Annotated in this window: 222 protein-coding genes, 9 pseudogenes and 3 riboswitches (1 of these 234 cut by a window edge); of the genes and pseudogenes, 92 read left to right on the forward strand and 139 right to left on the reverse strand. The window is 69.6% G+C overall.

Annotated elements, in window-relative coordinates; genetic code table 11:
- The 12 genes and pseudogenes from MCHUDSM44219_RS13250 to MCHUDSM44219_RS13300 form a co-directional block, all read right to left on the reverse strand.
- The coding region (locus MCHUDSM44219_RS13250) for a helix-turn-helix domain-containing protein (protein ID WP_048418721.1) at positions 1-127 on the reverse strand (127 nt) is incomplete at its 3' end.
- Positions 114-567: oxygenase MpaB family protein (locus MCHUDSM44219_RS30995; protein WP_236695450.1), on the reverse strand; the 454-nt coding region annotated here is incomplete at its 5' end. The genes MCHUDSM44219_RS13250 and MCHUDSM44219_RS30995, both read right to left, overlap by 14 nt.
- A 1-nt stretch (position 568) precedes the next feature.
- Positions 569-1017: pseudogene (locus MCHUDSM44219_RS31000) on the reverse strand (oxygenase MpaB family protein); the annotation flags it as partial.
- 116 nt (positions 1018-1133) lie between these two features.
- Complete coding sequence (locus tag MCHUDSM44219_RS13260; protein ID WP_048418722.1) at positions 1134-1388, reverse strand: hypothetical protein; 255 nt, start codon at positions 1386-1388, stop codon at positions 1134-1136.
- The gene (locus MCHUDSM44219_RS13265; RefSeq protein ID WP_048418723.1) at positions 1385-1885 is read right to left on the reverse strand and encodes a transport-regulating membrane protein Mce1N; all 501 of its coding nucleotides are present in this window, start codon (positions 1883-1885) and stop codon (positions 1385-1387) included. The genes MCHUDSM44219_RS13260 and MCHUDSM44219_RS13265 overlap by 4 nt, the downstream gene beginning before the upstream one ends.
- A complete protein-coding gene (locus MCHUDSM44219_RS13270; protein WP_172506313.1) occupies positions 1882-2313 on the reverse strand; it encodes a hypothetical protein in 432 nt (143 codons plus the stop codon). Before MCHUDSM44219_RS13270 ends, MCHUDSM44219_RS13265 begins: the two co-directional genes overlap by 4 nt.
- A gap of 18 nt (positions 2314-2331) precedes the next feature.
- Positions 2332-2745, reverse strand: a complete 414-nt coding sequence (locus MCHUDSM44219_RS13275) for a hypothetical protein (RefSeq protein ID WP_048418724.1) — start codon at positions 2743-2745, stop codon at positions 2332-2334.
- On the reverse strand, positions 2742-3722 hold the full coding sequence (hemB, locus tag MCHUDSM44219_RS13280) for a porphobilinogen synthase (RefSeq protein ID WP_048418725.1): 981 nt from the start codon (positions 3720-3722) through the stop codon (positions 2742-2744). Before hemB ends, MCHUDSM44219_RS13275 begins: the two co-directional genes overlap by 4 nt.
- A 14-nt stretch (positions 3723-3736) precedes the next feature.
- A complete protein-coding gene (locus MCHUDSM44219_RS13285; protein ID WP_082162187.1) occupies positions 3737-5407 on the reverse strand; it encodes a bifunctional uroporphyrinogen-III C-methyltransferase/uroporphyrinogen-III synthase in 1671 nt (556 codons plus the stop codon).
- Between the two features lie 8 nt (positions 5408-5415).
- Positions 5416-6351 (reverse strand): hydroxymethylbilane synthase, encoded by a 936-nt coding sequence (gene hemC, locus MCHUDSM44219_RS13290; RefSeq protein ID WP_048418727.1) that lies wholly within the window; start codon positions 6349-6351, stop codon positions 5416-5418.
- Positions 6348-7718 carry a glutamyl-tRNA reductase gene (locus tag MCHUDSM44219_RS13295; RefSeq protein ID WP_048418728.1) on the reverse strand — a complete coding sequence of 457 codons (1371 nt, stop codon included), beginning with the start codon at positions 7716-7718 and terminating at the stop codon, positions 6348-6350. Before MCHUDSM44219_RS13295 ends, hemC begins: the two co-directional genes overlap by 4 nt.
- A gap of 56 nt (positions 7719-7774) precedes the next feature.
- Positions 7775-8029 (reverse strand): glutaredoxin family protein, encoded by a 255-nt coding sequence (locus MCHUDSM44219_RS13300; RefSeq protein WP_048418729.1) that lies wholly within the window; start codon positions 8027-8029, stop codon positions 7775-7777.
- Positions 8030-8068: 39 nt separating this feature from the next.
- Here MCHUDSM44219_RS13300 and MCHUDSM44219_RS13305 point away from each other — a divergent pair, with 39 nt between their 5' ends.
- Positions 8069-8974: an HAD family hydrolase gene (locus tag MCHUDSM44219_RS13305; RefSeq protein WP_048418730.1), complete on the forward strand. Its 906-nt coding sequence runs from the start codon at positions 8069-8071 to the stop codon at positions 8972-8974.
- A 59-nt stretch (positions 8975-9033) separates the two neighbouring features.
- Entirely contained in the window at positions 9034-9573 is a 540-nt protein-coding gene (locus MCHUDSM44219_RS13310) for an FAS1-like dehydratase domain-containing protein (RefSeq protein WP_048418731.1), read from the forward strand.
- Between the two features lie 13 nt (positions 9574-9586).
- Here MCHUDSM44219_RS13310 and MCHUDSM44219_RS13315 read toward each other — a convergent pair whose 3' ends face one another.
- From MCHUDSM44219_RS13315 to MCHUDSM44219_RS13350, 9 genes are all read right to left on the reverse strand, one after another.
- Positions 9587-10651 (reverse strand): lysophospholipid acyltransferase family protein, encoded by a 1065-nt coding sequence (locus tag MCHUDSM44219_RS13315; protein ID WP_048418732.1) that lies wholly within the window; start codon positions 10649-10651, stop codon positions 9587-9589.
- 55 nt (positions 10652-10706) lie between these two features.
- On the reverse strand, positions 10707-11786 hold the full coding sequence (locus MCHUDSM44219_RS13320) for an SDR family oxidoreductase (RefSeq protein ID WP_048418733.1): 1080 nt from the start codon (positions 11784-11786) through the stop codon (positions 10707-10709).
- Positions 11787-11813: 27 nt separating this feature from the next.
- On the reverse strand, positions 11814-11915 hold the full coding sequence (locus MCHUDSM44219_RS28905; RefSeq protein WP_003402602.1) for a 30S ribosomal protein bS22: 102 nt from the start codon (positions 11913-11915) through the stop codon (positions 11814-11816).
- A 110-nt stretch (positions 11916-12025) separates the two neighbouring features.
- The gene (locus MCHUDSM44219_RS13325; RefSeq protein WP_043404963.1) at positions 12026-12289 is read right to left on the reverse strand and encodes a helix-turn-helix domain-containing protein; all 264 of its coding nucleotides are present in this window, start codon (positions 12287-12289) and stop codon (positions 12026-12028) included.
- A 139-nt stretch (positions 12290-12428) separates the two neighbouring features.
- A complete protein-coding gene (proC, locus tag MCHUDSM44219_RS13330; protein WP_109777766.1) occupies positions 12429-13301 on the reverse strand; it encodes a pyrroline-5-carboxylate reductase in 873 nt (290 codons plus the stop codon).
- A 34-nt stretch (positions 13302-13335) separates the two neighbouring features.
- Positions 13336-14157 carry a thioesterase family protein gene (locus MCHUDSM44219_RS13335; RefSeq protein WP_048418735.1) on the reverse strand — a complete coding sequence of 274 codons (822 nt, stop codon included), beginning with the start codon at positions 14155-14157 and terminating at the stop codon, positions 13336-13338.
- A 16-nt stretch (positions 14158-14173) separates the two neighbouring features.
- Complete coding sequence (locus MCHUDSM44219_RS13340) at positions 14174-15019, reverse strand: sugar phosphate isomerase/epimerase family protein (protein ID WP_048418736.1); 846 nt, start codon at positions 15017-15019, stop codon at positions 14174-14176.
- A gap of 4 nt (positions 15020-15023) precedes the next feature.
- The gene (locus MCHUDSM44219_RS13345) at positions 15024-16271 is read right to left on the reverse strand and encodes an Rv0497 family membrane protein (RefSeq protein WP_048418737.1); all 1248 of its coding nucleotides are present in this window, start codon (positions 16269-16271) and stop codon (positions 15024-15026) included.
- A 27-nt stretch (positions 16272-16298) separates the two neighbouring features.
- Positions 16299-17291 (reverse strand): Ppx/GppA family phosphatase, encoded by a 993-nt coding sequence (locus MCHUDSM44219_RS13350; protein WP_048418738.1) that lies wholly within the window; start codon positions 17289-17291, stop codon positions 16299-16301.
- A 12-nt stretch (positions 17292-17303) separates the two neighbouring features.
- Here MCHUDSM44219_RS13350 and MCHUDSM44219_RS13355 point away from each other — a divergent pair, with 12 nt between their 5' ends.
- Positions 17304-18101, forward strand: a complete 798-nt coding sequence (locus MCHUDSM44219_RS13355; RefSeq protein ID WP_048418739.1) for a DUF3109 family protein — start codon at positions 17304-17306, stop codon at positions 18099-18101.
- A gap of 56 nt (positions 18102-18157) precedes the next feature.
- Complete coding sequence (locus MCHUDSM44219_RS31005) at positions 18158-18397, forward strand: YciI family protein (protein ID WP_236695454.1); 240 nt, start codon at positions 18158-18160, stop codon at positions 18395-18397.
- 20 nt (positions 18398-18417) lie between these two features.
- Here MCHUDSM44219_RS31005 and MCHUDSM44219_RS28910 read toward each other — a convergent pair.
- The 17 genes and pseudogenes from MCHUDSM44219_RS28910 to MCHUDSM44219_RS13445 form a co-directional block, all read right to left on the reverse strand.
- Positions 18418-20850, reverse strand: a pseudogene (locus tag MCHUDSM44219_RS28910) (glutamate-1-semialdehyde 2,1-aminomutase); the annotation flags it as partial.
- Positions 20831-21865, reverse strand: a complete 1035-nt coding sequence (locus tag MCHUDSM44219_RS13370) for an NAD-dependent epimerase/dehydratase family protein (protein WP_048418741.1) — start codon at positions 21863-21865, stop codon at positions 20831-20833. The gene MCHUDSM44219_RS13370 and the pseudogene MCHUDSM44219_RS28910, both read right to left, overlap by 20 nt.
- The gene (locus MCHUDSM44219_RS13375) at positions 21862-22521 is read right to left on the reverse strand and encodes a PIG-L deacetylase family protein (protein ID WP_048418742.1); all 660 of its coding nucleotides are present in this window, start codon (positions 22519-22521) and stop codon (positions 21862-21864) included. The genes MCHUDSM44219_RS13370 and MCHUDSM44219_RS13375 overlap by 4 nt, the downstream gene beginning before the upstream one ends.
- Entirely contained in the window at positions 22518-23321 is an 804-nt protein-coding gene (locus tag MCHUDSM44219_RS13380) for a glycosyltransferase family protein (protein WP_048418743.1), read from the reverse strand. The genes MCHUDSM44219_RS13375 and MCHUDSM44219_RS13380 overlap by 4 nt, the downstream gene beginning before the upstream one ends.
- Positions 23318-24562, reverse strand: coding sequence for a class I SAM-dependent methyltransferase (locus MCHUDSM44219_RS13385; protein WP_048418924.1), 1245 nt, complete (start codon positions 24560-24562; stop codon positions 23318-23320). Before MCHUDSM44219_RS13385 ends, MCHUDSM44219_RS13380 begins: the two co-directional genes overlap by 4 nt.
- The gene (locus MCHUDSM44219_RS13390; protein WP_053081246.1) at positions 24559-26664 is read right to left on the reverse strand and encodes a hypothetical protein; all 2106 of its coding nucleotides are present in this window, start codon (positions 26662-26664) and stop codon (positions 24559-24561) included. Before MCHUDSM44219_RS13390 ends, MCHUDSM44219_RS13385 begins: the two co-directional genes overlap by 4 nt.
- A complete protein-coding gene (locus MCHUDSM44219_RS31010) occupies positions 26657-28774 on the reverse strand; it encodes a family 16 glycosylhydrolase (RefSeq protein ID WP_236695451.1) in 2118 nt (705 codons plus the stop codon). Before MCHUDSM44219_RS31010 ends, MCHUDSM44219_RS13390 begins: the two co-directional genes overlap by 8 nt.
- The gene (locus tag MCHUDSM44219_RS13400) at positions 28771-30057 is read right to left on the reverse strand and encodes a glycosyltransferase (RefSeq protein ID WP_048418927.1); all 1287 of its coding nucleotides are present in this window, start codon (positions 30055-30057) and stop codon (positions 28771-28773) included. The genes MCHUDSM44219_RS31010 and MCHUDSM44219_RS13400 overlap by 4 nt, the downstream gene beginning before the upstream one ends.
- The gene (locus MCHUDSM44219_RS13405) at positions 30054-31052 is read right to left on the reverse strand and encodes a glycosyltransferase family 2 protein (protein ID WP_082162189.1); all 999 of its coding nucleotides are present in this window, start codon (positions 31050-31052) and stop codon (positions 30054-30056) included. Before MCHUDSM44219_RS13405 ends, MCHUDSM44219_RS13400 begins: the two co-directional genes overlap by 4 nt.
- Positions 31027-31980, reverse strand: a complete 954-nt coding sequence (locus MCHUDSM44219_RS13410) for a glycosyltransferase family 2 protein (RefSeq protein WP_082162190.1) — start codon at positions 31978-31980, stop codon at positions 31027-31029. Before MCHUDSM44219_RS13410 ends, MCHUDSM44219_RS13405 begins: the two co-directional genes overlap by 26 nt.
- 30 nt (positions 31981-32010) lie before the next feature.
- A complete protein-coding gene (locus MCHUDSM44219_RS13415; RefSeq protein WP_048418930.1) occupies positions 32011-32775 on the reverse strand; it encodes a glycosyltransferase family 2 protein in 765 nt (254 codons plus the stop codon).
- 550 nt (positions 32776-33325) lie between these two features.
- Entirely contained in the window at positions 33326-34012 is a 687-nt protein-coding gene (gene regX / locus MCHUDSM44219_RS13420) for a two-component sensory transduction protein RegX (protein WP_048418744.1), read from the reverse strand.
- Positions 34013-34019: 7 nt separating this feature from the next.
- On the reverse strand, positions 34020-35204 hold the full coding sequence (locus MCHUDSM44219_RS13425; protein ID WP_048418745.1) for a sensor histidine kinase: 1185 nt from the start codon (positions 35202-35204) through the stop codon (positions 34020-34022).
- A 139-nt stretch (positions 35205-35343) separates the two neighbouring features.
- Positions 35344-36096 (reverse strand): phosphoglyceromutase, encoded by a 753-nt coding sequence (locus MCHUDSM44219_RS13430; protein ID WP_048418746.1) that lies wholly within the window; start codon positions 36094-36096, stop codon positions 35344-35346.
- A gap of 18 nt (positions 36097-36114) precedes the next feature.
- Positions 36115-36636 carry a type III secretion system chaperone family protein gene (locus MCHUDSM44219_RS13435; protein ID WP_048418747.1) on the reverse strand — a complete coding sequence of 174 codons (522 nt, stop codon included), beginning with the start codon at positions 36634-36636 and terminating at the stop codon, positions 36115-36117.
- Positions 36633-37943 (reverse strand): D-inositol-3-phosphate glycosyltransferase, encoded by a 1311-nt coding sequence (gene mshA, locus MCHUDSM44219_RS13440; RefSeq protein ID WP_048418748.1) that lies wholly within the window; start codon positions 37941-37943, stop codon positions 36633-36635. The genes MCHUDSM44219_RS13435 and mshA overlap by 4 nt, the downstream gene beginning before the upstream one ends.
- Positions 37944-37980: 37 nt before the next feature.
- Positions 37981-39276, reverse strand: coding sequence for an ROK family transcriptional regulator (locus MCHUDSM44219_RS13445; protein ID WP_048418749.1), 1296 nt, complete (start codon positions 39274-39276; stop codon positions 37981-37983).
- A gap of 191 nt (positions 39277-39467) precedes the next feature.
- Here MCHUDSM44219_RS13445 and MCHUDSM44219_RS13450 point away from each other — a divergent pair, with 191 nt between their 5' ends.
- A complete protein-coding gene (locus MCHUDSM44219_RS13450; RefSeq protein ID WP_048418750.1) occupies positions 39468-40226 on the forward strand; it encodes an SDR family oxidoreductase in 759 nt (252 codons plus the stop codon).
- A gap of 244 nt (positions 40227-40470) precedes the next feature.
- On the opposite strand, the gene MCHUDSM44219_RS30480 is transcribed toward MCHUDSM44219_RS13450, so the two are convergent.
- Positions 40471-41772 carry a L,D-transpeptidase gene (locus MCHUDSM44219_RS30480; RefSeq protein ID WP_048418751.1) on the reverse strand — a complete coding sequence of 434 codons (1302 nt, stop codon included), beginning with the start codon at positions 41770-41772 and terminating at the stop codon, positions 40471-40473.
- A gap of 15 nt (positions 41773-41787) precedes the next feature.
- On the reverse strand, positions 41788-42837 hold the full coding sequence (locus MCHUDSM44219_RS30485) for a UDP-N-acetylmuramate dehydrogenase (RefSeq protein ID WP_048418752.1): 1050 nt from the start codon (positions 42835-42837) through the stop codon (positions 41788-41790).
- Between the two features lie 26 nt (positions 42838-42863).
- On the opposite strand from MCHUDSM44219_RS30485, the gene MCHUDSM44219_RS13465 reads away from it, so the two are divergent.
- The 5 genes from MCHUDSM44219_RS13465 to MCHUDSM44219_RS13485 all read left to right on the forward strand — a co-directional run bounded on the left by MCHUDSM44219_RS13465 (position 42864) and on the right by MCHUDSM44219_RS13485 (position 47169).
- The gene (locus MCHUDSM44219_RS13465; protein ID WP_048418753.1) at positions 42864-43370 is read left to right on the forward strand and encodes a DUF2505 domain-containing protein; all 507 of its coding nucleotides are present in this window, start codon (positions 42864-42866) and stop codon (positions 43368-43370) included.
- 8 nt (positions 43371-43378) lie between these two features.
- A complete protein-coding gene (locus tag MCHUDSM44219_RS13470) occupies positions 43379-44188 on the forward strand; it encodes a hypothetical protein (protein WP_048418931.1) in 810 nt (269 codons plus the stop codon).
- 52 nt (positions 44189-44240) lie between these two features.
- A riboswitch (guanidine-III (ykkC-III) riboswitch) is annotated at positions 44241-44307 on the forward strand.
- A gap of 11 nt (positions 44308-44318) precedes the next feature.
- Positions 44319-45476: an agmatinase family protein gene (locus tag MCHUDSM44219_RS13475; protein ID WP_048418754.1), complete on the forward strand. Its 1158-nt coding sequence runs from the start codon at positions 44319-44321 to the stop codon at positions 45474-45476.
- 14 nt (positions 45477-45490) lie between these two features.
- Positions 45491-46306, forward strand: coding sequence for a carbon-nitrogen hydrolase family protein (locus MCHUDSM44219_RS13480; protein ID WP_048418755.1), 816 nt, complete (start codon positions 45491-45493; stop codon positions 46304-46306).
- The gene (locus MCHUDSM44219_RS13485; RefSeq protein ID WP_048418756.1) at positions 46303-47169 is read left to right on the forward strand and encodes an LmeA family phospholipid-binding protein; all 867 of its coding nucleotides are present in this window, start codon (positions 46303-46305) and stop codon (positions 47167-47169) included. The genes MCHUDSM44219_RS13480 and MCHUDSM44219_RS13485 overlap by 4 nt, the downstream gene beginning before the upstream one ends.
- Before the next feature lie 3 nt (positions 47170-47172).
- On the opposite strand, the gene deoC is transcribed toward MCHUDSM44219_RS13485, so the two are convergent.
- From deoC to MCHUDSM44219_RS13515, 6 genes are all read right to left on the reverse strand, one after another.
- A complete protein-coding gene (gene deoC / locus MCHUDSM44219_RS13490) occupies positions 47173-47841 on the reverse strand; it encodes a deoxyribose-phosphate aldolase (RefSeq protein WP_048418757.1) in 669 nt (222 codons plus the stop codon).
- Entirely contained in the window at positions 47841-48230 is a 390-nt protein-coding gene (locus MCHUDSM44219_RS13495) for a DUF2599 domain-containing protein (RefSeq protein ID WP_048418932.1), read from the reverse strand. Before MCHUDSM44219_RS13495 ends, deoC begins: the two co-directional genes overlap by 1 nt.
- Positions 48231-48250: 20 nt before the next feature.
- A complete protein-coding gene (locus MCHUDSM44219_RS13500) occupies positions 48251-48532 on the reverse strand; it encodes a DUF2516 family protein (protein ID WP_048418758.1) in 282 nt (93 codons plus the stop codon).
- A 58-nt stretch (positions 48533-48590) separates the two neighbouring features.
- Positions 48591-49214 (reverse strand): hypothetical protein, encoded by a 624-nt coding sequence (locus MCHUDSM44219_RS13505; protein ID WP_048418759.1) that lies wholly within the window; start codon positions 49212-49214, stop codon positions 48591-48593.
- 15 nt (positions 49215-49229) lie between these two features.
- Positions 49230-49736 (reverse strand): helix-turn-helix domain-containing protein, encoded by a 507-nt coding sequence (locus MCHUDSM44219_RS13510; protein ID WP_048418760.1) that lies wholly within the window; start codon positions 49734-49736, stop codon positions 49230-49232.
- Between the two features lie 92 nt (positions 49737-49828).
- On the reverse strand, positions 49829-51154 hold the full coding sequence (locus MCHUDSM44219_RS13515) for a DUF445 domain-containing protein (RefSeq protein ID WP_048418761.1): 1326 nt from the start codon (positions 51152-51154) through the stop codon (positions 49829-49831).
- An 83-nt stretch (positions 51155-51237) separates the two neighbouring features.
- On the opposite strand from MCHUDSM44219_RS13515, the gene MCHUDSM44219_RS13520 reads away from it, so the two are divergent.
- From MCHUDSM44219_RS13520 to MCHUDSM44219_RS13530, 3 genes are all read left to right on the forward strand, one after another.
- Complete coding sequence (locus MCHUDSM44219_RS13520; protein ID WP_048418762.1) at positions 51238-51942, forward strand: TetR/AcrR family transcriptional regulator; 705 nt, start codon at positions 51238-51240, stop codon at positions 51940-51942.
- 4 nt (positions 51943-51946) lie between these two features.
- Positions 51947-52813: a polyphosphate kinase 2 family protein gene (locus MCHUDSM44219_RS13525; RefSeq protein ID WP_048418763.1), complete on the forward strand. Its 867-nt coding sequence runs from the start codon at positions 51947-51949 to the stop codon at positions 52811-52813.
- A 121-nt stretch (positions 52814-52934) separates the two neighbouring features.
- A complete protein-coding gene (locus MCHUDSM44219_RS13530) occupies positions 52935-53837 on the forward strand; it encodes an endonuclease domain-containing protein (RefSeq protein ID WP_330218622.1) in 903 nt (300 codons plus the stop codon).
- Here the strand turns inward: MCHUDSM44219_RS13530 and MCHUDSM44219_RS13535 are convergent.
- From MCHUDSM44219_RS13535 to MCHUDSM44219_RS13545, 3 genes are all read right to left on the reverse strand, one after another.
- Positions 53831-54685: a 3-hydroxybutyryl-CoA dehydrogenase gene (locus tag MCHUDSM44219_RS13535; protein WP_048418764.1), complete on the reverse strand. Its 855-nt coding sequence runs from the start codon at positions 54683-54685 to the stop codon at positions 53831-53833. The genes MCHUDSM44219_RS13530 and MCHUDSM44219_RS13535 overlap by 7 nt on opposite strands.
- Positions 54686-54760: 75 nt before the next feature.
- A complete protein-coding gene (gene aceA / locus MCHUDSM44219_RS13540) occupies positions 54761-56047 on the reverse strand; it encodes an isocitrate lyase (protein WP_048418765.1) in 1287 nt (428 codons plus the stop codon).
- A 234-nt stretch (positions 56048-56281) separates the two neighbouring features.
- On the reverse strand, positions 56282-57058 hold the full coding sequence (locus MCHUDSM44219_RS13545) for an acyl-[acyl-carrier-protein] thioesterase (protein WP_048418766.1): 777 nt from the start codon (positions 57056-57058) through the stop codon (positions 56282-56284).
- 129 nt (positions 57059-57187) lie between these two features.
- On the opposite strand from MCHUDSM44219_RS13545, the gene ramB reads away from it, so the two are divergent.
- The gene (gene ramB, locus MCHUDSM44219_RS13550) at positions 57188-58621 is read left to right on the forward strand and encodes an acetate metabolism transcriptional regulator RamB (RefSeq protein ID WP_048418767.1); all 1434 of its coding nucleotides are present in this window, start codon (positions 57188-57190) and stop codon (positions 58619-58621) included.
- Positions 58618-59157 (forward strand): carboxymuconolactone decarboxylase family protein, encoded by a 540-nt coding sequence (locus tag MCHUDSM44219_RS13555; protein ID WP_048418768.1) that lies wholly within the window; start codon positions 58618-58620, stop codon positions 59155-59157. Before ramB ends, MCHUDSM44219_RS13555 begins: the two co-directional genes overlap by 4 nt.
- Before the next feature lie 3 nt (positions 59158-59160).
- On the opposite strand, the gene MCHUDSM44219_RS13560 is transcribed toward MCHUDSM44219_RS13555, so the two are convergent.
- The 9 genes from MCHUDSM44219_RS13560 to MCHUDSM44219_RS13600 form a co-directional block, all read right to left on the reverse strand.
- Entirely contained in the window at positions 59161-60246 is a 1086-nt protein-coding gene (locus MCHUDSM44219_RS13560; RefSeq protein ID WP_048418769.1) for a GGDEF domain-containing protein, read from the reverse strand.
- Between the two features lie 47 nt (positions 60247-60293).
- The gene (locus MCHUDSM44219_RS13565; protein ID WP_048418770.1) at positions 60294-60572 is read right to left on the reverse strand and encodes a hypothetical protein; all 279 of its coding nucleotides are present in this window, start codon (positions 60570-60572) and stop codon (positions 60294-60296) included.
- Positions 60573-61976 carry a dihydrolipoyl dehydrogenase gene (gene lpdA, locus MCHUDSM44219_RS13570; protein WP_048418771.1) on the reverse strand — a complete coding sequence of 468 codons (1404 nt, stop codon included), beginning with the start codon at positions 61974-61976 and terminating at the stop codon, positions 60573-60575.
- 32 nt (positions 61977-62008) lie between these two features.
- Positions 62009-62422, reverse strand: a complete 414-nt coding sequence (locus MCHUDSM44219_RS13575; RefSeq protein WP_048418772.1) for a hypothetical protein — start codon at positions 62420-62422, stop codon at positions 62009-62011.
- Positions 62415-62693, reverse strand: coding sequence for a putative holin (locus MCHUDSM44219_RS13580; protein ID WP_048418773.1), 279 nt, complete (start codon positions 62691-62693; stop codon positions 62415-62417). The genes MCHUDSM44219_RS13575 and MCHUDSM44219_RS13580 overlap by 8 nt, the downstream gene beginning before the upstream one ends.
- 65 nt (positions 62694-62758) lie before the next feature.
- Positions 62759-63235 carry a DUF779 domain-containing protein gene (locus tag MCHUDSM44219_RS13585; protein ID WP_109777755.1) on the reverse strand — a complete coding sequence of 159 codons (477 nt, stop codon included), beginning with the start codon at positions 63233-63235 and terminating at the stop codon, positions 62759-62761.
- Between the two features lies 1 nt (position 63236).
- On the reverse strand, positions 63237-64526 hold the full coding sequence (locus MCHUDSM44219_RS13590; RefSeq protein ID WP_048418775.1) for a helix-turn-helix domain-containing protein: 1290 nt from the start codon (positions 64524-64526) through the stop codon (positions 63237-63239).
- 23 nt (positions 64527-64549) lie between these two features.
- A complete protein-coding gene (locus MCHUDSM44219_RS13595) occupies positions 64550-65344 on the reverse strand; it encodes an acetoin reductase (RefSeq protein WP_048418776.1) in 795 nt (264 codons plus the stop codon).
- A 1-nt stretch (position 65345) separates the two neighbouring features.
- Positions 65346-66398, reverse strand: a complete 1053-nt coding sequence (locus tag MCHUDSM44219_RS13600) for a 2,3-butanediol dehydrogenase (RefSeq protein WP_048418777.1) — start codon at positions 66396-66398, stop codon at positions 65346-65348.
- 130 nt (positions 66399-66528) lie between these two features.
- Here MCHUDSM44219_RS13600 and MCHUDSM44219_RS13605 point away from each other — a divergent pair, with 130 nt between their 5' ends.
- From MCHUDSM44219_RS13605 to MCHUDSM44219_RS13640, 8 genes are read left to right on the forward strand one after another with little or no spacing between them, the layout of a single operon-like run.
- Positions 66529-68361, forward strand: a complete 1833-nt coding sequence (locus MCHUDSM44219_RS13605; protein WP_172506312.1) for a flavin-containing monooxygenase — start codon at positions 66529-66531, stop codon at positions 68359-68361.
- A 24-nt stretch (positions 68362-68385) separates the two neighbouring features.
- A complete protein-coding gene (locus tag MCHUDSM44219_RS13610; protein WP_048418779.1) occupies positions 68386-70416 on the forward strand; it encodes a prolyl oligopeptidase family serine peptidase in 2031 nt (676 codons plus the stop codon).
- A gap of 1 nt (position 70417) precedes the next feature.
- A complete protein-coding gene (locus MCHUDSM44219_RS13615) occupies positions 70418-71056 on the forward strand; it encodes an LpqN/LpqT family lipoprotein (RefSeq protein ID WP_048418780.1) in 639 nt (212 codons plus the stop codon).
- On the forward strand, positions 71053-71370 hold the full coding sequence (locus tag MCHUDSM44219_RS13620) for a hypothetical protein (RefSeq protein ID WP_048418781.1): 318 nt from the start codon (positions 71053-71055) through the stop codon (positions 71368-71370). The genes MCHUDSM44219_RS13615 and MCHUDSM44219_RS13620 overlap by 4 nt, the downstream gene beginning before the upstream one ends.
- A 47-nt stretch (positions 71371-71417) precedes the next feature.
- A complete protein-coding gene (locus tag MCHUDSM44219_RS13625; protein ID WP_048418782.1) occupies positions 71418-71888 on the forward strand; it encodes a YkgB family protein in 471 nt (156 codons plus the stop codon).
- 25 nt (positions 71889-71913) lie between these two features.
- A complete protein-coding gene (locus tag MCHUDSM44219_RS13630) occupies positions 71914-72549 on the forward strand; it encodes an RNA polymerase sigma factor (RefSeq protein WP_053081257.1) in 636 nt (211 codons plus the stop codon).
- Complete coding sequence (locus tag MCHUDSM44219_RS13635) at positions 72546-72788, forward strand: anti-sigma factor family protein (RefSeq protein ID WP_413783605.1); 243 nt, start codon at positions 72546-72548, stop codon at positions 72786-72788. The genes MCHUDSM44219_RS13630 and MCHUDSM44219_RS13635 overlap by 4 nt, the downstream gene beginning before the upstream one ends.
- 10 nt (positions 72789-72798) lie before the next feature.
- On the forward strand, positions 72799-73695 hold the full coding sequence (locus tag MCHUDSM44219_RS13640) for a crotonase/enoyl-CoA hydratase family protein (RefSeq protein WP_048418784.1): 897 nt from the start codon (positions 72799-72801) through the stop codon (positions 73693-73695).
- On the opposite strand, the gene MCHUDSM44219_RS13645 is transcribed toward MCHUDSM44219_RS13640, so the two are convergent.
- Positions 73692-76232 carry a DEAD/DEAH box helicase gene (locus MCHUDSM44219_RS13645; RefSeq protein WP_048418785.1) on the reverse strand — a complete coding sequence of 847 codons (2541 nt, stop codon included), beginning with the start codon at positions 76230-76232 and terminating at the stop codon, positions 73692-73694. The two genes, MCHUDSM44219_RS13640 and MCHUDSM44219_RS13645, sit on opposite strands and share 4 nt — an antisense overlap.
- 164 nt (positions 76233-76396) lie before the next feature.
- Between MCHUDSM44219_RS13645 and MCHUDSM44219_RS13650 the strand changes: the two genes are divergently transcribed.
- Positions 76397-79003 carry a helix-turn-helix transcriptional regulator gene (locus MCHUDSM44219_RS13650; RefSeq protein ID WP_048418786.1) on the forward strand — a complete coding sequence of 869 codons (2607 nt, stop codon included), beginning with the start codon at positions 76397-76399 and terminating at the stop codon, positions 79001-79003.
- Here the strand turns inward: MCHUDSM44219_RS13650 and MCHUDSM44219_RS13655 are convergent.
- The gene (locus MCHUDSM44219_RS13655; protein ID WP_048418787.1) at positions 78991-79398 is read right to left on the reverse strand and encodes a nuclear transport factor 2 family protein; all 408 of its coding nucleotides are present in this window, start codon (positions 79396-79398) and stop codon (positions 78991-78993) included. The two genes, MCHUDSM44219_RS13650 and MCHUDSM44219_RS13655, sit on opposite strands and share 13 nt — an antisense overlap.
- Before the next feature lie 110 nt (positions 79399-79508).
- Between MCHUDSM44219_RS13655 and MCHUDSM44219_RS29990 the strand changes: the two genes are divergently transcribed.
- Entirely contained in the window at positions 79509-79670 is a 162-nt protein-coding gene (locus tag MCHUDSM44219_RS29990; protein ID WP_157868764.1) for a hypothetical protein, read from the forward strand.
- Here MCHUDSM44219_RS29990 and MCHUDSM44219_RS13660 read toward each other — a convergent pair.
- The 8 genes from MCHUDSM44219_RS13660 to MCHUDSM44219_RS13695 form a co-directional block, all read right to left on the reverse strand.
- Positions 79627-80511, reverse strand: coding sequence for a hypothetical protein (locus MCHUDSM44219_RS13660; RefSeq protein ID WP_048418788.1), 885 nt, complete (start codon positions 80509-80511; stop codon positions 79627-79629). The genes MCHUDSM44219_RS29990 and MCHUDSM44219_RS13660 overlap by 44 nt on opposite strands.
- A 59-nt stretch (positions 80512-80570) precedes the next feature.
- Positions 80571-81368, reverse strand: a complete 798-nt coding sequence (gene ppk2, locus MCHUDSM44219_RS13665) for a polyphosphate kinase 2 (RefSeq protein WP_109777773.1) — start codon at positions 81366-81368, stop codon at positions 80571-80573.
- 123 nt (positions 81369-81491) lie between these two features.
- On the reverse strand, positions 81492-83012 hold the full coding sequence (locus tag MCHUDSM44219_RS13670; protein WP_048418790.1) for an aldehyde dehydrogenase family protein: 1521 nt from the start codon (positions 83010-83012) through the stop codon (positions 81492-81494).
- A 53-nt stretch (positions 83013-83065) separates the two neighbouring features.
- Positions 83066-83584: a mycothiol transferase gene (locus MCHUDSM44219_RS13675; protein WP_048418791.1), complete on the reverse strand. Its 519-nt coding sequence runs from the start codon at positions 83582-83584 to the stop codon at positions 83066-83068.
- A 19-nt stretch (positions 83585-83603) separates the two neighbouring features.
- Complete coding sequence (locus MCHUDSM44219_RS13680; RefSeq protein WP_157868765.1) at positions 83604-84962, reverse strand: glycosyltransferase; 1359 nt, start codon at positions 84960-84962, stop codon at positions 83604-83606.
- The gene (locus MCHUDSM44219_RS13685) at positions 84959-85957 is read right to left on the reverse strand and encodes a glycosyltransferase (RefSeq protein WP_048418792.1); all 999 of its coding nucleotides are present in this window, start codon (positions 85955-85957) and stop codon (positions 84959-84961) included. The genes MCHUDSM44219_RS13680 and MCHUDSM44219_RS13685 overlap by 4 nt, the downstream gene beginning before the upstream one ends.
- Positions 85954-86337, reverse strand: a 384-nt coding sequence (locus MCHUDSM44219_RS13690; protein ID WP_269084083.1) for a WcbI family polysaccharide biosynthesis putative acetyltransferase, incomplete at its 5' end; no start/stop codon positions are given. The genes MCHUDSM44219_RS13685 and MCHUDSM44219_RS13690, both read right to left, overlap by 4 nt.
- A 25-nt stretch (positions 86338-86362) precedes the next feature.
- The gene (locus MCHUDSM44219_RS13695) at positions 86363-87055 is read right to left on the reverse strand and encodes a WcbI family polysaccharide biosynthesis putative acetyltransferase (protein ID WP_053081249.1); all 693 of its coding nucleotides are present in this window, start codon (positions 87053-87055) and stop codon (positions 86363-86365) included.
- A 95-nt stretch (positions 87056-87150) separates the two neighbouring features.
- Between MCHUDSM44219_RS13695 and MCHUDSM44219_RS13700 the strand changes: the two genes are divergently transcribed.
- The 5 genes from MCHUDSM44219_RS13700 to MCHUDSM44219_RS13720 are packed head-to-tail and all read left to right on the forward strand — an operon-like array spanning position 87151 to position 91744.
- The gene (locus MCHUDSM44219_RS13700; protein ID WP_053081250.1) at positions 87151-88221 is read left to right on the forward strand and encodes a glycosyltransferase family protein; all 1071 of its coding nucleotides are present in this window, start codon (positions 87151-87153) and stop codon (positions 88219-88221) included.
- Positions 88218-89318: a glycosyltransferase gene (locus tag MCHUDSM44219_RS13705; RefSeq protein WP_048418794.1), complete on the forward strand. Its 1101-nt coding sequence runs from the start codon at positions 88218-88220 to the stop codon at positions 89316-89318. The genes MCHUDSM44219_RS13700 and MCHUDSM44219_RS13705 overlap by 4 nt, the downstream gene beginning before the upstream one ends.
- A complete protein-coding gene (locus tag MCHUDSM44219_RS13710) occupies positions 89315-90286 on the forward strand; it encodes a glycosyltransferase (RefSeq protein WP_048418795.1) in 972 nt (323 codons plus the stop codon). Before MCHUDSM44219_RS13705 ends, MCHUDSM44219_RS13710 begins: the two co-directional genes overlap by 4 nt.
- Positions 90283-91131: a glycosyltransferase family 2 protein gene (locus MCHUDSM44219_RS13715; RefSeq protein ID WP_048418796.1), complete on the forward strand. Its 849-nt coding sequence runs from the start codon at positions 90283-90285 to the stop codon at positions 91129-91131. The genes MCHUDSM44219_RS13710 and MCHUDSM44219_RS13715 overlap by 4 nt, the downstream gene beginning before the upstream one ends.
- On the forward strand, positions 91124-91744 hold the full coding sequence (locus MCHUDSM44219_RS13720; protein ID WP_236695452.1) for a class I SAM-dependent methyltransferase: 621 nt from the start codon (positions 91124-91126) through the stop codon (positions 91742-91744). The genes MCHUDSM44219_RS13715 and MCHUDSM44219_RS13720 overlap by 8 nt, the downstream gene beginning before the upstream one ends.
- On the opposite strand, the gene MCHUDSM44219_RS13725 is transcribed toward MCHUDSM44219_RS13720, so the two are convergent.
- A complete protein-coding gene (locus tag MCHUDSM44219_RS13725; protein WP_048418938.1) occupies positions 91725-92129 on the reverse strand; it encodes a VOC family protein in 405 nt (134 codons plus the stop codon). The genes MCHUDSM44219_RS13720 and MCHUDSM44219_RS13725 overlap by 20 nt on opposite strands.
- Before the next feature lie 22 nt (positions 92130-92151).
- Here MCHUDSM44219_RS13725 and MCHUDSM44219_RS13730 point away from each other — a divergent pair, with 22 nt between their 5' ends.
- From MCHUDSM44219_RS13730 to MCHUDSM44219_RS13740, 3 genes are all read left to right on the forward strand, one after another.
- On the forward strand, positions 92152-93891 hold the full coding sequence (locus MCHUDSM44219_RS13730) for an N-acyl-D-amino-acid deacylase family protein (RefSeq protein ID WP_048418798.1): 1740 nt from the start codon (positions 92152-92154) through the stop codon (positions 93889-93891).
- 94 nt (positions 93892-93985) lie between these two features.
- Positions 93986-95014 (forward strand): NAD-dependent epimerase/dehydratase family protein, encoded by a 1029-nt coding sequence (locus MCHUDSM44219_RS13735; protein ID WP_048418799.1) that lies wholly within the window; start codon positions 93986-93988, stop codon positions 95012-95014.
- Complete coding sequence (locus tag MCHUDSM44219_RS13740; RefSeq protein ID WP_048418800.1) at positions 95011-95931, forward strand: TIGR03619 family F420-dependent LLM class oxidoreductase; 921 nt, start codon at positions 95011-95013, stop codon at positions 95929-95931. Before MCHUDSM44219_RS13735 ends, MCHUDSM44219_RS13740 begins: the two co-directional genes overlap by 4 nt.
- Here MCHUDSM44219_RS13740 and MCHUDSM44219_RS13745 read toward each other — a convergent pair.
- The 4 genes from MCHUDSM44219_RS13745 to MCHUDSM44219_RS13760 are packed head-to-tail and all read right to left on the reverse strand — an operon-like array spanning position 95912 to position 98586.
- The gene (locus MCHUDSM44219_RS13745) at positions 95912-96736 is read right to left on the reverse strand and encodes an SDR family NAD(P)-dependent oxidoreductase (protein WP_048418801.1); all 825 of its coding nucleotides are present in this window, start codon (positions 96734-96736) and stop codon (positions 95912-95914) included. The two genes, MCHUDSM44219_RS13740 and MCHUDSM44219_RS13745, sit on opposite strands and share 20 nt — an antisense overlap.
- 45 nt (positions 96737-96781) lie before the next feature.
- A complete protein-coding gene (locus tag MCHUDSM44219_RS13750; protein WP_048418802.1) occupies positions 96782-97453 on the reverse strand; it encodes a PIG-L deacetylase family protein in 672 nt (223 codons plus the stop codon).
- Positions 97454-97462: 9 nt separating this feature from the next.
- Positions 97463-97855 (reverse strand): SgcJ/EcaC family oxidoreductase, encoded by a 393-nt coding sequence (locus tag MCHUDSM44219_RS13755; RefSeq protein ID WP_048418803.1) that lies wholly within the window; start codon positions 97853-97855, stop codon positions 97463-97465.
- Positions 97852-98586, reverse strand: coding sequence for an SDR family oxidoreductase (locus tag MCHUDSM44219_RS13760; protein WP_048418804.1), 735 nt, complete (start codon positions 98584-98586; stop codon positions 97852-97854). The genes MCHUDSM44219_RS13755 and MCHUDSM44219_RS13760 overlap by 4 nt, the downstream gene beginning before the upstream one ends.
- A gap of 80 nt (positions 98587-98666) precedes the next feature.
- On the opposite strand from MCHUDSM44219_RS13760, the gene MCHUDSM44219_RS13765 reads away from it, so the two are divergent.
- The gene (locus MCHUDSM44219_RS13765) at positions 98667-99116 is read left to right on the forward strand and encodes a MarR family winged helix-turn-helix transcriptional regulator (RefSeq protein ID WP_048418805.1); all 450 of its coding nucleotides are present in this window, start codon (positions 98667-98669) and stop codon (positions 99114-99116) included.
- A gap of 32 nt (positions 99117-99148) precedes the next feature.
- Here MCHUDSM44219_RS13765 and MCHUDSM44219_RS13770 read toward each other — a convergent pair whose 3' ends face one another.
- The 4 genes from MCHUDSM44219_RS13770 to MCHUDSM44219_RS13785 all read right to left on the reverse strand — a co-directional run bounded on the left by MCHUDSM44219_RS13770 (position 99149) and on the right by MCHUDSM44219_RS13785 (position 103592).
- Entirely contained in the window at positions 99149-100144 is a 996-nt protein-coding gene (locus MCHUDSM44219_RS13770) for a zinc-binding alcohol dehydrogenase family protein (RefSeq protein WP_048418806.1), read from the reverse strand.
- Between the two features lie 110 nt (positions 100145-100254).
- Positions 100255-101088, reverse strand: coding sequence for an endonuclease domain-containing protein (locus MCHUDSM44219_RS13775; RefSeq protein ID WP_048418807.1), 834 nt, complete (start codon positions 101086-101088; stop codon positions 100255-100257).
- 147 nt (positions 101089-101235) lie between these two features.
- Entirely contained in the window at positions 101236-102861 is a 1626-nt protein-coding gene (groL, locus tag MCHUDSM44219_RS13780; protein WP_048418808.1) for a chaperonin GroEL, read from the reverse strand.
- 176 nt (positions 102862-103037) lie between these two features.
- Positions 103038-103592: a TetR/AcrR family transcriptional regulator gene (locus MCHUDSM44219_RS13785; RefSeq protein ID WP_048418809.1), complete on the reverse strand. Its 555-nt coding sequence runs from the start codon at positions 103590-103592 to the stop codon at positions 103038-103040.
- Between the two features lie 97 nt (positions 103593-103689).
- On the opposite strand from MCHUDSM44219_RS13785, the gene MCHUDSM44219_RS13790 reads away from it, so the two are divergent.
- Complete coding sequence (locus tag MCHUDSM44219_RS13790; protein ID WP_048418810.1) at positions 103690-104592, forward strand: SDR family NAD(P)-dependent oxidoreductase; 903 nt, start codon at positions 103690-103692, stop codon at positions 104590-104592.
- Between the two features lie 139 nt (positions 104593-104731).
- Here the strand turns inward: MCHUDSM44219_RS13790 and MCHUDSM44219_RS28920 are convergent.
- A pseudogene (locus MCHUDSM44219_RS28920) lies at positions 104732-105487 on the reverse strand (PE-PPE domain-containing protein); the annotation flags it as partial.
- Positions 105488-105542: 55 nt separating this feature from the next.
- Between MCHUDSM44219_RS28920 and MCHUDSM44219_RS13800 the strand changes: the two are divergent.
- Together MCHUDSM44219_RS13800 and MCHUDSM44219_RS13805 are read left to right on the forward strand one after the other, a co-directional pair.
- Complete coding sequence (locus tag MCHUDSM44219_RS13800; protein WP_048418812.1) at positions 105543-106052, forward strand: cupin domain-containing protein; 510 nt, start codon at positions 105543-105545, stop codon at positions 106050-106052.
- Between the two features lie 91 nt (positions 106053-106143).
- Positions 106144-107844 carry a DEAD/DEAH box helicase gene (locus MCHUDSM44219_RS13805; RefSeq protein WP_048418813.1) on the forward strand — a complete coding sequence of 567 codons (1701 nt, stop codon included), beginning with the start codon at positions 106144-106146 and terminating at the stop codon, positions 107842-107844.
- On the opposite strand, the gene MCHUDSM44219_RS13810 is transcribed toward MCHUDSM44219_RS13805, so the two are convergent.
- The 5 genes from MCHUDSM44219_RS13810 to MCHUDSM44219_RS13830 are packed head-to-tail and all read right to left on the reverse strand — an operon-like array spanning position 107821 to position 112127.
- Positions 107821-108306 (reverse strand): SRPBCC family protein, encoded by a 486-nt coding sequence (locus tag MCHUDSM44219_RS13810; RefSeq protein WP_048418814.1) that lies wholly within the window; start codon positions 108304-108306, stop codon positions 107821-107823. The genes MCHUDSM44219_RS13805 and MCHUDSM44219_RS13810 overlap by 24 nt on opposite strands.
- Before the next feature lie 29 nt (positions 108307-108335).
- Positions 108336-109298, reverse strand: coding sequence for a TIGR03621 family F420-dependent LLM class oxidoreductase (locus tag MCHUDSM44219_RS13815; RefSeq protein WP_048418815.1), 963 nt, complete (start codon positions 109296-109298; stop codon positions 108336-108338).
- Between the two features lie 10 nt (positions 109299-109308).
- Positions 109309-110124 (reverse strand): HAD-IIA family hydrolase, encoded by an 816-nt coding sequence (locus MCHUDSM44219_RS13820; protein WP_048418816.1) that lies wholly within the window; start codon positions 110122-110124, stop codon positions 109309-109311.
- A gap of 51 nt (positions 110125-110175) precedes the next feature.
- Positions 110176-111603 carry a PH domain-containing protein gene (locus MCHUDSM44219_RS13825; RefSeq protein ID WP_048418939.1) on the reverse strand — a complete coding sequence of 476 codons (1428 nt, stop codon included), beginning with the start codon at positions 111601-111603 and terminating at the stop codon, positions 110176-110178.
- A gap of 41 nt (positions 111604-111644) precedes the next feature.
- Complete coding sequence (locus MCHUDSM44219_RS13830; RefSeq protein WP_048418817.1) at positions 111645-112127, reverse strand: PH domain-containing protein; 483 nt, start codon at positions 112125-112127, stop codon at positions 111645-111647.
- 21 nt (positions 112128-112148) lie between these two features.
- Between MCHUDSM44219_RS13830 and MCHUDSM44219_RS13835 the strand changes: the two genes are divergently transcribed.
- The 7 genes and pseudogenes from MCHUDSM44219_RS13835 to MCHUDSM44219_RS13865 all read left to right on the forward strand — a co-directional run bounded on the left by MCHUDSM44219_RS13835 (position 112149) and on the right by MCHUDSM44219_RS13865 (position 119434).
- Complete coding sequence (locus MCHUDSM44219_RS13835; RefSeq protein WP_048418818.1) at positions 112149-113066, forward strand: SDR family NAD(P)-dependent oxidoreductase; 918 nt, start codon at positions 112149-112151, stop codon at positions 113064-113066.
- Positions 113066-114268, forward strand: coding sequence for a molybdopterin molybdotransferase MoeA (moeA, locus tag MCHUDSM44219_RS13840; protein WP_048418819.1), 1203 nt, complete (start codon positions 113066-113068; stop codon positions 114266-114268). Before MCHUDSM44219_RS13835 ends, moeA begins: the two co-directional genes overlap by 1 nt.
- Before the next feature lie 28 nt (positions 114269-114296).
- The gene (locus MCHUDSM44219_RS13845; RefSeq protein ID WP_048418820.1) at positions 114297-114995 is read left to right on the forward strand and encodes a phosphatidylserine decarboxylase; all 699 of its coding nucleotides are present in this window, start codon (positions 114297-114299) and stop codon (positions 114993-114995) included.
- On the forward strand, positions 114992-115855 hold the full coding sequence (pssA, locus tag MCHUDSM44219_RS13850) for a CDP-diacylglycerol--serine O-phosphatidyltransferase (protein ID WP_048418821.1): 864 nt from the start codon (positions 114992-114994) through the stop codon (positions 115853-115855). The genes MCHUDSM44219_RS13845 and pssA overlap by 4 nt, the downstream gene beginning before the upstream one ends.
- A gap of 2 nt (positions 115856-115857) precedes the next feature.
- Positions 115858-118053, forward strand: coding sequence for an AAA family ATPase (locus MCHUDSM44219_RS13855; protein ID WP_048418822.1), 2196 nt, complete (start codon positions 115858-115860; stop codon positions 118051-118053).
- 71 nt (positions 118054-118124) lie between these two features.
- Positions 118125-118529 (forward strand): annotated as a pseudogene (locus tag MCHUDSM44219_RS13860) (DUF1707 domain-containing protein); the annotation flags it as partial.
- 98 nt (positions 118530-118627) lie between these two features.
- Positions 118628-119434, forward strand: a complete 807-nt coding sequence (locus tag MCHUDSM44219_RS13865; RefSeq protein WP_048418823.1) for a hypothetical protein — start codon at positions 118628-118630, stop codon at positions 119432-119434.
- Positions 119435-119440: 6 nt separating this feature from the next.
- Here MCHUDSM44219_RS13865 and MCHUDSM44219_RS13870 read toward each other — a convergent pair whose 3' ends face one another.
- Positions 119441-120937 (reverse strand): potassium/proton antiporter, encoded by a 1497-nt coding sequence (locus MCHUDSM44219_RS13870; protein WP_048418824.1) that lies wholly within the window; start codon positions 120935-120937, stop codon positions 119441-119443.
- Positions 120938-120993: 56 nt separating this feature from the next.
- Here MCHUDSM44219_RS13870 and MCHUDSM44219_RS13875 point away from each other — a divergent pair, with 56 nt between their 5' ends.
- The 9 genes and pseudogenes from MCHUDSM44219_RS13875 to MCHUDSM44219_RS13915 all read left to right on the forward strand — a co-directional run bounded on the left by MCHUDSM44219_RS13875 (position 120994) and on the right by MCHUDSM44219_RS13915 (position 128799).
- Positions 120994-121677: a potassium channel family protein gene (locus MCHUDSM44219_RS13875; protein ID WP_048418825.1), complete on the forward strand. Its 684-nt coding sequence runs from the start codon at positions 120994-120996 to the stop codon at positions 121675-121677.
- A gap of 95 nt (positions 121678-121772) precedes the next feature.
- Positions 121773-124658, forward strand: a complete 2886-nt coding sequence (locus MCHUDSM44219_RS13880; protein ID WP_048418826.1) for a Na+/H+ antiporter subunit A — start codon at positions 121773-121775, stop codon at positions 124656-124658.
- Positions 124655-125125, forward strand: coding sequence for a Na(+)/H(+) antiporter subunit C (locus MCHUDSM44219_RS13885; protein ID WP_048418827.1), 471 nt, complete (start codon positions 124655-124657; stop codon positions 125123-125125). The genes MCHUDSM44219_RS13880 and MCHUDSM44219_RS13885 overlap by 4 nt, the downstream gene beginning before the upstream one ends.
- A complete protein-coding gene (locus MCHUDSM44219_RS13890; RefSeq protein ID WP_048418828.1) occupies positions 125122-125310 on the forward strand; it encodes a hypothetical protein in 189 nt (62 codons plus the stop codon). Before MCHUDSM44219_RS13885 ends, MCHUDSM44219_RS13890 begins: the two co-directional genes overlap by 4 nt.
- A 153-nt stretch (positions 125311-125463) precedes the next feature.
- Positions 125464-126902 (forward strand): annotated as a pseudogene (locus MCHUDSM44219_RS13895) (Na+/H+ antiporter subunit D); the annotation flags it as partial.
- Entirely contained in the window at positions 126899-127435 is a 537-nt protein-coding gene (locus MCHUDSM44219_RS13900; protein WP_048418829.1) for a Na+/H+ antiporter subunit E, read from the forward strand. The pseudogene MCHUDSM44219_RS13895 and the gene MCHUDSM44219_RS13900, both read left to right, overlap by 4 nt.
- On the forward strand, positions 127432-127719 hold the full coding sequence (locus MCHUDSM44219_RS13905) for a monovalent cation/H+ antiporter complex subunit F (protein ID WP_082162197.1): 288 nt from the start codon (positions 127432-127434) through the stop codon (positions 127717-127719). The genes MCHUDSM44219_RS13900 and MCHUDSM44219_RS13905 overlap by 4 nt, the downstream gene beginning before the upstream one ends.
- A complete protein-coding gene (mnhG, locus tag MCHUDSM44219_RS13910) occupies positions 127716-128084 on the forward strand; it encodes a monovalent cation/H(+) antiporter subunit G (RefSeq protein WP_048418830.1) in 369 nt (122 codons plus the stop codon). Before MCHUDSM44219_RS13905 ends, mnhG begins: the two co-directional genes overlap by 4 nt.
- Positions 128065-128799 carry an SAM-dependent methyltransferase gene (locus tag MCHUDSM44219_RS13915; RefSeq protein ID WP_048418831.1) on the forward strand — a complete coding sequence of 245 codons (735 nt, stop codon included), beginning with the start codon at positions 128065-128067 and terminating at the stop codon, positions 128797-128799. The genes mnhG and MCHUDSM44219_RS13915 overlap by 20 nt, the downstream gene beginning before the upstream one ends.
- 10 nt (positions 128800-128809) lie before the next feature.
- Here the strand turns inward: MCHUDSM44219_RS13915 and MCHUDSM44219_RS13920 are convergent, their stop codons facing one another.
- Genes MCHUDSM44219_RS13920 through MCHUDSM44219_RS13940 form a run of 5 tightly spaced genes read right to left on the reverse strand, consistent with a single transcriptional unit; the run spans position 128810 to position 132096 of the window.
- A complete protein-coding gene (locus tag MCHUDSM44219_RS13920) occupies positions 128810-129442 on the reverse strand; it encodes an LON peptidase substrate-binding domain-containing protein (protein WP_048418832.1) in 633 nt (210 codons plus the stop codon).
- A gap of 2 nt (positions 129443-129444) precedes the next feature.
- A complete protein-coding gene (locus MCHUDSM44219_RS13925) occupies positions 129445-130587 on the reverse strand; it encodes a glutamate--cysteine ligase (RefSeq protein ID WP_048418833.1) in 1143 nt (380 codons plus the stop codon).
- Positions 130568-131278 carry a superoxide dismutase[Cu-Zn] gene (gene sodC / locus MCHUDSM44219_RS13930; RefSeq protein WP_048418834.1) on the reverse strand — a complete coding sequence of 237 codons (711 nt, stop codon included), beginning with the start codon at positions 131276-131278 and terminating at the stop codon, positions 130568-130570. Before sodC ends, MCHUDSM44219_RS13925 begins: the two co-directional genes overlap by 20 nt.
- Positions 131279-131288: 10 nt before the next feature.
- A complete protein-coding gene (locus MCHUDSM44219_RS13935) occupies positions 131289-131747 on the reverse strand; it encodes a LytR C-terminal domain-containing protein (RefSeq protein ID WP_048418835.1) in 459 nt (152 codons plus the stop codon).
- Between the two features lie 31 nt (positions 131748-131778).
- Entirely contained in the window at positions 131779-132096 is a 318-nt protein-coding gene (locus MCHUDSM44219_RS13940; RefSeq protein ID WP_048418836.1) for a nucleoid-associated protein NapA, read from the reverse strand.
- A gap of 137 nt (positions 132097-132233) precedes the next feature.
- On the opposite strand from MCHUDSM44219_RS13940, the gene MCHUDSM44219_RS13945 reads away from it, so the two are divergent.
- The 5 genes from MCHUDSM44219_RS13945 (at position 132234) to MCHUDSM44219_RS13965 (ending at position 137171) form a co-directional block, all read left to right on the forward strand.
- Entirely contained in the window at positions 132234-132827 is a 594-nt protein-coding gene (locus tag MCHUDSM44219_RS13945; protein WP_048418837.1) for a peptide deformylase, read from the forward strand.
- Between the two features lie 3 nt (positions 132828-132830).
- On the forward strand, positions 132831-133724 hold the full coding sequence (locus tag MCHUDSM44219_RS13950; RefSeq protein WP_048418838.1) for an N-acetylglutamate synthase, CG3035 family: 894 nt from the start codon (positions 132831-132833) through the stop codon (positions 133722-133724).
- A gap of 5 nt (positions 133725-133729) precedes the next feature.
- Positions 133730-134533, forward strand: coding sequence for an exodeoxyribonuclease III (locus MCHUDSM44219_RS13955; RefSeq protein WP_048418839.1), 804 nt, complete (start codon positions 133730-133732; stop codon positions 134531-134533).
- 64 nt (positions 134534-134597) lie between these two features.
- Positions 134598-135545, forward strand: coding sequence for a PE-PPE domain-containing protein (locus tag MCHUDSM44219_RS13960; protein ID WP_053081251.1), 948 nt, complete (start codon positions 134598-134600; stop codon positions 135543-135545).
- Positions 135546-135608: 63 nt separating this feature from the next.
- The gene (locus MCHUDSM44219_RS13965; protein ID WP_109777760.1) at positions 135609-137171 is read left to right on the forward strand and encodes an HNH endonuclease signature motif containing protein; all 1563 of its coding nucleotides are present in this window, start codon (positions 135609-135611) and stop codon (positions 137169-137171) included.
- Here the strand turns inward: MCHUDSM44219_RS13965 and MCHUDSM44219_RS13970 are convergent.
- A complete protein-coding gene (locus tag MCHUDSM44219_RS13970; protein ID WP_048418840.1) occupies positions 137168-138895 on the reverse strand; it encodes an MFS transporter in 1728 nt (575 codons plus the stop codon). The genes MCHUDSM44219_RS13965 and MCHUDSM44219_RS13970 overlap by 4 nt on opposite strands.
- Positions 138896-139037: 142 nt before the next feature.
- A riboswitch (TPP riboswitch) is annotated at positions 139038-139149 on the forward strand.
- On the opposite strand from MCHUDSM44219_RS13970, the gene thiD reads away from it, so the two are divergent.
- From thiD to MCHUDSM44219_RS14000, 6 genes are all read left to right on the forward strand, one after another.
- Complete coding sequence (gene thiD / locus MCHUDSM44219_RS13975) at positions 139139-139978, forward strand: bifunctional hydroxymethylpyrimidine kinase/phosphomethylpyrimidine kinase (protein ID WP_048418841.1); 840 nt, start codon at positions 139139-139141, stop codon at positions 139976-139978. It overlaps the preceding riboswitch by 11 nt.
- Positions 139971-140582 carry an alpha/beta hydrolase family protein gene (locus MCHUDSM44219_RS13980; RefSeq protein WP_048418842.1) on the forward strand — a complete coding sequence of 204 codons (612 nt, stop codon included), beginning with the start codon at positions 139971-139973 and terminating at the stop codon, positions 140580-140582. The genes thiD and MCHUDSM44219_RS13980 overlap by 8 nt, the downstream gene beginning before the upstream one ends.
- Before the next feature lie 14 nt (positions 140583-140596).
- Positions 140597-141190 carry a septum formation family protein gene (locus tag MCHUDSM44219_RS13985; RefSeq protein WP_048418843.1) on the forward strand — a complete coding sequence of 198 codons (594 nt, stop codon included), beginning with the start codon at positions 140597-140599 and terminating at the stop codon, positions 141188-141190.
- A gap of 37 nt (positions 141191-141227) precedes the next feature.
- Positions 141228-142718 (forward strand): flavin-containing monooxygenase, encoded by a 1491-nt coding sequence (locus MCHUDSM44219_RS13990; RefSeq protein ID WP_048418844.1) that lies wholly within the window; start codon positions 141228-141230, stop codon positions 142716-142718.
- Positions 142719-142726: 8 nt separating this feature from the next.
- On the forward strand, positions 142727-142993 hold the full coding sequence (locus MCHUDSM44219_RS13995) for a DoxX-related protein (RefSeq protein ID WP_048418845.1): 267 nt from the start codon (positions 142727-142729) through the stop codon (positions 142991-142993).
- A 45-nt stretch (positions 142994-143038) separates the two neighbouring features.
- The gene (locus tag MCHUDSM44219_RS14000) at positions 143039-144247 is read left to right on the forward strand and encodes an APC family permease (protein WP_048418945.1); all 1209 of its coding nucleotides are present in this window, start codon (positions 143039-143041) and stop codon (positions 144245-144247) included.
- A gap of 179 nt (positions 144248-144426) precedes the next feature.
- Here the strand turns inward: MCHUDSM44219_RS14000 and MCHUDSM44219_RS14005 are convergent, their stop codons facing one another.
- From MCHUDSM44219_RS14005 to MCHUDSM44219_RS14055, 10 genes are all read right to left on the reverse strand, one after another.
- A complete protein-coding gene (locus MCHUDSM44219_RS14005) occupies positions 144427-145107 on the reverse strand; it encodes a response regulator (protein WP_048418846.1) in 681 nt (226 codons plus the stop codon).
- Positions 145104-147650, reverse strand: a complete 2547-nt coding sequence (locus MCHUDSM44219_RS14010; protein WP_048418847.1) for a DUF4118 domain-containing protein — start codon at positions 147648-147650, stop codon at positions 145104-145106. The genes MCHUDSM44219_RS14005 and MCHUDSM44219_RS14010 overlap by 4 nt, the downstream gene beginning before the upstream one ends.
- Positions 147651-147657: 7 nt before the next feature.
- Positions 147658-148533 (reverse strand): potassium-transporting ATPase subunit C, encoded by an 876-nt coding sequence (locus MCHUDSM44219_RS14015; protein WP_048418848.1) that lies wholly within the window; start codon positions 148531-148533, stop codon positions 147658-147660.
- Between the two features lies 1 nt (position 148534).
- Positions 148535-150691, reverse strand: a complete 2157-nt coding sequence (gene kdpB / locus MCHUDSM44219_RS14020; RefSeq protein WP_048418849.1) for a potassium-transporting ATPase subunit KdpB — start codon at positions 150689-150691, stop codon at positions 148535-148537.
- Entirely contained in the window at positions 150691-152361 is a 1671-nt protein-coding gene (kdpA, locus tag MCHUDSM44219_RS14025; RefSeq protein WP_048418850.1) for a potassium-transporting ATPase subunit KdpA, read from the reverse strand. The genes kdpB and kdpA overlap by 1 nt, the downstream gene beginning before the upstream one ends.
- The gene (gene kdpF / locus MCHUDSM44219_RS14030) at positions 152361-152450 is read right to left on the reverse strand and encodes a K(+)-transporting ATPase subunit F (RefSeq protein ID WP_048418851.1); all 90 of its coding nucleotides are present in this window, start codon (positions 152448-152450) and stop codon (positions 152361-152363) included. Before kdpF ends, kdpA begins: the two co-directional genes overlap by 1 nt.
- 311 nt (positions 152451-152761) lie before the next feature.
- The gene (locus tag MCHUDSM44219_RS14040) at positions 152762-153418 is read right to left on the reverse strand and encodes a GntR family transcriptional regulator (RefSeq protein ID WP_048418853.1); all 657 of its coding nucleotides are present in this window, start codon (positions 153416-153418) and stop codon (positions 152762-152764) included.
- Positions 153419-153460: 42 nt separating this feature from the next.
- Entirely contained in the window at positions 153461-154444 is a 984-nt protein-coding gene (locus MCHUDSM44219_RS14045) for a transketolase family protein (protein WP_048418854.1), read from the reverse strand.
- On the reverse strand, positions 154441-155268 hold the full coding sequence (locus MCHUDSM44219_RS14050; RefSeq protein WP_048418855.1) for a transketolase: 828 nt from the start codon (positions 155266-155268) through the stop codon (positions 154441-154443). Before MCHUDSM44219_RS14050 ends, MCHUDSM44219_RS14045 begins: the two co-directional genes overlap by 4 nt.
- On the reverse strand, positions 155268-156602 hold the full coding sequence (locus tag MCHUDSM44219_RS14055; RefSeq protein ID WP_048418946.1) for an MFS transporter: 1335 nt from the start codon (positions 156600-156602) through the stop codon (positions 155268-155270). The genes MCHUDSM44219_RS14050 and MCHUDSM44219_RS14055 overlap by 1 nt, the downstream gene beginning before the upstream one ends.
- Before the next feature lie 225 nt (positions 156603-156827).
- Here MCHUDSM44219_RS14055 and MCHUDSM44219_RS28925 point away from each other — a divergent pair.
- The 4 genes and pseudogenes from MCHUDSM44219_RS28925 to MCHUDSM44219_RS14070 all read left to right on the forward strand — a co-directional run.
- Positions 156828-156944, forward strand: a pseudogene (locus MCHUDSM44219_RS28925) (DUF3040 domain-containing protein); the annotation flags it as partial.
- 29 nt (positions 156945-156973) lie between these two features.
- Positions 156974-157663: a sugar phosphate isomerase/epimerase family protein gene (locus MCHUDSM44219_RS14060; RefSeq protein WP_330218624.1), complete on the forward strand. Its 690-nt coding sequence runs from the start codon at positions 156974-156976 to the stop codon at positions 157661-157663.
- Positions 157664-157675: 12 nt separating this feature from the next.
- Positions 157676-158437, forward strand: coding sequence for an SDR family NAD(P)-dependent oxidoreductase (locus MCHUDSM44219_RS14065; RefSeq protein WP_048418857.1), 762 nt, complete (start codon positions 157676-157678; stop codon positions 158435-158437).
- A 10-nt stretch (positions 158438-158447) separates the two neighbouring features.
- The gene (locus MCHUDSM44219_RS14070; protein WP_048418858.1) at positions 158448-159737 is read left to right on the forward strand and encodes a uracil-xanthine permease family protein; all 1290 of its coding nucleotides are present in this window, start codon (positions 158448-158450) and stop codon (positions 159735-159737) included.
- On the opposite strand, the gene MCHUDSM44219_RS14075 is transcribed toward MCHUDSM44219_RS14070, so the two are convergent.
- Positions 159679-160854 carry an acyl-CoA dehydrogenase family protein gene (locus MCHUDSM44219_RS14075; protein WP_048418859.1) on the reverse strand — a complete coding sequence of 392 codons (1176 nt, stop codon included), beginning with the start codon at positions 160852-160854 and terminating at the stop codon, positions 159679-159681. The two genes, MCHUDSM44219_RS14070 and MCHUDSM44219_RS14075, sit on opposite strands and share 59 nt — an antisense overlap.
- Positions 160855-160908: 54 nt before the next feature.
- On the opposite strand from MCHUDSM44219_RS14075, the gene MCHUDSM44219_RS14080 reads away from it, so the two are divergent.
- Positions 160909-162120 carry an NAD(P)/FAD-dependent oxidoreductase gene (locus MCHUDSM44219_RS14080; RefSeq protein WP_048418860.1) on the forward strand — a complete coding sequence of 404 codons (1212 nt, stop codon included), beginning with the start codon at positions 160909-160911 and terminating at the stop codon, positions 162118-162120.
- Positions 162117-162464 carry a cupin domain-containing protein gene (locus MCHUDSM44219_RS14085; RefSeq protein ID WP_048418861.1) on the forward strand — a complete coding sequence of 116 codons (348 nt, stop codon included), beginning with the start codon at positions 162117-162119 and terminating at the stop codon, positions 162462-162464. Before MCHUDSM44219_RS14080 ends, MCHUDSM44219_RS14085 begins: the two co-directional genes overlap by 4 nt.
- On the opposite strand, the gene MCHUDSM44219_RS14090 is transcribed toward MCHUDSM44219_RS14085, so the two are convergent.
- Both MCHUDSM44219_RS14090 and MCHUDSM44219_RS14095 read right to left on the reverse strand, forming a co-directional pair.
- A complete protein-coding gene (locus MCHUDSM44219_RS14090) occupies positions 162449-164458 on the reverse strand; it encodes an acetate--CoA ligase family protein (protein WP_048418947.1) in 2010 nt (669 codons plus the stop codon). The genes MCHUDSM44219_RS14085 and MCHUDSM44219_RS14090 overlap by 16 nt on opposite strands.
- On the reverse strand, positions 164455-166077 hold the full coding sequence (locus MCHUDSM44219_RS14095; protein ID WP_048418862.1) for a phytoene desaturase family protein: 1623 nt from the start codon (positions 166075-166077) through the stop codon (positions 164455-164457). The genes MCHUDSM44219_RS14090 and MCHUDSM44219_RS14095 overlap by 4 nt, the downstream gene beginning before the upstream one ends.
- A gap of 97 nt (positions 166078-166174) precedes the next feature.
- Here MCHUDSM44219_RS14095 and MCHUDSM44219_RS14100 point away from each other — a divergent pair, with 97 nt between their 5' ends.
- Entirely contained in the window at positions 166175-166798 is a 624-nt protein-coding gene (locus MCHUDSM44219_RS14100) for a TetR/AcrR family transcriptional regulator (protein ID WP_048418863.1), read from the forward strand.
- Here the strand turns inward: MCHUDSM44219_RS14100 and MCHUDSM44219_RS14105 are convergent.
- Both MCHUDSM44219_RS14105 and MCHUDSM44219_RS14110 read right to left on the reverse strand, forming a co-directional pair.
- Positions 166785-167924, reverse strand: a complete 1140-nt coding sequence (locus MCHUDSM44219_RS14105; RefSeq protein ID WP_048418864.1) for an ABC transporter ATP-binding protein — start codon at positions 167922-167924, stop codon at positions 166785-166787. The two genes, MCHUDSM44219_RS14100 and MCHUDSM44219_RS14105, sit on opposite strands and share 14 nt — an antisense overlap.
- Before the next feature lie 13 nt (positions 167925-167937).
- Positions 167938-169311: an aspartate aminotransferase family protein gene (locus MCHUDSM44219_RS14110; protein ID WP_048418865.1), complete on the reverse strand. Its 1374-nt coding sequence runs from the start codon at positions 169309-169311 to the stop codon at positions 167938-167940.
- Between the two features lie 102 nt (positions 169312-169413).
- Here MCHUDSM44219_RS14110 and MCHUDSM44219_RS14115 point away from each other — a divergent pair, with 102 nt between their 5' ends.
- The 4 genes from MCHUDSM44219_RS14115 to MCHUDSM44219_RS14130 are packed head-to-tail and all read left to right on the forward strand — an operon-like array spanning position 169414 to position 173656.
- The gene (locus MCHUDSM44219_RS14115; protein ID WP_048418866.1) at positions 169414-170649 is read left to right on the forward strand and encodes a polyamine ABC transporter substrate-binding protein; all 1236 of its coding nucleotides are present in this window, start codon (positions 169414-169416) and stop codon (positions 170647-170649) included.
- 9 nt (positions 170650-170658) lie between these two features.
- Positions 170659-171564, forward strand: a complete 906-nt coding sequence (locus MCHUDSM44219_RS14120; RefSeq protein WP_048418867.1) for an ABC transporter permease — start codon at positions 170659-170661, stop codon at positions 171562-171564.
- Positions 171561-172442, forward strand: a complete 882-nt coding sequence (locus MCHUDSM44219_RS14125) for an ABC transporter permease (protein ID WP_048418868.1) — start codon at positions 171561-171563, stop codon at positions 172440-172442. Before MCHUDSM44219_RS14120 ends, MCHUDSM44219_RS14125 begins: the two co-directional genes overlap by 4 nt.
- A 41-nt stretch (positions 172443-172483) precedes the next feature.
- Entirely contained in the window at positions 172484-173656 is a 1173-nt protein-coding gene (locus MCHUDSM44219_RS14130; protein ID WP_048418869.1) for an aromatic ring-hydroxylating oxygenase subunit alpha, read from the forward strand.
- Here MCHUDSM44219_RS14130 and MCHUDSM44219_RS14135 read toward each other — a convergent pair.
- The 10 genes and pseudogenes from MCHUDSM44219_RS14135 to thiO form a co-directional block, all read right to left on the reverse strand.
- Entirely contained in the window at positions 173610-175076 is a 1467-nt protein-coding gene (locus MCHUDSM44219_RS14135; protein WP_048418870.1) for a M28 family peptidase, read from the reverse strand. The genes MCHUDSM44219_RS14130 and MCHUDSM44219_RS14135 overlap by 47 nt on opposite strands.
- Entirely contained in the window at positions 175073-176590 is a 1518-nt protein-coding gene (locus MCHUDSM44219_RS14140) for a M28 family metallopeptidase (RefSeq protein ID WP_048418948.1), read from the reverse strand. Before MCHUDSM44219_RS14140 ends, MCHUDSM44219_RS14135 begins: the two co-directional genes overlap by 4 nt.
- Before the next feature lie 10 nt (positions 176591-176600).
- Positions 176601-177500 (reverse strand): alpha/beta fold hydrolase, encoded by a 900-nt coding sequence (locus MCHUDSM44219_RS14145; RefSeq protein WP_048418871.1) that lies wholly within the window; start codon positions 177498-177500, stop codon positions 176601-176603.
- 12 nt (positions 177501-177512) lie between these two features.
- Positions 177513-179006, reverse strand: coding sequence for a flavin-containing monooxygenase (locus MCHUDSM44219_RS14150; RefSeq protein ID WP_048418872.1), 1494 nt, complete (start codon positions 179004-179006; stop codon positions 177513-177515).
- Positions 179007-179082: 76 nt separating this feature from the next.
- Positions 179083-179774: pseudogene (locus MCHUDSM44219_RS14155) on the reverse strand (ABC transporter permease).
- On the reverse strand, positions 179771-180673 hold the full coding sequence (locus MCHUDSM44219_RS14160; protein ID WP_048418873.1) for an ABC transporter ATP-binding protein: 903 nt from the start codon (positions 180671-180673) through the stop codon (positions 179771-179773). Before MCHUDSM44219_RS14160 ends, MCHUDSM44219_RS14155 begins: the two are co-directional and overlap by 4 nt.
- Positions 180670-181431, reverse strand: coding sequence for an SGNH/GDSL hydrolase family protein (locus MCHUDSM44219_RS14165; protein WP_082162198.1), 762 nt, complete (start codon positions 181429-181431; stop codon positions 180670-180672). Before MCHUDSM44219_RS14165 ends, MCHUDSM44219_RS14160 begins: the two co-directional genes overlap by 4 nt.
- Positions 181428-182195 carry a thiazole synthase gene (gene thiG, locus MCHUDSM44219_RS14170; protein ID WP_048418875.1) on the reverse strand — a complete coding sequence of 256 codons (768 nt, stop codon included), beginning with the start codon at positions 182193-182195 and terminating at the stop codon, positions 181428-181430. Before thiG ends, MCHUDSM44219_RS14165 begins: the two co-directional genes overlap by 4 nt.
- Entirely contained in the window at positions 182188-182385 is a 198-nt protein-coding gene (gene thiS, locus MCHUDSM44219_RS14175) for a sulfur carrier protein ThiS (RefSeq protein ID WP_048418876.1), read from the reverse strand. The genes thiG and thiS overlap by 8 nt, the downstream gene beginning before the upstream one ends.
- Entirely contained in the window at positions 182382-183401 is a 1020-nt protein-coding gene (thiO, locus tag MCHUDSM44219_RS14180; RefSeq protein ID WP_082162199.1) for a glycine oxidase ThiO, read from the reverse strand. Before thiO ends, thiS begins: the two co-directional genes overlap by 4 nt.
- Positions 183391-183500: riboswitch (TPP riboswitch) on the reverse strand. It overlaps the preceding gene by 11 nt.
- A 45-nt stretch (positions 183501-183545) precedes the next feature.
- On the opposite strand from thiO, the gene thiE reads away from it, so the two are divergent.
- Positions 183546-184202 carry a thiamine phosphate synthase gene (gene thiE / locus MCHUDSM44219_RS14185; protein WP_048418878.1) on the forward strand — a complete coding sequence of 219 codons (657 nt, stop codon included), beginning with the start codon at positions 183546-183548 and terminating at the stop codon, positions 184200-184202.
- On the opposite strand, the gene MCHUDSM44219_RS14190 is transcribed toward thiE, so the two are convergent.
- On the reverse strand, positions 184186-184677 hold the full coding sequence (locus MCHUDSM44219_RS14190; protein WP_043404642.1) for an NUDIX hydrolase: 492 nt from the start codon (positions 184675-184677) through the stop codon (positions 184186-184188). The two genes, thiE and MCHUDSM44219_RS14190, sit on opposite strands and share 17 nt — an antisense overlap.
- Positions 184678-184845: 168 nt before the next feature.
- Between MCHUDSM44219_RS14190 and glnX the strand changes: the two genes are divergently transcribed.
- The 4 genes from glnX (at position 184846) to MCHUDSM44219_RS14210 (ending at position 190110) form a co-directional block, all read left to right on the forward strand.
- Positions 184846-186165: a protein kinase G-activating protein GlnX gene (gene glnX / locus MCHUDSM44219_RS14195; protein ID WP_048418879.1), complete on the forward strand. Its 1320-nt coding sequence runs from the start codon at positions 184846-184848 to the stop codon at positions 186163-186165.
- Positions 186166-186202: 37 nt separating this feature from the next.
- Positions 186203-187165 carry a glutamate ABC transporter substrate-binding protein gene (locus MCHUDSM44219_RS14200; RefSeq protein WP_048418880.1) on the forward strand — a complete coding sequence of 321 codons (963 nt, stop codon included), beginning with the start codon at positions 186203-186205 and terminating at the stop codon, positions 187163-187165.
- A complete protein-coding gene (locus MCHUDSM44219_RS14205; protein ID WP_048418949.1) occupies positions 187165-189456 on the forward strand; it encodes a serine/threonine-protein kinase PknG in 2292 nt (763 codons plus the stop codon). The genes MCHUDSM44219_RS14200 and MCHUDSM44219_RS14205 overlap by 1 nt, the downstream gene beginning before the upstream one ends.
- 222 nt (positions 189457-189678) lie before the next feature.
- Complete coding sequence (locus tag MCHUDSM44219_RS14210; RefSeq protein ID WP_048418881.1) at positions 189679-190110, forward strand: STAS domain-containing protein; 432 nt, start codon at positions 189679-189681, stop codon at positions 190108-190110.
- Here the strand turns inward: MCHUDSM44219_RS14210 and MCHUDSM44219_RS14215 are convergent.
- Positions 190030-191190, reverse strand: coding sequence for an acetate kinase (locus MCHUDSM44219_RS14215; protein ID WP_048418882.1), 1161 nt, complete (start codon positions 191188-191190; stop codon positions 190030-190032). The genes MCHUDSM44219_RS14210 and MCHUDSM44219_RS14215 overlap by 81 nt on opposite strands.
- The coding region (pta, locus tag MCHUDSM44219_RS14220; protein WP_131722316.1) for a phosphate acetyltransferase at positions 191187-193247 on the reverse strand (2061 nt) is incomplete at its 5' end. The genes pta and MCHUDSM44219_RS14215, both read right to left, overlap by 4 nt.
- A gap of 335 nt (positions 193248-193582) precedes the next feature.
- On the opposite strand from pta, the gene MCHUDSM44219_RS14225 reads away from it, so the two are divergent.
- Genes MCHUDSM44219_RS14225 through MCHUDSM44219_RS14240 form a run of 4 tightly spaced genes read left to right on the forward strand, consistent with a single transcriptional unit; the run spans position 193583 to position 199986 of the window.
- A complete protein-coding gene (locus MCHUDSM44219_RS14225) occupies positions 193583-195037 on the forward strand; it encodes a hypothetical protein (RefSeq protein ID WP_053081252.1) in 1455 nt (484 codons plus the stop codon).
- Positions 195030-196442 (forward strand): glycosyltransferase family 2 protein, encoded by a 1413-nt coding sequence (locus MCHUDSM44219_RS14230; protein WP_048418884.1) that lies wholly within the window; start codon positions 195030-195032, stop codon positions 196440-196442. Before MCHUDSM44219_RS14225 ends, MCHUDSM44219_RS14230 begins: the two co-directional genes overlap by 8 nt.
- Positions 196439-198358, forward strand: a complete 1920-nt coding sequence (locus tag MCHUDSM44219_RS14235; protein ID WP_048418885.1) for a hypothetical protein — start codon at positions 196439-196441, stop codon at positions 198356-198358. Before MCHUDSM44219_RS14230 ends, MCHUDSM44219_RS14235 begins: the two co-directional genes overlap by 4 nt.
- The gene (locus MCHUDSM44219_RS14240; RefSeq protein WP_082162207.1) at positions 198355-199986 is read left to right on the forward strand and encodes a glycosyltransferase family protein; all 1632 of its coding nucleotides are present in this window, start codon (positions 198355-198357) and stop codon (positions 199984-199986) included. The genes MCHUDSM44219_RS14235 and MCHUDSM44219_RS14240 overlap by 4 nt, the downstream gene beginning before the upstream one ends.
- 10 nt (positions 199987-199996) lie before the next feature.
- On the opposite strand, the gene MCHUDSM44219_RS14245 is transcribed toward MCHUDSM44219_RS14240, so the two are convergent.
- Together MCHUDSM44219_RS14245 and fgd are read right to left on the reverse strand one after the other, a co-directional pair.
- On the reverse strand, positions 199997-200962 hold the full coding sequence (locus MCHUDSM44219_RS14245) for an endonuclease/exonuclease/phosphatase family protein (RefSeq protein ID WP_048418886.1): 966 nt from the start codon (positions 200960-200962) through the stop codon (positions 199997-199999).
- Positions 200963-200981: 19 nt separating this feature from the next.
- On the reverse strand, positions 200982-201992 hold the full coding sequence (gene fgd, locus MCHUDSM44219_RS14250) for a glucose-6-phosphate dehydrogenase (coenzyme-F420) (protein ID WP_048418887.1): 1011 nt from the start codon (positions 201990-201992) through the stop codon (positions 200982-200984).
- A gap of 23 nt (positions 201993-202015) precedes the next feature.
- On the opposite strand from fgd, the gene MCHUDSM44219_RS14255 reads away from it, so the two are divergent.
- Positions 202016-202756, forward strand: coding sequence for an MBL fold metallo-hydrolase (locus tag MCHUDSM44219_RS14255; RefSeq protein WP_048418888.1), 741 nt, complete (start codon positions 202016-202018; stop codon positions 202754-202756).
- On the opposite strand, the gene MCHUDSM44219_RS14260 is transcribed toward MCHUDSM44219_RS14255, so the two are convergent.
- The 5 genes from MCHUDSM44219_RS14260 to MCHUDSM44219_RS14280 all read right to left on the reverse strand — a co-directional run bounded on the left by MCHUDSM44219_RS14260 (position 202738) and on the right by MCHUDSM44219_RS14280 (position 205493).
- Positions 202738-203001, reverse strand: a complete 264-nt coding sequence (locus MCHUDSM44219_RS14260; RefSeq protein ID WP_048418952.1) for a hypothetical protein — start codon at positions 202999-203001, stop codon at positions 202738-202740. The two genes, MCHUDSM44219_RS14255 and MCHUDSM44219_RS14260, sit on opposite strands and share 19 nt — an antisense overlap.
- A gap of 37 nt (positions 203002-203038) precedes the next feature.
- Positions 203039-204142 carry an LLM class flavin-dependent oxidoreductase gene (locus MCHUDSM44219_RS14265; RefSeq protein ID WP_048418889.1) on the reverse strand — a complete coding sequence of 368 codons (1104 nt, stop codon included), beginning with the start codon at positions 204140-204142 and terminating at the stop codon, positions 203039-203041.
- Positions 204139-204633: a GNAT family N-acetyltransferase gene (locus tag MCHUDSM44219_RS14270; RefSeq protein WP_048418890.1), complete on the reverse strand. Its 495-nt coding sequence runs from the start codon at positions 204631-204633 to the stop codon at positions 204139-204141. Before MCHUDSM44219_RS14270 ends, MCHUDSM44219_RS14265 begins: the two co-directional genes overlap by 4 nt.
- 96 nt (positions 204634-204729) lie before the next feature.
- On the reverse strand, positions 204730-205164 hold the full coding sequence (locus MCHUDSM44219_RS14275) for an SRPBCC family protein (protein ID WP_048418891.1): 435 nt from the start codon (positions 205162-205164) through the stop codon (positions 204730-204732).
- Entirely contained in the window at positions 205161-205493 is a 333-nt protein-coding gene (locus MCHUDSM44219_RS14280; RefSeq protein ID WP_048418892.1) for an ArsR/SmtB family transcription factor, read from the reverse strand. The genes MCHUDSM44219_RS14275 and MCHUDSM44219_RS14280 overlap by 4 nt, the downstream gene beginning before the upstream one ends.
- Positions 205494-205581: 88 nt before the next feature.
- On the opposite strand from MCHUDSM44219_RS14280, the gene MCHUDSM44219_RS14285 reads away from it, so the two are divergent.
- Positions 205582-206265: a DUF899 domain-containing protein gene (locus MCHUDSM44219_RS14285; RefSeq protein WP_048418893.1), complete on the forward strand. Its 684-nt coding sequence runs from the start codon at positions 205582-205584 to the stop codon at positions 206263-206265.
- 171 nt (positions 206266-206436) lie between these two features.
- Here MCHUDSM44219_RS14285 and MCHUDSM44219_RS31015 read toward each other — a convergent pair.
- Both MCHUDSM44219_RS31015 and MCHUDSM44219_RS31020 read right to left on the reverse strand, forming a co-directional pair.
- Positions 206437-207563, reverse strand: a pseudogene (locus MCHUDSM44219_RS31015) (HNH endonuclease signature motif containing protein); the annotation flags it as partial.
- A gap of 34 nt (positions 207564-207597) precedes the next feature.
- Positions 207598-208068, reverse strand: a pseudogene (locus MCHUDSM44219_RS31020) (DUF222 domain-containing protein); the annotation flags it as partial.
- 166 nt (positions 208069-208234) lie between these two features.
- Between MCHUDSM44219_RS31020 and MCHUDSM44219_RS14295 the strand changes: the two are divergent.
- Complete coding sequence (locus MCHUDSM44219_RS14295) at positions 208235-209098, forward strand: SDR family oxidoreductase (protein WP_048418894.1); 864 nt, start codon at positions 208235-208237, stop codon at positions 209096-209098.
- Here the strand turns inward: MCHUDSM44219_RS14295 and MCHUDSM44219_RS14300 are convergent.
- Positions 209095-209565: an Lrp/AsnC family transcriptional regulator gene (locus tag MCHUDSM44219_RS14300; RefSeq protein WP_048418895.1), complete on the reverse strand. Its 471-nt coding sequence runs from the start codon at positions 209563-209565 to the stop codon at positions 209095-209097. The two genes, MCHUDSM44219_RS14295 and MCHUDSM44219_RS14300, sit on opposite strands and share 4 nt — an antisense overlap.
- 92 nt (positions 209566-209657) lie before the next feature.
- Between MCHUDSM44219_RS14300 and MCHUDSM44219_RS14305 the strand changes: the two genes are divergently transcribed.
- A complete protein-coding gene (locus MCHUDSM44219_RS14305; RefSeq protein ID WP_048418896.1) occupies positions 209658-210095 on the forward strand; it encodes a rhodanese-like domain-containing protein in 438 nt (145 codons plus the stop codon).
- Here MCHUDSM44219_RS14305 and MCHUDSM44219_RS14310 read toward each other — a convergent pair.
- Positions 210092-210703, reverse strand: a complete 612-nt coding sequence (locus MCHUDSM44219_RS14310) for a TetR/AcrR family transcriptional regulator (RefSeq protein WP_048418897.1) — start codon at positions 210701-210703, stop codon at positions 210092-210094. The genes MCHUDSM44219_RS14305 and MCHUDSM44219_RS14310 overlap by 4 nt on opposite strands.
- A gap of 61 nt (positions 210704-210764) precedes the next feature.
- Between MCHUDSM44219_RS14310 and MCHUDSM44219_RS14315 the strand changes: the two genes are divergently transcribed.
- Complete coding sequence (locus MCHUDSM44219_RS14315; protein ID WP_048418898.1) at positions 210765-211622, forward strand: alpha/beta fold hydrolase; 858 nt, start codon at positions 210765-210767, stop codon at positions 211620-211622.
- Here the strand turns inward: MCHUDSM44219_RS14315 and MCHUDSM44219_RS14320 are convergent.
- The 6 genes from MCHUDSM44219_RS14320 to MCHUDSM44219_RS14345 are packed head-to-tail and all read right to left on the reverse strand — an operon-like array spanning position 211586 to position 215780.
- Positions 211586-211990, reverse strand: coding sequence for a hypothetical protein (locus tag MCHUDSM44219_RS14320; RefSeq protein WP_048418899.1), 405 nt, complete (start codon positions 211988-211990; stop codon positions 211586-211588). The two genes, MCHUDSM44219_RS14315 and MCHUDSM44219_RS14320, sit on opposite strands and share 37 nt — an antisense overlap.
- Positions 211991-213205 carry an O-succinylhomoserine sulfhydrylase gene (locus tag MCHUDSM44219_RS14325; protein WP_048418900.1) on the reverse strand — a complete coding sequence of 405 codons (1215 nt, stop codon included), beginning with the start codon at positions 213203-213205 and terminating at the stop codon, positions 211991-211993.
- Positions 213202-213615, reverse strand: coding sequence for a rhodanese-like domain-containing protein (locus MCHUDSM44219_RS14330; protein WP_048418901.1), 414 nt, complete (start codon positions 213613-213615; stop codon positions 213202-213204). Before MCHUDSM44219_RS14330 ends, MCHUDSM44219_RS14325 begins: the two co-directional genes overlap by 4 nt.
- A gap of 19 nt (positions 213616-213634) precedes the next feature.
- On the reverse strand, positions 213635-214078 hold the full coding sequence (locus MCHUDSM44219_RS14335) for an Rv0361 family membrane protein (RefSeq protein ID WP_048418902.1): 444 nt from the start codon (positions 214076-214078) through the stop codon (positions 213635-213637).
- Positions 214075-215247, reverse strand: a complete 1173-nt coding sequence (gene purT, locus MCHUDSM44219_RS14340) for a formate-dependent phosphoribosylglycinamide formyltransferase (protein WP_048418903.1) — start codon at positions 215245-215247, stop codon at positions 214075-214077. Before purT ends, MCHUDSM44219_RS14335 begins: the two co-directional genes overlap by 4 nt.
- Positions 215244-215780: a MarR family winged helix-turn-helix transcriptional regulator gene (locus MCHUDSM44219_RS14345; protein ID WP_413783606.1), complete on the reverse strand. Its 537-nt coding sequence runs from the start codon at positions 215778-215780 to the stop codon at positions 215244-215246. The genes purT and MCHUDSM44219_RS14345 overlap by 4 nt, the downstream gene beginning before the upstream one ends.
- 36 nt (positions 215781-215816) lie before the next feature.
- Here MCHUDSM44219_RS14345 and MCHUDSM44219_RS14350 point away from each other — a divergent pair, with 36 nt between their 5' ends.
- The 3 genes from MCHUDSM44219_RS14350 to MCHUDSM44219_RS14360 are packed head-to-tail and all read left to right on the forward strand — an operon-like array spanning position 215817 to position 219359.
- Positions 215817-217901 carry an MMPL family transporter gene (locus MCHUDSM44219_RS14350; protein ID WP_048418904.1) on the forward strand — a complete coding sequence of 695 codons (2085 nt, stop codon included), beginning with the start codon at positions 215817-215819 and terminating at the stop codon, positions 217899-217901.
- Positions 217902-217930: 29 nt separating this feature from the next.
- On the forward strand, positions 217931-219160 hold the full coding sequence (locus tag MCHUDSM44219_RS14355; RefSeq protein WP_048418905.1) for a cytochrome P450: 1230 nt from the start codon (positions 217931-217933) through the stop codon (positions 219158-219160).
- A 4-nt stretch (positions 219161-219164) separates the two neighbouring features.
- Positions 219165-219359: a ferredoxin gene (locus MCHUDSM44219_RS14360; protein WP_082162208.1), complete on the forward strand. Its 195-nt coding sequence runs from the start codon at positions 219165-219167 to the stop codon at positions 219357-219359.
- Here MCHUDSM44219_RS14360 and MCHUDSM44219_RS14365 read toward each other — a convergent pair.
- The 4 genes in view from MCHUDSM44219_RS14365 to MCHUDSM44219_RS14380 are tightly spaced (at most 22 nt apart) and all read right to left on the reverse strand, a layout consistent with a single transcriptional unit that may run on beyond the window.
- Positions 219319-219990, reverse strand: coding sequence for a hypothetical protein (locus MCHUDSM44219_RS14365; protein ID WP_048418906.1), 672 nt, complete (start codon positions 219988-219990; stop codon positions 219319-219321). The two genes, MCHUDSM44219_RS14360 and MCHUDSM44219_RS14365, sit on opposite strands and share 41 nt — an antisense overlap.
- Positions 219991-220012: 22 nt before the next feature.
- Positions 220013-221125 carry a GGDEF domain-containing protein gene (locus MCHUDSM44219_RS14370; protein ID WP_048418907.1) on the reverse strand — a complete coding sequence of 371 codons (1113 nt, stop codon included), beginning with the start codon at positions 221123-221125 and terminating at the stop codon, positions 220013-220015.
- Positions 221126-221144: 19 nt separating this feature from the next.
- Positions 221145-221780 carry a PaaI family thioesterase gene (locus tag MCHUDSM44219_RS14375; RefSeq protein WP_048418908.1) on the reverse strand — a complete coding sequence of 212 codons (636 nt, stop codon included), beginning with the start codon at positions 221778-221780 and terminating at the stop codon, positions 221145-221147.
- Positions 221777-222208: the 3' portion of an adenylosuccinate synthase gene (locus tag MCHUDSM44219_RS14380; RefSeq protein WP_048418909.1), read on the reverse strand. The gene runs 858 nt beyond the window's last position; only the last 432 of its 1290 coding nucleotides appear in the window; the start codon falls outside the window, past its right edge; it ends in the stop codon at positions 221777-221779. The genes MCHUDSM44219_RS14375 and MCHUDSM44219_RS14380 overlap by 4 nt, the downstream gene beginning before the upstream one ends.

Genomic DNA, 222208 nt, shown 5'->3' on the forward strand with positions numbered 1-222208 from the left:
AGATCGTGGTGCGGCTGACCCCGGCACGGCGGGCGACGTCGTCGAGGGCGACACGGCGGAAACCGTGCCGCTCGAACTCGACGACGGCGGCGTCGAGGATCTGCGCGGTGGCGTCAGCCGCGGGCATAGCCCTTGACCGCGTAACCGCTCATCCGCACCCGCATCGGCAGGCGATCCCAGAGCCAGTTCACCGGCCGGGACCGCCACAGCGCCGCGAAACGCTGATAGCGCCGCTCCTGCTTGTCGCTCCACGGCAGGTTCAACAGGTCGCGGGCGCGCGGCGGCAGCCCGCCGGTGGTCAGGAACGCTGCGAGCGGGTTGAACACCGGAGAGACGATGCGCCACACCAAGGGGTGCACCGCCTTGGGCGTGGGGAAGCCCTTCGTGACATAGCCGACGCCGTACTTCGCCGACGGGTGCGCGACGAGCACCCGCTCCATCATGGCGTCCCAGTACTGCTCGAACTCGGCATAGGTGGCCGGCATCGGACGGTCGCTGACGCCGTAGCGGCGGTACCACGTCTTGGACTCCAGCCAGATCTGCTCGAGATCGGAAGAGCACACGTCTNAGCCCGGCGCCGGGTCCGACCTGGCGGCGCTGACGACGCGTGCAACGAAGGTCGACGGCGAAGTAGTAGATCTGCTCGACGAAAGTGGCGTGCGCCCAGAAGTAGGTGTCGGGATCGAGTGCGTGGTAGCGGCGATCCGTTCCGGGCATCTCGCCTTTGACATGGTGGTGGAAATCGCGGACCCGGGTGCCCGCATTGTCGTCGTCGGAGCCGTACACGGTGTTGAAGATGGGCGGGATCGTGCGCCGCAGGCGTTCGGCGGTGTCGGCGAAGAACGTCGAGTGGTCGTACACGCCCTGACCGAGCTCGGCGAGCATGTTCTGCAGCACGGCCGGGCGGGGCCCGATCAGATACATGCGGTTGTCGCCGAAGTACTTCCACACCAGGGAGCCGGGGCCCAGCGGCAACGCGTCGTCGAGCGGTTCGGTCTGCTGCGCCAACTCGGTCATGAGCGACAGTGTTACAGATTCTGCACTCTGTACCAAGAGCGGTGTGGCGAGGGACACAAGCCGCAGCCGTTGAGAAGCCAGGGCTGTGATGAGGGCCCGTCGAGCAGCCGGGAATGCTATTCCGCGGAAGACGGGGACGGGGTGCGGCGCAGGTGGGCGATGCCCAGCACCGCCAGCACCCCGGCGATGGTCGCGAGCAGCAGCGACAGCGTCAGCATCGGGGTGTTGTACACCACCGACATCGTCGACGGCTGACCCTCGAGCAGGGGTGCGACCACGACCTGCCTGCTCGCCGAGAGCCAGCTGAGCACGCAGCCCACCGCGGCGAGCACCGCCAGCGTCAGCTCGACGACCGCGCGCCTGCGCCTCACGGCGTGCGCTCCGGCGGGATGCGCTCCTCGACGATGTTCGTCAACGCCGCCCGCAGCTGCTGGTGCTTGCGTGCCCACGCCTGCGCGGTGCGGTCGTTGGACAGTTTCAGTCCGATCCCCGTGCGACCCCGCGGGACGCCGGTGAGCTCGCCCAGCGCGCGCGCGTACTGCCACTTCGGGGCCTCCGCGCCCTCGGCCTCCGGGTACACCCGCAGGATCTCGCTGGTACGGATCGTCTCGGTGCCCTGGCGCAGCGCGTCCGCGGTCAACTCGACCGAGGTGTGGATGCGGGCGGCCTTGACCTGGATCGCCAGGAAGCCCGACACCAGCACGAAGAACGCGCCCGGCACCACCCACTGGATGCCGTAGCCCGCCGACAACTGGATCAGGGCCATCGAGATGCCGGCCGCGGGCCCGGCGAGCACCCACAGCCAACTGGCGCCCTGTTCGGTGAACAGGGGCTCCGTGGCCGGCCCGGTGGCGACGGGTTCGGTCATGCCACACCCCCGCCCACCTGGTCGTACCACGCCCGGGCCATCAGCGCCGCGCCGACCAGCACGGGCAGCAGCCCCAGCAGGATCAGCGGCTGGGCCACCCCGACCCCGATCGCCAACAACAGCACGACGGCGACCAGGGCGAACGCCATGCCGAGCAGTGCGAACCGGAATCGTCCGTCACCGCGGCGGGCCCGGCCCGCGAGGAACGCCAGCGCCCCCGCGGCCAGCACCGCTCCGATGCCGGTCAGGCGGTAGACGGTGAGGTAGCTGCGCACCCGGTCGTCGCTCATCTCGGACGGGATGGCCGCGCGCGCCGCGTCGTAGGTGGCCGTCGCCGCGAGCAGTCCGCCGACGATCATGATCACCGCGCCGCCGACGAAGCACCAGAACGCGGCGTCGACGAGGCGCGGGCGGGAGTGGGTCGGCATCGGGGTCAGCGTAGCCAATCAGCGGGTGAAGAAGTCGTGGGCGTCCTTGCGGTGCAGCAGATAGGTTCCGCCGCCGATCAGGACCGACCCGATGATCACCGCCGCGGCGTAGCCCAGCGCGGCGGCCTCGTGCCGGTCGACGGTGAACAGGTCGCTCACCGAGTAGACGACCGTCGCGATCGCGCCGCCGGTCAGGGCGGTCCGTGCCCAGCGGTAGCCGTGCCGCATCAGGATCAGGAACGTGACGACGACGGCCGCCAGGAGGACGACGAACACGACGTTGATCGCCAGCAGCAATCCGGTCGCGCGCTGATCGCCGGTGAGCAGGTCCACCAGATATCCCGCGATCATCAACGGCAACGCGACCACCCACAGCCAGAAGCCGGTGTCGACGTCGGGCGGGCGTACCGGTGGCGCCGACGGGTCCGTCACGCGAGTCGACGGGCCACGTCGACGGCCCAGTAGGTGAGCACGATGTCGGCGCCGGCGCGGACGATGCCGGTGAGCGTCTCGAGCACGACGGTGTCCAGGTCGATCCAGCCGTGCTCGGCCGCCGCGCTGATCATCGAGTACTCCCCCGACACCTGGTAGGCCGCGACGGGCACCGGTGAGCGGTCGGCGGCGGCACGGACGATGTCGAGGTAGGCCATCGCCGGCTTCACCATGATGATGTCCGCGCCCTCGTCGATGTCGAGGTCGACCTCGTGCAGCGCCTCGCGGGCGTTGCCGGGCTCCTGCTGATAGGTGCGCCGGTCGCCCTGCAGGCTCGAGGACACCGCCTCGCGGAACGGGCCGTAGAAACCGGAGGCGAACTTCGCGGCGTAGGCCAGGATCGCGGTGTCGATGTGCCCGGCGGCGTCGAGCCCGGCCCGGATCGCGGCGACCTGCCCGTCCATCATCCCGCTCGGCCCCACCATGTGGGCCCCCGAATCCGCCTGTGCCACAGCCAGTTCGACGTAACGCCGGTTGGTCGCGTCATTATCTACTCTGCCGACCCGGTCCAATACGCCGCAGTGCCCGTGGTCGGTGAACTCGTCGAGGCAGGTGTCGGCCATCAGCACGGTCGCGTCGCCGAGATCGCCTGCGAGGTCGCGCAGTGCGACGTTGAGCACCCCGTCGTGGTCGGTGCCCGCAGACCCGCGGGCATCCTTGTCCTCGTCGCGCGGCACCCCGAACAGCATCAGCCCGCCGACACCGGCCTCGACCGCCTCGGCGGCGGCACGGCGCAGCGACTCACGGGTGTGCTGCACGACGCCGGGCATGGAGGCGATCGGCCGCGGTTCGTCGATGCCGTCGGCGACGAACATCGGCAGCACGAGTTGCCGTGGCGCCAGCGTGGTCTGCGCGACAAGCCGGCGCATGGCCGGGGAGGATCGCAGCCGTCGCGGACGATGACTCGGGAAAGGCATGACCGTCCTGTCGATCAGCGGCGGCGGCTCTTCTTCCGCGGCGGGGGTAGCGCACCCTCGGCGCGCAGCCGGGCGGCGTGCTCGGCGAGCGCCTCGACGAGCGGTCCCACCGCGGCCACCTCGGGCTGGACGTCGACACGCAACCCGAATTCGGCTGCGGTTTCAGCGGTTTTCGGCCCGATGCACGCCACGATCGTGCGGGCGTGCGGCTTGCCGGCGATGCCGACGAGGTTGCGCACCGTGGAGCTCGACGTGAAGCACACCGCGTCGAAGCCGCCCGTCTTGATCATCTCGCGGGTGTGCGCCGGCGGCGGGGCCGCGCGCACGGTCCGGTACGCGGTGACGTCCTCGATCTCCCAGCCCCGTTCGCGCAGCCCCTCGGCCAGCGTCTCGGTGGCGATGTCGGCGCGCGGCAGCAGCACGCGGTTCACCGGGTCGAAAACATCGTCATAGGGCGGGAATTCGTCGAGAAGGCCCAGCGACGACTGCTCACCGGTGGGCACCAGCTCCGGGTTGATGCCGAAGGCGCGCACCCGATCGGCAGTCGCCTGCCCCACGCAGGCGATCTTGACACCGGAGAACGCGCGGGCGTCGAGACCGAACTCGTTGAACTTCTCCCACACCGCACGCACCGCGTTGGTGGAGGTGAACACCACCCACTGGAACCGGCCGTCGACCAGACCCTTGACGGCCCTTTCCATCTGGGCCGGGCTTCGGGGCGGCTCGACCGCGATGGTCGGCACCTCGATGGGCAGCGCGCCGTGGCCGACGAGCCGATCGCTCATCTCACCCGCCTGGTCCTTGGTGCGCGGCACCAGCACGGTCCAGCCGTACAGTGCGCGGCTCTCCCACCAGTTCAGCTTGGCGCGGTTCGCGACGGTCCGGCCGATGGTCACGACCAGCGTGCCGGTCAGCGGGCCCGACGGCTCGACACCGGCCGGCTTGTCCAGCACCGCCTTGTCCAGCAGACCCGCGAGCGTGGTCTCGACCGAGCGCTGCTGGCACGTGGTGCCGTTGGCGGTGACGACGGCGGGGGTGCTGTCGGCCAGCCCGTACTCGATCAGCGTGCGTGCCGCCTCGGGCAGATGCGAGGCGGTCGCGTGCAGGATCAGCGGCCCGGGCGCGGCGGCCAGTGCGGCCCAGTCCACGTTCGGGTCGCGGACGTCGGCGACGGTGTGCGACGACCCCAGCGGCAGTCCCGCATAGGTCGGCACGGCCGACGTGTCGGGCAGACCGGGAACGATCTCGAACGTCAGCTGCGTGCGGGCCAGCGCGTTGATCTCGGTGATCACCGCGTCGATCGACAGCGGGTCACCGGCCACGAGGCGGACCACGTCGACCCCGGTGCGGGCCTCGGTGGCCAGCGTCTTGGCGACCTCGGCTGGGTCGCCGAGCGCGGGCCGGATGTCCGGGCCGCCGGGGATGACGGGTTCGGCCGCCTCCGCGGGCGCGGCGTCGGTGGCCGCAGCCTCCGGGGCGCCCGCCGCCGGAACGGGTCCCGACGGCGGTGGCAGCTCTGAACCCGCGAGGGCGAGCACCGCTTCCGGTACATCGGGGTCGGTGAAGACGAGGGCGGCGTTGGCCAACACAGCACGGGCGCGCGTCGTCAGCAGGCCCGGATCCCCGGGCCCGGAGCCGACGAACGTGATGCGGCCGGGCTTGCCCTTGCGTCCTCGCAAGGTCATCTGGCGAGTCATGTACCTCTCCCGCGTTCGTCCAACAGGTCCCGTGCTCCCAGCTCGAACAGTTCCGCGGCCACCGAGAGCCCCAGCTCCCGTGCCCGCTCGGGTGTTCCGATACCGGACGCCCGGATCACGTCGGATCCGTCCAGCGTCGCCACGCAGCCGCGCAGCGACAGCTCTTCGAAGACGCGGCCGTCCTCATCGATCGACTCGACCACCTCGGCGATCGCGCCCACCGGTGCGGAGCAACCCGCCTCCAGTTCGGCGAGCAGGGTCCGCTCTGCGATGACCGCAGCCCGGGTGTCGGCGTCATCGAGTTCCGCCAACAGTTCGGCCAGGCCGGAGTCACCGGCACGGCACTCGACTGCCAACGCACCTTGAGCCGGCGCCGGCAACATCTGTACCGGTTCCAGCGTCTCGGTGACGGCGTCGAGGCGACCGATGCGGGCCAATCCCGCCCGGGCGACCACGACGGCGTCGAGAACACCGCTGCTTACCCTGTTCAACCTGGTATCTAGGTTGCCTCGTAGGGGGCGGATTTCCAAACCGAGACCCAGTGCTCTAAGCTGCGCGGTCCGTCGCGGGGACGAGGTGCCGATCACCGAACCGGTGGGCAACTCTCCGAGCACCATCCCGTCCCGGGCCACCAGCGCGTCGCGGGCGTCCTCGCGCACCGGGATCGCGGCGATGACGAACCGCGGATCGGGTGCGGTCGGCAAATCCTTGTAGGAGTGCACCGCCATGTCGACGGTGCCGTCGGCGATGGCTTCGCGCAGTGCGGCGGTGAACACCCCGACGCCGATGTCGGCGATGGGCGCCTGCGACCGATCGCCGTCGGTGGAGACGATCACGAGTTCGGCGTCGTGCCCGGCGGCGATGAGCGCGTCGCGGATGGAACCGGCCTGGGTGGTGGCCAACAGACTGCCCCGCGTGCCGATGCGGATCACTCGGTGCTATCGAGATCGGTTGTCAGCAAGGGGATCTCACCCACCGCGACGGCTCCCAGCTCGCTTCCGGCCACGGCGTCGACGGCGTGCTGGTCGAGTTCGAACAGTTCGCGCAGCGCCTCGGCGTAGCTGTCCCCGCCGGGCGCGCTGGCCAGCTGCTTGACGCGCACCGTCGGCGCGTGCAGGAGTTTGTCGACGACGCGGCGCACCGTCTTGGCGACCTCGTCGCGGTGCGCGGAGTCCAGCCCGGGCAACCGGTTGTCCAGCCGCAGGAGTTCGGCCTCGACGACGTCGGCGGCGCGCTGGCGCAGCGCGGTGACCGTCGGGGTGACCTCCGCCATCCGCTGGCCGGCCAGGTAGTCGGCGACCTCGGCGGCGACGATCGAGCGGGCGGCCTCGGCGTCGGAGGTGGCGGCGCGTGCGGTCGGTTCCCGCAGGATCCGCTCCATGTCGATCACGTACACCCCGGGCAGCCCGGCCACCGCGGGGTCGATGTCGCGGGGCATACCGAGATCGCACATCACCAGCTGCTTGCTGTTGCCGAGCCGCTGGGCCAGGCCGCGGTGCACGTCGGCCAGCGACACCACCGGACGGACCGCGCCGGTGCAGCTGACCACCACGTCGGCGTCGGTGAGCAGCGGCGGCAGGTGGTCGAACGGGTACGCCTCGGCGGTGACGCCGTGGCCGCGGATGGTCTCGGCCAGCCGTTTGGCGCGCGGCAGCGAGCGGTTCACCACGTGGATGCGTTCGATCCCGGCGCGCATCAGCTGCCGGGCGGCCAGGGCGCCCATCGACCCGGCGCCCACGACCACCGCGGACCGCCCGGCCAGCGAGCCGATCCGGGCCTCCGCCATGTCCAGCGCGACGGAGACCACGGACGCGCCGGCGGCGTCGATGCCGGTCTCGGAGTGCACCCGCTTGCCGACCGACAGGGCCCGCTGGGACAGTTCGTGCAGGGTGCGCCCGACCGTGTGGTTCGTCTCGGCGGTCGCGTAGGCCCGCCGCACCTGGCCCAGCACCTGGGCCTCGCCCACCACGGCGGAGTCCAGCCCGCTGGCGACCGCGAACAGGTGCTCGACGGCGGCTTCGGCGTAGCGGACGTAGGCGTACCTGGTCAGATCCTGCAGCGACATACCGGAGTGCTCGCTGAGCACCTGACCGATCACCGACAGACCGCCGTGGAACGCCTCGACGACCGCGTACATCTCCACCCGGTTGCAGGTCGACAGCACCATGGCTTCGGTGACCAGTGAGGACTGCAGAACCTGCTCGATGATCTTGGCCTGATCGGCCTCGTCGGTGCTCAGTTGTTCGAGCACGGACACCGGCGCGCTCCGGTGCGAAACCCCGAAAAGCAGTACGCTCACGGCTTCCTCACCACCCCACCAAGGTAGTCGTTCACCAGCTGGCCTTCCAAATTTGCTCAGCCGGCCAGATCGGCCCGCAGCCGGGCCTCGTCGACCTCCCAGTAGCTGTGTTCGGCGCCGTCGAGGAGCACGACGGGCAGCCGGTCGCCGAACTCGGCGCGAAGTGCGACGTCACCGGCTGCGGCGGCCTCGTCGACGTCGGTCACGGTCAGCCGGAATCCGAGCTCGTCGCCCAGTTCGGCCAGCCGCGTCGCGGCGGCCTGGCACATCGGACATCCCTGGCGAGTGAGCAACTGCACAGCGCGATCCACCCCGCCAGTATCGCGACCAGGTGACTTACTGTTGTAGCCGTGTCCGATATCGGGGGCTTGGGCGTCGGGACCGACGGCCGTTCGCAGCAAGTCGCGGGCGAGGTCAGCGCAGCGGTGGCCGCCGAGGGCCTCGTCGAGCCGGCCGACGAGCTGCCGGGTCCGCCGCCTCCGCCGCCCGACCTGACCGCGGCGGCGTTCTTCGACGTGGACAACACTCTGGTGCACGGCTCGTCGCTGGTCCATTTCGCGCGCGGCCTGGCCGCCCGCGAGTACTTCACCTACAAGGACCTCGCCCGCTTCGCCCTGGCCCAGGCGAAGTTCCAGCTGACCGGCCGGGAGAACAGCGACGACGTCGCGGCGGGCCGGAGCAAGGCGCTGGCGTTCATCGAGGGCCGCTCGACCGCCGAGCTGGTCGCCCTCGGCGAGGAGATCTACGACGAGATCATCGCCGACAAGATCTGGCCGGGCACCCGTGCGCTGGCCCAGATGCACCTCGACGCCGGCCAGCAGGTGTGGCTGGTCACCGCGACGCCGTACGAGCTGGCCGACACCATCGCGCGCAGGCTGGGGCTGACCGGCGCGCTGGGCACGGTCGCCGAGTCGGTGGACGGGGTGTTCACCGGCCGGCTCGTCGGCGACATCCTGCACGGCACCGGCAAGGCGCACGCCGTCCGGTCGCTGGCCATCCGGGAGGGGCTGAACCTGCGCCGCTGCACCGCCTACTCCGACAGCTTCAACGACGTGCCGATGCTCTCGCTGGTGGGCACCGCGGTGGCGATCAACCCCGACGCGGACCTGCGCGACCTGGCCCGCGAGCGGGGCTGGGAGATCCGCGACTTCCGCACCGCCCGCAAGGCGGCCCGCATCGGGGTGCCGTCGGCGCTGGCGCTGGGCGCGGTCGGCGGTGCGCTGGCCGCGGCGGTGTCGCGCCGGGACAGAAAGTAGCCGGGGGCGGCGCTGATAGGCTCGCGCCGCCACCGCCGAGCAACGGAGAGTATCGCCGCATGGCCATCGCTGCGAACATCATCGGAACCCACTACCGGTATCCGGACTACTTCGAGGTCGACCGCGAGAAGATCCGCGAGTTCGCCCGCGCGGTCAAAGACGACCATCCCGCGCACTACAGCGAGGAGGCCGCGCAGGACTGCGGCCAGGACGCGCTGATCGCGTCCCTGACGTTCCTCGCCGTGGCCGGCAGGCGCGTGCAGCTGGAGATCTTCAACCAGTTCGACGTGCCGATCAACATGGAGCGGGTGCTGCACCGCGACCAGAAGATCAAGTTCCACCGGCCCATCGTGGCGGGCGACAAGCTGTTCTTCGACTCGTACCTGGACTCGGTGACCGAATCGCACGGCGCGGTCGTGACCGAGGTCCGCGGCGAGGTCACCGACGAGCGGGGCGAACCCGTGCTGACGAGCGTGGTGACGGTGATGGGCGAGGCGCAGTCGGACACCGAGGCGGACGAGGTGAGCGACCGGATCGCCGCGGCGCGCGACGAGGCAATCCGCAAGATGGTTGCCAAGCAAACAGCCCAGGCGGACTGAACGGCGCGACCGCTCAGCCGAAGAACGTGTTCCGGCGGTTCGCGAGCAGCTGGTACAGCGTCTGCTGGATGGTCTCGCGCACCTGATCGGTGAGCTCGAAGGTGATCATCGGGTCCTCGGCGGCCGACTCGTCGTAGCCGGCGGTGTCGATCGGCTCCCCGAACTGGATGTACCACTTCGACGGCAGCGGCACCACGCCGAGCGGACCTGCCAGCGGGAACAGCGGCGTGACGGGGAAATACGGCAGGCCGAGAAGCCGCGCCAGCAGCTTGACGTCGGCGACCATCGGGTAGATCTCCTCCGAGCCGACGATCGAGCACGGCACGATCGGCGCCTTGGTGCGCAGCGCCGCCGAGACGAAGCCACCGCGGCCGAATCGCTGCAGCTTGTAGCGGTCCTTGAAGCGCTTGCCCAGGCCCTTGTAGCCCTCCGGGAACACCGCGGTCAGCTCCCCGGCGGCGAGCAGCCGGTGCGCGTCGTCGGTGCAGGCCATGGTGTGGCCGGCCTTGCGGGCGGCCTGCCCGACGCCCGGCATGTCGAACACCATGTCGGCGGCCAGCAAGCGCAGGTCGCGGTGCGCCGGATGATGGTCGCGGACCGCGACCGAGGTCATCAGACCGTCGAACGGCAGCACGCCGGCGTGGTTGGCCACCACCAGGGCCGCGCCCGTCTCGGGGAGGTTCTCGATGCCGCTGACCTCGACCCGGAACCACGAGTTGAAGAACACCCGCAGCAAAGGAAGGAAGATTGCGTTGTTGAGATGCGGGTCGAAGCCGAACTCGTCGACGGTGTAGTCGCCGGTCATCCGTTTGCGGATGAAATCGGCGACGGCGCCGATCCGGGTGGCGAGTTCGTTGGGCGCCTCCTCCGCGGTGCCCGCGCCACCTGCGCGGTGCGCGTCGATGTCGCGGACGACGGCGGCGAGCTCCTCGGCCGTGGCGCGGCCGTCGGCGTCGCCGATCAGCGAGGGATGTCGGCGCGATCGGTCGACCCGCTGGGCCGCTGCCCGCCGGGATGCCGCGCTACGCCCCGAATTGGAGTGCAGCGGAATGACTTTCGCTTTCGACTCGCCCGCCACAGTTTCCGTTTCCCTCTTTCTCCGGGTGTCCCCGCCCCCACGCGTGGCCCTGAGTCTAGCGTCCGAATCGCTGAGCCGCCGCTACAGCGCGGTGCTCCACAGCAGAAACCCAGCGCGGATCCACGATGGGCTTCAATCCCCGTCCCCGCACATAGTCGTCGAAGGCCTCCGCCGTCGTCCACTTGGGCGTGTATCCGAGCTCGGTGCGCATCCGTGTGGTGTCCATGACGCGGCCGTAGCTGAGGTAGTCGAGCTGCTCCCGATCCAGTTCGCTGTTACGGGTGGCCCGCCACAGCGAATCCACCGCCACCAACGCCGACCGCGGCAGGGGCAGCGCCAGCCGGCCCGATCGGCGGATCGCCTGGCTCATCATGATGATCCCGGACGCCCCGATGTTGAAGGTGCCGGCCTTGCCCGCCATCGTGGCCCGCTCCAGCGCCCCGAGCGCGTCCTGCTCGTGCAGGAGCTGCATGCGTGCGTCGTGGCCGATGACCGTCGGCACCACGGGCCCGGCCAGGTACCGCGACAGGGCGGTGTCCATGGCGGGCCCGATCATGTTGGCCAGCCGCAGAATGGTGACCGCGATGTCGGGCCTGCGCCGGCCCAGCCCACGCGCGTAGCCCTCGATGTCGATGCTGTCGCGGGCGAAGCCTTCGCCCGGCGGTCTGCGCCGGCTGCGCGCCTCGGTGAAGAGCACCGGATCCCGCGACGTCGAGCCGTAGACCTCCGACGTCGACTTGAGGATCACCCGGCGCACCGACGGCGCCTTCTGGCAGGCGGCGAACAGCTGGATCGCGCCCATCACGTTCAGTTCCTTGAGCGTGGCCCGGCCGCCGGAGCGGGGCGCGTACGACGCGGCCGCGGCGTGCACCACGGTGTCGACGTCCCCGTTGCGGATCACCTTGGCGATGAACGGATTGCGGATGTCGGCGCGGACGAACTCGGCGCGCCCCATCCGGCGCAACAGGTCCTTGCTCGGGGCGATCGCGTCGACCGCGATCACGTGATTGATCAGCGGGTTCTGCGCCAGTCGGGCCGTCAGGTAGCCGCCGAGGAATCGGCAGGCTCCCGTGACGAGCACGACCTTCGGGTAGTTCAGCCCGTCAGATCCGCCCGAGGTGCCTCCAGCATCCATCTCCGACACCCTACGGGCGCGTCGCGACTACTTGCCGAGTTTTCTGCGCTGCACCCGCGTGCGACGAAGCAGCTTGCGGTGCTTCTTCTTCGACATGCGCTTGCGACGCTTCTTGATGACAGAACCCATGAACTCCGCTACCTAAGTGTTGTCGTGACGAGCGTGAAGGAATCTCGTCAGCCTCGACCGGCCACCTTACCGAAGGGCGGATTGACCACGAAATCCAGCGTCAGGCGCGACTAGCCGGCGTCGAAGTACGAGCTCTCCAGCATGTCGTGGACCGCCTTGGCGTGGACGCGGAACGACCGACCCACCCGGACCGCCGGCAGCTCACCGTTGTGCACCAACCGGTACACGGTCATCTTGCTGACCCGCATGAGGCTGGCTACCTCGGCAACGGTGAGAAATTGAGCTCGAGGCGGCTGGCCCTCGGACTGGCCGGCGTCTCGCGCCGCCTTCCCGCTGGCTGAATCCCGCGCCGACGGCCCGTTCATAGACGTCATCGCAACCCAATCCATCAGGCGCGGGCAGTTCCAGCGGCTTCCCCACCGCTGGCACCGACCCGTGCTTACCACTGGGAGAATAGCGTGGCAGGTGGGGTTACTGCGACGGGTGTGGGCTAATCCGTCCGAAATTCCTGAACTACTCGGGTGTAATTCCTAGCTGCTCAGAGCGCCTTTTCGCGGCCTCGACGGCGTTGGCGACCGCTGCACGCAACCCACCGCGCTCGAGTTCCCGCAGCCCAGCGGCGGTGGTGCCGCCCGGGGACGTGACGGTGGCCCGCAACTGGGCGGGCGAGGTGTCGATCTTTCCGGCCATCGGTGCGTCCTCCCCGACGGCCCCGCCGTCCAACCGCTCCAGCAACATCGCCGCCGAGCCGGCCATCGTCTGCACCACCAGATCGGTGGCGACCGGGCGGGTCAGCCCCGCATCGACGGCGGCGTCGACGAGGGCCTCGACCATCAGGAAGAAGTACGCCGGCCCCGAGCCCGACACGGCCGTCACCGCGTCGATCTGAGACTCGGACACCGTCAGCACCCCGCCGACGGCGTCGAAGAGCGACGAGACGCCCCTGACGTGCTCGGTGGTGGCGAAGCGCCCCGGCGCGACGGCGCTGACGCCGCCACCGACGAGCATCGGCGCGTTCGGCATGACCCGCACGACGGGCGAGCCCGCGGGCAGCTTGTTCTCGTAGTAGGCGGCGCTGACGCCGGCCGCCACCGTCACGAAGATCTGCTCGGCAGCGTCGCTCTCCGCCCGGGCGGCGGTCTCGACGATGTCGCCGATGACGTTGCCCACATCCGAGGGCTTCACGGCGACGATGACGTAGGTGGCGCTGTCGACGGCTTCAGGCACCGAGGTGACCCGCACCGAGTACTTCTCGGCGAGGTAGGTCGACCGGGCGTGATCCTTCTCCGCGACGACGAGGTCCTTGACCTGACGCCCGGCCCGCAGCAACCCCGCCAGCAACGCCTCGCCGATACTCCCGCCACCGATGATCGCGATTCTGGCCATGCCGCACAGCATGTCACGGCCGGATCGGGCCGGCTTATCGGCTCTCCGCTGCCGGCACCAGCGCCAGCTGACGGGTCTGCACGATGATGCGACCCTCGCAGTCGACCACCACGTGGTCCTCGTCGAACCAGTCCTGGCCGATCTGGGTCGTCGTGCACATCACCCGCAGCCAGCCGTCGGCAGGCACGGCCCGCAGGTAGGCCGTCAGCTGCACGGTGGGCGCCCACCCGAACCTGTTGACGCCGAACGTGACCGGCGCCGACACGTCGCCGCACAGCAGCGCGAACAGCACGTCGGGCGCGACCCCCTTCGGCCGTACCCAGTACTCGATCAGCGGCGGTCCGCCGTCGCCGCGCGGGCTGAACGACGTCAGCGAGGGCCGGATGTCGCAGCCGTGCGCGAGATGGACGATGTCGGCCATCGGATGGCCGGGGCCGATCGGCTCGAGCCCGGGCGGCGGGTCGGGGGTCATCAGTGGCAGCACCGGGTTGACCGACAACAGCGGCGGCACATGGTGTTCCGGGGTGCCCATGGTGATCGCGGCACGCAGCGCGGTGCGTGTGCCCTGGTTCAGTTCGACGTCGATCAGGCTGACGCGGCGGCCGCGTTTGCGGACCGTCGTGACGATCTCCATCGGGCCCGGGTCGGGCGCCCACAGGAAGCTGCCCGACACCGCGATCGGCTCGACGCTCGCCTCGCCGAACTCCGTGCGGGCCGCATTGGCGCACAGGGCGAGCATCGCGCCGCCGTGCACCTTGGGCCCGATCGTCCAGTGCTCGTTGAGCAGCCCGTGGTAGACACCGTCGCCGCCGGTTGTCAGCGTCATGGCGTCGGTGAACAGGGTCGAACCCGTCATGTACCGTCCTCGGCTCTCAGCGCAGCAGATGCGCGCGGGCGAACTGCAGCGACTCGGTCAGCAATGCCTCCCGCTCCGCGGCTGAGCGCGCGCCGGAGGTCGTCACCTCGAGGATGACATGGCCGGCGAAGTCGCTCGCGGCCAGCGTCTCGCAGATCTCGACGGTCGGCTGGGTGCCGCGGCCGGGCACCAGATGCTCGTCGGCCGAGGCGCCGCTGCCGTCACACAGGTGCAGATGCACCAGGCCCTCCCCCATGCGGCGGGCCATGTCGACGGCGTCGGTGCCGGCGGTCGCGGTGTGCGACAGATCCAGCGTGTAGTGCGCGTGGCCGCCGTCGAGCGGGTCGTACGACGGGGCGAACGCGGAGATGCCGGGCCCTGGGCTGCCGCCACGCTTGCGCATCCGCTCGATCGACGTCTGCCCCGCACCGAAGAACCGGTCGGCCCGGAACGGGAACATGTTCTCGACCGCGACCATCACGTCGCTGCCGGCCTCGAGCTCGGCCACCTGATCGGAGAACCCCTCGGCGTAGCGGCGCTGCCAGCGGAACGGCGGGTGGACGACGACGGTCTGTGCGCCGAGCTGCTCGGCCGCCCGCACGCTGCGCTCCAGCTTCGGGATCGGGTTGGCCCCCCACACCCGCTGCGAGATCAGCAGGCAGGGTGCGTGGACCGACAGCACCGGCACGTCGTAGCGCCGGGACAGCGCCGCCACCGCGTCGACGTCCTGGCTGACCGCCTCGGCCCAGACCATCAGCTCGACACCGTCGTAGCCCAGTTTGGCGGCGTACTCGAAGGCAGCCTCGGTCTTCAGCGGATAGACCGAGGCCGTCGACAGACCGACCTTGATGGCAGGGCGCACCCGGTCAGCCTGATTGCAGCAGCGCCAGCGGACCGAGGGTGACCAGAGCGCCGACCGCGACCGCGATCAGCGTGCTGCCGATGTCCTCGGTCTTGCGCACCACTCGCACACCGACCACCAGGCCCAGAATCACCAGGACCGAGAGCACCAGCGCGACGATGTTGTTCCACTTCCAGAGCTGGTCGAACGCCACGAACAGACCTGCACCGAACACCACGGCGACGACGCTCTGCCCGACCACCCACAGGCCGTGTACCAGCGGCGACATCTCGCGGGGCTGGTCCTCCTCCTCGTCCTCCTCGTCCAGGTCGAGGTCCTCGGGCAAGGGCCGGGTGCCGCGGCGCGCGACATCGTCGGCGACGGTCTCCCCGCCGAACAGCGGATCGGCAGTGGAGCGTAGGTAGGACGGCAGCTCGTCGTCTGTGGTCTCGGTCTGGGTGTCGGTACCGGTGTCCTCGGTGTCGGTGTCGGTCTCGGTGTCCTCGTGGTTGTCGAGCGCGGCCGCATCGACCTCGGCGTCCTGCTCGGCGACGGGCGCTTCGTCGAGGTCGTCGACGGTGTCCTCGGCCTCGGCGTCGATCGGGTCCGGGCTCATCAGCTCGGCGTCGACGGCGGCGCTGTTCTTGCGGCCGAACCGTCCGAAGGGCGAGCGGCGTGGCGGTGCGACGAACTCGACCGGGTCGGCCTCGGCGTCGCGGTGTTCGACGTGCGCGGCGTACTCGGCCACGGCGTCGGCGTATTCGTCCTCGTCCTCGTGCTGGTCTTCCGCCTCCGGCTCGACGTCGCCGAACTCGACCAGTTCGTCGTCGGCCTCGGTCACCTCGGCCGCGTCGGCGAGCTCATCGGTCTCGGACTCGGCCTCGGACTCGGCCTCGGCCTCGGTCTCGATCTCGGTTTCGGTTTCGGCCTCGGGCTCCGTCTCGACGTCGGCCTGGGGCTCGTGCTCGGGTTCGGTCTCCGGCTCGGCGACGAGGACCTCGCCGTTGCCGACCTCGCCGTTGCCCGTCGCGGTGTCCTGATCGTCCTGGGCTGCTACCTGCTCGACCTGCTGCTCGTCGCGCGTCGGCGCCGGTTCGTCGGGCCGGACGATCGGGATCTCACCGGTGAGTTCGGCGACGGTGACGGCATCGGCGTTGCCGCGGCGCCGGCGGCGCCTGCCGCCGACCGGGGGTGCGCCGATCGTGCCGTTCTTGGCCAGCAACTCGGCGACCGAGATCGGCCGGGTGTTGCTGTACTCATCTGATCCAGTCATCGCCTGCTTGCCTTTGAGCCTCGCTGCTTACCGTCCAGCATTGCGCACTGACATCCGCCGGGAGGCCGTTTCACCGCCCACAAGGGCCGTGCCGTCGGCTTCGCTGTCGAGTTTGCGCAGAATCAATCCCTCCCGCAACGCCCAGGGACAGATGTCCACACTTTCGATACCGAGCGCCTTCATGCTCGCCTCGGCGACCAGTGCGCCGGCGACGATCTGCGGTGCACGGTCGGCGCTCACCCCTTCCAGTTCGGCACGGTCGGACGCGGTCATCCTAGAGATGAAAGCTATGAGCTGACGAAGACCCGCGGCGGTCAGGGTGCGCTTGACCCGCGGCCCGGCCCCCGAGGGCGCGGCGCCGGTGAGCCGGGCCAGCGAACGAAACGTCTTGGACGTGGCAACCGCAAGATCAGGGCTGCCGGCCTCGGTGATGGCGGCGCCGGCCTCGGAGAGCTCGTTGGCCAGCCAGTCCCGCAGCATCGCCACGCGCCGGCGTCCCGGTGGATCGTCGGGCAGCCACTCGCGGGTCAGCCGGCCCGCACCGAGAGGCAGCGACATCGCCACGTCGGGTTCCTCGTCGACCCCGCTGGACAACTCCAGCGAGCCGCCGCCGATGTCGATGTTGATGATGCGTCCGGCGCTCCAGCCGTACCAGCGCCGCACCGCGAGGAACGTCAGCCGCGACTCGTCGACACCGGTGAGCACCCGCAGATCCACGCCGGTGTCCGACTTCACCCGCGACAGCACGTCTTCGGAGTTCTTCGCATCGCGCACCGCCGACGTCGCGAACGCCATCAGCTCCGAGCAGCCAGAGCTGGTCGCGATCTTGGCGAACTCGTCGATGGTGCCGATCAGCTTGTCGGCGCCGCGGCGGGTGAGTTTGCCCGAGGTGTCGATGGCCTCGGCGAGCCGCAGCGAGGCCTTCGTCGAACTCATCGGCGTCGGGTGCCCACCGCGGCGGGCATCCACCACCAACAGGTGGACGGTATTGCTGCCCACGTCGAGCACGCCTAATCGCACCCGTCCAACCTAATGGGTCTACCGTGGAAAACCGTGACTGGACCGTATCCGGGTGAGGTGGAACTCGATTTCGCCCGCGAATGGGTGGAGTTCTACGACCCCGAGGACCCCAACCATCTGATCGCCGCCGATCTGACGTGGCTGCTGTCGCGCTGGACGTGCGTGTTCGGCACCCCGGCCTGCAAGGGCACGGTCGACGACCGTCCGGACGACGGATGTTGTTCGCACGGAGCGTTTCTCTCCGACGACGACGACCGCGCCAAACTCGACGACGCGGTGAAACTGCTCACCGACGACGACTGGCAGTTCCGGAGCAAGGGGCTGGGCCCGAAGGGCTACCTGGAGTGGGACGAATACGAGGACGAACCCACCCTGCGCACCCGGAAGTACAAGGGCGCGTGCATCTTTCTGAACCGGCCGGGGTGGCCCGCCGGTATCGGGTGCGCGCTGCACACCAAGGCGCTGCAGATCGGCGTGGAACCGCTGACCCTCAAGCCCGAGGTCTGCTGGCAGCTGCCGATCCGGCGCACGCAGGAGTGGGTGACGCGTCCCGACGGCTCCGAGATCTTGAAATCGACCATCACCGAATACGACCGGCGCGGCTGGGGTGAGGGCGGGCTCGACCTGACCTGGTACTGCACCGGCGATCCCAACGCCCATGTCGGCGAGAAGCCGGTGTGGCAGTCCTACGCCCCGGAGCTCACCGAACTGCTGGGCGAGAAGGCCTACGCGGAGTTGGCGGCAATGTGCAAGCGGCGCACCGGCTTGGGCCTGATCGCCGTGCACCCCGCGACGCGGGCCGCTCAGTGAGCGAACAGCTCTTCCTGTTCCGGCTCATTCCGCCGCGCGCCGACTTCGCGCAGACGATGACCGATGCCGAGCGCCAGGCGATGGACGGGCACACCGAGTACTGGCGGCGACTGCTCGCCGAGGGCCGGGTGGTCGTCTACGGACCGGTCGCCGACCCCGAGGGGGTGTGGGGGCTCGGCGTGCTGCGCGGCGCGGACCGCGCCGAGGTGCTCGCGATCGGTGAGGCCGATCCGTCGGTGGTCGCCGGGGTCAACTCGTTCGAGGTGCTCGAGATCCTCGGCGGCAGGACCGGATAGCCTCCCACCCGCCGGGGCGCCGAGGTGCGCCGGATCGCCGGTGCCACCGGCCGGCCCTGCAGCAGGCCCGCGACGCTGCGGGCGTCGATCGCGTACCGGTAGACCGGCAGCGCGTCACGGACCGCGGCGATGGTCGCGTCGACGTCGTCGTCGCCGTGCGCGGCCGAGGTGACGAAGGACTGACCGAGGACGCCGCGGCGCAGCAACTCCTGCAGGAACAACGTCCGGTACGCCTGCGACGGGACGCTGTCCGCGTCGGCCGTGCCGAACATCAGGCAGGACGGGCGGCCGGCGACCGTGATGTGGTCCGAGAGCCCCGCCTCGGCCACCGCGGCGCTCACGCCTGCGGCGAGCCGCCGGCCCGCGTGCTCCATCCGGGCGACCGGGTCCTCGGTGCGGTACGCGGCGGCGACGGCACGGAACGCGGCCAGCGACGCGGCCTCCGGACCGTGGGTGCTCGACAGCAGGAACACCCGGTCCCGGTCGGTGCGCAGTCCCCCGAGTTCCATGTACCGGCGCCGCCCGGCCAGTGCGGACAGCGGGAAGCCGTTACCCATCGCCTTGCCCCAGCACGACAGGTCGGGCGTGACGCCGTAGACGGCCTGCGCGCCGCCGGCAGCCCAGCGGAACCCGGTGATCATCTCGTCGAACACCAGCAGGGTGCCGTGCCGGTCGCACAGCCGCCGCACCCCGGTCAGGAAACCGGGGTCGGGTTCGGCGGTCGCGGTCGCCGCCTCCATCACCACACACGCCACGTCGCCGGCCGCCAGCACCGCCGCCAGCGAGTCCAGGTCGTTGTAGGAGAAGCGCACCGTCGCCGCGGCGTGGTCGGCGGGGACGCCGCCGGACATCGCGGTGGTACCGATGAACCAGTCATCGGTGGAGAAGAACGGCTGATCGCAGACCGCGACGGTGACCCGGCCGGTCACGGCGCGGGCCAGCCGCACCGCAGCAGTCGTCGCGTCCGAACCGTTCTTGGCGAATTTCACCATCTCGGCCCCGGGCACCAGCGCCAGGAAGTCCTCCGCCGCAGCCGCTTCCAGCGCCGTAGGTCGGCTGAAGCCGACGCCGCCGGCGATCGTGCGCGCCACCGCGTCGACCACCGGCGGGTAGCCGTGCCCCAGCGTCACCGCCCGCAAACCCATGCCGTACTCGATGTAGTCGTTGCCGTCGACGTCCCACACCCGGCAGCCCCGACCGTGGGTCAGTACCGGTGGCATCGTCTCCGGATACTGGTCGGCTCCGCGCGCGTAGGTGTGCGCGCCGCCGGGAACGAGTTCGTGCAGCCGGTTCTGCAGCAGCCGTGAACGCGCGAAACGGCGTGCCGGCCGGGCGAACTCGTCGTCGACGACCCAGCGGCCGGCCAGCTGGGGCCAGCGCGCCTCGACCTCGGGCAGCAGGTCACCCAGCGTGAGCAGCACCCGGTCGGGCGCCGCGTCGACCAGGGCCTGCGGCGCGATGATCGGAATGTCGGTGCCCGGCATGCGGCGGCCCTGCTTGGCCGGGGACGCGTCGGCGACCGCGGTGATCAGCGACGAGTTCAGCGCGGCACGGCTGAACAGCGCCACCGCCCGTGATGCGGCGCCGTACGCGTAGACGCGGCGGCCGGCGCGGCGCTCCTCCTCGAGCCAGCAGCGCAGCGCCACCGTCTGCGCGTCGGCCGCATCCTGCAGCACGGCGACGGTGGCCGGATCGGTCAGTGCGGCTTCGGAATCGAGTAGCGCGCGGACCGTCGGCCCCGGGTCACCGGCTCCGTGCACCGCCGCGACGAGCACGGTGCCGCCGTAGAGATCGAACCTCCACGCCTGCACGGCCCGCATGCCGACCCTGTCGAGCTGGTCCACCAGCGCCGGTGTGGAGTAGTACCCGAAATGTCCGTGCCGCAGAGCATTCCACTGACTATGCGCCACGATCGCGCCCAGGCTGTGGAACTGCAGCAGCAGGACACCGCCGGGTGCGGTGGCGGCGGCGCGCTCACGGAACGCCGCGCCCTGGTCGGCATCGTGCATGATGCCGAAACAGTCCACGACCACGTCCGCGCTGCCCGAGCCGGGATGGTAGCCGCGGTCGGCGAGCAGGGGCAGCCAGCTGCCGCCGTGCGGGCTGCCGAACTCGCAGACCGTGCCGCCCCCGGCCAGCCAGCCGGCCTCACCGACGCGCCGGATCGCGTCGGCGGCTTGGCTGGTCAGCGCTTCGGGCTCGACACCGCGGGGTTCGGCGGTACGGGTGTCGTCCTCGGCCAGTTGCGCCAGGCCGCAGTCCGCGCACACGTCCATGGCCAGCGGGTGCGATGTCTCCGCCTGCTCCACCGGTGAGTCCGCCGGCGGGAAGTGGTCCGCGGCGGGCACCTCGCCCAGGTCGAGCACCCGCTGCAGACGTCGGCCCCCACAACCGCGACATTCGCCGTCCATCACGCGACCGTGGCCGCTGTGGTCACACGAACTCGCTGACATGGCGCATCGTTTCGTCGATCCGGCCGGTGCGCTGTAGGTGGGCCAGCCGGTTCAGCCGGGTGAACCTGTGCTCCAGGTCCGCGGAGGTGACGCCGTAGCGGACATAGGCCGAATGGAGTTCGGCGGCACCGTCGGCCACCGAGATCTCCGCTTCGAACCCGAGGTCGGCGCGGGCGCGGCTGAAGTCTACTCGGTACGAGCGCGGATCGGACCCGGTCTCGCCGGTGATCAGCACATCGGAGCCGGGAACGGCGTCGGCGACGCGACGTGCGATCTCGGCGACGGTCACGTTGTTGGCCTCGCTGCCGACGTTGAAGGCGCGGCAGGAGATCACCGGGGCCGGCACCTCCAGGCAGCGGACGAACGCCGCGGCGATGTCCCGCGCGTGCACCAGCGGGCGCCACGGGGTGCCGTCGGACAGCACGCGCACCACACCGGTCAGCACCGCTGAGCCGACGAGGTTGTTCAGCACGATGTCGGCCCGCAGTCGCGGCGAGAAGCCGAACGCGGTCGCGTTGCGCAGGAACACCGGGCTGAACCCGGAGTCGGCGAGTGCCGCCAGATCGTCCTCGACGTGCACCTTGCTGACGGCGTACGGCGTCAGCGGACGCAGCGGGGCGTCTTCGTCGACCAGACCGTCCCCGGCGGCGCCGTACACCGAACACGTCGATGCGTAGCAGAAGCGTTGCACCCCGGCTTCTTTGGCCAGCCGGGCCAATCGGACCGAGGCGTGGTGGTTGATGTCGTGGGTGACCTCGGGCATCAGTGCGCCCAGCGGGTCGTTGGACAGCGCCGCGAGATGCACGACCGCGTCGACACCGCGCAGTTGCTCCACGGTGACCTCGCGCAGGTCGACCGCCAGCGCGGGCGGATCGTCCGGCCGCGGGCCCAGCACGCAGTCGGCGAACAGGCCGCTGTCCAGGCCGATCACCTCGTGGCCGGCCGCCCGAAGCGCGGGCACCAGCACGGTGCCGAGATAGCCCTGGTGACCGGTCACCAGCACGCGCTGCGTCATACCGCCGCCTCCCGCCCGAAGCGCAGCACCGTCTTCTCGACGGTGAAGGCCTCGGCATGTGCGCTGCGGCACTGTACGCCGCGCAGCCGCGACAGCCCGAGGAAGGCGTCCTCGTCGAACCAGTCCCGACCGGTCTGCGACGGATAGTGCTTGTGCAGCAACCGCGCCTTCTCCTCGGCGATGGCGGTGTCGACGGGATGGAAGACGTTGGGCGACGGGGTGTCCGCCTCCCATTTGAGGATCTCGTAACCCAACGTGAGGTGGTCGCGGAACTCGGTCGGCGTCAACTCGGCGAGGAGCCGGTGATCCTGATGGGCGTCGGCGCGCTGGGTGCTGAACACCAGATCCGGTTCGCAGGTGCGACGGAACGCGCGCAACCCCTCCTTGACCTCGTTCCAGTGCGCGGGCGTCTGGCCGTCGGGAAGGCCCAGCAGCGTGAGGCTCACCTCCGCGCCCGGACAGAACGCGGCCAGCGCACCGCGCTCCTCGGCCTCGCGGACGGTGTCCGCGCCCGACAGCACCAACGCATGAACCCGCAGTCCCGGATGCGACCGGCTCAGCGTGAGAAGTGTTGCGCCCATGCCGATCGCGATGTCGTCGCAGTGGGCGCCCAGCACGGCGATCTCGCGCAGCTGCCCTGTGTTCAGATCGATCACGACGCGGCCACCTTCTCGTGCTCCCACAACGCCCAGGGACGGTTGCCGCTGCGGTAGGCGGCGTCGAGTTCGGCGCGTTCCTTGAAGGTGTCGGCCGGCTTCCAGAACCCGAGGTGCTTGTAGCCGTAGAGCTTGCCCCGGGCGGCCAGAACCCCGCACACGTCCTCGACCAGATCGCAGTTCTCCGTGAGCATGTCGAGGACCGCGGCGGACAACACGAAGAAGCCGCCGTTCTCCCAGATCGGCAGCCGGGACACCGGCGTGATGCCGGTGACCGCACCGGTGTGCGGACCGGACTCGATGACGTCGACGCAGTGGAACGACGACTGCGGCGGGACGATCAGCATCGACGCCAACGCACCGGACGCCTTCACCTCGTCGATGATGTCGTTGAGCGGCGCGTCGGTCAGCACGTCGGCGTAGTTGGCCAGGAAGTACTCGTCGCCGTCGAGGAACGAGCGCACCCGCCGGAGCCGTTCTCCGATGGGCGATTCGGGGCCGGTGTCGACGAACGTGATGGTCCAGTCGCTGATGTCGGTCTGCAGCAGTTCGACCTTGCCGCCGCGGATCACGAAATCGTTGGACGCCGACTCCCGGTAGGACAGGAAGTAGTCCTTGATGTGCTCGGCGCCGTAGCCCAGGCACAGCACGAACTCGGTGTGACCGAAGTGGGCGTAGTACCGCATGACGTGCCAGATGAGAGGCCGCGGACCGATCATCTGCATCGGCTTGGGGATCTCGTCATCGCTGCCGTTGCGCATCCGCATGCCGTACCCGCCACAGAACAGAACGACCTTCATCTCCGATTTCCTTCCGTCATGTCGACGACGTGCAGGGTGGGCAGCGGGTACACCAGGCGGGCGCCCCACTCGGCGGTGTAGCCGAGCTGATCGGTGATCTCCGCCTCGAGGTTCCACGGCAGCACCACGATCACGTCGGGCCGGTCCTTGTCCAGCTGCGCCGGATCGAGAATCGGGATGCGCGCGCCGGGCGTGAATCGACCGTGTTTATAGGGATTCCGGTCCACGGTGTACTCGAGCAGGTCGGTGCGGATGCCGCAGTAGTTGAGCAGCGTGTTGCCCTTCCCGGGAGCCCCGTAGCCGACCACGCGTTCGCCGCGCGCGCGGCACTCGAGCAGGTAGCGCAGCAGGTCGTGCCGGATCGTCTCGGTCCGCGGCCGCAGCCCGAGATAGCCGTCGACGCGGTGCAGTCCCGCGTCCTGCTCGGCGGCCAGCGCGGCGGCCACCCGGGGCGAGGGTGCAGCGGCCAGCTCGGCGGGTCGCGCCCACAGGCGCAGCGATCCGCCGTGCGTCGGCAGCATCTCGACGTCGACGACCGCGAGGCCGCCGGCCGCCAGCGCCCGGATCGCGGAAAGCACGGTGTAGTACTGGAAGTGCTCGTGATAGATGGTGTCGAACTGTCCGAGCGCGACGAGGTTGAGGGCGTGATGCACCTCGATGCTCAACCAGCCGTCGTCGGCGAGCAGGGTGCGCAGCGACCGCGTGAACCCGGTCAGGTCGGGGACGTGGGCGTAGACGTTGTTGGCGACCAGCAGGTCGGCGGCGCCGTGCCGGGCCCGGACGTCGGCGGCCACCTGCTCATCGAGGAACGCGGTGACCGTCGGCACCCCGCGGCGCCGTGCGGCCTCCCCCACATTGACCGACGGCTCGATGCCGAGGCAGCCGATGCCGGCCGCGGCCACGTGCGCCAGCAGGTATCCGTCGTTGCTGGCCACCTCGACGACGAACGAATCCTGTTTCAGTCCCACGCGATTCGTCGCCTCGGCGACGAAGCGACGGGCGTGGTCGACCCAGCTGTCGGAGAACGAGGAGAAGTACGCGTACTCGGTGAACGTCTCCTCGGGCGTGATCAGCGCAGGGATCTGCAGCAGCAGACAGTCCTGGCACAGCCGCAGGTGTAGCGGGTACGTCGCCTCGGGGGCATCGAGTTCGGTGGCGGTGAGGAACTTCTCGCACGGCGGCGTGGCGCCGAGGTCCAGCACACTGTGCAACCTCGCCGACCCGCACAGTCGACACGTCATGACCTGCACCCCCCGGACTGGTAGCGGTACACCGCGGTGGTCTCGTCCTGCAGCCGCAGGCACCACACCGGGCTGGTCGCGAACATGCGCTCGAAACGGTCGACCGTGTCGGGCGCGGCGTAGCCGAAGTAGTCGAACGCCGTCTTGGCGTCGGCGGTGAACACGAAGTACGTCTGCCCCGCTGCGGCCGCGGCTTTTTCGGTGACGTCGTCGAACTGGCCGGCGTCGGGGAAGCCGTCGAGGAACCCGGGCCAGCGCTCGACGATCGGGGTGTCGAACGAGTCGTCGTGCGCGGCCAGGTCGACCCAGGTGGCCGTGGCGCGCGTGGGCATGCCGGCCGAGTGCAGGCTCCAGACGGTGGCGGGCGCCCGCGCACCGTCGACGAGGTTGTTCAGCAGCGCCAGCTCCGAGGGCCGGGCCATGTTCAGGTACCAGGTGCCGTAGTAGCCCTGCAGACCGGCGGCGGCGATCAGCGCGAGCGCGACGGCGGCCAGGTGGTGGGCGCGGCGCGCCGTGATCGCGGCGACCAGCAACGGGGCGATCAGCACGGCACAGCCCGGCAGCGCATAGAGGTAGACCCGGAACACCGCCTCGCCGCCGTAGCTGCTGAGCCCGAGCAGCACGAAGGGGCTGAACGCCAGGATCGCCGGGACGGCCACCGGCCGCTTGCGGCGCCACCACACCACCGCGGCCACCACCGCGGTCAGCATGATCGTCGCGGACAGCCCGCGGCACACCAGCGAGGTGATCATCTTGTCGAGCGACCCCGCGTACTCGACGTTGCCTGCGCCGTTGGCCAGCGGGTTGAGGCTCGACAGGCCGCCGTGCTCGAACACGATGTAGCGCCGCGGATACAGGTAGCCGAAAAGGATTGCGGCATAGGGGATCACGATCCAACGCGGACCGATCTGCCGGGTGATCGCCAGCGCCACCACCACGCCGAAGATCCAGAACGGTGTCAGCTGATGGGTCGGCACCAGGGCGGCGAACAGCAGGAAGGCCAGCCACCCGGCGCGGCGGTCCACCCGCGAAGCCAGCAGCGCCACGATGATCCCGAGTCCGACGACGAAGGCGAACGCCTGGGGCGCGAAGTAGTCCTGGGCCACCCAGTTGGCCAGCTCCGAGACCATCACCGCGGACAGCACCGCGCGCCGGTCCAGCCCGAGGGTGGCCGCCAGCGACCCGACCACGAGGGCCAACAGCACGTGCACCACCGGGGCGAACCAGTGCGCCACCGCGGTCGGGTCAACGGAGGTGACGTCGCTGAACCACGCGAACGTCGTGAAGAACGCCGGCCACTCGCGGTAGACGTCCACCCCCGACGGCGGCAGCACCCGGTTGGTCAGCAGGTAGTCGACGATGCCCAGGTGCTTGTAGGTCCACGCGTACATCGGCAGATCGGTGATCAGCGTCGCGGTCAACCGCAGCACCAGGATCGCCGCGCCCACCGCCGCGGCCGCGGCCGCCAGCGCGTCGGCGCGCAGCGCGACGACGAACACGCACGCGAGCACGGCACCGACGACGACGAGCACCGGTCCGGTCCCGGTGACCAGCAGACCCAGGGGTGACTCGGGGGCCGCGGCCATCCCCGGCAGAGCCACCGCCCACACGCACAGCGCCGCCACGATCCACGCGTACGGCGCGCTCAACCGCCACCGCCCGGGTGCCAGTGCGGTCGGCCACCGCAGCGCCGGGCGCGGCCGGCGCAGCGCGCACAGCACCGCCGAGCCGGCGACCGCGGTGACGAGCGTCACCAGCAGCGGGACGGGCAGCCATGCGCCCGCCCACGTCACGGTCACGGTGGCACCTGCCGCCACGGCCATGCCGGTCACCGGGACGACGGCCACCGCCGCGGCGGCGGGAAGTCGCATCCACAGCACCGTCGCCAGGCCGGGTCCGGTGAGCAGGAACGCCGCCAGCAGCACGGCGCGCAGCCACGGCGCCACCGGGACCAGCGACAGCAGACCCAGAGCCGCTGACGCCAGCGTGAGCCATTCCGGTCGCAGCACGCCGATCGGTCGGCGGGCCGGTTCGACGCGGCGATGCCGGCCGCGCACCGGTGCCGGTGCCGGCGAGGCAGGCCGCTCGAGCAGATCAGTCACCGGTCACCCGCACCCAGTCGACCGTCATCGCGGCGGGAGACGGCGTGGTGTCGTCGGCGGGGCCGGGCCAGGTGCCGCCGACAGCGACGTTGAGCAGCAGGAAGAACGGCTTGTCGAAGACCCACTGCTCGTCGGCGGGCAGGTCCCCGGCACGGAACACGGTGGTGGTCCGGTCGTCGACGCCCATCGAGATCACCCCGGGGTCGCGCTGCACCCAGTACGTGTGGAAGTCGTCGACGAACGGCGGATCGATGGGCAGGGTGCCCGCGAGCTTGTACTCCCGTCCGTCGGTGTCGGGTCCGATCGCGCCGTTGTGGATGAAGCGGGCGTCGGAGATCGTCTCCACCACGTCGAGTTCACCGCTGCGGGGCCAGCCGACGGCGTCCACGTCGTCGCCGAGCAGCCAGAAGGCGGGATGCAGCCCGGCGCCGCGGGGCAACCGCACCCGGGCTTCGGCCCGGCCGTGCACGAACGACAGCCGGCCCTTGGTCGTCAACCGCGCCGAGGTGAACCGGTCGCCGTCCCGGCGCGCGGTGATGACCAGGTGGCCGTCGCCGTCGAGCGCCACGTTGTCCGGAGAATCGGTGTAGACCTGCGATTCGTCGTTGCCCCACCCGCCGCCGCCCAGGTCGTAGCCCCACCGCGCCGGGTCGGGCCGACTGCCTGCCGGGCCGTTGAAGTCGTCGAACATCATCACCGCGGCTGAGGCGGTGGGCCGGTCGACGGAGCACAGCAGCGTCACCGGCAGCGCGGTGGCCAGCAGCACCGACCCCACGCGCAGCCAGACGCGGCCGGCCCCGGCGGCGGCGTGACGCGCGCGGCCGTCCTGTCCGGCGCGCACCCGGCGCAGCCACGCGACGGCAGGGCCGATCAGGATCGCCGCCGAGAGGGCCTCGGCACCCAGGTACGCCCAGCCGACGCCGGTGATGCCCATCGATCGGGTGGCGACCCACGAGCCGGCGATGATCACCACGGTCATCAGCGCCTGCACCGAGAGGTAGAGCGCGAGCTTGCGCTGGACCCGGGAGAAGCCCTCGTACACGGCGGCCACCCCGGACAGCGGCAGGAACGCCGCGGCCAGCCACAGCAGGCTGTGCCCTTCGGAGCGGTAGTCGCCGCCCGCGAGGCCGAGCATCAGGGGACCGACCAGCACCAGTCCCGCCGACGCGGCCACGGCCACCACGGCCATCGTGCGGACCATCCGCCACGACAGGGCCGCGACCTGCTCGGGGTGGGCGGCCACTTCGGCGACGTAGGGGCTGACGACGAGGTGCATCATCAGGTACAGGGCGCTGATCATCGCCCAGGTCACGGCGAAGTACGCGTTGGCGGCCTGACCGACTTGCGTGACCACGATGAGCGGCACCACCAGCGGACCGATCGACCACAGCGACGCGATGCCGAACGACGACCCGAAGTAGGACCACATCTGCCGGCGCGGCGGCAGATCCGCCGCCTGCCGCCACCGCGGATGGGTCGCGCTGCGGCGCTGCAGGACGACGTAGGTGCACAGCGCGGCCACCGCGGCGGTCAGCGTCCAGCTCAGCACGATCGTGACGGCGTGATCCCAGATCGCCAGCGCCGCGACCGCGGCCAGCTTCGCCACCGCGTGCACCAGGTTCTTCACCGCGGCCCACCGCGCGACGCCGAGGCCCGCGGAGGCCTTGTCCAGCAGCGCGAACACCGCCAGCACGAGCACCATCAGCGGGAAACCGGCCATCGCCCAACCGGATTGGAACAGCGGGTCGCGGGGTCCGACCGCCACGAGAACGGCGCCGGTGAGCAGACCCATCGCAGCGACCAGCAGGAAGCCGCGGCGCAGCAGTGCCGGTGCGCGGACCCCGGCGATCGGCAGGAACCGCTCGTAGAGCACGTCGAGACCCAGCGTCGACATCGTCGACAGCAGCACCGCGGAGCTGATCAGCGCCGAAGCGAGCCCGACCTCCGCGGGCGGGAACAGCCGGGCCGTCACCGCCCAGAAGGCAAGGCCCAGAACGCCGGTCGACGCGGTGGACGCGATCAGTGCGACGGTGTTGAGTCGCAGGTTGCGCTCGGCGGGCAGGTCCGCCGCCGCATCGCCCTGATCGAGGACGGCGGCGCGGGCGCTCATGCGGGCACCGCCAACGGCAGGGGGTCGCGTCCCTCGCGCAGCGCCGCCCGGTACGCGCGGAAGCCGGCGAGCACCGAGCGCCACGCCGGGGTGGTCAATCCCTCGGGCAGCAGGTGCACGAGTTCCTCGGCGGGCTTTGCCGTGGACGCCGAGTAGGAGAGGTACTTGACGAACTCGGGTGCCCGCAGGAGCGCCGTCGAGAACGCCTGCGGGGCCGTCGCGCGATCGCAGGCGATCTTGGCGATCCACGCGCCCAACCCCACTCCGTAGGTGCGGCTCTGGGCGGCGAGTCCTTCACTGCTGGCCCGGTGCCGGTGCCACACCACCGATGCCGGGTCGTACACCAGCGCTCCGCCGGCACGCAGCAGCCGGAAGAACATGTCGAGGTCCTCCCCGCCACCGGTGGGCGATCCGGCGCCGAGCGCCTCGTCGAACCCGCCGAGACGCAGCACGGCGGCGCGGTCGACGGCGAAGTTGGCGCCGGTGCCGTAGTGGCCGACCGCGAACGGGAACAGCGGGATGTCCGACGGCGGGGCGGCCCACTCGAACACCCGCGTACGCAGGCAGGCCGACCAGCCGACCCGGGCGTCGAAGTACGCCTGGGCGGGTGTGCGCAGTTCGGCCGCCGGCACCAGCCCGGACACGCAGGTGACCGACTCGCCCCGGGCGAAGCCCCGTGCGATCGCGGCGAGCCAGTGCCGGTCGACCACCACGTCGTCGTCGGTGAACGCGACCACGTCACCGGTAGCGGCCAGCAGGCCGGTGTTACGAGCGCGCGAGAGCCCGGGCCGCGGCTCGTCGATCACCCGGACCCGGGGGTCGGCGAGTGCCTCGACGTACCGTCGCGTGGCGTCGGTGGCGGCGGCGTTGTCGACGATGATGATCTCGACATCGGGGTAGTTCACCGCCCGCACCGAGTCGAGTGCGGTCTGCAGCATCGACACGCGATCGCGGGTGCAGATCACGACGGTGATCGCCGGCGTCGACGACACCGGCACCGGGGCAGGCGCGGGAAACCGGGCTGCCAGTGCGCGCAGCCGGCGCACGTCGACGGCGCCGTCGGTGATGTCGAGGTCGACGAATCCCAGCGGTCCGGCGTCGGTGCGGACCAGCAGTCGTGCGCGCTCGAAGCCCTCGGCATGCTCCAACCGGGCGGCAGCGCAATCCAGGTCGAGGGCGTCGGTCCAGATCTCACCGATCCAGGTGGCGCCGTCCCACACCGGCGGGGCGGCGGCGGGCAGCACCGGGCGGATCGTGGTCTCGGGGAGGGTCAGGTCGGTCATGCCCACCCGCTCCGACGGGCCAACGCGCCACGCACATAGCCGGCGGTGGTGGCACCGAGGCCCAGCACCATCATCGCGGCGCGACGCCGTCCGCCGCGCCGCGGCGACACCGCCTCCCGCGCCACCGCGCGCGGCAGCACCCGGGTGGCGTAGCTCTGCTCGCTGTCGAGCGATCCCGGTGCCGCGGCCAGTCGCGTGACCACCGCTTTGGACAGGCCCTCGTGATAGCAGCGGCTCAGGAAATAGCGGGGCGTCGCCCGGTCCGGGCTCACCCAGTGCCGCACGGCGGCGGCGGGGTCGAGCAGCACCCGATCCGAGGGACGGCGAGCTCGCAGTCGCAGGAACAACTCCGTCTCCTCGCCGCCGACCGGCACCGACCCGACGCGTCCGACCTCGGACCGGAAGCCGCCGAGGTGCGTGAACACCGATCGGCGCAGGGACATGTTGCAGCCCAACGGGTTCCGAACGAGCGCCACTCGGTCGGGTTGTCCGACGTAGCTGCAGCCCACCACCCAGTCGAACTCGGCCGGCATCCACAGGGGTCGGCCCTGCGGCCAGACCGGCGCGGCATGGCCGCCGACCCCGACCACGCGAGGATCCTCGTAATGGCTCAGCAGCGCACGGCTCCACCCCGGCTGCACCGCGGCGTCGTCGTCGAGGAACGCCACCACCTCGCCGTCGGCCGCCTCCACCCCGGTGTTGCGGGCACCCGACAGGCCGCGCTTACCGGTGTTGCGGCGCAGGATGATCCGCAGATCGTCGACGAATCGCGCTGCAGCGAGGGCGAACAGCTCGTCGTTGTGGTCGATGACGATCACGACCTGCAGAGCGGGCGCGTCGTCGGCGAGCACCGAGTCCACCGACCGGCACAGGTCGTCCCAGCGCTCGGTGGTGTAGGAGCAGACGACCACCGACAGGCTCTCGACCGGACGCCGGTCCGCGGGATCCAGGTACGGCAGTACCCGGCAGTTATGAACGGTCTGGGGCACCGGCATCGCTGTCCGGCTCCTCTCCTGCTGTGCGGGCCGCGGCGCACCGGCGGCGGTTACGAAGATTGCTCAACGCGTACAGGCCGGTCCGGCGCAACTGCATGTCGTAGGAGCGCAACCGGCCGTACAGCACGTCGGCGGTGGTGATGTTCCAGCGTGCGTCCTCGGCCAGCCGGCCGCTGAACCCGAGCTGCTGACGCAGCTGCGACCGCGCCGAGGTCAACGCCGTCGTCGAGCCGCTGGCGATCCGGAACGCGGCGAGCGTGGTGGGGACGCCGAAGAACTCGCCCCGGTCGAGCAGCCGCACCCACAGGTCGAGCTCGCTGAGGAACGAGGTGACGGGGTGGAATCCGCCGCAGCGGTCGAAGTCGGTGCGCCGGAACATCGCCGCGACCGGAGGGCCGATCGGATTGGTGCCGCTGCGGACGATGCGCCGCACCACGTGATCGGCCGACTGCAGCCCGACGATGCCGGGCAGCCCGCGGTCGGGACGCATCATCTCGCCGCCGTCGTCGATGAAGTCGGTGCGCGCCGAGACCAGGCTCACCGTCGGCATCGCGTCGAGCACCGCCGCCTGTACGCGCACACAGTCGGGGGTCAACGTGTCGTCGGCGCATACCACTTTGACGTAGCGGCCCCGGCTGTGGCGCACCGCGATGTTGAAGTTGTCCATCATCGGCACGGTTTCGGCGTTGCGCAGCACCCGAACCCGCGGATCGTCGACGTCTTCGAGGATCTGCCCGGTGCCGTCAGAGCTGTTGTTGTCGATGACCACGACCTCGAAGTCGCTGCTGTCCTGGGCCAGGACACTGTCCAGAGTGGCGCGCAGATGGCGGCGCGCCTGATAGGCCGGGATGCAGATGGAGACCGCTGGGCGCGCCGTGCGCTCGCGAGACGCCGGCGCCGCTGCGGGACGTGAAGTGATCGTGGCCATGTCGTCAACCCCCCCGGTTGATGTCGTCGGTTACTTGTCGGCGGCCAGTGCCTGCACCACGCGGCCCGAGACTCCGGAGCGGTGATCGCGTAACACGGTGCGCAACACCCGGATTCCGTCGCGCACGGCACGAAGGTTGGACTTGCCGTGGCGGCGTGGCATCTCCATGCTCGGCACCTCGGCGACTCGAAGGCCGGCCTGCATCGCGCGGACCGTCATCTCCGCCTCGATCTCGAATCCGGTCGCCTGCAGATCCATCACCTCGAGGTAGCGGCGGTGGAACGCGCAGAACCCGTAGCACAGGTCGGTCAGGTCGGCGTCGAAGGCGGAGTTGAACACCGCCAGAAGGAACTTGTTGCCCAACCGGCGGAACGGCGTGATGTCCGAGGACCCGCCGCCGGCGATGAACCGGGAGCCCTTGACGAAGTCGTAGCCGTGGGACAGGAAGTGCAGGAAGTGCCGGATCTCCTGCGGGGCCATGCTGCCGTCGGCGTCCATCATCACGATGACGTCGCCGGTGGCGGCTTGGAACCCGGCGCGCAGCGCGTCGCCCTTGCCGGTGCCCTGCTGGGCGACCACCCGGATGTCGGGGCGGTAGCTGCGCGCGGTGATCACGGTGGCGTCCGTCGAGTTGCCGTCCACGAGCACGATCTCGTCGACGTCGTCGCTGATCTGCTCCAGCACCCAGGCGATGTTGCGCGCTTCATTCCGCACCGGGATGACGAGGCTGACCGTCATCGTCGACGGGCCGGCGGGTCGGCGGCCGGCGATCGAGGCGTGGCCGCTGCTGAGCAGGCCGGCCCTGCGCGCTGCGGTGGTGTCGTGTCCGTTCTGGGCTACCAGGTCAGTCACCGTGTGGCTCCGTTTCTGTTGGGATCGTGACGCTCCCCGTGGTGTCGATCCGCTCGCCCACACCCCGGATGCCGTTCGCGCGCAAACAGTCGCATATTCGCTGTCTCTGCGCTTCCGGCTCGCGGGGACGTCACGGCCTGACGTTATCACCGCGCTTCAGGCCTCACGAAGCAAAGAATTGCCGGTCCAGCTAACCGATACCGGCGGCCCCATCTAGAGACAACCATGAAGAGCTTGAAGCAGCGTGTCAACGCACTTCAGAGCAGCTTTTGCCCCCGCTTTCAGCTAACTGAGCGACGGGAATCCAGTTGAGTTTTACTCCCGAAGATGCAGAGTTAGCGAACAAAAATGGGCGTCAGGACAGGTGCCGTAATGTGACCAAGGTCACAGCCATTGATCACTGGGCGCGATGGGAACTGTGATCGCCTGTTAACAACAGGCAAACTCTGTGACGAAATGGGGACGATTTCGGCCCCGGCCGAACGGAAGAGTGTCAGCCCTCGAGTTTGTACCCGAGCCCGCGCACCGTGACCAGATGCACCGGGTTGGCGGGGTCGGCTTCGATCTTGCTGCGCAGTCGCTTCACGTGGACGTCGAGCGTCTTGGTGTCCCCGACGTAGTCGGCGCCCCACACCCGGTCGATCAGCTGGCCGCGGGTCAGTACCCGCCCACTGTTGCGCATCAGGTACTCGAGCAGATCGAACTCCTTGAGCGGCAGGGTGATCGGGCTGCCGTTCACGCTCACGACGTGACGCTCCACGTCCATGCGGACCGGGCCGGCCTCGAGCACGCCGTCGGCGATGCCCTGATCGTCGGCGTCGGCCCCGCGCCGCAGCACCGCCCGGATGCGCGCGATCAGCTCCCGTGCCGAATAGGGCTTGGTGACATAGTCGTCGGCGCCGAGCTCCAGGCCGACCACCTTGTCGATCTCACTGTCGCGCGCGGTCACCATGATCACCGGCACGCTCGAGCGGGCCCGCAGCTGCTTGCAGACATCGGTGCCGCTCATCCCGGGCAGCATGAGGTCCAGCAGCACGATGTCGGCGCCCGCACGCTCGAACTCGGCCAGGGCCGACGGGCCGTCGGCCACCACCGTGGCCTCGAAGCCCTCCTTGCGCAGGAGGAAGGCCAGGGGATCGGCCAAGGACTCCTCGTCCTCCACGATCAGCACACTGGTCATCGCTGTCCTAGTCCTCTCGGTCGTCGTGCTCGTTCGGGTCGTCCTCGCGCAGATACGCGGGAATCGACAGGGTGAAGGTGGAGCCCGTGCCCGGCTGACTCCACAGCCGGATCGAGCCGTTGTGGTTGGCGGCGACGTGCTTGACGATCGCCAGCCCGAGTCCGGTGCCGCCGGTGGCCCGGGACCGTGCCTTGTCGACGCGGAAGAAGCGCTCGAAGACACGCTCCTGATCGACGGGGGCGATGCCGATACCGCGGTCGGTCACCGCGATCTCGATGTTGTCACCACGTCGCCGTCGGCTGATCGACACCGGGGATCCATTGGGAGAGTAAGCAATTGCGTTGGACACCAGGTTCGCCAGCGCGGTCACCAGCAGTGTCTCGTCACCGAGCACCCGGAAGCCCGTCGGCGCGTCGGTGGTGATCTCGATGTCGGCGTTGTCGGCGGCCACCTTGTGGCGCGACAGCGCCTCGGCCACCACGGTGTCCACGTCGACCGCACCGAGGTCGGGCAGCCGCTCGGCGCCCTGCAGCCGGGACAGCTCGATCAGCTCGCCCACCATGTCGGCCAGCCGGTGCGACTCGGTGACCATCTTCTCGGCGAAGTGGCGCACCGTCTCCGGGTCGTCGGACGAGGCGAGCACCGCCTCGGCCAGCACGCCCATCGCACCCACCGGCGTCTTGAGTTCGTGGCTGACGTTGGCGACGAAGTCCCGCCGGGTCGCCTCCATGCGCGCGTGTTCGGACTGGTCGTCGACGTAGACCACCGCGAACCGCCGGTCGTCCTCGGTGAGCAGCCGCACGTGGCCGCGCACCGAAAGCCCGGAGCGCCCCGGATGATCCCGCTTGCGCGGCACCAGTTCGAATTCGATGTCCTGCCCGCTGGTCAGCGTCCGCTGCGCGGCCTGCCACGCGCGGTCGTCGAGCAACCGGTCGCGCACCAGTCCGAGTTCGGTGGCCCGGGTGTTGGTGTAGACCACGTCACGATGGGTGTCGACGACCACGATCCCGACCGGGGACTGCGCGACCGCGTGGCCGAGCATCTGGGAGACGGTGATGCCGTTCTGCTCCACCATCCGGCGCTGACGGCGCTCGCGCAGCCGCGGAGCTGCCCTCACGCCGACCACCACACCGGCCGACAACGCGAGCAGTGCCACGATCGCCGCGAGCAGCAGCGCCGATACGACACTCACGCGAAAATCGTACGCACTCGGTGAACGTCATCCCAGCAGCGTGCGGCCAAAACGGGACACGTCACAGACGCAAAGACGGAAGTTCGGTTCCGCGTTCTGCGCTGTTCACCCACTGTTCGCCGGGCGGGGATGCGGACCCCTACTTGGCGCCCTGGGCGGCCACCGCGGCCGCACCCGCCGCCGCGGCCTCGGGGTCCAGATAGGTGCCGCCGACGACCGTGGGCTTCAGGTCGCCGTCGAGGTCGTAGCGCAGCGGGATACCCGTCGGGATGTTCAGCCCGACCACGTCGTCATCGGACATCCCGTCGAGGTACTTGACCAGCGCACGCAGCGAATTGCCGTGCGCGGCGATCATCACCGTCTTGCCGGCACGCAGGTCGGGCACGATCACGTCGGTGAAGTACGGCACGAACCGTTCGACGACGTCCTTGAGGCATTCGGTCAGCGGCGCGCCGCCCGGGATGTCGGCGTAGCGCGGGTCGGTGTCCTGGCTGAACTCGCTGCCCGGCTCGATCGGCGGCGGCGGGGTGTCGTAGCTGCGCCGCCACGCCATGAACTGCTCGTCGCCGTACTTGGCCTTCGTCTCGGCCTTGTCCAGCCCCTGCAGCGCGCCGTAGTGACGCTCGTTGAGACGCCAGTCGCGGTGCACCGGGATCCAGTGCCGGTCGGCCTTGTCCAGCGCGATGTTGGCGGTGGTGATGGCGCGGCGCAGCAGCGAGGTGTACAGCACGTCGGGGAGCCGGTCGAGCTCTTTGATCATCTCGCCGGCCCGCGCGGCCTCAGCCCGGCCCTTCTCGGTCAGATCGACGTCGACCCATCCGGTGAACAGGTTCAGCGCGTTCCATTCGCTCTCGCCGTGGCGGACGAGGATCAGCGTCGCGGTATCTGCCATGGGCCGATCCTCTCACGGTCAGTTCTTGTCGTGGTCCTCGATCAGATGCTCGAAAGCCTTCAGATTCTTGAGCGACTCACCCCGCGAGACCCGCCACTCCCACTCCTTCTGGATCGAGGTGCGGAACCCCAACTCCAGCAAGGTGTTGAAGTCGTTGTCGACGGCCTCGAGCACCTGGCCCAGCACCCGGTCGATCTCGTCGGGGCTCACCGACGACAGCGACATCCGGCCGACGAGGTAGATGTCCCCGACGTTGTCGAGCGTGTAGGCGACGCCGTAGAGCCTGCGGTTGCGTTTGAGCAGGAACTTGTAGACGCCCTCGAAGTTCTCGTCGGGTTTGCGGCAGACGAACGCCTCGATGCGGACCGAGTGCTCGCCGACGGTGAGGATCGTGTTGGTGGTGAGCCGCCGCTCGCCGGGGAGCGCGACCACCAGCCCCGGCAGGCCGCCTGCGGCGCCCTTGTGGCGGGTGAACGGCAGATCGTGTTCGGCCAGCGTGCTCTCGATGACGGCCTGCACGTCCTCTGTGCGATCGGTCATGCCCGTACTCCCCTGCGCATCGAGAATCGGCGCCCGCCGCGGCGGGCCGTGGGCTGGCGCTGATGGCGGCCGCGGTGATCGGCGATCGCCCGGCCGTAGCTGTCCAACAGCATGTCGACGGTGTGCCCCCAGGAGAACGACGCGGCGTGCTCGATGGCGGCGCGGCTCATCGTGGCCGGCCCGGCGGCCAGGACGTCGGCCAGGGTGCGGGCCCAGTCCGCGGGGTCGTGGCCGTCGACCAGCGCCCCGGTGACCCCGTCGCGCACGGCGACCGGCAGCCCGCCCACCGCGGCCGCGACCACCGGCGTCCCGCAGGCCTGCGCCTCGACCGCGACCAACCCGAAGGACTCCGAATAGCTGGGCACCGCGACGATGTCCGCGGCGCGGTAGACGGCCACCAGTTCGTCGCGTGACTGCGGCGGCAGGAATGTCACCCGGTCGGTGATGCCCAGCTCGGCGGCCAGGTCGACCAGACCGTCGGGGGTGGCCAGGCCCGACCCCGAGGGACCACCGGCGATCAGCAGCTGCACCTCGGGCAGCCGGGCGACCGCCCGCAACAGCACGTCGGGCGCCTTCAGCGGCTGGATGCGACCGACGAACGCGACGACCGGCACCTGCGGATCGAGGCGCAGCGCCGCGCGGGCGGCACCCTGGTCGCCGGGGGTGAACGTGCCCAGGTCGACGCCCGGGTACACCACGTCGATCCGCGCGGGATCAGCCTGATGCAGCGAAACCAGTTGCGCCGCTTCGTGTTCGGTGTTCACGATGAGCCGGTCGGCTTCGTCGACCACCTGCTGCTCACCGATGGCGCGCATCGGCGGCTCCGGGGAGTCGCCGTCGGCCAGCGCGGCGTTCTTGACCGCGGCCAGCGTGTGCGCGGTGTGCACCAGCGGCACCGCCCACCGGTCGGCGGCCAGCCAGCCGACCTGACCGGACAGCCAGTAGTGCGAGTGCACGATGTCGTAGTAGCCGGGTTCGTGGGTGGCCTCGGCGCGCAGCACGCCGGCGGTGAACGCGCACAGCTGGGTGGGCAGATCGTTCTTGTCCAGGCCCTCGAACGGGCCTGCGACCACGTTGCGCACCAGCACCCCGGGCGCCACCCGCACCACCGCCGGATCCGTCGACGACGTCGCCCTGGTGAAGATCTCCACCTCCACGCCACGCTGCGCCAGCTCCAGGGCCGTCTGCAGCACGTAGACGTTCATCCCACCCGCGTCGCCGGTGCCCGGCTGGGCCAACGGGGAGGTGTGCACGGACAGCACCGCCACCCGGCGCGGCACGGGCAGAGGGTCGGTCGCTGGACGCACACCGTCATGTCTACACGCCCCGCGTGGGTCGACCTGCTCAGGCACTCACCTCGGGCCGGCGGGACTGCGCCCGGCGCATCGCGCCGATCGGGTCGGCGTAGAGGCCGCCCAGCGACACGATGCCCGCGCCGGCCTCCTGCACCCTGTTGCCGAACGCCGTCACCCGGATGTCGCGATGCGGCAGCACCGAACGCGCGGCGAAGGCCGACTCGACGGTGCTCATGCCCTCCGGATACTCGGTGAAGGCCTGACCACCGACCACCAGATCGTCGGGGTTGAGCATGTCGCGCAGCAACGCGACGGCCTCGCCGAGCACGCGGGCGCGTTCGGCGACCAGCGCCGCGGCCTGCTCGTTGCCCTGCCGCGCCGCGCGCAGCACGGCGGTGACGGTCGACGCCGGGCCGTCGGCCGGGATGATGCGGGCCTTGCGCGCGGCGACCAGCACCGCCTCGTCGCTGACCGTGGACTCCAGCTCACCGCTGCCGCCCAGCAGCTCCGACCGGGCCGGCAGCGCGGCGATGGTGCCGGGGCCACTGGCCGGGGAGTGCACCTGCCCGCCGATGGCCAGCGCGTAGCCGACCGTCTCGCGGGCGTACACGTACAGGCTGGTCGAGGTGCGACCCGGGGGCCGGCGGACTCCGAGCAGCAGCTCGGCGCCGGCCATCGCGTCGACGTGCGAGGCGATCGACACGGGCAGGCCGAGCGATTCGGCGAGCACCGGGCCGACGGGCGCGTCCGACCAGCCCAGCCGCGGATGGTCCAGGTAGCCGGTGGTGCTGTCCACGACGCCACCCGCGGCCACCCCGACCCACAGCGGGCGGCGGCGGTGCCAGCGGCTCAGGTAGCGGCGGGCGCTGGCGGCGATGGCATCCAGGGCCCCGGCCTGGACGCCGCGCGGCGTCGGCGTCTCGACGACGTCGAGGGTCCGGCCGAGTAGGTCGGTGGCGACGATGCTGGTGGTGCGGGCGCCGATGTGCACGCCCAGGGTGAGGAAGGGCTCGTGGTTGACCTCGACCGGCACGCGGGGGCGGCCGATGGCGCCGGAGACCGCGAGGTCGGCGCGCTCCCGCAGCAGTCCGGCGTCGAGCAGCGCGGTGACCTGGCGGTTGACCGTGGCGATCGACAGGCCGGTGACCTGCGCGATGACGTCACGGGCGATGGGGCCGCGCTGTCGGGCCGCGGCGAACACCGACGCCGCGGCGGCCTCAGGGACGCGCAGCGCGGGAGCCACGATGTGGTGCAGCAGTGCCTGCGGGTAACGGCCGCTGCCTGCGGTGGCTGCGGTGCGCTTGGCCTGGGCGGCGTGTGAGCGGGCGGCGAGAGAGCTGGTCATGGAATCGTCCTCGAGTCGGTCGGTCGGTGGGGCGGGGCCACACCTGGCGACTCAGCGGGACGGGATCTCGTCCGGGCGCAGTCAGGCGCGGCGGGGTGCGCAACAACAACACGCACGCCGCGCGGCAGCCTCAGCCGCCTGACCGGTTCGGATCACGGGGTCAATTTAACACGAGCGCTAGGGTTGCGTGCATGACGACGCCATCTGATGCCCGCCGAGTCGCCGTGGTCACCGGAGCCAGCGCCGGGATCGGCGAAGCCACCGCGAGAACGCTTGCCGCACAAGGCTTTCACGTGATCTGCGTGGCTCGCCGCGAGGAGCCCATCCAAGCGCTGGCCGCCGAGATCGACGGCACCGCGATTGTGGCGGACGTCACTGATCCCGAGGCCGTCGCGGCGATGGCCGGCCGGCTGGACCGGGTGGACGTGCTGGTCAACAACGCCGGAGGGGCGCGCGGGCTGGAGTCGGTGGCCGACGCCGACGTCGACCACTGGCGCTGGATGTGGGAGTCGAACGTGATGGGCACCCTGCACGTCACCCGCGCGCTGCTGGGCAAGCTGATCGCCTCCGGCGACGGGCTGATCGTCACCGTCACCTCGATCGCGGCCGTCGAGATCTACGACAACGGCGCCGGCTACACCACGGCCAAGCACGCCCAGGGCGTCCTGCACCGCACGCTGCGCAGCGAACTGCTCGGAAAACCGGTGCGGCTCACCGAAATCGCGCCCGGCATGGTCAAGACGGACTTCTCCCTGAACCGCTTCGAGGGCGACACCGACCGTGCCGAGAAGGTCTATCAGGGCGTGACGCCGCTGGTGGCCGAAGACATCGCCGAGGTGATCGGCTTCGTCGCGAGCCGGCCGTCGCACGTCGATCTGGACCTCATCGTGGTGCGCCCCCGGGACCAGGTCAGCGGCGCCAGCGGGTCACGCTTCAACCGCCAGTCCTGACACGTCGAGGTCGCGGGCTCTCAGCAAGCATTCAGCGAATTCACCGTCAATTTCTTGGGATACACCCCAGGGAATTCTTCGCCGGCGACGAGAGGGTGGGAGTCACTTCACCACCCGACAGACGGCGAGGACTGCCATGACCACAGTGACCCTGCCCTCCGCAGCACCCACCGCGACCATCGACGACGAGGCCCTGGAGGCCCTGATCCTCGACGCCTTCTGGGTCGGCGACGAATAACCGTCCTCAGCCGCCGGGGCGGCCGCTGACCGGCTGCGGGGCATCCGACGGCGTCACCGGCGCCGTGCTCGGGATCTGCTGCGGCGGCTTCTGCGACGACAGCGCCGACATCGACGTCCACTCGTCCCACGGCACCGCCCAGTCCCAGATGTCGCCGTCGGCGTAGGACAGGTCGATGCGGGTGCCGGTCACCTCGACCGGGTCGCCGTACATCGCGGAGTTGAAGTACTCCTGGGAGTTCTCCAGATTCAGGTTGATGCACCCGTTGGTCACGTTGGTATTGCCCTGCGCCCCGATGCTGTTGGGGTTGCAGTGGATGAACTCGCCGTTGTTCGAGATCCGCACCGCGAACCGCTCGTGCACGTTGGCGTACCCGGCAGCCGGGTTGGACATGTAGAAGTCCTCGTACTTCTCGGTCACCACGTGGACGCCGCTGCGGGTGACGTTGCGGTCGAGGTCGCCCTCGCCGTAGCTGCACGGGAAGTCCATGATCACCGCGCCGGCCTCGTCGAGAACCTGGATGCGGTGGCTGGAGGCCTCGGCCTTGACCACCTGGCGACGACCGATCGTGAAGTCGAGCGTGGAGTCCGACGCACCGTAGGCGCCCTCGCCGAACGGCACCCCGTAGAGCTTCGCGTCGACGTGGACGGCCGTGCCCGGCGGGTAGTACTCCTTGGTCCGCCAGTGCATGCGCGAGCCGCCTGCCTCGTCGGGCAGCCAGGCCCAGCTGCCCTCGACCTCGGGGGTGGTGGTGACCTTGACGGCCTTCTCCACCTCGGCGCGGTCGTCGTCGGCGATCGCGGCGTCGAACTGCAGGATGATCGGCGCCGCGACGCCGACGGTCTGCCCGTCCGAGAGCTGGAACTGCCCGTTGACCTGCGTGTCGGGGTCGACGGTGGTGAACGACGCCTTGACCGGCACCGCCTTGCCGTCCTGCCCGACCACGGTTCCCGCCCAGCGGTACTCGACGCCGTAGCCGAGCGGCTCGGAGGCGGTGAACTCGGTGCGGTCCCGGTTGAGTGCGCCGGCGACGGGTTTGCCGTCGGCGTTGGTGAGGCTGATCTTCTGGAACCAGCCGTTCTCGACGCTGACGGCGACCCGTGAGGTGGGCGCGACGTCGTCCGCGGAATCCTTGGGTTCGTAGCTCAGCTGCGGCGTGGCGGGCGCCTCCTCGGCGGACTGGCCGGACGAGGAGTTCTTGTCGGTGGACATACACGCCGCGAGCGCGCCCGGTGCGACGACACCGACCGCCAGGGCGGCCAGTGCTCGCCGTCGATTCATCGACGGCACCGGGTTGACAGGGCTCACGTGTTGCCAGCGTACCTAGAGTGCGCACCCGATCAGAATCGGTTCGGGTGTGAGATCGATCCCGAAGGTCGCAGCGACGCCGTCCCGAATCGCCCTGGCCAGCGCGATCACGTCCGCGGCCGTCGCGTTCCCGCGATTGGTCACAGCCAGCGCGTGCTTGGTCGACAGCCGCGCCGCAGCGTCGTCGCCGGGGTAGCCCTTGCTGAATCCGGCGCGCTCGACGAGCCAGCCCGCCGCCAGCTTGACCCCGGCGGCGGCCGGATAGTGCGGGACCCGGCCGTCCATCTCGGCCGCCAGGCGCTCGAACTGCGCCTGAGTCACGACGGGGTTGGTGAAGAAGGACCCGACGCTCCAGGTGTCGTGGTCGGCGTCGTCGAGCACCATGCCCTTGCCGGCCCGCAGCCGCAGCACGGTCTCGCGCACCCGTGCCGGGTCGGCACGCTCCCCCGGTTCGACGTTCAGCGCGGCGGCCAGCTCGCCGTAGCGCAGCGGCGCGCTGCGGCCGGACGGGTCGAGCCGGAACTCGACCTCCAGCACCACGGCGTCCGCAGAGCCCTTCAGAATGCTTGTGCGATAACCGAATTCGAGATGGTCCGGAGTCACCCAGCGGTCCTCGCCGGTCCGCCGGTCCAGCAGCCGGACCCTGCTGATGGTGTCGGCTACCTCGGCGCCGTACGCGCCGACGTTCTGCACCGGTGTCGCACCCGTCGACCCGGGGATGCCCGACAGGCACTCCAGCCCGCCCAGCCCGTGCGCCAGTGACGCCGCGACGACGTCGTCCCAGACCGCCCCCGCCTCGGCCCGCAGCTTCTCCCCGTCGACGGCGATCCGGGGGGTCGCGAGCCGTACCACGGTGGCCGCACCGAGACCGTCGCCGAGCACCACGTTGGACCCACCGGCCAGGATCAGAGCCTCCGGACCGACGGCGCGCATCACCTCGACCACCTGCTCGGTCGTCACACAGGTGATCAGCCGGTGCGCCACGGGGCCGACGCGCAAGGTGGTCAGCGGCGCCAACGGCACATCCTCGGCGACCGCCACGCCCGCGATAGACGAAGTGACCACGGGCGGTAACGGTAGCGTGGTTTGCCATGCCGCGTTCATTCGACATGGCCGCCGAGTACGGCGGCACGGTCGAACAGGTCCACCAGGCGTTCCGCGACGAGGAGTACTGGTTGGTGCGCCTGCAGGACTCCGGCGCCGACCACGCCACGCTCGACGACATGACGATCGACGCCGACGGCGGAATCCGGATCAAGACCACGCAGACCCTGCGCGCCGACCGGCTGCCCGGGGTGGTCACCCAATTCCACCGCGGGGACCTCAGTTTCGTGCGGGAGGAGCTGTGGTCGCCGGTCCGCGAGGGGCGGGCGACCGCGAAGGTCAGCGGCGCGATCCCCGGTGCGCCGGCCGGGCTGACAGGCACCGCGGTGCTGGCCCCGGCGCAGCCCGGCTCACGGATGGCGTTCACGGCGACGGTCGAGGTGCGGGTACCCCTGGTGGGCGGCAAGATCGAGAACTTCATCGGCAGCCAGCTCGTCGACCTGCTGATCGCCGAACAGCGGTTCACCACGGTGTGGATCACCGAGAACAGCTGAGCTGCCAGGTGACCGGCGCCGCCTCCCGACCGCTCGGAGCGGTCACCCGCGGCACCACCGGCCAGAACCGGCTGCGTCGCAGCGACCGATGGCTGGTGCACTCCCCGCGGGTCCGCACCGCTGTGCAGAGCGCCGCCGACCCGTTGATCGTCGACCTCGGTTACGGCGCGCTGCCGGTGACGACGCTCGAGTTGGCGATGCGGATGCGCCGGGTGCGCGCCGACGTGCGCGTGGTCGGGCTCGAGATCGATCCCGGGCGGGTGCGGGCGGGCCTGGCCGCGGTGGCCGACGGTCTCGCCCCCGGTGTCGACTTCGCGCTGGGCGGTTTCGAGCTGGCCGGCCACCGCCCCGTGCTGGTGCGGGCGTTCAACGTGCTGCGCCAATACCCGCCCGAGGCGGTGCCGGACGCCTGGGCGGCGATGCGCCGCGGGTTGGCGCCGGGCGGGCTGATCGTCGACGGCACCTGCGACGAGCTCGGCCGCCGGTGCGCCTGGGTGCTGCTCGATGCGACGTCGGCAGTGACCCTCACGCTCGCCTGCGACCCGTTCGCCATCGAGCGGCCCTCCGATCTGGCCGAGCGTCTGCCCAAGGTGCTGATCCACCACAACGTGCCCGGTCAGCCCATCCACACGCTGCTCACCGCCGCCGATCGCGCCTGGGCGAGCAGCGCGGCACACGGCGTGTTCGGCCCGCGGGTGCGCTGGCGGGCGATGCTGGACATGCTTGCCGCGCAAGGTTTTCCGGTGTTCCCGCCGCGGCGCACGCTGCGCGACGGCGTCCTCACGGTGCCGTGGCCCGTGGTCGCCCCCCTCGAGTGAGGTGTCGCTTTCTGAGTGGACAGGTCCTCGCGGGCGTGCTGACAATGACTCCCAGGAGCCGGTGACCCCGCTCCCCGGACGAGGTGCGTCGTACCCGGACAGCGACAAGACGACGCGATGAGGAGAACTCATGTCCGACGTACCCGAACGTCCCGACCCCTCCGTGACGAACGCCGAAGGCGCCTGGGCGCAGCAGGCCGAAGCGAAGCTGGGCGATCGCCGGCTCCGTGAGGAGATCGACAGAGGCCTGAGCCACGGGCTGGAGGCCGCGCCGTCCATCAACGACCGCACGATCTCGACGTTCGTCCGCGGCGAGAAGCCGCACTTCGCCGGTGAGCGCGGCACGTTCCTCAAATGCCCGTTCATCGAGGACGTCAACGAGGTCGACGACGCCGAGGTCGCGATCTTCGGCGTTCCCCTGGACGCCGGCGCCACCTACCGGCCGGGCACCCGGTTCGGGCCGCAGGGCATCCGCCGATCGACCAATCTGTTCGGAACGTACAACTACGAATCGGGCGTGGATCTGCGCGAGCAGCTGAACATGGTCGACATCGGCGACGTCTTCACGATCCCCGGCAACCTGGAGAAGTCTTTCGACCAGATCAGCCAGGCGATGGCGCACGTCGTGCAGAAGGGCGTCATGCCGATCGTGCTCGGCGGTGACCACTCCATCGGGTTCCCCACGATCCGCGGGATGGCGCCCTACATGGACGGCAACATCGGGATCATCCACTTCGACCGCCACGTCGACACCCAGGAGACCGACCTCGACGAGCGGATGCACACCACGCCGTGGTTCCACGCCACCAACATCAAGAACGCGCCGGCGACCAACCTGGTGCAGATCGGCATCGGCGGGTGGCAGAGCCCGCGCGAGGGCGTCAAGGTCGGCCGCCAACGCAAGTCGACGGTGATGACCGTCGGCGACGTCGAACGGGTCGGCATCGAGAAGATCGCGGAGATGGCCCTCGAGATCGCCTGGAAGGACGCCAAGGCGGTCTACCTGTCGTTCGACATCGACGTGATCGACGCCGGGTTCGTTCCGGGCACAGGATGGCCGGAGCCGGGCGGGCTGCTCCCGCGGGAGGCGCTCAACCTGGTCAAGATGATCTCCGAACCCGGGTTGGCCGGCATCGAGGTCGTCGAGTGCTCGCCGCCCTATGACTGGGCCGAGCAGACCGCGCTGATGAGCTCGCGCGTCATTCTCGACAGCCTCGCCGCGCAGGTCCGGTCCGGCAAGCTCGGCAAGAAGGCCGCCAAGGCCGATCGTCCCGCCTGGGGTCCGTAACTAGTCTGGAGGGCATGCGTGTAGCCCTGGCACAGATCCGCAGCAGCGACGATCCCGCCGCCAACCTCCGCCTCGTCGAGGAGCAGACGCGGCGGGCGGCCGAGGCCGGCGCGTCGCTGGTGCTGTTCCCCGAGGCGACGATGTGCCGGTTCGGGGTGCCGCTGGGCGCCGTCGCCGAACCGTTCGACGGCCCGTGGGCCGACGCGGTCCGCCGGAGCGCGGACCGCGCCGGCATCGTCGTCGTCGCGGGCATGTTCGTCCCGTCCGATGACGGCCGGGTCACCAACACGCTGATCGCGACCGGCCCCGGCGTCGACGCTCGTTACGACAAGATCCACCTGTACGACGCATTCGGCTTCACCGAGTCCGACACGGTCGCCCCGGGGCGGGAGCCGGTCACCATCGTCGTCGACGGCGTGACGGTCGGGCTGACGCTCTGCTACGACATCCGGTTCCCCGAGCTGTACGTCGAATTGGCCGAGCGCGGTGCCGAGCTCATCACCGCGCACGCGTCGTGGGGCACCGGGCCCGGCAAGCTCGAGCAGTGGACGTTGCTGGCCCGCGCCAGGGCGATCGACACGTCGAGTGTGGTGGCCGCGGTCGGACAGGCGTATCCCGGGGACGAGCTCGCGGCGCTCGGGCCGACCGGGGTGGGCGGCAGTCTGGTGGCGTCCGCGCTGGGCGAGGTGCTCGCCGGGGCCGGCGCGGATCCGGAACTGCTGGTCTGTGACGTCGACCTCGACGCCGCGCGCAAGGCCCGTACGACCGTCGCGGTCATGCACAACCGCTCAGGGTTTGCTCATACCGGTAGGGCAGAATCGCTGAGGTGACCGATCCCTGGGCCCGCCCGCCGCAGCAGTCCGGCCCGGCGTTCCCACCGCCATCGCCGCAGAACCCGCAGTACCCGCAGCATCCGTCCGCGCCCCCGCAGGAAGGCTCCTCGTTGCCGGCGAAGTTCAAGAAGTTCTTCAGCGACCCCCTGTCCATCGTCCTGGTGGTGGTGATCGTGGTGGCGCTGGTGTTCGCCGGCCTGCTCGGTGCCGAGCTCTACGCCCGCAACCGGGCCGACACGGTGGTGGCCGGGGTGGTCGAGTGCGTGGTGCAGGACGACGCGACCGCGTCGTTCGGGGTGCTGCCGCCGTTCCTGATGCAGCACATGTCCGGTCATTACACGAACATCCGCATCGAGACCGCGGGCAACCAGGTTCGTGACGCCAAGGGCATGAAGGTCAACCTCGACATCGACGACGTTCGCCTGCAGGACACCCCGACCTCCAGCGGCACGGTCGGCTCCCTGGTGGCCAACATCGACTGGTCGGCCGACGGCATCAAGCAGACCATCCAGGGCGCCATTCCGTTGATCGGCAGCTTCGTCACCGGGGTGACCACCAACGCCAGCGACGGCACGATCGAACTCGAGGGCGCGCTGGGCAGCATCACCGCCAAGCCGCAGGTCGTCGACGGCGGTATCGCGCTGTCGGTGCAGAAGGTGACCGGGCTGGGCTTCACGCTGCCCCGCGAGGCCGTTCAGCCGGCGCTGGACGCGTTCACCGCGCAGCTGACTCAGAACTATCCGTTGAACATCAAGGCCGACTCGGTGTCGGTCACCGATACCGGTGTGCAGAGCCGCTTTTCGACGCAGAACGCGTCGATGCCCAAGCAGACCGACGACCCCTGCTTCGGCACCCTGTAGGTCCTAGAGGCCGTCGAGCACCGCTCGCGTGCCGGACAACCCGAGGCGGGTCGCGCCCGCGTTGAGCATCGCGGTGGCGTCCGCCGCCGACCGGATGCCGCCGCTGGCCTTGACGCCGAGGCGGCCGCCGACGGCGGCGGTCATCACTTCCACCGCACGCACCGAAGCGCCGCCGGCGGGATGGAAACCGGTCGAGGTCTTGACGAAGTCGGCGCCCGCGTCCTCGGCAACCCGGCACACGTCGGTCAGCAGCGGCCAGCCTCCGAACTCCACCAGGGCCGACGACTCGACGATCACCTTGAGCAGTGCCCCTGGTGTCGCGTCACGGACGGCCGCGATGTCGGTGCGGACGACGTCGAGTTCGCCGCCGATCGCCGCGCCGACGTCGATCACCATGTCGATCTCCCGGGCGCCTGCGTCCACCGCCACCGCCGCCTCGTGGGCCTTGATCACCGAAAGGTGTTTGCCTGACGGGAATCCCACCACGGACGCCACAGCGCGGCCGGCGGCCAGCGACACCGCGGTCGGTACGAACGGCGGCGACACGCACACGGCGTAGACGTCGAGTTCGACGGCCTCGGCGAGCAAAGCGACGATATCGGCTTCTGTCGCTTCAGGTTTGAGCAACGTGTGGTCGACGGCGGCGGCGACCTGGGCGCGGGTGTAGCCCATCAGAACGGTTCTTCGGTGCCACCGGGATTGCACCCCGCGGCGATCATCTGGTCGGGGCTCACCTCGGGTCGCCAGGGCTCGAGATTCCAGCTCACCTTCCCGGGCTGGGCGATCTCGGCGAACTGCCAGTGGCAGACGAACTGCTCCTTCATGCCCGCGATCGCGGCGTCAGGCGACAGCGCGAGGATCTCGTTCCACGCCTCGTCGGCCTGCGCCGCCGTGCCGGGCCGGCCCGAGGTGTCACGCCCCGCGGCGGTGGGATACACCCGCAGGCTCGACAGGTCACCCCACTTGGCCCACTTCACGTGGTCGATGTAGGGCGGAGGTTGCAGGCCCGGGGTGGCGGCGGCGTGGGGAGCCCCGGTGAGCGCGACCGCGCAGGCGGCCATGCCGATCAGCGCCAGCCGCACTAGCGCGACTTCCCTTGGATCTCCAGGATTTTCGGCCGGACATCGACCAGGTACACGCCGGCGGCGACAGCCGCGATCGCCACCCCGGTGATGCCGAGCACCAGCGCCAGCAGGATCGCGACGCCGAGGATCACCAGCCACACGGGTTTCGTCAGCTTCTCGGCCGCGGTGTAGGCGTCGGGCCGCTGGATCGCGGCATGGACGAACGCGTACACCGTCGTCACCAGGACGGCGGCCTGCAACGCGAAGAGGACGTAACCCACAAGGCCTTGGAGCTCCACGCTCGACAGCCTAGGCGGGTTACGTCCCCTTTTCGACTTCCCCGAAGGGAGTCGTCGCTTACTTCTGGGTGACCTTCTTGGCCGGCGCCTTCTTGGCGGGGGCCTTCTTGGCGGTGGCCTTGGCCGGAGCGGCCTTCTTGGCCGGGGCCTTCTTGGCGGCCTTCTTCACCGGCTCGGCGGCCGACTCGGCACGCTTGGGCAGCTCGACGCCGACCAGCTTGGCGGCGCGCTCACCGACCGCGCGGGTCTGCGACGCCACGTTGCCCAGCGCCTCCTGGGTCAGCTCCACGGCCTGGTCGGTGTACTCCTCGACCCGGCTGGCGGCGCCTTCGAGGGCCGGCTGGGCGCGCAGGCGCTCCAGGGCGGCCTCGCCGCGCTCGATGAGCTTGTTGTAGGTCGACTGCGCGGCCTCCGCGTAGCCCTCGGCGACCTTGCGCAGCTCCTCGGGGGTCAGCTTGCCGCGGATGTCCTCGAACTGGGCCGGCAGCTCCTCCTGCAGCTGGTTGATGCGGGCGCGGCGCTCTTCGAGACGGGTCTCGGCGTCGCTGCGGGCGTCGCCGGCGCGCTCACGCAGCGTCGCGACGATCTCGTTGACGCGCTCGAGCGCGAGGTCGGCTGCGCCGACGGCGGCGAGCAGCGGGGCCTTCAGGTCTTCGACGTCGAGCTGATTCTTGTCAGCCATGGGATTTTCCTTTCACTAACTGATGGAGGTCTGTTGGGGTGATTGCGTGATCTGCAGAGGGCTGTTGTCGTGTTCCGTCGTCGGCTCCTCGTCGTCGTCACGGACACTGTCGTCTGCACTGGACGGTCCCGCCGCGGCCGCAGCCTCGAGCAGTGCCGCCTCGTTCTGCTGGCAGAACGACGTGTAGATGTCGAGCAGCACCTGCTTCTGCCGCTCGTTGATCGCCGTGTCGGTGATGATGGCGTCGCGCACCTGGTTGGTCTCGCTGGGCTCGAGGATCCCGGCCCGGATGTAGAGCACCTCGGCCGACACCCTCAGCGCCTTGGCGATCTGGTTCAGCACATCTGCTGAGGGCTTGCGCAATCCCCGTTCGATCTGGCTCAGGTAGGGATTGCTGACACCGGCCTTCTCGGCGAGCTGCCGCACCGAGACCTGCGCGGCTTCCCGCTGGGTCCGGATGAAGCTGCCGATGTCCTGGGCGGCGCTGGAGACGACCGCGGCGAGATTCTCGTCCTGCGCCATGGTGCTGTCCTCCTTCGCTGCCGTGGTGTGTTTACCGACAACTCCACGGTACGACTGAGTGCTAACTTTTGCAAGCACTCAGTTAGCGCAGGTCAGAACAGTAGCTGGGCGATCGTGTAGATCGTCAGACCGGCCAGCGACCCCACCACCGTGCCGTTGATCCGGATGAACTGCAGGTCGCGGCCCACGTGCAGTTCGATCCGCCTGCTCGCCTCGTCGGCGTCCCAGCGCTCGATGGTGTCGGTGATGATCGTGGTGATCTCCGCCCCGTATCCGACCACCAGGTGCTGGGCGCCGCGCACGATCCAGTTGTCCACCTTGTCGCGCAGATCTGCGTCGTCGCGCAGGGACTCCCCGATGCGCACGACGGAGTCGGCGATACGCGTGCGCAGCGTCGACGACGGGTCGTCGACGGACTCCAGGATGAGCCGCTTGGCGGTGCTCCACGCCGTCTCGGCGGCCCGCGCGACCTCGTCGCGGGCCATGATCTGCTCCTTGACGTTCTCGGCCTTCTGGATCGTCGCCTCGTCACTCTGCAGATCGCCGGCGAACTCGAACAGGAACTTGGTGGCCGAGCGGCGCAGCTCGTGGTCGGGATTGCGGCGGACCTTGTCGGTGAAGTCCATCAGCTCGCGGTGGATGCGCTCGCCGACGAGGTGGTCCACCCAACGCGGCGACCACGTCGGCGAATCGCGCTCGATGACGCGCTCGATGACCTCACCGGCGTTCAGCGACCACTGGAACGCCCGGTCGGCCAGCAACTGCAGCAGCGCTTCCTGGCGGCCCTCCTCCAGCAGCGACGCCAACACCCGCCCGATCGGCGGTCCCCACTGAGGCTCGGCGATGCGCTTGACGATCATCCGGTCCAGCACCTGCTGGACGTCTTCGTCACGCAACATCTCGACCAGCACGCGCAGCGCCGTCGACGCCTCGGCGGCCACCCGCTCGGCGTTGACCGGTTCGGCGAGCCACTTGCCTGTCCGGCTGGCGACGTCGGCGTCGCGCAGCTTGGTCTCCACGTTCTCCGGGGACAGGAAGTTCTCCCGGACGAAGTCGCTGAGACCCTCGCCGAGCTGGTCTTTCTTGCGCTTGATGATCGCGGTGTGCGGGATCGGGAGACCCAGGGGGTGCTTGAACAGCGCGGTCACCGCGAACCAGTCGGCCAGCGCGCCGACCATGCCCGCCTCGGCGGCCGCACGCACATAGCCCACCCACGGCGCCGCCCCGTGGGACTGCGCCCAGGTGCACAGCAGGAAGATCACCGACGCCCCGAGGAGGAAGCCGAGCGCGACGGCCTTCATGCGTCGTAGGGCGCGCCGTCGCTCGGCGTCAGCCGGCGAATCGGCTCCGGCGAGCTTCTCGGCGAAGCTCGCGCGGGGTCGTTGCCCGGCGTCGGGGACGTTCACTCGATGTGCCACGTGTCCATCATCCCTGCGCGGCCGACCAGCCCCGCCCGACCACCGTATTATCGACAAGGACTAACGAACGGATCACCGCGAACGTGGCACAACATTCCCCGCCGGTGGCGGTCAAGACCGATGGGCGCAAACGCCGCTGGCATCGGCACAAGGTCGAGCGCCGGAATGAACTCGTGGACGGCACCCTGGAGGCCATTCGCCGGCTCGGCAGCAACGTCAGCATGGATGAGATCGCCGCCGAGATCGGGGTGTCCAAGACCGTTCTGTACCGCTACTTCGTCGACAAGAACGACCTGACCACCGCGGTGATGATGCGCTTCGCGCAGACCACGCTGATCCCCAACATGGCCGCCGCGCTGTCGTCGAACCTGGACGGTTACGCCCTGACCCGCGAGATCATCCGCGTGTACGTCGAGACGGTGGCCGCCGAGCCGGAGCCCTACCGGTTCGTGATGGCGAACAACTCCGCGAGCAAGAGCAAGGCGGTCGCCGAGTCCGAACAGATCATCGCCCGCATGCTGGCGGTGATGCTGCGCCGGCGCATGGTGTCGGTCGGCATGGACACCGGCGGCGCGGAGCCGTGGGCGTTCCACATCGTCGGTGGCGTGCAGCTGGCCACGCACTCGTGGATGTCGCATCCGCGGATGAGCGCCGACGAGCTGATCGACTACCTGACGATGCTGTCGTGGAGCGCGCTGTGCGGCATCGTCGAGGTCGGCGGTTCGCTGGAGCGGTTCAGGTCCGAAGCCCATCCTTCCCCGGAACTGCCCCCTCAGCTGCTTGACTAGGTCCGTGAGCGAGCCCCTGGATCTACCGTCGCTGTGGTCGCATGAGCCGCACTCGCTGCTGAGGTTCACGCCGGGCGATCTGGTCGCCGACATCGACCCCGACGCCACCCCCGGTTTCCGCGGGGTCAAGTCGGATGCCCCGACGCTGCAGGAGGAGCGCAACGTGCGCTTCGCCGAGCTGCAGGAGATGCTGTACGCCCGCAGCCGGGTCGGCGACACCCGCTCGGTGTTGCTGGTGCTGCAGGGCATGGACACCGCGGGCAAGGGCGGCATCGTCAAACATGTTGTCGGAGGCTGCAATCCGCAGGGCGTCGACTACTTCAACTTCGGCAAGCCCACGCCCGAGGAGCTGTCGCACCACTTCCTGTGGCGGATCCGCAAGGCTCTGCCGCGGCCGGGCCACATCGGGGTGTTCGACCGTTCCCACTACGAGGACGTGCTCATCGTCCGCGTGCACAACCTGGTGCCCCCGACGGTGTGGGAGCCACGCTACGACGAGATCAATGCGTTCGAACGCGAACTCGTCGAGAGCGGCACGAGCCTGGTGAAGGTCGCGATGTTCGTCTCCCTCGACGAGCAGAAGAAGCGACTCGCCGAGCGGCTCGAGCGGCCGGACAAGTACTGGAAGTACAACCCGGGCGACATCGACGAGCGACTGAAGTGGCCTCTCTACCAGGAGGCGTACCAGGCGATGCTGGACCGCACGAGCACCGAGTACGCGCCGTGGCACGTGGTGCCCTGCAACCGGAAGTGGTACAGCCGCCTGGCCGTGACCGAGTTGATGATCGAGGCGCTCAAGCAGCTCAACATGTCCTGGCCGCCACCGGATTTCGACGTCGAGGCTGAGAAGGAGCGGCTGAAGAAGGCCTGAGCTTCGGCGCCGAGCGTGCACTTTATGCACGCCTCACCTGGGGTTTGTGTATAACTTCTGCACGCTCGCCTGATTCGTCGGAGCTCATTCCGATGATGCGGGCATGCCAACCAACATCCTCTTGGCCAGCGAGGCCCTCGCGGCGGGCCAGGTGACCCGCCGGGAACTGGCCCGCGACTACACGAAGCTGTTTCAGAACGTCTACGTGCGCGGCGGGCTGAAGCTCACCGCGCAGGACAAGGCGGTGGCGGCCTGGTTGTGGTCCGGGCGATCGGCGACGGTGGCCGGCGTCAGTGCTGCAGCCCTGCTCGGGAGCCGCTTCGCTTCCGAAAGGGCTGCAGCAGAGCTCATCCGGGCTCACCGTCGGGCGCCCAAGGGCATCGCAGTGTTCACCGACACGGTCGCCGACCGGGACGTTTGCCGCATCGGCAGCGTCGCGGTGACGAAGCCCGCACGGACGGCGTTCGACATCGGTCGCCGCCATCCCGTTGTCGCCGCCGTCCAGCACATCGACGCGCTGTTGCATGCCACCGGCTGCCGGATCGACGACGTGCGGGCGGTAGCCGGACGCTACCCCGGCGTCCGCAGTATTCGTCGACTGATGACGGCACTGAGCCTCGCCGATACAGGGGCCGAGTCGCCGACCGAGACGCTCACGCGCCTGTTCGTGGTCGCGGCGGGACTACCGCGCCCGGTCACGCAGATCCCGGTACAGGATGCAGACGGGCGTGTGCGCTACCGCCTCGACATGGGCTGGCCAGACCTGCTCGTCGCCGTCGAGTACGACGGCGGACACCACTGGACCGATCCCGTGCAGCGCGCCCGAGACATCGAGCGCTGGGAGTTCCTCGCGGAGCAGGGATGGACGGTCATCCGCGTGAGCTGGACCCAGTTGCGCGACCAACCGAACACCATGGTCCGTCGCGTCGCGAAGGCCCTTGGCGTGGCACCGAGCGTGCAGGTCTCGCACGCCTCACTCGAGCGATGCGTAGAAAACCTGCACACTCGACGCGGGGGTCAGTAGCTGTAGAAACCCTTGCCGGTCTTCTTGCCCAGCTGGCCCGCCTCGACCATGCGCTGCAGCAGCGGCGGCGGCGCGTAGTGGGCGTCCTTGTACTCGTCGTACATCGAATCGGCGATCAGCTTCATGGTGTCCAGGCCGATCAGGTCGGACAGCCGCAGCGGACCCATCGGGTGCGAGAGCCCCGCGACGACGGCGGTGTCGATGTCCTCGACGCTGGCCACGCCGGCCTCGGCCATCCGGATCGCCGAGAGCAGGTACGGCACCAGCAGCGCGTTCACGATGAAGCCCGACCGGTCGCCGCAGCGGACCACCTTCTTGCCCAGCGTCTCCCCGGCGAACTGCTCGACCCGTGCGATCGCCTCGTCAGACGTGACGAGCGTGTTGACCAGCTCGACCAGCGGCAGCACCGGCACCGGATTGAAGAAGTGCAGACCCAGCACCCGGCTCGGATTCTTCGTCGCCGCAGCGATTTTCATGATCGGGATGCTGGAGGTGTTCGACGCCAGCACCGCGTCGGGGTCGGTGACGATCTCGTCGAGCTTGGCGAACACTGACGCCTTGACGGCCTCGTCCTCGACGATCGCCTCGATCACCAGCTGGCGGTCGGCCAGGTCGGCGAGGTCGCTGGTGAATGTCAGCCGGGCCTGGGTGATCTCGAACTCGTCGGCGGCCAGCTTGCCCTTGGCCTTCGCCCGCTCCAACGACGCCGTGATGCGCGCCCTGCCCGCCTCGGCCAGCTCCGCCGACGGCTCGTAGACCACCACGGCCGCACCGGCCCTGGCGCACACCTCGGCGATGCCGCCGCCCATCTGCCCGGCGCCCACGACGCCGACTCGTTCGATGCTCACATCTCTCCTACCGTCGCAGCGATGAGCCCCGCCCGGGAAGCCCAGGCGGGGCTCATGCTGTCATGCGTCAGCGATCTAGTGGAACTGGCCCTCTTCGGTCGAGCCCGCGAGCGCGGTGGTCGACGAGGTCGGGTCCACGGTGGTGGCGATCCGGTCGAAGTAGCCGGCGCCGACCTCGCGCTGGTGCTTGGTCGCGGTGTAGCCCCGCTCCTCGGCGGCGAACTCGCGCTCCTGCAGCTCGACGTAGGCGCTCATCTGGTTGCGGGCGTAGCCGTAGGCCAGATCGAACATCGAGTAGTTGAGCGCGTGGAAGCCGGCCAGCGTGATGAACTGGAACTTGAAGCCCATCGCGCCGAGCTCCTTCTGGAACTTCGCGATCGTCGCGTCGTCGAGGTGCTTGCGCCAGTTGAACGACGGCGAGCAGTTGTAGGCCAGCATCTGGTCCGGGAACTCGCTCTTGACGCCCTCGGCGAACTTCTTGGCCAGCTCGAGGTCCGGGGTGCCGGTCTCCATCCAGATCAGGTCGGAGAACGGCGCGTAGGCCTTGGCGCGGGCGATGCACGGCTCGAGGCCGTTCTTCACCCGGTAGAAGCCCTCGGCGGTGCGGTCACCGGTGATGAACGGCTGGTCGCGCTCGTCGACGTCGGAGGTGATCAGCGTGGCGGCCTCGGCGTCGGTCCGGGCGATGACGACGGTCGGCACGCCGGCGACGTCAGCCGCGAGACGGGCCGAGGTCAGCGTGCGGATGTGCTGCTGGGTCGGGATCAGCACCTTGCCACCGAGGTGGCCGCACTTCTTCTCCGAGGCCAGCTGGTCCTCCCAGTGCGAACCCGCGACGCCGGCGGCGATCATCGCCTTCTGCAGCTCGTAGACGTTGAGCGCACCACCGAAGCCGGCCTCACCGTCGGCGACGATCGGCGCGAGCCAGTTCTCCACCGAGCGGTCGCCCTCGACCTTGGCGATCTCGTCGGCGCGCAGCAGCGCGTTGTTGATGCGGCGCACGACCTGCGGCACCGAGTTGGCCGGGTAGAGGCTCTGGTCGGGGTAGGTGTGGCCGGACAGGTTCGCGTCACCGGCGACCTGCCATCCCGACAGGTAGATGGCCTTCAGGCCGGCGCGAACCTGCTGGACGGCCATGTTGCCCGTCAGCGCACCGAGCGCGTTGACGAAGTCCATGTCGTGCAGCTGCTCCCAGAGCACCTCGGCGCCGCGGCGGGCCAGGGTGTGCTCCTCGACGACGGTGCCCTGCAGGGCCACCACGTCCTGCGGGGTGTAGGTGCGGGTGACACCCTTCCACCGCGGGTTGTGGTCCCAGTCGTGCTGGATCTGTTCGGGGGACTTCGGCGTGCCCACGGTCGACATAGGATTGCTCCTTCGAAAAGTTGTTAACGTTCAGCGTCTTCACTGGTGTGCTGAACCGAGCATGCATCACGCCATAACCGCAGGTCCACCCGTTTCGCTTGTAAACTTTCGCCAACGGACGCAGGGAAGTTGCGAAGATTGCGAAGACCACGACCTGCTGAACCGGTTCAGAAGTTACCGGCCGGTAAACGATCGTCGCAGGTCAGTACGGCCGTACTGTTTAGGTGAAGCGATTCAGAGCGCGAAGATCGACGCGACCGCTTTGACCTCGTCGCCGACCGCATATGTGAGCGTTGTAACAGTCCGGTCGCTCAGGTCGGCGCCGAACTTCTCGGTCGATCCGGCCGGATAGGTGTGGCGGAGGATCTCCAACTTGTCGCCGAGCGCGACGGGGAGATCGTGCTCGATGGTCACCCGCAGCGGCGCCGTCAACAACTCGGGGCGGGACTGCAGGAAGTCCTCCACCACCGACCAGTACACCGAGTTGTTCATGTGATCGAAGATGTCGATGTCGCTGACGCGCACCGGGTAGTCGCGAATCTGCTCGGCGTCCTCGCGCCCACCCGCGCTCAGATAGGCCTTCCACCGCAGCCGGCCCTCGCTGGTCGTGCGCCGCAGGCCTTCGATGAAGTCGTCGGCGATGCGCGCGGGACCCTGCGTCTCCCTGTTGATGTTGATCCAGAACGCCTCGGATTCGACGAGACCGCCCTTGCGACCGTCGATCCGCACCCGCATCTCGCACCAGCGGTTCGAGGTGCCCGAACACCAGCGCCGCAACCGCAGCATGTCCTTGAACACGATCGGCTCGATCATGTCGATCATCGTGCGGCGCACGATCCACAGCGGATGGGTCTCCTCGAACCCCATCTCGCGTAGCTGATCGGTGCCGACGTCCTGGATGTGCCGGGTGGCCGCGTCGAATTTCAGCCTGCCCTCGCGGTCCACGTCGGCCACCCGCAGCGGCCATTCGACGTCGAAGACGTCGGGGTGCCCCTCGGGCACCGGCATCATCGTCTTGGCCAGGCCCTGCGTCGCGGCAGTCGGCCGACCGGGGGTACTCACGAATCCTGATGATGCCACACGCACACCACTTGCCAATGATGCAAATCAGCACTTAGCAGGGTTGTTAGGCTAGTTGACGTGGCCAAAACCTACGTCGGGGCCAGGGTCCGGCAGTTGCGCAACGAGCGTGGATTCAGCCAGGCCGGGCTGGCTCAGATGCTCGACATCTCGCCCAGCTACCTCAACCAGATCGAGCACGACGTGCGCCCGCTCACGGTGGCGGTGCTGCTGCGCATCACCGAGGTGTTCGGCGTCGACGCGACATTCTTCGCCTCCCAGGACGACACCCGATTGATCGCCGAGCTACGCGAGGTGCTGATGGACCGGGACCTCGACGTCGACGTCGGGCCCGCCGAGGTCGCCGACATGGTGGGCGCGCATCCCGCGCTGGCCCGCGCCATGGTCAACCTGCACCGCCGCTACCAGCTGACGACGACGCAGCTGGCCGCCGCCACCGAGGACCGGTTCACCGTCGGCAACGCCACCTCGGGTGCCAGCGGCACCGGGGCGATCTCGATGCCGCACGAAGAGGTGCGCGACTACTTCTACCAGCGGCAGAACTATCTGCACGAGCTGGACACCGCCGCCGAGGAACTGACGGCCGGGATGCGCATCCAGCGGGGCGACCTGGCCGGCGACCTGTCCGACCGGCTGCGGTTCGTGCACGGCGTGACGATCATCCGCCGCCTCGACCTCGGCGAAGGCGTGCTGCACCGCTTCGACCCGGTGTCCAAGACGCTGGAGATCACCGCGCACCTGTCGACCGGGCAGCGGGTCTTCCGGCTGGCCTCGGAGCTCGCCTACCTCGAGTACGGCGACCTGATCGACAAGCTCGCCGACGAGGGCCACTTCACCAGCGAGGAGTCGCGCAAGCTCGCCCGCCTCGGGCTGGCCAACTACTTCGCCGCGGCGACGGTGCTCCCGTACGCCCAGTTCCACGACGTCGCCGAGAAGTTCCGCTACGACGTCGAACGGCTCTCGGCGTACTACTCGGCCAGTTACGAGACCATCTGCCATCGGCTGTCCACGCTGCAGCGCCCGTCGATGCGCGGGGTGCCGTTCTCGTTCGTCCGCGTCGACCGCGCAGGCAACATGTCGAAACGCCAGTCCGCCACTGGTTTTCACTTCTCCTCCAGCGGCGGCACCTGCCCGCTGTGGAACGTCTACGAGACGTTCGCCAACCCCGGCAAGATCGGCGTGCAGATCGCCGAGATGCCCGACGGCCGCGCGTACATGTGGGTGGCGCGCACGGTGGAGCGGCGCGCGTCGCGCTATGGTCAGCCGGGTAAGACGTTCGCGATCGGCCTGGGCTGCGAACTGCGGCACGCGCACCGGCTGGTCTACTCGGAAGGCCTGGACCTCAGTGGTGATAACGCGACGCCCATCGGCGCCGGCTGCCGGGTCTGCGAGCGGGACAACTGCCCGCAGCGGGCGTTCCCCGCGCTGGGCCGCGCGCTCGACATCGACGAACACCGCTCGACGGTGTCCCCCTATCTGGTGAGGCAGTCATGAGCACCGCACGCATTCCTCCGGGTGGCTTCAAGGAGCTCGGCCCGGTCAACTGGGCGATCGCCAAGGTCGGAGCCAAGGGCATCCGGCGGCCGCGGTTCAGCCTCGTCAACGTGCTGGGCCGGCACCGGCTGCTGTTCCTGGCGTGGCTGCCGCAGTCGCTCTATCTGCTCGGCGCCGGCAAGCTGTCGCGGCGCGACGCGGAGTTCGTGATCCTGCGCGTCGGCCATCTGCGCGACTGCGAGTACGAGTTGCAGCAGCACCGCAGGCTGGCCCGCACCCGCGGCGTGGACGCGGCCACCCAGGCCGCGATCTTCGCCGGGCCCGACGCCGACGGCCTCACCGACCGGGAACGCACGCTGCTCACCGCCACCGACGAGTTCGTCGTCACCCGCGGCGTCTCACCGCAGACGTGGCAGGCGCTGTCGCGGCACTACAACACCCAGCAGCTGATCGAATTCTGCTTGCTCACAGCGCAATACGACGGTCTCGCCGCGACGATCACGACTCTTCAGGTGCCGCTGGACTTCCCGGACTAAGGCTCACCAGACGTCGGCGGCGATCACGACGCGGTCGCCGCCGCGAGCCTTGGCCTCGTACATCGCGGTGTCCGCCGCGGTGATCACCTCTTCGAGGTCCGAGCCCCATCTCGTGCTCGTCGCGAGGCCGATGCTGACGGTCACCGCGGGCTGGGCGGGTGCGGAGACCGACGCCCGGATCCGTTCGGCGACGGCACCGGCCTGCCTGGCTGAGATCCGGTCCACCACCAGGAATTCCTCGCCGCCCCAGCGCACGACGACGGCCTCGCTGCGCACGCTCTGCCGGATCCTGCGCGCGGTGCGGATCAGCACCTCGTCCCCGACGGCGTGGCCGAGGGTGTCGTTGACCGCCTTGAAGCCGTCGACGTCGATCAGCAGCGCGCACAGATCCGACTGCAGCGGCGCGCTCTCGTCGAGCCGTGTGATCGACACCGCCAGACCGCGCCGGTTCGTCAGTTCGGTCAGCGGGTCGGTCAGCGACTGTTTGGAACTGCCCTGCAGCAACCAGAATCCGAACTGCAGGGCCGGCAGGATGCAGACGGTGACCAGCAGCGCGATGACCGCCCGCGACACCGCGACCTGCAGCCCGTATTCCGGTGCGCTCACCGCCAACCAGACCGCGATGCCGACCACCGAGACCGTGCACCACGCGATGTGGGCCAGATGCAGTCGCGGGCCGTGGAAGAACACCACGTAACCGCCGGCGCACAACAGGATCGGGATGCCCGACATGGCCAGGTTCGCGTCGCCGAACAACAGCGCCGAGATCGTCATGATGACGTCGACGAACGCGACCAGCACCGCCGACTCACGGGCCGACGGCCACGGCAGCAGCGCCCAGCGCGCCGCCCAGCCCAGCGAGCCCAGGGCCACGAACGCCCAGCCCGCGCGGATCAACGGCGCATCGACACCCGGCGGCGCGTACACGTTCAGCAGGGACAGCACGCCCATCGTGACCCCGATGCCGGCGATCACGTGCCTCAGCACCGACAGCAGCCCGCGGCTGCGCAGAAAGTCGATGCGCCACTGGTATTCGTCGCGCTGACGCCACCAGCGCAGGATCAAATTGTCGGCCACCCCGTCCCCCACCGGCTCATTGTCTGGGATCGGGCAGCGACGCCGTCAGGGATTGGCGGTTAAAGGTAGGTCACGCCCAGCACGGTGAGCGAGAACAGCACCGGTGACACCGGCAGCGCCCAGCAGAACACCGCCCACGCCTCCGCTCTACGCGACTTCTGCTGCCACTGCCGCCAGCCCAGGTACCCGCCCGCGATCGCCACGAGGAACGACACCGCGGCGACGACCAGCACCCACATCGGGATGTCGGTCGACCCGATGGCCGCGGAGATCCCGGCCAGCCACAGCATGTGGCCGACCACCAATCCGCCGATCCCGGCGACCCAGATCGCCCTCAATTAGAAGTTGATCATGTGGCCGACCAGGCCGTGGAAGCACTCCTGCAGCGCCTCCGACAGGGTCGGGTGGGTGTGCACGTTGCGGGCGAGCTCGTTGGCGGTCAGGTCCCACTTCTGCGCCAGGGTGAGTTCGGGCAGCAACTCGGAGACGTCCGGGCCGATCAGGTGACCGCCGAGCAGCTCGCCGTACTTCTTGTCGGCGATCAGCTTCACGAAGCCGGTCGGGTCGGCCAGGCCGTGCGCCTTGCCGTTGGCGGTGAACGGGAACTTGGCGACGACGACGTCGTAGCCCTCGTCCTTGGCTTGCTGCTCGGTCAGACCGAAGCTGGCGACCTGCGGCTGGCAGAATGTCGCGCGCGGCATCATCCGGTAGTCGCCGAGGGCCAACGTCTCGGCGCCGGCGATGGTCTCGGCGGCGACGACACCCATCGCCTCGGCGACGTGGGCGAGCTGCAGCTTGCCGGTGACGTCGCCGATCGCGTAGATGTGCGGCTTGTTGGTGCGCATGTAGTCGTCGATCGCGATGCCGCCGCGATCGGTCAGCTCGACGCCGGTCTTCTTCAGGTCGAAGCCGTCGACGTTGGGCACGAAGCCGATGGCCTGCATGACCTTGTCGGCCTTGAGCTCGTCGCCCTTGCCGTCCTTGCTGATCTTGACCGTGACCGTCGACCCGTCATCCTCAATGGATTCCACCTTGGTGCCGGTGAGGATCTTCACGCCGAGCTTCTTGTACTGCTTCTCGATCTCCTTGGAGACCTCGGCGTCCTCGTTGGGCAGTGCGCGCGGCAGGAACTCGACGATCGTGACGTCGACGCCGTAGTTCTTCATCACGTACGCGAACTCCATGCCGATCGCGCCGGCGCCGGCGATGACGATCGAGCCGGGCAGGTCGCGCTCCATGATCTGCTCTTCGTAGGTGATGACGTTCTTCGACAGCTTGGTGCCGGGCACCAGCTTGGTGTGGGCGCCGGTCGCGATGATCGCGTTGTCGAACGTCACGGTCACAGGGTCTTTTTGGTCATCCCCGGTCGGTTCGACCACGATCGTGTGATCGTCGGTGAACTTGCCGTAGCCCTGGATCTCGGTGATCTTGTTCTTCTTCATCAGGAAGTGCACACCGGCCACCCGGCCCTCGGCGACCTTGCGGCTGCGGTCGAACGCGGCGCCGTAGTCGAAGCTGACGTCCCCGCTGATGCCGAACGTCTTGGCTTCCTTGGTGAACATGTGCGCCAGCTCGGCGTTGCGCAGCAGCGCCTTGGACGGGATGCACCCGACGTTGAGGCACACGCCGCCCCAGTACTTGGGTTCGATGATGGCGGTGTTCAGCCCGAGCTGGGCGGCGCGGATGGCCGCCACGTACCCGCCGGGGCCTGCTCCGAGAACGACGACGTCATAGTGGGTCACGCCTTACCACCCTAGTGGTCTTCGGCAACTGGCTACCGGGTGATCCAGCCGAAGACGTATCCGCCGTAGAGCAACGCGGCCCCCGCCGTCGAGGCCAGCGGCGCCGACATGAACGCGATCGCCAGCGCGGTGACCGACGGCCGGTTCTGCACCATCGCGGTGAGCAGGCCGCCGACGATGCAGGCGACCAGGTACACCAGGACCGCGAACACCGGCAGGGACTTCTCCAGCGAGTGATACCACCAGTAGTACAGGCCCGCCCCTGCCGCGGCGGCGAGGATCCAGACCGCCGCGGTGACGAGCACGAACCGCCAGCGGCCGAGGAACTGCGGCACTCCGGGCACGACGACCGGTGCCGCGGTGTGCGGGGCGGGGTCATCGATCACGCTCTGCGCGGCGAAGCCGCCGGTGAACTCCGGGGTGTAGGGCTGCGTGTGCTCAGACACCGGTGGCCACCTGCAGAGCGGCCAGCGCGCCGAACCAGCCGGGCCCGACGGCGAGGACGAGCGCGCCGAGGGCGGTGACCCAGCGTCTTCCGGACATCAGGATGGTCAGGGTGCCGAGGACGCCGGGGATGCCGACGACGAGGGCGATGACGACGTCGGGGCGGACGGGCGCGGTGATCTCGACGGCGGCGAGGAGCGCGCCCATCATGCCGAGGGCGACGCCGACGATCATCACTCCGGCCAATACCGATGCGCGGGGCAGCGGGATCACCTCTCGACGGTAAACCCGGTGCAGCGGCTTTCCCGGGAGGCGCGCTGGCGTCTGGTGCGCGGCGGCTACCTCAGCGGCATCGGGCAGGCGTCGACGCCCTCGGCCACGACGTGCGTCCCACTCGACACGGGTCGCTCGCCGCGCTCGTACGCCGCGCCCGTCACCACGGTCTCGCCGGCCAGCGCCCGGTTCTCCTCGTCGGTGAACGCGCGCCCCCGGGACAGGAACCGCTTGCCCTCGGGGGCCTCGAGGCTGAAGCCGCCGCCGCGGCCGGGCACCACGTCGATCACCAGCTGGGTGTGCTTCCACGCGTCGAACTGCGGACCGGAGATCCACACCGGCACCCCGTCGCCGACGTCGAACACCGCCAGCAGCACGTCGCGGTCGCCGACGACGAAGTCCCCGTCGGGGTAGCACATCGGCGAGGAGCCGTCGCAGCATCCGCCGGACTGATGGAACATCAACGCGCCGTGGCGGTCCTGCAGCGTGCGCAGCAGGTCGGCCGCCGCGGCGGTGATCAGGGCTCGGTTCGGTGCGGGCACGCTATCCATCCTCCCCCACCCGGGCGGCGCGGATCGCCGGCGCCGTCGACGGCGGCAGCAGTGCGCGCCGATCCGCGGGATAGCAGACCGTCAGCCCGACCGACGACGCGAACCGGTATGGCTGCGCGGCGAGCAGGCCGACGAACTGCTTGCGTAACCGCGACATCTCGGCGCGCACCGTCACCACCCGGGAGCGGTCGCCGTACAGATCCTCGGCCAGCTGCGGCGCGGAGCGTCCCTGCGGCGAGCGTGCCAGCGCGCACAGGATCTCGGCATGGCGCAGCGACAGGTCGTGGCGCCAGCATCCGAACTCCCCTGCCAGCCGCAGCGACGGCTTGTCCGGGTCGGCGAAGTCCAACGTCACGTGCGACACGTGCGTGGCACCGGCGTCGTCATCACCCTCGGCCAGCCGCACCAGCCAGCCGCCGGGCAGCGGCTCGACGGCGCACGGCCCCAGCGTTGCGAGCCACACCCGGCCCGGACCCATCTGGTCGGGCAGCAGGATCCGGTTGTGCAGCGGCATCGCGTCCACCGCGGCGACCCAGCCCTCGGTGTCCACGGCCAGCGCGGGGGTGCCCATGCGGGCGAGGATCGGTGCGGCGACCGTGCGCAGCCGGTTCAGCGTGCGGTCGTGCTCGGAGCGCAGGTGCGATTCGGCCAGCCGTGCGACGGCGTCGACGAGCGCGATGGTGGTGGGGTGCACGGTCGCGGCCGGGCCGGACACGTCGACGACGCCGATGACCTGCCCGGTCCGCGGGTCGCGGATTGGCGCCCCCGCGCATGTCCAGGCGTGGTGGCTGCGCAGGAAGTGCTCGGCAGAGAACACCTGGACCGCTCGTTGCGCGGCGAGCGCGGTGCCGATCGCGTTGGTGCCGACGGCCCCTTCGCCCCAGTGCGCGCCCTCGACGAACCCGAGCCGGTCGGCGTTGCTCAGCACTGCCGGCGAGCCGGAGCGCCACAGCACCCGGCCCTGCGCGTCGGCGACGACGAGGATGTTCTCCCCGTCGGCGACCAGCGATTCGAGGCCGTGGGAGATCTCGTCGAGCACCTCCATCAGGCCCGACGCCCGCCGCAGCGCCTCCAAGCCACCGGTCTCGACCACCGGGGTGTCGCTGGGTTCGATCCCGCTGGCCAGCAACCGCTGCCAGGAGTCACCGATCACTTCGCGGGGGCGCGCCGGTGCCCGGTGCCCGGCCATCGTCGCGTCGTAGACAGCCGACATCAGCCGCGCATAGCTGCGCGGATCCTCGCCGACGGCCACGGCGGGTTCAGGCACGGACGACCCTGGCATCACTGGCGATTGTGCTCTCCATCTCAGCGGTAAACCAGGCCGCCGTCGATGAGGCCGGCCTGGCCGGTCATGTAGTCGGAGTCGGGCCCGGCCAGATACGACACGAACCCCGCGACGTCGTCGGGCGTCTCGGCGCGGCCCAGCGCGATGCCGCCGACGAACGTGTCGTAGGTCTCGCCCTCGGCGGCGCCGGTCAGTTCGGCGAACCGCTTGTCGATCTCCACCCACATGTCGGTGCCGACCACGCCGGGGCAGTAGGCGTTGACGGTGATGCCGTCGGCGGCGTGCTCCTTGGCTGCGGCCTGGGTGAGGGCGCGCACGGCGAACTTGGTCGCGCTGTAGGGGCCGAGCATCGCGAAGCCGTCGTGCCCGGCGATGGAGGAGGCATTGATGATCTTGCTGATTTTCCCTTTTTCTTTGTTGCCTGCCTTCTTGAATTGCGCGACGGCGGCCTGGATCCCCCACAGCACGCCGTCGACGTTGATCGCCCACAACTTCTTCAGCTCCGCGGGCGTCACGTCGATGATCGGACCGACCAGGGCGATGCCGGCGTTGTTCACCATGATGTCGAGGCCGCCGAGTGCGGAGGCGGCGTGCTCCACGGCGGCGAACACCTGCTCGCGGTCACTGACGTCGGCGACGAACGTGGTTGCTTTACAGCCGATTTCGGTGATCTCACCCGCCACGCTGTCGATCGCGTCGCCGGTGACATCGACCAGTGCGATGTCGGCGCCGTCGCGTGCCAGCCGCAGCGCGATCCCACGCCCGATGCCGCGCCCGGCACCGGTGACCAGGGCGACTTTTCCGTTGAGTGTCATGTCAGATCGCTCCGTTGGGGTCGACGAGAACCTTCATCTTGGTGCCGGCGTGCAGCGCCTCGAATCCCTCGTCGACGACGTCGTCGAGCGGGATCCGGGTCACCCAGCCGGTGGTGTCGTAGCGGCCGTCGGCCATCAGCGCGATCACCGCTTCGAAGTCCGCACCGGTGTAGCACAGCGATCCCTGGATCCGGGACTCGTTCATCACCAGGTTGAGAAGCGGTGTCTCTAGCGGCTTTTCGTAGATCGCCACGCTGATCATCGGCCTGCGCGAGCCGACAGAGGCCAGTGCGGTGCTCACCGCGGGCGTCACTCCCGCGGCGTCGAACACCGCGTCCGCGCCGTTGCCGGAGGTGTGCTCGGCGATGAACGCGGCGACGTCGGTGCCCGTCGGGTCCAAGGTGCGCGCGCCGAGGGCTTCGATGGCCGCGCGCCGGGTCGGGGACGGCTCGACGACGAACACGTCGTCGAGTCCCTTGCCGCGCAGCGCGAACCACAGCCCGATGCCGATCGGGCCGGCGCCGAACACCATCGCGGTGTCGCCGGCTTTGACGTCGCCGAGGGTGGCCGCGTGGTAGGCCACCGACATGGGCTCGACGAGCGCACCGAGTTCCAGCGACACGTTGTCGGGCAGCCGGTGCAGCATCGATGTCGGCACGACGGTGGACTCGGCCATGCCGCCGTCGGACATCAGCCCGTGGAAACCGATCTGCTGGCAGACGTTGTAGTTGCCGGCCCGGCAGGGTCCGCAGTGGTCGCACTTGTAGATCGGCTCGACGGCGACGCGGTCGCCCTCGCTCCAGCCGGTCACCCCGTCCCCGACCGCGGTGATGGTGCCGGAGAACTCGTGGCCCATCGTCAGCGGCAGCTGCGCACCGGTCAGCGGGTGCGGCGACGTCGGCACGAAGATGGGGCCGGCGTAGTACTCGTGCAGATCGGTGCCGCAGATGCCGTTGAAGCCCACCTGCAGCTTCACAGTGCCGGGGCGGACCTCCGGTTCGGCGACGTCGTCGATCTCGAGTTTGTTGGGTCCGTAGTAGACAGCTGCTTTCATATCGGCATGTCTATGTGACGGCGGCCACACCGCGAAAGAGTTGCAGGGGGTTGCAGCGGGCGCGGGTGGCCGGGGTTGCAACGCTTCGCAACTCTTGTGCCGGCCTCGCCCAGGGTGTGCTCTTGCTCACATGACTTCTACTCTCGACCCTCAGACTTCAACCCCTGAGAGCACTGATCTGACCCCTCAGCAGCGCATCGACGCCTGGCTGGCCGACTTCGAGGCAGCGCTGGCCGTCCGCGACATCGAACGCGCCGTCGGCATGTTCGCCGTCGACAGCTTCTGGCGCGATCTGGTGTCGTTCACCTGGAACATCAAGACCCTCGAGGGCCGCGACCAGATCGCCGACATGCTGGGCGCCCGGCTGATCGAGACCGACCCGTCGGGCTTCCGGACCAAGGAGCCCGCCACCCAGGACGGCGACGTCACCTCGGCGTTCATCGAGTTCGAGACCGGCAGCGGCCGCGGCACCGGCCATCTGCGACTCAAAGGTGATCAGGCCTGGACGCTGCTGACCGCGCTGCAGGAACTCAAGGGGCACGAGGAGCCCAAGGGGGCGACCAGGGTGATGGGCGCCGTGCACGGCGACGACCCCGATCCGCGGTCGTGGGCCGAGAAGAAGGCCGCCGAGGACGCCGAACTCGGCCGCACCACGCAGCCCTACGCGCTGGTGATCGGCGGCGGCCAGGGCGGCATCGCGCTCGGCGCGCGGCTGCGTCAGCTCGGCGTGCCGGCGATCGTCGTCGACAAGCACGAAAGGCCCGGCGATCAGTGGCGCAAGCGGTACAAGTCGCTGTGCCTGCACGACCCGGTCTGGTACGACCACTTGCCGTACCTGCCGTTCCCGCAGAACTGGCCGGTGTTCGCGCCGAAGGACAAGATCGGCGACTGGCTGGAGTTCTACACCCGCGTGATGGAGGTGCCGTACTGGTCGAAGACGACGTGCCTGTCGGCCACCTTCGACGACGCCAGCAGCACCTGGACCGTGGAGGTCGACCGCGACGGCGAGCGCCTCACGCTGCATCCGACGCAGCTGGTGCTGGCGACCGGCATGTCGGGCAAGCCGCACGTGCCCACGCTGCCCGGCCAGGACGTCTTCCGCGGCGAGCAGCACCACTCGTCGGCCCACCCCGGACCGGACCCGTACGTCGGCAAGAAGGCCGTCGTGATCGGCTCGAACAACTCCGCCCACGACATCTGCAAGGCGCTCTACGAGAACGGCGTCGACGTCACCATGGTGCAGCGGTCCTCCACGCACATCGTCAAGTCGGACACCCTGATGGACATCGGGCTGGGCGACCTGTACTCCGAGCGGGCGCTGGCGTCGGGCATGACGACCGAGAAGGCCGACCTGACGTTCGCGTCGCTGCCCTACCGGATCATGCACGAGTTCCAGATCCCGCTCTACGACCAGATGCGCGAGCGCGACAAGGAGTTCTACGACCGCCTCGAGGCGGCCGGCTTCGAACTGGACTGGGGCGCCGACGGATCCGGTCTGTTCATGAAGTATCTGCGCCGCGGCTCGGGCTACTACATCGACGTCGGCGCGTGCGACCTGGTCGCCGACGGCCGGATCAAGCTGGCGCACGGGCAGGTCGACCGTCTCACCGAGGGCGCGGTGGTGCTCGCCGACGGCACCGAACTGCCCGCCGACGTGGTGGTCTACGCGACCGGCTACGGCTCCATGAACGGCTGGGCCGCCGACCTGATCGGTCAGGAGGTCGCCGACCGGGTCGGCAAGGTGTGGGGTCTGGGCAGCGACACTCCGAAGGATCCCGGGCCTTGGGAGGGCGAACAGCGCAACATGTGGAAGCCCACGCAGCAGCCCAACCTGTGGTTCCACGGCGGCAACCTGCACCAGTCGCGGCACTACTCGCTGTATCTGGCGCTGCAGCTCAAGGCCCGCTACGAGGGAATGGCCACCCCGGTGTACGGCCTGCAGGAGGTGCATCACCTCAGCTGAGCGCCCTACCCGCAGAATGGGGGCGTGACGAACGCGGCTGAAGCACCGGACCCCCACCTGTGGCTGGAGGAGGTCACCGGCGACGACGCGCTGGCGTGGGTGCGCTCCCACAACGAGCCGACGATCGCCGAACTCGGCGGCGAGCGCTTCGAGCAGATGCGCGCCGAGGCGCTGGAGGTGCTCGACACCGACACGCGAATCCCCTACGTGCGGCGTCGCGGCGAATACCTCTACAACTTCTGGCGCGACGCGACCAACACCAAGGGTCTGTGGCGGCGCACCACCCTCGAGAGCTACCGCACCGAGACGCCCGAGTGGGACGTCGTCATCGATGTCGACGAGCTGGCCCGCGCCGACGACACCAACTGGGTGTGGGCCGGCGCCGACGTCATCGAACCGGACCACACCCGGGCGCTGGTCAGCCTGTCCCGGGGTGGCTCCGACGCCGCGGTGGTGCGTGAATTCGACATGTCGACCAGATCTTTCGTCGACGACGGGTTCGAACTCGCCGAGGCGAAGTCGCAGACCACCTGGGTCGACGAGGACACGCTGCTGGTCGGGACGGACTTCGGGGAGGGGTCGCTCACCGAGTCGGGATATCCGCGGCTGGTCAAGCGCTGGAAGCGCGGTCAGACGCTCGACGAGGCGGAGACGATCTTCGAGGGCGATCCGGCCGACGTCCTGGTCGCCGCGTCGGTGGACCGCACCCCCGGCTTCGAGCGCACGCTGATCAGCCGCGCCCTGGATTTCTTCAACGAAGAGGTCTACGAGATGCGCGGCGACGAGCTGATCAGGATCGACACCCCGACCGACGCCAGCATCTCGATCCACCGCACCTGGCTGCTGATCGAGTTGCGCACCGACTGGCACTACAACTACGGGGCGGCGTCGACGACCTATCCCGCGGGCTCCCTGCTGGCCGCGGACTACACCGAATTCCTCTGCGGAACAGCCGAACTGACGCCCATCTTCACCCCGGACGCGCACACCAGCCTGCACCACTACGCGTGGACCCGCGACCGACTGGTCGTGGTCACCCTCGCCGACGTGGCCAGCCACGTCGAGGTGCTGACCCCCGGAACGTGGACCTCGGAGCCGGTGAGCGGGCTCCCGGATAACACCAACACCGCGATCGTGGCGGCCGATCACCTCGGCGACGAGATCTTCCTGGACTCCTCGGGTTTCGACACCCCTTCGCGGCTGCTGTACGGCGCGGCGGGCGGTCCGCTGAGCGAGATCAAGCGGGCGCCGTCGTTCTTCGATGCCGCCGACCTGTCGGTGAACCAGTACTTCGCGACGTCGGACGACGGCACCGCGATCCCGTACTTCGTGGTGGGCCACCGCCACGCGCACGCCCCCGGACCGACCCTGCTCGGCGGATACGGCGGCTTCGAGGTGGCCCGCACCCCCGGTTACGACGGGGTGCTGGGCCGGCTGTGGCTGTCCCGCGGCGGCACCTACGTGCTGGCCAACATCCGCGGCGGGGGCGAGTACGGCCCCACCTGGCACACGCAGGCCATGCGGGAGGGCCGGCATCTGGTCGCCGAGGACTTCGCCGCGGTGGCCCGCGACCTGGTGGCGCGCGGCATCACCACCGTCGAACACCTGGGCGCCCAGGGCGGCAGCAACGGCGGCCTGCTGATGGGCATCATGCTCACCCAGTACCCGGAACTGTTCGGCGCACTGGTCTGCAGCGTGCCGCTGCTCGACATGAAGCGCTTCCACCTGCTGCTCGCGGGCGCGTCCTGGGTCGCCGAGTACGGCGACCCCGACGATCCCGACGACTGGGCGTTCATCTCCAAATACTCGCCCTACCAGAACATCTCGGCCGATCGGCGCTACCCGCCGGTGCTGATCACCACGTCGACGCGCGACGATCGCGTGCACCCCGGCCATGCCAGGAAGATGACCGCCGCGTTGGAGGCGGCGGGGCATCCGGTGCGGTACTACGAGAACATCGAGGGCGGGCACGCCGGCGCGGCGGACAATCCGCAGGTGGCGTTCCGCTCCGCGCTGATCTACGAATTCCTGCTCCGCACACTGGGAGGCAACTGACGTGACGTTCACCCGAGCGTGCTGCGCCGCGCTGCTGGCGACCGCGCTGCTGCTCACCGGCTGCGCCCGTGACATCACGGGCACCGCGGTGACCGCCGCCGCCGGTGCGGGCGCCGCCGCGACGGGCGAGGGACAGTGCGCCACGGTGACGGCACCGCTGACCGACGTCCCGCCGAAGAATCCCCGCGAACCGCAACTGCGCGTTCCCGTGCCGTTGGGGTGGGAACGCAACACCGTGATGGACAACCAGATCATCCGGTTCGCGATCGTCGCGCAGGACCTGATCTCCGACCAGTTCGCCCCTAACGCGGTGGTGACCCTCGAGTCGGTGCCCGGCACCCAGGATCCCGAGAAGGTGTTCGCCCAGAACCGCAACAACCTGACCGCCATGATGGGCGCCTACGACCTGCGCACCGAGAGCAACACCACCTGCGGATTCCCCTCGGAGACAACGCGTTACACCGCACCGCCGATGGGTCCGGCGCCGCTGCGGCCCGTCATCATGCACGCCGTCGTCGCTCAGAGCCAGACCTCGACCTATCTGGCGACGCTGACCGTGCAGACCACCGACGCCGGCAACCCCACGTACATGCGCGACTCCTCGGAGATCGTCGACGGGTTCCAGCTCGTCCTGCCATGACGATCTCGGAGATCCTGCTGATCGCCGGCGCCGCGCTGCTGCTGGCCGGCATCGCCGTGCCCGGCTGGGACACCGCGCAGCTGCCGAGGCGCGCGGTCAAACGGCGGATCTACTGGTCGGGTACCGCCGCCGGTGTGGTCCTGCTGGTCCTCGGCGGCCTTCCTGACGTGCGAAGTTCGGTCGCCCTGGCGGCAGCGGCGCTGATCCTGATGACGGGGTGGGCCTATTTCCGGACGCCCAACATCAAAATCGGCGGCCGGATCCATTCGGCCGATCCCCCGATGCGCGAACCCGATCCTCCACCGGGCATGTAACGCCCCCGGCTCCTGCGGGCACTACCGGTCAACGGAAAGGAGCCGTCATGACCACCCTCACCCACCGGCCCGGTCTCACCGCCCTCGAGCACGCCGGTGCGCTGACAGCCCGGTACGGCCTGGTCGTCGTCATCGCCTGGATCGGCGCGCTGAAGTTCACCGCCTTCGAGGCGCAGGGCATCATGGGACTGGTCGCCGGCAGCCCGCTGATGAGCTGGGTGTACGACATCATGTCGGTCCGGGCCTTCTCCTCGGCGCTCGGCGTGCTGGAGCTCGTGACGGCTGCGCTGATCGCGGTGAAGCCCTGGTGGCCAAGGCTTTCCGCGGTGGGCAGTCTGGTCGCGGTCGGGCTTTTCGTCGCCACGCTGAGCTTTCTGTTCACCACGCCGGGTGTGCTGGAGGCCTCGGCGGGATTCGCGGTACTCTCCTCGACCGGCCAGTTCCTGATCAAAGACGTTGCGTTGCTGGGCATCTCCGTGTGGACGCTCGCCGACGCGCTGCGGGGTTCCCAGGCGTGACATGTCGGGTTACGATCTCGCAGACATGACCGTCACCTCCGCGGAAGAGGCCGACCTGATCGCGGCGCTACGCGCCCGCGACGAGTCGGCCTTCGCCGCGCTGGTCGACAGGCACACACCCGCCATGCTCCGGGTCGCGCAGGGCTATGTCAGCTCACGCGAAGTCGCCGAGGACGTCGTGCAGGAGGCGTGGATCGCCCTCCTGAAGGGTATCGACGGTTTCGAGGGTCGATCCTCGCTGCGCAGCTGGCTTTTCACGGTGCTGATCAACATCGCCAAGAAGCGGGGCCTGCGAGACCGCAAGGACACCGAGGTGCAGATCGCCGCGTACTTGGGGGCCACCGTCAGCCCGGACCGGTTCTGTGACCGCGACGAGAGGTGGTCCGGCCATTGGCGCGACGGGCAGGAGCCCTCACCGTTCCCCGAGTCGCCGGAGGGCTCGGTGCTCGGCGCCGAGCTGATGGCCGTGACCCGGCGTGAGCTCGAGCGACTGCCCGAACGGCAGCGCGTCGTCGTCACGCTGCGCGACGTGCTGGATGTCGACTCGGCGGAGGTGAGTCGGCTGCTCGGCATCACGCTGGCGAATCAGCGGGTACTCCTGCACCGAGGGCGGGCGGCGATCCGGCAGGCGCTCGAGGACTACGTGAGGGACGCGACGTGACCGGACAGCGATCGATGAACTGCAACGAGCTCGTGGAGCTGGTCACCAACTATCTGGACGGTGCCCTCGATCCCGAGGCGCGGGCGCGTTTCGAGGAGCATCTGCATGGCTGCGACGGCTGCGGAAACTACCTGCAGCAGTTCCGTACCACCATGGGAGCCCTGAGCGCGATCTGCGAAGACACCGTGGACACCGCCTTCCGGGACCGCCTGCTCGACGCGTTCCACGACTGGCGATAGACCTGTTCAGGTGACCGAATTCGAGACCATTCTGTACCGCGCGCACGCGCCCGTCGCCACCATCACGCTGAATCGTCCCGAGCGGCTGAACACCATCGTGCCGCCGATGCCCGACGAGATCGAGGCGGCGATCGGGCTGGCCGAGCGCGATCCCGCCGTCAAGGTCATCGTGCTGCGCGGCGCCGGACGTGCGTTCTCGGGCGGCTACGACTTCGGTGGCGGCTTCGAGCACTGGGGTGAGGCGATGAACACCGACGGCCGGTGGGATCCCGGGAAGGATTTCGCGATGGTCAGCGCCCGGGAGACCGGGCCGACGCAGAAGTTCATGGCGATCTGGCGGGCGTCCAAGCCGGTGATCGCGCAGGTGCACGGCTGGTGTGTCGGTGGGGCCAGCGACTACGCCCTGTGCGCCGACCTGGTGATCGCCAGCGATGACGCCGTGATCGGGACCCCCTACGCCCGCATGTGGGGTTCCTACCTGACCGGCATGTGGCTCTACCGGCTGAGCCTGGCCAAGGTGAAGTGGCACTCGCTCACCGGCGAGCCGTTGACCGGAAAGGAAGCTGCCGCAGTCGAATTGATCAACGAATCGGTACCGTTCGAACGTCTCGAGGCGCGGGTCGCCGAGATCGCGGCGAAGCTCGCCACGATTCCGCTGTCGCAGCTGCAGGCCCAGAAGCTGATCGTGAATCAGGCCTACGAGAACATGGGTCTGGCGTCGACGCAGACCCTCGGCGGCATCCTCGACGGCCTGATGCGCAACACCCCCGACGCGCTGGACTTCATCGGCACCGCGGCCACCGACGGGGTGCGCGCGGCGGTCGAACGCCGCGACGGCCCGTGGGGTGACTACAGCCAGGCCCCGCCGGAGCGCCGGCCCGACCCGAACCACGTGATCGAGCCCTAGTCCATCCGCCCCACGTCGACTACGCGCAGCACCGCGACGCCCTCCTCGTCGGACGCTGTGAGATCGACCTCGACGTCGATACCCCAGTCATGATCGTCGGCCGGGTCGTCGAGGATCTGACGCACTCGCCAGATCTCAGCCTCGCGCTCGATGATCAGCAGCGCAGGGCCGCGCGCGTCGGGGCCGATACCGACGTCGTCGTGCTCGTCGAAGTACGCGTCGCCCGCGTCCTGCCAGCGCTGCGCCGTCCAGCCTGATCCGCCGTCGAGCGCGCCCAACTCGTCGTAGCGTTCCCGCGCGAACAGTTCCACCCGCCGGAACAGCGCGTTGCGGACCATCGCGGTGAACGCGCGCTCGTTGCCGGTCAGCGGCCGCGGCCGCACCGGCACGGCCACCGGAGCGTCCAGCGGCTGATCCGGACTGGTCAGTTGCTCCCACTCGTCGAGCAGACTCGAATCCACCTGGCGCACAAGCTCGGCCAGCCATTCGGTGATGTCGGTGAGCTCCTCGGTCCGCGCGGCGGTGGGCACGCCGGAGCGCAACGCCTTGACCGCGTCGGACAGGTAGCGCAGCACCGCCCCCTCCGACCGGGTCAATCCGTAGACGCTGACGTACTCGCGGAACGTGAACGCCCCCTCCCACATCTCGCGCACCACCGACTTGGGCGAGAGCGCTCCGTCGGCCGCCCACGGATTGGACTGCAGATAGATCTCGAAGACCCCGGTCAGCAGATCGTCCAGCGGCTTGGGATAGGTCACGTCGTCGAGCAGTTCGATGCGCTCGTCGTACTCGATGCCCTCGGCCTTCATCGCCGCCACCGCTTCGCCCCTGGCCTTCTTCAGCTGGGCGGTCAGGATCTGCCGCGGGTCCTCCAGCGTCGCCTCGATCACCGAAACCACATCGCGCGCATAGCTTTCCGCGCTCCGATCGAGGACGTCGATCGCCGCGAGGGCGAATGTCGACAGCGGCTGGTTCAGCGCGAAATCCGGCGGCAGGTCGACGGTCAGCCGGTAGCGCCGCCCGTCGGGCTCGGGTTCGGGCAGCCGCTCGACGACCCCCGCCTGCAGCAGGGAGCGCGCGATCCCGACCGCCTCGCGGATCAGTCGCAGCTGACGCTTGCGGGGTTCGTGGTTGTCGGTCAGGAGTCGGCGCATCGCCTGGAACGGGTCACCGGGGCGGTCCACCACGTCGAGGATCGTCGCGGTGAACACCCGCATGTTGCTCGTGAGCGGCTCGGGTGCGGCGTCGACCAGACGCGTCATCGTCTTCTCGCTCCAGGGCACCATGCCCTCGGGAACCTTGCGCCGCACCAGTTTCCGACGCTTCTTCGGGTCGTCGGCCACCTTCGCGAACTGCTTGAGGTTCTCCACCTCGTGCTCGGGCGCCTGCACCACGACGGTGCCGGCCGTGTCGTACCCGGCCCGTCCCGCACGTCCGGCGATCTGGTGGAACTCGCGCGCGGTGAGCAGCCGGGTGCGGGTGCCGTCGTACTTCGACAGCGCGGTGAACACCACCGTGCGGATCGGCACGTTGATGCCCACTCCGAGGGTGTCGGTACCGCAGATGACCTTCAGCAGGCCGGCCTGGGCGAGCTGTTCCACCAGCCGCCGGTACTTGGGCAGCATGCCGGCGTGGTGGACCCCGATGCCGTGCCGCACCAGCCGTGACAACGTCGACCCGAAAGCCGATGAAAAGCGGAACGCTCCGAGATTCTCGGCGATCGCCGCCTTTTCGTCCTTGGTGCTGACGTTGACGCTCATCAGCGCCTGCGCCCGTTCCAGCGCCGAGGCCTGGGTGAAATGCACGATGTAGATCGGTGCCTGGCGGGTGTCGAGCAGATCGCCGACGGTCTCGTGCATCGGCGTGGTGGCATATGAGTAGAACAGCGGGACCGGACGCTCGGCGTGCGCCACCAGTGCGGTCGGCCGCCCGGTGCGCCGGGTCAGATCCTCCCGCAGGAATGTGACGTCGCCCAACGTGGCCGACATCAGCAGGAACTGGGCGCGCGGCAACTCGAGCAGCGGCACCTGCCACGCCCAGCCGCGGTCGGGGTCGCCGTAGAAGTGGAACTCGTCCATCACGACCACACCGATGTCGGACTCGGCGCCCTCGCGCAGCGCCGTGTTCGCCAGCACCTCGGCGGTGCACACGATGATCGGGGCGTGCGCGTTGACCGCGGCGTCGCCGGTCAGCATGCCGACGTTGTCCGCGCCGAAGACGCCACACAACGCGAAGAACTTCTCGCTCACCAGCGCCTTGATCGGCGCGGTGTAGTAACTGCGCCGGCCGGCCGCCAGCGCCGCGTACTGGGCCCCGGTCGCGACCAGGGATTTACCCGACCCGGTGGGTGTCGCCAGCACGACGTTGGCGCCGCTGACGAACTCGATCAACGCCTCCTCCTGCGCCGGGTACAGCGGGGTGCCGGCGGCGTCGGCCCACTCGGCGAACGCGGTGAACAGCGCGTCGGGGTCCGCGCCGACGGCACGGAGCGCGGTCAGGTCACTCAGGTCGTCGAGCAGTGGTCGGGCAGTCGTCATGGTGACACCAGACTGCCCGATCGGCCCTCGGAACGCGCCAGTAGTCCCTCGTCTGCGGCGGTGCTCAACCCACCCTCAGTAGTCCGGTACTGCAATATCGCCGGTGCCGGCCGAGATCGGCTGATACGCCCTCGACGGCGGTGGGGTGCTCCTACGCTTGACGCGTGCGGTTGACGTGGCCGCTCACAGGCCGGACGCAGGAAACGCGGCTCATCGAAGCCGCGCTGCTCGATCCTGACTCCGCAGGCATCGTGGTCAGCGGCGCAGCCGGCGTCGGAAAGAGCCGGATCGTACGAGAGACGCTCAGCGTCTTCGCCGCGCGCGGCTGTTTGGTGCGCTGGGTGGTCGGGACGTCGGCGGCACGCACCCTCCCCTTCGGTGCCCTGACACCCTGGACGGCGACGAGCGGCGACGACAGCCTCGAACTCGTCCACGGTGTCATCGAGGCGTTGACGTCGTCTGAGGCGCCGGTGCTGGTTGCGGTCGACGACGTGCCCTTGCTCGACGACCTGTCGACCGTGGTCGTGCACCAGATCATTCACCGCCGGCTCGCAAAAGTCGTGCTGACGATGCGCACCGGCGAACCGGTCAGCGATGCGACGCGTGAACTCTGGAAGGGCGGCGACTTCGACTGGCTGGACATCGCACCGCTCACACCGGAAGACACCGAGCGGCTGGTGTGCCTCGCCGTCGGGGGTCCGGTCGATGACGTTGCGGCGCAGCGTTTGTGGACGTTGACCGAGGGCAACCCGTTGTATCTGCGGTTGATCGTGGAACAGGAGGTCGCCGACGGGCGGCTCGCCGACGACAACGGCGTATGGACATGGACCGGTGATCCTGTGGTTCCTCCGGGTCTTGTCGAGCTCGTCGAAGCGCGGACGGGCGGGCTGCCCGAGGCCGTCAGCGACGTCATCGACGTGCTCGCTGTCGGCGAGCCCCTCGAATTGCGGTCACTGACCCGGATCGCCGGCGCCGAGGCCGTCGAGGAGGCAGACAGGCGCGGCCTGATCTCCTGCGAATCGGCCGATGGCTGCGTGCACGTCCGTCTGGCTCATCCGCTGTACGGCGAGGTGCGTCGCCGCCGTGCCGCTCAGACCACATTGCGCCGCCTCCGAGGCGTCGTCGCCTCCGAACTGGCCGCGACCGAATCGCGGGACGACGTCCATGCCGTGGTCCGCCGGGCGGCCCTGAGCGTCGACTCCAATCTCGAACACGACGTCGACCTGCTGCTCGACGCAGCACGCGGGGCAGCCTGGATGCTCGATCTGCCTCTGGCCAACCGGCTGGCCGAGGCCGCGATCGCCGCCGGTGGGCGGGTCGAGGCGAGCTTGATCCGCGCCTTCGTGCTGTCCTGGGCCGGCAAGGGCGCCGCCGCAGAGGCCGTGCTCGCCGACGTCGACACGGGCGCCCTCACCGCTGTCGAGCAGGCACGGGTGACGTACCTGAGGGCGGTCAATCTGTTCTTCACACTCGCCGACCCCGACGCCGCGCTGGCTCTGGTCGACCGCACCACGGGCGCTGAACCGCCGGAGCGGCATTGCTTCGACGCCTTCCGGTGTGTGGCCGCGGCGGCGCTGGGCGATCCGCACGCCGCTCGTGCGCTTTCGCGGTCCTTCGACGCGAGTCTGCTGCCCGATCACCTCGAGCGCCGCCTGACGGCATGGGCGGTGACGGTTGCCTGCGGGGAAGCAGGTGCGGCAGCCGAGGCGGTGGCCGTCGCGACTGCGGGCTACGCCATTCCGGTGCGGGCGTTCATCGTCATCTCCGACGCCCACATCAACGCACTGCTGCTGGCGGGTGACACGGCCGGGGCCCAGGAGGTCGCGCAGATGATGCGCGGGCGCGCCATGGCCTCGCGGAGCACTCCGTTCGGACAGATCGCCGACGCTGTGACCGGGCTGGCCGAGCTGGGCGCAGGTCACCTCGACCAGGCATGCACAAGTCTGTCCACCGCATTGCAGCGCGTCACCGCATGGAACACCGCAACCGGCTTCCGCTACCGGTACGAGATCCTGCTCACCACTGCGCTTGCGATGCGCGGACACACCCACGATGCGCTCGTGGCGCAGGCTGCGATGGAAGCCGACCGCCATCCCGGGTGGCGGTACCTCGACTACACCCGGGCGATCGCCGCCGGATGGGTCGCCGGAGCGCAGGGTGCTGTCAGCGAAGCGATCTCGATGGTCCGGAAGGCGGCCGAGGATGCCGGAGCTCGCGGCCAATACGCGGCCGAGGTGATGTGTCTGCAGACGGCGACCCAGTTCGGCGATGCGTCCACCGCCGACCGTCTCCATGAGCTGCAGACTCGTGTCGAGGGTCCGCGTGTCGGCGTCGCGGCGCGCTTCGCTGATGTCGTGGGTTGCTCGGACGGCTGCGAACTCGAGCTGGTATCACAACGATTCGAAGAGATCGGCGACCTGGTCGCTGCCGCCGACGCGGCGGCGCACGCCGCGATCTGCTTCCGCGCCAGGAGCTTGCGCGGTTCCGCATTGCGGTGTTCCCTGCGCGCCGACGCCCTGGCAAAGGCCTGCGGCGGCGCCCGGACCCCAGCGCTCCGACGATGCACCGACCACCTGCCGTTGACCACTCGCGAACGCGAAATCGTGATGCTCCTCGGGACGTCGGCATCCAACCGCGACATCGCCTCCCGACTCAAGGTGTCCGTGCGCACGGTCGAGAGCCACATCTACAACGCCATGGCCAAGACCGGCGCGATGAGCCGGGAGGAACTCGGGGCACTGCTGCCCTGTGGCAACGGTCAGCTCAGCTGAGCGATCACCGATGCCCCGTCGAGCCAGACGTTCTCCCGGCTGATCAGCCCGTCCCGGAACTCGAACACGTGGAGCATGCGGAACGTGATGCGCCTGCCCCTGCCCGGCACGCCGAGCATCGAGCCGATCACCGTTCCGGTCATGTCCTGTTCGAGGATCATCGCGTCGTCCGTGACGAAACGGCGTCGTTCCGACCACGTCTCGGCCAGGAAGTTCGCGGTCAGCTGAACGTAGAAATCCCGGGCACCGGCCTTCGACTGGTGCAGCCCGTCGGGGAATCCCACGACGTCGTGTTCGACGTCGTCCGTGTAGACCGCGAGCGCGCCGTGAACGTCCCCGCGACCCTCGGCCTCGAGGTGGCGGTCGATGAGCGCCCGCATGTCGCGCTCCTGCATGTACTCAGGGATAGCACCGCACGGCACCGCGAAAATCAGTACTGCACTACTGACGTCTCCCCGGTTGACGCACGCGACGATTTCTGCAGGTCGAACGAAGGGGGACCATCATGACGCTCCACATGCCGCATCCGCACGTGCCGCATCCGATCATGCACTGGCGGGAGCACCACCCGAAGCACGTCAAGTCCGACTGGGACGTCCATCTGCACCCGCACCATCAGGCGTTCATCGAGAGTGCGGCGATGGCGCGGATGATGGACCACCTGTAGTCCGGCGCAGGCCGGCGCCCAGGGCCGCCCCGACCGCTCCGAGCAGGACGAGGGCGACCCCGGCGATCAGCGAGTAGTTCAGCCACTGGTGGGCACTGCCTTCGGCGGTGCCCACCATCACCTCGGCGACGGTCCGGATGTCGCCGGTGGTGCGGTTCAGCGCCGCGTCGACGAAGCGGCGTCCCATCTCGATACCGGCCCAGCCGGCGGCACCGACCAGCAGGGCCGACACTCCGAGCGCGGTGAGCGCCCGGCCCCGGGAGCGCGCGGCGGCCAGAGTGAGCAGGGCCAGCACGGCGGTCAGCACGGCGGTCGCGATACTCACCCACGGACCCCAGGTCGCCAGCGGCCGCAGCTTCCCCGGCCGCAGATCCGGCGAGTCCACGGTGATCGGTACGGTCAGCGTGCCGGGCACCGCGAGGTCGAGGGTGCCCAGTGTGGCATCGAACGAGGGGTCCGAGAGCATCGGCGCGACGTCGATCAGCCACTGATCGGTGGAATTGCCCGCCGGCACCGCGCCGGTGAACATCCACCGGTGCGCGATCCGGTTGGCCTGCGCGAATTGCCCGGGAAAGCCGGAGTTGCGGGTGTAGGAATCGGCGACCGTGCGGACCAACTGCGGGTTGAGGCTGTAGCCCTTGTCGGCGCCCAGCGACAGCACCTGGGTGGTCAGTTCACCGGCCATGGCGTCCTGCAGGCGGGGGTCCCCCGCGGCCCGTGCCGCCAGCGCGGCGTAGCCGTCTTCGTCGACGATGTGCAGCTGCGCCCACACGGCAGGCACCGCCGACGCCAACGCGACGGTGGTGAGCAGCCACAGCATCAGCGCGGCGAGAAAGCGCACGGACGCGTCCTCCTGTCAGGACGCGTGCTGGGCCCCATGTCGCCGCCGGGGCGGCTCCGTCAGTCGGCCAGCGCGCGTCCCACGATGAGCGGGTCGGGCCTGCCGACCACCTCGTGGTCCTTGTTGTCGTAGTCGAACTTACTCAGCACGTAGCGCATCGCATTGATGCGGGCGCGCTTCTTGTCGTTGCTCTTGACCACCGTCCACGGCGCGATCTCGGTGTCGGTCCAGGCGAACATGTCCTCTTTGGCCGCGGTGTAGTCGTCCCACTTGTCCAGCGACGCCAGGTCGGTGGGCGAGAGCTTCCACTGCCGCACCGGGTCCACCTGGCGGATCGTGAACCGGGTGCGCTGCTCGGACGGCGAGACCGAGAACCACAGCTTGGTCAGGCTGACACCGTCGTTGACCAGCATCTGCTCGAACAGCGGCGCCTGACGGATGAACTCGGCGTGCTGTTTGGGTGTGCAGAACCCCATCACCCGCTCCACCCCGGCGCGGTTGTACCAGGACCGGTCGAAGAGCACGATCTCCCCGGCCGAGGGCAGGTGCTCGACGTACCGCTGGAAGTACCACTGCGTCCGTTCCTTCTCGGTGGGCTTCTCCAAGGCGACGACGCGTGCCCCGCGGGGGTTGAGATGCTCCATGAAGCGCTTGATCGTGCCGCCCTTGCCGGCGGCGTCGCGTCCCTCGAACACGATGACGTGCCGGTGGCCGTGCGCCTGGCTCCACTTCTGCAGCTTGAGCAGTTCGATCTGCAGCAGCCGCTTCTGCTCCTCGTAGTCCTCGCGCTTCATCCGCTCGTCGTACGGATAGTTCTCGCGCCAGGTGTCCACGATCTCGCCGCCGGGATGCAGCATCAGGACGGGGTCGTCATCGTCGTCGTCGACGACGTGGAAGCCGGAGAGGTCCAGAGCAGTCACGCGCAGAAGTTATCGACCCCCGCGGACGGGAACGTGACGCGTGGGTGAACGGCCGGTGGACTACTTGGCGATGCGCTTGGGCCTGATCAAGGCCAGCTTGGTCATCATCGTGTTCATCCGCTTCAGCGCGCGATGGGAGTTGTTGTAGTAGTTGCCGCCGGCGCCGACGTTGGTCCGGGGAGCGACCACCGTCTCGATGCGGCAGTACTTGCGCAGACCCTCCGGGCCGCCGAAGCGCGCCCCGATGCCCGAGGTCTTCCAGCCGCCCATCGGGGCGGTGGTGCACATCAGGTTGGAGATCACGTCGTTGATGTTCACGCCACCGCAATCGAGTTGCAGCGCAATCTTTTTGGCGCGCTCGATGTCACGGGAGAACACCGCGGCCGACAGTCCGTAGGGGCTGTCGTTGGCCAACCGCACCGCCTCTTCGACCGAGGACACCTTCATGATGGGCAGCGTCGGACCGAACGTCTCCTCGGTCATGCACGCCATCGAGTGGTCGACGTCGACGAGCACGGTCGGCTCGTAGAAGCTGCCCGCACCGACGCCCCGCTTGCCGCCGGTCAGCGCCCGCGCGCCCTTGGCGAGCGCGTCGGCGACGTGGCGTTCGGTGACAGCGACCTGGCTGTCGTCGATCATCGCGCCGAAATGGTGGCCGTCACCGGCGCCCATCGCCAGGTTCTCGACGTCGCGCACGACGGCCGCGACGAACTGGTCGTAGACCGGTTCGAGCACGTAGACCCGCTCCACGGACACGCACGTCTGGCCCGCGTTGAACATCGCGCCCCACACCGCGGCATGAGCGGCGAGGTCGACGTCGGCGTCCTCCAGCACGATCATCGGATCCTTGCCGCCGAGTTCCAGGCTCACGGGGGTGAGCCGGCGCGCGGCCCGCTCGGCCACCTTCGCGCCCGTCGCGCTGGACCCGGTGAACTGGATGTAGTCACTGACGTCGATGACCGCCTCGGACACCTCCCGCGCGCCCTGGGCCAGCGCGAGAACCTCCGGTGCGCCGGAGTCGAGCCAACCGCGCATGAGCAGTTCGGCGGTCAGCGGCGTGCGCTCCGACGGCTTGAGCAGCACCGCACAGCCGGCCGCGAGCGCACCGATGGCGTCCATCAGCGCGTTGGCCACCGGATAGTTCCACGGCGCGATGATCCCGACGACCGGGCGCGGCCGGTAATGCACCTCGATCTTCTTGATCGACAGGAACGGCAGCGCCGCGGGGCGCTTGTCCGGCTCGAGCGCCTTCTCCATGGTGCGGATGTAGTAGGAGGCGATCATCAGGATCAGCGGCACCTCCTGCGCCGCGTCCGTGGCGGATTTGCCGGTCTCCCTGATCAGCAACTCTTCGATCTCCGCGCGGTGCTTCCCGAGCCACACCGCGTAGCGCGCCAGCACCTTCGCGCGGCCCGCGGCGCCGCGCGCCTCCCACTCGCGTTGCGCCTCCCGCAGCCCCGCCGCGATGCGGGTCACGTCCGCTGGGTCGGTCCAGCGCACCTGACCTGCGGGCGCGCCGGTCGCCGGGTTGGTGATGGTGCCGGTACCGGTGAACGGCTTGACGTCGGAAGTCGCAGTCATGACCCCACTCTAACCAGCCGTGTGACGCAGGTCGCACCGGGGGTTGACACGTGTCAAGTCGTCGGGGCGATGCCTCGGATGTACGCGGCCTGACCCAGGTGCTGGGCGGCGTCGTCGATGATGCTGACCAGCCGGGCGCTCGCCGTCACCGGCGGCGTCCACCGTTCGTCGATGACCCGGGCCAGTTCGTCGGCCGATACCGACGCGACGTAGGACAGCGACTCGCGGTGCACCGCGTGGTAGTAGCCGCCGAGCAGGTCGGCCGACGCGCGCACCTTGGCCACCTCCTCGGGGGTGTGGCCGTAGCCGTGGGCGTCGCGCGGCAGGTCGAGACCGAACCGGTCGACCCAACCCTCCCGGAACCAGACCTGCTCGAGACCGGCGATGTCGCACAGCTGCGCGTCCTGGATGCGGGCGCTGTGCCAGAGCAGCCAGGCGATCGTGTTCGCCTCCGGCGTCGGCCGGTAGTACGCGACGTCGTCGGTGAGGCCGTCGGTCAGGTCGTCCGCGTGCTCGATCAGGCGGGTGAACGAGTCGCGCAGGAGTTCGCGGGCAGCATCGATATCAGCCATGGGGCCAAGCTACGCCGAGTCACCACGCCAGGTCCGCCTCGTGGTCCACCTCCGTCATGCCGAACTCCTCACCGGAGCAGTGCTCGACGGCGCCGAACGCGACGGCCCCGGGATCAGCCAGCCGGACCGGTCCCTGCGTCCACCGCCGGAGCCGGTTCACCGACCACGAGGAATGGCACGCGACGTCCGCCGTGGCCCCGTGGACGTGCACCGCGGCCACGTCGGGCGCCGAACAGCGGCGCACGAGTTCGGCGACCCCGGACACCGGCAGCGCGGGCCGACCGGTCACCGAGACGAGGAACCGGCAGCTGCGCCGGATGCGGTCCGGCACCGGGCCGACCCGGATCCGATCGTCCTGCAGGTGGGCCCGTTCGAGCAGCGCCTGAGCCTGCCGCCCGGTGAGCCAGATGCCGACGTCGTGGCCGAGGAACCCGCGCACCGCGGCGACCAAGGATCCCAACCCGTGCGTGTCTGCGTCGAGTTCCACTGCCACGTCCGGTATCTCGTAGCGCAGTCCGTGGGTGCGGGCGGCCGGATCGGTGACCAGCCGGGCCAGCGCGAGAGCCTCGGCGTTCTTACCGGCGGCACGGTCGGGTACGTCGCGCCCGGCCCAGTCGGGACCGTTGTGCCATGCCACCGCCCGACGCGCGTGGTGCAGAACCGCCCCACACGCCACGGCGCGGTGGGCGAACTCCCAATCCTCACCGCCGTACCGGTCGAAGGATTCGTCGAAGCCACCGCTGTAGGTGAAAAGGTCACGGCTGCAACACATCACCGAACTGATCACGAAGCGGTAGGCACCGTTGTCGGCGACCGCGAGATCTTCGGTGCGCGCGTAGGCGTCGGTCAGCCAGCGCGGCTCCTCCAGCACCGCTGGCGCCGACTCACCCGCCCACCATCGCGAGAGGTCGGCCGCCGACCAGCCGGCGAGTTCGGCGTGGCGACGACGCCCGACGACCAGCGCATCCGGAAGCATCGACGGCAGCCGCGAGATCTCGCGCAGGTAGCCGGGTTCGGGCACGGTGTCCGCGTCGAGAAAGCACAGGATCTCCGCCTCGGTGGCCGCGGCACCGAGGTTGCGCGCCGCGGCGGCACGGAAGCCGCGGTCCTCCTGCCTGACCACAGTGCACGCCAACGACGAGGCCGAGGTGTCGGGCGGCTGCCGCGATCCGTCGTCGGCGACCGCGACTTCGATGAGGTGAGCCGGATAGTCCTGGGCGTCAAGGCCTGCCAGCACACGGTTCAGATCGTCCTGCTGTTCGAAGAACGGGATGACCACCGCGACGCTCGCGAGTCTGCCGGACCTGCCGTCGAGCAGGTCCCAGTGATTGCCGGGCACGCACACCCGGCCGTCGGTCAGCGGGAACGGTCCGTTCATCGGTGCCATCTCTGGAAGAAATGATGGTAGGCGAACGCGGCGTCGGCGTCGGTGGGGCGCGGCACCGAATCCTCGGGCAGCCAGGTGGATTCAGGCGACTCGAGTGCGCGCGCGAGTGCGGTTCGCAGACCGCGCCCGGTGTCGGGATACAACGTCAGCATGCCCGGATTGCGCTCCTCGACCTCGCGGGTGTAGCGGTTGGTCGGCGCGAGCGGACGCCGTGATGCCGAGAGCCAGGAGCCGAGCGAGCCGGACGCCGACACATGGGTGTGGGCGACCACGGGGACGGCGACCCGCTGCAGCGCCTCGGTCAGCAGATCATCGGGGATATGCCCAGTCACGTGGAACCGCCGGCCGAGAAGGTGCGCCTGAGCTGTGAGCTCCGCCACCAGATCCTGGTGCCCCGAGGAGGTTTCGCCGATGGCGTGCACCTCCACCTCGGGGGGAAGGTCTGCCGTCGCCGCGATGACCTCCTCGTGCCCCTTGCCCGGGTAGAGGAAGCCGAAGACCCCGATCACCCGCGGCTCCGCGGGGCGGACGTGTGCGGGCGCCCGCCGCCCGATCGGCAGAGGTATCACCGCCACGGGGCCGACATCGACGCCGAGGTCGCGCAACAACTCCCGTTCGTGTGCGCTGCTGACAGCCACACCGGCGCAGCGCGCGACGACGTCGGCGTACGCCGCCGCGCGGCGCGCGAAGTTCTGACCGTCCGACGGTTGCGGTAGATCATGCAGCGTCACGGTCAGCCGGGACTCGCTGCGCCGGGCCAGTGCCGCCAGCACACCAGCGGCGGCCTGCGGGCTGTCGCCGAAGAGCCGATCGGTGAACTGCACATGGAGTGCGCCGCCGTCTAGGGCGCGGCTGAGCTCGGCCGTCCCCGGCTGCCACACCTGCCGCAGGGGAAGACCGCAGGACTGGAGGGTGTCGTGAAGCGCGAGCCCGAAGCGCACCACCCCGTGGTGGCGCGGACCGACGAGGGCCTGGGTGACGATCATGATCGGCCCGAACGGGACAGCAGGCCAAGCAGTTCCATGACGATTCCGTGACGTTCCTCGGCGAGGTCGACGAAGTCGGGGTTGGACCGGTACCACTGCAGCTGCGCGGCATGCACTTCCTGCGCCGAGACGGTGCGCCCGTCGCAGCGCCAGTCGGGCCGCGCCGTCCCGGCGAGCCCCAGAGCCTCGAGCACCCGCGCCTCCAGCGGGGCGGTGACCGCGGACAGCAGCACAGCGTCGACTGCCGCGACGGCCAGCGGCACATCGAGCCGGTCGAGAATGCGTTGAGCGAGGGCTTCCAGCAAAGGGTTTCCCGGGTGATTGACGGTGTGTGCCGCATCCGCGCCGAACGTCGGCAGCAGATCCGCGACGCCGACGTCNTCACGAAGGTCCGCAACATCGGCATCATGGCGCACATCGATGCCGGTCGAGAATGCGTTGAGCGAGGGCTTCCAGCAAAGGGTTTCCCGGGTGATTGACGGTGTGTGCCGCATCCGCGCCGAACGTCGGCAGCAGATCCGCGACGCCGACGTCACAATCTCGGTCCTCCCGGCGGGCGAGTTCGTCCCGGCTGAGCGCGGCCACCGCGCTGATCTGACCGGCGCTGACGTCGACGTTCCACGGGTCCTCGGGCGACCGTCCGGCCCGCGCCGCCGACACCGTCCGCAGGTCGTGGTAGGGCACCACCGGAGGGTTCAGCGACCGGTCCGCGGGACGGCGGACGATCGCCTGGAAGGGGTAGAGACCCGCATAGCGAATCACCGGCCAGCGAATGCACATCGCGCCGGGTGCGAGGCGGTCGACGAGTTGATCGGTGCCCAGCGGGAGATCGCGATAGTCGGGCCGGATCGGCTGACTCAACAGCACTGACGTCCGCGCGAGAAGGGCGTCCAGATAAGGCAGGTCGCGGGCCGTGAGCTCGTGCACCGGGGGGATGCGCGCCGTCCGGTACGGCCGGCCCGGCACGGTGTCGAGGACCCGCCGCAGCGCCTCAGCCTGGCAGTTGCCGACCACCAGCCACAGCGGGGAATCCGACCCACCGGCGGGCGGTGAGTAGAAGTCGCGGTAGTGCCGCGTACGGCCGTCGAGGGGGTCCACTGCCGCGAGGTTACTTGTCGCCGATGCGTGGTATACCTGTCCCGCACATTCGTCCAGACAGCGGCGAGATCAAACGTCGTTGCCGAAGGGATTGTGTGAATGTGATTCGTGTCGCCTCAGTTCCGGCTGCACACCCCTATGTCTCCGCGATCGTCGATCCCACGTTGATCGCGTTGCTGCCCGATCCGATTCCCCTCGACGCCACCGTGCCCGGCCAGTGGTGGCCGCCGCGATGGCTGGACCCCGACTATCTGCTGAGCCACATCGACGACATCGATGTTCTGCACGTCCATTTCGGGTTCGAGGGCGTCGAGCACGACGACCTGGTCGCCGTCGCCGACGTGCTCGCCGCGCACGGGATCCCCCTCGTCGTCACCGTGCACGACCTGGTGAACCCCCACTTGGACGACCAGTCGCACTATGTCGCAAAACTCGGGACACTCGTGCGCCGGGCCGATGCGCTCACCACACTCACCGCGGGGGCGGCCCGCCGGGTGGCCGATCGCTGGGACGCTGTCCCCGCGGTGCTGCCCCACCCTCATCTGTTGCCGATCGGCCGCGTCGGCGTGCGGCGCACGCCCGCGTCCCGACCCCGCGTCGCGGTGCACGCGAAGTTCCTGCGGGCGAACATCGACCCGTGGCCCGTCGTCGACGCTCTCGTCGACAGTCACCTTGTGCCGGAGTCGACCTCGCTTCGCGTCGACCTCGACGCGAACGCGTTGACGTCCCCGAGGGCAGACGCGCAACTTCCTGACCGGCTCGCGGACTATCGGTCCCGCGGCGTCGACGTCCGGATACACCCGCCCTTCACCGACCGCGAGCTGGTCGACTACCTGCACGAGATCGACATCCTGGTTCTGCCGTACCGCTTCGGAACGCACTCCGGCTGGATCGAGGCGTGCTTCGACAGCGGGGTGCTGCCCGTCGTCCCCGATTGCGGTCTGTTCCATGAGCAGTTGGCGTGCAACACTTTTGGTTACGGCACCGACCGCTTCGACGAGGCCGGCCTGCTCTGTGCCGTCGACCGCGCTGCCGCTCAGGTGCGGGCGCTGCCGGGCGGAGACGACCTCGATCGGCGACGGATGCGGGCGACCCAGCGCCGTGAGGTCCGGCGCGCGACCGCGCAGCTGTATCGGCGCCTGCTGGACACGGCGAGGATCGCATGAGCGCGCGTCCGCTTCGCATCGCCATGCTGGCGTCCTCGCGCTATCCGGTGCGGCAGCCGTTCGCCGGTGGCCTGGAAGCCTTCGTCTTCGAGCTCGCCCATGGCCTCACGGCGGCCGGGCACAGCGTCACGGTGTTCGCCGCACCGGGGTCGGACATCGACGCTCCGTGGAATGTCATGCCTCTGCGCACCTTTCGGATGAGCGAGGCGACCCGTCGCCTCGAACCCACGACACCGGAGTGGGTGGTGGAGGAGACCCACGCCTACCTGTCGGTGATGCTGGAACTGGCTCGCGCCGAACTGGGTTCGTTCGACATCATCCACAACCACAGCCTGCATTACCTGCCGCTGGCCATGGCCCACACCATCGACGCGCCGATGCTGACGACGCTGCACACACCACCGTTGCCGTGGCTCGAGCAGGCGGTTGCCCTGCCCGGCGGGGTCGCCAGCAGCTTCGTCGCCGTCAGCGAATTCACCGCCCGCCAATGGGAACCGATCAACGGGCCGGTGCCGGTGATCCTCAACGGAGTCAACATGGCCTACCGGCCGGTGGGATCGGGCGGCGGGCGCTATGCGGTGTGGACGGGCCGGCTCGTCCCCGAGAAGGGGGTCACCTCGGCCATCGCTGCCGCCCGGCGGGCAGGCGTCCCGCTGCGCATCGCGGGCCCGGTCGGCGACCGGGAGTACTTCGACACCGCCGTGCGTCCGCTGCTCGGCGCCGGGGCCGTCTACGAGGGTCACCTGCGCCGCGATGAGCTCAACGCCCTGGTGGGCGACGCTGCGGTGGCCCTGGTGACGCCGCACTGGGACGAACCGTACGGGCTGGTGGTCGCCGAGGCGCTGGCGGCGGGCACACCGGTCGCGGCGTTCGCGCGCGGCGGCATCCCCGAGATCGTCGACGACTCCTGCGGACGGCTGGCCACGCCGGGAGACATCGGCGGGCTGAGCCGTGCGATCAGAGAGGCGATGACGCTGCGCAGAGCCGACGCCCGCGCGCGCGCCGAGCGCCGCTGCTCGCACGAGGTGATGGTGCAGTGCTATCTCGACTACTACCGGCAGCTGATCTTCCCTCCGATGGAAGGGGTTTCGGCGTGATCGGGTACTACGTGCACCATCAGGGCCGCGGCCACGCCGCCCGTGCCCGATCGATCTGCGCACGGCTGGACGAGCCGGTGACATTCTTCTCCTCGCTCCCCCAACCGGTGTCGATGCGCGCTCGGGACACCTGGGTCCAGCTGCCCCTCGACGTCCCCGCCGATCACGACGAACCGGCCGATGCCCAGTGCCGGGGCCGCATGCACTGGGCCCCTCTGCATGTCGCGGGCCTGGCCCAGCGTGCCGCCGAACTGCTGCAGGTCGCGGCGGACGCCGGACTGCGCCGTCTGGTCGTCGACGTGTCGGTGGAGATCGCGACGCTGGGCCGGCTCGCGGGCATACCCGTGACCGTGATGGCGATGCCCGGCGAGCGCACCGATCCGGCGCACCGACTGGCCTACGACATCGCCGATCAGATCGTCGCACCCTGGTCGGCCGAGGTGTACCAACCCCATTGGCTGCGTGACCATCTGGACCGCACGCACTTCGTCGGATCGATCAGCCAGTTCGAGGGCCGGAACGGTGCGGCACCGTCCGCCGGCACCGGCGTGCTCCTTGGCGGCGCCGGCGGCGACGACCTGCCCGCGGACGCGCTCGAGCAACTGCGCGGCGCGCTGCCGCAGTACCGGTGGATCTGGCTGGGTGTGTCCTCCTGGGTCGACGACCCGTGGCCGATCCTCGCATCGGCCGACGTCGTCGTCACCCACGCCGGCCAGAACGCCATCGCCGATGTCGCACTCACCGGCGCCGCGGTGATCGTCATCCCGCAGCAGCGCCCGTTCGGGGAGCAGGCCGCCACCGCCGGTGCGCTGGCCCGCGCCGGCCTCACCGTCGAGGTCGACCGCTGGCCCGCCCGCGAGGCGTGGCCGGCGCTGCTCGCGCAGACACGGGCGCTCGACCGGTCGAACTGGTCACGGCTGCAGGTGCAGGGAGCGGCCGCACGCGCCGCGGCGGTGATCGCCGCATGAGAACCCTCCGCACGTCGGTGATCACCGCGGTGCACGGACGTCACGATCACTTCACCCGCCAGCAGGCCGGGTTCTCCACCTGCCGTCCCGCACCGGATGACCGATGCGTGGTGGCCATCGACGACCCGGTGATCCGCACCGTGGCCGCTCCGGGCGTGCACGTCGTCGAGTGCGCCTCGACCTCCGCCGGCCTTCCGCTGGCACGGGCACGCAACCAGGGTGCGCACGAGGCGATCGAACGTGGCGCGGACCTGCTGATCTTCCTCGACGTCGACTGCATCCCCGGCCCCGCGCTGATCGACCGGTACGTCGACGCGCACCGACGCGTGGACGGCGACGCGCTGCTGTGTGGGCCGGTCACCTACCTGCCGCCCGCCCCCGATGGCTATCCACTCGACGCTCTCGAGTCCCTGACAGACCCGCATCCTGCCCGGCCGGCGCCACCGCCGGGCGTGCTGCAGACCGAGTCGAACCACGACCTGTTCTGGTCGCTGTCTTTCGCCGTCTCGACGGCGGCGTGGCGCCGCCTCGGCGGATTCTGCGAGACCTACGCCGGCTACGGCGGCGAGGACACCGATTTCGCCGCCGTCGCCGCGGCCAAGGGCGTTCCCCTCGTCTGGGTGGGCGGGGCGCACGCCTATCACCAGCATCACCCGATCTCCGATCCGCCGGTGGAACATCTCGGCGCGATCGTGGCGAACGCCCGCGTGTTCCGTCGACGATGGGGGCGGTGGCCGATGACGGGCTGGCTGGACGCGTTCGAACGCGACGGACTGATCACCCGCGACGGCGACCGGATCGCCGTCGCGGCCCAAGAAACGAGGAGTGTGATCACAGGTGCCTGATCCCATGGCCGGCTTCGACGAGCCCGTGCAGACCTGGCGGGATATCCCGGGCTGGTTCCAGTGGCGCTCCGGGCAGGAGGAGGCCGTCGAGCACTTCGGCAGCGGCGATCGCTTCGTCGAAGTGGGCTGCTACCTGGGTCGCAGCCTGTGCTCGCTGGCCGAGGTGGCCCGCGACCACGCGCTCGACGTCGCGATCATCGGCGTGGACACCGCCCGCGGGAGCGGCCCCGAGGGCAGGGGCGGCACCGACGCGCACGGTCCCGCGGTGGCGCACGGCGGCGGGACGCTCGCGGGGCTGCTGCACCGCAACGTACTGGCGTGCGGTTTCGCCGACCGGATCCAGCTCCTGCTCAGCGACTCGGTGTCGGCGGCCGCGCTGTTCGCCGACGATTCGCTGGCGTGGGTCCATCTCGACGCCCGGCACGACTACGACAGCGTGCGCGCGGACATCGCGGCCTGGCTGCCGAAGGTGCGCCCGGGTGGCTGGCTGTCCGGTGACGACTACGACGAGTGGCAGTGGCCCGGGGTCGTGCAGGCGGTCGCAGACAGCCTCGACGGCGCCGACGCGTGGTCGAAGGGCCAGTGGCGGTGGATCAAACCGGCGGACCGGTGACCGCCGGACCGCCGCCGTGGAACACGGCCTCGACGTTGTTGCCTTCCGGATCGCGCACGAACGCGCCGTAGTAGTTCGGGTGGTACTCCGGCCACAGCCGCGGCGCGTGCAGCGGCTCGACGCCGAGCGCGAGCGCGGTGCGGTAGAACGCCTGCACTGATTCGGCGTCTTTCGCGACGAACGCGATGTGCGTCTCGCGGTTGGGCCCGGCCACCTGGCCGGCGGACGCATCCGCGATCCAGAACGCGGGATGGCCGTCGGCGCCGTATCCGATGGCGACCTCCATGTCCATCTGCCGCGTGTACCCGAGCACGCCGAGGACCTTGTCGTAGAACGTCTTCGACTCGTCCCAGTTCGAGCAGTTGATTCCGAAGTGGTCGATCACGCCCTCACCGTACATTCGGGGGATGACCCTTGACCTGATCATTCGCGGCGGCACCGTGGTCGACGGCCTGGGCGGCGAACCCTTTGTCGCCGACGTGGCCGTCAGCGACGGCGTGGTGGTCGCCGTCGGCGACGTCCGCGAGACCGCTGCACGGGAGATCGACGCGACCGGCCTGCTCGTCACCCCCGGTTTCGTCGACCTGCACACCCACTACGACGGCCAGGCGATCTGGTCGGACCGGTTGACCCCGTCCTCGGCGCACGGCGTCACCACGGCGGTGATGGGCAACTGCGGCGTCGGCTTCGCGCCCTGCCGACCGTCGGACCACGACGTCCTGGTCGACGTGATGGCCGGCGTCGAGGACATCCCCGGTGTGGTGATGGTCGACGGGCTGCCGTGGCACTGGGAGACGTTCCCGGAGTTCCTGGACGCCGTCGACGCCCGACGTCGCGACATCGACGTCGCCGCCTTCCTGCCGCATTCCCCGCTGCGGGTCTACGTGATGGGACAGCGCGGTGTCGACCGGGAGCCCGCCACCGCCGAAGACCTGGCCATGATGCGGAAGCTGGCCGCCGAGGCGGTCCAGGCCGGCGCGCTGGGGTTCGCGTCGTCCCGGCTCACTCTGCACAAGTCCGAGAGCGGCCACCCGATCCCCAGCTACGACGCCGGGTACGCCGAGATCGAGGCGATCGCGCGCGGCGTCGACGACGCGGGCGGCGGCCTGATCCAGTTCGTGCCGGACCTGATGGCCGGGGACTACGAGCCGGCGCTCCGTACGGTCTTCGACGTGGCCGCCGACGTCGGGCTGCCGGTGACGTTCACGCTGGCGATCGGCAACGCCGGGGACCCGTTCTTCCTCGACGCGCTGCGGATGGTCGAGAAGGCGAACGAGAACGTCGGGGTCGGCGGTCCTCAAGTAACCGCTCAGATCTTCCCGCGCCCGATCGGGCTGGTGCTCGGCCTCGACCTGTCGGGCAATCCCTTCGTGATGTACCCGTCCTACCAGGCGATCGCGGATCTGCCACTGGCCGAACGTGTGGCCGAGATGCGCAAACCCGAAGTGCGGGAACGTATCCTGACCGACACCCCGGCCGCCGACGGGCATCCGCTGATGTTCGCCGCGCAGGCGTGGAACTACATGTTCCCGCTCGGCGACCCACCTGATTACGAACCGTCACCGTCGGATTCGATCGGCGCGCGGGCGCGGGCCCGCGGCGTGAGCCCAGCCGAGGAGGCGTACGACCGCCTGCTCGACGACGACGGGCACGCGATGCTCCTGGTCACGTTGGCCAACTTCCGCGACGGCTCGTTGGACACCGTCGCGGAGCTGATCCACCGCGACGATGTGGTGCTGGGTCTCGGCGACGGCGGGGCGCACTACGGAATGATCTGCGACGCAAGCTTTCCCACCTACATGCTGACGCATTGGGTGCGCGACCGGCCGACCGGGCGGCTGACGGTGGCGGAGGCGGTGCGTGAGCTGACCTCGGTGCCGGCCAAGGTGGCGGGGCTGGCCGACCGCGGCCGGATCGCGGTGGGCTACAAGGCCGATCTCAACGTGATCGACGCGGCGGCGCTGCGGTTGCATCGGCCGGTCGTGGTCAACGACCTGCCTGCGGGCGGGCGCCGGTTGGACCAGTCCGCCGACGGTTACGTCGCCACCGTCGTGTCGGGCGAGGTGATCGCCGAGAACGGTGTGCCGACGCAGGCCCGGCCCGGGAAGCTGATCAGGGGTCGCCGCCCGGCGCCCCGGACTGCGTAGCATGTCTAGTTGAAATAGCAAGCGCAGGAACGGTTTTGTCGCTCTCGTCGATGAAAATCCGACCCGCGCCGCACCGCGGTTCTAGACTCGACCCGTGAAGGTGCTCGTCACCGGTGGTACGGGCTTCACCGGTTCTCACGCGGCGGCCGCACTGGCCGCCGCGGGGCACGAGGTCCGGCTCATGGTGCGCGATCCCGCCAAGGTCGGGCAGGTCTTCCCCCTGTACGGTTTCCTTCCCGACGATGTGGTCGTGGCGGACATGACCGAGCCCGATGCTGTCGAGGCAGCGTTCGACGGCTGCGACGGTGTCGTTCACACCGCCGCGCTGGTCGACCTGCGGCGCCGGTCCGCCCGTGCCGTCGAGGAGGCCAACACGCGGGGGGTGGAGGTGGTCATCGGCGGCGCAGTGCGGCGCGGGATTCCGAGCATCATCCATGTCTCGTCCCTGTCGGTGTTCCTCGCTCCCAACGGCCCCATGATGTCGGCGTCGTCGCCCATCGTCGACGGCGCGTCGGCCTACGCCCGGTCGAAGGCCGCCGCAGAACGGTATGTCCGCGGATTGCAGGACGCCGGCGCACCCGTGGGCGTCTGCTATCCCGCCGGCATCATCGGCCCCGACGATCCGGGCTTGAGTGCGATGACCGCGGGATTGGTGTCCATCATGACGTCGGTGTTCGTGGTGACCTCGGGTGGAATGCAGATCGTCGATGTGCGGGACCTCGCCGCCCTGCTCGTCACCCTGCTCGAGTTGCCGCCCGGGCCGCACCGGTATGTGGCGGCGTCGGACATGCTGTCGTGGCCCCGGCTCTACGATCTCTGCTGCACCCTGACCGGGACACGGCCGCGGCGTATCCGGGTACCGGGCTCCGCGCTGCGGGTCGCGGGCAGCGTGGGCGACATGGTGAAACGCTTGTACGACTTCGACTTTCCGCTCACCCGCGAGAGCATGGACGTCACCACGGGATGGCCGGGTGCCGATTCCTCGAGCACCACCCGCGAACTTGGCGTCACGTTTCGCGACCCCGCCGAATCCCTGCGCGACACCCTGACATGGCTCTTCGTCGCGGGCCACCTCACTGCCGAGCAGGTCGGCACTCTTGCCCAGGAGGCGATGAGTCCATGAAGTTCAGCTTCAACATGCCCCACTCCATGGAGCTCAAAGCCCTTGTGCAGCAGTGGGAGTATGACGTCACCGGAGCCGACCAGGCGACGATGGCCCGCCGCGCCGAGGAGCTGGGTTACGACATGATCGCGGTGCCGGAGCACTTCCTCGTGCCCGACAGCCATGTCGAACTGAGCGGTCCGCATTATTTTCACTCGACGGTCGCACAGTCTTTCCTCGCCGGCGCGACCACACGCATCCCGGTCAATTCGTGCGTGACGCTGCTTCCCCTGCAGCACCCGGTCGTGTTGGCCAAGGCGCTGGCGACCGCGGACTGGATGAGCGGCGGTCGCATCATGGTGACCTTCGGCGTCGGTTGGGACCCCGAGGAATTCCGACTGCTCGGCGTCGACTTCCACAAGCGCGGCGAGATCGCCGACGAGTACCTCGCAGCGATCATCGAGCTGTGGACAAGTGACTCGCCGCGCTTCGAGGGCACGCACGTCCACTTCAGCGACGCAGCGTTCGCACCCAAACCGGTCCAGCGCCCGCATATTCCGATCTGGATCGGCGGCGACGCCGATGCGCCGCTGCGGCGCGCCGCGCGCTTTGCGTCCGGGTGGATCCCGTTCCTGACACCGCTGAAGCAGATCCCCGCGAGGGTCGACTACATCAAGTCGCAGCCGACCTTCGACGGCCGACCCTTCGAGGTCTGCTACGGACTGGGCACGTCGATGATCGGTGAAGGACACGTGGTGCTCGACGATCCCGAACAGCGCCCGGGAATGGGTACCGAACAACTCGTCGACGCCGTCGGCCGGCTCGGCGAACTCGGAGTGACCATGACGTCAGTGCCGATCCCCGCCGTCCGCGGTGTCGACGCCTATCTGGACTACGCGCAGTGGGTGATGGAGGACATCAAGCCCCGCGTTGCGTGAGCCGCCCTCGCAGGGCGGGGTGCTGGCTCTTGAGCAAGGGCAGCAGCAGGGGCAGCAACTCGAAGATCTTCGTGCTGATCTTGTTCGGCACGCCGGGTATCACGCCGCCCCGGTCGTGTACCAGGGCCTCGATGCCCTCGCGGGCCACCTCACGGGACGGCACCCACATGAACTTCGGGAACGCGTCGGCGAACGTTCGCTCGTCCATGCCGGCGACCTGGAGGAACTCGGTGCGCACCGGGCCGGGGTGCAGGGCGGCGACGGTCACGCCGGTGCCGGCGAGTTCGCCGCGCAGCCCGTCAGTGTAGGAGCGGACGAACGCCTTCGTCGCGGCGTAGCCCGACTGGCCGGGAAACGGCTGAAAACCCGCCGTCGAACCGACGTTGAGGATCGCGCCGCGGCCACGCGGGACCATCTGCTGCACCGCGCGCGTGGTCAGGTCGATCAGCGCCTCGACGTTGACGCGGACTTGGGCCACCTCGGCCTCGGGCGTCGACTCCACGACCGGCCCGATGGTGCCGACGCCGGCGTTGTTGACGAGGATGTCGACGGTCAGGCCCCGCCGCTCGATGTCGGGGAACAGCTCGGCGCGCGCCGTGGGATCGGCGACGTCGCAACCGATCACGTCGACGCGCACGGATCCGGACAGTTCGTCGGCGAGTGCGCGCAGGCGCTCTTCCCGACGGGCCACGAGTGTGACGCCGTGCCCGCGCTCGACGAGCTCACGGGCCAGATCGGCCCCGATGCCCGAGGACGCTCCGGTGACGACCGCGGTGGACGAGGATGAGGGTTCAGGGAGGGCCATGTGTCCATCCAACAGCGACCACCGCCGCCCGTGTTCCCCGCGTGCTCACGACGGCGCCGGCCGGTGCTGACGGAACGTCACGATCCGTGCGCCCGCGTCGTCGTGTCCGATGGTGGCGTCCACTACCCGGCGCGCGTGGTCGGCCACCGGCAGGTCGGGTTCGAGCTCCCGCAGATATCGCGCGTGGGCGCCGATCGCCTGCGCCGCGACGTCGAGGAACCCGTCCACCACTTCGGCGTGCGTTCCGTCCGGTCCCACTGCGAACAGCCACCGGGGCGGGTGGGTCATGCGATCGTAGGCGTCTCGCACGGCATCGAAGAACTCGATGTGGTCGCGGTGGTTCGGCTGTCCGGGCGCCCACTGGGCACCGCCGAACTCCGTCACTGCCACGTCCGGCCGCATAACATCCAGCCAGTCACCGATGTCGCGTCGCAGTCCTTCAGTCGCGCGGATCCGGCCGTCGGGATGATCCCCGAAGTGCACTTCGTCCACCCCCACGATCGCCGCGGCCCGCCGCTGCTCGCTGTCGCGAATGCGCGCGGTCTCCACCGGTGACAGCGACGGGATCCCGGCTTCGCCGCGCGAGGCGATGAAGTAACGGACGACTTTGCCGGTAGCCGTCCACTTCGCCACCGCCGCCGCGCAACCCCATTCGGGGTCGTCGGGGTGCGCGACCAGTACCGCTGCGGTCACCCAGTCGTCGGGAAACGGGTCCACGCTGAGCCGCTAGATCTGCTCGGTGTTCTGCCCGGCGCGGATGCGCAGGCCGTCAGCCGTCGAGGCGATCAGGAACGTGATGACACCGTGGCGCTCCGGGACGTGCGAACCGTCGGGCTGCTCGTGTGCTGCAATCGTCCACAGGCCGTGGCAGACGAGCAGACCGTGGCCGGGATCGTCCACCGTCACGTCGCGCCATGTCGTCGTGCCCGCGGCCAGGAGACCGTCGAACGCCCGGATGTGGCCGTCGCGGATCGCGGGCCGCCCCCGCAACCAGTGGCCGCGGAAGTCGACGAAGTCCGCGTCCTCGGTGAACAGCGACGCCAGCGCGGAGGCGTCGCGCCGGTTGAGGGCCTCGGCGAAGGAGTTGATGAGCGCCCGCGCCTGCTCTGCCGCCGTCACAGCACGCCGCCGTTGACCCGGATCAGCTGCCCGTTGACCCATCCGCCTTCGTCGCTGGCGAGGAAGGCGAACGCCTCGGCGACCTCCTGGGGTTGTCCGAGCCGCGCCAGCGGCGTCTCGGCGATCAGTCGCTCCCGCAGGGCGTCGGAGGCGACCAGACCGTCGGTCTGCGTCACGCCCGGAGAGACCACGTTGACGGTGATCCGGCGGGGGCCGAGTTCCTTGGCGAGGGCGAACGCGATGCGTTCTGCGGCGGCCTTGGATGCCGCGTAGAGGCCGCCGCCGGCGTGCGGAGCTTCCGTCGCACCGGACGACGTGTGCAGGATCCGACCCCCCTCACGGACCCTGCGGGCCGCCTCGCTCAACACGTAGAGCGCGCCACGCAGATTGATGCCGAGGACCCGGTCGACGTCGTCGTCGGTGATCTCGACGACAGGTTTCTCGATGAAGTCGGCGGCCATGTTCACGACGATGTCGACGCCTCCGAACGCCTCGTCCGCGGCATCGAAGAGACGCACGACATCATCGCGATGGGCGACCGAACCCTGGACGGCCACCGCGGCGCGGCCGGACGCTTCGATCGCTTCGACGACTTCCTGTGCCTTGCCGGCGTTCCCGTGATAGTTGACCACCACCGACGCGCCGCGCCGTCCGAGAGTCAGGGCCACCGCCCGGCCGATCCCACGACTGGCTGCGGTCACGATCGCGACCTTGCCGATCACACCTGCCATGCCCGTCACGATACTCACAGATAGTCACTCGCACTGATCGTTTGTGTTACTGAGGATCTAGGGGACGATAGGGTGCTGCGATGGCGACGGCACATCCCGCGGATCCAGTCATCGACCGGCCCGAGACGGCGCTGGGCTTCCTGCTCAACCAGGCCGCCGCCATCGTGCGGGACCGCACCGCGGCCGCGCTCGCCCCGGTGAACCTGCATCCGCGCGTCTTCGGGGTGCTCCTGCTCATCGGCCACCAGCCCGGTGTCACACAGACCGAGGCCAGCCAACGGCTCCGTATCGACCGCACGACGATGAGCCAATTCGTCACCGACCTGTCGAACCGGAAGCTCATCAAGCAGGCGGTGTCCCCCGACGATCGACGCAACCGCCGTCTGCAGCTCACCGCTCAGGGCAGCCGAACCCTGCGCCGTGCCGCCGCCCTGGCCGAACAGGTCGAGCACGACGTCACCGCCGGCCTGTCCCGTGCCGACAACGCCGCGCTGAAATCCACACTCGCTCAGCTGTTGCGGAGCCTCTGACCCGATGAACGTGACCGTCGATCTGACGTCTCTCAGCGGGTGACCACGACCTTGCCCGTCATTCGGCCCGACTCGACATCGCGGTGCGCCTCGATCAGACCGGCCGCCGAGAAGTCGGTGATCGTCTTGGTGACCGTGGTGCGCAGCAGTCCTTGATCGACCAGCTCTGCGGTGCGGGCCAGCAGCCGCTGCTGCTCGATCATGTCGGGTGTCTCGAACATCGCCCGGGTGAACATCAGCTCCCAGTGCCAGGCGATGCTCTTGGCCTTCAGCCCGACCAGCTCGAGGCCCTCGGGTTCGTCGATCGCGGTGATGTGGCCGAACGGTTTGACGATCGCCTCGTAGTCGTCGATGTTGCCCGCAGAGTGCGGCGAAAACAGATACTCGACGCCGCCGGGCGCCGCGGCGAGCGTCTCGTCACGCAGATGATGGTGGTTCACCACCAAGTCGGCGCCCATCTGCTGCGCCCACGCCCGGGACTCGTCGCGGCTTGCGGTAGCGATCACCCGCACGCCCGTCAGCGCCTTCGCCAACTGGATCATGATCGAGCCCACGCCGCCGGCGCCGCCGAGCACCAGCAGGTCGCCCGTCGACTCCGCGGTCAACCCGAAGCGGTCGAACAGCGACTCCCACGCGGTGATCGTGGTCAGCGGCAGCGCCGCCGCGTCCGCGAACGACAGCGACGCGGGCTTGCGCGACACGATCCGTTCGTCGACCGCCTGCAGTTCGGCGTTGCTGCCGGGCCGGGTGATGTCCCCGGCGTACCAGACCTCGTCGCCGACCGACAGGGTCGTCACGTCCGGCCCGACCGCCTCGATCACGCCGGCGGCGTCGTACCCGAGGATCTTCGGCCGGCTCGACGTGGTCAGTGCGGCGCGTTGTTTCACGTCCACCGGGTTCACCGACACGGCGTGCACGCGCACCAGCACGTCGCGCGCACGCAGTTCGGGGACGTCGACGGTGACGTCGCGCAGGCTGTCGTCGAGGGAGTCGGCCGCGAAGGCCCCGATCGCCGTCATCGTGGTCATGTCAGAGGTGAACCCACCGGCGCGGCGAATTCATCCACGCGGTACTTACGACTGTGGGCCTTGTGCACGCTTTTCCGCCCAAACCTGTGCACAGGACCCACAGTCGCGGTTCAGACAGGGCACCCCGCGGCACGGAGTCGCGACCGGATGCGCTCGACTAGGACGTCGGGGCGACCGAGCATCTCTGCGCTCACGCGAATCACCACCCAACCGGCCTCTTCCAGCAGGGCGATCCGGTCGATGTCCCAGGAGCGCTGCCGGCGATCGGTCCAGTGCTGAGCACCGTCGTACTCAACGGCGACCTTCCAGTCGGGCCAGCCCATGTCGACCCGGATCCGCAGATCGCGGAACTCGATCTGGGTCTCCGGCCGCGGCAGCCCACCGCGGATCAGGATCAGCCGCAGCCGCGTCTCTTGAGGCGACTCGGCGCCGCCGTCGATGAGGGCCAGGACCTTTCGCAGCCTCGCCGAGCCGCGAACGCCCGGGTGGACGTCTGCGACGGCGAGCACCTCGGCGACGCTGACCCGTGTCGCGTTCATCAGCGCGTCCACCATCGGAATCGCGTGCCGCTCCGGAAGCGTTCGGCCGAGGTCGAACGCCGTGCGGGCCGGTGTGGTTGTGTCCACGCCACCCCAGATGCACACCTCGTCGGGCGCAACACTCCAGGTGTGGACCGTGATGCCGGGCGGCGCATGGCGATCGGCGCGCAGGATCTGCACCGGGGTCGAGGGATCGATCCACTTCGTGCCCAGCGCCGCTGCCGCAGATACGCCACACAACGGCGCACCGGTGGCGAGCCAGGCGGCGTGCGCCCTGATCTGAGCAGTCATTTCGACGTCGTTCGGGACGTAGACGTCGCGGTACAACGCTTGATGACCACGGGCCAGCGCGCGACGACTCAACTGACCGCCGCGCACCGCGACGCTGCCGAGAAAGGGTTCCATGAGGCCACCGTCGCCACCATGACCGACCAATGTGGGCCTCGTGCACGCTTTTCCGCCCAAACCTGTGCATAGGACCCACACTGGGGATGGACAACGAAAAGCCCCGGCTCGCCAAGCGAGCCGGGGCTTCCCGTAGTAGAGCAGGACTTAGAAGTCCATACCGCCCATGCCACCGGTCGGGTCGCCGGCAGGTGCGGCGGCCTTCTCCGGCTTGTCGGCGACGACGGCCTCGGTGGTGAGGAACAGCGCCGCGATGGACGCCGCGTTCTGCAGCGCCGAGCGGGTGACCTTCACCGGGTCGGCGACGCCGGCCTTGAGCAGGTCCTCGTACTCACCGGTGGCGGCGTTGAGGCCGGTGCCGGCGGGCGAGTTGGTGACCTTCTCCGCGACGACGCCGGGCTCCAGACCACCGTTGAAGGCGATCTGCTTCAGCGGAGCCGACAGCGCGACACGCACGATGTTGGCGCCGGTGGCCTCGTCACCGGTGAGGTTGAGCTCGTCCAGCGACGGAGCCGACTGCAGCAGGGCCACGCCGCCACCGGCGACGATGCCCTCCTCGACGGCGGCCTTCGCGTTGCGGACGGCGTCCTCGATGCGGTGCTTGCGCTCCTTGAGCTCCACCTCGGTGGCAGCTCCGGCCTTGATCACCGCAACACCGCCGGCCAGCTTGGCCAGGCGCTCCTGCAGCTTCTCGCGGTCGTAGTCGGAGTCGCTGTTCTCGATCTCGGCGCGGATCTGGGCCACCCGGCCGGCGATGGCGTCGGAGTCACCGGCGCCCTCGACGATGGTGGTCTCGTCCTTGGTCACGACGACCTTGCGGGCCTGACCCAGCAGCGAGATGTCGGCAGTCTCCAACGAGAGGCCGACCTCTTCGCTGACGACCTGGCCACCGGTGAGGATGGCCATGTCCTGCAGCATCGCCTTGCGACGGTCACCGAAGCCCGGGGCCTTGACGGCGACGGACTTGAAGGTGCCGCGGATCTTGTTGACCACCAGGGTCGACAGGGCTTCGCCCTCGACGTCCTCGGCGATGATCAGCAGCGGCTTGCCGGCCTGGATGACCTTCTCCAGCAGCGGCAGCAGATCCTTGACGGTCGACACCTTGGAGCTGACCAGCAGGATGTAGGGATCCTCGAGCACCGCTTCCTGACGCTCGGCGTCGGTCACGAAGTACCCCGAGATGTAGCCCTTGTCGAAGCGCATGCCCTCGGTGAGCTCGAGCTGCAGGCCGAAGGTGTTCGACTCCTCGACGGTGATGACACCCTCGTTGCCGACCTTGTCCATGGCCTCGGCGATGAGCTCGCCGATCTGGGTGTCGCCGGCGGAGATCGCGGCGGTGGCAGCGATCTGCTCCTTGGTCTCGACCTCCTTGGCCGACTTCAGCAGCGTCTCGGTGACCTTCTCGACGGCCTTCTCGATGCCGCGCTTGAGCCCGAGCGGGTTGGCGCCGGCAGCCACGTTGCGCAGGCCCTCGCGGACCAGTGCCTGGGCCAGCACGGTGGCGGTGGTGGTGCCGTCACCCGCGACGTCGTCGGTCTTCTTTGCGACTTCCTTGACCAGCTCGGCGCCGATCTTCTCGTACGGATCCTCGAGCTCGATCTCCTTGGCGATGGACACACCATCGTTGGTGATCGTGGGGGCGCCCCACTTCTTCTCGAGGACGACGTTGCGGCCCTTGGGGCCCAGCGTCACCTTTACCGCGTCGGCGAGGGCGTTGAGACCCCGCTCGAGGCCGCGACGGGCCTCTTCGTCATACGCAATTGTCTTGGCCATTGCGAAGTGTTTCCTCCGGATTGGGGATGCACGTCTTGGTCGGGCGCAGTGCCCGCGACGGACGGCTGGGGTGTGCTCGCTGATGCGGCCCCGGCCTCACCGACCCGACCTAGCACTCGCCGGTCGCGAGTGCCAACTGCATTCTTAGCACTCGACCTGGGTGAGTGCAAGGCTGTTCACCCAGCGCGTAGGCCGTCGAGCACGACGTCGATGAGCCGTCCCGCGGCGGCGTCGTTGTAGCCCTGCATCGCCTGCAACCCGACCAGCAGCGCCTTGACGTCGGCGACGTCGACATCCCGGCGCACGGTTCCGGCGTCCTGGGCGGCGCGCAGCAGCGCGCCGAGCATGTCCAGGAAGTCGCTCTCGGCCTCGGGAATCGCGGCGTTCACATCGATGCCGACCCCGGCGAGCGCCTCGCTGAGCCCGCGGTCGGTCGCCCCCCACTGCAGCACCATGGACCGCAGGAAGCTGAACAACGCCTCTCCGGGTGCGGCGTCGTCAAGCAGGGCCCGACCCGACGCGACGATGCCGCGGATGCGGTCCTCGACGACGGCGCGGAACAGATCTTCCTTGGTGGGGAAGTGCCGGTAGACGGTGCCGGCGCCGACGCCCGCCCGACGGGCGATCTCGTCGATCGGCACCGCGAGTCCGTCGGCGGCGAACGTGTCGTAGGCGACCTCGAGCACGCGGGCGCGGTTGCGTGCGGCGTCTGCGCGCAGTGGCCGGGTCATCGCGACATCTCCAGGAATAGATAAACGGGGCGTACGTTCCGTATAGTGATCGACAACCGGAGCGAACGCCCCGTTTCACCCCATTCTAGGAGACGACATGACGAACTGGACCACAGCCGACATCCCCGACCAGACCGGCCGCACCGCAGTGATCACGGGCGCCAACACCGGGCTCGGTTACGAGACCGCCGCGGCGCTGGCCGCCAAGGGCGCCCGCGTCGTCATCGCGGTGCGCAATCTGGACAAAGGCAAGGACGCGGTCCGTCGTATCCAGGAGACGGCGCCCGCGGCGACCGTGGAATTGCAGGAGCTCGACCTCAGCTCGTTGGTCTCCGTCCGCGCCGCGGCCGAGCAGCTCACCGCCGACCACGCCACCATCGACCTGCTGATCAACAACGCCGGCGTCATGTACACGCCGCGCCAGGAGACCGCCGACGGCTTCGAGCTGCAGTTCGGCACGAACCACCTGGGTCACTTCGCGCTGACGGGGCTGCTCCTCGACCGGGTCATGGCGGCGCCGGCCGGGCGCGTCGTCACCGTGAGCAGCATCGGGCACCGCATCCGGGCCGGCATCCACTTCGACGACCTGCAGCTCGAGCGCAACTACAACCGCGTCGTCGCCTACGGCCAGTCCAAGCTCGCCAACCTGCTGTTCACCTATGAGCTGCAGCGGCGACTGAGCGGCGCTCGCTCGTCGACGGCCGCGCTGGCGGCCCATCCCGGCGGGTCGAATACCGAACTCGGCCGACACCTGCCGCTGCTGAATCCGGTGTTCCGGGCGGTGTCGCAGAGCGCGGCGATGGGAGCCCTGCCGACCCTGCGAGCCGCCACCGATCCTGCCGCCCAAGGCGGGCAGTACTACGGCCCGTCGGGACCTTTCGAGCTCCGCGGCTACCCGAAGGTGGTCTCGTCGAGTCGGCAGTCGCACGACGAGGCGCTGCAGCGTCGGTTGTGGACGGTGTCCGAGGAGCTGACGGGCGTCGCGTACCCGCTGTCGTGACGTCGGGGATCCGCGGGGCGCGGTGGAGCCTGCCGTCCGACAGGTACGGACGACGATCGCCGGGCTGATCGTGGCGGCGGTAGCCCGCGTCGATGAGCGGACGAAGGAGGTGATCGGCCGCGTCCACGAGGCGGTCGGGGACACCGAGATCACGCAGCGGGCGGGTCAACGGCAAGTGCTCGGTCGGCACGAAGTACGTGGTGATCGTGCCGTCGACGGTGATGTTCTCCGGGGGGATGTCAGCCAGGACCACGTCCCAACTGGGCGGTCCGTGGACGTAGATCATTCCCATCAGTGCATTGGCGTCGGCGATGAGGTTCCACGGGCGATCGGGCGGATCGGCCCACGGGTCGTACTCGCCCGTCACCACCGCGGTCGGATACGGCGTCACCGGGATGCGACGGTCGGTGTAGCGCACCAGCGGGATGCGCGCGCCCTCCCGGAACCACGTCGCGACACCGGCCTCCGGGGAGGCGATGAGCACGAACCTGACGTCACTCGGCGGCGGCGGATCCTCCCCGGCGGCCAGTTCGGCAGCCACCCGCGCGGCGACCATGCTGCCCATCGATTCACCGATCACGACGACGGGACCGCCGGCGGCGCGCACCGCCGCGACCGCCCGCTCGACCCCCTCGGCCAGTGCGCGGTCGGTGGCCAGTGGGTTCTGCGAGTAGTCGACAATCGACGGGTCGCTGTCGTCGTGCAGGTTGATGCCGATCTTCCGGTAGCTCCTGGCGATGATCGGGTAGAACGGATCGATCCTCTTGAAGAGCGTGGCTCCCGGGATCAGGACCGCTTCCTCGGCGGCACTGACGGGCCTACCGACGGCGCCACCGACCAGCAGCACCGCCGCCACGGCGATGACCGCGACAAAGGTCCTGCGTGCTCCGGCCATTCCAAGATCAGCGTGGCACGGCCCGCCTCGTCAAGAGCTCGTTATCCTGCAAAGTGTGTCGTTGTGGGATGTCAGGCAGGTGCCGCCCTATCCCCCGCCGCGCTACACCGCCGACCAGCCCGAGGCGAGCGCCTGGCTCAAGCGAGGTGACGAGCCGCCCGACCACGACTCGTTCGGTGTCGTGCAGTATCACTACCTGGCCGGCCAGGAGGCGACGAACGGCGACTACGGCCTGTACCGCGTGCGGATCGCCCCGCGGGGCGGCGGTCCCGGCCCGCACTTTCACCGCGGAATGTCCGAGGCGTTCTACGTCCTCTCCGGCACGGTGTCGCTGTACAACGGCACCGAATGGACCGACGGCGGAGCGGGAGACTTTCTGTATGTGCCGCCGGGCGGCATCCACGGCTTCCGCAACGAGGCCGACGAGGCCGCGACGATGTTGATGCTGTTCGCCCCCGGTGCGCCGCGCGAGCACTACTTCGAGGGATTGGCCCAGCTCGGCGAGCTCACCGAAGAGGAACGCCGCGAGTGGTTCGTCAAGAACGACAACCACTTCGTCGAGTAGCCGACAGACACGCCGACCCGCGGACACGCCGCGAAGATGCGGCCACGGAAGAGCCTGCCCTAGACTGCGATTCGATCGAAAGGAGTCGTGGGTGCGGGCTGACGCAGCGCCCAGCACCCAGACGCTTCGAGGTTGGCAGCGACGGGCGCTGGTCAAGTACCTGTCCGCGCAACCCCGCGATTTCCTGGCCGTCGCCACGCCCGGCTCGGGTAAGACCACCTTCGCTCTGCGCATCGTCGCGGAGCTGCTGGCGCAGCGCACCGTCGAGGCCGTCACGATCGTCGTACCCACCGAGCACCTCAAGATCCAGTGGGCGCAGGCGGCCGCGCGGCAGGGCATCGCGCTGGATCCGAAGTTCTCCAACTCGAACTCCCAGACGTCCTCGGAGTACCACGGCGTCGTCGTCACCTACGCCCAGGTGGCCAGCCATCCGTCGCGGCACCGGGTGCGCACCGAGAACCGCAAGACGCTCGTCGTGTTCGACGAGATCCATCACGGCGGCGACGCCAAGAGTTGGGGCGACGCGATCCGGGAGGCATTCGACGATGCCACCCGCCGGCTCGCGCTGACCGGGACGCCGTTCCGCAGCGACGACAGCGCGATCCCGTTCGTCACCTACGAGCCCGACCACGAAGGCCTGATGCGTTCGAAGGCCGACCACATCTACGGCTACTCCGACGCGCTGGCCGACGGCGTGGTGCGGCCCGTGATGTTCATGGCGTACTCCGGTGAGGCCCGGTGGCGCGACAGCGCGGGCGAGGAGCATGCCGCGCGCCTCGGGGAGCCGCTGACCGCCGAGCAGACCGCGCGGGCGTGGAAGACCGCGCTCAACCCGGCGGGACAGTGGATGCCCGCGGTGATCGCCGCCGCCGACACCCGGCTGCGCGGCCTGCGCCAGCACGTGCCCGACGCCGGCGGCATGATCATCGCCTCGGATCAGACGGCGGCCCGCGCCTACGCCGATCTGCTGACCACGATCACCGGCGAGGCGCCCACGGTGGTGCTCTCCGACGACAAGGGCGCGTCGGACCGGATCTCGCAGTTCTCCGCCGGCACGTCGCGGTGGCTGGTGGCCGTGCGCATGGTCTCCGAAGGCGTCGACGTGCCGCGGTTGGCGGTCGGTGTCTACGCGACCAGCGCGTCGACGCCGCTGTTCTTCGCGCAGGCGATCGGCCGCTTCGTGCGCTCCCGCCGGCCCGGTGAGACGGCGAGCATCTTCCTGCCCTCGGTGCCCAATCTGCTGCTGCTCGCCTCGGAAATGGAGGCGCAGCGCAACCACGTGCTGGGCAAGCCGCACCGCGAGACGCTCGACGACCCGCTCGACGCCGAACTGGCCGAGCAGAAGCGTGACGAGCCCGACGACGGCGAGGGCAAGATCGAATATCTCGGCGCCGACGCCGAACTCGATCAGGTGATCTTCGACGGCGCCTCGTTCGGGACGGCGACGCCTGCGGGCAGCGACGAGGAGGCCGACTACCTCGGTATTCCGGGCCTGCTCGATGCCAACTCGATGCGAGACCTGTTGCGCCGCAGGCAAGATGAGCAGCTGCAGAAGCGCACGGAGTCGGGCGCGGTGGTGCCGCCGACCACCCACGGGCAGTTGCGCGAGTTGCGCCGCGAACTCAACACGCTGGTCTCGCTGGCGCACCACCGCACCGGCAGGCCGCACGGCTGGATTCACAACGAACTGCGCCGGCGGTGCGGGGGCCCGCCCGTCGCCGCGGCCACCCGCGAACAACTGGCGGAGCGCATCGAGGCGGTGCGGGTGCTACAGCGCGAACTGACGGCCTGACGCCAGCTTCGCCAGGTTCGCCAGCGAGTTCTCCAGGTGGCTGGTCGGGAACGGCGGGAACGTGATGTGCTGCCGCAATTCCCCGGGCACGCCCGACCAGTCGTAGCTGAGCACGACACGGGTCTGTCCGGGTCCGGTGTCCTCGAGATCGTATCGCCATGTCCAGCCGCCGAATTCGAGCCGTCCGTCCTCGCCCTCCTGTCCCGGCTCCCAGGCGATGGTCCGGTCCTGTTCGTAGGCGATCACCTTGTTGGCCATCTCATAGCGCCCGTCGGGGTGGTTGTCGTGATACATCGCGATCCGGAAGATCTGCCCCTCCCCGGTGAGCGGTTCCCCGTCGAGGGATTCGCGCACCCACCCGGTGCCGTCGATGGCGGCATGGTTCGCGGGGTCGGCCAGCACCGCGAACACCGCGGCGGGTTCGACGTCGACAACGGTGGTGACGATGAGTGTTTCGGTCATGCAGGTCCGACCCCGCGGAGTCGGGGAACTCATCGCAGCAGCGTGATGACCTCGGCGATGTCCGAGAGTGCCGACGGCCGGCCCGCCCACTCGTCGAACACCGTCCAGTAGCTGACGCCGAAGGCGCGCCGGCGACCGAGCAGCTGCTCGGCCATCTGTTCGTGGGTGCCGATGAGGACAAAGGGTGAGTTCAGCAGCGTCTCGGGTGGGACCCCGAACTGCCCGGCCAGCTCGGTGGCCGCGCGCCGGCGGTCGTCGGTGACGACGACGGCCTGGACGAGCGCGTTGAGTTCGATCCGGTCGAAGCGCTCCCCCGCGGCGTCGCGGACCACCGCGATCCGGTCGGCCAGCCCTTCGCCGCCGAAGTGGGTCAACCGGACCGCGGTGGCGTCGCGGTTGTGCGAGATGCCCGCGAAACCCGCGATGTCGGCGATCCGGCCGGCAAGCTGCAGCACTCGGTCACCGTTGCCGCCGATGAGCATCGGCACCGGTTGCGGGGGCGGCGCGATCAGCTCACCGGCGGACGCCCGCACCCGGTAGTGGTCGCCGGCGACGTCCACGGCGTCACCGTCGAGCAGCGCCCGGATCAGCACCGCCGCCTCGGCCAGTCGCGACACCCGTGTCCGGGCGTCATCGAACGCGATCCCCGCCATGTCGTATTCGGACTTCATGTGTCCGGCGCCGAGGCCCAGTTCGAACCGCCCGTCCGAGAGCGCCGCGATGCCCGCGGCCTCGCGCGCCGTCTCGATCGGATGCCGGAAGTCGTTGTTGAGCACCAGGGTTCCGACCCGCAACCGTGTCGTCGCCACAGCGGCCGCGGTGGCACCGGCGAACGGCGCGGCCGACGGCACCAGGTGGTCGGCGAACGTGAGCACGTCGATGCCGGCGGCCTCGACACGCTGGGCGAACGCCCGCGACGGCGCGCCGCCGCGGGGCAGCCCCGCGGTCAGTCCGAATCGCAGCGGTCGTGAGCGGTGCGCCGCGGTGGTCACGTCCTCGACGTTACAGGCCGAGCAGCTCCGGCAGGTCGGCCACCGAATCGATGACGTGGTTGGGCTGCATCGCGAATTCGTCTGCGGCCCAACGGTCCAGCGTGTCCTGCCGGAACTTGCCGGTGCGCACCAGCACGCCGGTCATCCCCACCACCTGGGCGGCGAGCACGTCGTTGTTCAGGTCGTCGCCGATCATGTACATCTCGTCCGGGTCGACGCCGAGCCGGCCCGCGGCCGACAGGAAACCCTCGGGTGCCGGCTTGCCCACCGCGGTGGCCTTGCGTCCGGAGGTCTCCTCCATGCCGATCAGGTACATGCCGGTGTCCACCCGCAGCCCGTCGGTCGTGGTCCACGCGGTGCTGCGGTGCATGGCGACCACCGGCACCCCCTGGGCCATCCAGTCGTACACCCATGACAGCGTCAGGTGGGTGTACTCGGGTCCGGCGCCGCCGAGCAGCACGACGTCCGGCGCCTCGGGTGCCCGCGGACCGGTGAACTCGGTCGAGTAGACGAGATCGAGGCCGGGCATGTCCTCGCCGATCTGCCCGCTGTTGACCAGGAAGCACCGCGCGTCGGGGTAGCGGTCGCGGACGTAGTCGGCGGTCAGCACGGCGGCGGTGATCACCTCGTCGGCGCGCACCGCCATGCCCGCCTCGGTCAGCAGTTCGGCGATCTGAACCCGGGTGCGGGTCGTCGTGTTGGTCAGATAGGCGCACGCCACCTGGTTGTCGGCGAGCGTGCGCAAGGTGTCGGCCGCGCCGGGGATCGGCTGCCACGAGGTCACCAGAACGCCATCGATGTCGAAGAGCACTCCACCGATCGCCATGGTGCGACAGTAAACCGCCGCCGATGCAGCGCAACTCGGGCCCGGCGGTTCTCATCCCGCGGCGCGGGCCCAATCGGACGAGGTCAGCCACGGCGACGCCGTCGCCGCGATCGACCACGCGGTGTCGGCGGGCACGTCGACGAGCTCGTAGCGCTTGTCGCCGGCCGCGGTTGCGGCGACCAGGGTGGCCACTCCCGCGCGACGTTGCATGACGGTCTGACGAACGGTCCACGCGACGATGCCCGCCGCCGCCACACAGTCGCGGTGCCGCGCCACGCTACCCGCGCGCGTCACCAGCCAGCCGTCACCGACGCGGTGCCCGAGGGAGCGCGACCGGTCGGCGGCGAGCAACGCGCCGGCCACCGTCACGACCGCGAGTACCGGCCACACCCACGACGGCACCCCGAATGTCAGCGCGGTCACCGACAGCGCTGCCGCCAGGACCGCAGGCAGCGCCATCGCCCTCGACCAGCGCCGCCGAGTCGCCGCCGGCCCGTGCGCGGTGAGCGGGCCGCTCACCGCGTCGGGCTGGTCGATCAGCCGGGCCAGCACGGCCTCGGCGGTCGCCCGCGGGCACGCCGGGAGCAGTTGGGACGCCTCGCCCCCACCACCGACACCCGTCATCACGGCGTCGAGCCGCGCGCCGCCGAACAGCCGCACCAGCACCGGTTCCCGGAGGGTGCCGCCGCGCAGCCTGCGCATGTCGAAGGTGTGCTCCCGCACGCGCAGTAGGCCGTGGGACAGATGAAGAACGTCGCCGTCGCGGCGCAGTTCCAGGTTCGCGTACGTCAGCAGTGACCGTGCCACCGACACCACCACCGCGGCGACCAGCACCACCAGCCCGGCGGCTACCGCCGTGCCGATTGCGCCCAACGCGAGCGCAGCACCCTCACCGAACCGCGCCACCCGCGAGTCACGCAGCGCAGCAAGCACTCCCGTCTGCGCGAGAACGCCGAACGCGGCGGCGATCATCGCCAGTCCGGTGACGGTCAGCGGGCTGTACCGCAACCAGGACGCTTGCCACCGTGCCAGCACCTGCCCGGGCGGACTCCCTGCGAGGTCGCCCGCGAGCGGGGCCAGAGAGTCCGCGAGCAGAAGGGCGCGCAAGCGTGGCACGTTCTGTGCGGGCACGGCATCCAGCGCGAACACCGTGTCACCGGCGGCCTGCTGTCCGGTGCCGACCTCGAGCACGCTGAGGCCGAGGAGCCGGTGCAGCAATCGCGCGTCGGTGGATACCGAACGAATACGACTGCGGGGCAATGTGAGCGTGGAACGCCGCAGCACGCCGGAGCGCAGCCGGACCTCTTCCGCGTCGATGCGATAGGACGTGGTGAACCACCGCGCGATGCCGTAGCCGACCACCAGACCGACACCGGCCAGCGTCCAGAACGGGTTGCCCGTGGCCGACCCGAGCACCAATGACCCGATCAGCACCGGCAGCTGGCGAAGCACCTCGTGCACCGGGTGTACCAACAGCATGCGCGGGCTCAGCCGCACCCAGCCGTCTCCGCCCGCGCCGGTCACGTCGCGTCCTCGGCGCCGAGCGCGGCGATGTCGGTCAACCGCTCCACCACCTGGTCGGCGACGTCGGCGTCCAGCGCGACGATGCGCACCGCACCGGCTGACGACGCCGTCGTCACGGTGACGTTGGACAGCCCGAACAGCCGGTCCAGCGGCCCACGGTACGAGTCGACCGTCTGCACTCGTGAAATCGGCGCGATCCGGCGCTCCTGCACCCACCACCCGGACCTGACATAGACGGCTGTGGAGTCCAGATCCCATCGGTGCACCCGGTAGCGCCACAGCGGCGCCACCACCACCGAGACCACGATCCCGACGGCGGTGCCCGCGGCGACCACTACGTGCAGCCACAGCAGGCGCGCATCGACGACCATCCACACGACCTGCGCCACGACCACCGCCGCCCACGGGAGGGCAGCCCCGATTGCCCACACCGCCGGCGCTTTCCTGCTCGGAGGGTGCGCGGGCTCGAGAAGTTCCATGTCCTCAGTATCTTGATCCCCATGAGCGCGAAATGGACCGCTGACAACGTGCCCGACCAGTCCGGCCGGATCGCCGTGGTCACCGGAGCGAACTCCGGCATCGGCTACGAAGCCGCCCACGTCCTCGCCGGCCGCGGCGCACGGGTCGTGCTGGCGGTACGCGACCTCGACAAGGGCCGCCGCGCCCAGGAGTCGATCCTGCGGGCGCACCCGCGTGCCGAGGTGACGGTGCAGGAACTCGACCTGTCCTCGCTGGCGAGTGTCCGCAACGCCGCCGAGGCCCTGCGCGAGGCGCATCCCACGATAGATCTGCTGATCGACAACGCGGGGGTGATGTACCCGCCCAAACAAGTCACCGCCGACGGCTTCGAATTGCAGTTCGGCACGAACCATCTGGGCCACTTCGCGCTGACCGGCCTTCTTCTTGACCGTCTGCTGCCCGTCGCCGGGTCCCGCGTGGTCGTCGTCGCCAGCATCGCCCACAACATCCAGGCCGACATCCACTTCGACGACCTACAGTGGGAACGCGGTTACAACCGCGTCGCGGCGTACGGCCAGTCCAAGCTGGCGAACCTGATGTTCACCTACGCGTTGCAGCGCAAGCTCGCGGCCGCGGGGGCCCCCACCATCGCCGTCGCCGCCCATCCCGGCATCTCCAACACCGAGCTGATGCGCCACGTGCCCGGCTCCGGGCTGCCCGGTTTCTCCAAGCTCGCCGGCCTGGTCACCAACAGCCCGGCCGTCGGCGCCCTGGCCACCCTGCGCGCGGCCACCGATCCCGGCGTGCGCGGCGGCCAGTACTACGGACCGTCGGGGTTCCGGGAGCTGGTCGGGCATCCGGTGCTGGTGGAGTCTACCCGCAAATCCCACGACGAAGCGGTGCAGCAGCGACTGTGGGCGGTGTCCGAAGAACTCACCGGCGTCAGCTACCCGGTCTGATGCGCAGCGTCGAGGAGCACCGCCGGGTGGTCGCCGGTCTGATCACCGCGCGGCCGCCGGCGGCGCTGCCGCTGGCCGATGCCCTCGGCCTGGTGCTCGCCGAGGAGGTGGTCGCGGGGGTGTCGCTGCCCGGCTTCGACAACTCCGCGATGGACGGGTACGCGGTGCTGGCCGCCGACGTCGCGGGCGCCTCCGACGCAACGCCGGTGCGGCTGCCCGTCACCGAGGACATCCCGGCCGGTCGCACCGACATCCCGACGCTGCAGCCCGGCACCGCGCACCGCATCATGACCGGCGCGCCGCTCCCCCACGGCGCGACGGCGGTCGTCCCGGTCGAGGCGACCGACGGCGCCGTCGACACCGTCACGATCCGCGCCCGCGCCGCCGAGGGGCAGCACGTCCGGCGCGCCGGCGAGGACGTCACCGCCGGGACGACGGTGCTGCAGGCCGGTCAGGTGCTCACGCCGGCGGCGCTCGGTCTGGCCGCGGCGCTGGGGTTGCGGGAGCTCACCGTGACGCCCCGGCAGCGCGTCCTCGTCGTCTCCACCGGCACCGAGCTGGTGTCCCCGGGCACCGCGCTGGCGCCGGGACAGATCTACGAGTCCAACGGCGTGATGCTGGCGGCCGCGGTGCGCGATGCGGGCGCGGAGGTGATCGCGTCGCCGACCACGGGCGACGACGTCGACGCGTTCCGGGAGACGCTGCAGCGCCACATGGACGACGCGGACCTGGTGCTCACCACGGGCGGGGTCAGCGCCGGGGCGTACGAGGTGGTCAAGGACGCGCTCGGCGGGCCGTCGGGGGGCGTCGAGTTCGTCAAGGTCGCCATGCAGCCGGGCATGCCGCAGGGCGCCGGCTCTTTGGAGGGCACCCCGACGATCACGCTTCCCGGCAACCCGGTCAGCGCGCTGGTGTCCTTCGAGGTGTTCGTCCGCCCGGCGTTGCGCGCAGCGATGGGCCTGACGCATCCGGACCGGCCGCGACGCACCGCGATGCTGACCGAGGACCTCACCTCCCCGCGGGGGAAGCGGCAGTTCCGGCGCGGCGTGCTCGACCCGGTCACCGACACCGTCACCAGCTACGGCCCGCCCGCCTCCCACCATCTGCGGTGGCTGGCGTCGGCGAACTGCCTGCTCGAGATCGACGAGGACACCTCGGAGGTGGCGTCGGGCTCGCGGGTGCAGGTGTGGGACCTGCGCTAGGAGCGGGTCACCGTAGAATCGGCCCACGATGGCCAGACGCCCCGACCTCAAAACAGGCCCCGCGCGGCTGGCGGCCCTGATCCGTACGTCCGTTCCCCCGATGCACGCCGCGGGTCTGCCGTTCGTCGGCGCGAGCCTCGCGGTCGCCTTGGCCGGACGCCGGAATCGCTGGATTCGCCGTGCCGGGCTCACCTCCGCGGCCGCCAACGCCGCGTTCTTCCGTCACCCGCCCCGGACGCCACCGACGCGACCCGGTGTCGTCGTCGCCCCGGCCGACGGCCTGATCTGCCTGGTGGACGAAGAGGTGCCGCCGAGCGAACTCGGCCTGCCCGCAAAGCCGCTGCCGCGCATCAGCATCTTCCTGTCGCTGCTGGACGCGCACGTCCAGCGGGCGCCGATCGGCGGTGAGGTGGTCACCGTCCGGCACCGCCCGGGCCTGTTCGGGTCCGCGGACCTGGAGGCGGCCAGCGCCGACAACGAGCGCAACAGCGTGGTGATCCGTACCCCCGAGGGTGTGCAGGTGATCGCGGTGCAGATCGCCGGGCTGCTCGCCCGTCGCATCGTGTGCACCGCCAAGCCGGGCGACAAGATCGGCATCGGGGACACCTACGGCCTGATTCGCTACGGCTCGCGGCTCGACACCTATCTGCCCGCCGGCTCGAACGTGCTGGTGACCGTCGGGCAGCGCACGCTGGCCGGCGAGACCGTGCTGGCCGAGCTGCCATGATCAAACCCCGCAAGCCGCTGCTCAAGACGCCGGTGGTCAGCGCGAAGATCCTGCCCAGCGCGATGACGGTCGCGGCGATCTGCCTCGGGCTGAGCTCGGTGAAGTTCGCGTTGGACGACCGGCCCACCGAGGCGATGGCGTTCCTGGCGATCGCGGCAATCCTCGACGCGCTCGACGGCCGCATCGCCCGCGCCCTCAACGCCACGTCGCGGATGGGCGAGGAGATCGACTCATTGGCCGACGCCGTGAATTTCGGTGTGGCACCGGCGTTCATCGTCTACGGGACGCTGCTGTCCACCTCGCGGGTGGGGTGGATCGTCGTGCTGCTCTACGCGGTGTGCATCGTGCTGAGGCTGGCCCGCTTCAACGCGATGCTCGATCTCGAGAGACCCGACTACGAGAAGAAGTACTTCGTCGGGATGCCCGCCCCGGCCGGCGCGATCGGGGCGATCGGTCCGCTGGCCGCCAAGATGCAGTTCGGCGACGGCTGGTGGACGTCCGAGCCGGCCGTCGTGATCTGGATGATCGGCATCTCGCTGCTGGTGGTCAGCACGCTGCCGATGCGCAAGATCCACACGTTCTCGGTGCCGCCCAACATGGTCGCTCCGCTGCTGGCCCTGCTCGCGATCGGCGTGGCGGCATCGATTCTCTACGGCTACATCGTGATCCTGGTGATCATCTTCGGCTACATGCTGCACATCCCGTTCGCGATCCGCACCCGACGGTTCCTCGCGGCGCACCCGGAGGTCTGGGACGACAAGCCGCGCCAGCAGCGCGCAGCACGCCGGGCCATCCGGCGCGCCCAGCCCCACCGCCGGTCGATGGCGCGCCTGGGTCTGAGAAGACCGCCCCGGCGCTGACGATGGCACCGACTACGGCGCATCTGACGCTGACCGCGCGGCTGAACACCTCGGCCCTGGACTCCCGCCGCGGCGTCATCCGGCTGCACCCCGAAGCCATTGCCGCCCTCGGCATCCGGGAGTGGGACGCGGTGTCCCTGACCGGGTCGCGCACGACCGCCGCCGTGGTGGGCATCGCCCCCGACGGCACACCGACGGGTACCGCACTGCTCGATGACGTCACGCTGTCCAACGCCGGCCTGCGTGAGGACGCCGCGGTGCTGGTCGCCCCGGTCACCGTTTTCGGAGCCCGCTCGGTGACGTTGACCGGCTCCAATCTGGCGACCCGGTCGATCACGCCGGCCACCTTGCGTCAAGCGCTGCTGGGCAAGGTGATGACGGTCGGCGACACGGTGTCACTGCTGCCACGCGACCTCGGTCCGGGCACCTCGACGTCGGCGGCGAGCGCCGCGCTGGCCGCGTCGGTCGGCATCACGTGGACCTCGGAGTTGCTCACGGTCACCGAGGTCGACCCTGCGGGACCGGTGAGCGTGCAACCCAATTCGCTCGTCTGCTGGGGCACCGCACAGGCGGGCGCGGCGGCCCCCGAGCGCGCGGCGACCGGGACGCACGTCGTCACCGAGGAGGCCGCGCCGACGCTGAACTTCGACGACCTCAAGGGCGCACACACCCAGGCCGGCCGGCTCGCCGAATGGCTCAAGCTCGCCCTCGATCAGCCCGAGCTGCTCCACAAGCTCGGCGCCGCACCCAATCTCGGCGTGCTGGTGTCGGGTCCGGCGGGCGTCGGGAAGACCAAGCTGGTCCGGACGGTGTGCAGTGGCCGCCGACTGGTCGAGCTCGACGGCCCGGAGGTGGGGTCGCTGCGTCCCGAGGACCGGCTGGCCAACGTGTCCTCGGCGGTCGCCTCGGTGCGTGACGGCGGCGGGGTGCTGCTGATCACCGACATCGACACGCTGCTCCCGGTGCCGCCCGATCCGGTCGCGACGCTGATCATCGCCGAATTGCGTTCCGCGGTGGGAACTCCCGGTGTCGCGTTCGTCGCGACGACCGCGGTGCCCGACGCCGTGGACCCCCGGCTGCGGGCGCCCGATCTGTGTGACCGCGAACTCGGTCTGAGCCTGCCCGACGGCGCCGTACGTGGGCAGTTGCTCGAGGTGCTGCTGCGCGACGTACCGTCGGCCGACCTCGATCTCAGCGAGATCGCCGAGCGCACACCGGGTTTCGTGGTGGCTGATCTGGCCGCGCTGGTGCGCGAGGCGGCGCTGCGGGCGGCGGCCAGGGCCAGCGAGAACGGCGACGCGCCCGAGTTACGGCAGGAGGACCTCGCGGGCGCACTGAGTGTGATCCGGCCGCTGTCGCGGTCGGCCACCGAGGAGGTGTCGGTCGGCTCGGTCACCCTCGACGACGTCGGCGACATGGTCGAGACCAAGCAGGCGCTCACCGAGGCGGTGCTGTGGCCGCTGCAACACCCCGACACGTTCGCGCGGCTGGGGGTGGAGCCGCCGCGCGGCGTGCTGCTGTACGGGCCGCCGGGTTGCGGCAAGACCTATGTCGTGCGGGCGCTGGCCAGTTCGGGCCGGCTGAGCGTGCACGCGGTCAAAGGGGCTGAGCTGATGGACAAGTGGGTCGGCTCGTCGGAGAAGGCGGTACGGGAGCTGTTCCGCCGGGCCCGCGATTCGGCCCCGTCGCTGGTGTTCCTCGACGAGATCGACGCGATGGCGCCGCGGCGCGGGCAGAGCTTCGACTCCGGGGTCACCGACCGTGTGGTGGCCGCGCTGCTGACCGAACTCGACGGCATCGAGCCGCTGCGCGACGTCGTCGTGCTGGGTGCGACGAACCGCCCGGACCTGATCGATCCGGCCCTGCTGCGGCCGGGCCGACTGGAGAAGCTGGTGTTCGTCGAACCGCCCGACGCCGAGGCGCGGGCGCAGATCCTGCGCACGGCGGGCAAGTCGGTGCCGCTGGCCCGCGAGGGCGCCGACGCCGTGGATCTCGATGCGCTGGCCGCCCAACTCGACGGGTACAGCGCCGCCGACTGCGTAGCGCTGCTGCGGGAGGCCGCGCTGACCGCGATGCGACGGTCGATCGACGCCGCCGACGTCACTGCCGCCGACGTCGCCGCAGCCCGTGAGACGGTGCGCCCGTCGCTTGACCCCCTGCAGGTCGAATCCTTGCGCGCCTTCGCCGAGGGCCACTGAAACTCCATCTTGACAGTGCCTAGTTCAGTCGGCATGCTCTGACTAGTCATTGACAAGATGAGGGAGGACGCATGACAGCACCGCTGACGGCGCGGGCCGGCGATCGCGACCGCGAGGCCACCGCCGATCTCCTCGGGCAGGCACTGGCTCAGGGTTACCTCGACCTCGACGAGTTCGACGCCCGGCTGCGGCAGGTCTACGACGCGCACACCGCCCCCGACCTACGGCAGCTGACCGCCGACCTGCCGGTGGCGGAGCTGCGACGCAACGATCCGCGCCGGCATGCCGCCCGACGCGCCGCGGCCCGCCGCGGGGTCGCCCTCCATGCGGCCGGGTACCTGACGATGGTCGTCATCGTGCTCACCGTCTGGTTGGCCGTCGGGATCGGCACCGGAGCCTGGTACTTCTGGCCCATCTGGCCCATCCTCGGCGCGGGTATCGGTGTGGTCTCCCATGCCCTCCCCGTGCGCCACGCCCTCACGCGAGGGGTTTCCCCTATTGCTCCCGGGTTCGCTCCCTCTCTAGCGTCAGCAGTACGCCCTTGCGCACGCCGCGCGGGGCATGGGGGGCACTCATGGAGTTCTTCGCACGAACCAGCGCCGCCGTGGCGGTGGCGGTAGTCGCCGGGACGTCCGTCCTGGCTCAACCCGTCGACACAGCCGAACGGGCCGCACCGGTGCGTGTCACCGCTGCCGTCGAGTACACGGCCTCGTCCACCCCGTTGAGACCCCGGCCTGCCGTCGCACCGAACTCCGCCGCGGACGTCAGCACTCCGTTCGCCGACGCGATCGACGACGCGTTCATCGACCTCACGGTCGTCGTGCGCACGGGCATCACCCCGGTCCTCAATCGACTCGGGTTCGTCGGCAAGCAGATCTACATCGGCCTCAACCTCATCGAGAGTCTCACGGCCAGTGCGGTGTTCAACGGCACGGACATCCTTCGCGGCGAAGGTGTGGTCGCGAATCTGCGCGACGTCGCCACCGATGTCGGTTACTCGGCCCTGTTCGTCGCCATCGACGAGGTGTCCACCGTCATGTCGCCCGAAGCGATAGCGATCAACCGCCCGCCGCTCGACCGACCGGTGCGGTGGGAGGACGCCGACCCGCCCTTCAAGGGCAGACCGCTGTCGGTGCCCGACAGGGATCGCGAGGAGGTCGCCGCGGACGAGACCGAGAACGCGGCAACCGACGAGCGACCCTCGCGGGACGGCGTGTTCACCGCGTGGAAGGCGAAGAAAGCCGAGAGGGCCGAAAAGGCCGCCGAGGCGAGAAAAGCACGGCAGGAGCGCAGGGACGCCGTGAAGGTCGAAAAGGGCGACAGGGCAGACACTTCCGCGCCGGACGGCCAGGGGCCGGACACCTCCGGCGGCGACGAGTAACCGCGTCTACCCGGGCTCGCCGTACTCGTCGAACCAGTAGGCCAGCTTGCCGCGGCGGCTCACCGCCCGCAGCCGGCGCTCGGCCGCCTCCCGCGTCGCCGTCGTCGTCACGATCATCACCTCGTCGCCGATCTGCAGCCGGGTCAGCGGCTCCGGAACGAACGCCCGCCCGGCCCGGATGATCAGCGTGATCACACTCGGATCGGGCAGCCGCAACTCCAGCACCGTGACGTTGTGCAGCCGCGAGCCCGGGGCGACGGTCGTCGTCAGCAGCTCGGCCCCCAGCACGTCCAGGGGTGCCGCGTCCACATGGACCTCGCGGGTGGTGTCCCGCGGGATCAGGTCCAGCCACTCGGCGACCCGGCGCAAACTCGGCCCCTGCACCAGGGTGAACAGCACGACGAGGATGAACACGATGTTGAGCAGCCGGCCGCTGCCGGGCACACCCGCCACGATCGGATAGGTCGCCAGCACGATGGGCACCGCGCCGCGCAGCCCGGCGTAGGACAGGAACGCCTGCTCCCGCCACGGCACGCGAAAACCCCACAGCGACAGCACCACCGACAGCGGCCGGGCCAGCACCAGCAGCACCACGCCCGTCACGACCGCGGGGATCAGCTCGTCGAGCAGCTCGTCGGGCGACACCAGCAGGCCCAGGATGACGAACAGCCCGATCTGCGCCAGCCAGCCCGAGCCCTCGGCGAACGAGCGCGTCGCCGAGCGGTGTGGCAGCCCGGAATTGGCGAGCACCACACTGGCCAGGTAGGCCGCCAGGAACCCGCTCGCGTGCGCCGTCCCCGCGGCGGCGAACGCCAGCATGCCGAGCCCGAACGTCGCCAACGGGTACAGGCCCGCGGCGGGCAGCGCGGTGCGGCGCAGCGCGATCGCGCCGAGGAACCCGCACGCCAGCCCGATCAGCGCACCGACCACCAACTCGTAGACCAGGGTGCCGACGATCGTCACCGGCTCGAGCACCAGCGGCGTCACGCTGAACAGCAGCACCAGGATCACCGCGGGCGCGTCGTTGAAGCCGGATTCGGCCTCCAGCAGGCCGCCCAGCCGCCGGGGCAGCGGCACCACCCGCAGCACCGAGAACACCGCCGCCGCGTCGGTGCTCGACACGATCGCGCCCAGCAGCAGGGCCAGCTGCCAGTTCATCCCGAGTAGCAGATGCGCGGCCACCGCGGTGATCAGCGTGCTGACCACCACACCCACCGTGGCGAGCACCGCGGCCGGCGCGAGCACTCTGCGGATGTCGGCGAAGCGCGTCGTCAGACCGCCCTCGACCAGGATGACGCCCAGCGCCGCGGTGCCCAGATCCTGCGCCAGTTGCGCGTTGTCGAAGTGCAGACCGAGGCCGTCCTCGCCCACCAGCACGCCGACGCCGAGGAACAGCAGAAGGCTCGGCAACCCGGCTCCGGTGGCCAGCCTGGTGGCGGCGATGCTCGCCAGCAGCACCAGGCCCCCGATGAACAGCGCCACGTACAGCTCGTGCAGTGTCACTGTTTCCTCGCTGCAGGCACTTGTGTCGCTGTCAGTAAATCAGCACAGTCACTTCTATGCGGATCGCGATAGCCGGTGCCGGTGCGGTCGGCCGCTCCGTGGCCCAGGAGCTGGTCGACTACGGCCACAAGGTGCTGCTCATCGAGAAGGAGTACCACCGCTACGAGCCGGCGACCGTGCCCGGCGCGGAATGGTTCCTGGCCGACGCGTGCGAGGTGTCCTCCCTCGAGGAGGCGGAGATGCACATCTGCGACGTCGCGATCGCGGCCACCGGCGACGACAAGGCGAATCTGGCGATGGCGCTGCTGGCCAAGAGCGAGTTCGGCATCGGCCGGGTGGTGGCCCGCATCAACGACGCCCGCAACGAATGGCTGTTCACCGACGGCTGGGGCATCGACGTCGCGGTGTCGACACCGGTGGCCATGGTCGCCGCCGTCGAGGGCGCCATCGACGTCGGCCACGTGGTGCGACTGATGGCGCTGGGTCGCGGACCCCGCGAACTGCGCGGCGAAGGCAGCGCCAACGTCGCCTCCTTCACGCTGCCCCCGGACAGCCCGCTCGTCGGCCGGCGGGTCGGCGAGCTGGCGATGCCGCGGGACAGCGCGCTGGTCACGGTGCTGCGCGGCAACCGGCTGATCGTCCCGGAGGCCACCGATGTGCTGCGCGACGGCGACGAGATCCTGTTCGTCTGCGGCCCCGACGGCGAGGACCGCATCGAGGTGATGGTCACCGGCCGCTGACGCAGCCCGGGGGGCGGACGCCCGCGTCCCGCTAGACTGGGCGGCGGCTCTGACGCCCCACGACGAAACCGCCCGGACCGAGACGAAACGGAGCCATGCTCGCCATCCTCGCTGCGCACGCAGTGGCCACCGTGCTGGCGCCGGTTCTCGTCCACCGCTGGGGCCGCCGAGCGTTCTATCCGCTGGCGCTGGTCCCTCTCGGCTCGCTGATCTGGGTCGCCGGACACTGGCCGGGCAGCGGACCCGGGCAGCGGCTCACCGTGCCGTGGGTGCCCGATCTGTCGATGGACATCACGCTGCGCTTCGACGCGCTCGCGGCGATCATGAGCGTGCTGGTGCTCGGTGTCGGGGCGCTGGTGCTGTTCTACTGCGCCGACTACTTCCACCACCACGACGGGCACACCGAGAAGCGGCTGCCCAGCTTCGCCGCCGAGCTGGTCGCGTTCTCGGGCGCGATGTTCGGCCTGGTCACCAGCGACAACATGCTCGTGCTGTACGTGTTCTGGGAGATCACGACGGTGCTGTCGTTCCTGCTGGTGGGGCATTACGCCGAGCGTGCGACGAGCCGGCGCGCCGCGACGCAGGCGCTGCTGGTGACGACGCTGGGCGGGCTGGCGATGCTCGTCGGCATCGTCGTGATCGGCAACCGCGCCGGCACCTTCCTGATCTCCGAGCTGGTCGCCGATCCGCCCACCGGGGTCGCGGCCTCGGTGGCCGTGGTGCTGATCCTCGTCGGCGCGCTGTCGAAGTCGGCGATCGTGCCGCTGCACTTCTGGCTGCCGGGCGCGATGGCCGCCCCCACCCCGGTCAGTGCGTACCTGCACGCCGCCGCGATGGTGAAGGCCGGTGTCTACCTGATCGCCCGGCTCACCCCCGGGTTCTCCGACGCCCCCGAATGGCGGCCGACCGTCATCTCCCTCGGGCTGCTGACCATGCTGCTCGCCGGGTGGCGGGCCATGCGCGAGTACGACCTCAAGCTGATCCTGGCGTTCGGCACGGTCAGCCAGCTCGGCCTGATCACGGTGATGGTCGGGGCGGGCGGCAGCGAGATGATGCTCGCCGGTCTGGCGATGCTGTGTGCGCACGCGATGTTCAAGGCCGCGCTGTTCATGGTCGTCGGCATCATCGACCACGCCACCGGCACCCGCGACATCCGCAGGCTGGCCTGGCTCGGCGACCGGAGCAGGCCGCTGCTGGTCATCGCCTGCTGCGCCGCGGCGAGCATGGCCGCGTTGCCGCCGTTCCTCGGGTTCATCGCGAAAGAGGCCGACTTCGAGACCGTGCTGCACAGCCCCACTCTGGGCGCGGCGGCGCCGGTGGTGCTCGCCGGCATCGTCAGCGGTTCGGTGCTGACGACGGTCTACACCCTGCGCTTCGTGTTCGGCGCGTTCGGCCGCAAGGGTCTGCCGAAGCCGAGCACCCGGGTGAGCGAGATGCACCGTCCCGAGACGCTGTTCCTCATTCCGCCCGCGATCCTGGCCGGTGCCGGGTTGCTGTTCGGGCTGTGGCCCACCGGCCTCGATCATGTGCTGAGCGACTACGCCGAGACGGTGCCCGACCCGGCCGGCTACGACGCCGACTACCACCTGGCCCTCTGGCACGGGGTGAACCTGCCCCTGCTGCTGTCGCTGGTCGTGCTCGGCGCCGGTATCGCGGTGTACGTGAGCCGCGGCAGGCTTCGCCGGGCCCGGATCGGGTTCCTGCCGCTGGCCAACGCCGATCGGATCTACGACGCGGTGCTGCGCGGGGCCGACATCATGTCCGTGCGGCTGACCGCGGTCACCCAGCGCGGCTCGATCCCGGCCACGCAGTCGGTCATCCTGACCACCCTCGTGCTGGTGCCGCTGGCCGTGCTGGCGCTCGGGGCGCGCGACCGGCCGCACTTCGAGCTGTGGGAGTCCCCGCCCCAGGCGGTGATCGGCGTGCTGATGCTCGCCGCGGCGTTCGCCGCCACGGTGATGCGCAACCGGCTGGCCGCGGTGCTGCTCGTCGGTGTCACCGGTTACGGATGCGGGGTGATCTTCGCGTTCCACGGCGCACCCGACCTGGCGCTGACGCAGTTCCTGGTGGAGACGCTGACGTTGGTGGTCTTCGTGCTCGTGCTGCGGGTGCTGCCGGCCGAGACGGGCGGCGCGGACATCCAGCGCTTCCGGGTGCCGCGTGCCGTGCTGGCCGTGGCCGTCGGCGCGACGGTCACCACCCTCGCGGCGTTCGCCATGGCGGCGCGCTCGGGCCGGCCGATCGCCGAGCTGCTGCCCGACGCGGCCTATCTGCGCGGCCACGGGTCCAACACCGTCAACGTGCTGCTCGTCGACATCCGCGCCTGGGACACCCTGGGCGAGATCTCGGTGCTGCTGGTGGCGGCCACCGGGGTGGCGTCGATGGTGTTCCGCAACAGGCGCTTCGGTGCGGCTCCCAGGGTCGCCGACGTACGCGATGCGGGTCAGCCGGACATCGGCAAGCTCGCGGTCCACTCCGTCAACAGCCCGGCCGCCGGGGACGTCACCTGGTTGCGCGGCAGCGAACTGCGCGATCCCCGCAACCGCTCCCTGGTGCTCGAAGTGGCCACCCGACTGATCTTCCCGGTGATGATGGTGTTGTCGGCCTACTTCTTCTTCGCCGGCCACAACGTTCCCGGCGGCGGCTTCGCCGGCGGGTTGATGGCCGGTCTCGCGCTGGTGCTGCGCTACCTGGCGGGCGGCCGCTACGAACTCGGCGAGGCGTTGCCCCTCGACGCCGGCAAGATCCTCGGCGCCGGGCTGATGCTCTCAGCCGGCACGGCGGCCGCGTCGCTACTGGCGGGCGCCCCCGTCCTGTCGTCGGCGCTGATCGAGTTCGACGTGCCGGTGCTGGGCACGGTCAAGTTCGTCACCGCGCTGTTCTTCGACATGGGCGTCTACCTGATCGTCGTGGGCCTGGTTCTCGACGTGCTGCGCAGCCTCGGAGCGCAGATCGACGAGGAGTTGGGCAGGACACGATGACGACATATCTGGTTCCCCTGGCCATCATCGGCGGGCTCACCACCGCCGGGGTGTACCTGTTGCTGGAACGGCACCTGACCCGAATGTTGCTGGGGCTGTTGCTGATCGGCAACGCGATCAACCTGCTGATACTCACGGTGGGTGGACCGTCGGGCAATCCCCCGGTGCGGGGCCGCACCAGCGCCGGCAACACGACGACGGCAGACCCCCTGGCGCAGGGCCTGATTCTCACCGCGATCGTGATCACGATGGGGGTGGCGGCGTTCGTGTTGGCCCTGACCTACCGGTCGTACCGGCTGAACACCCGCGAAGAGGTGAGCAACGACCCCGAAGACATCAGGGTGTCCCAGCAGTCCGGCACCGAGGTCGGCGAAGCGATCGAGGGCCGTCTGGAACCCGACCGCACCCGCGACACCGACCTGCCCGACGAACTCGACGCGCTGCCCGGACACGAGGGGTCGCGGTGATCGGCGGTCATCTCGCAACGGTGCTGACGCCGCTGCCCGTGCTGGTGCCGATGGTCGCTGCGGCGCTCACGCTGCTGGCGGGCCGCAAGCCACGTCTGCAGCGCGGCATCGCGGTGCTGGCACTGCCGTCGTGGTGCTGCTCCTCACCCTCGGCGGTGAAGCTTCCCCTGCGGATGATCACCTAGTTGTATAAATTATTTGATGCGGGGCTCGCATCGACTGCTGGCGCAACAGGCGAACTGGAGTTGGATGAAGACCTACGAACGGAACGAGGCGGTCGACGTAGTGATCGTCGGGGCCGGCCCCGCGAGCGCCACCGCCGCCAAGCGGCTCCCGGNGCACCATCGCCCTGCAGGTCGGCGGCTGGGGTCCGACCGAACCGGGGATGGGGCCACTGGGCATCACGCTGGTCGTGGACCGGCTCTCGGCGCTGATGCTGGTGGTGTCCTCGATCGTGCTGCTCGCCGTGGTGTTCTACGCCATCGGGCAGGGCATCCGGGACGGCGACGGCCGGCAACCGGTGTCGATCTTCCTGCCGAGCTACCTGGTGCTGTCGGCGGGCGTGTTCATGGCCTTCCTCGCCGGTGACCTGTTCAATCTCTTCGTCGGCTTCGAGGTGCTGCTCAACGCGAGCTTCGTGCTGCTGACGATCGGCGCGAGCCGGGAACGGGTGCGGGCGGGCATCTCCTACGTGATGGTCTCGATGGTGTCGTCGCTGGTGTTCCTGTTCGGCATCGCGCTGGTGTACGCCACCACCGGAACGCTGAACATGGCCGAGCTGTCGGTGCGCCTCGACGGCGTCTCCGAGGGGACGCGCACCGCGCTGTTCGCGGTGCTGCTGGTGGCGTTCGGCATCAAGGCCGCGGTGTTCCCGCTGTCGACGTGGTTGCCGGACTCCTACCCCACCGCACCGGCCCCGGTCACCGCCGTGTTCGCCGGCCTGCTCACCAAAGTCGGTGTGTATGCGATCATCCGGGCCCACTCGCTGCTCTTCCCCGGCGGCACGATGGACAACGTGCTGCTGGTCGCCGGACTCGCGACGATGCTGATGGGCATTCTCGGCGCGATCGCGCAGAGCGACATCAAGCGGCTGTTGTCCTTCACGTTGGTCAGCCACATCGGCTACATGGTGTTCGGCATCGCGCTGTCGACCCAACTGGGCATGTCGGGCGCGATCTACTACGTCGCTCACCACATCCTCGTGCAGACCACGCTGTTCCTGGTCGTCGGTCTGATCGAACGGCAGGCGGGCGCGTCGACGCTGGAGCGGCTCGGCGGGCTCGCCGCCGCGAGCCCGGTGCTGGCATTCGTGTTCGTCGTCCCGGCCCTGAATCTCGGTGGCATACCCCCGTTCTCGGGGTTCATCGGCAAGGTGGCGCTGCTCGAGGCCGGGTCGGAGTCCGGCTCGGTGCTGGCCTGGATGCTGGTCGCCGGCAGCGTCATCACCAGCCTGCTCACGCTCTACGTCATCGCGCGGGTGTGGACGAAGGCGTTCTGGCGTGCCCGCAAGGACGCCCCCGAAGGGCATCTGTCCGGCGGCGCACCGACGGTGCTGCTGGAGGATCCGGAGGACTCGGTGGACATCGAGTTCGTCGACCGCGACGACGTGGGTCGGATGCCGATCGGCATGCTGGTGCCGACGGGTGCGCTGATCGCCGTCGGTTTGGCGCTGACCGTCGCGGCCGGGCCGATCTTCGCCTACAGCGATCGGGCCGCGGCCGAGGTGCTCGACCGCGGGCAGTACATCACCGCGGTGCTCGGGGAGGTGTCGAGATGAGGACACGCGCGCTGCGGGTCTGGATGGTCTGCTGGCTGATCCTGGTGTGGGTGCTGCTGTGGGGCAACGTCTCTGCAGCCAACCTGCTCTCCGGTCTGGTGATCGCGCTTGTCATCACCGTGCTGCTGCCGCTGCCGCCCGTGCCCGTGGAGGGCCGGCTGCATCCGATTCCGCTGCTGCGCCTGGTGATCACGGTCGTGTGGTACCTGGTGTCATCGTCGGTTCAGGTCGCGGCGTTAGCACTGAAGCCCGGTCCCCCTCCGCTGAGCGCGGTGTTGCGGGCTCACCTCGCCGTCAAATCCGACCTGGTGCTCGTGCTGGCGGTCAACATCATCAACCTGACCCCGGGAACGATGGTGCTGGAGATCGATCAGCCCCGCCGCATGATCTACGTGCACGTGCTCGACGTCGGATCCGACCGCACGGTGGCACGGTTTCACCGACAGGTGGCGAATCTGCAGAAGCTGTTGGTCGACTCGTTCGAGCGGGACGCGGACTGGCGACCAGCCGCGGAGAAGGAGGTCACGTCGTGACCGTCGTCTGGATCGTCGCCGGGGCCATGCTGTCGGTCGCCGCGCTGGCGACCATGTTTCGCATGCTGCTCGGACCCACCACGCTCGATCGGCTCGTGGCGTTGGACACCCTTGTGGCGGTGGCGATGTGTGCCATCGGCACGTGGGCGGCGTTCAGCCTGGACACCACGGTCACGTACAGCCTGACGGCGCTGGCGTTGATCACGTTCGTGGGATCGGTCAGCGTCGCCCGATTCCGGGTGCCCGACGTCGACGACCCGGCGCACAAGGGACGGCAGCGGTGACCGCCTTCGACGTCATCGCCGCGGTGCTGATCCTGGGCGGGTCGGCGCTCGCGCTCACCGCGGCCATCGGCGTGGTCCGTTTCCCCGACACGCTGTCGCGGATGCATGCGGCCACCAAGCCGCAGGTGCTCGGGCTGCTGCTGGTGCTGTTGGGCGCCGCATTGCGGCTGCGCGGCCACGTCGACGTGGGGATGCTGATCTTGACGGGGTTGTTCACCGTGATCACCGCGCCGGTGATCGCGAATCGGGTCGGTCAGCTCGCCTACCGCGAGCAGAACATCCGCGACGATCTGATGACCACCGACGAGATGCATGGTTTGGCCGACGATCGGGAATCCGGCGACCATGATTCGCCGCGACGCTGACAGCCCGGGGTACCACAGGGCGCTCGGCGTCGCGATGGTGCGGGCATGGGAGAACGACTCCGAACACCCCTTGTTCACCGATCCGTATGCGCGCCTGCTGGTCGACGCCGCCGGCGCGGCAATGCCGGACGGCCGGCCCTGCGCCGGCGCGGACTACGCCGCAGCGCGCACGAAGTGGTTCGACGACTACGTGCTCTCAGCCAGTGCGGGCGGGGTGTCACAGGTCGTCATCCTCGGCGCCGGCCTGGACACCCGCCCCTGGCGGCTGCCGTGGCTCAGCGACACCGTGATCTTCGAGGTGGACGAACCGGGGGTGTTGGCGCTGAAGACCGCGACGATGGACGCCTCCGACGCACAGTTGGGTGCCAAGTACATGCCGGTGCCGGTGGAGGCCGGCGAGGACTGGCCGCGCGCGCTGCAGGCGGCCGGCTTCGATCACCTGGAGCCGACGGCCTGGTCGATCGAAGGGGTGCTGCCCGAGCTGTCCGCCGAGGCGCAGGACGCGTTGCTCTCCGAGATCGCCCTCTACAGCACGCGGGGAACCCGAATCGCCGTCGAGGCAGCGATCAATCCCGATGTGTCGCAATGGTTGTGCTGCAATCACTGGGAGGCGACGTCGGTCGACGTGCGCGACGTGATGCACCGCTACCACCGGGCCGTCGACGGCGACGTCATGATTCCGCCCTACGTCTTCGTTCAGGGCAAGCTGCTCTGAGGTAGGCCGATCACTCCGAGAGCTGGAACTCCACCATCGCGGTGACGGTGTCAACGGCTTCAGAGAGCGCCGACACCCGGTCGGCCGCCGTCGGAGCAGCCAGCACCGAGTACCGGTCGGCCTGTCCCATCGGAAGCCGAGCGGTCAACGCGTACAACCACATCGCCGCATCACCCGACTCGTCGGCGCCGTGCACGATGTCGCGCGCATTCACCTGTGCATTCCGCGCCGACGCGATCCTCTCGAACAGCGCCACCATCCGGTCTTCGATGTCGCGGATCTGGTCGACCGTGACGGGCGCGCCGGGTTCATCGGGCCAGAGTTCGATCACCGCCCGCGGATACGGATCGTCCGGCAACCATTCGATGACCCGAAAGCGTTCCTGTATCGCGCATTTCATGGCGTAGCGGCCCTCGCCCAGTTCGACGTATTCGACGATGTGGGCGAGCGTGCCGACGTCGCTGCGACTGTCACCGCCGCCGACTTCGCGGCCCGCCTCGATCAGCACCGTCCCGAAGGCGGGGTCGTCGGCGGCCAGACACGCCTGCACCAGCGCCGAATACCGCGGCTCGAAGATCCGCAGCGGCAACTCCTCGCCGGGCAGCATCGCCGTCTCGAGCGGGAACATCGGAACAGTCGGCATGCTCAGATCACCAACTCCCCGACCAGCGCGTCGACGACGGCGCGCAGGTCACCGTCGGCCTCCTCGGCCACCCGGCGCTGCCGCTGATAGGACGCGCCGTTGCGATAGATCTCGGCGACGGCGGCGAGTTCGTCGACGCACGACAGGGATTCGGCCACCGGCATCAGCCGATCGAGCTGATCGTCGAGATCCTCGGTGACCAGCCGCTCGTTGCTGTCGGCGTCGAGGATGATGATCGCGTCCAGGCCGTAGCGCGCGGCGCGCCACTTGTTCTCCTGGACATGCCAGGGCGGCATCGAGGGCAGTGTCTCACCGGCATCGAGCCGGCGATCGAGGTCGACGATCAGGCAGTGCGTCAGCGCGACGAGCGCCGAGAGCTCCCGCAGATTCGACACCCCGTCGAAGATCCGCACCTCCACCGTCCCCAGGTGCGGGGAAGGTCGTATGTCCCAACGGATCTCGTTCATGTGATCGATGATCCCGGTCTTCTTCTGGTCGGCGACGAAGCCTTCGAACTCGCGCCACTCCTGGAAGTGGAACGGCAGACCGGCCGTCGGCAACTGCTGGAACATCATCGCCCGATTGCTCGCGTACCCGGTGTCCTCACCGTCCCAGAACGGCGACGACGCCGACAGCGCCAGCAGGTGCGGGTAGTAGTCGAGCAGCGAGGTGATGATGGGCATCACCTTGTGCGCCGAGGACACCCCGACGTGCACGTGCACGCCCCAGATCAGCATCTGCCGACCCCACCACTGGGTGCGCTTGATCAGCTCGGCGTAGCGCGGCGCGTCGGTCAGCTTCTGCGCCGACCACTTCGCGAACGGGTGTGTGCCCGCACAGAACAACTCCATGCCGCGTTCCCGTACGACGGTGCGCACCGGCTTGAGCGTGGACCGCAGATCATCCATCGCCTCGGGAACGCTGTCGCAGATACCCGTCACGACCTCGACGGTGTTGCGCAGCAGTTCCTTGTGCACGTGCGGGTTTTCGCCGATCTCCGCGATCACCGAGGCGGCCTCGTTGCTCAGGTCGCGGGTCTGCGCGTCGACGAGCGCGAACTCCCACTCGACACCGAGTGTGGGCCGGGGCGAGCCGGCGAAATCGATGCGGCTGTCAGCCCGGCGGTCAGCCCCGTGTGATGACACCGCAGGCCACCCGCGCTCCGGCGTCGCCGGTCGCCAGGGTGGTCTGATCCGGCGGCGGTGCGCCGTTGACCTGCTGGTAGCGCTCCGGCGGGATGTTGGCGAAGTTGTCCGCCTTCTCATGGATGATGATCGCTGTGCCAGCCCCGCCGAGCAGCTCCTCGGCGGTGAAGGCGTCGGTGGTCGTCACGAGCTTGGCCGAGCCGTCCTCGCGGACCTGCAGCGAGGCCAGATCGCCACTGGCGGGGTGACCGCTGTGACCGGGCACCTGGAGGTGGCCGCCCGCGGAGTTGAAGTTGGCGGGCGCGCCGCCGGTCGGTGCGACCGAGTTGGCCTCGCACTTGCCCACCGAATGGATGTGCAAGCCGTGGAAGCCGGGGGTCAGCTGGTTGGTGCCGGACGTCTGCACGGTGACGGTGGCGTACCCGCCGGAGAAGGCGATGTCGGCGGTGGCCACGGTGGTGCCGTCGGGCAGTTTGAGATCGGCTTTGAGCGTCTCGCCACCGGCGGCCTGGGCCTCGCCGCCTGCGCCCGGGCCCTCCTCGCCGGCGGACGCCGACGGCGACGGGGAGCCGGTCCAGATGGCGGGTGTGGTTCCGGGGGTGTTCGAGGGCACCTCACCGGGAGGTGAGCACGCGGCCAACGCGAGGGCTGGCGCTGCGAACAGGGTGGCGGCGGCGACGGTCCTGAGCATGTGCAAGAGCCTAGCCGGTGACTGCCACGATCACGCCTGGTGGCTGCTCTGTGAGTTCGGGGACCCGGGGTGCCACCGGTGCCTCGAGCAACCGGCCGACCTCTTCGGCCGCCTGCTGCTCACCGGGGGCGTCGCTGAAGAAGACGGTGGTGACCGTGGTGTCGGGCAGGGTCAGGTTGCCGGTCTCGGTGACGTTCCAGCCCGCCTCACGCAGCCGGTTGGCGGTGGTCTCGGCGGCGCCTTCGGTGGTGGAGATGTTGAAGACCCGCACCTCGGCCTTCGCCGGCGCCGCGGTGCTCGACGGGGTGGTCGGGGTGCTGGTGATCGAGGTGGTGATCGAGTCGCTGTCGGCCGAGTCGTCGCCACCGCTGAGCGCCTGGAACCCGACGAGGAGGAAGACCACACCCAGGAAGAGCAGCACCATCACGATGGCGCGCAGTGGCAGTCCGGAGGATTCTCGCTGGTTCATCGGCGCCTACTGTATCGGCTCGCCGCTGCGGTCAGGTCACGTCGAAGCCGAGGCGCCGCGCCGCGCGGGCCTTCTGCCGGCTCGCGCGCAGCCTGCGCAACCGCTTGACCAGCATCGGGTCCGCGGCCAGGGCCTCCGGCCGATCGACCAACGCATTCAGCACCTGGTAGTAACGGGTCGCCGACATCGAGAAGAGCTCCTTGATGGCGTCTTCCTTGGATCCGGCGTACTTCCACCACTGCCGCTCGAAGGCCAGGATGTCGTGCTCCCGACGGGTCAGACCGTCGGCGGGTTCAGCGCCGTCTGCGGAGTCCCCGGACTTGTCAGTCCGCGCGATCGCGCCGTCCATATCGCCTCTTGGACCCTTCCGACGGTCGAAATGACACCAGTGTGGTTTCGGCTGGTATTCAATCACGGCTCGGTCACGGACGGGGGCACCAATGACCGCGAGTCGGCGGCGGCGCGGGCCACTTTAAGCTTTCGGGCATGGCTGTCCGACCGATCTGCATCGTGGGAGATCCCGTTCTCCACACCCCCACCGAGCCGATCCCCGTCGGCGACGACGGGACTCTGCCCGCCGATCTCGCTGATCTCATCGCCGATCTGTACGACACGATGGACGCCGCTCACGGAGTCGGCTTGGCCGCCAACCAGATCGGCGTCGGGAAACGGGTCTTCGTCTACGACTGCGCCGACGCCCGCGGCAAGACCGTCCGGCGACGCGGCGTCGTCGTCAACCCGGTGCTGGAGACCTCCGAGGTGCCCGAGACGATGCCGGACCCCGAAGACGACGACGAGGGCTGCCTGTCGGTGCCCGGCGAATCGTTCCCGACGGGCCGCGCATCGTGGGCGCGGGTGACCGGCCTGGACGCGGACGGCAACCCGATCACGCTGGAGGGGACGGATCTGTTCGCCCGGATGCTGCAGCACGAGACGGGTCACCTCGACGGCTTCCTCTACCTGGACCGGCTCGTCGGCCGCAATGCGCGCAGCGCCAAGCGGGCGGTGAAGTCGCACGGCTGGGGCGTGCCCGGTCTGACCTGGATGCCCGGTGAGGACCCCGATCCGTTCGGGCACTGAGCTGTGACGGAACTGCCGGCGCTGGGCGCACGGGTCAGCCTTCGGTATCGGCTGCCGGCCGGCGAGACCCGACCCTTCACCGACGTGGTCGGCCACGTCGAACAGGTCGACCCGACGGTGCAGGTGCGCACCCGCCACGGTGAAGTGGTCACCGTCGGCCGCGACGACGTCGTCGCCTTCCGGGTGGTGCCCGAACAGCCGGTGCGCGCCGGACAGATCCGCAACCTCGAGCACGCGGCGGCGCTGGCATGGCCGGGCACCGAGCAGCAGTGGCTCGACGGGTGGTTCCTGCGCTACGGCGACGGCGCCACCCGGCGCGCCAATTCTGCTGTGCCGCTGCGCTTCACATCTGTCGCCGAGATCGCGGCGGTGGCCGACTGGTATGCCACCCGCGGAGTGCCTGCGCTCATCTCGGCGCCGGACCGACTGTTCCGGGTCCCCGAGGGAGTGCCGACCGACGCCGAGAACCTGGTGATGACAACGGATATCGGGCCGGGTGACCTGGACGACGTCACGGTGTCGGCGGTCCCCGACGATGCGTGGCTGACGCTGTACGAGCGCGAGGTTCCGGCCCCGGTGCTGGCCGCGGTCGTCGACGGCGAGCTGGGATTCGGCACGCTGGCCGGTGCGGCGGTGGGCAGGGTGGCACTCACCGAGGCCCCCGACGGCACCCGGTGGGCGGGCGTGTCTGCGGTGCACGTCGTCGAATCGGCCAGACGCCAGGGGTTGGCGCGCAGGCTGTGCGCGGGGTTGCTGGCCTGGGCCGGCGACCGGGGCGCCACGCGCGCCTACGTGCAGGTCGTGACCGACAACGACGCCGCCCGCCGGCTGTACGAACAGATGGGTTTCACGCTGCACCACCGCTCCCGCTATGTCCGCGCCGAGGACTTAGTCTGAGGGACATGCGACTGGCGACCTGGAACGTCAACTCGATCCGCGCCAGAGTCGATCGGGTCACCGATTGGCTGGAGCGCGCCGACGTGGACGTGCTGGCGATGCAGGAGACCAAGTGCTCCGACGAGCAGTTCCCGACGATGCCGTTCGCCGCGCTCGGCTACGACGTCGTGCACTGCGGGTTCAACCAGTGGAACGGGGTGGCCATCGCGTCGCGGGTGGGCATCGACGACGTCGCGGTCGGTTTCGACGGTCAGCCGACGTGGAGTTCCGACGACGCCGTGGAGGCTGCCGCAGAAGCGCGGGCGCTGGGTGCGACGTGCGGCGGCGTGCGGGTGTGGAGCCTGTATGTCCCCAACGGCCGCACGGTGGATTCGCCGCACTACGCCTACAAGTTGGAATGGCTTGCCGCGCTCCGCGATACCGCTGGCAGATGGCTCGCCGACGATCCGGCCGCACCGATCGCGATGGTCGGCGACTGGAACATCGCCCCGACCGACGACGACGTCTGGAGCGTCGAGGCCTATCAGGACAGCACCCACGTCACGCCGCCGGAGCGCGACGCCTTCGCCGCGGTCGTCGACGCCGGTTACGCCGACGTGGTGCGTCCGTTCGCGCCGGGCCCCGGCGTCTTCACCTACTGGGACTACACCCGGTTGGCGTTCCAGAAGCGCCGAGGTATGCGAATCGATTTCATCCTCGGCTCCCCGGCGTTCACCGACCGCGTCACCCACGCCGAGATCGTCCGCGAGGAACGAAAAGGCAAAGGCGCCAGCGATCATGCGCCGGTTCTCGCGGACCTCGCGGACTGACGGCCATCACCTTCGGGTCTTTCGTCCCTGCCGCACCCCACCTCGGCCCCTCTAGCGTTGGGCCATGAGACAACTCGTCACCCGGGCCGCGATGGTGCTGGTCGCCGCCGCGGCGGCCGTCTCGCTCGCCGCTGTCCCGACCGCGAGCGCGGCGACCGTGCTGACGGTGCAGGAGACGCTCGGCATCGGCGCGGGCGAGATGACGGACCTGCTGGGCGGTTCGGTGTGCCACGCCCCCGCCAACACGTGCGTCGAGGTCGTGTACCCGGCGGTCGTCGGGCCCGATTCGGTGCCCGCCGGCGTCGTTGCGCTGGACGAAGCCATCGCGGCGACCCCGGCGCCGATGATCGTCATGGGCTACAGCCAGGGGGCGATCGTCGCCGGGCACTGGCTGCGCGAACACGCCGCGGATCCCGGTGTGCCGTCGACCGAGGACCTGTCGTTCGTGCTCGTCGGCAATCCAGCACGTGCGTTCGGGGGTGCATACGTCCCGCTCGGCGACACCACCCCGCAGACGCAGTACACCGTCACCGACGTCGCCCGGCAGTACGACCTGTTCGCCGATTTCCCCAACAAGCCGTTCTCGCCGTTCTTCCTGCTGGCCCTCGCCAACGCCGTGATGGGCATCCAGTCGGTGCACCTCGACTACACCCAGGTGAATCCCGACGATCCGGCCAATGCGCGGTGGACGGTCGACAACACGACCTATGTGCTGACGCCGACGCACGATCTGCCGTTGCTGCAGCCGCTACGCACGCTCGGGTGCGACAGGCTGGCCGATGCGCTCAACACGCCGCTGAAGGCGATGGTCGACCGGGCCTACCGGCGGCCGGAGCCGTTCCCAGGCGCTTCCGACATCCGCGAGGCACGTGCGCCACAGCGGGCGCCGCGGGCGGACCGTGCGGAGGTGCGACGCACCGCGCGGGCGCAGCGCCACGAGGCGATGACGGCCAGGCACGACGCCAGAAGCGAGCACCGGACCGCGCGAGCTCCTCAGAAGTCCGGTCTCTAAGCACAGTCCCGCCCTCAGCGGCAAGGGACGTCTTTGTCGAGACACGCAGCTATACTCGAACACATGTTCGATAGTTGGTCTGACGGCGACGTCTTCGCGGTGGTCGAGGATGCGCTGCGTCAAGAGTCGATGCAGGTGGCGCGCAAGCTCGCGGCGATCGCGCAGTTGCTCGGCCGTCGGATCGACGAGGAGCTGGCCGTCGACGCCGACGCCCGGTCGATGATCACCGGGTTCGCGCGCACCACCACCGAGGTCGCCGCGCTGATCAACGTGTCGACCGCTGCCGCGCGGGCGATGGTGTTCGCCGCCGAGACCCTGGATCAGCGGTTACCGGCGGTGGGAGAGCTTCTTGCTCGCGGCGAGGTGAGCTGGCCGACGGTCGAGTTGGTGATCAAGCGCACCGAACTGGTCGCCGACGATCTGATGGCCCAGATCGACGCCGATATGGCCGAGCGTCTCGGCAGCTGGTCGTCGTGGTCGCGGCGGCGGGTCATCGACGCTGTTGATCAGGTGGTGAGCACCGTGGACCGCGACGGGGTCAAGAAGCGCCGCCAGCGCGCCTACGACGAGCGCGGGGCGCACGTCAGCTCGAACGGCGACGGGATGGCCACGGTGCGGGTCAAGTTGTCCGCTCCGGCGGGAAAGATGGTCGACGCCGAGTTGTCGGCGATGGCCGCCTCGGTGTGTCCGGCCGACCCGCGCACCCGGCAGCAACGCCGCGCCGATGCCTTCGAAGCCCTGGTCGAACGCCGTGAACTCGAATGCCGTTGCGGGACAATCGATTGCCCCAAGACCGATCCCGCTCCCACACCTCCGGCACCGCGGGTCTCGCCGAAGGTCGTGCTGAACGTGTTGGCCAGCGCAGACACCGTGAATGGACAAAGCCAGGCGCCGGGATACCTGGTCGGGTTCGGGGTCATCGACGCCGAACTGGTCCGCGAGCTGGCCCGGGACGCCACCCGCCGGCTGGTCGAGGAGCCCGCTGTCAGCCGGCAGGAGGAACTGCGGTACCGGCCGGGCGCTGCGCTGGCCCGCTGGATCCGCCTGCGCGATCTGACATGCCGGGCACCCGGATGCTCGGTCCCGGCCGAGCAGTGCGACATCGACCACATCACCCCCTTCAACCACCGAGACCCGGCGGCCGGCGGGCGCACCGTGCCCTGGAATCTCGCCTGCTTCTGCCGAGAGCATCACCGGTGCAAGACCTTCGGCGGCTGGTGTGTCGAGCTCCTGGCCGACGGCACCATCGTGTGGACCTCTCCGGCAGGGCAGGTCTCGCGCACCACACCGGGCTCGACTGCCCTGTTCGGTCTGACCACTCGACCACGGCGCCGCGAAGACCGCACCCGGGTCGAACGTGCCCGCACTCGGCTCTGCGCCCACCGAGCCACCACCGAATACAACCGCTATCGCAACCAGGCCGCCACGCGAGAAATCAGAGATCGGCGCTGGCGCAATCACACTCGCCGCTGGCGGGAGCTGTTCCACGGCCCGGTCAGCGACAGGCCCTCCACCGCCCCGTACATGCAGTGGGTCAACGACCCGTTGGAACCCGAAGAGCTGCAACCCCATTGGCAACCGCCACCCCGGACACCATCGGATCCCGACGAACCGCCACCGTTCTAGGCGTCGGCACGGTCCTCGGCGTAACGCCCGGGGTTGAACATCGAGGCCACGGCGCCGATGAGCATCATCACCGCCGCGGCGATGAATACCACGACCAGACCGTGGTGGAACGGCTCGGTGATCAACTCCGGGAAGAACGTCTTACCGGTCAGCACCTCGGCGTTGACACCGGGCTGCTGCAGAGCATGCGAGGGCTCCAGCAGTTCGGCGATCGGGTTGTAGCCCAGGAACGCCGCGAACAGGCTGCCCACCGGCGGCAGGTTGGCGACGTCGTGGGCCACCGCGCTGGACACGCCCTGGGCCTGCAGACCGCTGCTCATCGCGCCGGGCAGCGAGTTGGCCAGCCCGACGATCATCAGCGAGAAGAAGATGCCGATCGACAGCGACGAGCCGGCGTTGAAGAACGTGGCGCGCACGCCCGAGGCCGCGCCGCGTTCGGCCGACGGCACGCTGGACATGATCGCCGCGGTGTTGGGCGCGGTGAAGATGCCACCCCCGAGACCGTTGAGGAAGACGAGCACCGCGAACAACCAGTAGTCGAAGTTCACCGGGATGAGGACGAGCGCCACGAACGTCACTGCCATCAGCAGCATGCCGCCGACGGTGAACGGCCGCGCACCGAAGCGGTCGCTCAGAGAGCCGGCGAGCGGACCGGCGATCAGGAAGCCGGCCGTCATCGGCAGCATGTAGATGCCCGCCCACAGCGGGGTGGATTCGAAGCTGTAGCCGTGCAGCGGCAACCAGATGCCCTGCAGCCAGATGATCAGCATGAACTGCAGACCACCGCGCCCGACCGACGACATCAGCCCGGCGAGATTGCCCATGCCGAACGACGCGGAGCGGAACAGCCGGATGTTGACCATCGGCTGCTTGACCCGCAACTCGACGAAGCAGAACACCACGAGCAGGGCCACGCCCACGCCGATGGCGCCGAGCACCCACGGGTTGGTCCATCCCGTCGTGGACGAGCCGTAGGGCTGGATGCCGTAGGTGATGCCGATCAGCAGCACGGTCAGCCCGACGCCGAACGTCAACGTGCCCGCCCAGTCCAGCTTCCCCGGGGTGCGCACGCCCAGCTCCTTGAGCGAACGCACGCTCCAGATGGTGCCCAGGATGCCGATCGGCACGCCGACCCAGAAGATCGCCTTCCAGTGCCATTCGGACAGGAAGCCACCGATCAGCAGACCCAGGAAGGAGCCGGCCACCGCGGCCACCATGTTGACGCCGAGCGCCATGCCGCGCTGGTTGGCCGGGAACGCGTCGGTCAGGATCGCCGAGGACGACGACATCAGCATCGCTCCGCCGATGCCCTGCACCACCCGCCACGCGATCAGCCAGATCGCGCCGCCGTCGAGCTGGAACGGGTCGAACGACAGCGCGACCGCCGCGACGGTGAAGACGGCGAAGCCCACGTTGTAGATCCGGACCCGGCCCAACATGTCGCCGAGCCGGCCGAATGGCACCACCAGCACCGCGGTGACCACGAGGTAGCCCATCAGCATCCACAGCAGGTAGCTCACGTTGCCGGGAGCGAGGGGGTTGAGGCCGATACCGCGGAAGATGGCCGGCAGGGAGATCAGCACGATCGAGGCGTTGATGGTGGCCAGCAGCGTGCCCAGCGTGGTGTTGGACAGCACGATCCACTTGTAGAACGGGTGATCGTGGTCCATCCGCGCGCGCCGGATCGAGGTCTCGCTGAGGGTGATCGGGGCTTCTGTCGTCATATCCGTCGTCATTTCGTCGTCGCGTTTCGTATCCATGACGGGCGCAACCCTGCGCCTGCAAAACACATATATTAGCTATACAAATTGTCGACCACCAAAACCTATTCCCGCGGCAACCGCTGAAAGGGGTCGGTTACGTTGAGGGAGTCCACGCGGGAGCGCGCGCCGAGCGCGCTGAGAGGACGGCTGACGCGCCGTCGACCGTACGAACCTGACCGGGTCATGCCGGCGTAGGGAGATGTCATGAACGTTCTGCCCCTGACCCCGCCGGGCCGCGCGCCGTTGCGCGTCCTGACCATCGCGGGCTCCGACTCCGGCGGGGGCGCCGGCATTCAGGCCGACATGCGCACGTTCGCACTGCTCGGCATTCACAGCCTCGTCGCGGTCACCGCGGTGACCGTGCAGAACTCCGTGGGCGTCAAGGGTTTTCACGAGATTCCGGTCGACATCGTCGCCGGACAGATCGAGGCGGTGGCCACCGACATCGGCGTGCAGGCCGCCAAGACCGGGATGCTTGCCTCGTCCGAGATCATCGACACCATCGCCGACACCTGGACGCGGCTCGGCCTCACTGGCACGGTGCCGCTGGTCGTCGATCCCGTCTGCGCATCGATGCACGGTGACCCGCTGCTCCATCCCAGCGCCCTGGAGTCGCTCACCGCGCGGCTGTTCCCGCTGGCCACGCTGGTCACCCCGAATCTCGACGAGGTCCGGCTGATCACCGGCATCGACGTCGTCGACGCCGACACCCAGCGGGCCGCCGCGCAGGCGCTGCACGCGCTGGGCCCGCGCTGGGCGCTGGTCAAGGGCGGCCACCTGCGCTCCTCGGCGCACAGCCCCGATCTGCTGTTCGACGGCGCCGACTTCTACGAGTACGACTCGGTGCGCATCGACACCCCCCACGACCACGGCGCCGGTGACACGCTGGCCGCCGCTGCCGCCGCCGCGCTGGCCCACGGGTATCCGCTGCCCGACGCGGTCGCCTTCGCCAAGGAGTGGATCACCGAGTGCCTGCGCGCGGCCTATCCGCTGGGCGGGGGCCACGGCTCGGTCTCGGCGCTGTTCCGGTTGTCCGATGGATGAGATCGCCGGCGTGGTCCATGAGCCGGCCGGCACCCCGGCCGGGACCGTCGCGCTGACGCACGGCGCCGGCGGCAGCCGCGACGCCCCGATGCTCGTCGCGCTGTGCGACGAATGGGCCCGGCGAGGTTGGCTCGCGGTCCGCTACAACCTGCCCTACCGGCGGCGCCGTCCCAAGGGTCCGCCGTCGGGGTCCTCGGCCGCAGATCTGGCCGGCATCGTCGAGGCGGTCGCGGCGGTGCGCGCCCTCACCGCCGGACCCGTCATCGCCGGCGGTCACTCCTACGGCGGACGGCTCACGTCGATGGCGGTCGCCGACCACGGGCTGCGACCCGACGTGCTGACGCTGTTCTCCTACCCGCTGCACCCACCCGGCAAGCCCGAGCGGGCCCGTACCGAGCACCTGCCGCGCATCACCGTGCCGACGGTGTTCACCCACGGCACCGCCGACCCGTTCGGCACGCTTGACGAGCTGCGGCCGGCGGTCGCGCTGATCGCCGCCCCGACGACCATCGTCGAGATCACCGGGGCCCGCCACGACCTCCGCTCGAAAAGCCTCGATGTGCCCGCGCTCGCGGTGGAAGCGGCGCTGAAAGCGCTGCTCTGAGTTATCGTCGGCTCGTGACGACTCCGCCGGGGCCACCCCCACCGCCACCACCGTACGGACCTCCGCCGTACGGTCCCGGGGGCCCGTACGGCGCCTACCCGCCGCCTCCCCCTCCTCCCCTGCCTTACCAGGGACAACCCGGCCCCTACCCACCGCCGCAGAAGAGCAGGAAGACCCTGTGGTGGGTGATCGGCGGCTTGGTGGCCGTGGTGCTGCTGGTCGTCGTCGGCGGGGTGATCGTGTGGGGAGTCACCAGTTCCGGCAACGTCACCGCGACCGACGTGAAGGTCGGCGACTGCCTGGCCGAGATCCCCGACGGCGACAAGGTGCTGCGGGTGCAGACCATCGCGTGCGACCAGCCCCACGCCGGCGAGGTGTTCGCGGTGCTGACCTTGCCCGACGGGGATTTCCCCGGGCAGGCGGCCGTCGAGGCACACAGCGAGAAGTGCGGGCCCGAGCTGGCGAGCTACTCCCCGGCGGCGATGACCGACGACACGGTGCAGCTCTACGTGCTCTATCCGACCGCCGAGACCTGGGCCAGCGGAGACCGCGCCGTCACCTGCATCGCCACGCTGCAGCCGCCACGCGCGGGTTCCCTCAAGGGCTGATCCCGCGTTTGGGGGGACCTCTAGTACCGTCTACTGCATGACTTCGGTGCAGTACGACGCGGTCATCGTAGGGGCCGGATTCGCCGGAATCGGGGCCGCCATCCAGCTCAAGCGGATGGGCTACGAGAACTTCGTGATCCTCGACCGGGAAGACGACCTGGGCGGTACCTGGTACGTCAACCACTACCCCGGGCTGGCGGTCGACGTTCCGACCACCACCTACTCCTACTTCTTCGAGCCGAACCCGAACTGGTCGCGGCTGTTCTCCACCGGCACGGAGATCAAGCAGTACGCCGACGACGTCGCCGACAAGTACGACGTGCGCCGGCACATGCGGTTCCGGACCGTCGTCCAGGGCGCCCGCTGGGACGAGGAGGCGCAGGCCTGGCAGGTGTCCGTCGCCGACGGCGAGACGCTGACGGCGCGGTACCTGTTCACCGCCACCGGCTTCCTGTCCCAGCCGCGCCTGCCCGAGATCCCCGGCATCGAGACGTTCGACGGGCGGGTGCTGCACACCACCGCCTGGGACGACTCCTACGATCCGACGGGTGAGCGGGTCGGCATCATCGGCACCGGCGCGACGGCCGTGCAGCTCATCCCCGAGCTGGCGAAGAAGGCCGCCGACCTCACGGTCTACCAGCGCACCCCGATCTGGGTCGCCCCCAAGCTCGACTTCCGGATCTCGGAGCGCGCCAAGCGACTGTTCGCCCGGATCCCGCTGACGCAGCGCATCGTTCGCGCGATCACCGACACCATCTACGAGATGATGATCAACGTCGGCGTGGTGCACTACCGGGTCCCGCTGTTCCGCCGGCTGAACATCTCGGCGATGGACCTGTGCAAGATCAATCAGTTCATCCAGGTCCGCGACAAGGACCTGCGGCGCCGGCTGACACCGGACTACGACATCGGGTGCAAGCGGCCGACCTTCTCCAACAGTTACTTCCGCACGTTCACCAAACCGCACGTGCATCTGCAGAGCGACGGCATCGACCACGTCGCCGCCGACGGCATCGTCAACGCCGACGGCACCAAGACCGTCATCGACACCCTGGTGCTCGCCACCGGATTCGACCTGTGGGAGGCCAACTTCCCCGCCATCGAGGTGATCGGCCGCGAGGGCCGCAACCTCGGGAAGTGGTGGCGGGAGAATCGCTTCCAGGCCTACCAGGGCGTCTCGATGCCCTACTTCCCGAACTACCTGTCCCTGGCCAGTCCGTACGCATTCCTCGGATTGAACTTCTTCAACACCATGGAATACCAGATGCGGCTGATGGAACGGCTTTTCGGTGAGCTGCAGCGCCGCGGCGCCACCACCTTCGAGGTCACCGAGCAGGCCAACGCCGACTATCTGGACCGGATGACCGAGCTGCTCGGCGACTCGCTGTGGACACTGGGCAACTGCGCATCGTCGCGGTCGTACTATTTCAACCCGCACGGCGAACCGAGCCTGCTGCGGCCGATGTCGACGCGCGACGCGATCACCGAAGCATCGGAATTCCCGCTCAGCGACTACCAGATCAGTTAGGACCCCCAGTGCCCGAACAGAATTCACGTGCCGCGAAGGTGGCCGGCCTCGTCCTCGCCGGAACGGGCCTGTCCCATTTCGTCGTGCCGCAGGTCTACGAGGGCTTCACCAAGCCCGCGTTCCCGACGAACACCCGCACCCACGTGTACATCGACGGCGGGATCGAGACGGCCGTCGGCCTGGGCATCGCCGCGCGCAGAACCCGCAAGTTCGCGCTGCTCGGCCTGGTCGCCTACCTGCTGTACCTCGGCGGGAATGTGGTCCGCCAGAAATAGCGCTACCGTGTGCGCGTGAGCGCCTCCGGGCCGGGTGACAACGCCCTGCAGCGACGTCTCGGCACCCTCGACACCGTCGTCCTCGGACTCGGCTCCATGATCGGGGCCGGCATCTTCGTGGCGCTCGCGCCCGCCGCGGCCGCGGCCGGAACGGGGCTGCTGATCGGCCTGGCGCTCGCCGCGGTGGTGGCGTGCTGCAACGCGATGTCCTCGGCGTGGCTGGCCGCCCGCTATCCGAGTTCGGGCGGCACCTACGTCTACGGCCGGGAGCGTCTCGGGCCGTTCTGGGGGCACACCGCGGGGTGGAGCTTCATCGTCGGCAAGACGGCGTCGTGTGCGGCGATGGCGCTCACCGTCGGGCATTACGCGTGGCCGGCGCACGCCACCGCGGTGGCGGTGGCGTCGGTGGTGGCGCTGACGGCGATCAGCTATGCGGGCGTGCAGAAGTCGGCGCTGCTGACCCGCGTGATCGTGGCCGTGGTGCTGGCCGTGCTGGCGATGGTCGTGGTGCTGGTGCTGGGTTCCGGGGACGCCGACGCCGCTCGGCTGGCGGGTGGCGACACGTCGTTCTACGGGGTGCTGCAGGCCGCCGGTCTGCTGTTCTTCGCGTTCGCCGGTTACGCCCGCATCGCGACGCTCGGCGAGGAGGTGCGCGACCCGGCCAGGACCATCCCGCGCGCCGTGATGCTCGCACTGGGCATCACCCTGGTGGTGTACGCCGCGGTCGCCGTGGCAGTGCTCGCCCAGCTGGGCAGCGACCGTCTCGCCGCCGCCGGTGCGCCGCTGTCCGAGGCCGTGCGCGCGGCGGGGTTCGCCGGTCTGGTGCCGGTGGTCAGCGCCGGCGCGGCGATCGGCGCGCTGGGCGCCCTGCTGGCGCTGCTGCTCGGGGTGTCCCGCACCACGCTGGCGATGGCGCGGGACCGCCGTCTGCCGCACCCGCTGGCCGCGGTACATCCCCACCACGGCACGCCGTACCGCGCCGAGCTGGCGGTGGGCGCCGTGGTCGCGGTGGTGACCGCCCTGGTCGATCTTCGCGCCGCGATCGGGTTCTCGTCCTTCGGCGTGCTGCTCTACTACGCGATCGCCAACGCGTCAGCGCTGACGCTGGGCCGGCGCGTGCTGCCGACGGTGGGCCTGATCGGTTGCCTGACACTGGCTTTCACGTTGCCGCTGAGCTCGGTGCTGGCCGGCGCCGCGGTGGTGTGTGTGGGCATGGTCACGTACGCGGCGCAGGCCCGAAGGGCGAAACGTTAGGACTCGGCTTCCGGGCGTAGGGATACCGTCAAGACGTTGGCCTCCGGTGCCCGTGCGACGTGACAGTGGAGCCATGGCCGATCTGCTCGCAGTCCTCGCTGTCGTGGCGCCTACGTCGCTGGTGCTGCTCACCTGCCGCTTCCTGAACAGGCGCCTCGACCGCGAAGCCGAAGACCTCATCAGGGCCGGAAGCGGTGCCCCATCCCTGCTTCGGTGAGCAGGTGGATCGGGTGGGAGGGGTCGTCTTCGAGCTTGCGACGCAGCTGGGCCAGATACACCCGAAGGTAGTGACTGGATTTCGCGTAGGTGGGTCCCCACACCTCGGTGAGCAACTGTTCGCGGGTGACGAGCTTGCCGCTGTTGCGGACGAGGATCTCCAGGATGCCCCATTCGGTCGGTGTCAGATGGATCTGCCGGCCGTTCTTGGTGACCACCTTGTTCGCCAGATCCACGGTGAACGAGGAGGTTTCGACGATCGGCTCGGCGCTGGTCTCGGTGCTGGTCGACCGGCGCACCGCCGCCCGCAAGCGGGCCAGGAACTCGTCCATCCCGAACGGCTTGGTGACGTAGTCGTCGGCGCCGGCGTCGAGAGCGGCCACCTTGTCGAAGGCGTCGGTGCGCGCCGAGAGAACCAGCACCGGCACGGACGACCAGCCGCGCAGTCCACCCAGCACGTCGATCCCGCTCATGTCCGGCAGCCCGAGATCGAGCACCACCACATCGGGCCGGAAATCCGCCGCGGCCCGCAGCGCCTCGGCGCCGGTGGCCGCCGTCCTGACGTCGTATCCGCGCACCGACAGATTGATGCGCAACGCCCGCAGGATCTGAGGTTCGTCGTCGATCACCAGCACGCGCGTCATGGCCGCCCCTCCTGGGGCGCTGCGAGGTCGATCTCGACCGTCAGACCGCCGCCGGGAGTGTCCCCGACCGAGATCGACCCGCCCATGGCCTGGACGAAACCGCGAGCCACCGACAGGCCAAGACCGACGCCGGTGCTGTTGTCCTGGTCGCCGAGCCGCTGGAACGCGTCGAAGATCTGCTCCTCGCTGCCGCGCGCGATACCCGGTCCCTCGTCGGCGACCGCGATCAGCACACGATCGCCGACCCGTCCGGCCGAAACGCGCACCGGACCGTCGGGTGCGTACCGCAGCGCATTGTCGATCAGGTTGGCCAGCACGCGTTCGAGCAAGCCGCCGTCGGCCATCACGACCTCGTCGCCGACGTCGACCTTGACCCGTTCGAGCTCCGCGCGGCCGTACCCGGTGGTTCCCCGGCTGATGCCGAGCAGCGCGCGCTGCACCGTCTCCTCCAGGTACACCTGGTGCAGTTCGGGGCGGACCACGCCGGCGGCCAGCCGCGACGAGTCGAGCAGGTTGCCGACCAGCGCGGTGAGCTGATCGATCGATTCCTCGATGGTGGCGAGCAACTCGGCGGTGTCCTCCTCAGAGAAGGCGACGTCGGTGCCGCGCAGGCTGGACACGGCGGCCTTGGCTGCGGCCAGCGGAGTACGCAGGTCGTGGCTGACGGCCGACAGTAGCGACCGCCGCAGGTTGTCGGCCTGCGCGATCGCCTCCGCCTGCCCCGCCTCCGCGGCCAGTTCCCGCTGCCGGACCAGACCGGCAGCCTGTTTGGCGACCGCGGTCAGCACCCGGCGGTCCCGGGCGGGCAGTGTCTTACCCGCGAGCAGCAGCCAGAACTCGTCGTCACCCACCTCGATCGCCGTGTCCGCGGTCTCGACGTCGACGCACGGGTCCACGCCGACGCAGCCCACGATGCGCTCACCGTCGCCGTCGCGGCGCATCAGGCTGACCGCGCGCTGTGAGTACGTCTCGCGGATCTTCTCGAGCAGGGTGTCGAGGTCGGCGCCGCGCAGCACCGACCCGGAGAACAAGGCCAGCAGTTCCGCCTCCTGAGACGCACGGCGCGCCTCCCGGCTGCGGTTGACCGAGCTGTCGACCAGGGCGGCGACGGCCACGGCGACCATCAGCAGCACCACGATGGTGATGGCGCTGTCGGGTTCGGCGATCGTGAAGGTGTGGCGGGGCTCGACCAGGAAATAGTTCAGCAGCAGACCGGACAGCACCGCCGACACTGCTGCCGGGGCCACGCCGCCGAGGAGCGCGACGACGAGAACCCCGACGAAGAACACCGCACTCTCCCCGCTGACGGCGAGGAAGGCGTCCAGCACGAAGACGCTCAGGGCGCAGATGGCGATGGGGACGATCACCGCGGCCAGCCAGGACACCAGGTGGCTGTTGCGTCGCGGCGCCAGCGAGGACCACCGGAAGCCCTGTGCGGCCTCCGGATGCGTGACCATGTGGACGTCGATCTTCTCGGAGTCCTGAACGACCGTCGCCCCGATGCCCTCGTCGAAGATGCGTGCCCACCGGGATCGCCGGGACGTGCCGAGCACCAGCTGGGTGGCATTCATCTCGCGGGCGAAGTCCAGCAGCGCGGCGGGCACGTCGTCACCGACGACCGTGTGCAGCGTCGCGCCCAGGCTGGCCACGACTTCGCGGACCTTGCCCATGTGGGACGCGGACACACCGGACAGGCCGTCGCCGCGGACGACGTGCACCACCATCAGATCGGCGCTGGATTTGGACGCGATGCGAAAGGCCCTGCGCACCAACGTCTCCGACTCCGGACCACCGGTGACCGCGACAACGACACGTTCGCGCGCCTCCCAGGTCGCGGTGATGTCGTTCTCTTCCCGATATTTCGCCAGCGCCGCGTCGACCTGATCGGCCAGCCACAGCAGCGCCAGCTCGCGCAGCGCGGTGAGGTTGCCCCGGCGGAAGTAGTTCGACAGCGCCGCGTCGATCCGCTCGGGCGCGTAGACATTCCCGTGAGAAAGTCTGCGGCGCAACGCTTCCGGGGTGATGTCGACCAGCTCGATCTGATCGGCGGCGCGCACCACCTCGTCGGGCACCTTCTCCTGCTGCTCGATCCCGGTGATCTGGGTGACGACGTCGTTCAGGCTCTCCAGGTGCTGCACGTTCACCGTACTGACCACGGTGATCCCCGCATCAAGGAGTTCCTCGACGTCCTGCCAGCGTTTGGCGTTCTTGCTGCCCGGGGTGTTGGTGTGGGCGAGTTCGTCGACCAGGACGACCTGGGGCTTGCGCGCCAGGATCGCCGGAACGTCGAGTTCGGGGAATTGGCTGCCGCGGTAGGAGATGTAGCGCGGCGGGATGACCTCGATGTCCTCGAGAAGTTCGGCGGTCTTCTTGCGGCCGTGGGTCTCGACCACACCGGCCACCAGGTCGGTCCCCCGCTCCAGGCGCCGGTGCGCCTCGCCCAGCATGGCGTAGGTCTTGCCGACGCCGGGAGCTGCGCCGAGGTAGATGCGCAGCTCCCCGCGTTTCGGCTTGTGACCGACTGGATCAGGCGACTCCGGCACGCTGAATTCAGCTCCTGGCGGGATACTGCTCGTCGAGGGCGAGGTTCAATTCCAGCACGTTGACGCGCGGCTCGCCGAGGAACCCCAGAGTGCGGCCGGAGGTGTGGTCGGCGACGACTGCCCTGATCGCCTCCGGCGACACCCCGCGCGCCTGCGCGACCCGGTTGATCTGCAGGTCGGCGTAGGCCGGTGAGATGTGCGGATCCAGGCCGCTGCCGCTCGCTGTCACCGCGTCGGCGGGAACGGCCGGGTCGGCCGGTGCGCTTCCGCGGATCGGCACTATCTGGCCGGCGCTGTAGTCCTCGCCGGACTTCGCGCACTCGACGCGCACGCCCTCGTAGGTGTCCACGAACGGGGTGGAGACGGTGTCGCATGCTTCGTTGACGCTGACCACCCGGGTCGGGTCGACGACGGCGCCGCGCGCGTCGCGCGGACCGAAGACCGACAGCACCGCGCCGACACCGCCGCCGGTGCAGTAGGGCCGCAACCCGTCGACGCCCTCGAGCTCGCCGACGGCCTTGCTGCGTGAGCAGACCAGCGTCAGCAGGCTGGCCTTGTCCGGCGTGTCGACGATGCTCTCCGGCCCCAGGTTGCTGGCGCTGGTGGCCATCGGGTCGTAGCCATCGCCCGCCGCGGACGGCCTGCTCTGGAAGTACTGCGGAAGCGCCTTGCCATCAGCTGCGGTGAACGATTGGCCGATCAGGCTGCTGCCCACCGGTTCACCGTTGACCTCGACGACCGAGCCATCCGCGCGGTGCGCGAGACCGGGCAGCTGGGCCACCATCCAGATGAACACCGGGTAGGCGATCCCGAGGATCACGGTGAGGACGAGCAGCGCGCGCAGCGCCGCCCAGTGTTGACGAAGGAGGCTGGAAAAGTTCATCTCACATTCCTGGGAAGAGTTGGACGACCAGATCGATCAGCTTGATCCCGATGAAGGGTGCGATGATCCCGCCGAGGCCGTAGATGGAGAGGTTGCGGCTCAACAGTTTCGAGGCGCTGCTCGGGGTGTAGCGCACACCGCGCAACGCCAGCGGGATCAGCGCGACGATCACCAGGGCGTTGAAGATCACCGCCGACAGGATCGCCGACTGCGGGCTGTGCAGCCGCATGATGTTGAGCAGGTCCAGGCCGGGAAACAGCCCGACGAACAGCGCGGGGATGATCGCGAAGTACTTCGCGATGTCGTTGGCGATGGAGAACGTCGTCAACGCACCGCGGGTGATCAGCAACTGCTTGCCGATCTCGACGATCTCGATCAGCTTGGTCGGGTCCGAGTCGAGATCGACCATGTTGCCGGCCTCTTTGGCCGCCGAGGTGCCGCTGTTCATCGCCACACCGACGTCGGCCTGGGCCAGTGCGGGCGCGTCGTTGGTGCCGTCACCGGTCATCGCGACGAGCTTGCCGCCGGCCTGCTCCTTCTTGATCAGCGCCATCTTGTCTTCGGGGGTGGCCTCGGCGAGAAAGTCGTCGACACCGGCCTCGTCGGCAATGGCCTTGGCGGTCAACGGGTTGTCGCCGGTGATCATCACCGTGCGGATGCCCATGCGGCGCATCTCGTCGAAACGCTCGCGCATACCCTGCTTGACGACGTCCTTGAGGTGGATGACGCCGAGCATCCTCGCGGTTCCGTTGCGCACCTCGCCGACGGCCAGCGGGGTGCCGCCGGCGGCGGAGATGCCGTCGACGACGTCACCGAGCTGGGTCGGCACGTCGACGCCGTGGGAGCGGACCCATTCGGCAACCGACGCGGCTGCGCCCTTGCGCAGTTGGTGCTCGTCGCCGACGTCTTTCAGATCGACGCCGGACATCCGTGTGGTGGCCGAGAATTCGATCCAGTGCGCGTGCGCGAGCTCACCTGGGGTGCGGGCCCGCAGCCCGTACTGCTGCTTGGCGAACACCACGATGGATCGGCCCTCGGGTGTCTCGTCGGCCAGGCTGGACAGCTGGGCCGCATCGGCGAGCTGCGCCTCGGTGACGCCCTCGAGCGGCACGAACGCCGCGGCCTGCCGGTTGCCCAGCGTGATGGTGCCGGTCTTGTCGAGCAGCAGGGTGTTCACATCACCGGCCGCCTCGACCGCACGGCCGGACATGGCCAGCACGTTGCGCTGCACCAGACGGTCCATTCCGGCGATGCCGATGGCCGAGAGCAGCGCCCCGATGGTGGTGGGGATCAGGCACACCAGCAGCGACACCATCACGATTCCGGTGACACCGTTTCCGTTGAGCGCCAGATTGTCCGGCACCCCGGGGTTGTTCATCTTCGAGTAGATCGCCAACGGCTGCAGCGTCGCGACTGCGAACACAAAGATGATCGTCAGCGACGCGAGCAGGATGTTCAGTGCGATCTCATTGGGGGTCTTCTGCCGGTTTGCACCCTCGACCAGGGAGATCATCCGGTCGATGAAGCTCTCGCCCGGCTTCTGGGTGATCCGCACGACGATGCGGTCCGAGAGCACGGTGGTGCCGCCGGTGACCGCCGATCGGTCACCGCCGGATTCTCGGATCACCGGCGCGGACTCACCCGTGATGGCCGACTCGTCCACCGAGGCGATGCCCTCGATGACGTCGCCGTCGCCCGGGATCACCTGTCCCGCTTCGACGACCACGACGTCGCCCTGCTGCAGAAGAGGGGCTGCCACCTCCTCCTCACGCCCGTGTGCGCCCGGCTGCCAGTCGACGAGCCTGCGTGCCATCGTGGAGGTCTTGGTCTTGCGCAGCGACTCCGCCTGCGCCTTGCCGCGGCCTTCGGCGACGGCTTCGGCCAGATTGGCGAAAACGACGGTGAGCCAGAGCCATATCACGATCAGCCAGCCGAACCAGGTGGGGTCCGCGATTGCCAGGACGGTACTCCAGACCGCGCCCAGCTCGACGATGAGCATGACCGGATTGCGCCACAGCGAGCGGGGATCCAGCTTGATCACAGCGCTGGGCAACGACTTCCAGAGCATCTTCGGATCCAGCAACCCGCCCTGCATCTTGCCGGACGGCGCCGATGCCGCGTGCTTTTCCTGCGCGGCGTCGATGGTGGTGACAGACATCAGTGAATTCCTTCAGCGAGGGGCCCGAGCGCGAGCATGGGCAGGAAGGTCAGGGCGACCAGGATCAGCGTCACGCCGGCGACCATGCCGACGAACTGCGGCCGGTGGGTGGGCAGCGTGCCGATGGACTCCGGCGTCTTGCCCTGGCGGGCAAGCGAACCGGCCAGCGCGAGCGCGAAGATGATCGGTAGGAACCGGCCGAACACCATGGCCAGGCCGAGCGCGGTGTTGTACCACTCGGTGTTGACGCTGATGCCTGCGAAGGCTGAGCCGTTGTTGTTGCCCGCGGAGGTGAACGCGTACAGCACCTCCGACAGTCCGTGCGGACCGGTGTTGAGCATGCCCGCGCGTTGCCCCGGCATCGCCATCGCGACGGCGGTCCCGGTCAGCACGATCAGCGGAGTGATCAGGAAATACGTTGCCGCGAACTTGATCTCGCGCGGGGTGATCTTCTTGCCCAGGTACTCCGGCGTGCGTCCGACCATCAGACCGGCGATGAACACCGTGATGACCGCGAGGATCAGCATGCCGTACAGGCCCGAGCCGACACCGCCGGGCGCGACCTCGCCCAGCTGCATGTTGAACATCGTCATCATGCCGCCGAGGCTGGTGTAGGAGTCGTGGAAGGAGTTCACCGCGCCCGTGGAGGTCAGTGTGGTCGACGCGGCGAACACCGCCGAATCGGCTACTCCGAAGCGCTGTTCCACGCCTTCCATCGCAGAGCCCACCGCGGTCGGCACCGTGCCGTGCGCCTGCAGCTGGAAGAGCAGGGTCAGGCTCCAGCTGATCGTCGCGATGACGCCCATCACGGCGACGATCGCATAGCCCTGCTTCTTGCTGCCGACCATGCGGCCGAACGTGCGCGGCAGTGAGAAGGCGATCACGAGGATCAGGAAGATCTGGACCCAGTTCGTCCACGTGGTGGGGTTCTCGAACGGATGCGCGGAGTTGACGTTGAAGAAGCCGCCGCCGTTGGTGCCGAGTTCCTTGATGACTTCCTGGCTGGCGACGGGGCCGCCCGGGATGACCTGGCTGCCACCGGCGATCGTGCTGACCACCTGATCGTGCAGCGCGAAGTTCTGGATCACTCCGCCGGCGATGAGCACGATCGCGCCGATCAAGGAGATCGGCAACAGGATCCGGCCACAGCCCCGCACCAGGTCGACCCAGAAGTTGCCGAGCTCGCCGGTGTTGCGGCGGGCCAGCCCGCGCACGAACGCCATCGCCACGGCCATGCCGACGGCGGCGGAGACGAAGTTCTGCACGGCGAGGCCGGCCATCTGCACCAGGTGGCCTTGCGTGGACTCACCGGAGTAGGCCTGCCAGTTCGTGTTGGCCACGAAGCTGACCGCGGTGTTCCACGCCAGCGCCGGGGTCATCGGGGTCGCCGGGTCGTTGAGGTGCAGTGGCAGCCTGCCCTGCACGAGCTGCAGGACGAAGAGGAACAGGATGCTGACCGCCGAGAAGGCGAGCACGCTGCGGGCGTAGGCGCCCCAGGTCTGCTCCGCCTTCGGGTCGGCGCCGATCAGTCGGTAGATCACGCGCTCCCCGCCGAGATGCTTCTCGGAGGCGTAGACGCGATACATGTAGTCGCCCAGCGGCACATGGACGACCGCCAGTGCGAGGACGAGCGAGACGAGGAAGAGAATCCCCGCGGTGGTCGAACTCACTAGAACCTCTCGGGAAAGAGTAGGGCGGCGAAGAGGAAGACGGCGATGAGGACCGCGAGCACCAAGCCGACGATGTTGTCGTAGCTCACAGCCGCTCGACCAGCCTCTGCACCAGGCCGAGGAGGGCGAAGACCGCCGCCGTCAGCACCAGGAAAATGACAACTGCCATGGGTTCTCCCACACGAGCGTGGGCCCGCGGATCTCGCAGGCCGCAATCAGCATCTGCTCGGGCGGGGGCGTCCGCCAGGATCTTTATGCCTTTTTGACGGTCCCGTGCGACCTCTTTACGGGTTTCGCTCGGAATCCCCGACTCCGCGGGAGCCGCGACACACAAGGCCCAGCATGTGGCCTGTATCTCACCTCGGCGCCCGCCCCTGAGTTGTCTTGACGGGGGCGCTTCTCAGACGAGATTGGCGGCCGCACCGGCCATGTGCTCGCGCACCGTGGCCGCCGCGGCGGTGCCGTCGCCGGCCTCGATGGCGTCGACGATCGCGAGATGACGGTGGACGTCCATGTTCTTCAGCGCCCGGTCCACCCCGGCGAACATGATGGACATCCGGATGCTGCCTTCCAGCGACGACCAGGAGTGCACCAGTGTCTCGTTGCCCGTCAGCTGGCACATGGTCCGGTGGAATCTCAGGTCGGCCTCGATGCGGTCCTCCAGGTTGGAGGCCGACCACCGATCCATGTCCTCGACGGCACGGCGCAGCACCTGCGCGGTCTCCGCGCGGTCGGACCGCGCGGCCAGCAGGGTGGCGGCCAGCGATTCCAGCGCCGCCCGGACGTCGAAGATGTCGGTGATCTCCTTCGCGTCGAGGTGACGCACCGACAGTCGGCCCCGAGCGCCCGCCGAGATGAGCCCCTCCTGCTGGAGCTGACGCATCGCCTCCCGCAGCGTGCCCCGGCTGATCTGCAGTGCTTCGGAGAGTTCGGTCTCCACGAGGTGGGTGCCGGGCGTCAGCGCGCCGGTGGTGATGGCCCGTCGCAGCGCGGTCAGCGCCTGCTCCCGGAGGCTGGTCTTCTCCAGCCGCAGCAGCGACGTCGACTCGACCGACATGAAGGGCTCCCTGACTGTCAACATTTGGCTGTCGACATCAGCCTACAGTCGCTCCAGCACGGTCGCGACGATCCGCGCCGTCGACAGGCCGTAGCGCTCGTGCAGCGTGGGCAGCGCTCCGGCGGCGAGGAACTCGTCGGGCAGGCCGATCGGGGTGATCTGTGTGCCGATGCCCCGCCGCACCGCCGCCCCGGCCACCGTCTCGAAGAGACCGCCGACCACGGTGTGGTTCTCACAGGTGAGCACCAGCCGGTCCGAGTCGACCTGCGCGAGAACGGTTTCCGCGTCGAACGGCTTGATGGTCGGCGTGTGCACCACGGCGACGTCCACATGGTGGTCCGCCAGTTGCTCGGCCGCCTGCAGCGCCCGCATTGTCATCAGCCCCGACGAGATCAACACGACGTCCGCCCCGCCGCGCAGCACCTTCGCCTTACCCAGCTCGAAGCGGTAGTCGTACTCGTCAAGGACACAGGGCACCTGTCCTCTCAGCAACCGCAGGTACGTGGGGCCCGGGTGCTCGGCCAACTGCGGCACGGCCTGCTCGATGTCGACCGAATCGCACGGATCCACGATCGTCAGGTTCGGCATGCCCCGAAAAATTGCGACGTCCTCGGTCGCCTGGTGCGACGGACCGTATCCGGTGGTGAGGCCGGGCAGCCCGCCGACGACGTTGACGTTGAGGTTCGGCTCGGCGATGTCGAGGCAGATGAAGTCGTAGGCGCGCCGCGCCGCGAACACCGAGTAGGTCGACGCGAACGGCACCAGCCCGGTTTCGGCCATGCCCGCGGCGGCGCCGAACAGCAGCTGCTCGGCCATGCCCATCTGGAAGAAGCGGTCAGGGAAGGCCTGGGCGAAAATGTGCATGTCGGTGTACTTGCCGAGGTCGGCGGTCAGCCCGACGATGCGGTCGTCGCGCCGGGCGGCCTCGACCAGTGCGTGCCCGAACGGAGCCGGCGTCGTCTTCTGACCCGGATCGGCGAACGACGCGATCATCGCCGAGGTCTTGAGCTTGGTTCCAGAGGTCATGCCGGTACTCCTCGATAGCCTTCGGTCAGCTGGTCGCGGCAGATCTGCCACTCGTCCGCGTCGATGCGCATGAAGTGCGCCTTCTCCCGCTGTTCGAGCATCGGCACGCCGCGGCCGATTGTGGTGTCGCACAGGATGACCGAGGGCTGCTCGGTGCTGATCCCGTCGAACGCGGCCAGGAGGGCGTCGACATCGTTGCCGTCCACCCGCTGCACGTGCCACCCGCAGGCGGCCCACTTGTCGACCACGGGTTCGGTCCGCAGCACGCCGACCGTGGGACCGTCGGCCTGCAGCGCGTTGATGTCCACCATCGCGACCAGGTTCCCCAGCCGATGATGCGACGCGCCCATCGCGGCCTCCCACGTCGAGCCCTCGTCGAGCTCGCCGTCGGACAGAAAATTGATCACCCGGGCCTGCGACCCTTGGTGGCGCAGACCCAGGGCCATGCCCACCGCGACCGTGAGGCCGTGCCCGAGCGACCCGCCGGAGATCTCCATCCCCGGTGTGTAGCTTGCCATTCCGGACATCGGCAGCCGGGAGTCGTCCGAGCCGTAGCTGTCGAGCTCGTCGGCGCCGATGATGCCGGCCTCGGCGAGTGCGGCGTAGAGGCCGATCGCATAGTGGCCCGTCGAGAGCAGGAACCGGTCGCGACCCTCCCAGTGCGGATCCTCGGCACGGTAGGTGAGCTGGTCGACGTACACGGCGGCGAGCATGTCGGCGGCCCCGAGGGCCTGACCGACGTAGCCCTGGCCCTGCGCCTCGCCCATGTCGAGCACGTGGTGACGCATCCGGTAGGCAGCGTCACGCACCCGTTGCGCGCGCATCAGCCGGCCAGCGCGTGGGACTGGCGGGCGGCGATGTCGGCGGCCTTACGCTCGGCCGGTCCCCAGGTCTCGCGGGTGGCCAGCGCGGCCCACAACCCGATCGCGGCGTAGCCGGAGAACAGCAGCGCCGGCCCCACCCAGCCGAATCCCTCGTAGAGCAGCGTGGTGATGAACGGGGTGAAGCCGGACACCATCGCCGAGATCTGGTAGGCCAGTGAGGCTCCCGAGGCGCGGGTGTTGGCGGTGAACAGCTCGGGGAACCATGCGCCCTGCGCTCCCGCCAGCGCATTCTGGCAGACGCCGTAGGCGATGACGAAGGTCGCGACGATGAGCACCATCAGCCCGGTGTTGACGAGCAGGAACATCAGCACGCCGAACGGAATTCCGAACGCGCACACAGCGATGTACACGGGCCGCCGCCCCACTCTGTCGGTGAGCCGGGCCCATGCCATCGTGGCGAAGATGCCGAGGAACGACGCGATGCACAGCGCCACCAGGGTCTCGGTCTTGGTGGCCAGCTCCGCGCTCTTGAGGTAGCTGATCATGTAGGTGATGGAGACCGCGTATCCGGCGGTCTCGGCGATGCGAAGGCCTATGCCGCGCACGATGTTTCGCCAGTCCTTCTTGACGACCTCGACGATCGGCGCCTTGACGATGGCCCCCTTGTCCTTCACGTTCTCGAAGACCGGGGACTCGGGAACCTTGGCACGGATGATCAGGCCCACGATGACGAGCACGATGCTGGCCAGGAACGGCACCCGCCATGCCCAGTCGCCGCCGAGGTGGACACTGACCAGGAACACCAGGTTGGCCAGCAGCAGGCCCACCGGGAAGCCCGCCTGCACCATGCCGGTGTAGCGGCCCTTCTGCTTCCACGGGGCGTGCTCGTAGCTCATCAGGATCGCGCCGCCCCATTCGGCGCCGAACGCCAGGCCCTGGATGATGCGCACGGTGACCAGCAGGATCGGCGCCAGCACCCCGACCGCGGCGTAGGTGGGCAGCAGGCCGATCGCGAACGTCGCCAGTCCCATCACGATCAGCGAGGCGACCAGCACCGGCTTGCGGCCGACCTTGTCGCCGAGATGCCCGCCGATGATGCCGCCGAGCGGGCGGGCGGCGAACCCGACGCCGAGGGTCGCGAAGGCGGCCAGCGTGCCGGCGACCGGGCTGGAGTTCGGGAAGAACGCGTGGCCGAAGTACAGCGCGGCGGCGGTACCGAACCCGATGAAGTCGTAGGTCTCGATGACCGCGCCCACCCCGGAACCGATCGCGACCCGCTTGGCGTCCGGTGTGCCGTGCACCGGGCCCCGCATCGTCAGAGCGTCATCGCTCATGATGGCCATCCTTTCAAAGATCTGCGTCACTGTCGACGGTCAACAGTGGCCTAGGTCACCCAGTGTGAGCACCCGCGCACTCCAATGTCAACAGTCAACACAAGGTGGCGGTCGGTAGTTGACTGTCAACAGTCGACTGCGCTACTGTGGCCGTCATCACAGGAGGTNGGGGCCACGCCTGACGTTGAACGACTGCGACGCCCCCACGGCAAGAGGGAGGGACGAATGCCACTCTCCGATCATGAGCAGCGCATGCTAGACCAGATCGAGAGCGCGCTCTATGCCGAGGACCCCAAATTCGCGTCGAGCGTTCGAGGCGGAACTCTGCGGGCGCCCTCGACCTCGGCGCCCTGCCCGGCGTGTGCGACCACGTGCCCTACGTTCTGGACGACGATGCCGTCCGCACTGTCGCGGCCGCCGTGTCCGGCTCCGGCGTGCGGGTCCGCTCGATCAACGGCGACATCGGCGACCTGAACGCGCCCCTGACCCCCGACGAGACGGCGGCGCGCCGCCGGCACCTCGACATGCTCGTCGCGCTGGCCGCCGCCACCGGGGCGCGCGCGCTCGTGCTGCCCTGCGGGGGTCTGGACCACGAACCGGTCGCGTCACTGGACGACGACCTCGACCGGGTGGCTGACGAGCTCATCGCCGCCGCGCACGTGGCCGCCGCCGCGCGCGTCGAATTGTGGACCGAGTCGCTGCACTTCTACCGGCTGTGCTTCGACATCGACCGCGCGCAGGCGCTCACGAGCAGGTTCGGCGCCGAGGTGGGCATCGTCATGGACTTCAGTCACATCGTCGCCTCCGGCGGTGACCCGCTCGACTACGTCGCCCGCTTCGGCCCGCGCATCGCCCACGTCCACATCCGCGACGCGGTGCCCGGGAACATCAACCTCTCCGTCGGCAACGGCGCCGTGGACTTCGGCCGCGGCCTCAAGGCGCTGGCCGACGCCGGCTATCACGGCCACTTCTCGCTGGAACTCGAGACCCGGGACATCGGCGACGACCACCGACCCGAGGCGACGGCCGCTGCCGCGCACCTGATTTCCGAACTGATCTAGGAGACACCTGACATGAGAACCGCAGTGATCACCGGCGCCACCTCCGAGCGCGGCATCGGCATGACCGTCGCGCAGCGTTATGCCCGCGAGGGCTGGGCCGTCGTCATCCTCGACCTCGACGGCGAGAGGTCGGCCAAGGTGGCCGCCGACATCGGCAACCAGTACGCGGTGCCCGCCTTCGGGTGCGCGATCGACGTCACCTCCGAGGAGTCGGTGGACGCCGCCCACGAGGCGGTCGCCGCCGAGGTGGCGTCGGGCAACCTGCCGCCCGTCGGCGCTCTCGCCAACATCGCGGGGATCACCTCCCCCGTCCCGTTCCTGGAGACCACGCTCGAGCTGTGGAACACCGTGATGGCCGTCAACGCCACCGGTACCTACCTGGTGACCCGCGCGTTCCTGCCGGACATGATCGCCCACGGCTGGGGCCGCATCGTGAACATGTCCTCGGTGTCCGCACAGCGCGGCGGCGGGGTGTTCGGCAAGGTGCCCTACTCGTCGGCCAAGGCCGCGATCCTCGGCTTCACCAAGGCGCTGGCCCGCGAGATCGCCGACACCGGCGTCACCGTCAACGCGGTCACCCCGGGTGCGGTCGACACCAACATCCGGGTCGGCTCCACCGACGAGCAGGAGGCCAAACTGGCCGCCGACATCCCCGTCGGCCGGACCGCGACCACCGAGGAGGTCGCCGCGGTGATCACCTTCCTGTCCGGTGACGACGCGAGCTACCTCACCGGGACCACCGTTGACATCAACGGAGGCAGCCACATTCACTAGAGTCTCGCAGATGCCCGTCACCTGGAAACGTGTCGACTCGCACGCCGATCCCGACGCCGTCGTCGCACCCGACGAACGGCTGAGCTGGCCCCGCACCATCGGGCTGGGCGCCCAGCACGTCGTCGCGATGTTCGGCGCCACCTTCCTGGTGCCGGTCCTGACCGGGTTCCCGCCCGCCACCACGCTGCTGTTCTCCGGTGTCGGCACGCTGCTGTTCCTGCTGATCACCGGCAACCGGCTTCCCAGCTACCTGGGGTCGAGCTTCTCGGTGATCGCGCCCATCACCGCGGCGGTCGCCTCGGACGGGGCGGGCAGCGCGCTGGGCGGCATCATCGCCGTCGGGGTGCTGCTGATCCTCGTCGGCGTCGTCGTGCACGTCGCGGGCACCCGCTGGATCGACCTGACCCTGCCGCCCGTCGTGACGGGCGCGATCGTCGCGCTGATCGGGCTGAACCTGGCGCCAGTGGCCAAGACGAACTTCGAGAAGGGCCCGGTGCTGGGCCTGGTCACCCTGGTGCTGCTGGTGGCGGTGCTGGCCTTCTTCCGCGGCATGATCGGCCGGCTGGCCATCTTCCTCGCGGTCGCTGCGGGTTACGTGCTGGCGCTGGTGCTCGGCGACGTCGACACCTCGGGCATCGCGGCCGCCCCGTGGATCGGGCTGCCGGAGTTCCAGGCCCCGACGTTCTCGCTGTCGGTGCTGCCGCTGTTCCTGCCCGCCGTGGTGGCGCTGATCGCCGAGAACATCGGCCACGTCAAGTCGGTGGGGCAGATGACCCAGCGCGACATGGACCCGCTGATGGGCCGCGCGCTGGCGGCCGACGGCGTCGCGACGACACTGGCCGGGTTCGGCGGCGGCTCGGCCACCACCACCTACGCCGAGAACATCGGGGTGATGGCGGCCACGCGGGTGTACTCGACGGCGCCGTACTGGGTCGCGGCGGCCGTCGCGATCCTGTTGTCGTTGTGCCCCAAGGTCGGCGCCGCGATCTCGGCGATCCCGCCCGGCGTGCTCGGCGGGGCGACGGTCGTGCTGTACGGACTGGTCGGCATCCTCGGCGTGCGGATCTGGCTGACCAACCACGTCGACTTCTCCCAGCCGGTCAACCAGATGACCGCGGCCATCCCGTTGGTCATCGGTATCGCCGACTTCACGTGGACCGCAGGCGATCTCCAGTTCACCGGGATCGCGCTCGGATCGATCGCCGCGCTGGTGATCTATCACGGCATGCGGCTGCTCGGCTTCAGACCGGATCGAGCAACGCGGCCGGACCCCGATTCATCAGTTGACGCCCCACGATGAGGCGCTGAATCTCGCTGGCGCCCTCCCAGATCCGCTCCACCCGCAGCTCCCGAAACAGCCGCTCGGCGACGTTCTCCCGCATGTAGCCGCGGCCGCCGAAGATCTGCACCGCCCGGTCGGCCGCCCGGCCCGCCATCTCCGAGCAGTACAGCTTGGCCATCGACGCCTGACCGTGCAGCGTCTTGCGATCATGGCCGGCGTCGATGGCCCGGGCCACCTCGTAGAGCATCGTGCGCGCGGCGAACAGTTCGGTGGCGCTGTCGGCGAGCATGCCCGCGACGAGTTGGTGCTCACCCAGCGGTCGGCCGCCCACCATGCGCTCCTGCGCGAACACGGTGACCTCGTCGAGCAGACGCTGCGCCGCGCCGACGCATCGCGCGGCGACCATCATCCGTTCGAAGCGGAACCAGTCCTGCGTGAAGGTCATCGGGCCGCCCTCGGTTCCCACGAGGTTGTCCACCGGCACCCGCACCTCCCGGAACGCGACGATCGGGTGCTCGTCGGCGATGTTGTGCGAATACTTGGGCGAGCGAACGACTTCCACCCCCGGCCAGGGCAGGTCGACCACGAGCAGCACGTGGTCGCCTGCATGCGGGCCGTCGGGCAGCACCGCCTCGACGAAGACGTAGTCGGCGAGGTTGTACGAGGTGACGTGCCACTTCACCCCGTCGATCACGTACTCGTCGCCGTCCCGGCGCGCGGTGGTCTGCAGCGCCGAGGTGTCCGAGCCGGCGAACTCCTCGGTGATCGCGTACGCCTCGTGCTTTTCACCGCGCACGGTCGGCAGCAGCCAGCGCTGCATCTGGTACTCGGTCGCGACGTCGGGCCACCACTGCGGTGGGGTCGCCATCACCCAGCCCAGCCCGTTGGTGACCCGGCCGCACTGTTCCTGCACCAGGATCTGCTGCAGCGCCGTGCATCCCGCGCCGCCCACCGAGGCCGGCATGTTGGTCGCGTACAGCCCCCTGGCCAGTGCGCGCGCCCGGTGCTCGGCGGTGACCTCCTTGGGCAGCATGCCGCCCGCGAGCTCGGCCTCCACCTCGTGGGGCATCAGCGATTCGACGAACTCGCGGGCCGTGTCGCGGATGCGCAGATCCTCGTCGGTCAACCCGTACATCCGGCCCGCCTCTCCTCTTGACTGAGCGTTCAGTCTATGTCAGCGTTCCGTACTATGACCAGCTTCGGAAGCGCGGACGTCGTGGTGGTCGGCGGTGGCACGGTTGGGGCGTGGACGGCCGTCCTGCTCGCCGAGAACAGCGATCTCGACGTCGTGCTGCTCGAGGCGCGGACGCTTGGTGACGGCGCCAGCAGCCGCGCGGCGGGCATGGTGCGTGCACAGGGCGGCACCGAGACCGCGATCCGACTGGGCCTGCGCACCCAGGAGTTCTATGCCGCGAGCGGCGACCGGTTCCCCCTCGACTGCGGCTTCGTCGCCCAGGGCTACCTGATGCCGTGTTTCAGCGACGCCGACGTCGCGGCCGCACACGATCGGATCGCCCTGCAGCGCTCCCTCGGACTCGACGTGGAATGGCTCTCGAGCGACGATATCGACAGTCGCGGAACAGGTCTCGCCCCCGGGGTGACACGCGGTGCGTCGTACGCCCCCGGCGACGGCTACATCGACGCCCCACGCAACGTGCTGGCCTACACCGCCGCGCTGACCGCCTGCGGCGTCGACGTCCGCGAACGCTGCGCGTTCACCGGCCTGCGAGTCTCCGCCGGCCGGGTCGTCGGGGTGGACACCTCGGACGGGCCGATCGACACCGCCCGGGTGGTGCTGACGGGCGGTCCGCAACTCGCCGACGTCGGGGCGCGGGCCGGCGCCCGGATCCCCGCCGGCGGTACCCGGCACCAGGTGGTCGTCACGTCACCGTTGCCGGACGTCGACGTGGACACGCTGCCGATGGTGTTCGACGTGACCTCCGGCATCTACTGGCGACCCGGCGAGGCCGGCGGATTGCTCTGGGGGATGAGCAACCCCGACGAACCACCGGGTGTCGCGACGTCGTTCGACAACGCCTACTACCACACCGCGCTGGCCCGTCTCGAGACGTTGTTCCCCGCAGCGGCGGGGGTGGGCCTGCGTCGGACGTGGGCCGCCACGATCGACTACACCGCCGACCACCTCCCGATCCTCGGGCCGTTGCTCACCGACGACGGACCGGTGGACGGCACCGTGGTCGCGAGCGCTGCCGGCCACGGCATGATGTGGGGCCCGGCCGTCGCGCAGGTGGCGGCGGATCTCGCGCGGGACGGCGCGTGCACTTGGCTCGATCTGACCGATCTGGGGCTTGACCGCTTCGACGCGGACGGACACAGTCGGGTGGCGCCCGAACCGATCTCCCTGCCCTTCCCCGAGACCACGGAGGCTCTTGCCCGATGACGAACGCCATCCTGACCTCGCTGCTGCCCGGCGCCGCCGACGCCGAACTCGAGGACTGGGGTCCGCTGGCCGAGGCCACCGAAGGTCCGATGACGGTGCACGGCGTCGAACTGTGGGTCGAAGGTGCGCAATCGGCAGGCATCTGGCAGTGCAGCCCCGGCCCGTCGTACTGGCGCCAGGACGAGAACGAGGTGATCTACGTGCTGTCGGGCCGGATGACCGTCACCCCCGACGGCGGTGAGCCGCTCGAGGTCGGCGCCGGGGACATCGCGGTGTTCCCCCTCGGCTGGACGGGCACCTGGGTGATCCACGAAACCCTTCGCAAGGTCTACGTGGTGTTCTGATCCCCGCGCTCGACGGTGAGCACGTCGACCGCGATCGCCCCGCCGGGCGACACGATCACCGGGTTCGCCTCCACGGCGGCGTAGCGGTCCGCGAGGTCGACGGCCATCTGACCGAAGCCGACGACCACGTCGGCCAGCGCGTCGACATCGGCGGGCGGTGCGCCGCGCCAGCCGTCGAGAAGCGGGCGAATCCGCAACGCCGCCAGCAGTTCCCGCGCACGATCTCGCGACAGCGGCGGGCAGGCGAGCACCCGGTCGGCGAGCAATTCGACCAGCGTGCCGCCGGCGGCGACGACCACCAGCGGCCCGAACGCCGGGTCACAGACGAAGCCGACCGACACCTCCACCCCCGGGGCCGCCATCGCCGACACCGTCACCGCGGGTCCCAGCCGGGCGAGGTCGCCATAGGCTTCGCGTAGGGCCGACTCGTCGGCGATGCCGAGACGCACTCCCCCGACATCGCTCTTGTGCTGCACAGCAGCGGTTTTCGCCACCACCGGGTAGCCGATCTGTGCGGCCGCCTCACAGGCGGACTCCACGCTGTCGATCGTGCGGGTCGGGACCACCGGGATGCCGTAGTGGCCCAGCAGGTCGAACCCCGTCGCCGCCGTCGGCCCCGGCCCGGCGGTCGGTGCGCGATCGATCGGCCGCGGCCACGCCGCCAGGTGACCCATCGCCGCCAGGCCGCTGCGCAGTCCCTCCAGAACGGGAATACCGTTGTCACGCAATTGTTGCGCGGTGGGCCGGTCGATCGCCGAGGCGACCGAGGCGAGCACCGCCAGCGGCGCATCGGTCTGCTTGGCTACGTCGGTCACGGCGTCGGCGTAGGCCGTGTCACCGTCGAACTCGGTGACCAGATCCACCGCCAGCGCGGTGACCGCCACCGTGGGATCCTCGGCAATCGCACGCAGACACCCCCCGAACAGGTTGCGGGTGTCGGCCCCGGTGCCCCAGACGTCGAGCGGATTGGTCGGCGTCAGCCCGTCGTCGAGCAGCGCGGCGACCGTCTCCGTCGTGTCGGGCGTCAACGCCGCGAAGTCCACCCCGAGATCGTCCGCGAGGTCGGCCGTGAGCGCCCGTTCGGCACCCGAATCGTGGACCGTCGCGATGCCGCCGCCCCGGGAGCGCCGGCCCGACGCGAAAAGCTCGATGGTGTCCGTGAACTCGGCCATGTCGGTGACGTGCACGGCACCGGTCGCGGTGCAGAACGCCTGCCATGCGGCGCGGCCGCCGGCGAGCGCTCCGGAGTGCGCGGCGACCATCGCGCTGCCTCGTGGTGAGCCGCCGATGGTCAGGATGATCACCGGGACATCGGCGTCGGCGGCACGCACCAGCGCCGCGCGCAGTCGGGGCACCGAGCGCGGCGTCTCCAGGAGCAGCGCGATGAGCCGGGTGCCGTCGTCGCGCAGCGCGTGATCGACGTAGTCGGCGGTATCGGTGACCAGTTCCTGCCCCGACGACACCGCGAGCCGGAAGCCGAATCCGCGACGGGCGCGCAGCAGAGTGGAGAACGCCGAGCCGGAGTGGGTGACCAGGCTGACCGGCCCGGGCGGCAACGGATCGGGCTCCAGATATCCGAGTGCCCGCACACCGTCAACGGAGTTCACGAACCCCATACATCCCGCTCCGCACACCGCCATTCCCGCGGCCCGCGCCACCTCGGCGACCTGCGCGCGCCGTCCGTGCGCGGAGCCGAACACGACCGCGGAGCGAGCCCCCGCGTCGGCGGCGGCGCTGAGCTGCTCGACGAGCACGGCGTCCGGGACGCCCAGCAGCACCAGATCGACAGGCTCGTCGAGGTCGGCCAGCGTTGGGGCGCAGCGGTGTTCGCCGATCCTGTCGTAGCGTGGGTTGACCAGGTGGACCCGCGCGCAGCCCCGGAAAGCCTCGGCCACCATCCGCGCACCGAAACTGTCGGGTCGCGGGCTGGCGCCGACCACCGCGATCGACCGGGCCCCCAGCATGGTGGCGACGGCCTCGGCGCGAGCACTCATCTCGACCTGAAGCGCTTCTTCTTCGTGTCCGCCAGCGCCGCCCGCGCGGCCTGCCAGCCCGGGATCCCGCACACGCCGCCGCCCGCGTGCGTTCCGGAGCTGCCGTTGTACAGCCCGGAGATCGGCGTGCGGTAGTCGGCATAGCCGGGGGCGGGCCGCATGTGAAACAGCTGCTCCAGGGAGAGCTCGCCGTGGAAGATGTTGCCGCCGATCAGCCCGTACTCCTGTTCCATCTCGTGCGGGCCGACGATGTCGCGGTGCAGGATCGAGGCCTTGAAGCCCGGGGCGACCTGGTCGTAGAGATCGATCAGCCGATCGGCGTACGCGTCGAGTTCCTGGGTGTGCGGCGCGTTCGCCCAGTCAGCGGGCACCCACTGGGTGAACAGCGACATGATATGCGTGCCATCGGGATTGAGCGTCGTGTCCAGTGTCGTCGGGATCACGCCGTCACTGAACGGCATCAGTGCGGGGCGTCCTGCCCGGGCGTCCTGGAACGCGGCCTCGATGTACTCCATCGTCGGCGCCATCTCGACCGAGCCGGTGTGATGCTCGGCCTGCCCGCTGCTGGGATCGGCGGTGAAGTTCGGAAGCTCACCCAGTGCCAGATTGATCTTCACCACGCCGCTGCGAGTCTTGAACCGCTCGATGTCCGTGACGAAGTCCTCGGGCAGCTCGGTGCGCGGAACATGCTCGAGGAAAGCCGTTTTCGGGTGCAGCGTGGTGACCACCAACGGCGCGGTGATCTCCTCGCCGCTGTCGAGGACGGCGCCGTGGACCGCGCCGCCGCGGACGAGCAGCCGTGCCACCCGGGCGCGGGTGCGGATCTCGGCGCCGAAGCTGCGCGCCGACGCCGCGATGGCTTCCGACACCGCACCCATCCCGCCCTCGGGGTAACCCCAGCTGCCGAGCTGACCGTCGCCGACGTCGCCGATCGAGTGGTGGGCCATCACGTATGCGGTGCCCGGCTCGTAGGGTCCGGCCCAGGTGCCGATCACGCCGTTGACGGCCAGCGCGCCCTTGATCTGGGGGGATTCGAACCAATCGTCGAGAAGGTCGGCGATGCTCATAGTCAACAGCCGGGTGACGTCGGCAGTGGTCCGCACGGTCAGCCCGCGCTGGCTCCACGCCAGCTTGGCCAGATCGAGCAGGTCGGACGGCCGGCGCGAGCCGATGGCAGGCGGCACCTGGGTGAGCAGGGGGCCCATCACATCGGCGATGCCCTCCAGCCACGCGTTCCATCTCGGCCACGCCTCGGCGTCCTTCTTCGACCACCTCGCCAGCTGCTCGTAGGTGCGCGCCGGGTCGTCCTCGTAGATCGTCAGCGAACCACCTTCGGGAAACGCCTGATAATAGGGACCCATCGGGTGCACCTTGTAACCATGGCGTTGCAACTGCAGTTCCCGCACGATCGTGGGCGGCATCAGGCTCATGACGTAGGACAGCCGCGTCACGCGCAAATGGGGAGCCTCCTCCCACGGTGCCTCCGTGGTGGCCGCGCCACCGAGCGAACCGCGCGACTCGAGCACCAGCGTGCGAGCCCCGGACCGGGCCAGATAGGCCGCCGACACCAAGCCGTTGTGACCGCCGCCGATCACGAGAGCGTCGTAGTTGTGGGACATCGATGACCTCTCCAGAGCATCCTGACTGACTGTTCAATCTAACGAAGTGTTAGCCTCCAGACAAGGGCTGCGCCGCACACGATGGGAGGATCACCGCATGGCAGAACCTGCGCCCGCGACCGAGCAGAACGAGGGTCGCCGGATCGAAATGCTCCGTGCGGCAGCCGAGCTGATCTGTGAGCGGGGCTTCGGCGACACCCGGATCGCCGACGTGGCCAAGCGCGCCGGCGTGAGTTCGGCGCTCGTCATCTACTACTTCGGCACCCGGGACCGGCTGCTCGTCGACGCGTTGCGCTTCTCCGAGGAATCTTTCTACGAGGCGGCGGAGAAGATGCTCGCCGAGGTGCCCTCGCTGCGCGACCGCCTGTCCCTGCTGATCCGGTGGACGTGTGTCCCCGGGACCGATGACGAGATCCCCGGCGCCTGGGGACTGTGGTTCGATCTGTGGGCACAGGCGTTCCGGCACAACGAGATCAAAGCCGGGCGGGTGGAACTCGACGCGCGATGGCGCACGATGATCGTCGACGCCGTGCGGTCCGGCGCCGATCGGGCCAGTGTCGATCCGCGGATGTTCGCCCTCGAGTTCGCCGCGCTGCTCGACGGGCTGTCGATCCAGGTCGCACTCGAGGACCCCGAGATCGATTCCGAGGTCGCCTACGACATCGCGATGCGCTTCGCCGAGCGGGAACTCAACCTCGAGCCCACCGCTAAGCGGGACTGAGAGCCGATACCGGGTCGACGACGGGGACCGCGGTGCTGCGCTGCAGCACGCGCACCGCGTCGTGGGTGCAGACACACGCCACCCGCTGTCCCGGCGCGTGGGTCACCGACGCGGGTCCGCTCCGATTGGGCACCTCGACGACGAGGTCGGACGCGGCGCCGACGTCGACGTGGACCTGAGTGCAGTTGCCCAGATAGACAACGTGTGTGACGGTTCCGGCGACGGCGTTGGTTCCCGGAGCCGCGGGAGTTTCGCTGTCCTGCAGCGTGATCCGTTCTGGCCGGATCACGACGGCGGCGGCGCCGAGGGCGGGACCGCCATCGGAGACCGGCGCGATCAACCGGGTGCCCAGCGCCGAGCACGTCACCGCGCCGCCGACCACGTCGACGATGTCGGCATCGAAGATGTTGGCGGCGCCCAGAAAGCCGGCCACGAATGTCGTTGCCGGTGCGGAGTAGATCTCCTGCGGCGCGCCGACCTGCTCGACCCGACCCTCGGCCAGCACCGCGATCTGGTCGCTCATGGTGAGCGCCTCTTCCTGATCATGGGTGACGTACACGAACGTGATCCCGACGTCGCGTTGCAGGGCCCGCAGTTCGAGCTGAAGTTGCTTGCGCAGCTTGGCATCCAGTGCGCCCAGCGGCTCGTCGAGCAGCAGCACGCGCGGCCGCAGGACCAGGGCGCGGGCCAGCGCCACGCGCTGCTGCTGACCGCCGGAGAGCTGCGCCGGCCTGCGGGTGGCGTAGGAGTCCATGCGCACCAACTCCAGCGCCTCGCCGACCCGGCGGGTGGTCTCCTCGCGGGAGACCTTCTGGTACTTCAGCCCGAACGCGACGTTGTCCCGGACGGTCATGAACGGAAACAGCGCATAGGTCTGGAACACCGTGTTGACCGGGCGCTTGTGCGGCGGATCGGCGGCCACGTCACGACCGTCGAGTTCGATGCGTCCCGAGTCCGGCTTCTCGAACCCGGCGATCATCCGCAGCGTGGTGGTCTTGCCGCACCCCGACGGTCCGAGCAGCGAGAAGAACTGTCCGGCGGGGATGTCCAGGTCGATCCCGTCGACGGCCGGCATCCCGGCGAACGACTTGGCGAGCTGGTGCAGCCGGATCGCGCCGCCGGTCATCAGACCGGCACCATCAGTGCGACGCGGCGACCGCCGCGGCGAACGCGCCGAAGTTGCGCGCGAACCTGTCGACATCGTCGACCGTGTGCTGAACCGACAACAGCCATTGCTCCACCTTCCCCCATGGCGGGAGGAATACGCCACCGTTGTGTTGCATGAGCCAGTGCAGGTGGCCTAGCCGCGCGTCGATCTCGAGGAAGTCGCGGAACTCCCGCACCGGCTCCCGCCGGAAGGTCACACAGCCTTTGGCGCCCAGGGCCACCACGTGCCAGTCGAATCCGTGCTCGGCGATCACCGCCTCCAGGGCGGCACGCAGTCGCGCCGACAGGGCGTCGAGGTGGGCGTAGTTGTCGGCCGTGAGCACCGCCGACAGCGTGGCGCGGGTGGCCGCCATGGCGAGCGGATTGCCGTTGAACGTGCCGACCTGTTCGTACCGGCCGTCGGCGATCGCCGACATCACCGCGGGGCTGCCTCCGATCGCGGCCACGGCGATCCCGCCGCCCAGCGCCTTGGCCAGGCACACCATGTCCGGCACCACCCCGCTGCGTCCGGTGATGCCACCCGGTCCGGTGGTGAAGCCGGTCTTCACCTCGTCGTAGATCAGCAGGGCCCCGTGAGTGTGCAGGAGGTCCTTCAGCGCGGCGAGGTAGCCGTCGTCGGGCGGGATGATGCCGGCGTTCATCATCACCGGCTCCAGGATCATCGCGGCCACCTGCCCCCGGTACCGAGTCAATTCCCGCGCCACCGCGTCGACGTCGTTGAACGGGACCACGATGACCAGATCGCGAATCGCGCGGGGAATGCCGGTGTTTCCGGGGACCGGGATGGGTGCGTCGCGCGGTCCCACCTCGTCGGCCTCGGGCAGTACCGAGACCTGCACCGAGTCGTGGTGGCCGTGATAGCAACCCTCGACCTTGATGATGAGATCCCGCCCGGTGACCGATCGGGCGAGGTGGACCGCGTCCATGGTGGCCTCGGTGCCGGAGTTCGCGTACCGCCACAGCGGCACGTCGAAGCGGCGCGCCAACTCCCCGGCGATCCAGATCGCGTCCTCGGTCGGCTGCGCGAAGTGGGTGCCGCGGCGAACGCGGTCGCTGACGGCAGCCACGATCGCCGGATGGGCATGTCCGGCAATGGATGCGCCGTAGCCGCCGTGCATGTCCACGTACTCGGTGCCGTCGACGTCGTACACCTTCGAGCCCTCGCCGTGACTCATCCACACCGCCTGCGGTTCGGCGATCTGCCAGTTCGACGTCGCGCCACCGGCCAGGTGCGCGCCTGCGATCTCGATCAGTTCGGCGCTGCGCGGCTGACGGCGCAGGAAGATCTCCTCCTGTTCGGCGATCAGGGAGTCGAGGGACCTCACAGAGTCGAAGCGGGCCGTCATCGTTGCAGCCACCGCGAACCTCCGGTCGTGTCGGTTGACTGAGCATTCAGTCTATGCGAGAGTCCTACCAGCGACAAGACGCGAAATCAATGGGGAGGCCCGATGCCAGAGCCCAGCACCCGACGTCAGTTCCTGACGCGCGCAGCGATTCTGGCCGCGAGCGCACCCACGCTCGGCGCGTTCCTCGCCGCGTGCGGCGGCGGATCGGATTCCTCGGGCCCGGGTGCCTCCCCGACGCTCAAGCTGGCCTCGCCGGACAGTCCGGTCACCTGGGACATCCCCGAGGACAACAAGCCGATCGCCGACGGCCTCGCCCCCGAGATGGGCACGCTGAAGCTCTACACCTACGCCGACTACGTCAGCCCCGATGCCGTGAAGTCCTTCGAGCAGAAATACGGAGTGACGGTTGAGATCTCGACGTTCAACGACGGCGGGGAGGCACTGACCAAGCTGCGCAGCGGCGTCGACTTCGACATCTACAACGCCAACTACACCGAGATCAGCCGGCTGGTCAACGGCGGGCTGTTGCGACCGCTGAACCACTCCTACATCCCGAACATCTCCAATGTCTGGCCCAGTTTCACCAACCCCTGGTACGACCAGGAGTGGCGCTACAGCGTTCCGTACACGATCTACACCACCGGCATCGGCTGGCGCACCGACCAGGTGCCCGCGGACATCGGAGCGCTCGGCAATCCCTACGACGCCTTCTGGGATCCCGCCTACAAGGGCAAGACCGCGGTCCTCGACGACTGGCACACCACGATGGGCATGGTGCTGCTGCGCAACGGCATCACCGACATCAACACGTCGTCGGAGGCCGACCTGAAGCTGGTCGGCGACCAGCTCAAGCAGCTGGTGGCGGCCACGTCGCCGAAGGTCACCATCACCGCCTACAACGACCTGCCGGCCGGTCAGCTGGGGCTGGCCCAGATGTGGTCGGGCGACATCATCAACGCGCAGTCCTACCTTCCCGAGGGCACCGGGCCGGAGGTGCTGCGCTACTGGTTCCCCGCCGACGGCAAGGGCATGGTGGACAACGACATGCTGGTCACGCTCAAGGGCGGCAAGAACCCGGTGCTCGCGCATCTGTTCCTCGATCACATGCTCGACACCGAGGTGGCCATGCAGAACTTCTCGGCGATCGGCTACCAGCCACCGCAGAACTCGATCAAGCCCGACGCGTTGGTATCGGACGGTTTCATCCCGAAGAATCTGTCGACGGCGATCGTCAAGCCCGAGTGGTTCGACGCCGGGTACCGGATTCTGGAGTTGGATCCTGCCAACGACGCTGCTTGGCAGAATGTTTGGCGCACGTTCAAGGCCGGCGGGTCCTAAGCTCTCCCCATGTCCAGCAGGTCCGACCGGTCCCGCGGAATATGGCCCGCGCTCGCGGCGCCCGGAGTGGTCTGGCTGCTGCTGTTCTTCGTCGCACCGATGTACGTGGTGCTGTGCATCGTGTTCGGTAGGCTCGATCCGATCTTCCGCACCGCGGTGCCGATCTGGAATCCCGTGCAGTGGGATCCCACCCAGTTCCTCTACGTGCTGTCCCACATCGTCGGAGCGGACGGGGTGTTCGGCCCGGCGCTGCTGCGCACCGCGGTGTACGTGCTGACCGCCAGCGCGACCTGCCTGCTCATCGCCTTCCCGGTGGCCTACTACGTCGCGCGGTTGTCCGGGCGACGCAAGGGTCTGCTGCTGACGCTGCTGATCGCCCCGTTCTGGATCAGCTACATGATGCGGATGTTCGCCTGGGTCAACCTGTTGCAGGACGACGGTCTGGTCAACTCCGTGCTCGGGTTCGGCGGGCTGTTCACCCCCGACATCGACTGGCTGACGGGCCAACCGGCCGTCGTGATCCTGGGCCTGGTGTACGGCTACGTGCCGTACATGATCCTGCCGCTCTACGCGGGCCTGGACCGGCTCCCGCAGCCGGTGCTCGAGGCATCCCGCGATCTCGGCGCCGATCGTGCGTCGTCGTTCTGGCGGGTGACGCTGCCGCTCGCCCGGCCGACGATCGTGGCCGCGGTTCTGCTGACGTGCCTGCCGATGCTGGGTGACTACTTCACCAGCGACATGCTCTCCGCGTCGCCGAAGACCGCGATGGTCGGCAACCTGATCAACGACAGCGTGCTCACCCCGGGCCAAACCGGCCAGGCCGGCGCGTTCGTGCTGCTCGTGTTCCTCGCCGCGTTGATCCCGATGCTCTACTACATCCGCGTCACCGGCCGCCGCGACGAGGTGGCCTCGTGAGGAGCCCCGTCACCTGGTGGAACGATCCGTGGCGGCCGCCCCGGATCCTGGTCGCGGTGACCGTCGGCTACCTGCTCTGGTCGCTACTGCCGGTGCTGATCGCGGTGCTGTTCTCGTTCAACGCGGGCCGGTCGCGCACGGTGTGGCAGGGCTTTTCGTTCCGCTGGTACTGGGGTGACCAGACGCTGTCGGTGTGGCACGACGCGACGCTGCACGACGCGCTGCTGCAGACGCTGAAACTCGGCGTGCTCACCACGCTGATCACGGTGCCGCTCGGTGTGCTGTTCGCGCTCGGCATCGACCGGTGGCGCGGCCGGCTCCCGTCGGGGGCGAACTTCCTGATGCTGCTCGCGTTCGTACTGCCCGAGGTGCTGCTCGCGGTGGCGCTGCTGTTCGTGATCACCACCGTCGCGCTGCCGATCGAGCTCGGCACCACCGCGCAGGTGATCGGCCTGATCACCTTTCAGGTCTCCTATCCCGCCGTCCTGGTCCGCGCCCGGCTGGCCACGATCGGACCGCAGTACGAGGAGGCCGCGATGGACCTGGGCGCCTCACCGGTCGGCGCGCTGCGCCGCGTCATCATGCCGATGCTGATGCCCGCGATCTTCGCCAGCACCGTGCTGGTGTTCGCCGACGTCATCGACGACTTCGTGATGGTGCGGTATCTCTCGGGCGGGGCGTCCTCCGAGCCCGTCTCGGTGAAGATCTACAACACCGCCCGCGGTGCCCCCACGCCGGCACTCAACGCCCTGGCGACGCTGCTGCTGCTCACCGCGCTCGCGGCGGTCACGGTCGGCTATCTGGTGTTCCGGCGGATGACCCGCAACGACGACACCACCGCCGACCGCGGTATCGGCGCGTTCGCCGGGGAGCTGTGATGGTCTGGACCGACAACCACCCACGACACTAGACTGACTGTATGTTCAAACAGCACGATCCGGCCCCGCTGCCGCCCGACGGAGTCGCCGCGGCGTTGGCGCCGTTCGGCCGGTCCCGGATGCTGCCCCGCGAGGCGTACGTCGATCCGGCCGTGTTCGCCTGGGAACAGCGCAACATCTTCTCCGGATGGTCCTGCGTCGGGCACGCTTCCGATCTCGCCGCGGTCGGCGCGCAGAAGGCGGTCGGCAGCGGCGCGAACGGCACCCTGCTGGTGCGCGGTGACGACGGCGTGATCCGCGCGTTCGCCAACACCTGCCGGCACCGTGGTCATGAGCTGCTGGCCTGCGGCGCGTCGGCGCGAGGGAGAAGCATCGTCTGTCCGTACCACGCGTGGTCCTACCGGCTCGACGGAAGTCTGCGCAATGCACCGGGTTTCGCGGACGTCGACGGCTTCGACCCCGCGGAGTCCGGGCTGGCCGAACTGCGGTTGGTCGACTGGCACGGCTGGCTGTTCGTGGATTCCGGCGGAGCCGACGTGGACTTCAGCCGGCACGTCGCCGGGTGGGACGACGTCGTGGCCCCGTACCGGCCCGAGGATCTCACGGTCGTCGCGCGCCACTCCTACGAGCTCGCCACCAACTGGAAGGTGATCGCCGAGAACTACCAGGAGTGCTACCACTGCCAGAGCATTCACCCGGAGCTGTCCCGGATCAGCCCGCCCACCAGTGGGGAGAACCTGGACCGGGACGGCGCGTGGATGGGCGGCTGGATGTCGATCGTCGACGGCGCGGAGACCATGTCGCTGACCGGCAGGAGCGGCGGGGTGACCATCGCGGGCCTGTCCGAGCACGAGCGGCGCACCGTGATGTACGTGGTGGCCTACCCGAACCTGCTCATAAGCCTGCATCCCGATTATGTGATGACGCACCTGATGACGCCGCTGGCCGCCGACCGCACCCACGTCGAGTGCGCCTGGGCGTTCCCGAAAGACGTTGCTGCGCAACCGGATTTCGACCCCTCCTACGCGGTCGACTTCTGGGATCTGACCAATCGTCAGGACTGGGCGGCCTGCGAGTCGGTGCAGCGCGGGCTCAGTTCACCGCACGCGCGCCCGGGGCCGCTCGCCCCGGACGAGGACGGCGTCTACCAGTTCGTCACACGGGTGGCTAGGGCGTACGCCGGTTCCGCTGATCGTGCGCCGGAACCCCGTTGACGCCCTCGATCGACTGCGCGTAGCCACCCACTGCGAATGCGGCCGTGGACGCCATGATGGTCAGAGCATCCCGGTCGACGTTGTCGATGGTGTCCGCGCGGGTGTGGTAGTTCGGGTCGAAGGCGACGCCCGCCTTGCCACCCCAGATCCTGGCCTGGACCTCGGATTTGCGCTGCGACGTGCCGGTCGTGACGCCGCCGACCGGAACCCCGGCGGCCAGGAAAGCGGCGTAGTCGGTGCCGCGGGTGAGCGGCATGTCCGCCGGCCGCACGCCGTGGGCGTACAGCCGTCCCGCCAGGGTGCGCTCGATGCCCGCGGATCCCTGCGGCAGAGCCGGAACCGTCGTCGCCGTCTGCGCGGACTGGTCTCCGTCAACGGTGAAGTAGCCCGCATTGGTCGACCCGAGCACGTCGAAATCCAGGTACAGCGCGATCGCGTCGAGTCGGTCGGCGTCGAGTGACCGCAGATAGCTCATCGACCCGTCGGCGGACACCTCGCCGGCGCCCCAGAACGCGAACCGGACGGCGTTGGCACCGCCGAACTCGGGACCCATCTGGAGGGCTGTCTCCAATATGGTGGCGACCCCGGTTCCGTTGTCGTTGATGCCGGGCCCCGAGCTGACGCTGTCGAGGTGCGCGCCGGCCATCACGACGCTGTCGGGGTCTCCGGAGCGGGTCTGGGCGATCACGTTGCGCGACGTCGTCATCACCGGCTTGTTGTCCAGCACCAGTGTGACCGGTGCGTCGGTGCGGCGCAGCGCGGCGTCGGCCGTCGGGTCGATGACGCCGACCGGGATCGTCATGCTCTGGTAGTACCCGGGGGTGAACAGGCCGGGCGGGGCGCCCACCGGTCGGGCCGGCGTGGCCTGGCTGACCACGAGCACCCCGACGGCGCCGCGCGCCACGGCCGCATCGTGTTTGGCCACGATCGAGCACGAGGTGTCGTCGACCACCGCGATGGCGCCCTTGACCGCCGCGGAGCCGTAGTCGGCAGCCGTGCACCCCGCGGGCGTGCGGGGGCGCAGGGTGATCGCCCGCAGGCCGCCGGGCTTGGTGGTGATCAGCAGCGACGCCTGGTCGGTGCGGTAGCTCCGTCCGGCCACCGTCAGCGCCGGCTTCCCGCCCCGCGATCCGGACAGCCGCTGGAACTCCGGAGTCTGCACGTCGAAACCTTTGTCGCGCAGCAGTTTCGCTACGTAGTCCACGCTGGCCTGGTAGCCGGGAGTGCCGTCGGCACGGTTGCCGTCGTGAGCGTCGGCGATCTTCTGCAGCTCCGTCAGGTGCCGGAACACCCCGTCGACCGTGACCTTCCCGGCCAGGTCGGCGGCCAGGTCAGACGGCGGTGCCGGGGTGTTCGACGAGCAGGCCGTCAGCACACAGCACAGCAGCGCCAGGGCGGCGGCGACGTGCCTGCGCGTCATGACTCGGGCAGTTGATGGCGGGTGCGGTCCTCGCGCACCGGAATCCCGTTGCGGCCGCGCTGATCCTGGGCATACAGGCCCACCGAGTACGCCACGCCGCTGCCGTGGATCTGCAGCGCGGTGCGATCGATGTGATCGAGCGTGTCGGTGTCCTTGTGATAGTTCGGGTCGAACGGCTGATCGGCGGCGCCGCCCCAGATCTCGGCCTGGCGGACGGACTTCTTCTCCTCGGCTCCCGAGAACAGGCCGCCGGCAGGCACTCCCGCCTTGGTGAAGTCGTCGTAGTCCGACCTGCCGTCGAAGGACGTGTCCTGCGCCGGCTTGCCCGCGCGGTCGAGGTAGCCGACGAGGACACGCTCGATACCGGCCGAGCCCTCGGGCACCCGCGGAACGCCCTGCTGCGGGCCCGGCGCGGTGGACTGATCGCCGTCGTAGGTGAAGTACCCCGGATTGGGCGAGCCGAGCATGTCGAAGTTCAGATACAGCGCGATGTCCTTGAGGGCCTCGACGTCCAGCGATCCGACGTAGTTGCTCGACCCCAGCAGGCCCAGCTCCTCGGCGCCCCAGAAACCGAACCGCACGGCGTTGGTGACCTGGGGCGAACTGCCCAGCTGCAGAGCGGTTTCCAGGATCGCGGCGACGCCGGAGCCGTTGTCGTTGATGCCGGGCCCGTCGGGCACGCTGTCCAGATGCGCGCCGACCATCACGACATCCGACGTCGAGCCGGTCTTGGTCTGGGCGATCACGTTGCGGGTCTTCTCGACGCGGACGCCGGCGTTCATGACGATCGTGGCCGGTGCGCCCGCCTCGCCCCGCAGTCGCGCCCCGTCGGCCTGGGCGACGCTGATCACCGGGATCTTCACATCCGTGTTCTCGCCGAGCGTGCCACCGCTCATCTCACCCTCTTGGTTGTTCGCGACGATCAACGCGACCGCGCCGCGCGCCGCGGCGGCGGTCTGCTTGTCGCCGAACGGGCATGACCCGCGATCGACCAGCACCACCGCACCCTGGGTCGGCAGCCCGTCGTAGTCCTGGGCCGTGCACCCCGGGGTGTCCTCGGCGGGTGCCGCGACGATCGGTCCGGACACGCCGCCGCCGGGCGCACCCGCCGTGTACTCCAGGGGCTTGGCGGAGATCTTGTCGCCGGCCACGGTCAGGGACGGGGCGTCGGCCCAGGGCAACCTCACCTCGAATTCCGGCGTCGCAACGTCGAAACCCTTGTCGCGCAATGCCTTGGCGACGTAGTCCACGCTGGCGTCATAGCCCGAGGTGCCGAGTGCGCGGTTACCGCCGTTGCCGTTCGCGATGTCCTGAAGAGCGCGCAGATGCGTCATCGTCGCGTCGACGGTGACCTTGCGCGAGAGCGCGTCGGCGAAGTCGGCGGCCGCGCCCACATCGGCCGACGGTGGCGGTGACGAGGGGGCGGGCCCGCTGTCGCGGCCACAGCCGCTGATGGCCAGCAGCGCGACGGCGAACAGGGCAGCGAGCCGAGTCGCCGGTCGGGTGGGGGTCACGGGCACCACGTTAGCGCGCGCCGAGATGGTCCAGCACAGCGTCGGCAGCGAGCTGGGGCTCCTCGATCTGCAGGAAGTGCCCGGCCGTCGGAAGCGTGACCACCCGGCTGCCCGCCGGCAGCACGTCGGCCACCGATTCGGCGTAGTCCGCCAGCATCGCGCCGTCCTGCAGTCCCTGCAGGTGCAGGATGGGCACCCGCGGGAGTTCCAGGCCCCACCGGTGCAGGTCGGCGTACCGCGCCGCGGGCCGCGACGGTCGCACCATCGCGCGGTAGTAGCCGACCGCCGCCCGCCGGTGCGCCGGGCTCGGCAGGGCGGCCAGCGCGGCGTCGAGTTCGGCGTCGGTCGCGAAGCCGGGCGGCCCCCAGTCCCGCCACAGTCGCGGAATCACTCGCGACAGAACGTTTTCCGGGACGGCGGGGAGTTGAAAGAACAGGATGTACCAGCTGTTGCGCAGCTGCCGGGGCAGCATCCGCAGCTGCCGGCCGGCGTCGCCGCGGGTGCGGTTGATCGCGCCGATCGGCGCGACCGCCATCGTGATGTGGGTGGCGAACGGCGAGTCCGGCGATGCGGCCAGCCCCGCCGCGGTGAACGCGCCCCAGTCGTGCCCGATGAGCACGGCGTCCTCCGGCGCGCCGAGGGCGCCGTGGACCGCCAGCGCGTCGTACATCAGCGCGCCGATGTGATAGTCGCCGTCGGGAGCGGGTCCGGTCGGCGCGTAGCCGCGGGAGAACGGCGCCACCACCCGCAGGCCGTGTTCGGCCAGCAGCGGCGCCATCTTCTGCCACCCCCACGCACTGTCCGGGAAGCCGTGCAGACACAGCACCAACCGGCCGTCGGCCGGCCCCCAAGACAGCGCGTGGATCGTCAGGTGAGGGAGGTCGAACACCAGCCGTTGCGCAGTGGTCACCCCCTCATGGTGTCAGCCGCGCGACGACGCCTCCGCCAGGGCGCGGTTCCTGCTGAACTCCAGCGTGCCGTCGTCGATCTTGCTGTTGCGGATCACGCGCAAATCCACCAGGTAGTTCTGCTTGAGCCGCCACGGGGTCTTCGACCCCGACTTCGGCAGCTTGTCCAGCGCACGCTTGATGTAGCCGGAGGTGAGGTCGACGAACGGGAGCTGCTCGACGTCGTCGCCCGGGTCGCGCGGCACCACCGTGTCGTACCCCTTGCTGTCCATGAAGTGCAGCAGCCGGCTGACGTACTCCGACGTCAGGTCGGCCTTGAGGGTCCATGACGCGTTGGTGTAGCCGAAGGTGAACGCCACATTGGGCAGACCCGAGAGCATCAGCCCCTTGTAGGCCATCGACGTCGACAGGTCCTGCGGTTCACCGTTGCGCAGCACCTGGGCGCCGCCGAAGAACTGCACGTTCAATCCCGTTGCGGTGATGATGATGTCGGCCTGCAGGTGCTCACCGGACGTCAGGGTGATCCCGTCGGCGGTGACGCGCTCGATGGTGTCGGTGACGACGTCGGCCTTGCCCTTGCGGATGGCCTTGAAGATGTCGCCGTTGGGGGCGAGGCAGACGCGCTGGTCCCACGGCTTGTAGCTGGGGCTGAAGTGCTTGTCGTAGTCGTAGCCGTCCGGCAGCCGCCGTTCGGCCATGGTGCGCAACGCCTTTCGGAAGACGCCGGGCATGGTGCGGGCGAGCTGGTACTGCGCGGTGGCCTGCAGGATGGCCTTCCAGCGCACCGCGGTGTAGGCCGTCTTCTCCGGCAGCAGCCGGAACGCGCGGGCGGCGAAGGGGTCCTTGTCGGGTAGCGACCCGATGTAGGTGGGGGTGCGCTGCAGCATGGTGACATGGCCGGCGCCGCTGTCGATCAGCGCGGGGATCAGCGTGATCGCGGTGGCGCCGCTGCCGATGACGACGATCTTCTTGCCCTGGTAGTCGAGGTTCTCGGGCCAATGCTGCGGGTGCACGATGGTGCCGCCGAAGTCCTCGAGGCCGGGGAACTCGGGTGAGAAACCCTCGTCGTAGTTGTAGTAGCCGCTGCAGGCCCACAGGAAGTTGGCGTGGATCTCGGTCTGCTCGCCGCCGCGATCGACGGTCAGCTCCCACCGGTGGTGCTCGTCGGACCAGTTCGCGGCCAGGACCTTCTGGCCGTAGCGAATGTGCTTGTCGATGCCGTTCTCGGTCGCGGCCTCGTTCAGGTAGTTCCAGATCGACGGGCCGTCGGCGATCATCTGATCGGTCGCCCACGGCTTGAAGTGGAACCCGAGGGTGTACATGTCGGAGTCCGACCGGATGCCCGGGTATCGGAAGAGGTCCCAGGTGCCGCCGAGCTTCTCGCGGCGTTCCAGGATCACGTAACTTTTTTTGGCGTCCTGTCCGGAATACTGCTGTTGCAGGTGCCAGGCGGCGCTGATGCCGGAGATCCCGGCCCCGACGATGACGACGTCGACAAATTCGGTCATGATGTAAAGCTATCAACATTGTGTCGACGTGGTCAACAGTGTGTTGAGTAAATCGACAGACTGTTCACCAACCGGGTCAGGCGTCGCGGCGGTTCACCACGATCACCGCGGCCGCGAACACCACCGCGACGAGCGCGGTGAAGTACCCCAGCGAACCCGCCGTGCTCCAGTGCCACCCGTAGCCGGGGAAGAGCCACTGCACGTCGAGGAACCGGAACATGTTGGCGAACGGGAGGTACGGCCCGACCTGCGGGCCGCGGCCGGGAAGGTTGCCCACCAGCGGCTCGACCAGCAGCGGCCACAGCAGCAGCACCGACACCGCGCCGGCGCTGTGCCGCAGCAACGCCCCCACCCCGACGCCGAGCACCGCCGCCAGCGCCGCATACAGCGCGATCCCCGCCACCGCGCGCGGCGTGAGCGGCTCCCCGGCGACCAGAAACGCCCCGATCACCATCAGCCCCGCCGACAGCCCACAGAACACCGCGGCGACAACGGCTTCGCACACAGCACCACCGACCGGGCAGGCGTGGCCAGGAACGTCGTCGCGATCATCCGGGTGCGGTACTCGCCGGTGACGGTCAGTGCGGCGACCACCATCAGCACCGGCACCCCGAACGCGGCGACGCCGAGCGCCGCGGTCCGGGGCGCCGTCGCGGCCAGGCCGACGCTGAGCGCCGCGGCGAGCAGCACCGACCACAGCGGCGAGCGCAGCGTGGTCAACTTGATGCGCTCGGCATTCAGTGCGGCCAGCGCCGAGGACGCCGTCACAGCGCCGACCGGTAGGTGACGTCGGCGGCGGTCGACGAGAGATAGGCCTGTTCCAGCGACGCCTGCTCGAGCCGCAGCTCGTGCACCACGATCGCGTGCCGGGCGGCCAGCTCGCCGACGGCCTCGGTGCTGGTGTGCGCGACGAGCAGCGCATCGCCGTCACCGGTCACCGTCATGCCCGCGGCGGTCAGCGCTTCGCGCAGTGCGGCGGCCTGCGGGCTGCGCACGACCACACCGCCGCCGCTGGAGCGGCCGACGAACTCGCCGACGGTGGTGGACGCGATCAGCTTGCCCCTGCCGATCACCACCAGCCGGTCGGCGGTGTCGGCCATCTCGGAGAGCAGGTGACTGGAGACGAAGACGGTGCGGCCCTCCCCGGCCAGGGTCCGCATCAGCGACCGCACCCAGTGGATGCCCTCGGGGTCCAGGCCGTTGACCGGTTCGTCGAACAGCAGTACGGCCGGATCGCCGATCAACGCCGCGGCGATGCCCAGCCGCTGGCTCATGCCCAGCGACAGTGCGCCGGCCCGGGTGCCGGCCGCCGGCGTCAGCCCGACCATGTCGAGCACCTCGTCCACGCGCCGGGCCGGGATCCGGTTGCTCGCCGCGATCCAGCGCAGATGGTGGCGCGCCGAACGGTTCGGGTGCACCTGCCGGGCGTCGAGCAGCGCGCCGACGGTCCGCAGCGGGTGGGCCAGATCGGAGTAGCGGCGGCCGTCGATCCGCGCGGTGCCCGCGGTCGGCCGGTCCAGCCCGAGGATCATCCGCATCGTCGTGGTCTTGCCCGCGCCGTTGGGCCCGAGGAACCCGGTCACCACGCCCGGCTCGACCGTGCAGGTCAGCCCGTCGACGGCGCGGGTGGCGCCGAACGTCTTGGTGAGCGCGTCGAGTTCGATCATCCGGTGGCCGCCGCCACGACGAGATCGGCCACGGCGCGCATCCCGGCCGCGTTCGGGTGCAGCGGCGCCGGCTTGCGCGGCACCGGCCAGCCGAAGCGGGTGGTCCACGGATCCGGCGACCACCCGTGGTGATCGCGGCTGGCCGCCCCCGCCCGCACCAGCCCGCACCCGGTCGTCGCGGCCGCCTGCGCGGTCAGCCGTTCCAGCTCGAGCGCCAGGTGCCTGCCCAGCGTCGCGTCGTGATCGCTCAACGGCGACGCGGGGCCGGCCGGCGGCAGCAGCGTCAGGTAGTCGACGAACAGCACAGTCGCCCGCGGCGCCCGCTGCCGGAGCGTGCGGCCCACCTCGACGAGGGCGGCACCGACCTCCTCGAGCGCCACATAGCGCTCTGCCGGGTTCACCAGACTGCGGATCTTGCTGCCCAGCAGCGGGATTCGTCGCACCGGGCGGGGCAGGCCGGCCGCGAACAGCATCGGCACGTAGCCCACGTCGTTGCCGCCGATGGTGACGGTCACCAGCGATTCGGACCCGTCGAGCGCATCGACCTGGGGTGCGGTGCCGCGCTGGGAGTCGGTGAGCACGTGAGCGGTGGTCGCCCCCGAGTAGGTGACGTCCACGAGGTCCAGACCGAGCGCGGCCGCCACCAGGTGCGGGTAGTTGCGCGCCGACCGGCCTGCCGGACGCGGCGAGCCCGCCACCCTGGGTTGGATCCCCGGCCCGGCAGCCATCGAACTGCCCAGCGCCACATACCTGGTCATATCGCCGGGCTGGACGCCTGCGCCCAGAATCGCTTCGGGATACGGCCGGCGCGCCGGGCCAGGTACCCGGCCCGGACCGCGGCCGACATCGCCGCGGCCATCGCCGCCGGGTCGGCGGCCCGGGTGACGGCGGTGGCCAGCAGCACCGCGTCGCATCCGAGTTCCATGGCCAGCGTGGCGTCACTGGCCGTGCCGATCCCGGCGTCCAGGATCACCGGCACACCCGCACGGTCCACGATCATCTCGATGTGGTGCGGGTTGGCGATACCCAGGCCGGTGCCGATCGGCGAACCCAGGGGCATCACCGCCGCGCAGCCGGTGTCCTCCAGCCGGCGGGCCAGCACCGGGTCGTCGTTGGTGTAGGGCAGCACGACGAAGCCGTCGTCGACGAGTTGTTCTGCGGCTGCGACCAATTCGATCGCGTCGGGCAGCAGTGTCCGCTCGTCGGCTATCACCTCCAGCTTCACCCAGTTGGTCTGCAGCGCCTCGCGCGCGAGCTGCGCGGTCATCACCGCCTCGGCAGCCCCCCGGCACCCGGCGGTGTTGGGCAGCGGCGTGATCCCCAGCCGGGTCAGCAGATCCAGCACGCCGGTGCCGCCGTCGGCATCGACGCGGCGCATCGCCACCGTGGTCAGCTCGGTCTCCGACGCGACCAGCGCCTCTTCGAGCACGGCGAGGTTGGCCGCCCCGCCGGTGCCGAGGATCAGCCGGGATCCGAACTCGCGCCCGGCGATGCTCAGCTTTCCTGTCGTGTGCTCAGCCACCCTGCACCGCCGCCACCACGTCGACCTTCGCTCCGTCGGTCAGCTCGGTGTCCCACTGCGAACGCGGGATCACCGCCCAGTCGACCGCGACCGCGATGCCCCGGTCCGGATAGCCGAGCCGGGCCAGCAGCGCGGCGACAGTGGTCTGCCCGTCGACCTCGACCGCCTCGTCGTTGACCGTCACGTTCACAGCCTCACCCCTTCCCGCACCCTCAGCTCCGCGGCGATCGCCTCAGCGGTCCAGGGCGCCAACAGGAATCCCGACCGGCCGTGCCCGGTCGCCACCAGCGTGCGCTCGTCGAGCCGGCCGACCAGCGGGATGTTGTCGGCCGTCATCGGACGCAGCCCGGCCGCGCATTCGGCGAGCTCGTATTCGCCCAGCGCCGGCACCACCGCGCAGGCGTCGTCGAGGAGCTCCCGCACCCCGGTCACCGTCGGGGCGGTGTCGCGGCCGTGCTCGTACTGGGTCGCGCCGACCACGACGCCGTCGCGGCGCGGGACCAGGTAGACCTGTCTGCCGTGCACCCGGGCGCGGATCACCCGCTGCGGGATCGGCAGGCAGCCGCGCCGCCAGCGCAGGCGCAGCACCTCCCCCTTGACGGGCCGGACCGGCAGACCGGGCCACAGCGAGGGCGCGTCGATGCCGTTGGCGATCACGACGGCGTCGGCGTCGGCGACCTCGCTCAGCGCGGCGACCGGCGGCGCCCATTCGACGCCCAGGCGTGCGGCGTGCGCCGCCAGCGCGTCGACCACCGCCCGGTTGTCCACCGCGAGCTCGGTCTCGGCGCGGAAGCCGTGTCGGATACCTTGGGCGAGAAGGGGTTCGACGTCGCGAGCGGCGGTGGTGGGGGTGACGGGATGACCCTGGGCCGCCAGCCACTCCCCGACCGTCTTCAGGTCCGCGACGTCGGCCCGGTCGACGGCGACCACCAGCGACTCGCGTGCCGTGACCACCTCGGGCGGCAGGCCGTCGAGGAATCCGCCGTGCCACAGGTCCAGCGACGCCAGCCCGAGCCGCAGCAGCTGTTCCTCCCCGGGCCAGCCCTCGCTGTGCGGGGCGAGCATGCCGCCGGCCACCCAGGAGGCGCCCAGCGCCGGGGCGCGGTGCACGCGCACGCGCCAGCCGTCCTGCGCGGCGCGGCGTGCGACGGCGAGCCCGATGACGCCGCCGCCGATGACGGCAAGCCGCTGGACGGGATCCGGCACTGCTACTCCCTTCGCCGGCATGACCCGGATCAGGTGCGACGGTCAGAGCCGGCGGGCTCACTCTCAGTCCCCGTACCCGGGACTCCCGTGTGGTCGGTGTTGTCGTTCCCAGCCTACGTCCGCAGCCGCGCTACCGTTCGCGGTGTGCGTGACGCCCTGCTGTACCTGTGCACCGACGCCCGCCGGGAGCGCGGCGACCTGGCCGAGTTCGTCGACGCCGCGCTGGCCGGCGGCGTCGACATCATCCAGCTGCGGGACAAGGGATCGGCCGGTGAGCGGGAGTTCGGTCCGCTGGAAGCCGGTGCTGAGCTCGCCGCGCTGGAGGTGCTCGCCGACGCCGCGCGCCGCCACGACGCGCTGATCGCCGTCAACGACCGCGCCGACATCGCGCGCGCCGCGGGCGCCGACGTGCTGCACCTCGGCCAGGGCGATCTGCCGCTGCCGGTCGCCCGGGAGGTCTTCACCGGCGTCGTAGGGCGGTCCACCCACGACATCGACCAGGTCCGCGCAGCCATCGCCGAGGACGCCCCTGGCGGCCCGGACTACTTCTGCGTCGGTCCGTGCTGGCCCACGCCGACCAAACCCGGCCGGGCGGCACCGGGCCTGGACCTGGTCCGCGCGACCTCTGCGCTGACGCCGAGGAAGCCCTGGTTCGCGATCGGGGGCATCGACGCGGCCCGGCTTCCCGAGGTCGTCCAGGCCGGCGCGCGCCGGGCGGTCGTGGTGCGCGCGATCACCGCGGCCGACGACCCGACGGCCGCGGCCGCGGAGTTGAAGAAGATCCTCAGCTCTGCCCGTTGACCAGCGGCGGGATGGCCGCGGCGACCTCGCGCAGCCGCGCCCAGCTCGCGGCGAACCCCGGATGCAGCGGCAGTTCGGCGACCTCGTCCTCGGGCACCCACCGCAGCTCCGCGCTCTCCCGGTTCGGCACCGTCTCGAGGAGGTGCTCGGCGTCGGCGATCACGGTCGTGTAGCTCCAGCCGCTCACCTCTGCGGTGACCACGGTGGTCCGCACGACCAGCCGGTGGGCCTGCAGTCCCGCCTCTTCGTGGGCCTCGCGCACCGCCGCCTGCTCCGGGGTCTCGTGGCTGTCGCGGGCGCCGCCCGGCAGACCCCACGTCCCGCCCTGGTGACTCCACGGCGCCCGGTGCTGCAGCAGCACGGCCAGCGAGCCGTCCGAACGCGGAGCTCTCAGCAACAGTCCGGCGGCGCCGTGCCTACCCCAGTAGGCCGCCCCGTCGGCCGATACCACCCAGCCGTCACCGTCGCCGCGCACGCGTCCAGCTTAGGGAACGGATCTGGATATCGGGCGAGTCGCAGCCGGGAATCCCCACACTCCGGACGAGGAGCTCTTAGAATTCCCTCAGAGATTTGGCGCAGTTAGAGTTGGGCCAGTCGACATGACCGCCGAAGAGAACGAGACCGGGATGAGGTCCGCGCAAACGTGACTGTGGAGTTGGCGCACCCCTCGACGGAGCCTCTTGCGTCGCGGTCGCCGACGGCCACGGCGCATCCCCGGTGGTGGTTCCTGTGGACGACCCCCGGCCGGATCCTGACGATCGGGCTGGTGCTGGCCGCCCTGGTGATCGCCAGCGCGTTCGCCACGTCGACGACGATCAACGACCGCCAGCAGGCGCTGACCACCGTGCTCAACCGCACCGAGCCGCTGGCCTTCGCCGCCGGTCAGCTCTACACCACGCTGTCGGTGGCCGACGCCGCCGCCGCGACCGCGTTCATCGCCGGCGCCGAACCCCGCGCGGTCCGGCAGCGCTACGAGCAGGCGATCACCGACGCGGCGGTGGCCGTCACGCGAGCGTCCAGCGGGCTCACCGACGAGCCGCTGGTGCAGCTGCTCGGCCGGATCAACGCCCGGCTGGCCGTCTACACCGGGCTCGTGGAGACGGCGCGGACCAACAACCGCGCCGGCAATCCGGTCGGCTCGTCGTACCTGTCCGAGGCGTCGTCGCTGATGCAGCAGCAGATCCTGCCCGACGCCCAACGCCTCTACGAGCAGACCTCGGCCCGCGTCGACGCCGAGACCACCGCCTCGACGCGGATCCCCGGGCCGGTGATCCTGATCGTGCTGAGCACGCTGCTGTTCGGCGCGTTCGCCAACCGGTGGCTCGCCAAACGCACCCGGCGGCGGGTCAACATCGGCTTCGTCGCCGGCGGCCTGGCCGTGCTGATCATGCTGATCTGGGTGGGCACGGCGCTGATCATCTCGACCACCGACAGCCGCAGCGCCAAGGAGACCGCGGCCGAATCCCTCAAGACGGTGACCACGCTGGCGATCACCGCGCAGCAGGCCCGCGCCGACGAGACGCTGTCGCTGATCCGGCGCGGCGACGAGAACGTCCGCAAGCAGTCCTACTACCAGCGCATCGATCAGATGCAACAGCAGCTGAACCGCTATCTGGCCAACGACAACTCGATCGACAAGACCGGCCTGGCCGACGCCGACGGGCTGCTCAACCGGTGGCGGGCCGCCGACGACCGCATCACCGCCTACATCGCGGTCGGCAACTACCAGGCCGCGACGCAGGTCGCGCTCGGCGTCGGGGAGGACGACGCGACCCCGGCCTTCGACAAGCTGGACGAGGCGCTGACCAACGGCATCGAGCAGAGCCGCGCCCAGCTGCGCAACGAGATCGTCAACGCCCGCCGCGTGCTCTCCGGCGCCACCGTCGGCGCCGCCGCGCTGTCGGTGATGGCGGCGATCGCGGTGGCGCTGGGCATCTGGCCGCGACTCAGTGAGTACCGCTGATGAGCGCTGGCGCGAAGAAGAAACAGCTGGTGATCGCATGAAGAAGCTGGCGGCGATGATCGGGGCGGGTGTCATGCTGCTCGCCGGCTGCGGGCAGACCGCGTCGATGGTGCCGACCCCGACCGTCACGCTGGCCCCACCCTCGCCCTCCGGGATGGGGGAGCTGCCGCCCGGTCCGGCCCAGGCCCCGGCCACGCTCGACGACGACTGCGACCGCACCGCGAGCCTGCGGCCGTTCGACACGAAGGCCGAGGCCGACGCCGCGGTCGCGAACATCAAGGGCCGCGGCCGGCTGATCGTCGGACTCGACATCGGCAGCAACCTGTTCAGCTTCCGCGACCCGATCAGCGGCGAGATCACCGGCTTCGACGTGGACATCGCCGGCGAGATCGCCCGCGACATCTTCGGCACCCCGTCCCAGGTGGAGTACCGGATCCTGTCCTCGGCCGACCGCATCGCCGCACTGCGCAACAACGAGGTCGACGTCGTGGTGAAGACGATGACGATCACCTGCGAGCGCAAGAAGCTGGTCAACTTCTCCACGGTGTACCTGACCGCCGATCAGCGCATCCTGGCGCCGCGGGACTCCACGATCCGGCAGTCGTCGGATCTGTCGGGCAAGCGGGTGTGCGTGGCCAAGGGCACCACGTCACTGCAGCGCATCCAGGAGATCACCCCGCCGCCGATCATCGTCGGCGTGGTGACGTGGGCGGATTGCCTGGTTGCCCTGCAGCAACGGCAGGTCGACGCGGTCAGCACCGACGACTCGATCCTGGCCGGGCTGGTGTCCCAGGACCCCTATCTGCACATCGTGGGCCCGTCGATGAACGAGGAGCCCTACGGCATCGGGGTGAACCTGCAGAACACCGGCCTGGTCCGCTTCGTCAACGGCACGCTCGAACGCATCCGCCGCGACGGCACCTGGAACACCCTGTACCGCAAGTGGTTGACCGTGCTGGGGCCGGCGCCCTCCCCACCGGTGGCGAGGTACTCGGACTGATGACCGACGACCACACCCCGGACCTCTCCGACTCCGCCGACGATCCCGGAACCCAGCCGGCGTCCTTCGACGACCTCGGAATGGACTCGATGTCGACGATGCGGCCGATGGCCACCCAGGCGGTGTTCCGGCCCAATTTCGACGACGACGACGACAGCGACTCGCAGTACCACTCGGGGGACACCGAGCCGCAGGACCAGACGACGACGGTGACCCGCACCCTGTCGCCGACGCGGCGGCTCGGCGGCGGTCTGGTCGAGATCCCGCGGGTGCCGACCCGGGATCCGTTGACGGCGTTGATGACCGACCCGGTGGTCGCCGAGTCGAAACGGTTCTGCTGGAACTGCGGCCGGCCGGTGGGCCGCTCGTCGCCGGACGGCAAGGCACTGTCGGAGGGCTGGTGCCCGCACTGCGGCAGCGCCTACTCGTTCCTGCCCCAGCTGTCGGCCGGCGACATCATCGCCGACCAGTACGAGATCAAGGGCTGCATCGCCCACGGCGGGCTGGGGTGGGTGTATCTGGCGTTCGACAAGAACGTCAACGACCGGCCGGTGGTGCTCAAGGGTCTGGTGCATTCCGGGGACGCCGAAGCGCAGGCGATCGCGATGGCCGAACGCCAATTCCTGGCCCAGGTCACCCATCCCGGCATCGTGAAGATCTACAACTTCGTCGAGCACGAGGACAAGCACGGCAATCCCGTCGGCTACATCGTCATGGAGTACGTCGGTGGCACCTCGCTCAAGCAGGCCACCCACCTGAAGTCGACCGAACGCACCCGGCTGCCGGTCGCCGAGGCCATCGGGTTCATGCTCGAGATCCTGCCCGCGCTGGGCTATCTGCACTCCATCGGGCTGGTCTACAACGACCTCAAACCCGAGAACATCATGGTGACCGAGGACCAGCTCAAGCTCATCGACCTCGGCGCGGTGTCGCGTATCAATTCGTTCGGATACCTCTACGGCACACCGGGTTACCAGGCTCCCGAGATCGTGCGGACCGGTCCGACCATCGCCACCGACATCTACACGGTGGGCCGCACACTGGCCGCGCTGACGCTGCGGATGCGCACCCGCAGGGGCCGTTACGTCGACGGGCTGCCCGAAGACGATCCGGTGCTCACCGAATACGACTCGTTCGGCAGGCTGCTGCGCCGCGCGATCGACCCCGATCCGCGGAGGCGTTTCCAGAGCGCCGAGGAGATGTCGAGTCAGCTGATGGGCGTGCTGCGCGAGGTCGTCGCGCAGGACACCGGGGTGCCGCGGCCGGGCCTGTCGACGACGTTCAGCCGGTCGCGCTCGACGTTCGGGGTCGATCTGCTCGTCGCTCACACCGACGTCTACCTCGACGGTCAGGTCCACTCCGAGAAGCTGACCGCGCAGGAGATCGTGAAGGCCCTGCAGGTTCCGCTGGTCGATCCGACCGATGTCGGCGCCACCATCCTGTCGGCGACGGTGCTGAGTCAGCCTGTGCAGACGCTGGATTCGTTGCGCGCCGCCCGGCACGGGGCGCTGGACTCCGAGGGTATCGACCTGTCGCAATCGATCGAACTGCCGCTGATGGAGGTGCGCGCGCTGCTGGATCTCGGCGACGTCGCCAAGGCCACCCGCAAGCTCGACGAGCTCGCCGAACGGGTCGGCTGGCGCTGGCGGCTGGTGTGGTTCCGCGCCGTGGCCGCGCTGCTCACCGCCGACTACGATTCGGCGACAAAGTATTTCACCGAGGTGCTCGACACGCTGCCCGGTGAACTGGCGCCGAAGCTGGCCCTGGCCGCCACGGCCGAGCTGGCCGGTAGCGCGGACGAGCAGAAGTTCTACAAGACGGTGTGGGGCACCGACAACGGTGTGATCTCGGCGGGCTTCGGCCTGGCCCGCGCCCAGTCCGCCGCAGGCGAGCGCGACGCCGCGGTCCGCACGCTCGACGAAGTGCCGGCCACCTCACGGCATTTCACGACGGCCCGGCTGACCAGCGCGGTGACGTTGCTGTCAGGCCGGTCCACCGGGGAGATCACCGAGACACACATCCGCGACGCCGCCCGCCGGGTGGAGGCCCTGCCCGACACCGAGCCCCGGGTGCTGCAGATCCGCGCCCTGGTGCTCGGCACCGCGATGGACTGGCTCGCCGATCACACCGCGAGCACCAACCACATCCTCGGTTTCCCGTTCACCGAGCACGGTCTGCAGCTCGGGGTGGAGGCGTCGCTGCGCAGCCTGGCCCGGGTGGCGCCGACGCAGGCGCACCGCTACGCGCTGGTCGACCTGGCCAACAGCGTGCGGCCGATGTCGACGTTCTGAGCAAACAACGGAATCCGTTGCCGAAGTGTCTATACCTTTCGGCGCGCCTCCCGCGAGGTGACGGACGGCGGCAAAATTGACGCAGATGCGCTGGTGAGGGCCAGTCGGTGCGAAAATCAACGGATCATGGTCAAGGTACTGATTCCGTAGTATCGTCTACCCCACGCTTTAAGACCCTAGGGCTGTTTTCCCCTGACGGCATCCTCGCTGAGGGAGGCCTCGATGAGCACACAACGGGTGTTCCGCCCGGACCCGACGTCGTTCGAGCTGCGTGAAGAACACCATCGCGCCACCTTCTCGGCGTGCGAACTGCCGCCGCACACCGTGCTGGTCACGATCCACGGTGAGATCGACGCGACCAACGCCATGGCGCTCGCCCGCTACATCGAGAAGCGGCTCGGCGGTTCCCGCAAGCTGATCCTCGACCTGCAGACCGTGGAGTTCTTCGCCGCATCCGGTTTCGCGGCGCTGACCAACATCGACGTGGTGTGCACCCGCGCGGGCGTGCGGTGGTCGCTGCTGGCGGGTTCGCATGTGCGGCGGCTGCTGCGCATCTGCGATCCGAAGCGGGAACTACCGGTCGCCGCGGCCGCCGCCAAGTACACCCGCACACGCCCGAGCGATCGCAAGCTCCTCGTTGGTGGGCACCACTAGCACGGTCGTGCGCGCCCCGTCGGGGGAGATCCGCCGTGCTGCGCGGCCCGGGCTGTCGTTGAGGTGCTCGTCGATCTCGATCCCGAACGCGCCCAGCCCCGAGAGCGCGTCGCGGCGCACCAGTGCGTCGTTCTCGCCGACACCGGCGGTGAACGTGATGACGTCGGCCCCGCCGAGCACGGCCAGATACGCACCGATGTACTTGCGGAGGCGGTGGATGTACACGTCGTAGGCCAGCTGTGCCGCCGCCTCACCGGCGGCGATCCTCCGGTGCAGCACCCGGAAGTCGATCTCGCCGCCGAGCCCGCGCACCCCGGAGTGACGGTTCAGCATGGTCTCGATGTCCTCGACGCTCATGCCGGCTTCGCGGACCAGATAGGTGATGATGCCGGGGTCCACGTCCCCGGAGCGGGTCCCCATCACCAGTCCCTCCATCGGCGTGAGCCCCATCGACGTCTCGACCGGCCGGCCCCCGACGAGGGCCGACGCCGACGCGCCGTTGCCCAGGTGCAGCACGATCTGGCGCAGCGACGCGGCGGGCACGCCGAGGAACTCCGCGGCCTGCTCGCTGACGTACTGGTGTGAGGTGCCGTGGAATCCGTAGCGCCGGATGTGCCAGCGCTCGGCGATCTCGCTGTCGATCGCGTAGGTGGCCGCGGCCGCCGGCAGGTCGTGGAAGAACGCGGTGTCGAACACCGCGATGTGCGGAAGGTCGGGAAGGGCCTTGCGCGCCACCTCGATCCCGAGGATCGCGGGAGGATTGTGCAACGGCGCCAGCGGCGCCAGCTCTTTCAGCCGCGCGATCAGCTCATCGTCGACGACGGTCGGCCGGTACAGGTCGGGGCCGCCGTGCACCACCCGGTGCCCGACCGCCACCAATCCGAGTTCTTCGAGGTGGTGGCCGTCCTCGGCGAGTGCTGCGAAGACGACGTCCAGTGCGGCACCGTGATCGGGCACATCGGCGGAGTCGCCGATCCGCTCGACGATCCCGTCGGCCACCGTCGCACCCGAATCCGGTTCGATCACCGAGTATTTCACCGAGGACGAGCCGGAGTTGAGCACCAGGACCGACGAGGTCACTTCTCGCGCCCCTGCGCCTGGATGGCGGTGATCGCCACGGTGTTCACGATGTCTTCGACCAGAGCCCCCCGCGACAGGTCGTTGACCGGTTTGTTCAGGCCCTGCAGCACCGGCCCGATCGCGATCGCGCCCGCGCTGCGCTGCACCGCCTTGTAGGTGTTGTTGCCGGTGTTGAGGTCGGGGAAGATCAGCACCGTCGCGTGTCCCGCCACGGCGGAGTCGGGCATCTTCGTCGCCGCCACCGACGGTTCCACCGCGGCGTCGTACTGGATCGGGCCCTCCACCAGCAACTCCGGTTCGCGGGAGCGCACCAATTCCGTTGCCTTCCTGACCTTGTCGACGTCGGCGCCGGTCCCGGAGGTACCCGTGGAGTAGGACAGCATCGCGACCCTCGGTTCGATGCCGAACTGCGCGGCGGTGCGCGCCGAGGAGATCGCGATGTCGGCGAGCTGCTCGGCGGTGGGGTCCGGGACGATCGCACAGTCGCCGTAGGCGAGCACTTCGTGGGCGAGGCACATGAAGAAGATGCTCGAAACCGTGCTGACGTCCGGCAGCGTCTTGATGATCTCGAAGGCGGGCCGCACCGTGTGCGCGGTAGTGTGCCGGGCGCCCGACACCATGCCGTCGACCATCTCGTTGTGCACCAGCATCGTGCCGAAATACGAGACGTCGTGCATGGTTTCGCGGGCCTGCTCGACGCTGACGCCCTTGTGCTTGCGCATCTCGGCGTACTGCTCGGCGAATCGGTCGCACAGCTCGCTGCGCTGCGGATCGAGGATCACCGCATCAGAGAGGTCGACCCCGAGTTCGGCGGCGCGGGCCCGCACCTGCTGCTCGTCGCCGAGGATGGTCAGCTCGGCGACGTTGCGCTTGAGCAGCCGGCCGGCCGCCTTGAGGATGCGGTCGTCGTCGCCCTCGGGCAGCACGATCCGCTTGCGGTCGGCGCGGGCCCGGTCGAGCAGCTGGTAGGTGAACATCTGCGGGGTGATCACCGTCGGGATCGGAATCGCCAACTGCGCCAACAGATCCGCGGTGTCGACGTAGGTATCCATCAGGGCCAGCGCGGTGTCGACCTTGCGCGGCGAGTCCGCGGTCATCCGGCCGCGCGTGGCCGCCACCCGGCTCGCGGTCTCGAACGTGCCGAAGCGGGTCTGCAGGATCGGCAGGCGCAGGCCGAGACCGGTCACCAGGGCGTCGACCGCGGGGTGCAGCGGCAGCCCGCCGTTGAGGATGGCGCACGACAATGACGGAAATCCTTCGGCCGCATGGGCGCTGAGCACGGCCAGCACGACGTCGGAGCGGTCGCCGGGGGTGATGACGGCGACGCCCTCGGTCAGCCGCTCCAGCACGTGCTCGGCGGTCATGCCGGCCACCAGCACGTCTTCGGCCTCTCGTCCCAGCAGCGCCGGATCACCCTGGACCACCGTGCCCTCGACGGCGGCCTGTAGTTCGGCGACCGACGGCGCCACGAGCAGCGGCTCCTCCGGAAGGACATAACTGCGCAGCGGGAGGTCGTCGAGCGCGGCGGCGACGTCGGCCAGCTGCGCCGGGTCGCACCGGTTGACCACGACGGCGGCGGTGTGCGCGTGCTGCGCGGCGATCTCGTCCATGCAGAGCGCGACGACCTGCTCGACCTGCGCGGGCGTGCGGTCCTTGGCCTTGACCGCCAGCACGACGGGTGCACCGAGGTTGGCGGCGATGCGGGCGTTCATCGAGAGCTCACTGGGAGTGGCGACGTCGGTGTAGTCGCTGCCGACGATCAGCACGGCGTCGCACCGGTCCGCGACGTGGTGGAAGCGGTCGACGATGTCGGCCAGGGCCGCCTCGGGGTCGTCGTGCAGCTGCTGGTAGCTGACGCCGACGCACTCCTCGTACGGCAGGCCGGCGGTGGTGTGGGTCAGCAGGAGTTCCAGGATGTAGTCGCGGCCCTCGCTGATACGGGTGATCGGCCGGAACACCCCGACCCGGGCGACTGTCGCGGCGAGCCGGTGCAGGATGCCCAGCGCGATCGTCGACTTTCCGGTGTCCCCCTCGGGCGAGGCGACATAGATCGCGGANCCCCGACCCGGGCGACTGTCGCGGCGAGCCGGTGCAGGATGCCCAGCGCGATCGTCGACTTTCCGGTGTCCCCCTCGGGCGAGGCGACATAGATCGCGGAGATCGCTGATCGGGGCGCATCGGGCACACCTGGAGAGCCTGCCGCATCTCGCGGCTGATGGCCAGTCCGGGTCATTACGGGACCGTCAGGAGCGAATTTACTCCGCAGTAAGTTGTCAAAGTTTGCTGCAACTGCTTCACTTTGTACAACGCGCTGACAGAGGCGTTAATTAGTAAGACCTCTCCAATCGCTGATTCTGCACCATCCGGGATTTTTCTGACAGTGGGGGACCCCATGTCCGTGCTCGACCTGCGCACCGCGGCGGTGATCCCCGCGCCTGCGAGCGCACTGGGCGAGCGGCTGAGGTGGATGTCGAGCCACCCGTTCCGGCTCCGGATGGCGGCGGCCGTCGCGCTCACCGCCGCGGGCTGGGCTCCCCTCTACGCCGGCGTCGTGGACGCCGCGGCGCAGGGGTCCCGCGGTGCGTACCTGCTGGTCGTCCCCGTACTGCTGGTGATGATCGCCGCTGCGTACCGCACTCCGCCGCGCGGGGTGGGGGACGCGGAATCGGACTGGATCGTGGTGGCACTGGTCGGCGCAGGCGGCTTCACCGCGATCCACCTCCTCGCGCAGCGGTTGCCCACGCTGGCCGGCCTGTGGCGCCTCCCGCTGCTGAGCACCGTCGTGTGGTTCGCCTGCGTGCTGACCGTGCTGTTCGGTGTCCGGCACGTGGTCCGCATGTGGCCGCTGTGGCTGTTCGCGCTGTGCATCACCACGCCGCTGCCCGCGCTGATGGCGACGGCAGCCCTGGGCGGAAGCGACCACGCGGTCACCGCGGTGGCGGCCGGGGTGGGCGCGCTCGCCATCGCGCTGTCGACCCGCGCCGTGACGTGGCGGGTGCGAATGGCCGCAACGCTGGGCTGTCTCGCGATCGGGCTGGCGATCGCGTGGGCCTGGACGGGCCTCTGGCCGACCGTGCTGGTCGCCGGGGTGCTGCCAGTGCTGACGACGGCGACCGTCGTCCGGATACACACGAAAAGTGCTGTGGCGGATGAGTTCCCGCTGCCCGACCGGGCGCCGCTCTCGGCGGCGGTGCTCGTCGCCGTGGCGGCCGCCCTCCTGCTCACCGCGGCGCCGTCGGCGGGCCGGGCCGGTGGCGGCATCGTGGACGGGACCTGGACCCAGCGCACCGCGTGGGGCGCGCCGACCACCTACGGCTTCATCACCCGCTACCTCGGCCCCGGCAGTCGGTGGGAACGCTTTTCCGTACCGCCGGTCGAGGGACTACCCGCCGCGGCGGTCGACGTGGTCACCGCCGACAACGCGGGCGCGCTCCGCGACGTCGCCGACGCCGTCTGGTACCCCTCGGCACGCCCCCTCGCCTACCGGAACGCCGACCCGTCGAGCAGCCTGCCGACCGGCGCCCGCACCATCCACAGCAACGCCGACGCCGCCACCACCGGGACCGACGGGCAGTGGTACGCCATCACCTGGACGTGGCACACGCCGAGGGTTCACCAGCAGGTGACCGTCATTGTCAGCCAGGCCCTGACCGGCGCGACGCCACCCCCACCGCCCGCACCGCTGTCGGTGTCCGCGATGGCCCTTGCGCCCGCACTGTGGCTGGCGCGCCAACAGCCCGACGACACCGGTCAGGTCGACGAGTTGGTCCTCGCCCGCGCGAGCGACCTGGTCGAGACGGTCACCGCGGTGGCCCGTCATCGCACCGACGGGCCCGCCGGTGCCTGAGCAACTCCCCGAGCACCTGTCGGCCCGTTCGCTGCTGAGCCGACGAACCCTCGCACTGTCGGGGCTGGCGCTGCTGCCCGTCGTGGCGGCGGTCGCGGTGTGGCCCCGCCTGGTGCCGCCCGCGGTGACCGCGGCGGTGGCGCTGCTGTACCTGGTGTCGACGATCGACCGGAACTTGTTGCTGCTGCGAGGGTTGCGCGCTTCGGCGCTGATCCGGGTGGAGCCGGAGGAGGCGTTGGCGCTGCGCGACGACGACCTGCCCGTCTACACGGTGCTGCTGCCGGTCTACGACGAGCCCTCGATCGTCACCAACCTGATCAACGGCGTCGGCCGCCTCGACTACCCGGCCGACAAGCTCGAGATCCTGCTGCTGGTCGAGGAAGACGACATCGCGACCCAGACGGCGCTGCTGGACGCCGACCTGCAGTCGGTCCGGCTGGTGATCGTCCCGCACAGCCTGCCCAAGACCAAACCCAAGGCGTGCAACTACGGCATGTCGCTGCCCGATCTGCGCGGTGAGCTCCTGACGATCTACGACGCCGAGGACATCCCGGATCCGCTGCAGCTGCGCCGCGCCGCCGCCGCGTTCGGGCGGCTACCCGCCGACATCGGTTGCCTGCAGGCACGTCTGGGCTACTTCAACGAACGGCAGAACCTGCTCACGCGGTTCTTCTCCCTCGAATACGACCAGTGGTTCGGTGTGGTGCTGCCCGCGGTGGAACAGGCGCGCTGCGTGGTGCCGCTGGGCGGAACGTCGAACCACATGCGGGTCTCGGTCTGGCGGGAGATCGGCGGCTGGGACGAGTTCAACGTCACCGAGGACGCCGACCTCGGTGTCCGGCTCGCGCGGCACGGCTACCGCACGCTGATCCTCGACTCGATCACGTTGGAGGAAGCCAACTCCGACGTCGTGAACTGGATCAGGCAACGGTCCCGGTGGTACAAGGGCTACCTGCAGACGATGCTGGTCGCGCTGCGCGACCCGGCGGGCCTGCACCGCGAGATCGGCGCCAAGGCCACGCTGCGACTGATCAACATGACCGGCGGCGTGCCGCTGACCAGCGCGCTGAACATCGCGTTCTGGTTCGCCCTGCTGGTCTGGGTGCTGGGCCGGCCGGCGTTCATCGAGGTGCTGTTCCCGCCGCTGACCTACTACGTGTGCCTGGCGCTGTTCCTGCTCGGCTCACCGCTGTCGGTGTACACCGGCGTCATCGTCACCCAGGCACTCGGCAAGCCGCACCTGTGGTGGGCCGCGCTGCTCACCCCGCTGTACTGGGTGCTGCAGTCGGTCGCCTTGCTGAAAGCGATCTACCAGTTGGTGTTCCGCCCCTCCTTCTGGGAGAAGACGGTGCACGGACTCGGCCATCCTCTCGACTCCCCCCAGCCCATGGAAGGCACCCGATGACACGACGACTGTGCACCCTCGCCGCCGCCCTGGCGGTGTTCGCCTCCGTCGCGGTCCTGCCCGGAACGGCCGCGGCGGACCCCTACGTGGAGGCGGTGGCCGGGCCCGCGGTGTCCCCCGCGATCGGCTGGACCCAGTTGGGCCTGGCGGACCGGATGGACATCGTCGGCGCGAATCAGCCCAGCGACACCTCGATTCCGGTGCCCTCCGGGGTGTTTCCGACGATGCTGACCGGTGAGGTCGGCTCGATCGTGAACGTCACCGACGGGCGGCTGGACATCCTGGACGGCCGCGGCGTGGTGCTGGGCGTGGTCCCGATCCCGCCCGGTGCGATCAGCGTGCCCTTCAGTGTCGACATCGCCGCGGCCCAGGTCGCCGAAGGACGCGCGAAACTGAGCTTCGTCGTCCGCAACGCCGGCCCGGCGGCCACCACCTGCACGCAGCCGCCCGCCCTGACCCTGAGCGGACTGACCACGACGTTCTCCGGCCCGGCGCCGGATCCGGTCACCGTGGCCGGCTTCCTTCCCGGCTACCTCGACCGCATCGTGATCCGCGTCGGCCGCACCCCCACCGAACACCAGCAGCAGGCCGCGCTCGATCTGGTCGCCAAGCTCACGCAGCTGTACCGGCCGATGCCGGTGCAGATCGATGTGAGCGATGACGCTGCTGCACCGGCAGATTCGCCGACAACGCGGGTGATCGACATCCGTGACGGCGGCCGCCCGGGCATCACCGTCGAGAACGCCGGGACGCCTGCCGCCGTGCTGGCGATCACCGGCACCGGCGAGCAGCTCGTCGCGCAGGCAGGGCTGTTCACCGACCGCCGGATCGGGCTGGCGCAGAGCGATTCCGCGGTGATGGTGTCCTCCCGCGAGGGCACCGACCTGACGTCGACGGTGAAGACGTTCGGCCAGCTGGGCATCTCAGGGCAGACGTCGGTGGCCGGTACCACGACGCTCTACACCGGCTTCGACGCCGCCGCCTTCGGTGTCGGGCCGATCAGCGGCGCCACCGTCCACCTCAAGGCCCACTACACCCCGATCGCCGACGGTGAGGGATCGCTGCTGCTGCGCTCCGGCGCAACGGTTCTGGCCGCACGCAGCCTCGACGGGTCGGGCACGCTCGACATCACCGGCGACATCCCCGCCGAGGCCATCACGTCGAACGTCGGCCTCGCCCTGGAGTTGCGGTACATCCCCCGCCAGGAATGCGCGCCGCTCAACGACCGGGTCACGTTCTCCGTCGATCCGCAGTCCACGGTGACGGTGACCCCCGGCGCAGGTAACCGCGGCGGGTTCCCGGCGCTGCCGATGGCGTTCACCCCCGACTTCGACGTCGCGATCGACAGCCCCGACCATCTCCGATTCGCCGCCGCCGCGATCAATCTCATCGCCCAGCAGACCCAGGTGACGTTGCGTCCGCGCATCACCCGTCTCTCGGACGCGGCCGGATCGGGCACCGGGGTGCTCGTCGTCAGCGGCGGGCGCGGGCTCGCCGACGCCGGGCTGCGCCCACCGCTGCTGCCCGCCGACGGCGACACCGTCGACGTCGGCACCACGGCCGGTGCCGCCAACACGCTCGTGGATCTGCATGCGCCCCTGGGCATGGTGCAGGCGTTCACCGACCGCGGACGCGCGGTGCTCGCGGTCACCGGCACCGGCGACTGGTCCCTGGTCGACACCACCCTCGATCACGTGCGCGGCCTGCCGAACCGGTGGGGCTCGCTGACCGGCGACGTCGTCGCGACCGGGATCGCGGGACAGACGGTGACGCTGTCGGTCAACGAGGGCGATTCGATGCCCCACCAGCCGGCGCCGTCGGACGGGTGGCGGTGGTGGGCCTGGGCGAGCGTGGCCGCCGTCGGCGCCGCGGTGCTGGCCGCGGGCGCGACGGTGCTGATCCGCCGACGCGCGTGAACCCGGCGCGGCGGTGGCCCGGCGTTGCGCTGTTCTGGTCGCTGAGCCTGGCCTACTTCGCCCTCGGGACCGTTCTGGTGTTGCGGTACAACATCTTCGAGCCCGACGCGCCCAACCGGGTCGCCAACGCCGGCTTCGCACTACAGTCGCGCGATCCGCACCTGTCGGCGATCGGGTTCGTGTGGAATCCGTTGCCCAGCCTGGTCGAGATCCCGCTGGTGTGGCTGAGTCAACTGCCCGCGCTGTCGCTGCTGAAGTCCGCGGGGTTGGCCGGCGTCGTGCAGAGCGCGCTGTTCATGTCGGGTGCGGCGCTGATGGTGCGGCGCATCGCGTTCGATCTCGGGGTTCCGGCGCTGTGGCGCCGGATCGCGGTCGGTGCGTTCGCGCTGCACCCGATGATCGCCCTCTACGGCGCCTCGGGGCTCAGTGAGGCCGCGCAGATGTTCTGCCTGCTGTGGTGCGTGCGCTTCCTGATGCGATGGTGCGCCACCCGGTGGGTCGGTGACCTCGCGTGGGCCGGAATCGCCCTGGGCGTGGGGTATCTCGCACGCTACGAGGTGATCCCGGCCGCCGCGGCCGCCGCCGGGCTGGTCGCCGTGCTGACGTGGCGGCGCTCCGCGCGCGAGGTGCGCTGGTCGGCCACCGCGATCGACGTCGTCATCGTCGCGTTCCCGGTCGTGACCGCGTTCTTCGTGTGGGCGGTGACCGGCTGGATCATCAACGACGAGTTCTTCGCCACGCTGTCGTCGCAGTACGGCAACTCCAGTCAGGTGGCCGGCCGACTGGCGCGCGGCACCGGCGACGCCGGGGCGCAGTGGCCGGTGGTCGCGGCGCGGCTGTTCGGCATGCAGCCGCTGACCGGGGTCGCGGTCGCCGCGGCCGTGGTGGTCGCGGCCACCCGGCGGCGTGCCGTGCCGCTGATACCGGTCGTCGTCTTCGGCGCCACGCTGGCCTTCGCCGCTGTGGCACAACATCAATCGATGACATTCGGATGGTTCCGTTTCTACCTGCTCGCCATCCCGCTGGTGATCTGCGTCGGGCTGGCCTGCTGGCAGACACAGACGGCGACGCGGGCGGTGGCGGCCGCTCTGGTGACGGCGTCGGTGGTGGTGGCGATCCCGGTCACCACGCCGTTGATCGTCGATCAGGACATCGCCTACGGACAGCTGGAGGCCGGCCTGGTCTCGCTGGTCGATCCGCTGGCTCATCCCCCGGGCGAGGACCCGGCCCGGCGCCGGTTGATCAGCGAGCGCCGGCTGGCTCAGTGGTTCGACGCCAAGAACCTGCCCGAGGGGTCGGTGCTGATGGACACGTTCCTCACGTGGGGCATCTGGCTGTCGTCCGAGCATCCGAAGCAGTTCGTCATCACCAGCGACTACGACTTCGTCGCCGCGCTGAACCGCCCGTGGGACTTCGGGATTCGCTACATCGTCGTCACCAATCCCGAGCGCAACGTCCCCGACGCGATCAACCGCCGCTACCCGACACTGTGGGCCGACGGCGCCGACATCGCCGCGGTCACCCTCTCGGCCGACGGTCCCACCCCCGACGAGATGTTCCGCGTCTACCGGACCACCGGCCGGCCCGTGGCGCCGCCGTCGGCGACCATCCGGCAGGCGGGCGGCTGACTCGGCCGCCTCAGCTCGCCGTCATGTCGACCGGCAGCCGCAGGGTGGCCAGCAGGCCGCGGTGGTCGGCACCGGGCACCGACACCGTCCGCGCCGAGGCGGCGTCAGCGTTCTTGACCAGGATGTGATCGATCCCGATGAGCGGCAACCACATTCCGCGCGACGGGTAGGTGCGGGCGAGGCCGGCCCCGGCGACGGTGTCGGAGTAACCGCCGTCGAGCAGTGCGCGGAACGGCGCCATGTCGGCGGTCGCGTTGAAGTCGCCGGCAACGATCACCGCACCCGCTCCGGCGGCGCGGCCCACCTCGTCCAACGTGCCGGGCAGCCTTCCGATGTCCGCCCGCCAGTGATCCATCGGCTGCGGCCACGGCGCGGCCAGATGCACCGACAGCACCGTGGTGTCCACGACGACGCCGGGAATCCGGATCCGGGTGCCGATCATCGGCAGCGCGTATCCGTCGATGCGGCCCGAGTTCACGATCGGGTGCCTGCTCCAGATCCCGATGCCCGACGCCAGCGCCGCAGGCGCGATCACCCGGTACGGAAACGCGGCGTCCATCCCCGCCTCCGACAGACCGTCGGCGGCCTGCCGGGTCATCTCCTGCACCGCGACGATGTCCGCCCCGTCGCGCGCCAGCGCCACGAACGCCTGCGAATCCGCCTGGCCCATCCCGAGATTGGTGGTCAGCACCCGGACCTCGACCGACCGGACCGCGGCAGCGCCGGGAACCTGGTAGCGCGGCAGGTACACCAGCACCCCCGCGGCGGTGACCGCCACCGCGACCATGACCAACAGCCAGCGCCGGCCGAGCAGCAGGAGCACCGCAGCGATGGGAGCGGCCAGCACCAGATAGGGGGCGGCCGCGGCGACGATCAGCACCGGCTGCGACGTCAGCGGCACATGACGGACGCCGAGGCCCACCAGCGCGGCGGCGAGCCCGAGAAGGCCGAGCACCGTCGCGAGAATGCGGATCATCTCGCGGGTATCGGGAGCGTCAGGCCAGGCGCCGCAACCGCGGTTCGAGGTCGCGCTGAAACAGCTCGAGGAAGCGCTTCTGGTCATGGCCGGGGGCGTGGAACACCAGGTGGTTCAGGCCCCACCCCACGTAATCCTTGACCTTCTCCACCGCTTCGTCGGGATCAGAGGCGACGATCCAGCGCTTGGCGACCTGCTCGATCGGCAGCTCGTCGGCCATCTTCTCCATCTCCATCGGATCGTGGACGGAGTGCTTCTGCTCGGCGGTCAGCGAGAGCGGCGCCCAGAAGCGGGTGTTCTCCAGCGCGAGCTCGGGGTCGGTGTCGTAGGAGATCTTGATCTCGATCATGCGGTCGACGTCGTCGGGGTTCTTGCCCGCCGCCTCGGCGCCTTCGCGCATCGCCGGGATCAGCTTGTCCTTGTACAGCTCCTCGCCCTTGCCCGAGGTGCAGATGAAGCCGTCGCCGGCGCGGCCGGCGTACTTGGCGACCTGCGGGCCGCCGGCGGCGATGTAGATCGGGATGCCGCCCTCGGGCACGTCGTAGATCGAGGCGCCCTTGGTCGTGTAGTACTCGCCGTCGAAGTCCACGCGGTCACCGAGCCACAGCTCGCGCATCAGCCGAACCGATTCGCGCAGCCGCGCGTAGCGCTCCTTGAACTCCGGCCACTCCCCCTCGTAGCCGGTGGCGATCTCGTTGAGCGCCTCGCCGGTGCCGACGCCGAGGAAGATGCGGTCGGGGTACAGGCAGCCCATCGTCGCGAAGGCCTGGGCGATGACGGCAGGGTTGTAGCGGAACGTCGGGGTGAGCACCGACGTGCCGAGCACCAGCCGCTTGGTGCGCTCGCCGACCGCGGTCATCCACGCCAGCGAGAACGGCGCGTGCCCGCCTTCGTGGCGCCACGGCTGGAAGTGGTCGCTGACCGTCGCGCTGTCCATGCCGTGTTCCTCGGCCAGCACCGCGAGTTCGACGAGTTCACGGGGTGCGAACTGCTCCGCCGACGCCTTGTAGCCCAGTTTCAGTTCAGCCATACCTATGTTTCTACACTCGCCTGATGCCACCGGTACTCACGGCCGTCACCGACCGCGTCCACTTCGTCGAGACCGATCTCGTCAACTGGACAATCGTCGCCGGCGACGGCGGGGCGGTGCTGATCGACGCGGGCTTCCCCGGCCACCGCGAGGATGTGCTCTGGTCGCTGGGCCGGCTGGGCTTCGGGCCGGCCGACGTGCGGGCGATCCTGTTGACCCACGCGCACATCGACCATCTGGGCACGGCGATCTGGTTTGCGCAGGCGCACGGCACCCCGGTGTACTGCCACGGCACCGAGGTTCGCCATTCCCGGCGCGAATACCTCGAACAGGCCTCCCCGCGCGACATCATCGGCCGTGCGTGGCAGCCGAAGTTCCTGAAGTGGTCGGTGGCGATCACCCGCAGGGGCGCGCTCACCCACGAGGGCATCCCGACCACGCAGGCCCTGACCGACGAGGTCGCCGCGGGGCTGCCCGGCGCGCCGCAGGCGATCGCCACCCCCGGGCACACCGGGGGGCACTGCTCGTATCTGGTGGACGGGGTACTGGTCAGCGGCGACGCGTTGATCACCGACCATCCCGTCGCATCCCGGCCGGGACCGCAGCTGCTGCCGTCGATCTTCAACCACGACGAGGACGCATGCCGCCGCAGCCTGGACACGCTGGCTGCCGTCGAGGCCGAGGTGATGCTGCCGGGGCACGGGCCGCTCTGGCGTGGCCGGGTGGCCGAGGCCGCCCGGGCGGCTCAGACGAGGGTGTCGTAGCCCAGCAGGAAGATCGCGGTCAGCGCCAGCCCGCAGGCGACGACGATCGCGGGCATCAGGATCATCGTGTCGAGTTCGTCGTCGTTGAGCACGTCGTCATCGAAGCGGCCGAACAGCACCCGGGCGATGCCGGTGCGGCGGAACGCGTGCACGAGCCGGCGGACACCCTTGGTGAAGCGGCGGCGGCCGATGAAGACACGGGACAGGACGCCGAAGCCGAAGGTCAACGCGGCAGCGGCCAGCATCAACCATCCCACGGTCGCCTGCGACACACCGGCAAGCCTATCGCCACCGCTGCGCGAGCAGGCGGTGCGATCGGAGCCGGTCGCAGTGCCGGTGGGTCATCGAGGTGACCACGAGTTCGTCCGCACCGGTCGCGCGCTGCAGCCTGTCGAGGCCGTGCGCGACCTCGTCGGGGTCGCCGACGAACTGGGTGGCGAGGCGGTCGGCGACGACGGCGCGCTGGTCTTCGGTCAGCGGGGCGACCCCGTCGGGGTCCGGGTAGGGAACGGCGCCGTCGCCGGCCCGGATCGCGTGCACCCAGTGTCCGTAGCTGGACGCCAGGTGGGTGGCCGTCGCGCTGTCGTCGGCGACGACGATGTCGGCGGACACCACGACGTACGGCTCGGACAGGTGGGCCGACGGCCGGAACGCGGCGCGGTAGGCGTCGACGGCGTCGAGCGCCGTGGCCGGCGTGATGTGGTAGCTCGCGACGAACGGCAGCCCGTGCGCGCCGGCGACCTGGGCGCTGCTGCCTGCGCTGCTGCCGAACACCCACGGGGTGAGGGCGGCGCCGGTGCCGGGCCGGGGCTGGATCGGGACGTCGTCGACGCGGTGGTCGCCGCGCAGCATTGCCAGGATCTCCTCGACCTGCACACCGAAGTCGGGCGCGACGGCCTCGGGTTGCTGGAGCTGCGACATCCGCACGCGCAGAACGGGATTGCGCATCATCGCGCTGACGTCGAAGGGTGGCGGGACGACCACGCCGTCGACGTCACGCCAGGGTCGCGGCTCCGGGGCCGGGGTCGCGGCCTGGAGCGCCTCGCGCCGGCGCTGACCCGACCGGCCGACGCCGAGGTCGATGCGTCCGGGGAAGAACGCGTCGAGCATGCCGAAGGTCTCGACGACGGCGACGGCCGTGGTGTGTGCGAGCTGGACGGCGGCCGCACCGACCCTGATGTGCTCGGTGGCGGCGGCTATCTGGCCGATGAGTACGGCGGGGGCGGATCCGGCGACATCGACGAAGTGGTGTTCGGCGACCCAAAAGCGTTGGTATCCCCACTGTTCGGCGTGGCGGGCGAGGTCGACGGTGTTGCGCAGCGCGGTGCCGGCGTCGGCGCCCTCGGGGATCGGCGACAGGTCGAGAACGGAGAGCGGGACGCTCACGGCAGTGTCTTCAGGAATGCGACGGGATAGCTCTCGCCCTCGTTGGTCAGGGGTTCGGCGAGGCGGGTGTAGCCCATCGAGAGGTAGAGCGCTTCGGCTTCGGGTTGGCGGTCGCCGGTGGTCAGGTAGACACGGCGGTAGCCGCGGGCGGCGATCTCGGCTTCGAGGCGGGCGACCAGCGTCTTGGCGTGGCCGCGACGGCGGTGCCGGCTGTCGGTCCAGATGCGCTTCAGCTCGGCGGTGTCGGCGTCGAACCGGCGGAAGGCGCCGCCGGTGACGGGTTGCCCGTCGAGGAGCCCGATCAGCAGACCGCCGGCCGGCGGCTCGAACTCGGCGGCCGGGTAGCCGCGCAGCCACGCGTGCACCCGGTCGCGCAGGCCGCCGTAGCGCTCGGCGTACTCGACGGCGAGTTCGTCGATCAGGGGCGCGGCGAGCGGGTCGTCCTGGTGGACGGCCACGAACTGCACCTCGTCGACGGCTGACACGGACATCACCTTCCTGTCTAACGCACAGCGCGGCTGCGCATTTCCCCGCGCGCGCATTTGCTCACGGTGAGTGAAACTTTCGCCAGTTGGCGGGTGCGCCGTCTAGCGCAGAGACAGCACCGTCACCAATTGGTCCGCGGTGACGGCCCAGCCGTGGTCGTGGTCGGCGAACCCTTCGGCGGGCAGCAGGCTGTGTTCGATCGACATCAGGGTCTCGTCAGCGCCGTGGGGTTCGAAGGCCACGTCGACGATGCTCGTCGCGGTCGGGTCGGCCCAGCCGGAGTGGCTCCAGGTGAAGCGCAGCCGGTGAGGGCGGTCGATGTGGAGGAACTGTCCGGTGATCAGGACGAGGCGGCCGGAGTCGTCGACGTCGAAGCGCACGCGGCCGCCGACGTGCGCCTCGACGGTGATCGCGACGCACCGCGAGGGCCGCGGGCACATCCATTCGGCGAGGGCCTCGGGGTCGAGCCACTCGTCGAAGACCACCTCGGGCACGGCGGGCAGGACGCGGCGCACCCGCACGACGGGATCGGTCATCGGGGCGTGGCCTTGCGGCGCAGGCGCTCGGACAGTGCGTCGGCGCGCGCCGACCAGAAGTCACTCTGCTCGTCGATCCACTGGCGTGCGGACGACAGGCCGTCGGGGTGCAGCGACAGCCAGTGTTCGCGACCGCGGACCTCGCGACGTACCAGGCCGGCCGATTCGAGCACGCCGACGTGGCGGGAGACGCCGGCGAAGCTCATCGGCAGCGGTGCGGCCAAATCGGTGATGCGCGCGTCGCCGTCGCGCAACGCCTCCAGCAGTCGCCGACGGGTCGGATCCGAGAGCGCGGCGTACGCCCGGTCCAGCGTCGAATCTTCAACCATCTTGTTGACTATAGCGGCGCGAGGTGGTGTCCTGAAGGTCATGACGTTCAACGCTTGTGTTGAACGTTTCCGGCGGAAGGGAGAACCGATGGAGCCCCGCATCGTGTCGGCGCAGGAGTGGGAGACGGCGTTGGCCGACATGCTGGTTGAGGAGAAGGAGTTCACCCGGGCGCGTGATGCGCTGGCGGCGAGGCGGCGGCGGATGCCGTGGACGCCGGTGGAGAAGACCTACCGGTTCGAGGGTCCCGACGGCCCGGCGACGTTGATCGATCTGTTCGCCGGGCGTCGGCAGTTGATCGTGTACCGGGCGTTCATGGATCCCGGGGTCGGCGGCTGGCCGGACCACGGCTGCGTGGGGTGTTCGCTGATGGCCGATCACATCGGGAACCTGTCGCACCTCAACGCTCGCGACACCACGCTCGTGTACGTGTCCCGCGGACCGCAGTCCGATATCGCCCGGATCTCGGCGACGATGGGCTGGAACATCCCGTGGTACACCATGATTCCCGGTGAGGACGGCATGTTCGACGTGGACTTCGGCGTCGACGAGTGGCATGGCACCAACGCGTTCATCCGCCGGCCGGGTCCGGATGGCGACGAGATCTTCCGCACCTACTTCGTCAACAACCGCGGAGACGAGGCGTTCGTCAACACCTGGAACTTCCTCGACATCACCGCCCTGGGGCGCCAGGAAACCTGGGAGGACTCGCCGCCGGGATACCCCCAGACGGCTCCTTATCAATGGTGGCGGCACCACGACCTGTACCCCTAGTCCTAAAAGGGTGGTGGGTCGTCGCCGTAGTCGGGTTCGGGGGTGATGGCGGTGTTGTCCTGCCAGGGTTGGCGTTTGGCGTTGCGTTCGTGTTGGCGTTGGAGGGCGTTGAGTTCGCGTTCGCGGGTGATGTAGGCGGCGCGGTTCTGGGCGCGGGTGCGTCGTCGGGTNTCGTGTTGGCGTTGGAGGGCGTTGAGTTCGCGTTCGCGGGTGATGTAGGCGGCGCGGTTCTGGGCGCGGGTGCGTCGTCGGGTGGGCATCATCAGCCCCCGCCCGGAGCGGCGCGGCGGCGTGGGCCCCGATGCCGGTGGTGGGGGTCCGGTGGTGGTGTTCCAGGACGGGAACAGCAGTGTCGAGAACGGTTTGGTGGTGTAGGTGTGTCCGGTGGGTGTGGTGACCCGCACGGTCCCGTCGGCGGCCTGGGTGTCGGTCCAGCCTTCCCAGAACGTTTTCACCAGATGATGTTGGCGGCAATAGCATTTGGTGTTCGAGGCGTGAGTGGCGCCGTGCGGGTAAGGGTCGGTGTGGTCGATGTCGGCGAACACTGCGGGCCGGTCGCAGCCGGGGAAGCGGCAGGTCAGGTCGCGGGCGCGGACGAACCGCTCCAGCGCAGCGCAGGGGCGGTAGCCGTCGGTGGCGCCCAGGGCGGCCGGGTCGGTGAGGAACCGCACGGTCGCGCCGTGGGCGATCAACTCGGCCAGCAGCGGCGCGGGCAGGATCGCATTGCGGAAGCCAGGGATCAACGCCGCCGTGCGGCGTGCGGGCTCGGGCTGCGGCGCAGGTTGTGAATCCGGTTGTGGCTTGGCGGGTTCCGGTTCCGGTTCTGGCTCGGGCGCGGGCGCGGGCTGCTCGGCGGGTTCGCCGTGCAGCTGGGGGTCGACGGTGGCATCCAGGGCGGTGGGCTCGGCGATCACGGTGATCGTGAAACGCGACCCACGTCCGTCGTCGAGCTGCGCGGCGGGGCAGTCCGGGGTGGCGCAGCGGCAGGTCAGCACGAACGACCCCGCCGCCATCGCCCCCAGGGAATCGGCGCGGCGCTGATCCAGTGTGCGGGGGTCGTTCTCGCACACCGAGTGGACCATCACCGACAGTCGGTGGGCCAGCACCGCGGCATCGGGGGTGGCCAACTTCCCGAACGCGCTCGTCAGGCCGGTGCGGTCATCGCGGTCACCGATGGTGAACGAGCGGCCCTGCATCCCGGTGCGCAGCCGGCGCACCGCATCGGGGTCGTGCTGCTCGATCGTGGCGTCGATGGCGGTCTCGAGTTTCTTCTGCGACAGCAGCCCCCACTCCCGCACGGCGTCGACGACGATGCCGTCCAACCTGGCCAGNGATCGTGGCGTCGATGGCGGTCTCGAGTTTCTTCTGCGACAGCAGCCCCCACTCCCGCACGGCGTCGACGACGATGCCGTCCAACCTGGCCAGGATGGCCGGGTCCACCACCAGCGCGCTGCGGAACACGATCGTCGTCACCAGCGACAACGGCACCCGCCCCGCCGCCAACAGTCGGCCCAGCCGCGGGAACCGGTCCCGCAACGCCAACCCCAGGGTCATCTGTCCTGAGGCGCGTCCGGAGCTGATGTTGAGCGCGCACCCGATCTCCGCGGCGGCGGCGTCCCAATCATCACAGGCCCAGCGGGCCCGCTCCGGTGCACGGCGGCGCTCCCAGAACTCCACGATCGCGGCCAGCTTCACCGCCTCGGCCCGCGCCGCCGCCACCCCACACCCGGTCACGATGTCGACCAGATCCGCATCGCCGGCACCAGCCAGCGACGCCACCGGCGGCACCGCGGAATCGTACATACGTTCGATGTTAGTGATTTCCGTGCAGCTCAGCAGCACTCATCATCGTGCTGTGGATAACCCGGGCAGCGCCGAGAAATCTGTGGATGGATGCTCCACGAGGTCGGAAATGATGTAGGGGCCGCACACTTCCCCCAAAAACTTGACACGTGTAAAGTTCGGCCACATGGACAACATCCGCGGTAAGACCATCGCCATCACCGGGGCGGCACGAGGCATCGGCTACGCCACCGCCACCGCCCTCCTCGAGCGCGGCGCGCGCGTGGTCATCGGCGACCGCGACGTCGCCCTGCAGGAATCGTCGGTCGCCAAGCTCTCCAACCTCGGACCGGTATCGGGCTACCCGCTGGACGTCACCGATCGCGAGTCGTTCGCGACCTTCCTCGACAAGGCCCGCACCGACGGCGGCGGCCACATCGACGTGCTGATCAACAACGCCGGCGTCATGCCGATCGGACCGTTCCTCGAGCAGTCCGAGCAGTCGATCCGGTCGTCGATCGAGGTCAACCTCTACGGCGTCATCGCCGGATGCCAGCTCGCCCTGCCCGACATGATCGCCCGCCGGCGCGGCCACATCATCAACATCGCGTCGCTCTCCGGCGTCATCCCCGTACCGGGCCAGGTCGTCTACGTGGGCGCGAAGTTCGGTGTCGTCGGGCTGTCCGCCGCGCTCGCCGACGAGGTCGCCCCGCACGGCGTGCACGTGTCGGTGGTGATGCCGCCGTTCACCAACACCGAGCTCATCTCCGGCACGAAGGAGACGCCCGGCACCAAACCCGTTGAGCCCGAGGACATCGCGGCGGCCATCGTGAAGACGCTCAACAAGCCCAAAACGCACGTGTCGGTCCCGCCGTTCCTTCGGTTCACCGCGCAGGCCGCCCAAATGCTGGGCCCGCGCGGGCGACGCTGGATGAACCGGAAGCTCGGCCTGGACAACGTCTTCCTCGAATTCGACACCACCAAGCGGCAGAGCTACGAACAGCGCGCGCAGGCAGCACTCGGCGTCGTCGAGGGCGCCGACAAGAACTAGCTGTCGCCCTCGGGGGGCAGCAGCGGTCTCGACGACAACGGCGAAGAGTAGACGACACTGGTGGTCACGCTGCCGAGTGCGCCGATCCTGCCGCTGAGCCGTTCGAGGTGCTTCATGTCGGTGGCGACGACCTTCATGATGAAGCAGTCGTCGCCGGTGACGTGGTGAGCTTCCAGGACTTCAGGGAGATCGGCGAGGAGGCGGTGCAGCGGGTCGTAATTGCCGCTCGGGTAGCGCAGCCGCAGGAAGGCCAGGATCGAGAACCCGAGCCGTTCCGGATCGACCTGAGCGCCGTAACCGGTGATCACACCGAACTCTTCGAGCCGACGTACGCGTTCGGCGGCGGCGCTGTGGCTCATGGTGACGTGCCGGGCAAGCTCCGCGACGCTCTGCCGCCCGCGCGTCTGCAACGCCTGCAGAATCGCCGTGTCGACCTTGTCGAGCCGAAACGGGAGTTTCGCGGCCATGACGACACGATGCCACGAAATCACCGCTTGATTCCCGGTAACGCCGCGATACTTCCCTGGAAACCCATCCGCGCCCTGAATATCGTTTCCTCATGCCTGCCACCCCAACGGAACTCCTCGTGGCGCACTTCGCCGGCAAACTCGCCGTCGAAACCGACGCCTCGGATGTGCACGCCGACCAGGAGAACGGCGTCGCGTTCGCGCTCGTCGACGCCCGCGGAACAAGCGCCTGGGACCAGGGGCGGATCGCTGGAGCGGTCCACATGCCCACCGCGGAGATCGCCGAACGGGCGACCCGGGAGATCCCCCGGAACGTACCCGTCGTGACGTACTGCTGGGGGCCGGGCTGCAACGGCTCGACCCGTGCCGCCCTGGAGTTCGCGAAGCTCGGCTACCAGGTCAAGGAGATGATCGGCGGCTTCGAATACTGGGCCCGCGAAGGCTTTCCCGTCGAGACGGATCGCGGCCAGGAACTCCGCGCCAAGGATCCGCTCACGGCACCGTTGGACGCCGCCACCTGTGACTGCTAACGCGCGATGCCGTCGATGAGGCGGTCGCACACGGCGTACATCTCCTGCTTCGCCGCGTCCTGATCTTCGGCGCGGGAGATGTAGAGCGCCGCCTCATCAAGTGCGCCGAGCAGCACGTGCGCCGTCGGCCGCCGCGGCTGATCCGGGATCACCCCGTCGGCGATCGCCTGACCGAGCATCGCCTCGATGACGCCGAGCCCGTACTTCATCCCGACCGCGCGCCACCGCTCCCAACCCAGCACCGCCGGCGCGTCGACCAGCATGATCCGCTGCACCTCGGGGGCAGAGCAGAGATCCAGGAACAGCCGCGCACCGGTCTTCATCGCCTGCCGCTGATCAGCCGGCGCCGCGTCCCCGAGCCGCGTGACGATGTCCGCGACCAGTTCGCCCTCGATCTCCTCGTAGACCGCCGCGAACAGTTCGGTCTTGTCGGCGAACTGGTGGTACAGCGCGCCGCGGGTCACCCCCGCCGCCTCGACGATCGACTGCGTCGACACATCGGCGAAACCGTTGACAGCGAACAACTTCCGCGATGCAGCCAGCAGACTCGCACGCGTGGCCGCGGTGCGCTCCGCCTGGGACCGCCGGGGCGGGGGGTTGACTTTCATACAGTCTGTACGTAACTTTCGTACTCAGTGTTTGTAAATGTCGACGAGAAGGATAACCGCTATGCCCACCGTCACCGTGCCTGCGGCCACCGTCGAATACCGCGAGTCGGGCCCCAAGGACTCCGCCTACCCGCCCGTCGTCTTCGTGCACGGCGCGCTCGTCGACTCCCGACTGTGGGACGCCGTCGCCGCCGACCTGGCCGGTCAGGGATTCCGCTGCCTGCAACCCGACCTCCCCCTCGGCGCCCACCGCATCCCGGTCGACGACCGCGCCGCGCTGACGCCCACCGGTGTCGCGGATCTGGTGCACGACCTCCTCGTCGCCCTGGATCTCGAGGACGTCACGCTGGTCGGCAACGACACCGGCGGTGGCGTGTGCCAGTTCCTGATCGACGCCCACCCCGAGCGCATCGGCCGCCTCGTGCTGACCAATTGCGATGCGTTCGACAAGTTTCCGCCGTTCCCCTTCAACGCCGTCTTCGCGATGATGCGCACACGTCCGGCTGTCACCGCGCTGATGGCGACCATGGGTCCGACGGCACTGCGGCACTCACCGCTCGGCTACGGCCTGCTCGCCAAGAACCTGGATCCGGCACTGACCGCATCGTGGCTGACGCCGGCGCGCACCGACCGGCGCATCGCCGGTGACTTCGCCGCGCTGGCCCGGGGAATCGGCGGAACCGATCTCACCCACGTCGCACCCCGGCTGCACCGCTTCACCAAACCGGTGACCGTGGTGTGGGGTCAGGACGACCGCTGCTTCACCCCGGCACTCGGGCGCCGACTCGCCGCGCTGTTCCCCGATGCGACCACCGTCGACGTGCCGCACGCGTCGACGTTCGTCCCGCTGGACGCACCCGCAGCGGTCAGCAAGGCGATCCGTCAGGCGAACACTGGCATCGGATCGCCGAGGCGGTAGGCCTCGATCGTGTCGAGGTGCTCGAACAGTTCGGACAGGTTGAACTGGTAGTCGTCGGCGGTGCCGACGAACACCACGTGGGCCACCTCGCCCTCGTCCTCGGGGGTCAGCAGCACCACCGTCACGTTGACGACCTCGTCCTCGTCGGCGACCTCGGCCTCCGACGCCGGCCAGTACCAGGCGGCGCCGGTCTCGTCGTCGACGTCCTCGGAGAACTCCCAGCCACGCTCGGTCAGACGGGCGTCGAAATCCTCGAGTTCGGCCGCGATTTCGAGCTGTTCGGCGACACGCGCCGGCACCCAGGCGTCATCGCGGACCGCGCGCCGCTTCTTGCGGCGCGCCTTCTTCTGCTCGGATCGCCGCGACACCTACGCCAGCGCCTGAGCCAGGTCGGCGATCAGGTCCTCGGTGCCCTCCAGACCGATCGAGATGCGAACGACGCCGTCGCCCAGCCCGATCGCGGCCCGCCCCTCCGGCCCCATCGCGCGGTGGGTGGTGGTCGCCGGATGGGTGATCAACGACTTGGCATCGCCGAGATTGTTCGAGATGTCCACGATCTGCAGCTTGTCGAGTACCTCGAACGCCCGCTCCTTGGTGCCGCCCGCGAGCTCGAACGTCACGACCGTGCCGCCACCGGTCATCTGTCGCTTCGCCAAGTCGTACTGCGGATGTGATTCCAGGAACGGATATTTCACCCAGCTGACGGCCGAACTCGACTCGAGGAACTCCGCGACGCGCAGCGCTGAGGCGTTCTGATGGTCCACCCGCAGCGCCAGCGTCTCCAGCCCTTTGAGCAGCGTCCACGCGTTGAACGGACTCAGCGCGGGCCCGGTGTGGCGCATCAGCTTCTGCACCGGCCCGTCGATGTACTCCTTGTCACCGAGGATCGCGCCGCCGAGCACCCGGCCCTGCCCGTCGATGTGCTTGGTACCCGAGTAGACGACGACGTCGACACCCAGCGGGAAACCCTGCTGCAAAATCGGTGTAGCGAAGACGTTGTCCAGCACCACCTTTGCGCCTGCCGCATGGGCCATGTCGCAGACCGCGCCGATGTCGACCAGCGACTGCATCGGGTTCGACGGCGTCTCGAAGAACACCGCACTGGTCGGTCTCGACCTATCAGACAAAGCCTCCTCCCACTGGGAGAGGTCCTCACCGTCGACGAACACCGTCTCCACGCCCCAGCGCGGCAGGATCTCGTTGCACACCACGAAGCACGAGCCGAACAGGCTGCGGGCGGCGACCAACCGGTCGCCCGCGCCGAGCAGCGCGCCGAGGGCGGTGAACACCGCCGACATGCCGGTGGCCGTCGCGAAACAGGCCGGGGCGCCTTCGAGCAGGCGCAACCGCTCCTCGAACATCGAGATCGTCGGATTGCCGTAGCGCGAGTAGACGTACCGATCGACCTCGCCGGTGAACGCCTTCTCCGCGTCGGCGGCCGTCTGGTAGACGTAACCCGACGTCAGGTACATCGCCTCGGCGGTCTCCTCGAAGCCCGACCGCAACAGCCCGCCCCGGACGCCGATGGTGGCCTGGCTGACGCCCTCGGGCAGCGGCGCCGGGGTGCGGATCGACTCGCTCATGACTGCGTCCAGGGCAGGCCGACGGCTTTCCACCCGGTGCCGCCGCGGTGCTTGTGCTCGTCGAGGTTGCCCTCGAAGCCGTCGAGGATGTTGTAGGACGGCCCGATGCCCGCCTCGGTGGCCGCCTCCGCGGCGCCGATCGACCGGTTGCCGGACCGGCACAGGAACGCCACCGGCCGGTCACCCGGGGTGATCCCGGCGGCCAGCAGGTCGTCGACGAAGCCGGTGTTGCGGGAGCCGTCCGTGCGGTTCCACTCGATGAACACCGTGTCGCGGTGCAGCGACGTCAGGTCGGGCACGCCGACGAAGCGCCACTCGGCGTCGGTGCGACAGTCCACCAGCACCGCATCGGGGTTCTCGCTCAGCAGCTTCCAGGCCTCCTCAGGCGTGATGTCTCCGGCGTAGCTCACGGTCGTGAGTGTCCCACAGCTAGCTGGGACCGGTCGAACAGACCTTCCAGGCCCCGGCCTCCTTGAGGAAGGTCGCCTCGACGGTCTGCTTCGCGTCCGGATCCTTATCGAAGTGGTAGGTGACCGACGCAGTCGCCCGGTCCCCGTCGACGGCCACGTCGGAGACGCCGTCGACGAACCGTTCGCCCCTCTTGGCCACCGAGTCACGATGGGCCGCAGTCACTTTCGCTTCGTCGCCGGCCTCGGCCGCGCAGGTGAACGACCGGAAGTCCGCGAAGTCACCGCGCTGCAGCGCGTCGTTCTGGCCCACGGCGGCCCGGCCGATCTGCTGGGAGTCGGTGAGCTCGTCGTGGGAGAAAACGTTGAAGAGCCAGATTGCGATCACGATGGCCACAATGATTGCCAGCGCACCCAGGAACGGCGTCGCGGTCGAGCCGGTCGACGTGTCATCGGGTTCGGTCACGACAACCTGCGCAGCGCGGACGCCACCCGGCGGGCGCGGTCGCGGGCCACGATCGGATCCGGGGCGGTGGCGGTGGACAGCGTCCGCCGGCCGCGCCCCTCGCCCGCCGGGAACAACCGGACGTCGCTCTCGGCGACCGCCAGCGCGTCGGCCAGCACGGCGCGCAGCGTGGCGTCGCCGACAGCGGGATCGGTGTCGGTCTCGGTATCGACGTCGACGATCTCCATCGCGCCGGGCGAGATCATGATGGTGTCGACCGGCAGGCCGAGAATGGCCCGGGCGTGCAGCTCGAAGGCCGACAGCCGCTGCGAACGCAGCGTCACCAGCGCGCTGTCCTGCGGCCGCGGCCGGACATCGGTGAAGTAGACCTCGTCGCCGCGCACCAGCAGCTCGACCGCGAAGACACCGCGTCCGCCCAGCGAGTTGACGATCCGCGCCGCGATCGACTTCGCCGCGTCCAGGGCCGCCGGCGAAAGAGCATGCGGCTGCCAGGATTCCAGCGTGCCGGAGGTGGGCCGGTGATGGCCGATCGGTTCGCAGAAGTGCACGGCCGGACCGGCGGGACCGGTGGTGCGCACGGTCAGCAGCGTCACCTCGACGTCGACCTCGACCACCGTCTCGGCCAGGACGCGGTGCAGGCTGAGCCGGCCGCCCGCCACCGCGCGCCGCCACGCAGGCTCGACATCGTCAGACCGGAGCACCACCGACTCGCCCTCACCCGGGACCGCGGCGATCGGTTTGACCAGCAGCGGGAAACCGGCGTGCTGGGCGACCGCGGTGAGTTCCTCGACCGAGCCGGCGAACCAGAACGGCGCCGTCGGCAGGCCGAGCTCGTCGGCGGCCAGCCGTCGCAGCCCCTCACCGTCCACCGACAGCCGCAGCGCGCGCGGCGTGGGGAACACGTCGACGTCCTCGCGCTCCGCGGCGGCGAGCAGCGCGTCGGTCGCCACGCCGCCCGCATCGGCCACCACGAACCGGGGGCCGGTCGCGTCGATGAGGCCGGTCAGCGCGTCGGCGTCGGTCATCGCCGCCATGTCGTCGGAGACCGTCACCCGCGCACCCAGCCGCTCGAAGGCCGGCGCCAGCTCCCGCGTCCGTTCGCCACCGCTCAGCAGCAGCACCGAAGTCGGTTCGGCCGCCGTCGTCTCACCCTCACCCGTCTCACTCATCGAGCCTCCAGCCTGCCAGAACCACCGGCCGGATCGCCCGCGAGATCGTCGCGAAACGCCCCCATCGCATCGACGACGGCGCCGAACACCCGGTGCGCGGCCCGCAGATCGTCGTCGGGAAGCTCCGCCAGCGCCTCGCGGAGGTGTTCGGCCAACGGGGTGAAGAATTCGCGGGCCACCTGCATGCCGTGCTCGGCGACGCGCAGTTTCACCTTGCGCCGGTCGGCCGGGTCGGGCTCGCGCAGCAGGTGACCGGAGGTGATCATCCGCTCGACCAGGTAGGTGATCGCGGCGCCGGACATCCCCATCCGGGTGCGCAGCTCGCCGGCCGCCAGCGGCTCGCCGGTGGTCTCGGCGACCGTGATGTGCAGCAGCGCGCGGAAGTCGTTGGCCGTCATCGCGTGGCGTCCGGCGAAATCGTGACCGATCTGATCGGACTGGGCGGTGAGCGCCCGCACGTCGGCGGCGATCAGCGCCTCCAGCGCCGGGCGGTCGGGATCCTGCACGGTCCCCACCTTAGCCGGAAAGTTCATTTGATTAATTGTTAATTATCTGAAATATTCGTGGGCATGAGCCGACGACTTTCCTGGCTGATCGCTCTCGTCGTCATCGTCGCGTCCGGTGCGTTGATGGGCCTCCTCGGCGGCGGCGACTCCGGTGATCAGTCCCCCGTTCCCGTGCCCACCGCTGCCGAATCGGCCCGCGCGGACGCCGTCCGTGCCGAATTCCCCGGCGGCGACCAGGCGCCCGTCCTGCTCGTACTGACCCGCGACGACGGCGCCGCTCTGTCCACGGCCGACCGCGACGCGGCCGACCAGGCGCGCCAGCGGATGCTCACCGCCGCGGGCGCGAACAACGCCGGACCGCCCGTGCAGGTCTCAGAGGACGGGCAGGCCGCCATCGCCGTGGTGCCGCTGAACTCCGACCTGTCCGGCTTCGCGCTCACCGACGAGGTCAAAGCGCTGCGCGGGGCGGCCACCGACGGCCTGCCGGACGACCTGAAGGCCGAGGTCACCGGTGGACCGGCGTTCGGCGCCGACATCGCCGACTCGTTCTCCGGAGCCAACTTCACACTGCTGGCCGTCACCGCGGCGGTGGTCGCGCTGCTGCTGATCGTCACCTACCGCTCACCGGTGCTGTGGCTGGTGCCCCTGCTGGTCATCGCGTTCGCCGACCGGGTCGGCGGCGTGGTCGGCAGCGCCGTCGCCGAAGGGCTCGGCATGTCACCCGACGGGTCGACGACCGGCATCACCAGCGTGCTCGTGTTCGGCGCGGGCACCAACTATGCGCTGCTGTTGATCTCCCGCTATCGAGAAGAGCTGGGCCGCAACGAGTCTCACCACGACGCGCTCAGCACGGCGGTCCGCCGGGCCGGACCGGCGATCATCGCCAGCAACGCGACCGTGGTGCTGGCCCTGCTGACGCTGCTGTTCGCGACGTCCCCGAGCACCCGCAGCCTCGGGGTGCAGGCGGCGTCCGGCCTGGTGGTCGCCGCGGTGTTCGTGCTGCTGGTGCTGCCGCCGTTCCTCGACCTGTTCGGCCGGAAGTTGTTCTGGCCGTTCATCCCCCGCGTCGGAGCGACCGCACTCACCGAAGGCGGGGCGTGGCACCGGGTCGCCGACGGCGTGGCGCGCCGGCCCGCGCTGGTGTCTATCGTCGCGATCGGCGCGCTGGCGCTGCTGTGCACCGGGCTGCTGCGCACCCCGATCGGCCTGTCCCAGACCGAACAGTTCCGCGTGCAGGCCGAGTCCGTCAGTGGTTTCGACACACTGGCCGACCACTTCCCCAGCGGCCTGACCGATCCCACCCTGGTGATCGCCTCCACCGACCGCACCGCCGAGGTGCAGCGCGCGATCACCGCCACCCCCGGCGTCGTCTCCGCCACCCCGGCGGGCACCTCACCGCAGGGCCTGACCCAGTGGTCGGTGGTGCTGGCCGCCGCGCCCGCCACCGACGAGGCGTTCGACACGATCGACGCGCTGCGCGACGCGGTGCACGGCGCCGACCCCGCCGGCCTGGTGGGCGGATCGGACGCCAAGGCCCGCGACGCCGCCGGGGCCGCCGGCCACGACCGCGCGGTGGTGGTGCCCGCGATCCTCGCGGTGGTGCTGCTGGTGCTGTTCGTGCTGCTGCGCTCCGCGCTGGCACCCCTGGTCCTGGTCGCGGTCACGGTGCTCAGCGCACTCGCCGCGCTCGGACTCGGCGGCTGGGCGAGCGTGCACCTGTTCGGGTTCCCCGCCCTGGACAACAGCGTTCCGCTGTTCGCGCTGCTGTTCCTGGTCGCCCTCGGCGTCGACTACACGATCTTCCTGGTGACCCGCGCGCGGGAGGAGACACCGGAGCACGGCACCCGCGACGGCATCGTGCGGGCGGTGTCGGCGACCGGTGCGGTGATCACCAGCGCGGGCATCGTGCTGGCCGCGGTGTTCTGCGTGCTCGGGGTGCTGCCGTTGATCGCGCTGACCCAGGTCGGCATCATCGTCGGCCTCGGCATTTTGCTGGACACCTTCGTGGTGCGCACGGTGGTGATCCCGGCCCTGTTCACGCTGATCGGTCCCAAGATCTGGTGGCCTGCGCTGCAGGATGCCGGCGACGGACCCGACGCCGCCGGGGCCGGCGGACGGCACCGCGCCGGGGCGGCGGCGCACCCGTAGCTGCGCCGCCGTGCCGGTAGCGTCGTGTGATGAGTCAGGCCGACACCCGCGCCGAACCGGAGCCCGGGCTGCCCCCGCTGCACATGCGCCGCGACGGACTCGACCCGACGCCGGCACTGCGCGAGATCCGCGACAACGTCGGCGTGCAGATCGTGACCAACGCGTTCGGCCTGAAGGTCTTCCTCGTCACCCGCTACGACGACGTCAAGACGGTGCTGTCGGATCACGCGCGGTTCTCCAACGGCCGGCCGCCCGGGTTCGTCGTCCCCGGCGCCCCGCCGATCGACGAGCAGGAGGCGGCCCGCAACCGGGCCGGGAACCTGCTCGGCCTGGATCCGCCGGAGCACCAACGCCTTCGGCGCATGCTCACCCCGGAGTTCACGATCCGGCGCATCAAGCGGCTGCAGCCCCGCATCGTCGAGATCGTCGACGCCCAGCTCGACGCGCTCGCCGCCGCGGGCCCGCCGGCCGACCTGGTCGAACACTTCGCGCTGCCGATCCCGTCGCTGGTGATCTGCGAGCTGCTGGGCGTGCCCTACGCCGACCGCGACGACTTCCAGCGCCGCAGCGGCCGTCAGCTCGACCTGTCGATCCCGATACCGGAACGGCTCGAGCTGCAGCAGGAAGGCCGGGCCTACATGGCGTCGCTGGTCAGCCGCGCCCGCGCCGAGCCCGGGGAGGACATCCTCGGCATGCTGGTGCGCGACCACGGCGACGAGCTCACCGACGACGAGCTGATCGGCGTCGCCGGGCTGCTGCTACTCGCCGGCCACGAGACCACGTCGAACATGCTCGCGCTGGGCACACTGGCACTGCTGCGTCACCCCGCGCAGCTGGCCGCGGTCCGCGACGACCCGGCCGCGGTCGCCCCGGCGATCGAGGAACTGCTGCGCTACCTGTCGATCGTGCAGACCTCGATCCCGCGCATCACCACCACCGACGTGGAGATCGCAGGCGTCGAGATCCCCGCGGGCCGACTGGTGTTCGCGTCCCTGCCGGCGGGCAACCGCGATCCCGCGTTCATCGACGCACCGGAGACGCTCGACATCGGCCGGGGCACGCCCGGACACCTCGCGTTCGGCCACGGCGTGCACCACTGCCTCGGTGCCCCACTGGCCCGGATGGAGATGCAGATCGCGTTCCCGGCGCTGCTGCGCCGGTTCCCGAACCTGGGGCTCGCCGAGGATTTCGCCGACGTGGAGTTCCGGTCGTTCCATTTCATCTACGGTCTGAAGTCGTTGGAGGTGTTATGGGAGTGATGTGGTGAGCAAGGTTTCGGCCGATCGTGAGCTGTGCATCCAGGCCGGCAACTGCGTGATGGTGGCGTCCGAGGTCTTCGATCAGGACGACGACGGCATCGTGGTGGTCCTCACCGAGGACGTCGACGGCCAGCCCGCCGACCACGCCCGCGAAGCCGTCAAGCTCTGTCCGGCAAGTGCGTTGACGCTGCAGGGGTGAACAACAACAGCAGGCTCACCAGCAGCACCCACACCGGGAAGGCGACGGTGGTCCACGGGCTGACGTCGCTCGCGACCAGCACCGCGACCGCGACCAGATAGGTCACCACCACCAACCAGCGCGGCATGAGCCGGGTCCGCAGCCAGATGGTGGCCAGCGACATCATGAACACCGCCGCCATCCGCAGCGCGTACGTGTTGGCCAGTGCCACCAGCAGACCCTGGCCGAACGCGGCCACCTCCGTGCGGGCGCCGGCCTCGGCGACGAACTGCTTGCTCGCGAGCAGCCCCGCCCCGACGGCGGTCGAGGCGAAGATCATCGCCAGGAACAGCAGCCCGCTGCCGAGGAACACCGTCGTGAAGAACTGATCCTCCAGCCGGCCCAGGCCGTCGCGCAGCACCCCGATGAACCACAGGAACGCGATGCCCGAGAACGGCATCAGCACCACCGCCAGCTTCAACCGCGCACTCGTGCCGTCGACCCACTGCGACCCGAGCTCCCCTCCCGGGGGCAGCGAGGTGCGCAGCACCACCAGCACGGTGCCGAACAGCACGGCGAACAACACCCCGGCCAGCGCCGCCGCCCGCGGCGTGGTCAGGCTCCGCAGCTGACGTCCGGAAGCGTGGGTCACGGCGTCATCCTGGCACGCGGGCTCACTCCCCGGCGGGAACTGCGTCATCTGCGCTGACCGTGCAGTTGCCACCGGCGCCCTTGGCGCGGTACATCGCCGCATCGGCACGCTCGATGAGGGCCCGAATCGCCGTCGGCAGCTCCCGGTCGGACGTCCATGCCGTCGCGACGCCGACGCTGATCGTCGGCACCACCGTGGTGTCACAGCGGGCCACCGCCTCGTGCAACCGGTCGGCCACGTCCAGCACCGTGCGGGGGCCGGCGTCGACGACGAGGACGAACTCCTCGCCCCCGGTGCGGGCGATCACCGAGCGCACCCGCAGGGACGTCACCGCGTCGCGCGCCGCGTTGGCGACCGACACCAGCACCCGGTCGCCCGCGTCGTGACCATGGCCGTCGTTGACGGCCTTGAACTTGTCGATGTCGACGGCCAACACCCCGAGGTGCGCGCCGCCCGCGGGCACCAGACCGATGACCTCGTCGTCCAGTCCGCGCCGGTTGAGCAGCCGGGTCAGCGGGTCGTAGAGCGCGTCGACCGCTCCCATCCGCAGCGCCAGCAGGTAGGACTGCACGATCACCGGAACGCCCACCACCGTCGGCAGCAGCACCAGCAGGCGCACCGTCACCACGCTCGGCTCGGCGGTGTCCTGGGCGAGAGCCAGCGCGTACATCCACCCGAACGCCGCGACGGTGAACACCAGATGCAGCGCCAGCGCGCGGGGTCCGTGGGCCACCACGATGTAGATGCCATTGGCCGCCAGCAGCGCCAGCCCGGGCATCGCGGTGAAGGCGTCCTGATAACAGGCGATCACGGCGAGCACCGCGAAATCGGCGTAGACCGCGAAGGCCGCCGACTGCCGTTCCGTGGGGAACGGGCCGACGATCCAGATGAGCCCCAGCACCGCCGAACTGATCGCGACCACCAGCACCAGTGCCTGACCGCTGACGGCGCCGCCGTCCCGGGACGCCCAGAGCATCGTCAGCAGCGCGATGAGCCCGTAGAGCAGCGAGAAGGCGCCGATGAAGACCTGGTGGATGCGCAGCATTCCCCGCGAGCGCAGATGCCTTGCCGTCCAAGCGAAGTCGAACGGCTGCCGCCACCAGATCAGCAGGAAGTCGCGAAGGCCCTTCTCCATCGCCCCCCTGCAGCAAGCGTCACGGCTGTCCGGGGAGCAGCCGAATCATCAATCCGTTCGCCTCGGCGAGCAGGTCGCCGTCCGGGTTGCGCAGCTCGGCGTTGACGAACGCCTTGCGGCCCTGCGCCTCGCGCAGCCAGCCCCGCGCGGTGAGCACCGTGTCGATCGGGGTCACCTTGCGGTAGTCCACGTGCAGGAATGCGGTCCGGCTGATCGGGCGCCCGGTCGCGTGGATCACCATCCCGAAGACCGAGTCGAACAGCAGCGGCAGCACACCGCCGTGCACGGCGTGGTTCCCGCCCACCGAGAACCGGCTGAACTGTACCTGCAGCTCGACGCCGTCGGCGGTGAATTCGGTGACCCGGTACGGGGGCATCAGCAGGCTGCCCGCACCGGGCAGCGAGGGCACTCGGTTCGCCGGACCCACCCCTTCGCCGGCCTCGGACGGCGCCAGCAGGTCGACCAGCGACTCGGCCAGATCGGCCGCGCGGTCCCAGGTGCCGGCGTCGGGGGCGGCCGACACCGCCAGATCCTGGGCGCGGCGCATCGCCGTCAGGAAGCGACCGAACCCCGGGCCGGGGGTGGCCGGCTCGAAGTTCGGGAAGCCGCCGTGGCTGTCGTAGTCCGGATCGAGTGTCCGTGGGTCGTCACTCATCCGAGGACGTCGCGGCGCACGATCGTCTGATCGCGCCCGGGACCGACGCCGATGCACGAGACATGGGCGCCGGCAAGCTCTTCCAGACGCAACACGTAGTCGCGCGCCTTGGCGGGCAGGTCGTCGAACTCCCGCGCCCCCGAGATGTCCTCCCACCAGCCGGGCAGCTCCTCGTAGATCGGCTCGGCGCGGGCGATGTCGCTCTGGGTCATCGGCATCTCGTCGGTGCGCTTGCCGTCCACGGTGTAGCCGACGCAGATCGGCACCGTCTCCAGGCTCGACAGCACGTCGAGTTTGGTCAGGAAGTAGTCAGTGATCCCGTTGACCCGGGTGGCGTACCGCGCGATGACCGCGTCGAACCACCCGCAGCGACGGCGACGGCCGGTGGTGACACCCACCTCGCCGCCGGTCTTGGCCAGGTACTCGCC

Source organism: Mycolicibacterium chubuense (assembly GCF_001044255.1).
Taxonomy (GTDB): domain Bacteria; phylum Actinomycetota; class Actinomycetes; order Mycobacteriales; family Mycobacteriaceae; genus Mycobacterium; species Mycobacterium chubuense.

Excerpts from the sequence above, each read along its gene's own strand:
- MCHUDSM44219_RS13265 (WP_048418723.1), bottom strand. The coding sequence starts at position 1,885 with ATGACCGAACCCGTCGCCACCGGGCCGGCCACGGAGCCCCTGTTCACC.
- MCHUDSM44219_RS13270 (WP_172506313.1), bottom strand. The coding sequence starts at position 2,313 with ATGCCGACCCACTCCCGCCCGCGCCTCGTCGACGCCGCGTTCTGGTGC.
- hemB (WP_048418725.1), bottom strand. The coding sequence starts at position 3,722 with ATGCCTTTCCCGAGTCATCGTCCGCGACGGCTGCGATCCTCCCCGGCC.
- MCHUDSM44219_RS13285 (WP_082162187.1), bottom strand. The coding sequence starts at position 5,407 with ATGACCTTGCGAGGACGCAAGGGCAAGCCCGGCCGCATCACGTTCGTC.
- MCHUDSM44219_RS13310 (WP_048418731.1), top strand. The coding sequence starts at position 9,034 with ATGGCCATCGCTGCGAACATCATCGGAACCCACTACCGGTATCCGGAC.
- MCHUDSM44219_RS13320 (WP_048418733.1), bottom strand. The coding sequence starts at position 11,786 with ATGGATGCTGGAGGCACCTCGGGCGGATCTGACGGGCTGAACTACCCG.
- MCHUDSM44219_RS28905 (WP_003402602.1), bottom strand. The coding sequence starts at position 11,915 with ATGGGTTCTGTCATCAAGAAGCGTCGCAAGCGCATGTCGAAGAAGAAG.
- MCHUDSM44219_RS13325 (WP_043404963.1), bottom strand. The coding sequence starts at position 12,289 with ATGACGTCTATGAACGGGCCGTCGGCGCGGGATTCAGCCAGCGGGAAG.
- proC (WP_109777766.1), bottom strand. The coding sequence starts at position 13,301 with ATGGCCAGAATCGCGATCATCGGTGGCGGGAGTATCGGCGAGGCGTTG.
- MCHUDSM44219_RS13335 (WP_048418735.1), bottom strand. The coding sequence starts at position 14,157 with ATGACGGGTTCGACCCTGTTCACCGACGCCATGACGCTGACAACCGGC.
- MCHUDSM44219_RS13345 (WP_048418737.1), bottom strand. The coding sequence starts at position 16,271 with ATGACTGGATCAGATGAGTACAGCAACACCCGGCCGATCTCGGTCGCC.
- MCHUDSM44219_RS13355 (WP_048418739.1), top strand. The coding sequence starts at position 17,304 with ATGGGTCTACCGTGGAAAACCGTGACTGGACCGTATCCGGGTGAGGTG.
- MCHUDSM44219_RS31005 (WP_236695454.1), top strand. The coding sequence starts at position 18,158 with ATGACCGATGCCGAGCGCCAGGCGATGGACGGGCACACCGAGTACTGG.
- MCHUDSM44219_RS13370 (WP_048418741.1), bottom strand. The coding sequence starts at position 21,865 with ATGACGCAGCGCGTGCTGGTGACCGGTCACCAGGGCTATCTCGGCACC.
- MCHUDSM44219_RS13380 (WP_048418743.1), bottom strand. The coding sequence starts at position 23,321 with ATGAAGGTCGTTCTGTTCTGTGGCGGGTACGGCATGCGGATGCGCAAC.
- MCHUDSM44219_RS13385 (WP_048418924.1), bottom strand. The coding sequence starts at position 24,562 with ATGACGTGTCGACTGTGCGGGTCGGCGAGGTTGCACAGTGTGCTGGAC.
- MCHUDSM44219_RS31010 (WP_236695451.1), bottom strand. The coding sequence starts at position 28,774 with ATGAGCGCCCGCGCCGCCGTCCTCGATCAGGGCGATGCGGCGGCGGAC.
- MCHUDSM44219_RS13400 (WP_048418927.1), bottom strand. The coding sequence starts at position 30,057 with ATGACCGACCTGACCCTCCCCGAGACCACGATCCGCCCGGTGCTGCCC.
- MCHUDSM44219_RS13405 (WP_082162189.1), bottom strand. The coding sequence starts at position 31,052 with ATGCCGGTGCCCCAGACCGTTCATAACTGCCGGGTACTGCCGTACCTG.
- MCHUDSM44219_RS13410 (WP_082162190.1), bottom strand. The coding sequence starts at position 31,980 with ATGGCCACGATCACTTCACGTCCCGCAGCGGCGCCGGCGTCTCGCGAG.
- regX (WP_048418744.1), bottom strand. The coding sequence starts at position 34,012 with ATGACCAGTGTGCTGATCGTGGAGGACGAGGAGTCCTTGGCCGATCCC.
- MCHUDSM44219_RS13430 (WP_048418746.1), bottom strand. The coding sequence starts at position 36,096 with ATGGCAGATACCGCGACGCTGATCCTCGTCCGCCACGGCGAGAGCGAA.
- MCHUDSM44219_RS13435 (WP_048418747.1), bottom strand. The coding sequence starts at position 36,636 with ATGACCGATCGCACAGAGGACGTGCAGGCCGTCATCGAGAGCACGCTG.
- MCHUDSM44219_RS13445 (WP_048418749.1), bottom strand. The coding sequence starts at position 39,276 with ATGACCAGCTCTCTCGCCGCCCGCTCACACGCCGCCCAGGCCAAGCGC.
- MCHUDSM44219_RS13450 (WP_048418750.1), top strand. The coding sequence starts at position 39,468 with ATGACGACGCCATCTGATGCCCGCCGAGTCGCCGTGGTCACCGGAGCC.
- MCHUDSM44219_RS13465 (WP_048418753.1), top strand. The coding sequence starts at position 42,864 with ATGCCGCGTTCATTCGACATGGCCGCCGAGTACGGCGGCACGGTCGAA.
- MCHUDSM44219_RS13475 (WP_048418754.1), top strand. The coding sequence starts at position 44,319 with ATGTCCGACGTACCCGAACGTCCCGACCCCTCCGTGACGAACGCCGAA.
- MCHUDSM44219_RS13480 (WP_048418755.1), top strand. The coding sequence starts at position 45,491 with ATGCGTGTAGCCCTGGCACAGATCCGCAGCAGCGACGATCCCGCCGCC.
- deoC (WP_048418757.1), bottom strand. The coding sequence starts at position 47,841 with ATGGGCTACACCCGCGCCCAGGTCGCCGCCGCCGTCGACCACACGTTG.
- MCHUDSM44219_RS13495 (WP_048418932.1), bottom strand. The coding sequence starts at position 48,230 with ATGGCCGCCTGCGCGGTCGCGCTCACCGGGGCTCCCCACGCCGCCGCC.
- MCHUDSM44219_RS13505 (WP_048418759.1), bottom strand. The coding sequence starts at position 49,214 with ATGGCTGACAAGAATCAGCTCGACGTCGAAGACCTGAAGGCCCCGCTG.
- MCHUDSM44219_RS13510 (WP_048418760.1), bottom strand. The coding sequence starts at position 49,736 with ATGGCGCAGGACGAGAATCTCGCCGCGGTCGTCTCCAGCGCCGCCCAG.
- aceA (WP_048418765.1), bottom strand. The coding sequence starts at position 56,047 with ATGTCGACCGTGGGCACGCCGAAGTCCCCCGAACAGATCCAGCACGAC.
- MCHUDSM44219_RS13545 (WP_048418766.1), bottom strand. The coding sequence starts at position 57,058 with ATGATGCCGGTGCCCGAGGGGCACCCCGACGTCTTCGACGTCGAATGG.
- MCHUDSM44219_RS13555 (WP_048418768.1), top strand. The coding sequence starts at position 58,618 with ATGAGCACCGCACGCATTCCTCCGGGTGGCTTCAAGGAGCTCGGCCCG.
- MCHUDSM44219_RS13590 (WP_048418775.1), bottom strand. The coding sequence starts at position 64,526 with ATGCCAGGGTCGTCCGTGCCTGAACCCGCCGTGGCCGTCGGCGAGGAT.
- MCHUDSM44219_RS13595 (WP_048418776.1), bottom strand. The coding sequence starts at position 65,344 with ATGACACTCAACGGAAAAGTCGCCCTGGTCACCGGTGCCGGGCGCGGC.
- MCHUDSM44219_RS13600 (WP_048418777.1), bottom strand. The coding sequence starts at position 66,398 with ATGAAAGCAGCTGTCTACTACGGACCCAACAAACTCGAGATCGACGAC.
- MCHUDSM44219_RS13605 (WP_172506312.1), top strand. The coding sequence starts at position 66,529 with ATGACTTCTACTCTCGACCCTCAGACTTCAACCCCTGAGAGCACTGAT.
- MCHUDSM44219_RS13620 (WP_048418781.1), top strand. The coding sequence starts at position 71,053 with ATGACGATCTCGGAGATCCTGCTGATCGCCGGCGCCGCGCTGCTGCTG.
- MCHUDSM44219_RS13625 (WP_048418782.1), top strand. The coding sequence starts at position 71,418 with ATGACCACCCTCACCCACCGGCCCGGTCTCACCGCCCTCGAGCACGCC.
- MCHUDSM44219_RS13630 (WP_053081257.1), top strand. The coding sequence starts at position 71,914 with ATGACCGTCACCTCCGCGGAAGAGGCCGACCTGATCGCGGCGCTACGC.
- MCHUDSM44219_RS13645 (WP_048418785.1), bottom strand. The coding sequence starts at position 76,232 with ATGACGACTGCCCGACCACTGCTCGACGACCTGAGTGACCTGACCGCG.
- MCHUDSM44219_RS13655 (WP_048418787.1), bottom strand. The coding sequence starts at position 79,398 with ATGCAGGAGCGCGACATGCGGGCGCTCATCGACCGCCACCTCGAGGCC.
- MCHUDSM44219_RS29990 (WP_157868764.1), top strand. The coding sequence starts at position 79,509 with ATGACGCTCCACATGCCGCATCCGCACGTGCCGCATCCGATCATGCAC.
- ppk2 (WP_109777773.1), bottom strand. The coding sequence starts at position 81,368 with ATGCTGCATCCCGGCGGCGAGATCGTGGACACCTGGCGCGAGAACTAT.
- MCHUDSM44219_RS13670 (WP_048418790.1), bottom strand. The coding sequence starts at position 83,012 with ATGACTGCGACTTCCGACGTCAAGCCGTTCACCGGTACCGGCACCATC.
- MCHUDSM44219_RS13675 (WP_048418791.1), bottom strand. The coding sequence starts at position 83,584 with ATGGCTGATATCGATGCTGCCCGCGAACTCCTGCGCGACTCGTTCACC.
- MCHUDSM44219_RS13680 (WP_157868765.1), bottom strand. The coding sequence starts at position 84,962 with ATGAACGGACCGTTCCCGCTGACCGACGGCCGGGTGTGCGTGCCCGGC.
- MCHUDSM44219_RS13685 (WP_048418792.1), bottom strand. The coding sequence starts at position 85,957 with ATGATCGTCACCCAGGCCCTCGTCGGTCCGCGCCACCACGGGGTGGTG.
- MCHUDSM44219_RS13705 (WP_048418794.1), top strand. The coding sequence starts at position 88,218 with ATGAGCGCGCGTCCGCTTCGCATCGCCATGCTGGCGTCCTCGCGCTAT.
- MCHUDSM44219_RS13715 (WP_048418796.1), top strand. The coding sequence starts at position 90,283 with ATGAGAACCCTCCGCACGTCGGTGATCACCGCGGTGCACGGACGTCAC.
- MCHUDSM44219_RS13730 (WP_048418798.1), top strand. The coding sequence starts at position 92,152 with ATGACCCTTGACCTGATCATTCGCGGCGGCACCGTGGTCGACGGCCTG.
- MCHUDSM44219_RS13740 (WP_048418800.1), top strand. The coding sequence starts at position 95,011 with ATGAAGTTCAGCTTCAACATGCCCCACTCCATGGAGCTCAAAGCCCTT.
- MCHUDSM44219_RS13745 (WP_048418801.1), bottom strand. The coding sequence starts at position 96,736 with ATGGCCCTCCCTGAACCCTCATCCTCGTCCACCGCGGTCGTCACCGGA.
- MCHUDSM44219_RS13760 (WP_048418804.1), bottom strand. The coding sequence starts at position 98,586 with ATGGCAGGTGTGATCGGCAAGGTCGCGATCGTGACCGCAGCCAGTCGT.
- MCHUDSM44219_RS13765 (WP_048418805.1), top strand. The coding sequence starts at position 98,667 with ATGGCGACGGCACATCCCGCGGATCCAGTCATCGACCGGCCCGAGACG.
- MCHUDSM44219_RS13770 (WP_048418806.1), bottom strand. The coding sequence starts at position 100,144 with ATGACCACGATGACGGCGATCGGGGCCTTCGCGGCCGACTCCCTCGAC.
- MCHUDSM44219_RS13775 (WP_048418807.1), bottom strand. The coding sequence starts at position 101,088 with ATGGAACCCTTTCTCGGCAGCGTCGCGGTGCGCGGCGGTCAGTTGAGT.
- groL (WP_048418808.1), bottom strand. The coding sequence starts at position 102,861 with ATGGCCAAGACAATTGCGTATGACGAAGAGGCCCGTCGCGGCCTCGAG.
- MCHUDSM44219_RS13785 (WP_048418809.1), bottom strand. The coding sequence starts at position 103,592 with ATGACCCGGCCACTGCGCGCAGACGCCGCACGCAACCGCGCCCGCGTG.
- MCHUDSM44219_RS13790 (WP_048418810.1), top strand. The coding sequence starts at position 103,690 with ATGACGAACTGGACCACAGCCGACATCCCCGACCAGACCGGCCGCACC.
- MCHUDSM44219_RS13810 (WP_048418814.1), bottom strand. The coding sequence starts at position 108,306 with ATGACCGAAACACTCATCGTCACCACCGTTGTCGACGTCGAACCCGCC.
- MCHUDSM44219_RS13820 (WP_048418816.1), bottom strand. The coding sequence starts at position 110,124 with ATGGCGATCGGTGGAGTGCTCTTCGACATCGATGGCGTTCTGGTGACC.
- MCHUDSM44219_RS13825 (WP_048418939.1), bottom strand. The coding sequence starts at position 111,603 with ATGCTGTTGGTACACCCGGTGCACGAGGTGCTTCGCCAGCTGCCGGTG.
- MCHUDSM44219_RS13830 (WP_048418817.1), bottom strand. The coding sequence starts at position 112,127 with ATGGAACTTCTCGAGCCCGCGCACCCTCCGAGCAGGAAAGCGCCGGCG.
- MCHUDSM44219_RS13835 (WP_048418818.1), top strand. The coding sequence starts at position 112,149 with ATGAGCGCGAAATGGACCGCTGACAACGTGCCCGACCAGTCCGGCCGG.
- moeA (WP_048418819.1), top strand. The coding sequence starts at position 113,066 with ATGCGCAGCGTCGAGGAGCACCGCCGGGTGGTCGCCGGTCTGATCACC.
- MCHUDSM44219_RS13845 (WP_048418820.1), top strand. The coding sequence starts at position 114,297 with ATGGCCAGACGCCCCGACCTCAAAACAGGCCCCGCGCGGCTGGCGGCC.
- pssA (WP_048418821.1), top strand. The coding sequence starts at position 114,992 with ATGATCAAACCCCGCAAGCCGCTGCTCAAGACGCCGGTGGTCAGCGCG.
- MCHUDSM44219_RS13855 (WP_048418822.1), top strand. The coding sequence starts at position 115,858 with ATGGCACCGACTACGGCGCATCTGACGCTGACCGCGCGGCTGAACACC.
- MCHUDSM44219_RS13865 (WP_048418823.1), top strand. The coding sequence starts at position 118,628 with ATGGAGTTCTTCGCACGAACCAGCGCCGCCGTGGCGGTGGCGGTAGTC.
- MCHUDSM44219_RS13875 (WP_048418825.1), top strand. The coding sequence starts at position 120,994 with ATGCGGATCGCGATAGCCGGTGCCGGTGCGGTCGGCCGCTCCGTGGCC.
- MCHUDSM44219_RS13880 (WP_048418826.1), top strand. The coding sequence starts at position 121,773 with ATGCTCGCCATCCTCGCTGCGCACGCAGTGGCCACCGTGCTGGCGCCG.
- MCHUDSM44219_RS13885 (WP_048418827.1), top strand. The coding sequence starts at position 124,655 with ATGACGACATATCTGGTTCCCCTGGCCATCATCGGCGGGCTCACCACC.
- MCHUDSM44219_RS13900 (WP_048418829.1), top strand. The coding sequence starts at position 126,899 with ATGAGGACACGCGCGCTGCGGGTCTGGATGGTCTGCTGGCTGATCCTG.
- MCHUDSM44219_RS13915 (WP_048418831.1), top strand. The coding sequence starts at position 128,065 with ATGATTCGCCGCGACGCTGACAGCCCGGGGTACCACAGGGCGCTCGGC.
- MCHUDSM44219_RS13920 (WP_048418832.1), bottom strand. The coding sequence starts at position 129,442 with ATGCCGACTGTTCCGATGTTCCCGCTCGAGACGGCGATGCTGCCCGGC.
- sodC (WP_048418834.1), bottom strand. The coding sequence starts at position 131,278 with ATGCTCAGGACCGTCGCCGCCGCCACCCTGTTCGCAGCGCCAGCCCTC.
- MCHUDSM44219_RS13935 (WP_048418835.1), bottom strand. The coding sequence starts at position 131,747 with ATGAACCAGCGAGAATCCTCCGGACTGCCACTGCGCGCCATCGTGATG.
- MCHUDSM44219_RS13940 (WP_048418836.1), bottom strand. The coding sequence starts at position 132,096 with ATGGACGGCGCGATCGCGCGGACTGACAAGTCCGGGGACTCCGCAGAC.
- MCHUDSM44219_RS13945 (WP_048418837.1), top strand. The coding sequence starts at position 132,234 with ATGGCTGTCCGACCGATCTGCATCGTGGGAGATCCCGTTCTCCACACC.
- MCHUDSM44219_RS13955 (WP_048418839.1), top strand. The coding sequence starts at position 133,730 with ATGCGACTGGCGACCTGGAACGTCAACTCGATCCGCGCCAGAGTCGAT.
- MCHUDSM44219_RS13960 (WP_053081251.1), top strand. The coding sequence starts at position 134,598 with ATGAGACAACTCGTCACCCGGGCCGCGATGGTGCTGGTCGCCGCCGCG.
- MCHUDSM44219_RS13965 (WP_109777760.1), top strand. The coding sequence starts at position 135,609 with ATGTTCGATAGTTGGTCTGACGGCGACGTCTTCGCGGTGGTCGAGGAT.
- MCHUDSM44219_RS13970 (WP_048418840.1), bottom strand. The coding sequence starts at position 138,895 with ATGACGACAGAAGCCCCGATCACCCTCAGCGAGACCTCGATCCGGCGC.
- thiD (WP_048418841.1), top strand. The coding sequence starts at position 139,139 with ATGAACGTTCTGCCCCTGACCCCGCCGGGCCGCGCGCCGTTGCGCGTC.
- MCHUDSM44219_RS13980 (WP_048418842.1), top strand. The coding sequence starts at position 139,971 with ATGGATGAGATCGCCGGCGTGGTCCATGAGCCGGCCGGCACCCCGGCC.
- MCHUDSM44219_RS13990 (WP_048418844.1), top strand. The coding sequence starts at position 141,228 with ATGACTTCGGTGCAGTACGACGCGGTCATCGTAGGGGCCGGATTCGCC.
- MCHUDSM44219_RS14005 (WP_048418846.1), bottom strand. The coding sequence starts at position 145,107 with ATGACGCGCGTGCTGGTGATCGACGACGAACCTCAGATCCTGCGGGCG.
- MCHUDSM44219_RS14015 (WP_048418848.1), bottom strand. The coding sequence starts at position 148,533 with ATGAACTTTTCCAGCCTCCTTCGTCAACACTGGGCGGCGCTGCGCGCG.
- kdpB (WP_048418849.1), bottom strand. The coding sequence starts at position 150,691 with ATGTCTGTCACCACCATCGACGCCGCGCAGGAAAAGCACGCGGCATCG.
- MCHUDSM44219_RS14040 (WP_048418853.1), bottom strand. The coding sequence starts at position 153,418 with ATGTCGGTCGAGTCGACGTCGCTGCTGCGGCTGGAGAAGACCAGCCTC.
- MCHUDSM44219_RS14045 (WP_048418854.1), bottom strand. The coding sequence starts at position 154,444 with ATGACCTCTGGAACCAAGCTCAAGACCTCGGCGATGATCGCGTCGTTC.
- MCHUDSM44219_RS14050 (WP_048418855.1), bottom strand. The coding sequence starts at position 155,268 with ATGCGCGCGCAACGGGTGCGTGACGCTGCCTACCGGATGCGTCACCAC.
- MCHUDSM44219_RS14055 (WP_048418946.1), bottom strand. The coding sequence starts at position 156,602 with ATGAGCGATGACGCTCTGACGATGCGGGGCCCGGTGCACGGCACACCG.
- MCHUDSM44219_RS14065 (WP_048418857.1), top strand. The coding sequence starts at position 157,676 with ATGAGAACCGCAGTGATCACCGGCGCCACCTCCGAGCGCGGCATCGGC.
- MCHUDSM44219_RS14070 (WP_048418858.1), top strand. The coding sequence starts at position 158,448 with ATGCCCGTCACCTGGAAACGTGTCGACTCGCACGCCGATCCCGACGCC.
- MCHUDSM44219_RS14075 (WP_048418859.1), bottom strand. The coding sequence starts at position 160,854 with ATGTACGGGTTGACCGACGAGGATCTGCGCATCCGCGACACGGCCCGC.
- MCHUDSM44219_RS14080 (WP_048418860.1), top strand. The coding sequence starts at position 160,909 with ATGACCAGCTTCGGAAGCGCGGACGTCGTGGTGGTCGGCGGTGGCACG.
- MCHUDSM44219_RS14085 (WP_048418861.1), top strand. The coding sequence starts at position 162,117 with ATGACGAACGCCATCCTGACCTCGCTGCTGCCCGGCGCCGCCGACGCC.
- MCHUDSM44219_RS14090 (WP_048418947.1), bottom strand. The coding sequence starts at position 164,458 with ATGAGTGCTCGCGCCGAGGCCGTCGCCACCATGCTGGGGGCCCGGTCG.
- MCHUDSM44219_RS14095 (WP_048418862.1), bottom strand. The coding sequence starts at position 166,077 with ATGTCCCACAACTACGACGCTCTCGTGATCGGCGGCGGTCACAACGGC.
- MCHUDSM44219_RS14100 (WP_048418863.1), top strand. The coding sequence starts at position 166,175 with ATGGCAGAACCTGCGCCCGCGACCGAGCAGAACGAGGGTCGCCGGATC.
- MCHUDSM44219_RS14105 (WP_048418864.1), bottom strand. The coding sequence starts at position 167,924 with ATGACCGGCGGCGCGATCCGGCTGCACCAGCTCGCCAAGTCGTTCGCC.
- MCHUDSM44219_RS14110 (WP_048418865.1), bottom strand. The coding sequence starts at position 169,311 with ATGACGGCCCGCTTCGACTCTGTGAGGTCCCTCGACTCCCTGATCGCC.
- MCHUDSM44219_RS14115 (WP_048418866.1), top strand. The coding sequence starts at position 169,414 with ATGCCAGAGCCCAGCACCCGACGTCAGTTCCTGACGCGCGCAGCGATT.
- MCHUDSM44219_RS14120 (WP_048418867.1), top strand. The coding sequence starts at position 170,659 with ATGTCCAGCAGGTCCGACCGGTCCCGCGGAATATGGCCCGCGCTCGCG.
- MCHUDSM44219_RS14130 (WP_048418869.1), top strand. The coding sequence starts at position 172,484 with ATGTTCAAACAGCACGATCCGGCCCCGCTGCCGCCCGACGGAGTCGCC.
- MCHUDSM44219_RS14135 (WP_048418870.1), bottom strand. The coding sequence starts at position 175,076 with ATGACGCGCAGGCACGTCGCCGCCGCCCTGGCGCTGCTGTGCTGTGTG.
- MCHUDSM44219_RS14150 (WP_048418872.1), bottom strand. The coding sequence starts at position 179,006 with ATGACCGAATTTGTCGACGTCGTCATCGTCGGGGCCGGGATCTCCGGC.
- MCHUDSM44219_RS14160 (WP_048418873.1), bottom strand. The coding sequence starts at position 180,673 with ATGATCGAACTCGACGCGCTCACCAAGACGTTCGGCGCCACCCGCGCC.
- MCHUDSM44219_RS14165 (WP_082162198.1), bottom strand. The coding sequence starts at position 181,431 with ATGACCAGGTATGTGGCGCTGGGCAGTTCGATGGCTGCCGGGCCGGGG.
- MCHUDSM44219_RS14200 (WP_048418880.1), top strand. The coding sequence starts at position 186,203 with ATGAAGAAGCTGGCGGCGATGATCGGGGCGGGTGTCATGCTGCTCGCC.
- MCHUDSM44219_RS14205 (WP_048418949.1), top strand. The coding sequence starts at position 187,165 with ATGACCGACGACCACACCCCGGACCTCTCCGACTCCGCCGACGATCCC.
- MCHUDSM44219_RS14210 (WP_048418881.1), top strand. The coding sequence starts at position 189,679 with ATGAGCACACAACGGGTGTTCCGCCCGGACCCGACGTCGTTCGAGCTG.
- MCHUDSM44219_RS14225 (WP_053081252.1), top strand. The coding sequence starts at position 193,583 with ATGTCCGTGCTCGACCTGCGCACCGCGGCGGTGATCCCCGCGCCTGCG.
- MCHUDSM44219_RS14235 (WP_048418885.1), top strand. The coding sequence starts at position 196,439 with ATGACACGACGACTGTGCACCCTCGCCGCCGCCCTGGCGGTGTTCGCC.
- MCHUDSM44219_RS14245 (WP_048418886.1), bottom strand. The coding sequence starts at position 200,962 with ATGATCCGCATTCTCGCGACGGTGCTCGGCCTTCTCGGGCTCGCCGCC.
- fgd (WP_048418887.1), bottom strand. The coding sequence starts at position 201,992 with ATGGCTGAACTGAAACTGGGCTACAAGGCGTCGGCGGAGCAGTTCGCA.
- MCHUDSM44219_RS14255 (WP_048418888.1), top strand. The coding sequence starts at position 202,016 with ATGCCACCGGTACTCACGGCCGTCACCGACCGCGTCCACTTCGTCGAG.
- MCHUDSM44219_RS14260 (WP_048418952.1), bottom strand. The coding sequence starts at position 203,001 with ATGCTGGCCGCTGCCGCGTTGACCTTCGGCTTCGGCGTCCTGTCCCGT.
- MCHUDSM44219_RS14270 (WP_048418890.1), bottom strand. The coding sequence starts at position 204,633 with ATGTCCGTGTCAGCCGTCGACGAGGTGCAGTTCGTGGCCGTCCACCAG.
- MCHUDSM44219_RS14275 (WP_048418891.1), bottom strand. The coding sequence starts at position 205,164 with ATGACCGATCCCGTCGTGCGGGTGCGCCGCGTCCTGCCCGCCGTGCCC.
- MCHUDSM44219_RS14280 (WP_048418892.1), bottom strand. The coding sequence starts at position 205,493 with ATGGTTGAAGATTCGACGCTGGACCGGGCGTACGCCGCGCTCTCGGAT.
- MCHUDSM44219_RS14285 (WP_048418893.1), top strand. The coding sequence starts at position 205,582 with ATGGAGCCCCGCATCGTGTCGGCGCAGGAGTGGGAGACGGCGTTGGCC.
- MCHUDSM44219_RS14295 (WP_048418894.1), top strand. The coding sequence starts at position 208,235 with ATGGACAACATCCGCGGTAAGACCATCGCCATCACCGGGGCGGCACGA.
- MCHUDSM44219_RS14300 (WP_048418895.1), bottom strand. The coding sequence starts at position 209,565 with ATGGCCGCGAAACTCCCGTTTCGGCTCGACAAGGTCGACACGGCGATT.
- MCHUDSM44219_RS14305 (WP_048418896.1), top strand. The coding sequence starts at position 209,658 with ATGCCTGCCACCCCAACGGAACTCCTCGTGGCGCACTTCGCCGGCAAA.
- MCHUDSM44219_RS14310 (WP_048418897.1), bottom strand. The coding sequence starts at position 210,703 with ATGAAAGTCAACCCCCCGCCCCGGCGGTCCCAGGCGGAGCGCACCGCG.
- MCHUDSM44219_RS14315 (WP_048418898.1), top strand. The coding sequence starts at position 210,765 with ATGCCCACCGTCACCGTGCCTGCGGCCACCGTCGAATACCGCGAGTCG.
- MCHUDSM44219_RS14325 (WP_048418900.1), bottom strand. The coding sequence starts at position 213,205 with ATGAGCGAGTCGATCCGCACCCCGGCGCCGCTGCCCGAGGGCGTCAGC.
- purT (WP_048418903.1), bottom strand. The coding sequence starts at position 215,247 with ATGAGTGAGACGGGTGAGGGTGAGACGACGGCGGCCGAACCGACTTCG.
- MCHUDSM44219_RS14345 (WP_413783606.1), bottom strand. The coding sequence starts at position 215,780 with ATGAACTTTCCGGCTAAGGTGGGGACCGTGCAGGATCCCGACCGCCCG.
- MCHUDSM44219_RS14350 (WP_048418904.1), top strand. The coding sequence starts at position 215,817 with ATGAGCCGACGACTTTCCTGGCTGATCGCTCTCGTCGTCATCGTCGCG.
- MCHUDSM44219_RS14355 (WP_048418905.1), top strand. The coding sequence starts at position 217,931 with ATGAGTCAGGCCGACACCCGCGCCGAACCGGAGCCCGGGCTGCCCCCG.
- MCHUDSM44219_RS14370 (WP_048418907.1), bottom strand. The coding sequence starts at position 221,125 with ATGGAGAAGGGCCTTCGCGACTTCCTGCTGATCTGGTGGCGGCAGCCG.
- MCHUDSM44219_RS14375 (WP_048418908.1), bottom strand. The coding sequence starts at position 221,780 with ATGAGTGACGACCCACGGACACTCGATCCGGACTACGACAGCCACGGC.